Raw genomic sequence first — 225,809 nt, 5'->3', positions numbered from 1 at the left:
TGGGCGTGGCCTGGATGCTCTACGCCTTCCGCGAAGGCGACGCCAACATGCGCAGCGTCTGGCTGTGCTCGCGCAATGACGCGATCGGCAATGTGGCGGTGTTTCTGGCCGCATTGGGGGTGTTCGGAACCGGAAAAGCATGGCCAGACCTGAGCGTGGCCAGCCTGATGGCGGTGCTCGCCCTTCACGCCGGCTGGCAGGTGCTCCGGCAGGCCCGTGGTGAACTGACAGTGAATGATCACCATGGTCACGCCCACTGACACTTCGCACACCGTTGATTTCGATGCTGCAGTGTACATGCGGCTGCTGTCGAGCTACAAGCAATCCAGCGACGCCCAGCCCGGGCAGCGCTGGCTTTTGCTGGAAGCCCTGCATGTGCTGGGCCAGACGCGGCTTTATCCGCACCTGGAGACACATGTGCTGATGCTGGGGCTTGGATGGCGCACCCGAAACTGGGCCGAAGTCCGCGGGCAAATCGTCCGCCTGATGCTGGTTCCTCTGGGACATGCCTTGGGGCGCTTGCCCCTGGGCAACAGCGGCCGCTCGAACATCAGCGCCTTCCAGCCCATGCCCGTGCGGCAGGACATTGCAGACGCCATCAGCAGAGCCCGCGATTCAGGCCGCTAGGGTTTTGACCGGTTTTCATGAAGGCCAACCACTACAATTCCATCATGCGTTCTTGGCTGCTAGTCGTGTTGATGATGTGGATGCCGCTGCAGCTGTCCTGGGCTGCATCGGGGTCTTATTGCGCGCACGACCAGGATGCCACGGTGCAGCATCTCGGGCACCACGCCCACCAGCACCAGATCGCCGAAGAGTCTGCTGCCAACCAGTCGGCCGCTGGCGCCGTGTCGCCCGATTTCGATTGCGGAACCTGCCACGCCAGTTGCTCCATGGCCTTGCAAGCATTGCCCTCTTCAGGGTGCGTTCAAGCCAGCTCGGTGGTTCTGCCTCGACCTCGCCCATGGTCGGATTCTTTGCTCATAGACCGCCCTGATCGGCCACGGTGGACATCCCCGGTTTGACCGGGGATTGGCTCACCGCGCGGTAGCTCCGCGCACCCATCAATCCCTGCAAAGCGCACCAATCCCTTGGGGTTGGTGATGTTTTCATTTTCGGGATTGATTCATGCATTTTTCTCTTTGGCGGGCCCACCCCCGCTTGCTCTGGCTCTTCGCAGTGGGGGGCATGATCGCTTTGGACCAGATGACCAAGGCCTACTTCGCCGCGACGATTCCCTTTGGATCATCGGTGGAGGTGACGAGCTGGTTCAACCTGGTTCATGCCCTGAACGAGGGGGCCGCTTTTTCGCTCTTCGCGGATGCGGGTGGCTGGCAGCGCTGGTTTCTCATTGCCATCAGCATCCTGGTGGTGGTTCCCATCACCTTCACCAGCCTGGTCAAACACGCCACCCCCCTGGATCGTCTGGTCGGGTCACTGATCGTGGCCGGTGGAACAGGCAACCTCCTGGATCGCGTTTTCAACGGCGCGGTGACCGACTTCCTGGACGTGCACTGGCGCGGTCTGCACTGGCCGGCGTTCAACCTGGCGGATGTCTTCATCGTCCTGGCCGTGATCGGCTGGGGATTGATGTCGTTGCCACTGTCGTCCGCCAAGACCCGGAGCGAACCATGAAGAAGGACTGGACCCTGCTGCTGATGGCCTGGCTGGTGGCGACCACTGCCACCCTGGGCGCGCTGTTCATCGGTGAAGTCATGGGCATGACGCCCTGCGTGCTGTGCTGGTACCAGCGCATCTTCATGTTCCCCATCGCCATCGTTCTGGGCATCGCCTGTTTCAACGATGACCGCCGGGGCGCCGTCTATGCCCTGGCCCTGGCCTTGGGCGGTCTGGCCATGGCCGGCTACCACACCCTGCTGGTCGCGGGCCTGATCCCCAAAGCCTGGGTGCCGTGCAGCGCAGGGGTGTCTTGCGCGGACCAGAAGCTCGAAATCCTCAATGGTGTCCAGATTCCCTGGCTGTCATTGGCCGCGTTCTTGGCGCTGGTCATCCTTCTCGTCGTCTACCTCAGAAAGTCCTCCCGATGAATTCCAAAAAAATCACCGTCGCAGCCCTGGTCGCCATCGTCCTGGTGTTCTTCTTCCTGGGCATGAATGCCTACCAGAAGCGGGTCCAGAACTCGCAGGCGGAAAAGGTCAATCAGGTCGTCAAAGAGTCCACCGGTCAGCCGGTCAACCCGTCGGGCAGCCAGGCAGACAACCGCCTGGTCCGCTTCCATTCGCCGGTCTTTGGGCCGCGCAACGCGCCGGTCACCATCGTCGAGTTCTTTGACCCTGCGTGCGAAACCTGCCGCGCCTTCTACCCCATCGTCAAAGACATCCTCAAGCAGTACCCGAACGATGTGCGCCTGGTGATCCGGTACGCCCCCTTCCATGCGGGCTCCGATCAGGTGGTCAAACTGCTGGAGGCCGCCAAACTGCAGGACAAATACCTGCCCGTGCTGGAGATGGTGCTGGCCGCCCAGCCCCAATGGGCCGACCACGGCAAGCCCAACCTCGATCTGGCGTACCGCGCAGCGCAAGATGCTGGTCTGGACATCGCCAAGGCACAGGCCGACGCACAGACTCCGGCCATTGACGGAGTTTTGAAGCAGGACATCGAGGACCTGACCGCCCTGGAAGTGACCAAGACGCCCACGTTCTTCGTCAATGGCCGCGGACTGCCGTCTTTTGGCGATCAGCAGTTGATGGCGCTCGTGGCCGAAGAAGTAGCCAAAGCCAGGAAGTGACATGACACAGCGCTCTTCAACCATTTCAGACGACTCGTCCATCGACCGTCGGCGATTTGTTCAGACGTCTCTCGCTTGCTTGGCAGGTATCCCTGCGTTGATGGCCTGTTCACCAGAAGCTCCCAAGTTCAAGAGCACCGATGTGACCGGCGCCTCCTTCGCCCAGGATCTGCGGCTCAAGGATCACCTTGGCAACCTGAGGACGATGAAGGACTTCAAGGGCAAGATCGCGGTCGTTTTCTTCGGCTTCACGCAGTGTCCGGACGTCTGCCCCACCTCGATGACCACCATGGCGGAAGTCAAGCGCCTGCTGGGCGCTCAGGGTGACCAGTTGCAGGTGCTCTTCATCACGGTGGACCCCGAGCGGGACACGCAGGCGCTGCTCAAGGAGTACATGGCGAACTTTGACCCGAGCTTCATCGCGTTGCGGCCCGAGCCCGACGAACTCAAGGACGTCGCGGCGGGCTTCAAGATCTACTACAAGAAGGTCCCGGGCTCGACCCCGACCTCCTACACCATGGACCATTCGGCAGGCAAGTACATCTTCGACACCGAAGCCCGGGTCCGCCTGTTTTCCGCCTACGGAACCGATGCCGCCACGATCGCGTCGGACATCCAGATCCTTTTGTCCAATGCTTGAGGCGCGTCAAGCCTTGGCAAAGCCACCGTCTGTCCTGCCATGAAGCCAGTCCACTTGCTCCCTTTGAAAACACTGATCCAAAGCCACCGACGGCCCGTGCTGGCGGCCCTGGGCAGCCTGATGCTGGGCACGGGTGTCGTGGCCTTTGGCGTCTCACCCAACTTGCCCGACGCGGCCCAGTGGCCGGTTCGGCAGGTGGTGGAGACCGTGGATGCGCCTCTGGCGGAGCCTGCGCTGACGGCATCGACGCCCGAGTTCCTGATTCACCAATCGCAGCTCACCCGCCGTGACGACTCCCTCCAGGCCTTGCTCAAACGGCTGGGTGTCGATGATCGTGAAGCACAGAGCTTTCTCGCGCGTGACGTCACATCGCGCCTGCTGCTGACCGGTGCATCTGGCAAGCTGGCTTCTGTCACCCGGACCCCCGAGGGGCAATTGAAGACCTTGTCGGTGCGCTGGGTGGACGCCAACAACCAGCGCGTCAGCCGACTGGTGGTGGAACAGCAGGACGGAGGATTCAACGCCCGACTCGAACAGCCCACGCCACGTCGCCTGGTGCAGTTTGGCTCGCTCACCATTCGCTCCTCGTTCTACGCGGCCACCGATCAGGCCGACATTCCGGATGCCATCGCCGCGCAGACGGTGGAGGCTTTTTCCGGGGACCTCGACTTCCAGCGCGACCTGCGGCGAGGCGCGCGTGTCGGCCTGGTCTATGAAGCCTTCGAGCTGGATGGTGAAATCCTGTTCGCAGGGCAGTTGCTGGGCGCCGAGATTCAGAGCGGCCAGGAAACACACCAGGCCATGTGGTTCCGGGCGCCCGGCAAAGCGGGCGAGTTCGTCAGCCTCGATGGGGAGAGTCAGCGACGCGCCTACCTGGCATCGCCCCTGGCGTTTTCCAGGGTCACCAGTTCTTACGGGCCACGCATCCACCCTGTGTTCGGGGGGCAAAAAGCCCACAAGGGCACGGACTACGGCGCGCCGGCCGGAACCCCGATCCGAACCGTGGCCGACGGCGTGGTGAGCTTCGCCGGTCGCCAGGGTGGCTATGGCAACTACGTCGTGATCCAGCACCCCGACAAGGCCGCCACCGCGTATGCACACATGGAACGCATCACCGTCCGCTTGGGCCAACGCGTGCAGCAAGGCCAGACCATCGGAACGGTCGGCTCCACCGGAACGGCGACAGGCCCGAACCTGCACTTTGAATACCTCGTCAAAGGCGTGCAAACCAACCCGTCGCGGATCGCCAGCGATCCATCGGTCTCGACCGTTGCGGTGGCCCAGCTGCCCGGCTTCAAGCAGGAGTCCAAGGCCATGCGGGAACAACTCGCCATGGCCGCTTCCGTCGCCCTGGCCCACGCGCAATGACCTTTGGACAGAACGACGCCATGTTGGTACCACCCGATCGGGTCACCACCCGACGAAAGTTGCTCTCCCGAGCCGCGCTCGCGGGTGCGTCTCTGGTCCTGCCATTCGGGCAAGCCAGCGGCCAGACCCCCAGGAGCAGCCTGAACGATGGCGCTGTTCTGGCCGGCTCATTGCGTTCGTCGCCGGAAGCACGCCTCATCGCGGTCTACCGCGCCATCGCAGCCGGGGACCGGCAAGCCCTGCCATTGGCTGCGGCGCTGGTGCGTGACGTGCCAGGTTTCCAGTTGGGACAACTCGTTTACGGGGACCTTCTGATGGCCCAGAGTGGAACGCTTCCCAGCTTCGCCACGGTGACGGATGGCCCTCCCGCGGTTCGGGAGCAACTGCAAAAACTGCGCGCCGAGGCCACCCGGCGCTTGGGTTCGCTCAGAGAGATGCCACCGCCCGGCACCGTGCCGGAGCAGGTGCTGGAGCTTGCCCGCAATGTTCGGCATGTGGTCGTCGTGGACGCCAGCCATTCACGGGTCTATGTGTTCGCGCAGCAGTCCGGCGGCCTGCAGCTGATCCGCAGTTTCTATGCATCCATCGGTCGAGCGGGGTTCGACAAAGAGGTGGAAGGCGATCTGCGCACGCCGCTGGGTGTGTACCACATCACCAGCCGGCTGGACGACCAGCAGGTCGAAGAGCTGTACGGCATCGGCGCGCTGCCGCTGAACTACCCTAACGAGCACGACCGCCGGATGGGCCGCACGGGCGGCGGCATATGGTTGCATGGCGTTCCTCGCGTGTCCTACGTCCGCAGCCCCTACGCCACCGAAGGTTGTGTCGCCTTGGCCAACGACGACATGGCCTACCTCATGCGCGAGCTGGAGCCGCGCCGCACGCCGGTCATCATTGCCGACGAGGTGACTTGGGTCAGACCGGACACGCTCTCCAGCCACAGAGCGGAGTTCCGCGAGTTGCTCTCCCGCTGGACGGAAGCCAGGTCATTGGGCGACCGGGCGACGATCCAGGCCCTGTCCACCCGAGATTTCCAGGCAGACGAAGGGGTGCAGGACCGGCCGCTCAAGACGCTGGTGCGCGCTGCAGCGCCAACGCGCCAGAACCGGCGCATCGATCTCAAGGAGGTGTCGATCTTTCGCTGGAAGCGCGGCACCGAAGTCACGGTGGTCAACTTTGCCGAGGTCGTGGCGGGGGAGACACGCGGGCTGGTCAAGCGCCAGTATTGGGGCAAAGAACAGGGCCGCTGGAAGCTGTTCTACGACGGCGTGACGGGCTGACAAATAGCAGTCAAAACTGTCATCTGCAGGCAAGCTAGCGGTCACCCGCACCTCACTACATTGCATCTGTACACGGTACCTCGTTGCATCACCCGATCAACGTGAAACTTTCAGGAGCAACCATGATTCGCAAGTTCAACATCCTCGTCCTTTCGCTCGCCGCAACCCTCCCGGCTTTTGCCATGGATGCGGCCCAATCCGAGGCCAAGCAGACGGTGCCGCTGGTCAATGGCGAGACCTTGTACGTCTTCAAGGACGGGAACATGGCCAAAACCAACCAATTTGGACGCACTGCATACCTCGCCAAAGGAGAGGTCGTTCAATCGGTGGACGGTCAGAAGATCAGCACGGTGGGCAACGAAGTCGCTCGTCTTGATATCCTGGCGCGCAAGGGTCACCACAACTGATCGCGACCTCTGCGCAGAAACAGCCACCCTGTCTTGGGGTGGCTTTTCTATTTGTGGCGGAACATCACGGTGGCAACAGCCAACATAGCCAGATAGTTGACCACCATGAACCACGGGGTGTTCCACGCTATACCGTCGAACCCCCAATAGGTCACCGGATAAAAAACCGGGGATGGGTAGAAATCAGCCGAGTGGGTAAAGACATCGATCAGGATGTGGGACCACCAGCCCAGCAAAGGTATCCAGAGGCGTCTCAACCACAGCCAGCAGCCGGCAGTGACCACACCGGCCACCAAGGCGCTGTGCATCACACAATGCAGGTGGTGCGTGAGTGCCGTGATGGTTGGAGACATCGCCGGCTCATAGCCCGGCAGCGCATTGGCATAGGCCTGCAGGACAGACCAGCCATTCGAAGTGAGCAGTGCAAGGTATCCCAGAGGAAGCAACTGGACCAGATCAGGCACCACCGCCATACCGATCGCCAGGGTTGCAGTGCGACGGTCCAGGCGTCGATGCCTATGCATCCACGCTGCGCCAAGGCCCACCCACACCCCATGCGCAACAATGTCCATGGTCAGACCTCGTTGTAGGGTGAGCCTGCGCTAGAGCCGTGCCGACCTGAGGCGCAGCGCATTGCCAATAACCGACACAGAGCTCAGGCTCATGGCCAGCGCAGCAATCAAGGGCGACAGCAGCCAGCCCGTCAACGGGTACAGCACACCGGCGGCCACCGGGATGCCCAGTGCGTTGTACAAAAAGGCAAACACCAGGTTCTGCTTCATGTTGCCCACGGTCGCTTCCGACAGCGCCCGCGCTATAGCAATCCCGCGCAGATCGCCTTTGACCAGGGTCACCTGCGCGCTGTTCATCGCCACGTCGGTCCCGGTCCCCATGGCCACGCCCACATCGGCCTTGGCCAGTGCCGGCGCATCGTTGATGCCATCACCGGCCATGGCCACCACGCGGCCTTCTTTCTGCAAGCGCTCGACCAGCAGCAGCTTGTCAGCCGGCTTGACCTCGCCATGCACCTCGTCGATGCCCAGGCGGGCGGCCACAGCCTGGGCCGTGGTCAGGCCGTCACCGGTCGCCATCACGATGCGCAGACCCGATGCCTTGAGGGTCGCCAAGGCCTCCGGCGTGCTGGCCTTGACCGGATCGGACACCGCCAGCAGGCCCATCAGCTGGCCATTCACGGCCAGGTGCATCACGCTGGCACCTTCTGCGCGCAAGGCCTCGGCCTGTGGCACCAGCGCCGCGACGGAGACACCGAGCTGTTCCATCAGCGTGGTGTTGCCCAGCGCCAGCTGGCGCCCGGCCACCTGACCACGCACGCCGATGCCCGAGCCGGATTCGAAGTTCTCGGGTTTGTCCAGCGCCATCCCGCGTTCGCGGGCGGCGCGCACGATGGTTTCGGCCAGCGGGTGCTCGCTGCCCTGGTCCAGGCTGGCGGCCAGGCGCAGCACCTCGTTGGCTTCAAAACCGGGCGCGGGAATAGCGCGCTCGAAACTCGGGCGGCCCTCGGTCAGGGTGCCGGTCTTGTCGATGATGAGGGTGTCGATCTTGCGCATGTTCTCGATCGCCGCGGCGTCCCGGAACAACACGCCGTGCGTGGCGCCCCGACCGGTCGCGACCATGATGGACATGGGTGTGGCCAGACCGAGGGCGCAGGGACAGGCAATGATCAGCACCGACACCGCATTGATCAGGCCGAACACCCAGCGCGGCTCGGGGCCGAACAGGCCCCAGCCGAAGAAAGTCAGCAAGGCAATGCCCACCACCGTGACGACGAAGTAGCCCGCCACCACGTCGGCCATGCGCTGCATCGGCGCGCGGGAACGCTGTGCCTGGGCCACCATCTGCACGATCTGCGACAGCATGGTGGACGCACCCACGCGCTCACTGCGCATCACCAGCGCGCCGCTGGTGTTAAGCGTGGCACCAATCACCTTGTCGCCCACCCGTTTGGCCACTGGCATCGGCTCGCCCGTGAGCATGGATTCATCGACCGAACTGCCGCCTTCGGTCACCTCGCCGTCCACCGGGACTTTTTCGCCGGGGCGCACACGCAGCAAGTCACCCACGTGCACATGGGTCAGCGGCACGTCCTCTTCCGTGCCGTCGGCGCGGATGCGGCGGGCGGTTTTGGGCGCCAGGCCCAACAGCGACTTGATGGCGGCCGAAGTCTGCGACCGTGCCTTGAGTTCGAGCACCTGGCCCAGCAGCGTGAGCGAGATGATCACAGCGGCGGCCTCGAAGTACACGGCGACGCGGCCCATGGAGATGAACGAGTCCGGGAACACCTGTGGCGTGACCGTCGCGACCACGCTGTAGACAAACGCGGCCCCCGTGCCCAGCCCGATCAAGGTCCACATGTTGGGACTGCGGTTCATCACCGATTGCCAGCCACGCGAGAAGAACGGCCAGCCGGCCCACAGGACGATGGGAATGGACAAGACCAGCTCGACCCAGCTCTGCACGGTCATGTCCATCCACTGGAGGCGGTGGCCGAACATGGCGAGCACAAAGACCATCACGGTCAGCGGCAGCGTCCACCAGAAGCGGCGCTGGAAATCGCGCAACTCGGGGTTGTCGTCGTCTTCGAGTTCCGGCAGCAGGGGCTCCAGCGTCATGCCGCACTTGGGGCAGTTGCCTGGATGCTCCTGGCGAATCTCGGGGTGCATCGGGCAGGTATAGACCGTGCCGGCAGCCGCTGGCGCGGAGTCTGCAGGCGCCGTGGACACCAGGTACTGCAGCGGGTTGGCCGCGAACTTGCCTTGGCACTTGGCACTGCAGAAGTAGTAGGGACGACCTTCGTGTTTCAACGTGTGCGCCGACTGCGCCGTGACCTTCATGCCGCACACCGGGTCCTTGAGATCGGTGGGCGAGACGGGCTGGGGCGGCGGGTGGTTGTCGTGGTGATGCTGTGCATGCATGTCCATGGCCCTATTCCTTGTCGTTGTAGGTGCGCCGTGGCGTCTGTGCATGGTTGCCGTGCCCATGCATCAGGTGCATCAGCGGGCACGCCAGCAACAGCAGGTAGGGCCAGTAGCCCGTGACATGGCCCCAGTGCTCGCGCAGCAGATAGAACCCGGCGATCAAGGCAGCTGTCGCCAGCGCCATGCCGGCTGGGCGCCGCCAGAAAGAAGGCACATGGGGTTCGTTGTCATCGTGGTTCATGGTGTCTGGTGCTCCGTTGGCTAGGCTTTGACCGCGTATCGCATCATCATTCCCGCCTCGGCGTGTTCAAGCGTGTGGCAGTGAAAGACGTAGTCCTGATCGCCTTGGTGCGCATGCGAAAAGTCGATGGCGATGCGCACGGATTCACCTGGCCACACCTGCAGGGTGTCGACCACGCCCTGGTCCTGAGGCAGCAGGCCGCGTGCACCGGCCAGGGTGCGAACCAGCGCGGGACTGCCCAGGCGTTCGAGCACCCGGAACGAGAACCCGTGCAGGTGCATGGGGTGCGGCATGCTGCGTTCGGCGTTCTCGATCAGCCAGGTTTCACGCGTGCCCCGCTGGACGGTCAATGGGACCGCAGCGTGGTCGAACACCCCGCCGTTGATCGTCCAGTGGCCCTTGCCATCGTGGCCCAGTTGCATGCGCCGCGCAGCGCCCGCCGGCTCAGCCGGAGCGGTGAGGCTGGACAGGCGTGCAGGCAGACGGCGGTCGTAGGGTGTGCTGGACGGCTCCAGGTCGATGCGCATCAGCGCCAGTGCATCGCCTTCCATGGCCATCGCCACGGGCGAGGCGGCGCCTTGTGCCGCCCCATGCTGGCTGTGGTCCATCGCGGCCATGTCATGACCACCCTCCTGGTGCATCGGGTCGAAGGGCAAGGATGCCAGGGTCACCGGGCGGGTGGGGTTGGCTTCCCGGAAATCCACCAGCACATCCAGCCGCTGGCCCGGGGAGAGAAAGGTCTGATCGATACGCAAGGGCTGCGCGAGCAGGCCACCGTCCGTGCCCGCCAGGTAGAAGCCCAGCGCCTTGCCGTCCTGCAGGAACGCGAGCCGGTAGCTGCGCGCGTTGCTGCCGTTGAGGATGCGAAAGCGCACGATGCGACGCCCGGCCTTCAGGTGGGGACGCTCGGTCAGGTTGACCATCAGCCGGCTGCCCACCCAGCCACCGAAAGACTGGGCGGCGCTGGGCGCGTACTGGAGGCGCCCTTGCGCATCGAACTCCTTGTCCTGGAGCACCAGCGGGATTTCGGATTCCCCCAGCGCCAGCGCCAACTCCTTGCGCAGGGCGGCTTCATCGTCGTCTTCGACAAACAGCAGGCTGGCCAGGCCGTGATAGGCCTGCTGAGGAATGTATCCGTGGGCGTGGGGGTGGTACCAGTACATCGACGAACGGTCCTGCAAGGCGAACGCATAGTCCATGCTCTGGCCCGGCGCCACGACGTCGAGGCCATTGCCGTCGTTGCGGGAGTCGACACCCAGGCCATGCCAGTGAATGACCGTCGGTTGATCGATGTGATTGATCAGCTTCACCCGCATCTCGTCGCCACGGCGGGCCAGAAGCGCCGGGTTGAGGAACTTCTTGCCACCCGATTCCACGGCATAGGCCAGGATGGGTGTGCGCTGCCCCGGCAACACTTCAATCTCGCTGCGGACCACATGGACTTTCTTGAAGTCTGTCGCAGGCAGAACGCCAAAGAGACCACTGCTTCCCGGGAGTCGCAAGGGGTTGGAGAAACCCGCCGCCTGTGCCTCAAGGCGAAGGATCTGTTCTGAGGACAGGCCTGACTGGGCAAGGGTGGCCGCCCAGATGCCTGGGCAGGCCGTCGCGGCCCCCAGAGCACCCACGCTACCCAGAAACTGCCGCCGCGAATACATCGACATCACAAAATCTCCTGAATGAAAACGAAAGCTGGCGCTGCGTCAGAACGTCGACGCGGTCACTGGGCACCGGTGCTGGCAGGCGACTGCGGCATGCGCTGCATCATCATTTCCATCATGTTCTGCATCATGTCCATGCGCATCTCCATCATTTGATGGCGCTGGGTCAGGTCCGGCGTGGCGGCGCCAGGCGTCCCCATCCCCGGCATGCCAGACATGCCACCCATGGACTTCATACCCTTCATCATGTCCATGCCCTCCTGCATCGCCTTCATGTGCTCTGCCATCAGAGACTGGCGGTCGGCCGGCGTTTTGGCCGCGGCCATCTTGGCGCGAAGTGCCTGCATGGTGACCATGTGCTGCTGCATGTGCTCCTGCATCTGCGGCATCGAAGACATGCCCATGGGCATACCGGCCTGAGGTGCGATTTGTTGGGTTGCGGTGCTGGCCGCCGAGGTGGACGGGTGGTGCTGGGTATGGTCTGCGGTTTGCTGCGCAGCGGCCGCGAACGCAATGCCGGCGATGGCGGCTGCCACCAGAGAGCGAATCAACTTGGACATGTCCATTTCCTTTCATGACTGGCTGCTGGCGGGATTGCCAGAGCTGGCATGGAGGTGATCGGTCACCGGGTGGTGCGTGTCACACCTTCACGCCATGCAGTCACTGTAGAAATCGATCAGGGTCGGCAAGATGACCCGAGGATGACAAAAAAGTCAGATTCAGTGTTGCGAACGCTGGCTCGCCTGGCGGTTGAGCTCGTCGTGCTGGGAGCGGGTCTCGGGTGGCCACTGGGATTTGATCCAGGACAGCACGGCGACGATGTCGGCGTCGCTGATGGAATCGCCGAAGGCGGGCATGTTGGTCGCGTAGTCCGCTAGCCCTGCGGCTTTCGCCACGCCGTCCTTGGTTAGCTGAAACAGCACATCGTCCGGGTGGTGCCAGGTGTGACCGCTTTCGTCATGGGGCGGCGCTGGCAATCGCCCGTCTGGGGCCCTTTCTCTCCAGTTGGCTTGACCCTCCAGCTTCACGCCATGGCAACTGGCACAGCGGACCTGGTAGATCAGCGCGCCTTGCTTGAGCATCACGGCGTCGTCAGGTCGAAGCAGCCCGACAGGCTCTGATCGGAAGAGGTCAGGAGATCGCCACCCGAAAAAGGCTGCGGCAACCCCTGCCAGAGCAAGGACGGCCGCAGCTAACCGGAGTGACTTGAAACGGTGAAGGATCACTTCGCCGGTTGGATGTCCGTCACCGTCATCTGACCGTTCTCGTTCGTGGCCATGAACTGAATCTTGGCGCCGACGCTGGTCTTCTCCAGCAAGGCCTTGTCCTTGACCACGAAGACCATGGTCATGCCAGGCATTTCCATGTGCTTGATTTCACCGTGCTTGATGGTGATCTTGCCCGCCTCTTTGTCGATCCTGCGGACCTCGCCGTCGGTCATGCCGGGCATGGCTGCCATGCCCATTTTTCCGTGGTCCATGTTCATCTGAGCGAACACGGGGTTGACTGCAAAGGCCGTGAAGGCCAGAGCGGTTGCACTCAGAACCAGTCGCAGTTTCATCGTGAATCCTTGTGTCGTTGGGTAGAGGTTGTGATGATCGGAAAGCCGCTTACTTGGCTGCCACCTTGACCTGGCCCTTCATGCCGGCCTCGTAGTGGCCCACATGCAAGCAGGCGAAGTTCACCACGCCGGGCTTGGTGAAGCGCCAGATAACTTCACCTTGCTTGCCAGGCTTGAGCGAGATCTTGTTGGCTTCTTCGTGCTCCATGCCCGGGTTCTTCTTCATGACCTCGTAGTGCTCTTTGAGCTCCTTTTCCGTTCCGAGACTGAACTCATGCGGCACTTTGCCGGAGTTCTTGATGACGAAACGGATGGTTTCACCCTTTTTCACCGACACGTTCGAAGGCGTGAAGCGCATGCTGTCTGCGGCGTCCACTTCAATCGTGCGTGTGACGTTTGCGGCGACACCGGCCTCGCCGATCGGCGACTCATCGTGCCCACCGCCGTGGGTGCCACCAGCGAACGTGGCGGAAGCTGCCAAAGCCGCAGCAGCGAAAACAAAGCCAGCACGGGAAGCGCTATTGAACTTGACGAATTTCATGGTTGTCTTTCAGGGTTGTGGTTGGGAAACAGTTGAGGAGAACTTGGATACGCTGAGCGCTCAGTGCGACATGCCTTTGGCGGTGGGCTTGATCGCCTGGGCGGTGGCCGGTGTGGTGTCGCTGCTGGCCGCAGGACGCGGTGTCGGGGGAAGTGCGCCGTTCCACTCGTAGGCCACGGTGCCTTCGGGGAACTTGTACGGGCCTGGGTCCTTGTAGTCACCCGGCTTCTGGTCCTTGCGGACCTTGAAGACCGTGAACATGCCGCCCATCTCCAGCGGGCCGAACTGGCCGGTGCCGGTCATCATGGGGGCCGTGTTGTCGGGAATGGGCATCTGCATTTCGCCCATGTCGGCCATGCCGCGTTCACCCATGAGCATGTAGTCGGGCGCCACCTTCTGGATCTTCTTGACCAGGCCGCGGTGGTCCACGCCAATCATCGTGGGCACGTCGTGCCCCATGGCGTTCATGGTGTGGTGGCTCTTGTGGCAATGCATGGCCCAGTCACCTTCTTCGTCGGCGATCAGCTCGATCTGGCGCATCTGCCCCACGGCCACATCGGTGGTGACCTCGTACCAGCGGGTGGACGGTGGCGTCGGCCCGCCATCGGTGCCGGTGACCAGGAATTCGTGACCATGCAGATGGATCGGGTGGTTGGTCATGGTGAGGTTGCCCACCCGGATGCGCACCCGGTCGTTCAATCGCACGTTCAGCGTGTCGATGGCCGGGAACACCCGGCTGTTCCAGCACCAGATGTTGAAGTCCGTCATGGTGTTGATCTTGGGCGTCTTGCTGCCGGGCTCCACGTCAAACGCATTGAGCAGGAAGCAGAAGTCCCGGTCCACCTCGCTGATGTGCGGGTGTTTGGCCTTCGGGTGGGTCACCCACATGCCCATCATGCCCATGGCCATCTGCACCATCTCGTCGGCGTGCGGGTGGTACATGAAGGTGCCGGGGCGCCGTGCCTCGAATTCATACACATAGGTCTTCCCCACGGGGATGGCGCGCTGGTTCAGACCGCCGACGCCATCCATGCCGCTGGGGAGGCGCTGGCCATGCCAGTGGATGGTGGTGTGCTCGGGCAGCTTGTTGGTCACGAAGATGCGCACGCGGTCGCCCTCGACCACTTCGATGGTTGGGCCTGGGCTCTGGCCGTTGTAACCCCACATGTTGACCTTGAAGCCCGGCGAGACCTCGCGCACCACCGGTTCGGCCACCAGGTGGAATTCCTTGACGCCGTTGTTCATGCGCCAGGGCAAGGTCCACCCGTTGAGCGTGACCACCGGGTTGTAGGGCCGACCGGTCGTCGGGATCAAGGGTGGCGCCGTCTCCACCGAAGTCTGGATGACGGGCTCGGGCAAACCAGCCAAAGCGGAACGGGCCACGGCCAAGCCGGCCACGGATGCGGCGGCGCCGGCAAAAAACTGTCGTCTGGAGTTTGTGTTTGTCATGTGTTGTGTCCTTTCAATGTGCGGCCGCAGTCGGTGCATCTCCACCGGCACCACCCAGCGAGACGAAGCTGTCCGGTTCTCCGCCCTGCAAGACCCACTGAAGATCGGTCTCGGCGATCCAGAAGTCGCGCTGTGCGCCAATGGCGTCTACCGTGGCTTGGGACTGGTTGCGCACCTCGTCCAGCAGATCCCAGACGCTTTTGAGCATGCCGTTGTAGTGCAGCACCGTTTCTTCGGTGATGAACTCACGGGTCTTCAGCACATCCCCTTGGCTGTCCTGCGCCAGCGCATGGGCGGCCCAGTAAACCTTCATGGCGCCTCTGGCCAGCGCTCGGTTGCGCAGGCTCTCAGCTCCAGGCAATTGGTTGCGGATCGCGTCGGCACGCTTTTGCAGATCGGCTTCCGTCATGGCCTGCGCCGGGATGGCGGGAAGCTGGTCTGGGAGCACAAACCCATCCTGCAAACCCGTTTGCCCCATCGTCTTGACCAATTTGTTTTGGGCCTGGGCGGCGGCTTGCTGCGCCCGCCGGAGATTCATGCGGGCGGTCGATGCCGCGAGTTGAACTTGCGACAGTTGCAACTTGCTCCAGTTGCCCACCGTCACCATGCGCTGCCCCAGTTCAAGGGCGGCCTGGGCGGCCTCCATCATGTCGCGCTGGTGTTTCAGAACCTGTTGAGCGGCCACAGCTTCAACCCAGGCTTTGCGCCCCGCTGCAGCCACCTCCAGCACCTCACCAGCATCTTCGACGCGCCGTTGTAGGCTGGAGTCGAGTTCTGTCCAGCGGCCTTCTGCGATCAGTTGTTCATTCAGGGGACCCAGTTTCGACAATGGACGAGCCAGTTCACGATGGACCGTCCAGGCCATACGAACTGCGGCCTCTGCGTTGGGAATGGCAACACCCGTGGTACTACCCGGCGTCGTGGTGGACGCCCCCGCATTGGCCTGTTCCCACTTGAGCACGTCGGCATGCCCACGCTTGAGTGCACCCACCGCGTCGTTGGCCCGGCGCCAGTCGGGTTCTTGCGAAGGGCTGGCCGTTTGCGCTGAGAGCGCCAGCGGCAGGGCCAACAGGCCCGCCACCAGTAGTTGGCTTGTGGCTCGGTGACAAAACAAAGATTTCACTGCTTTCGCTCCTTTTGATGCAGATCAAGTGGTGCGGATTCTGGCGGCGCGAGTTCGTCACTTCCCTGTCGGTCAGATTACAAAAATGTCAGCTTCGATCACGCCCGCTCCGCTGAGGGCAAACTTGCGGTCAGGAGAATGTGAACGTGAAAATTCTGATCGTTGAAGACGAACCCAAAGCCGGCGACTACCTGAAGCAAGGTCTGCGCGAGGCGGGCTACGCCGTGGACCTAGTCACCAATGGCGTTGATGGTCTGCACCATGGCCTGGAAGGCGATCACGATCTGGTGATCCTGGACGTCATGCTGCCTGGCATGGACGGATGGCAGGTGCTCAAGAACCTGCGCAGCCAGGGGCGCCAGATGCCCGTGCTGTTCCTGACGGCACGCGATCAGGTCGAAGACCGTGTCAAGGGCCTGGAGCTGGGGGCCGACGACTACTTGGTCAAGCCGTTTTCTTTTGCCGAGTTGCTGGCCAGGGTCCGGACGATCCTGCGGCGCGGCCGTTCAGGCCTGGAAGCCACCTCGATGAAAGTGGCCGATCTGGAGCTCGATCTGCTGCGCCGACGGGTGACCCGGTCCGGCAAACGCATCGATCTGACGGCCAAGGAATTCGGTCTGCTGGAATTGCTGATGCGCCGCCACGGAGAGGTGCTGCCGCGCTCCCTGATCGCATCCCAGGTGTGGGACGTGAACTTCGACAGCGACACCAACGTGATCGAAGTGGCCATGCGGCGTTTGCGGGCCAAGGTGGACGATGGATTCGAACCGCGCCTGATCCAGACCGTGCGCGGCATGGGCTACGTGCTCGAAGCACCCGAGGACGCCCACTGATGCTCGGCCGGTTGTCTCTGACGGCGCGACTGACCGCACTGTACACCCTGGTCTCGGCCTGTGTGCTCGTCGGGCTGGGCCTTCTGGTCTCGATCGCGGTGGGGCGGCACTTTGTCGAACTCGACCGGGATTTCCTGAAGGACAAGATCGAACTGGTGCAGACCATCGTCGGCGAGGCCTCGTCATCGGAGATGCTGGCATCCCGGCTGGATGAGCTGCTGACCAGTCACCACGGCTTGTCCGTCGAGCTGCGCAACAGCGACCGGCTGGTCTATGGCAAAAAGGGTTCGGTGTTCTCAGCGCTGTCACCATCCATTGGTTCAGATGGGCGCACTTTCGACTGGACGGTCGGCGACCAACCGCTGCGAGGTCTGAAGGCGGGCATACGACCGCCTGCCACCTGGAAGGACTTGGCCGCTGACGGTCAACCGCTTGAACTGCTGATCGCGCTGGACACGGCGCACCACACCCATTTCATGCAGTCGCTCAGGCAGACCCTGGCGCTTTACCTGATCGGCGCCATCCTGGCCAGCGGCTTGCTGGGCTGGTGGGCCGCCCGCTGGGGCCTGGCACCGCTTCGAACCATAAAAGAGCGCGCCATGACGGTCACGGCCCAGAAGCTGGACCAGCGCATGCCCGTGGACGCGGTGCCGGCGGAGTTCGCCGACCTGGCGCAGAGCCTGAACACCATGCTCGAACGTCTGCAATCCGACTTTGCGCGGCTGCAGGAATTCTCCAGCGACCTGGCGCACGAACTGCGCACCCCCATCAACAACCTGCTGACCCAGACCCAGGTGTCGCTGACGCAGAAGCGGGAGGTGGGCGTGTACCAGGACATCCTGGCCTCCAACGCCGAGGAGTTGCAGCGGCTGGCCCGCATGGTCTCCGACATGCTGTTTCTCGCCAAGACCGAGCACGGGATCGAGCTGCCGCACCGCGAGACCGTGTCACTGCGCGACGAGGTGCTGGACCTGTTCGACTTCTACGAAGCGCTCGCCGAGGAAAAGCTGATCCGCCTGAACACCGACGGCGATGCGCGCATTGTGTGCGACCGGCTGATGATCCGCCGCGCGATCAGCAACCTGCTGTCGAACGCGATCCGGTACTCACCGCCGAACGCGCCCGTGCGAGTGTCGGTGAACCAGGGCAACGGTCAGATCCAGCTTTGCGTGCACAACGCCGGCCCCGCCATCCCGGCGGCCGATCTGCCGCGGCTGTTTGACCGTTTCTACCGGACCGAGAAGTCGCGCAGCCACCCCGACTCAGAGGGCACGGGCCTTGGCCTGTCCATCACCAGAGCCATCATGGAAGCCCACGGAGGCTCCGCATCGGTGGCGTCCAACGATCTGGCGACCACCTTCTGCCTGAGCTTTCCCACGCGGGACGCATCGTCCTAGAATCCGCCCATGCGCCTGTTCCTGGCCTTCCTCTTGTGCCTGGCCCTTCCTCTGCAGGGTTGGGGTGGTGGCGTGCGCCTGCAACCACCATGCCCGATGGAAGCGGCCATGGCCCTGCAAGGCGACACGGCCGGCACCAGCCCGGACATGGCGATGGACGATTGCTGCAACGACGCCGAGACTTTTCAGCTCACCGGCAAGATGTGCAAGACCGGGCAGGAGTGCCAGGCCCCTACGGGCTTTGTGGTGCCACCGGTCATGGCCGTGGCGCAGGCGCTTCCTGTGAACGATCTGCACGTACCCGCGCCCCCCGAGCCACTGCGCGGCTCGCCCGCCAGCATCTGGCGCCCCCCTTCCCTGCTCTGACGTTTCCACCCTGACACCGACCAGCCCTTGGAGGCGGGCCGGTGCTCAGCAGCGGCGACCGCGCATCCCTGCGCGTGCTCAGCCCGTGTGCATTCTTTTGGAGCAGAAACATGGAACCCCTTTCCCCGGCGTCCGGTGGGTCGGTCCGCGCTCGCGGCCGCATCCTCACCCGCCACCGCACCACGATCACAACCGCACACATCGCAGTCCTGATCGGCCTCGCGATGTCCTCCATCGCGCACGCGGCAGAGGCGCTCTCGCTGCCTCAAGCCGTTCAGGCGGCGCTGGCGCGCTCCCCCGCGCTGGTCGCCCAGGACGCGGCCGCCCGCTCGGCACGGGACATGGCCGTGGCCGCCGGCCAGCGCCCCGACCCGGTCCTGCGTCTGTCGCTGGACAACGTCCCGCTGTCCGGGCCAGACCGGTTCAGCACCAGCCGCGATTTCATGACCGCGAAATCGGTGTCGCTGATGCAAACACTGCCCAGCGCAGCCAAGCGCCAGGCACGCACGGCGCGCTTTGAACGCGAAGCGCAAACCGCCGAAGCCGGGCGCGTGGAGCAAGCCGCCACCATCGGCCGAGAAACCGCCATGGCGTGGTTGGAGCGGCACGCGCTGGAGCAGCGCCTGGCGTTGTTGCACGAGCAGCTGGGCGAAGCCCGCCTGCTCGTGCAGGCCAGCGAATCGGCCGCACGCAGCGGCAGCGGATCGCCGGCCGACTGGATCGCGGCGCGGGAGTCGGTCGCCCAGTTGCAGCAAACCCTGTTGGGCGTCGAAGCCGAGCGCCAGAACGCCCGCCTCACCCTGACCCGCTGGACCGGCAGCACCCCCGATCAGCCGCTGGCCGCACCGCCCGATCTGGCGTCTTCACCCTTCGGAACGGGCGATGTGAGCGAGCGTCTGACGCACCACCCCGAACTGCTTCGGCTCTCGGCGCAAGAGGCGGCCATGGTCGCCGAGGCGGAGGTGGCGCGACAGGAGCGCGAACCCGACTGGAGCACCGAACTCATGCTCAGCCTGCGGGGCTCGGGTTACCCGAACATGGTCTCGCTGGCGGTTTCGGTCCCACTGCCCTGGGATCGCCCCCAGCGACAGGACCGGGAACTCGCGGCCCGTCTCGCCCAGGTGGACGGCTTGCGTGCCGAACGCGAGGAACGTGCCCGGGAACACCAGGCCGAAGCCCGCCGCTGGGAGGCGGGCTGGCGGGCCGGTCTGGCCCAACTCGCCCTGATCGATGCCGAGCGGCTGCCTTTGGCCGAGCAGCGCATCCAGACCACCCTGGCTGCCTACCGGGGTGGCCGGACGCCCTTGAGCGAGGTGCTTGCCGCGCGGCGCATGGCGCTGGACCTGCGGATGGAGCGCATCGAACTGCAACGCTCGACCGCCAGCCTGTGGGCCCAGCTCGCTTACCTCATCCCCGCCGAACCGGCTGCTGCAGCCAAAGGAGTGACACCATGAACGTCCGAACAACAATCGGCCTTGGCGTTGTGGCCGTGGCGACCCTGGGAGCGGTGGGCTACGGCGCGTGGACCGCCGGCATGCGCTCTGGCATGGAGATGGGGTCTTCCCAGCCGGCACCCCGCGCCGCCAGCGCCCCGCAGGACCCGGACGCCTGGAGCGTGGTTCAAGGCGGCGAAGCCACAGCCCGCCACCTCCGAGACGGGCTCAAGGCGGGCGACGTGGACCCGGTAACCGGCCGGGTGATCCTGAGCTACCACGACCCCATGGTGCCCGGCAAGAACTTCGAGGCCCCGGGCAAATCGCCTTTCATGGACATGATGCTGGTGCCGCGCTACGCCGGCGGCGCGAACGCAAGTGCCGACACCGGCGCCGTGGCGGTGAGCCCGCGCATCCAGCAAAGCCTGGGGCTTCGCACGGGAGAGGTGGTTCAAGGCACGCTGGCGGGCGGTTTTTCAGTGGCGGGCAACGTGGCCTGGAACGAGCGGAACCAGGTGGTGGTCAGCGCCAGGTCCATGGGCTTCGTGGAGAAGCTGCACGTCCGGGCCGCACTGGACCGCGTGGCGGCCGGTGCGCCTCTGGCCGAGATCTACGTTCCCGACTGGGTGGCCGCGCAGGAAGAGTACCTGGCCATCACCCGCATGCCCGGCGCCGACCTGGGGCCGCTGCGCGACGCCGCGACCCAGCGCCTGCGCCAGGCCGGCATGGACGCGGCACAGATTCAACACGTGGTGCGGACCGGTACGGTGCAACCCCGTTTCACGCTGCGCGCGCCGATCAGCGGGACCCTGACCGAGTTAATGGTGCGCGAGGGCGCGACCGTGATGCCGGGCATGCCGCTGATGCGCCTGCAAGGCACAGCCACGGTCTGGGCCGAGGGCCAGGTGCCCGAGGGCCAGGTGGCACAACTCCAGCCCGGCGCGAAGGTCAGCGCCACCAGTCCGGCAGCGCCGGGGCAGACCTTCGAGGGACGGGTGCAGGCTATCCTGCCCGAGGTGGACCCCGCCACGCGCACGCTCAAGGCGCGACTGGAGCTGAACAACCCCGGCGGCAGACTGGTGCCGGGCATGTTCGTGCAGATGCGGTTCGCCGAACCGGTACGCCAGCCGGCCCTGCTCGTGCCCAGCGACGCGGTGATCCACACCGGTCGCCGCAGCGTGGTGATGCTGGCCGAAGACGGCGGGCATTTCCGGCCCGTGGAGGTTCGTGCGGGACGTGAGGCCGGTGGCCAGACGGAGATCGTGCAAGGTCTTCAGGCGGGTCAGCGGGTGGTGCTGTCGGGCCAGTTCCTGATCGATTCCGAAGCCAGCCTGCGTGGGCTGGAGACGCGCCTGAACCAGGCCCCGGCTGCTGCTGCGGCCCCTGCTGCGGCTGTGGATCTGCACCGCACCGATGCCGTGATCGACGCGGTGGACGGGGACAGCGTGACCCTCACCCATCCCGCCATTCCGGCGCTCAAGTGGCCCGGGATGACGATGGCGTTCCGCCTGCCGCCTCCCGAACAACGGCCCAGCGGACTGTCCCGAGGAGACCCGGTGCGCATCGAGTTCCACACGCAGGATGGTGCCGAACCGCAGATCACCCGGATCGAGCGCGTGGCACCTCCCGCTCAAGGAGCGAAACCATGATCGCGCGGCTCATCCACTGGAGCATCGGCAACCGCTTCCTGGTGCTGCTGGCCACCGTGATGCTCACCGCCTGGGGCGTGGTGTCGATGCTGCGCACGCCCCTGGACGCGCTGCCCGACCTCTCGGACACCCAGGTCATCATCCGCACCAGCTGGCCCGGCCAGGCGCCGCAGATCGTCGAAAACCAGGTCACCTACCCGCTGACCACCACCATGCTGTCGGTGCCCGGGGCCAAGGCGGTGCGGGGCTACTCCCTGTTCGGCGACAGCTTTGTCTACGTGCTCTTCGATGACGGCGTGGACCTGTACTGGGCGCGCTCGCGCGTGCTGGAGTACCTCAACCAAGTGCAGTCGCGGCTGCCGCCGTCGGCCAAGTCCTCCCTGGGGCCCGACGCCACCGGCGTGGGCTGGATCTACCAGTACGCGCTGGTGGACCGCAGCGGCCGACAGAGCCTGGACCAACTGCGTTCGCTGCAGGACTGGTTCCTGCGCTTTGAGCTCAAGACCGTGCCGGACGTGGCCGAGGTGGCCAGCCTCGGCGGCATGGTGCGCCAGTACCAGATCGTGCTCGACCCCGACAAGCTGGCTGCCTACCGCATCACGCAGACGATGGTGAGCGAGGCGATCGGCCGCGCCAACCAGGAGGCCGGGGGATCGGTGCTCGAACTGGGCGAGGCCGAATACGCGGTGCGCGCCAGCGGCTACCTGAAGACCCTGGATGATTTCCGGGCCATCCCGCTGATGACGAGCGACCTGGGCGTCTCGGTGCGCCTGGGCGACGTGGCCCGGGTACAGCTCGGGCCGGAGATGCGGCGCGGCATCGGCGAACTCGATGGCGAGGGCGAAGCGGCCGGTGGCCTGATCGTGATGCGTTCGGGCAAGAACGCGCTGCAGACCATCAAGGCCGTCAAAGCCAAGCTGGCCGAACTGCAAAGCGGCTTGCCCAAGGGCGTGGAGATCGTCCCGGTGTACGACCGCTCCGGGCTGATCGCGCGCGCGGTGGACAACCTCGGGTTCAAGCTGCTAGAGGAGTTTCTGGTGGTGGCCGTGGTCTGCGCGCTGTTCCTGTTCCACCTGCGCAGCGCCCTGGTGGCCATCGTCTCGCTGCCGCTGGGCATCCTGATGGCGTTCATCGTCATGCAGCAGCAGGGCGTCAACGCCAACATCATGTCGCTGGGCGGCATCGCGATCGCCATCGGTGCGATGGTGGACGCTGCGGTGGTGATGATCGAGAACGCGCACAAGCACCTGGAGCGCTGGGGCCACGAGCACCCGGGGCAGGTCCTCGCGGGCGAACCGCGCTGGCGCGTGATTGGTGAGGCCGCCGCCGAAGTCGGGCCCGCGCTGTTCTTTTCTCTGTTGATCATCACGCTGAGCTTCATTCCGGTGTTCACGCTGCAGGCGCAGGAAGGAAGGCTGTTCGCGCCCCTGGCCTACACCAAGACCTATGCCATGGCGGCAGCGGCAGGGCTGGCCGTCACGCTGATCCCGGTGCTGATGGGCTACCTGATACGGGGTCGCATCCCCGATGAACACGCCAACCCCTTGAACCGGCTGCTGATCGCGCTCTACCGACCCTGCCTGAACGCGGTGTTGCGTGCACCGAAGCTGACGCTGGTGGTGGCCACCGTGCTGCTGCTGGCCAGCTTGTGGCCGCTCAAGCACATCGGTGCCGAGTTCATGCCCCGGCTGGACGAGGGCGACCTGCTGTACATGCCGACCGCGCTGCCCGGCCTGTCGGCCGGCAAGGCCGCCGAACTGCTGCAGCAGACCGACCGCCTGATCAAGACCTTGCCCGAGGTGCAGAGCGTCTACGGCAAGGCCGGTCGCTCAGACAGCGCCACCGACCCGGCACCGCTGGAGATGTTCGAGACCACCATCCAGTTCAAGCCGCGCAGCCATTGGCGCGCCGGCATGACGCCCGACCGGCTGGTCGAGGAGCTGGACCGCACGGTGCGCGTGCCCGGCCTGTCCAACATCTGGGTACCACCGATCCGCAACCGCATTGACATGCTTGCCACCGGCATCAAGAGCCCGGTGGGCGTGAAGGTGGCCGGCGCCGACCTGGTGACTATCGACCGCCTCACGGGCCAGATCGAGGCCGCCATCAAGCAGGTGCCCGGGGTCAGCAGCGCGCTGGCCGAGCGCCTGACCGGCGGGCGCTACATCGATGTGGACATCCGGCGGGACGACGCGGCGCGCTACGGCCTGAACATCGCCGACGTGCAGGAGGTGGTCGCGGGTGCGGTGGGTGGCATGGAGGTCGGACAGACCGTCGAAGGCCTGCAGCGCTATGCCATCAACCTGCGTTATCCGCGCGAACTGCGTGATTCGCTGGAGGCCCTGCGCGCCCTGCCCATCGTGAGCCCACGGGGGCAGCGCCTGGTGCTTTCGGACGTTGCCCGCATCGCCATCTCGGACGGTCCGCCCATGCTGCGAAGCGAAAACGCCCGGCTGGCAGGCTTCGTTTACGTGGACATCCGTGGACGCGACCTGCGGGGTGCCGTGCGGGAGATGCAGCGCGCGGTGGCCGAGCAGGTGGATCTGCCACCCGGCTATTCGGTGTCGTGGTCCGGCCAGTTCGAGTTCCTGGAGCGGGCCGCCGCCCAGCTCAAGCTGGTGGTCCCGTTCACGCTGCTGATCATCTTCGTGCTGCTGTACCTCACCTTCCGACGCTTCGACGAAGCGCTGCTGATCATGACCACACTGCCGTTCGCGCTGGTGGGCGGCGTTTGGCTGCTGTGGGCACTGGGTCACAACCTGTCAGTGGCCAGCGCGGTGGGCTTTATAGCGCTGGCTGGCGTGGCGGCCGAGTTCGGCGTGATCATGCTGCTCTACCTGAAACAGGCCTGGGCGGCACGCGAGGCCGTTGGTCAGGACACCGATGCCGATCTCCTGGACGCAATCCGCGAGGGCGCGGTCCTGCGAGTGCGCCCCAAGGCCATGACCGTGGCCGTGATCGTGGCGGGCCTGCTGCCGCTGTTCTGGGGCAACGGCACGGGCAGCGAGGTGATGCAGCGCATTGCCGCACCGATGGTGGGAGGGATGATCAGTGCGCCGCTGCTGTCCATGCTGGTGATACCGGCGGTGTATCGGTTGATGCGGCGGCGCGGGAGGTAGCCGACTCGGTTGTGCGCGAGCATCACTTGAGTCTTGATGGCATCGAGTTTGATGCGCGCGCACCACAGGTTTTTGCACCCTGAACAACTGGCTTTCTCCAGGAGAAACAGAGCACCAAAAAGGTCATCGTCCGCTATAGGGTGGCGACTCTTGTCGTCACACCACACGCAAGGTTTGACCAGAGCGGGCTCTATTTACTGTCGAGTGTTCACAAAGGACTGATCATGATTTCTGGCTTCACGAAGGCCGCCATCCTCAGAGCCGTACTAAACGGATCGACCCTTGCAGAAGCAGCTCGTCAAGAGCACATCACAACCGCGCGCGGGCGCTCCGCCCTCCAGCAACTGTGCCGCCGACTTCGTTTACCTGCCGAGGCCTCCGAGATTCAAGCGCACGTTGTCTGTGATTTCACAATGGTCTCTGAAGGGTTGAACAGTCCCTTGAGCATCGACAAAACGGTGGAAACCCCTGACGCATTCAAGGCAAGTATGTGTCCAACCCAGTCGCCCCGAGGCGTTAAACCGGGTGTTGCTTCAGCCTACAAGTTCATACCTTCTGCATCGTGCGCCGCGGCATCGATTTTCACCTTGCCCCTGACGATGACCTCCCTCGCGGTTTCGCCGCGCATCCAGCAGTCCACCATGTCCGCCCATACCTGCATAAGGACCCGCCGAGGCCCGGAAAATCGAGCATGGTTGTAGGCGGCAGCGACTTGGTCCTTTTTCTGGTGGGCCAGGCAGGCTTCGACCAAGGCCTCCGGGAAGAGCGCGTCGTTGAGCCGTGACGAGAATGTTCGGCGCAGATCGTGCACTGAGACCGGCAGAAACAGATCCTGACTGGGTGTTCGATCCTTGTTGATCCGATCCACCGAAGCGGCGATCGTCCGGTTCAGCGTTGCCTGGCTGATCGGCTCGGCGGAGTCATACCGGCTTGGATGGAGAAAGTTGCTCGACGGGAAGCAGGTTCGAAGCGTTGTCAGGATGTCCAGGGCCTGCTCTCCCAAATACACCGTGTGCGGCTTGCCAGCCTTCATCCTCTCAGCTGGGATCAGCCACTGTGCCCGTTCCCAGTCCACTTCCGCCCAAGTAGCTCCGATGAACTCACCTTTGCGCACACCCGTCAGCAGCAAGAACCTGACTGCCAGCCGTAGTGTCGGCGCAGTGCCAGTCATCTCCAGACCGTCGAGCAACGTCTTGATTTCATGGCGGTTCAAGTTGCGCTCGCGCGGGACAAACGTCGCGTAGGCCTTCCGAGCGAGCGCTTCCGCCGGATTGGCGATATCGACGCCTTTGCCGTTGGCAAACCGGTAGACCTGCAACACGAGTTCCCTGGCGTGCACAGCCGGTCCTGGGCCTCGTTCAGTCTTGACGCGGTCGAGCAACTCACCCAGCGCGACCGGCTTGATCTCGTCGAGGTTCAGCTTCCCGAACGGACCGACCAGGATGCGGTCATAGATCGAACGCCGCAACGCCAGCGTGCTGTCGGCCAGCCGCTCGGCGCCGCTTTTGGCGTCGGACTTGAACTCGAAGTACCGTACCGCCCAGCGCCCAAAGCTCATGGCGTCTGCAACTTCATTGCGCCGCTCAACCTTGGCTCGAGCGGGAGATCGCCCGGAACTGACATCGACACGCGCCCGAGCCAGCAGCAGGCGCGCCTCTTCCAGCGTCACATCCATGCCGTAGGCAAGGTGAGATCGCTGGGCATGGCGGGCAACCGGTTCATGTCGTCCGATGGTCAGCGTCTCGCGTCGGCCGCTCAGTCGATAGTCGTAGCGGAAGGACCTGCTGCCACTGGGTGAGACGACGACGTAGAGACCATTGCCTCCGTCGCTGACCTTGTAGGCCCGCTCGCCCGGCAGTAGTTCTCGCAGTTTGGCTTCCGTCAAACCGTGGCGTGTTCTCGCGCTCGCCAGCCCAACCCGCGCCCGTTCCATCAAGGTGTTCATGAGATCTCCGATCCGTTGCTTGTCGCAGGACCGAGGTACCGTCATGGGGTCTGACGGTATCGCTGCAGGCCTGCCAGCTTAGGTGCCCGGATACCGTCAGGTCAACCGTCAGAACGCATGGGACGCCCTGGGATTCGATGGGACGCCGTGGGACGCTAAGTCATTGTCCCCACAGCAAAATCGGGTTTTCCTGGGATGTTCCGAAACACCTTGGGACGATCTTGACTCATTCCCACTCGATGGTTGCTGGCGGCTTGCTGCTCACGTCATAGGTCACGCGGTTGATGCCACGCACCTCGTTGATGATGCGGCTGCTGACCTTCTTGAGCAGCGCGTACGGCAGTTCGGCCCAGTCGGCGGTCATGAAATCGCTGGTCTGCACCGCGCGCAGCGCCACCACGTAGTCGTAGGTGCGGCCGTCGCCCATCACGCCCACGCTCTTGACGGGCAGGAACACGGTGAAGGCCTGGCTGGTCAGCTCGTACCAGCTCTTGCCACTGTGGTGGTCGATGGTCGAGCGCAGCTCTTCGATGAAGATGGCGTCGGCCCGGCGCAGCAGGTCGGCGTATTCCTTCTTCACCTCGCCCAGGATGCGCACGCCCAGGCCCGGGCCCGGGAAGGGATGGCGGTAGACCATGTCGTGCGGCAGGCCCAGGGCCACGCCGAGTTCGCGCACCTCGTCCTTGAACAGGTCGCGCAGCGGCTCCAGCAGCTTCAGGCCCAGTTGTTCGGGCAGGCCCCCCACGTTGTGGTGGCTCTTGATGGTCACGGCCTTCTTGCTCTTGGCGCCGCCGGACTCGATCACGTCCGGGTAAATCGTGCCCTGCGCCAGCCACTTCGCGCCCTTGGCGCCGTCGCCCTTGAGCTTGGCCGCTTCGGCCTTGAACACGTCGACGAACAGGCCGCCAATGATCTTGCGTTTCTTCTCGGGATCGGTCACGCCGGCCAACTGGCCGAGGAACAGCTCGCTGGCGTCCACGCGGATCACCTTCGCGTGCAGCTTGCCGGCGAACATGTCCATCACCATGTCGCCCTCGTGCAGGCGCAGCAGGCCGTGGTCCACGAACACACAGGTCAGCTGGTCGCCGATGGCGCGGTGGATCAGCGCTGCGGCCACGGAAGAGTCCACGCCGCCGGACAGGCCCAGGATGACTTCCTCGTCACCCACCTGCTCGCGGATCTTCTGCACCGCTTCGTCGATGTGGTCACGCATGATCCAGTCGGGTCGCGTGCCGCAGATCTCCAGCACGAAGCGCTCCAGCAACGCCCTGCCCTGCACCGTGTGCGTGACCTCGGGGTGGAACTGCACCGCGTAGTAGCCCCGCGATTCGTCGGCCATGCCGGCGATGGGGCAGGCATCCGTCGAAGCCATCAGCTTGAAGCCCGGCGGCATCTCGGTGACCTTGTCGCCGTGGCTCATCCAGACCTTGAGCATGCCGTGGCCTTCGGGCGTGGTGAAGTCCTCGATGCCTTTGAGCAGGGCCGTATGGCCACGGGCACGGACCTCGGCGTAGCCGAACTCGCGCGTCTTGCCGGCCTCGACCTTGCCACCCAGCTGCTGCGCCATGGTCTGCATGCCGTAGCAAATGCCCAGCACCGGAATGCCCAGCTCAAACACCTCGTCGGGCGCCTTGTCGTCCACCTCATAGACGCTGGCGTGGCTGCCCGAGAGGATCACACCCTTGAGCTGGCCGTCCGCAGCGAACTCGCGGACCCACTCGCTGCTCACGTCGCAGGGATGCACTTCGCAGTACACATGCGCTTCGCGCACGCGACGGGCGATCAGCTGGGTGACCTGGGAACCGAAATCGAGAATGAGGATTTTCTGGTGCTGCATGGCGTTTGGGGATGTCTGCAGGGAAAAGAAAAAGGCCGTCGCGGTGGACGGCCTGAGGAGCGGAACCGGTCAGTCCGCGCGGTAGTTCGGCGCTTCCTTGGTGATCTGCACATCGTGCACGTGGCTTTCGCGGATGCCGGCCGAGGTGATCTCGACAAACTCCGCCTTGGCGCGCATGTGTTCGATGGTCGGGCAGCCGCAATAGCCCATGGAGGCGCGGATACCGCCGGCCATCTGGAAAATGATCGACACCACCGAGCCCTTGTAAGGCACGCGCCCTTCGATGCCTTCGGGCACCAGCTTGTCGGCATTGGGGTTGCCGGTGCTGCTTTCCTGGAAGTAGCGGTCTGCGCTGCCCTGCTGCATGGCACCAATCGAGCCCATGCCGCGGTAGCTCTTGTAGCTGCGGCCCTGGAACAGAACGATCTCGCCCGGCGCCTCTTCGGTGCCTGCGAACATGCCGCCCATCATCACGGTGTTGGCGCCAGCCGCAATGGCCTTGGCGATATCACCGCTGTAGCGAATGCCGCCATCGGCGATCATGGGCACACCGGTGGTCTGCAGCGCGGTGGCCACGTTGTCGATGGCCATGATCTGCGGCACGCCCACACCGGCGACGATGCGTGTGGTGCAGATGGAGCCGGGGCCGATACCGACCTTGACGCCGTCAGCACCGGCTTCCACCAGCGCCAGCGCGGCGCTGCCGGTGGCGATGTTGCCGCCGATCACGTCCACCTGAGGGTAGTTCTGCTTGACCCAGCGCACGCGGTCGATCACACCCTTGCTGTGGCCATGGGCCGTGTCCACCACGATGGCGTCCACGCCTGCCTTGACCAGCGCTTCCACGCGTTCTTCGGTGCCTTCGCCAACCCCCACCGCAGCGCCCACGCGCAGTCGGCCGGCGGCGTCGCGCGCGGCGTTCGGGAAGTTCAGCTGCTTGGTGATGTCCTTGACGGTGATCAGGCCCTTGAGCTCAAAGGCGTCGTTCACCAGCAGCAGGCGCTCGAGCTTGTGCTTGTTCAACAGCGCTTTGGCCTGCTCCGGCGTGGTGCCTTCGGGCACGGTGATCAAGCGCTCTCGCGGCGTCATGATCTCGCTGACCGGCAGGTCGTAGCGGCTTTCAAAGCGCAGATCGCGGCCGGTGACGATACCAACCACCTTGCCTGCATCCACCACCGGGAAGCCAGACACCCCCAGGTCGTCGGACAGCTTCATGACCTGGCGCACGGTGGTCGAAGGGCTGATGACCACCGGGTCACGCAGCACGCCGGACTCGTAGCGCTTGACCTTGGCCACGTGGGCGGCCTGTTCCTGCGCCGAGAGGTTCTTGTGGACGATGCCGATGCCGCCTTCCTGGGCAATGGCGATGGCCAGCCGGGCCTCCGTCACGGTGTCCATGGCCGCAGAAACCAGGGGCAGGTTCAGGCGGATGTTGCGGGTGAACTGGGTGGCGAGAGAGGTGTCCTTGGGCAGGACCTGGGAGTACGCGGGGACGAGCAGAACGTCGTCGAAAGTGAGCGCTTTGCCGAGGAGGCGCATGAGGTAAAGCTCCAAAAACACGATTGTACCCGGCGTCCAACCGGGGGAGCAGCTGCCTCGCGAACGCCACCACATCGGGCCCCAAGCTCCGTCAAGCCGGCAAAAGTGCTACTTCGTCACCTGGCATTGGGCGTGTAGTGTGCGGCCGGAAGGCCCCGGGTTAAACTGGTTCGCATGCCTAGCCGTCACACACACACCTCTTTCTGGCGAGTTCTCGCATTCGCAGCCTCAGCCGCCCTGTTCAGTGGATCGACCTGGGCTCAGTGGGTCTGGGTGGACTCTTCCGGCAACAAGGTTTTCAGCGACACGGCACCGCCGCCTGGTACGCCCGAGAAGAGCATTCTTCGCACACCTGGAGCCGTGCGCCAGACCGGGCCTGCAATTCCAGCGCCGACCGGAACAGACCCCGCCGCAGCTGGCCAGCCCGCTGCGCAGTCAGCCGAGGTGCCGAAGGTGACTGGCCGCGACGAACAGCTGGAGGCAAAGAAGAAGCAGGCTGAAAAACAGGCCCAGGAGGCGGCACAGGCCAAAAAGAAGGCCGAGGACGACCGCATTGCTGCAGTCCGTGCCGGCAACTGCGAGCGAGCCAAGCGCGCCAAGGCCACGCTGGATTCAGGCGTGCGCATTGCCACCACCAATGCCAAGGGCGAGCGCGAAATCATGGACGACAAGGCGCGTGCGGCCGAACTGCAGCGCATCGACGGCGTCATCCGTTCGGATTGTGGCCCTGCGTCGGCATCTGCACAGAACGTCAACTGAGGCCCTTGGCTGGCACCTGATCAGTAGCCGGCCTTGGAGTTGGGTCGCCGCTGGGCGAACAGCCCGGCATTGCGTGAACCCTGACCAACGAACCGCTCTCTGCGGGCTACCTTGGGATCGACCCTCAGGTCCCGGTACAGCTCGACACGATCACCATCCCTGAGCACGCTTCCTGGTGAAGCCTTGTGACCCCAGACCCCGCAAGTCCACCTGCGCTCCTGCGGGCCGTCCATGTTCACCGACCAGCCGGCCATGGCCAGGGCCTCAGCGACAGACGCACCGTCCGGAAGCTGCAGATGCAGCTCTTCCACCTTTCGGGGTTGGGGTGAACGAACCAGCACCACGGAAATCATGCGCCGTACACCTGGTCAGCGCGTTTGACAAATGCGTCCACGAGGCTGCCCGCGATCCGGTCGAACACAGGCCCCACCAAGGTGGCAAGGGCCTGGCTTGAAAAGCCATAGGTCAGCGTGAACTCGACCTTGCAGGCCCGCTGGCTGCCATCGCCCAGCGGCGTGAAGTTCCAGATCCCTTCCAGATGGGAGAAAGGACCATCCACCAGTTCCATCAGCACCTGCCGGTCATCGATGTGCTGATTGCGGGTGGTGAAGCTCTGCTTCAGACCGCTGAAGGCGATGCCGACGCGGGCCACCATGCCGTGTTCATCGCGCTCCATCACCTCGCTGTGATCGCACCATGGAAGGAACTGCGGGTAGTGCTGAACATCGGTGACCAGCGCAAACATCTCATGGGCGCTGTGCCAGAGCAGGACGGACTTCTGAATCGTTTTCATACAATCGGCGCCCATTGTATGGGTCGCCTGCGGCCCCATTTACCGCCCCATGTCCACCAAACCCAGCAAATCCGCCGCCAAGACCACCGACAGCCGCATCGCGGACAACAAGAAGGCCTTGTTCAACTACGCCATCGAGGAGCGCTTCGAGGCAGGAATGGTGCTGCAGGGTTGGGAGGTGAAAGCGCTGCGCGAGGGCAAGGTGCAACTCACCGACGGCTACGTGGTGATCCGGGAAGGCGAACTGTTCCTGATCGGCTGCCAGATCAACCCTCTGCGGACGGCGTCGACCCACGTCAGCCCGGACTCGGTGCGAACCAAGAAGCTGCTGCTGCACAAGGACCAGATCCGGCGACTGATCGGCAAGGTCGAGCAGAAGGGCCACACCCTGGTGCCGCTGAACCTGCACTGGAAGAGCGGCAAGGTGAAATGCGAGATCGCTCTGGCCAAAGGCAAGGCCGAGCACGACAAGCGCGACACCATCAAGGACCGCGAAGGCAAGCGGGAGGTCGAGCGGGCCATGAAACAGCGCCAGCGCTGAGCATCATCGAAGAAGGCCCCGGCGCGTGGCCTGATCGTTGCCGGGCGACGGTGCTCACCAACCCCAGAGCAGGCGCCTGGAGGGTGTGCAGAATTTTGTGTAAACGGACAATCCACCGCAGGCGAGAGCCTGCTTGTCCGTAAACACAATGACAACTTCTGAAGCAAAAAACGCCTTGGGTTGCACCAAGGCGTCTCTTGTGTGCCCCCGCTCATCCGTTTTGACACGGACTGTCTTGGGCCCTTTTCTGCTTATTGGGGCTTCAGCGCTCTTCCAGCTGGATCACCTCGGCGGTGGCAACCCGCGTGAGGTAGACGGTGTTGCCGAGCATTCGGGCCTCGGAACAGCCACTGTTCGGAATGCGGTTCCATTCAATGCACATCTGGCTGCCTTCGGCGCGCCAGCGCCCCGAGTCGTTGGTCGGACCTGCGTTGACGTAAACGAAATCGCTTTTGAACTGCAGCCGGACCTCGCCGCCGCTGGCCGTCCGGTAGAAGAATGATTTCCCCGTCAGTCTCTCCTTCAACACCTCGGGTGCAACCGGCTGGGCGTCGGGCGGGAAGGCAGGCACCGGTGCAGCCGACTGGGCGCCAGACAAAGAGGGCATGAGACCGAGACACAGGGCGGCCAGCAGCGTGGGGACGGACTGGGTATGTGACATGGGCATCTCCTTGGAGGGCCGCATGCTAAGGCTTGGCCCGCCCGTCGCGCCAGCACCGACCCTTCGGAGCAGGCAGGTATGGCCAGGAACAGCTTGTTCGAGGTGGTCACGACCTACAATCTTGTGTTTCACCGGGGGTGCCGGCTCCGTCGGGAGCAGGCTGAGAAATACCCCTCTCACCTGATCTGGGTTGTGCCAGCGTAGGGAGCGTGACAAGCCGGTCCGCCGTTTGCCGTGGCCCGTCCTGCTCAAGCCCTCGCGGGCGTTTTGACAAGGCGGCTTCACATGCAACGGCGGTTTCTTTTTTCGGCGCTCCTCTCCCTCACCACGCTGTCCCTCGCGGGCCTGGTCCAGGCGCAGGCACCCATGCCGCTGCGCGTGCTGACCCACAGCTCGTTCGACCTGCCCAAGGAGCTGCTGGCGCAGTTCGAGAAAGACGCGGGCGTGCGGCTGCAGATCGTCAAGGCCGGTGATGCCGGCGAGATGACCAACAAGCTCATCCTGACGAAGGCCAGGCCGATCGCCGACGTGGCCTTTGGCATCGACAACACCCTGCTGCCGCGCGCGCTGGCCGCCGGCGTGGTCGAGCCCTACACCGGCCCCGCGGCCCAGCGCGCGGCGGCGGTGACCCTGGACGGCGGCGTGGTGCCGGTGGATTTCGGCTACGTCAACCTCAACATCGACAAGGCCTGGTTCGCGAAGAAGGGCCTGGCGCTGCCGGCTTCGCTGGAGGACCTGACCAAACCCGCCTACGCCAAGCTGCTGGTGGTGCAGAACCCGGCGACCTCCAGCCCGGGCCAGGCCTTTCTGTTTGCGACCGTCGCCGGCCTCGGCGAGGAGGGCGCTTTCAAGTGGTGGGGCCAGATGCGCGGCAACGGCGTGAAGGTGGTCAAGGGCTGGACCGAGGCCTACTACACCGAGTTCACGCGCAACGGCGGCACGCGCCCCATCGTGGTGAGCTACGCCAGCAGCCCGGCGGCCGAGGTCTTCTACAGCAAGGAGAAGATCACCGAGTCGCCCACCGCCAACCTGTTCCTCAAGGGCGGCGTGTTCCGCCAGGTCGAGGGCGTGGCCCTGGTCAAGGGCGGCAACCCGGCCGCGCGCGAAGCCGCCGGCAAGTTCATCGAGTTCCTGCGCTCCGCCCCGGCGCAGCAGGCGCTGCAGACCACGATGTGGATGTATCCGGCCGAGGCCGGCGCGGCGCGGGTGGACGTGATGAAGACCCATGCGGTGGAGCCGACGGCGTTCGACAACCCGTCGGCCGCCGATGTGACCGCCAAAAACAAGGCCTGGCTGCAGCGCTGGACCAAGACAGTCTTGAAGTGAGGATGTCTCGCCGCTGGCTGCTGCCTGCGCTGCCGCTGGTGTTTCTGGCGGTGGTGCTGGTGGCGCCGGTGCTGCGGCTGCTGGCCGAGGGGCTGGCGCCTGGCGCGGCCGACGGCGCCGAGCCGCTGCGCTGGCTGGACGTCTGGCAGGACGATTACCTGCGCTGGCGCGTGCTGTGGTCGTTCGCGCAGGCGGGCATCACCTGCGCGCTGGCGCTGCTGCTGGGCCTGCCCTGCGCCTGGGTGCTGGCGCGGCGCGAGTTCCCGGGGCGCGTGCTGGTGCTGCGCCTGCTGATGCTGCCCTTCGTGGTGCCGACCCTGGTGGCGGCCATGGGCGTGCTGGCGCTGTGGGGGCCGCGCGGCCTGATCGGCGGGCCGCTGGCCGACGCCGGCGTCGAGCTCACCGACACACCCTGGCTGCTGCTCTACGGCAACCTGTTCTTCAACCTCTGCCTGGTGGTGCGCGCCGGTGTCGACGCGCTGGAGCAGGTCGGCGCGCAGCGGCTCGCAGCCGCACGCACCCTGGGCGCCACGCCCTGGCGCGCGTTCTGGCGCATCGAGTGGCCAGCCATCGCGCCCTGGCTGACCTCGGCGCTGTGCCTGGTGTTCCTCTACTGCTTCGCAGGCTTCGGCCTGGCGCTGGTGCTGGGCGGCCAGCGCTACGCCACTGCCGAGGTCGAGATCTACACCCTGGTCGCGCACGAGCTGGAGCTGGGCCGCGCGGGTGTGCTCGCGGTCTGGATGATGGTGCTGACCGGTGCGGTCGCGCTGGCCTACGCCTGGCTGGAGCGCCGGCTGGCGGCGCCGGCGCGGGTCACGCCGGTGCCGCGGCAGCGGCCGGCCACGGCCCTGCAATGGCTGGGTGTGGCGGGTGCGATGGGGTTGCTGGTGCTGGTCTGTGTCGCGCCGCTGGCGGCCATTCTCTGGCACGCCGCATCGGCACTGTTCGCCGGTCAGGGCGCGGCCGTGCTCACCGACCCCGAGACCCTGGCCGCGCTGGGCAACACGCTGCGTTTCTCGGTGTTGGCCGTGCTGTTCGCGACCGCGCTTGGCCTTTCGCACGCCTTCGCCTTGCAGGGCGCGGTGGCCTGGCGCGCGCTGGCCTTCCTGCCCTTCGTGGTCTCGCCCGTCAGCGTGGCCTTCGGCCTGCTACTGCTCTACCCCGACTGGAGCGCCAGTCTCGTGGTGTTGCTGGCGGCGTATGCGCTGCTGGCCTGGCCCTTCGTCACCAAGTCGGTCACCGCCGCGCTCGACGGCCTGCCCGCGCACTATGCGCAGGCCGCGGCCACGCTGGGGGCCTCGCCCTGGCGCGTGTTCCTCCGCGTGACCCTGCCGCTGATCGCGCCCGCGCTGCGGCGCGGCATGGCCTTTGCCGCCGCCACCGCGCTGGGCGAGTTCGCTGTCACGCTGTTTCTCTCGCGGCCCGAATGGACCACGCTCACCACCCTGATCCACCAGCACCTGGGCCGGCCCGGCGCCGCCCCGCTGGATGCGGCCTTCGTGCTCGCGGCGCTGCTGATGGCGCTGGCGCTGCTGGCCTTCCTGCTGATCGAGGGCCGCGACCGCCGCGCCGGGGACAATGCCCGCCATGCTTGAACTGCGCGACATCCACAAACACTGGCACGACGCACCCGAATGGCCGCTGCTGTCTGGCGTGAACCTGCGCGTGGACGCGGGCGAGACGGTGGCGCTGCTCGGTGCCTCGGGCAGTGGCAAGAGCACGCTGCTCAAGATCGTGGCCGGGCTCGAAGCGCCGGAGCAGGGCAGCGTCTGGTTCGACGGCGTGGACATCACCGGCTGGCCGCCCGAGCGGCGCCGCTTTGCGCTGATGTTCCAGGACTTCGCGCTGTTCCCCCATCTGAACGTGCGCGACAACGTGGCCTTCGGCCTGATCGAGCAGCGCGTGCGCAAGGCCGAGGCCCGCGATCGCGCGCAGGCCATGCTGGCGCGCTTCGGCCTGGCCGGTCACGGCGACGCGCGCGTCTGGACCCTTTCGGGCGGCGAGCAGCAACGGGTGGCGCTGGCGCGTGCGCTGATCACGCAGCCCAGAGCGCTGCTGCTGGATGAGCCTTTCAGCGCGCTGGATGCCCACCTGCGCGAGCAATTGCGCGACGAGTTTCGCGAGCGCATCACCGAGGCCGGCATGGCCGCGATCCTGGTGACGCACGACGCGCAGGAGGCCCAGGCCATGGCGCAACATGCGTGGACCTTGCGTGAGGGGCGCCCGCAGCCCCTGTGGTGAGCGTTCGCAGAGACCCTTGCATTCTTCCGGGCATAAGATGCCTGGTCATTAATTGACTAGGCAGGTATATACTGTGGCTCCCTTCGTCGCCCGCCGCTGCCATGTCCAGAACTCCGAAACCCGTCCAGTTTTACAAGGCGGAAACCTACAACGCCGAGGAAAGCCTGGGCTTTCTCATGAAGCGGATCTTGCTGTCTGTCGTCCAGCAGGTGGACAAGCGGCTGGTGGCGCATGACCTGACCACGGCACAGTGGGGGCCCCTCAAGCACCTGCAGTCCAACGGTGGTCGCAGCACGGTGGCCGAACTGGCCCGCTGGACGAACTCCGATGCCGGCGCCATGACGCGCCTTCTGGACCGGCTGGAGAAAAAAGGACTGTGCAAGCGTGTGCGTTCGACCGAAGACCGGCGGGTGGTTCTGGTCGACCTCACACCTGAGGGCGAGGCGGCTCTGGTGCATGTGCCGCAGGTTCTGTCGGACGTGCTCAATGCCCACCTGGCGGGGTTTTCCAAGTCGGAATGGGAGGCCCTCAAGGGTTACCTGACACGCATGGCCGAGACCGGGGATGCATTGCGCGACGCCGGGTGAAGCTTTGCAACGGTGCGCGTTTTTTTTGGCTCAAAAATTTGACTAAGCAAATGAAGCCTGATCAGTTAATTGTTTTCCGCCTTGGCTCCGCCGCGGTGGTTCTGGCCGCGGCCGGTCTTCTGGCTGGCTGCGCCAGCACGGAAGGGATTTCCGCATCTGCACAGCCGCTGAACGCCTCCGACCTGGGTTTGGCGCAGACCGCGGCGCCCGCCCCGCTGGCCACCGACTGGTGGAGGGCCTGGGGCGACGACACGCTGTCGGATCTCATCGAGCAAGCCCTGCGATCGCAGCCCAGCCTGAAGGTCGCTCAGGCAAGGCTGGCCCGGGCGCAGGCCGCGGTGGAGGGCGAGCAGTCCACCAGCGGCCTTCATGTGAATGCGTCGGCCGACACCACCCGTGAGCATTTCAGTGCCACCAGCATCTACCCGGCTCCGCTGGGTGGCTCCATACGGACCCTGGCAAACGTGCAGGTGGCCGCCCAGTGGGAGTTCGACTTCTTCGGGCGCCACCGGGCCGCCCTGGACGCGGCGCTGGGCCAGACCCGTGCCGCGCAGGCCGACCTGCAGGCCGCCCGCAACCTGTTGGCCAGCCAGGTGGCACAGACCTGGGTGCAGCTGGGACGGCTGCAGGCGCAGCGCGAGGTGGCGCAGCGCACGCTGACCCAGCGGCAGCAGATGCTGGCCGTGATCCGCCAGCGCGTGGACGCGGGGCTCGACACCCGTGTCGAACTGCGCCAGGGGGAGGGGGCCTTGCCCGACGCGCGCCAGCAGATCGAAGCGCTCGATGAACAGATCGCACTTGCGCGCCATGCGCTGGCCGCGTTGGTGGCGCAGCCACCGAACGCATTCGAGACACTCAGGGTGGACCTGTCGCGGTTGCAGGCCGGTGATCTGCCAACCGGGGTGCCGGCGGACCTGCTCGGCCGCCGGCCCGACCTGGCCGCCGCGCGCTGGCGCGTGGAAGCTGCCATGCGTGGGGTGGACGTCGCCCGTGCGCAGTTCTATCCCAACGTCAATCTCGCGGCGTTCATCGGGCTCTCCAGTATCGGGCTGGACCGGTTGATCGAGGCCGACAGCCGACAGTTTGGCGTGGGGCCGGCGATCCGCCTGCCGATCTTCGACAGTGGCGCCCTGCGCGCCAACCTGCGGGGGCGCACCGCCGAACTGGACGCTGCCATCGAGGGCTACAACAGCGCGCTGCTGGAATCGGTGCGCGACGCGGCCGACCAGCTGAGCAGCCTGCAGTCGGTGCAGCGCCAGCAGGCCGAGCAGGCCCAGGCTCTGGCCGCCGCCGAATCGGCGTACGACATCGCGCTGCAGCGCTACCGCGCCGGGCTGACCGGCCACCTCACCGTGCTGACTGCCGAGACCACGCTGCTCACCCAGCGCCGCCTGGGCGTGGACCTGCGGGCCCGCGACCTGTCCGCCCGCATCGGTCTGGTGCGCGCACTGGGCGGTGGCTACACGGACGACACCCCCACGCCATCGCGCGGCTGATGCCACATCCCAACGCTCACGGAATTTCGACATGACCACCCCCGACACCACAACCCCCGCCCCCCAAAGCAACACCGCCCGCCGCAAGGCACTCACCGGCGTGGCCGCCGCCGTGGCGCTGGCCGCCGTCGGCTACGGCGCCTACTGGGCGCTCGTGCTCAATCACTACGAAACCACCGACAACGCCTATGTGCAGGGCAACGTGGTGCAGCTCACCCCGCAGGCCGGCGGCACCGTGGTGGCCATCAACGCCAACGACACCGACCACGTCAAGGCCGGCCAGTGGCTGGTTCGCCTGGACCCGGCCGACGCCCAGGTTGCGCTCGACCAGGCCGAGGCGCAGCTGGCCCAGACCGTGCGCGAGGTGCGCACGCTGTACGCCAACAACCGCACGCTGGCCGCGCAGATCGCCTTGCGCGAGGCCGATCTGGCCCGCGCCCAGAGCGAGCAGGCCCGGTTGCAGGACGACGTGAACCGCCGCCAGCCGCTGGTGGCCACCGGCGCCGTGGGGCGCGAAGAGTTCAACCACGTCAGCGCCCAGCTGGCCGCGGCCCGCAGCAGCGCCGAAGCGGCGCGCTCGGCCCTGCTGGCCGCGCGCGAGCAGCTCGCGTCCAGCCAGTCGCTCACCGAGGGGGTCGCCTTCGACCAGCACCCGAGCGTGCAGCGCGCCGCGGCGCGGGTGCGTGAGGCCTTCCTGGCGCTGCGCCGTGTGGAGGTCCAGGCGCCGGTGGACGGCTATGTGGCGCGCCGCAATGTGCAGCTTGGCCAGCGCGTGCAGGCCGGTGCGCCGCTGCTGTCGGTGATCGCACTCGACCAGGTCTGGGTCGAGGCCAACTTCAAGGAAAACCAGCTGCAGAAGCTGCGCCTGGGCCAGCCGGCCGAGCTCACCGCCGACGTGTACGGCTCCAAAGTGGTCTACCACGGCCAGATCGATGGCCTCGGCGCCGGCACCGGCGCAGCCTTCGCCCTGCTGCCGGCGCAGAACGCGACCGGCAACTGGATCAAGGTGGTGCAGCGCGTGCCGGTGCGCATCAAGCTCGATGCCGCCGAGCTCCAGCAGCACCCCTTGCGCGTGGGCCTGTCGATGGAAGCCCGTGTGGATGTGAGCCAGACCGATGGTGGCGTGCTGGCCGCCGACGCCAGCACCGCAGCCCCGGCCGAGACCAAGGTGTTCGAGCAGGACAGCCGCGAGGCCGATGCCCGCGTGCACCAGATCATCGCGGCCAACAGCGGCGGCGCCCGTGCCCACGCCGCCGTCGCGGGCGGCAACGGAGCCTGATCATGTCGGCCGCCGTCACCGCGCAGCCGGACGCCGCTGCGCCACCACCACCGCCTTCACCTCCCGCGCGGGCAGTGGCCTATCCGCCCCTGCAGGGGCGGGAGCTGGTGCTGGGCACGCTGGCGCTGTCGCTGGCCACGTTCATGAACGTGCTCGACACCTCCATCGCCAACGTCTCCATCCCCGCCATTGCGGGCGACATGGGGGTGAGCCCGGCCCAGGGCACCTGGGTCATCACCTCGTTCGCGGTGGCCAACGCCATTGCCGTGCCGCTGACCGGCTGGCTCACCCAGCGCTTCGGTCAGGTGCGCCTGTTCACCATGAGCGTGCTGCTGTTCGTCGTGGCGTCCTGGCTCTGCGGCCTGGCGCCCAACATCGAGCTGCTGATCGCCTTCCGCGTGCTGCAGGGTCTGGTGGCCGGTCCCATGATCCCGCTGTCGCAGACCCTGCTGCTGGCCAGCTACCCGCCGGCCAAGGCCGGCATGGCGATGGCCATGTGGGGCATGACGGTGCTGGTCGCGCCGGTGGCCGGCCCGCTGCTGGGGGGCTGGATCACCGACAACATCTCCTGGCCCTGGATCTTCTACATCAACATCCCGGTGGGCATCTTCGCCGCCGCCCTGACCTGGTCGATCTATCACAAGCGCGACCCGGGGCCGCGCCGCGTGCCGCTGGACGTGGTGGGCCTGCTGCTGCTGGTGCTGTTCGTCGGGACCATGCAGATCATGATCGACAAGGGCAAGGAGCTCGACTGGTTCGAGTCCGGCGAGATCATCGCCCTGACCGTGGTGTCGGTGGTCAGCTTCCTGTTCTTCCTGGCCTGGGAACTGACCGACCAGCACCCCATCGTCGAACTGCGCCTCTTCGCGCGGCGCAACTTCCTCACCGGCACACTCTCGCTGTCGGTGGCCTATGGTCTGTTCTTCGGCAACGTGGTGCTGCTGCCGCTGTGGCTGCAGCAGTTCATGGGCTACACCGCCACCTGGGCCGGCCTGGCCACGGCGCCGGTGGGGCTGCTGGCCATCGTGCTCTCGCCCTGGGTCGGCAAGAACGTCGCTCGCATCGACCCGCGCAAGCTCGCCACCGTGGCCTTCGTGGGCTTTGGGGTGGTGCTGTGGATGCGCTCGCACTTCAACACCCAGGCCGACTTCACGACCATCCTGATCCCGACGGTGTTGCAGGGCGCCGCCATGGCGTTCTTTTTCATCCCGTTGCAGGCCATCGTGTTTTCGGGGCTGACGCCGCAGCAGATGCCCTCGGCCGCCGGGTTGTCGAACTTTGTGCGCATCACCGCAGGTGCGGTCGGCACCTCGCTGTTCACCACCCTGTGGGACAACCGTGCCGCCATGCACCATGCCCAACTGGTTGAAGCCGTGCACAGCGGCAGCGCCACCGCCGTGGGCACCCTGGACCAGCTCATGGCCGCCGGCATGAGCCGTGAGCAGGCGCTGGCCAGCGTTGACCGCATCCTCAGCCAGCAGGCCTACACCCTCGCGGTGACCGACCTGTTCTATCTGTCGTCGGGCCTGTTTTTCCTGCTGGTCGGCGTGGTGTGGCTTTCCAGGCCTGCGCGCGGTGCTGCGGGCGGGGGCGGCGGGGCGCATTGACGCCCGCCGCAGGTGCAGCGCGGCAGGGCCGCCGCGCTGCATGAGAATGGCGGCATGGACGCATACCTGCTGATCGGCAACGCCAACACCCGCAAGACCTCCGTCATCCGCAGCCTCACCGGCTGCTTCAACCGCAGCGTGCGCGACATCCAGCTGCAATCGGGCAAACCGGTGCGCTTCTATGCCCGCGTCGGCGCGCTGCAGAACACCCGCACGACGCTGGACGACTTTGTCCAGGAGGTGAACCGTTCGCGCTGCCAGGCGGTGCTGTTCGCCCTGTTGCCGAATGCCGTGCACACCGACCTCATGGGCTACCCCGACGCGCAGACCTATGTGGCCGGTCTGCGCGAGCGGGGCTGGCGCATCAAGGGCGTGGCCGTGCTGGGGCAGGACGGTGGCGGCGTGCGTGCGACCAACCTGCGCCAGTACATCCAGGCCGGCACCGCGCCGGTCAACGTCACGGCCCGCGAGGTGCGCGCCCAGTTCGGCTGGCTCTGATCGCCGCCACAGGGCCGCGCGGTCAGAATCGGTAGGCACCCGCCACGCGGTGCGTTTTCAACTCAAACGGAGCACACAGATGGGCTGGTTTTCCAAAAGCACCGACGGTTTTTTCCTGTCTACCACCACGCCGCCGGACATCAGGCAGAGCCAGTACCTGGGTGTGGTCAACGGCGAGGCCATCATCGGCGCCAACATCTTCCGCGACATGTTCTCGTCCGTGCGCGACGTGGTCGGCGGCCGGGCCGGCGGCTATGAGCGGGCGCTGTCGGGCGCGCGCGATGCCGCGCTGGAAGGCCTGATCGAGGCTGCGAAAGAACTGGGCGCCAACGGCGTGATCGGCATCGACTTCGACTACGAGGTCATGGGAGAAACCAACGGGATGATGATGGTCGCGGTCAGCGGGACGGCGGTGAAGCTGGGGTGATCTCCGCGGCAGGCGCTGTAGGCGCTGCAGGCGGCGTCTCGGCGCGCAGCGCCTGCAGCAGCTTCATCCCGCCCCGCCCGTTGACCTCCTGCCCCAGCCGCTCCTGCTCGGCGCGGATCGCGCTGCGGCTTTTGTCGCCGAGCATGCCGTCGACCAGACCCACGTCGTGGCCGGCGAGCAGCAGCAGGACCTGCAGTTCGCGCCGTTCGGCGCGTGAGAGGCCGGGGTCGTCGGTGGGCCAGGGGGTGGAGAACGGGCCGGCGCCGCGCAGGCGGTCGCTCAGGTGGGCAATGGCCAGGCCGTAGCTTTCGGCGGCGTTGTAGCTGTAGATCGCGTCGAAGTTTTTGAACACCAGGAAGGCCGGGCCCGTGGGGCCGGCCGGCGTCATCAGGCCGGCGCTGCCCAGGCCCGCGGGCAGCGCCGAGCCATCGACCTTGAGCAGCCCACGCGCCGCCCATTCGCTGACCGGCCGCTTGCTGCGCCGGCCTTCACCGTCGGTGCTGAAACCGGGCGGCAGTTGCACCTCGAAGCCCCAGGGCTGGCCGCTCTGCCAGCCGGCCTTGGCCAGAAAGTTGGCGGTGGAGGCCAGCGCATCGGCGGTGTTGTCCATCAGGTCGCGCTTGCCGTCGCCGTCGCCATCCACGGCCAGGCGCTCGAACGTGCTGGGCATGAACTGCGTGTGGCCGAAGGCGCCGGCCCAGGAGCCGAGCAGGCGCTCGGGCGCGATGTGGCCGGCCTGCAGGATGCGCATGGCCGAGTACAGCTCGCCCTGGAAGAAGCTCTGGCGCCGGCCGTAGCACGACAGCGTGCCCAGCGCCTGCACCAGCGGGTACTTGCCCTGGCTCTGGCCGAAGTTGCTCTCCACGCCCCAGACCGCGACCACGGTGGCCGGGTCGACGCCAAAACGCTGCTGCACCCGTTCAAGCACCGCGGCGTGCTGCTGCAGCATGGCCTTGCCCTGCTGCACGCGCTCGTCGTCGACCAGGCCGCTGAGGTAGTCCCAGATCGGCATGCTGAACTCGGGCTGGTAGTTCAGCTTGTCGATCACGCTCATGTCGGGCGCAAGGTCGCGTGTGAGGAAGCGGAAGGTGGTTTCCGACACGCCCTCGCGGCGCGCGGCGTCGCGCAGGCCGTCGAGGCACCGGGTGAACTCGGGCGGTATGGCGGTGGGCTCGGTCTGTGCGAATGCGGGCAGGGCGATGGCCAGCGCAGCGGTCGCCAGAAGCGGGGAGAGGCGGTTCATGAAAACGGAAAAGGAATCAGACGGCCCAGGTGGAACCGTGTTCGGGAACGAGGGCGCGCCAGCCGAGTTCGTGCTCGATGCGCTGGCGCAGCGCGTCGGAGGCCCCCGGGTCGCCGTGCGTGACGAACACGCGGTGCGGCGCGTGCGGTGAGGCGCGCAGCCAGTCCATGAGCTGGCTGGCATCCGCGTGGGCCGAGGCGGACTGCAGCTGCACGACCTCGGCGCGCACCGGCACGTCCTGCCCGTGGATGCGGATGGCCTTGCTGCCCCGGGACAGCGAGTCGCCGCGCGTGCCCGGTGCCTGGTAACCGGTGAGCACCACCATGTTGCGGTGGTGGCCCAGGTAGAGCGCCAGGTGGTGCAGCACGCGGCCGCCGGTGGCCATGCCGCTGGCCGAGAGGATGACTTTGGGGCCGTGCTGCTGCGCAATGGCCTTGGACTGGTCGACCGAGGTGACCATCTTTGCCACATGCTCCATGTCGCGGCACTGCGCGGCGTTCAGGCGGTGTTCGCCCAGGTGGCGGTCGTAGAGGTCGGTGGTGTGCACGGCCATCGGGCTGTCGAGATAGATCGGCAGACTGTGCGGCAGCACGCCGTTGGCCTTGAGCAGCGCGACGGCGTGCAGGATCTCCTGTGCGCGGCCGACGGCAAACACCGGCAGCACGGCGGTGCCGCCGCGCGCGGCCACGCGCTGCAGGGCCGGGCCAAGTTCGGCCAGCACGTCTTCGTCCGGGTGCTCGCGGTCACCGTAGGTGGACTCGATCACCACCGCGTCGGCGGCGGGTGGCTTATCGGGCGGCAGCATCAGCATGTCGTCGGGTCGGCCCAGGTCGCCCGAGAACAGGATCTTCTTGCCGCCCACCTCCAGCAGCAGGCTGGCCGCACCGAGGATGTGCCCGGCGCGGATGAAGCGGGCCGTCCAGCCGTGCAGCGGCTCGAAGGCGCGGTCCATCGGCACGGTGTGCAGCAGCTTGAGCGAATCGAGCGCGTCGGCCTCGGTGTAGAGCGGCAGGGCGGGCGCGTGTTTGCTGAAACCCTTGCGGTTGGCGAAGGCCGCGTCTTCTTCCTGGATGTGGCCGCTGTCGGGCAGCAGGATCTGCGCGAGGTCGCGCGTGGCCGTCGTGCACCAGACCTTGCCGTGGAAGCCTTCCTTGGCGAGCAGAGGCAGGTAGCCGCTGTGGTCCAGGTGCGCGTGCGTCAGCAGCACGGCGCCGATGTGGTTGGGCAGCACCGGCAGCGGGTCGCGGTTGCGCAGGCGCAGCTGCTTGTAGCCCTGGAACAGGCCACAGTCGACCAGCAGGCTCTGGCCGTTGAACTCGACTAGGTATTTGGAGCCGGTGACCGTGCCCGCGGCACCGAGGAAGCGGATGTGGACGTTCATGCGGGGCATGTTACCCCGCAGGGGGCTCAGGACAGTGTCTCGGAGAGCAGCAGCATGAAGATGAAGCCGGCCATCAGCATCACCGAGGCCATGCCCTCGAAACCGTTGCGGTGGGTCTCGGGAATGATCTCGTGGCTGACCACGAACAGCATGGCGCCGGCCGCGACCGCCAGGCCCACCGGGTAGAAGGCCGGCAGGCTGCCGAGCACGGCCAGACCCACGATGGCGCCGAAGGGCTCGGCCAGGCCGGTGAGCGCGGCCACAGCCCACGAGCGGCCGGCGCTCTGGCCGAGGGTGCGCAAGGCCATGGCGACGATCAGGCCCTCGGGCATGTTCTGCAGCCCGATGGCCAGCGCCACCGGGGCACCCGCATTCACCGCCACGCCACCGTCCACGCCCAGGGCGCTGCCCGCATAGGCGGCGCCCACGGCCAGGCCTTCGGGCACGTTGTGGATCAGGATGGCCAGCACCATGAGCCAGGCGCGCTGGCCGGCGGTGTGTTCGTCCGTTTGCGGCATGGCGTGGCCGGCGGCCGCGGGCGGCAGTACGGCGTGTTCGTGCGGCGTGAAGCGGTCGATGGCGAGCATCAGCGCCATGCCCAGGGCCAGGCCCAGCGCGGTGAGGCCGGCGGCGCCGGCACCCGTGGTGGCCATGAGCGCGCGGCCCGCGTCCAGCGAGGGCAGCAGCAGCGCGAAGAAGGCCGCGGCCAGCATCACGCCCGCGGCGAAGGCCATGAAGGCCGCTTCCTGCCGCTTGCCCAGGCGCTCCACCAGGAAGACGGGCAGGGCGCCCACAGCGGTGGCCATGGCCGCCAGGAAAGAGGCCTGCACGCCGGCCGTCATGCCGCTGCTGGCGCCGGTGGCGTCCCACCAGAGGCGGGTGGGGGTCCAGAAGGTGCTGCCTGCGGCCAGCCCCGCCATGACGAGCAGGCCCGCGCCCAGCGCCAGCAGGGCGTTGCGCAGCGCATGCGGCGGCACCGGCAGCTCCAGCTGCTGCATCTGCAACCAGACGGGGCGGACTTGGCGGATCAGGGCGGTCATGGCGGTTCTCCAGCGAGGCAATCGGCAATGGCTGGTAGTTTGTCAAAAACTATCTATTGAGGCCATTTGATTGTCCGAATGAACGCGATAGACGGCTGTGGTGAGGCTGCTCAGTTGATTTGGTAATAAACAACTGAAAACGTATTCGTTCCAGTTTTGATGGCCGGCTTTCATGATCCGCTCCCTCGAATACCCCATCCGGAGCAACACCATGAACACCCGCCGCCACTTCACCACTTCGCTGATCGCAGCCGCCGCGCTGACCGCCGCCACCGGCGCCGCCTGGGCCCAGCCCGCCCCCGTGACCCTGCTCAACGTGTCGTACGACCCGACCCGCGAGCTGTACGTGGAATTCAACGCCGCTTTCGCCAAGGCCTGGAAGGCCAGGACCGGCCAGGACGTGACCATCAAGCAGAGCCACGGCGGCTCGGGCAAGCAGGCCCGTTCCATCATCGACGGGCTGGACGCCGACGTCGCCACCCTGGCCCTGGCCGGCGACACCGACGCGCTGCACACCAACGGTGGCTGGATCCCCAAGGACTGGCAGAAGCGCCTGCCACACAACAGCACGCCTTACGCCTCCACCATCATCCTGGCCGTGCGCGCGGGCAACCCCAAGGGCATCAAGGACTGGGACGACCTGGTCCGCCCCGACGTCAAGGTCATCACGCCCAACCCCAAGACCTCGGGCGGCGCCCGCTGGAACTACCTGGCGGCCTGGGAATTCGCCAAGCGCAAGTTCGGCAGCGACGCCAAGGCCAAGGAATTCGTGGCCAAGCTGTACGGCAACGTGCCGGTGCTCGACACCGGCGCACGCGGCTCCACCATCACCTTTGCCCAGCGCAACCAGGGCGACGTGCTGATCGCCTGGGAGAACGAGGCCTACCTGCTGGAGAAGGAGTTCAACACCAGGTTCGACGTGGTCTACCCCTCGCTGTCCATCCTGGCCGAGCCGGCGGTAACCGTGGTCGACAGGAACGTGGACAAGAAGGGCACCCGCGCCGTGGCCACCGCTTACCTGGAGTACCTGTACACCGAAGAAGGCCAGGACATCATCGGCAAGCACTTCTACCGCCCGGTGGTCTCGGCCAAGGCCCAGGCCAAGTACGGCCAGCAGTTCCCCAAGCTCAACCTGTTCAGGATCGACGAGGCCTTCGGCGGCTGGGACAAGGCCGCGAAGGAGCACTTCGCCGATGGCGCGTCGTTTGACCAGATCTACACCCGCAAATAAGGCGCCGCACGGTCTGCTGTCACACACACCTCAGGGAGTTCTTCATGTCTGTTCTGCTGATCGCCGGCAGCCCCACCGAACACTCGCGCTCGGCCACGTTGCTGGACGGTGTGGCGGAGCGCCTGCACGCCGCGGTCGACGACCGGCGCCTGCGCGTGGAGCGCCTGCGTATCCGCGACCTCTCGCCGCAGGCGCTGCTGCTGGCCGATTGGGGCCACGCCAGCGTGGTGCGCGCCATCGAGCAGGTGGCCAACGCCCGCGCGCTGGTGATCGCCACGCCGGTCTACAAGGCCGCCTACAGCGGCGTGCTCAAGGTCTTCCTGGACCTGCTGCCGCAGACCGCGCTCAAGGGCAAGGCGGTGCTGCCCATCGCCACCGGCGGCAGCCCGCACCACATGCTGGCGCTGGACTACGCGTTGCGGCCGGTGCTGCAGTCGCTCGGCGCGCGCCACATCCTGCCGGGGGTGTACGCCTCCGACGCGCAGATTCCGAAGGATGAGGCGGGCGACTACCAGATCGGCGGCGAGATCGCCCAGCGACTGGACGACGCCACGCACACCCTGCTGCAGGAGGGGCTGCGACTGTCTGCGGTGCCCGTGCCCCGTCCCGTGCCTTTTTCACAGGCGCTCTACAGCGTCTGACCACTTTTTTTCAAAGGAGCTTCTGTCATGTCCATTCAAGCCATCAACGTCCGCAACCAGTTCCGCGGCAAGGTCAAGGAAATCATCAAGGGCGACGTCGTGTCCGAGGTCGATGTCGAGACACCCTGGGGCGTCGTGACCTCGGTCATCACCACACGCTCGGTGGTCGATCTGGGGCTGGCCGTGGGGTCCGACGTGGTCGCGCTGGTCAAGTCCACCGAGGTGTCCATCGCCAAGGTCTGAGGGTGAACTTTCAACAGCTGCGCTCGGTCCGGGAGGCCGAGCGCTGCGGCTTCAACCTCACCGAAGTCGCTGCGGTGCTGCACACCTCGCAACCCGGCGTGAGCCGGCAGGTGCGCGAGCTGGAGGAGGAACTGGGCGTCGAGCTGTTCGTGCGTTCGGGCAAGCGCCTGCTCGGTCTCACCTCGGCCGGCAGGGCCCTGCTGCCCATCATCCAGCGCGTGCTGCTGGACGCCGAGAGCCTGCGCCGCGCCGGCCAGGAACTGCAGGGCCGCGACGAGGGGCGCCTGTCGATTGCGGCCACGCACTCGCAGGCGCGTTACGCGCTGCCGCACGTGGTGCGCGACTTCCGCCAGCGCTACCCGCGCGTCACGCTGCATCTGCACCAGGGCTCGCCCCGGCAGGTGGCCGAGATGCTGCTGGCGGGCGACGCCGACATCGGCGTGGCCACCGAGGCGCTGGCCGGCTACGGGCAACTGGTGACGCTGCCCTGCTACCGCTGGAGCCACAGCATCGTGGTGCCGCCCGGGCACCCGCTGCTGTCGCTGGAACGACCGGTGACGCTGCTGGACCTGGTCGCGTTTCCCATCATCACCTACGAGGTCGGCTACACCGGCCGTTCGCACATCGACGACGCGTTTGCGGCTGCGGGCCTGCGGCCCGACGTGGTGCTGACCGCCATGGACGCGGACGTGATCAAGACCTACGTCGAGCTGGAGATGGGCGTGGGCATCGTCGCCTCCATCGCCTTCGACGAGGAGCGCGACACGCACCTGCACGCCATCGACGCGGGGCACCTGTTCCAGATCAACCTCACCCGTCTGGGGCTGCGACGCAACCACTGGCTGCCCGGCTTCGCTTACGGCTTCATCGAAACCTTCGTGCCCACGCTCACGCGCGAGGCGGTGATGGCGGCGCAGGACAGCGCCTGAGCTTCCGAAAAAAAGCGGGGCCTGCCCCCTGGCAGCACCCCGCTTCAACCCCACGCACATCGTCTGATCAGGCCGCCTTGGCCTGCGGTTCTGCGTAGCGGCTGGCGGGTCGTTCCAGCCCCAGGTTCTCGCGCAGCGTCGCGCCTTCGTAGGCGGTGCGGAACAGGCCGCGTTTCTGCAGCTCCGGCACCACCAGGTCGACGAACTCGTTCAGGCTTTGCGGCAGCACCGGCGGCATGATGTTGAAACCGTCGGCGGCGCCGTTCTCGAACCATTCCTGGATACGGTCGGCGATCTGCACCGGCGTGCCCACCACCACCCAGTGGCCGCGCGCGCCGGCCAGGTACTCGTAGAGCTGGCGCACGGTGTAGCGCTCGCGCCGGGCGAGTTCGAGCACCACGTGGGCGCGGCTATTGATGCCCTTGGGTGGTTCGGGAATGTAGGGTGGTCGCGCGTCCAGGTCCCATTTCGACAGGTCGTCACCCGGCCAGAACGGCGCCAGCGTGGCCAGGCCCACCGAGGGGTGGATCAGCGCCTGCAGCTCGGCCCACTTGGCCTGGGCTTCTTCTTCCGTGCGGCCGATCACCGGCGAGATACCCGGCAGCACCAGCAGCTGGTCGGGCCGGCGGCCGTATTTGGCCAGGCGCCCCTTCACGTCCTTGTAGAAGGCCTGCGCTTCGGCCAGGCTGGTCCAGGCGGTGAAGATGGCCTCGGCGCTGGCCGCAGCCAGTTCCTTGCCATCTTCGGACGAGCCGGCCTGCACGATCACCGGGTGGCCCTGCGGCGGGCGCTCGATGTTCAGCGGCCCCTTGACCTTGAGGTGCTTGCCGATGTGGTTGAGCGTGTGCAGCTTGTCGGGGTCGAAGTACACGCCCGAGGCCTTGTCGCGCAGGAAGGCGTCGTCCTCGAAGCTGTCCCACAGCCCCTTGACCACATCGACGAACTCGTGCGCGCGCTCGTAGCGCAGGGCCGGGTCCGGGTGCGCGTCCAGGCCGAAGTTGCCGTGCACGTTCTCGGCACTGGTGGTCACCACGTTCCAGGCCGCGCGGCCCTTGCTGATGTGGTCCAGCGACGCGAACTTGCGCGCCAGCAGGTAGGGGTCTTCGTAGGTGGTGGACGCGGTGGCGACGAAGCCGATGTGTTTCGTCACCGCCGACAGCGCGGCCCACAGCGTGACCGGCTCGAAGTGCGAGAGCCGGCCCTGGCGGCTGAAAGACTCGCGGTCGCCCTGGTGCCAGATGCCGGGACTGTCGGCCACGAAGACCTGGTCGAACAGGCCGCGCTCGGCCGTCTGCGCCAGTTCGATGTAGTGGTCGATGTTGACGCCCGCATCGGCCTGTGCGCCGGGGTGGCGCCAGGCGGCGATGTGGTGGCCGGTGGCCATGATGAAGGCGCCGAGGCGCAGCTTGCGTTGATGTGGGAGTTGCTCTTGCGTCATGTGGGTGTCCTCCTGGGGGCGCGATCAGAAGGTCTGGTCGGTCGTGATGGTGATCCGGTGCAGCTTGCGGTGCTGCGGGAAGAAATCGCCCACCGCGTAGTGCTGGGTTGATCGGTTGTCCCACACCGCCAGGGTGCCTTGCGCCCAGCGCAGCCGGGCCTGGAAATCGGGCACGCGGGCGAGTTCGAACAGCTGCGTCAGCAGGGCGTCGCTGTCCGAGCGCGACAGGCCCTTGATGTGGCTGGTAAAGGTGCTGTTGACGTACAGGATCTTCTTGCCGGTGACCGGGTGCACGCGCACCACCGGGTGCTCCACCGGCGGGTACTTGGCGCGCGCGGCCTTCAGCTCGTCGCCGCTGGCGTCCTTGCGCAGCAGGTACTCGGTCCAGCCGCTGATTTCCCAGGTGTGCACCGCGGTGAGTGTTTCCAGGTAGGCCTGGAAGGCCGGCGGCAGGCTGTCGTAGGCCGCGGTCAGGCTGGCCCACAGCGTGTCGCCGCCGGTGGCGGGAATCACCTGCGCGTACAGGCTGGTGCCCAGGGGCGGCTGTTCGCGCCAGGTGATGTCGGCGTGCCAGTTGCTGGCGGCCTTCGGCTTCTCGGACGTGCTCTCGACGATCTCGATCTCGGGGTGCGCTTCGAGCCTCGGGAAGAAGGCCTTGACCTCGGCCACGCCGCCGAAGCTGCGCGTGAACGCGACGTGCTGTTCGGGTGTGAGGGTCTGGTCGCGGAAGAAGATCACTTCGTGCCGGGCCAGCGCGTCGCGCAGTTCGGCCTGGGTGGCCTCGTCCAGCGGCTGGCGCAGGTCCAGGCCGTGGATCACGGCACCAATGTTCGGGGTGTAGGGCTCGACCTTGAAGCGCGAGTAGGTACCGGGCAGGTCGTTGAGCTGGGACATGGGGAACTCCTTGACTGGATGGTTGCTGTGGAGGGCACGAAGGGCGCCGTCCTTTTTCCAGTCTGGGTGCGCGCGCACGCCCCGTGAACGAAGCGTTTTGCATATGCAAACGCGGCCAACAGGGGGTTCTCATGCACTGCGCGGCATGAGCTCATGACCACAACAGCGCTGCGTTTGGATATCCGTTTTCATTCGTTCCCCGAGCAAGGCGCCGTCCGTAGATTCCGTCCGGTCCACAGCCATCGATTCAACCGGAGGAACCATGAATCCACGTCAACGACTGGGCCTGCTCGCGCTGGCCTTCACCCTGTCCACCACCGGCCTCGCGCAGGCCCAGACCGCCCCCGAACCGCTGAAAGTCATCCGCATCGGCGTGGCCACCGGCGGCGTGGGCAGCAACCCGATCCGCCACGGCGGCACCACCACCGCGCTGGCCTACACCGACGGCGCGTTTGAAGACGAGTTCCGCAAGGACGGCGTCGAGATCAAGTGGGTGTTCTTCAAGGGCGCCGGCCCGGCCGTCAACGAGGCCCTGGTCAACAAACAACTGGACTTCGCCTGGCAGGGCGACCTGCCGGCCATCGTGGCGCGTGCCAACGGCGTCAAGACCAGGCTGATCGCCGGCAGCGGCGTGCGCACCGGGCTCTACCTGGCGGCGCAGCCCGATTCGGGCATCACCCGGCTCGAAGACCTCAAGGGCAAGCGCGTGGCGCTGTTCAAGGGCACCAACCTGCACCTGGCCGCGTCCGCCGCGCTGGCGGCCCACGGCCTGAAGGAAAGCGACCTCAAGCTCATCAACCTGGACCTGGCCGGTGGCCGCACCGCGCTGCTGAACAAGGACGTGGACGCCGTCTTCGACTACGTCGGCGCCTTCGACCTGCGCGACAAGGGGCAGGCCAAGATCGTCTGGTCAGCCGCGGCCGACAACTACAAGTTCACCCGCCAGACCCACCTGCTGGTGACCGACGACTTCGCAGCGAAGCACCCGCAGGCCGTGCAGCGCGTGGTGACCACGCTGGTCAAGGTGGCGCACCGCTACTCGAACGAAGCGAACCGGGCCGACCTGTTCGAGCGCTGGGGCAAGACCGAGTACCCCGAGAAGATCTGGCGCGAGGACTTCATCGGTCAGCCGCTGCGCGTGCGCCTCTCGCCGCTGCTCGACCCCTTCCTCGTCTCGCGCTACAAGGAGGCGGCCAAGGACGCCCACGCCCTCAAGCTGACGCGCTCAGTGCCCGAGATCGACAGCTGGTTCGACCGGCGCTACCTGAACGTGGCGCTCAAGGAACTCAAGCTCGAAACCTACTGGCCGGTCTATGGACCCGACGGCCAGTTGGCCAACTGAACACCGAGTGGTTGGAGAGACCGACATGTCTTCATCGCTTGGTGTGACCGTGCCGCTGTCACCGGCTGCGCCTGCGGCCACCGTGCCGACCGCCGTGGTGCGGCACTGGCGACCTTCGCTGCAATGGCTCTGGGCCTGGCCCTTCCCGCTGGCCGTGCTGCTGCTGTGGCACCTGTCGTCGGTGCTGGGCTGGGCACCCGAGCAGGTGCTGCCGCCACCGGCCCAGGTGTTCCGCACCTTCGCCGACATGCTGGCCAGCGGCGAGATCTGGAGCAACCTGCAGATCAGCCTGGTCCGTGTCTTCACCGGCTTTGGCATCGGCCTGCTGGGCGGGCTGGCGCTGGGCTCGGTCATGGGGCTGTCGCCCACGGCGCGCGACTACCTGTACCCGCTGTTCAAGGCCTTCGCGCAGGTGCCGGTCATCGGCTGGCTGCCGTTGCTGATGCTGCTGGTGGGCATCGACGAGGCGCTGAAGTTCCTGCTGATCGCCAAGGCCACCCTGGTGCCGGTCACGCTCAACACCTGCCAGGGCATCCAGGGTGTGCCCAACCGCTTCATCGAGGTGGCCAAGGTGTATGGCTTCACACGCAGGCAGATGTTGACCCGCGTGGTGTTCCCGGCCGCCACGGCGCCGATCTGGAACGGGGTGCGCTACGGCCTGACCCACGCCTGGCTGGCGCTGGTGGTGGTGGAGCTGCTGGCCTCGTCCGAAGGCATCGGCTTTCTCATCGTCTACGGGCGCCAGCTGTTCCAGCTGGACGTCGTGCTGGCTTCGGTGCTGGCGGTGGGCATCGTGGGCTTGGCCATCGACAAGCTGCTGTCACTGGCCGAGGCCTGGCTGCTGCGCTGGCGCAAGCCGGGTCTGTGAACCAGGAGATCCACATGTCACAGACAACTTCTTCGGGTGTGGTGCCGCCGGCCTTGCGGGGCTGGGTGCTGCCGGTGCTGATGCTGCTGTTCTGGTGGTGGGCCGTGGCCTCGGGCTGGTCGACTTCGCCGCTCCTGGTCTCGCCCGTGGCGGTGTGGGACCGTGCCCTGCAGCAGGTCACCAGCGGCGAACTGTGGAACGCGCTCTCGGCCAGCCTCTGGCGCAACGCCTGGGGCTTCCTGCTGGGCGCCAGCGCCGGGCTGGCGGTGGGCGTGCTGCTGGGCTGGTCGCGCTGGGCCGAGCGCCTGGTGGGCCCGTCCTTCCACACGCTCAAGCAGATCTCGCTGTTCGCCTGGATTCCGATGCTCTCGATGTGGTTCGGCCTGGGCGACGGCGCCAAGGTGGCCTTCATCGCCATGGCGGCCTTCTTCCCCATGGTGCTCAACACCTTCGAGGGCCTGCGCAGCGTGCCGCGCGAGTTCATCGAGGTGGGGCGCGTCTACGGCTTCGGTCTCTGGCAGCAGCTCACCCGCGTGATCGCACCCTCGGCCGCGCCCTCGGTCTTCACCGGGGTGCAGCTGGCGCTGATCTACAGCTGGCTGGCCACGCTGGGCAGCGAGTACCTGATGGCCTCGGGCGCAGGCATCGGCAACACCCTGATCGATGGGCGCGAGCACTTCCAGATGGACCTGGTGCTGTTCGGCGTGGCCGTGATCGGCCTGGTGGGCTACGCCCTCAATGCACTCACGTCCGCGCTGGAACGCCGTCTGCTGGCCTGGCGCGACCGCACTGTCGCCCGTTACTGATTTTTTTGGAGAGACACACCATGGCACACGCCGGCACCCTGGACATCCGGGGCCTGAACAAGCAGTACGAGGTCAAGGGCCAGCCCCTGCCCGTGCTGCAGGACATTCACCTCACCATCGCCCCGGGCGAGTTCGTCAGCATCGTGGGCACCAGCGGCTGCGGCAAGTCCACGCTGCTGCGCCTGGTCATCGGCCTGGAAGAGGGCTACCAGGGCGAGATCCTGCTGGACGGTGCGCGCATCAAAGGCACGAACCTCAACCGCGGCATCGTGTTCCAGGAGCACCGCCTGTTCCCCTGGCTGACGGTGGAAAAGAACATCGCGCTGGGCCTGCTCAACTCGGAACTGACCGAAGGCCAGCGGCGCGCCGCCATCCGCGAGCACATCGAACTGGTGGGGCTCACCGGCTTCGAGAAGGCTTACCCGCACCAGCTCTCGGGCGGCATGTCGCAGCGTGTGGCGATTGCCCGCGCGCTGGTGAACCGGCCCGACATCCTGCTGCTGGACGAACCTTTCGGTGCGCTCGACGCCATGACCCGCGCCCACCTGCAGCAGGAGCTGCACCGCATCTGGCAGACCGAGGGCATCACCATGATCCTGGTGACGCACGACGTGGAGGAGGCGGTCTACCTGGGCGACAAGGTGGTGGTGATGGAGCCGCGCCCCGGCCGCATCCGCCGCACCGTGCCCGTGCCGCTGGCCCACCCGCGCGACCGTGCGTCCTACGCCTTCACCACCGTCAAGGACAGCGTGCTGCGCGAGTTCGGCGAACACAGCGCCGCCGACCTGGCCGAAGCCCCTTTGAGAGCCGAACGCCTCGCGCCCGAAGTGAGCGCCTGGCAGTTCGCCGTCTGACCCTTTCCTGTTGATCGAGAACCCCCATGAACAAGACCCACTCCCCATCCCTTCAACGCCGCCACTTTGTGGCCGGTCTCGCTGCTGCGGGCCTGGCCGTGCCCTGGCTGGCGCGTGCGCAATCCAGTCCCACCAGGGTGGTGCGCATCGGTTCGCCTGACCTGGGTACCGCCGGCAAGCCCTCGCCGGGCGGTGGCACCCTGGCCATCGTGCAGGCCAACCGGTGGCTCGAAGAAGCGTTCGCCAAAGACGGCATCGAGGTGCAGTGGCACTTCTTCCGCGGCGCCGGCCCGGCCGTGGCCGAAGCGCTGGCGGCCAAACAGCTGGACATCGTCTCGCTCGGTGACCTGGCCTCGGTGATCCACAAGGCCCGCGGCCTGCCCACGCGTTTCATCGCCGCCACCGGCCGCGGCACCGACAGCTACCTGGCCACCGCGCCGGGTTCGACCATCAGGACGGTGGCCGACCTCAAGGGCAAGAAGGTCAGCGTGCTCAAGGGCACGGCCTACCAGCGCCCGTTCGACAACCTGCTGGCCGCTGCCGGCCTGACCGAGAAGGACGTCAAGCTCATCAACATGGACTGGCCCAGCTCCAAGGCCGCCGTGGTGGCGGGGCAGATCGACGCCACCTTCGGCGGGCCGGACCTGTTCATCCTGCGCGAGAAGGGCGTGAACATCCTGCCGCTGACGCGGGGCCAAGGACCGGCCTTCACCATCAACTCCGGCCTGCTCGCCACGGAGGACTTCCTGTCGGGCAACGCCGCGCTGGCGCAGCGCGTGGTCACGCAGCTGGTGCGTGCGGCGGCCTGGGCCTCGCAGGAAACCAACCGCGACGCGCTCATCAAGCTGTACGCCAGCAAGAGCGGCAACCCCGAACTGTCGTTCCGGGAGGAACTGGCGGGGGACCACCTGGCGGTGCGCTACTCGCCGTTGCTCGACGAAGGCTTCATCGCCAACTACCAGACCGTTCTGAACGACGGCCTGCGCCTGGGCCTGATCCGCGGCGAGGGCTTCGACGTGAAGGCCTGGTTCCAGCCGCAGTTCGTGCAGCAGGCGGTGAAGGATCTGAAGCTGGAGAAAGCCTGGCGCGAGACCGATGCCGCCGGCAAGGCCAAGGGGGCGGCATGAGCGAACGTACCCTGCAACCCAACATCGTCTTCATCCTGGCCGACGACCTCGGCTGGGCGGACCTGAGCGTTTACGGACAGACCCAGTACCAGACCCCCACCTCGACGCGCTGGCGGTCGGCGGCGTGCGCTTCACCCAGGCCTACGCCAACTCGGCGGTGTGCTCGGCCACACGCTTCGGCCTGATCACCGGGCGCTACCAGTACCGCCTGCGCGGCGGGCTGGAAGAACCGCTGGTGCGCACCGCCCACCTGCACGGCCTGCCGACCGACCACCCCACGCTGCCCTCGCTGCTGCGCGATGCGGGCTACGAGACGGCGCTGATCGGCAAGTGGCACCTGGGCAACCTGCCGCACTACGGCCCGCTCAAGAGCGGCTACAACCGCTTCTTTGGCAACTACGGCGGCGCCATCGACTACTTCACCCACAAGCCGGGCGTGGGCGCCGCGGTGCCGCGCGACCTGTACGAAGGCGAGGTGCCGGTCGAGCGCGTGGGCTACTACACGCAGCTGCTGGCCGACGAGGCCTCGTCCTGGATCGCGCAACAGGCCGAAGAAAAGCCGTTCTTCCTCTCGCTGCACTTCACCGCGCCGCACTGGCCCTGGGTGGGCCCGGAGGACGAGCACGTTTCGCGCGACCTCACGGACCTCTTCCACTACGACGGAGGCAACCTGCACACCTACGCGAAGATGGTGCGCTCGCTCGACGCCGCGGTGGGGCAGGTGGTGCAGGCGCTCAAGGCCAAAGGCGTGTTCGACAACACCATCGTGATCTTCACCAGCGACAACGGCGGCGAGCGCTTCTCCAAGACCTGGCCCTTCACCGGCCAGAAGACCGAGCTGCTCGAAGGCGGCATCCGCGTGCCGACCCTGCTGTCCTGGCCCGCGCGTCTGCAGCCGCAGGTCAGCGAGCAGGTCACCATCACCATGGACTGGCTGCCCACGCTGCTGTCGGCCGCGGGCACAGCGCCACACCCCGACTACCCGAGCGACGGCGAGAACATCCTGCCGGTGCTGCAGGGCCAGGCGCCGGTGCACGAGCGCCGCCTGTTCTGGCGCTACAAGGCGCAGCGCCAGCGCGCGGCGCGCGAGGGCCGCTTCAAGTACCTGCGCATCAACGACCACGAGTTCCTGTTCGACGTCGAGGACGACACGCTGGAGCGCGCCAACCTCAAGGACAAACACCCCGCCGTGTTCGCCCGCCTGCGCCAGGCCTGGGAGGACTGGAACGCGCAGTTCCTGCCCATCACGGACGAGGTGTTCACGCACGGGGTGACGCCCGACATCCAGGCCGACCGCTATGCGCCCGAGCGGGCGAACCGCGGCCTGTGAGCGACGGCCTTAGACGAAAAGCTAATAAACAAACTACGACTCAGTCGTTTGTGTTTTGAAGCGTGCTGACCAGAATCGCCGCATGTCTTCTCCCACCGTTGTCATCGTTCCCGGCTGGCGCAACTCCGGCCCCGGCCACTGGCAGAGCCTGTGGGCCAGCCGGCTGTCCCGGGTGCTGCGCGTCGAGCAGGACGACTGGCTCAGCCCGCTCAAACGGCCCTGGGTGCAGCAGATCGCGCGCACCATCGAGCAGGCACCGGGCGAGGTGGTCATCGCCGCGCACAGCCTGGGCTGCATCGCCACCACCCACCTGCCCGACGCCGTCAAGGCGCGCATCCGCGCGGCCCTGCTGGTGGCGCCGGCCGACCCCGAGCGGCGCGGCGTGCTGGCCGACTTCGCGCCCGTGCCCTACCAGCGGCTGCCGTTCCCCAGCATCGTCGTGGCCAGCAGCAACGACCCCTACTGCCCGGTCCGGCTGGCAGGCGCCTATGCCCGCGCCTGGGGCAGCGAGTTCCTCCGCCTGAACGACGCGGGACACATCAATGTGGAGTCCGGGCACGGGGAGTGGCCGCTGGGCCTGGCGCTGCTGCAGGCGCTGGGCGCGGAGATCACGCCGTCACAACCGCTCCCGCTGGCGGCCTGATCTTTATTCTGTATTCATATAAGAAAACAAAAACAAAGTCGTTTGATTTAGAACGACACAGTTTCAGAATGCCATGCATTCCCTCTATCGGAGCCCGATTTCCATGAAAAACACTTTCAAGCTCGCCCTCGGCGCCATCGCTTTCGCCGCCGCCACCGCCGCTTCCGCCCAGACCACGCTGCTCAACGTCTCCTACGACGTGGCGCGCGAGTTCTACAAGGACCTGAACAACGCTTTCGTCGCCCAGCACAAGAAGACCACCGGCAAGGACATCAAGGTCGACCAGTCGCACGCCGGTTCGAGTGCCCAGGCCCGTGCCGTGGCCGACGGCCTGGAGGCCGACGTGGTGACCTTCAACACCACCACCGACGTCGATTTCCTGGCCGAGAAGGGCGTGGTCGCCAAGGACTGGCGCCAGAAATTCCCCAACGGCGCAGCGCCCACCACCTCGACCATGCTGTTCCTGGTGCGCCAGGGCAACCCCAAGGGCATCAAGGACTGGGACGACCTGATCAAGCCCGGCGTGCAGGTGGTGGTGGTCAACCCCAAGACCGGTGGCAATGGCCGCATGGCCTACCTGGCCGCCTGGGGCCAGGTGCGCGCCAAGGGCGGCACCGACGCGCAGGCCGCCGAGTTCGTGAGCAAGCTCTACAAGAACGTGCCGGTGCTGGCGCGTGGCGGCCGCGACGCGACGGGCATCTTCCTGCAGCGCAACATCGGCGACGTGCTGGTGACGTTTGAGTCCGAAGTCGTGTCGGTGGACAACGAATTCGGCAAAGGCAAGGTCGATGCCATCCACCCCAGCGCGTCCATCGTGGCCGAGAACCCGGTGGCCATCGTCGAGCGCACCGTGGCCAAGAAGGGCACGGCCGCCGACGCCAAGGCCTACCTCGACTTCCTGTACTCGCCCGAAGGCCAGGAGATCGCCGCCAGGCACAACATCCGCCCGCGCAACGAGGCGGTGCTGAAGAAATACGCCGCCGCGTTCAAGCCGATCAAGTTCTTCACCGTCGAGCAGTACTTCGGCTCGCTGGGTGAGGCGCAGAAAGTGCACTTCAACGACGGCGGCCAGTTCGACAAGCTGTACACCGCGGGTAAATAAGGACACCCCCCTGCGCCGCTGACGCGGCTTCCCCCCGCTCTGGCGCGCCGCTGCGCGGCGCTGGGCAGGGGGACGGTGCGAGTGGCCCGGCGGAGCCGGTTCCACCGCACCCCTGGATCGCGACACCTCTCCCGTATCGCTTTTTTTTGCTCTCGTCATGACCACTGCCACGCTGTCCGCCGGGACGGCTCCTTCTTCCGGTCCTCGCCGCAGCGCGCGCGTGCTGCCAGGCTTCAACCTCACGCTGGGCATCACGGTGCTGTACCTGAGCCTGATCGTGCTGATCCCGCTCTCGGCCCTGGTGTTCAAGACCCTCACCCTGACCTGGCCGCAGTTCTGGGAGGCGGTCACCTCGCCGCGCGTGCTGGCCTCCTACCGCCTGACCTTCGGCGCCTCGTTCATCGCGGCCTGTGTGAACGTGGTGTTCGGCTTGCTGGTGGCCTGGGTGCTGGTGCGCTACCCGTTCCCGGGCAAGAAGATCGTGGATGCGCTGGTGGACCTGCCGTTCGCGCTGCCCACCGCCGTGGCCGGCATTTCGCTGACTGCGCTGCTGGCCGGCAACGGCTGGATCGGCCAGTACTTCGAGCCGCATGGCATCCAGCTCGCCTTCAACCCCAACGGCGTGGTGATCGCGCTGATCTTCATCGGCCTGCCCTTCGTGGTGCGCACGGTGCAGCCGGTGCTGGAAGACGCCGAGAAGGAACTGGAAGAAGCCGCCACCTGCCTGGGCGCCACGCGCTGGCAGACCTTCAGCCGCGTGATCTTCCCCAGCATCGCGCCCGCGCTGCTGACCGGCTTTGCCATGGCCTTCGCGCGCGCCGTGGGTGAGTACGGCTCGGTCATCTTCATTGCCGGCAACATGCCCATGGTCTCCGAGATCACGCCGCTGATCATCATCGGCAAGCTGGAGCAGTACGACTACGCCGGTGCCACCGCGGTGGCCACGGTGATGCTGGTGATCTCCTTCATCCTGCTGCTGGTCATCAACGGCCTGCAGGGCTGGCAGCGCAAGCGCTCCGCGGGGAATTCGCAATGAGTGGCCAGAACAACATCCGCAGCGCCCAGCGCGGCACCACCGAAGCGCCATGGGTTCGCTACCTGCTCACCGGCATCGCGCTGGTCTTCATGTTCCTCTTTCTCGTGCTGCCGCTGGCGGCGGTGTTCACCGAAGCTTTGCGCAAGGGCTGGGACGCCTACTGGGAAGCGCTCAAGGAACCCGACGCCTGGGCGGCCATCCGCCTCACGCTGCTGACCGCCGCCGTGGCCGTGCCACTGAACCTGGCGTTCGGCATCGCGGCCGCCTGGGCGATTGCCAAGTACGAGTTCCGTGGCAAGTCCTTCCTCACCACGCTGATCGACCTGCCGTTCTCGGTCTCGCCCGTGGTGGCCGGCCTGATCTACGTGCTGGTGTTCGGCGCGCAGGGCTGGCTCGGCCCCTGGCTGATGGAGCACGACATCAAGATCGTGTTCGCCGTGCCCGGCATCATCCTGGCCACCATCTTCGTCACCTTCCCCTTCATCGCGCGCGAGCTGATCCCGCTGATGCAGGCCCAGGGCAACGACGAGGAGCAGGCCGCCATCGTGCTGGGCGCCACCGGCTGGCAGACCTTCTGGTACGTGACCCTGCCCAACATCAAGTGGGGCCTGATCTACGGCGTGATCCTGTGCAACGCGCGCGCCATGGGCGAGTTCGGCGCGGTGTCGGTGGTCTCGGGCCACATCCGCGGCCAGACCAACACCATGCCGCTGCACATCGAGGTGCTCTACAACGAGTACCAGTCGGTGGCCGCGTTTGCCGTCGCCTCGCTGCTGGCCCTGCTGGCCCTGGTCACGCTGGTGATCAAGAGCGTGGTGGAGTGGCGCCACGAACGCGAGATGAAGGCGATTGCCGAACTGCCGCCCGAGAACCCGCACGCGCGCGCCGCGCCGGCCCCCGTGGCCACCGCCGCCTGACCCGAACGAGGACGAAACCATGAGCATCCAGATCCGCGACGTCAACAAGCACTTCGGCAACTTCCACGCGCTGAAGAACGTCAACCTCGACATCGACTCCGGCGAACTGCTGGCCCTGCTGGGCCCCTCGGGCTGCGGCAAGACCACGCTGCTGCGCATCATCGCCGGCCTGGAAACGCCGGACACCGGCAGCATCCACTTCAGCGGCGAAGACACCACCGACGTGCACGTGCGTGATCGCAACGTGGGCTTCGTGTTCCAGCACTACGCGCTGTTCCGCCACATGACGGTGTTCGAGAACGTGGCCTTCGGCCTGCGCGTCAAGCCGCGCGGCGAGCGCCCGAGCGAGGCGCAGATCAGGAAGAAAGTGACCGACCTGCTCAAGCTGGTGCAGCTGGACTGGATCGCCGACCGCTACCCGTCCCAGCTCTCCGGCGGCCAGCGCCAGCGCATCGCCCTGGCGCGTGCGCTCGCGGTGGAACCCAAGGTGCTGCTGCTCGACGAGCCCTTCGGCGCGCTGGACGCCAAAGTGCGCAAAGAGTTGAGAAGGTGGCTGCGCCGCCTGCACGACGAGCTGCACGTGACCAGCATCTTCGTCACGCACGACCAGGAAGAGGCCCTGGAAGTGGCCGACCGCGTGGTGCTGATGAACCAGGGCGTGGTGGAGCAGGTGGGGTCGCCGCAGGACGTGTGGGACCACCCGGCCAGCCCGTTTGTCTACGGCTTCCTGGGCGACGTGAACCTGTTCCACGGCCGCGCGCACGAAGGCCTGCTGCACCTGGACGGCGTGGCCATCCAGACGCCCGAACACGCCGGCGCCCAGAACGCCCAGGCCTTCGCCTACGTGCGCCCGCACGACCTGGACGTGCACCGCTACCAGGCCGGTGGCGAGGTCGATGCCGCGGGGCGCCCGCATGGCATCGTGGCCCGGCTCGACCGCGCCATCGTGGTCGGCCCCATCGCGCGGCTCGAACTCATGCCGGTGGACGCCGCGCCGCGCGACGGCCACGACCCGCTGATCGAGGCGCAGATTCCGGCGCAGCAGTTCCGCGAGCTGGGCTTCCAGGAAGGCGAGACCCTGGTGGTCTCGCCGCGCAAGGCGCGCGTGTTCCTTCAGCCGACGGCCTGAGGGCCGGGGCCTCAGGCCCTTTGCAGTTCGACGGTGACGTGCACGATTTCTTCGTGCACCGACAGCCACTGGCGCACGGCATTGGCGGTCAGCGCCGGGTCGTGCGTGACCAGGGTCAGGGCGCAGGCCCAGGCGCCGCGGCCCACGCGCCAGACGTGCAGGTCGGTCAGGCGCAGGCCGTGGGCGGCCGCGTGTTCGGTGATCACCTCGCGGATCTCGCCCACCACCGGGTGGTCCATCTCGCGGTCCAGCAGCACCTTGCCGGTCTCGGCGATCAGACCCCTGGCCCACAGCGCCACCAGCACCGCGCCCACCACGCCCATCACCGGGTCCAGCCAGCTCCAGCCCAGCCACCAGCCCCCGGCCAGCGCCAGGATGGCCAGCACCGAAGTGGCGGCGTCGGCGATCACGTGCAGGTAGGCGGCGCGCAGGTTCAGGTCTTCGTGGTGGCCGGGACCGTCGTGGTCCTCGTGGTGTTCGTGATGCCCATGTGCGTGCCCGTGATCGTGTCCATGGTCATGGCCGTGGTGCGCGCCGCCGAGGATGAAGGCGCTGGCCAGGTTCACCACCAGCCCGAGCACGCCCACCGCCATCGCCTCGACATAGCGGATCGGCTGCGGGTCCAGCAGGCGCTCCACCGAGCCCACCACCATCAGCGCTGCCACGCCCAGCAGGAACAGCGCGCTCGAAAACCCGGCCAGCACCTCGATCTTCCAGGTGCCGAAGGCAAAGCGCGGGTCGGCCGCCAGGCGCCGCGCCATGGCGTAGGCCAGGGCCGAGAGGCCGATGGCCACCGCGTGCGAACTCATGTGCCAGCCGTCGGCCAGCAGCGCCATGGAGTTGAACCACCAGCCGGCAGCGATCTCCACCACCATGGTGCCCAGCGTCAGCCACATCACCAGGCGCGTGCCGCGCTCGGCGGCGGGGTTGCCGCTGTCGAAGGCGTGGCCGTGCGAGCAATGGGGCGGGCGGGTGGCGGGTGTGGGCAGCGTGTTCATGGCGCGGTCGTGCGGGCGGTGCGATTGTCCTGCACGCGCCCCGCGCGGCGGCCGGGTCAGACCAGCTGCGCGCTGAGCATCTGCACCTGCTGGCGCAGTTCGGCGTTCTCGGCTTCGAGCTGTGCGATGCGCTGGCGCAGGGTGCTCACCTCGTCGCTGGCGGGTGAGGCTTCGGGTGCAGCGTTGCCGGCGTTCTCGGCACTCTCTTCGCGCGGTTTGCGGCGCGATTCGCGCACGCGCTTGGCGGCCTGCTTCAGCTCGTCCTTGCCGGCGGCCGCGGCGGCGCGCTGTTCTTCCTCCGGCAGGGTGGCGACCACGGCGGCGGCGTTGAGCGAAATGTCACCGGCCCGCACGGCGGCCACCACCTCGGGCGCGGCCTGCTTCTGGATCTTTTCGATCATGCCGACCTGCGAAGCGCTCAGGCGCGCGGCGCGCGCGATGTCCTCGCGGCTCTGCAGCGGTTTGGGTTCGAGCACGGCGGCCAGCGCGGCGGCGGGCGCCTCGCCTTCCCATGGGGCGTCGCCGGTCGGCGCTTCAGGCACCGGCGCGGAGGCCTGGTCCGCTTGGGCCTTGGCGCGCGAGCGCCGCTCGGCAACGATCTCGCGCTTGCGCAGCGCCAGCACGCCGCGCTGGAAGTCCGACAGGCTGCGCCGTCCCAGGTGCTGGTCGATCATCCACAGGTGCACGTCTTCCATGCTCTGGAAGCGCGGGTTCTGCACGGTCTGGAACGGCAGACCGTGCTTGGTGCAGATGCCGTAGCGGTTGTGGCCGTCCACCAAGATGTCGCCCCAAAGCACCAGCGCGTCGCGGCAACCCTCGGCCAGCAGGCTGCGCTCCAGCGCGTCGTGTTCGTCGGGCGTCAGCGGTTCGATGTAGGCCTTGAGTTCTTCCAGGACGACGATGTTCACGGTGCGCGCTCCCTCGGGCAAAAGGGCGCGATTGTAGAGAAGCGCCGAAGCCGTCTGTCGCCTCAGAACCCCACGGCCGCACCGTCGCGCCGGGGGTCGCTGGCGGCCACATAGCCCTCGCTGCCCGGGTCGCCCAGGCGCCAGATGAACTGGCCGGCGCCGAAGTCCTGGTAGGGGTCGTCGATCAGCCGGGTCTGGTGGCCCAGGTCCTTGAGGCCCTGAACCGTGGCCCGGTCCATCGCCGACTCCACATTGATGTGCAGCCCCGCGTCGAAGCGCCAGCGCGGCGCGTCGCACGCAGCCTGCAGGCCCTGGCCGTGGTCCAGCAGGCGCACCAGGGTCTGCATGTGGCCCTGCGGTTGCATGTTGGCGCCCATCACGCCGTAGCTCATCACCGGATGGCCATCCTTCGTGAGGAAGGCCGGGATGATGGTGTGGAAGGGCCGTTTGCCCGGCGCCACCAGGTTGGCGGTGTTGCGGCCCGGGCCGGTGTTCAGGTTGAAGCCGTGGCCGCGGTTCTGCAGGCTGATGCCGAACTGCGGTTCTACCGCGCCCGAGCCGAAGCCCATGTAGTTGCTCTGGATGAAGCTGACCATCATCCCGCGCTCGTCGGCGGCGGTCAGGTACACCGTGCCGCCCTTGGCCGGGTTGCCGGCGCCGAAGTCCTGCGCCTTCGTCATGTCGATCAGCGCCGCGCGCTGCTTCAGGTAGGCCGGGTCCAGCATCTGCGCGGGGCTCAGGTCCATCGCGCCCGGCTCGGCGACGAAGCGGTACACGTCGGCGAAGGCCAGCTTCATGGCTTCGATCTGCAGGTGCTGCGCGGCCACGCTGTCGACCTTCATGGCCGCCACGTCGAAGTTCGAGAGGATGCCCAGCGCGATCAGCGCCGCGATGCCCTGGCCGTTGGGCGGGATCTCGTGCAGCGTGTGGCCGCGGTAGTCCTGCGCGATGGGCGTCACCCACTCGGGTCGGTAGGCCGCCAGGTCGGCCTCGGTCAGCGCGCCGCCGTGTTGTGCCGCAAAGCGCGCCAGCGCCTGCGCGATGGGGCCGCGGTAGAAGGCCTCGCCCTTGGATTCGGCAATCGCGCGCAGGCCCTGGGCCGCAGCCGGAAAACGGAACAGCTCGCCCACCTGCGGCGCACGGCCCCAGGGCAGGAAAGCCTGCGCGAAGCCCGGCAGCGACTGCAGCTCGGGCGTGGCCGCCGCCCACTTCTGCTGCACCACCACCGGCACCGCATAGCCGCGCTCGGCCAGCTCGATGGCGGGCGCCATCAGGTCGGCAAAGGGCAGCTTGCCGAAGCGCTCGCTCAGCGCCACCCAGCCCGCCACCGCGCCGGGCACCGTCACCGAATCGAGCCCGCGCTTGGGCGGCGTCAGCGCATCGGCGCCGTACTTGCCGTGGAAGTAGCCGGGCGTCCAGGCCATGGGCGCGGTGCCGCTGGCGTTCAGGCCGTGCAGCTGCTGCCCGTCCCAGAGGATGCAGAACGCGTCCGAGCCCAGGCCGTTGCTCACCGGCTCGGTGATGGTCAGCGCCGCCGCCGTGGCGATGGCCGCGTCCACCGCGTTGCCGCCTTGCAGCAGCATGCGCAGCCCGGCCTGCGCGGCCAGCGGGTGCGAGGTGCTGACGACGTTGCGCGCGAACAGCGGCAGGCGGGTGCTGGCGTAGGGGTTGGGGGTGTGCAGGTTCATGGCGGGGCTCCGGCAAACAGAGGGGCCATTGTGGGGCGCGCGGTGGTTGGTGCTGTGTCGCGGGGGATCAGTCGCCTGGTGGGCAACCACATGGCCACTGCGCGAGGCGCGGCCTGTCGAGCTTGGTTTATTCGTGCATGAAACGGTGGGGCCGAATGGCCTGCAGGCTGCTGTGCAGGTCCGAACAGGTGGCGCTTTGCAGCGGGTGCGGTAGTTCGCATCCAAACCCCACTGACTTCTCAACGATGGTTCGCTGCCATTCACTCTTCATATCAACAGTTGATCGAGACTGCTTCAAAACGTACCGCAGCTATTCCTGAGGTACTTTGCAGCCTTGAATCTCATTTCACTCGCTGCGCCGCAGCCGAGGAAACAATCGCTCGGCATTGCCGCGGTGGATGGCGTGGCGCTGGGCGTCCGTCACGGGGTAGCCGTCCAGCAACGCCGCGAAGTGCAGGCTGCGCTCTTTGGGCGCAAAAGGCCAGTCGCTGCCAAAAGTGATCTGGCCGGGGTCGGCGAAGGCCAGCAGCGACGGCAGCGCATATGGGCTGCTGGAGAGTGCGGTGTCGAACCAAAAGCGGCGCAGCCGCGCGATACCGGCCTCGTTCGATCCGTCGGGTGAACAGATCCTCGCCACGCGCTCCGCCGCATACGGCAAAAAGCCGCCCGCATGTGAGAGCACGATCTTCATGTTCGGGTAGCGCTCCAGCACGCCCGACTGAGCCAGATGAATGGCGGCGCGCGTGGTGTCGAGCAGGAAATCGGCAGCGAAGGGCGGGATGCCGGGCACCTCGGGCGCCTGCAACTCGGAGGGGTGCACGAACACCACCGTGCCGCGCCGGCCCAGCTCGTCCATCAGCGGCGCCCAGGCGGGGTCGCCCAGGTAGGTGCCGCGCACGCTGGCCAGCAGCATCACGCCATCAGCGCCCAGCACGTCCAGCGCGTGGCGCGCCTCGGCAATGGCACCGGCCACGTCGGGCAGCGGCAGCACAGCGAAGAAGCCGAAGATACCCGACGGGTGGCTACGCACCACCGATGACATGAATTCGTTGACCTCGCGCGCCTTCTCGCGTGCCTCGCCGTCGTCGCCCAAATGCACCCCCGGGGTGGAGACGGACAGGATGCCGGTGGCAACAGAAGCGGCGGCCATCAGATCCAGCGCGCCTTCGGCGCTCCATTCGGGCAACAGGCGGCCACCAGCGGCCTGGATGCCGTGGCGCTGCAGCCAGGCTGCGTAGAACGGCGGGACGATGTGGTGGTGGGTGTCGATCCGTGTCGGGGCCATGGTCATTCGCGCTCGATCTTGGCCGCTTGCACGACCTTGGCCCACTTGGCACGCTCTTCCTTGATGAACCCGTCCAGAGCGGCTGTCGTTCCACCCAGCTCAAAGGTGCCCAGGGTGCGGAGCTTCGCCACGATTTCAGGTCGGGCAAGCACCGTGTTGGTGTCCTTGGCCACACGCTCGACGATGGCGACCGGCATGCCGGCGGGCGCCATGAATGCCATCCAGCCCTGCATGACCAGATCGACCCCCTGTTCCTTGGCCGTGGGCACCTCTTCGTGCCCGGGAATGCGCCGTGCTGTGGTGACCGCGATCGGTCGCAGGCGTGCATCGGCTGCTCCGATCAATGGCGCCATCGGCGGCACGGCGTCGATGTAGACCTCGGTGCGGCCAGCGATGGTGTCTGTCGCGGCCTGCTGGCTACCCTTGTAGGGGATGTTCAGCATGTCGATTTGCGCCACCTGATTGAGGGTCTCGCCCACCAGATGGGGAATGTTCTTGGCCCCAGAGGTGGCGAACGACACCTTGCCGGGACGGGCTTTTGCGTAAGTCACCAACTCCTTGAGATCCTTGACCGGCACGGCAGGATTCACGGCCACCATCATCGGGTTCACGCCCACGCGCACCACCGGGTCAAAGTCCTTGTCCGCGTCGAAGCCCGGCGCCTTGAACAGGAACTGGTTCATCACCACGGGCGTGGCATGCGCGAACCACAGCGTGTAGCCGTCGGGCGCAGAGCGGGCTGCGGTCTGGGCGCCAATGTTTCCGCCAGCGCCTGGGCGGTTGTCGACGACCACACCCTTGCCCCACATCGCGCCGAGCTGTTCGCCAATCAGGCGGGCAATGATGTCCGGCGCGCTGCCGGGCGCCGCGCTCACGACTATCCTCACCGGTTTGTCGGGCCATGCCTGTGCGTGAGCCGACCATGGCAGGACAGCCGAAAAAGACAGGGTGGTGGCAGCCAGCGTGTGGACGAGGCGGCGGCGGTTCATGGGCATTTCAGTCTCCAGTGGGTCCGCTCGATGTGGCGGTCTGGGTGCAAGACTAGGGCCACCCCCATGTTCTGAAAAGCAGATAACACCAATAATCAAATTCGGCCTCATGGATATCAAGTCGGTCGATCTCAACCTGCTGCCCGTTCTGGACGCGCTGCTGCGCCACCGCAGCGTGACGCTGGCTGCGCGCGAGCTGGACATGAGCCAGTCGGCGGTGAGCACAGCGCTGGGTCGGCTGCGCGACACGCTGGGCGACCAGCTGTTCGTGCGCACGGGGCGCGGCATGTTGCCCACTCCTCGTGCCAGCCAACTGGCCGAACCGGTGAACACCATCCTCGACAAGCTGCGCGACGAGGTGCTATCGGCCAGCGGCTTTGTGGCGGCAGATTCTGAGCGGACCTTCACCCTGGGCCTGTCGGATGTCGGCAGCTATGTGCTCTGGCCGCGCATTGTCAGTGCCGTCGCGCAGCAAGCGCCTTCGGTTCGCCTGCGCATGCGGGTGGTGACGCAGCCGTTGATCGCCAGCGCGCTGGAGAGTGCAGAGATTGACGTGGCGCTGGGCGCTTACCCCGATCTGCCGGACACGCTGTACCAACGCCGCCTGTTCGAACGCAAGTATGTGGCCATGGTCCGTATCGGCCACCCGCTGGCCGGCAAACGGTTGAGCGTCCAGGCCTTCGCGCGCTGCCCGCAGGCGGTAGTGCGGCTGGCCTCGGGCATTCAGGACCGGATTGACGAGACCCTGGCACAGCAAGGACTGACACGTGAGCGGGTGCTGGAGATGCCTTCGTACCTGATGCTGCCACCGCTGCTGGACGCGGGCGACCACCTCGCGGTGATCCCTGGGCAACTGGCAGACGCTTTTGCACGTCATGGCCAATTCAAGCTGCTGAAGCTTCCGTTCGACTTGCCCGCCAGCGTGATCCGCATGCACTGGCACAAGCGATTTCACGAGGACGCGGGCAATGTCTGGCTGCGTGGTGTGATCAGCAGCAACTTCGCCTAATGAGAGGTCGCGCCGTCGATACCAGCGCTGGGCTATACGGTCCGAGCGCATTTTGAGCGGCAGGCTCAGGTGGTCGATCGGCTATCCGAGCCTCTGCTCAGTGAATGACTGCTTGTGACGGCTCGCAGACCTGAGTTCCTCAAGTCCAAGGACTGCACCCAGCCTTCAACGGTCGTGTATTGCTCCCAGGTCGTCCAGCACCTGTAGCCGATCACGGAAGAAGCGCACAAACGCCCGAACGGGCTGTGTGTCTCGCCAGACGACCGAGTCATCAACACCCCGGCACTTCCCAGACCCGATCACCACCCACCGCATAAAAGCGCCGATCTGGCGCCGCGGGCAGCGCATGCCCACCAGTGAACGCACCAAACGCCGGCAGCACCGCCTGACCCGGTTCGCTCACGAAGCAGGGCAGGCGCAGCGCGTCGCGCGCGCGGCCGCTCAGGTGGATCACCGGGTGCAGGTGGCCGGCGAGGATGAAGTGGGTCGGGTGGCGGTCGCCGTCCGGTCGCGGGTGGTGGCAGCAGGCGAAGGGGCCGAGCAGCCAGGGCTCATCCACCACCTCGATGCCGGCCTCGGGCGGCGGGTCGCCGGCGCGGTCGTCGTGGTTGCCACGCACCAGGGTCATGGCCACGCCGCGGTGACGCGCGCGCCAGTCGCTCAGCGCCTGCAGCACGGCCGGAGTGCGGCCCGACGCGGCGTGCAGGAAGTCGCCCAGGCACACCAGGCGCTGCGGTCGGTGTTGCTCAATCAGTGCGTCCAGCCGCGCCAGGTTGTCGCGCGTGGTGCCGCCGGGCACGGGCTGGCCCAGCGCGCGGTAGCTGGCGGCCTTGCCCAGGTGCAGGTCGGCGATGAACAGGGTCTGGCCCGCCGGCCACCAGATGGCGTGCGCGGGCAGCAGGTGCAGCGCCTCACCGGCCCAGTGGACGGTGGCGTGCGGGCTCATGCGTAGTCGTAGGTGCCGCCTTTTTCGAGCGCCGTTTTGTACGCTGGGCGCGCGTGGATCTTTTTCAACCAGGCCATGGTGGCGGGGCGCGAGGGGCCGAGGCCGGCGCGAGAGACGGCCGCTTCGAGCGGGAAGCTCATCATGATGTCGGCGGCGGTCATGGCCTTGCCGGCGAACCAGGGGCGCGAGGCCAGCACCTGTTCCACATAGTCCAGGTGCACGTCCACCATGGGCTGCACCTTCTTGACCGCGATGCCGCCGATCAGCGGCACCTTGCTCATGGCCAGCATCAGCAGCAGGTTGGGCATGAGCGAGCCTTCGGCGTAGTGCATGAACTGGCGGTACTGCAGCAGGCCCTCGCCCTGGTTGGCCGGGCCCAGCTTGCCGGTCTTGTCCACCAGGTATTCGCAGATGGCGCCGGTTTCCACCAGCTTGAGCTTGCCGTCTTCGAGCACCGGCGACTTGCCCAGCGGGTGCACCTTTTTCAGCTCGGGAGGCGCCAGCATGGTCGCCTTGTCGCGTTCGTAGAAGCGGATCTCATAGGGCAACTCCAGCTCTTCGAGCATCCACAGCAGGCGCTGCGAGCGGGAGTTGTTCAGGTGGTGGACGATGAGGCTCATGGTGAGAACGGTCCTTTGCGACGGGGCCTGTGCAGGGGCGGGTGGACCCGCATTGTGCGGGCTCCGTCTCAAGCTTGCAGCCGCCTCAGCCGCCGCTGCGCAGCAGCATGGCCGGGCTCAGGCGCATCTGCGACAGCAGGTAGCGCGCGCCCAGGGCCATGCTCAGGCCGCTGACGGCCAGCGCGGTCACGCCGCCGCTCCAGTACAGGCCGGCCGGGCTCATGTCCAGCCGCCACAGCAGCAGGCCGGTGGCCAGGGCGCTGCCGGCCAGCAGGGCGAAACCGGCGGTGACGCTGGCCAGCAGCACGTATTCCCACACCAGCACGCCGCGCAGCAGCGAATGGCGCGCGCCCAGCGCGTGCATCACCGTCGCGTCGTAGAGCTGGCGGCTGCGGCTGGCGGCGACCACGCTGGCCAGCACCAGCAGGCTGGCCGCCAGGCACACCCCGGCCACCACGCTCAGGCCGCCGCTGGCGCGGCCCATCAGCGCGCGGGTTTCGCGCAGCATGGACTCGGTGCGCGCAGTGGCGATGTTGGGCGCGGCGGCGGCCAGCCGGTCCTGCGCGTCCAGCGTCTGCTCGGCCGGCATCCAGGCCGCGCCCACGTGGCGGGTGATGAAAGGGTCGAGCACGCCGTCGCTGAAGATGGCTTCGAGCCACAGGCGCGACTGCATGCGCCGCTGGCTGTAGATGGCGGCCAGTTGCGCCTCCACCGGCTGGCCCAGGATCTCGAAGCGCAGGCGGTCGCCGACCTGCAGGCCCAGCTCGTCGGCCTCGCGGTCTTCCATCGCCACCAGGGGCTCGCCGCGGTGGTCGGCGGGCCACCAGGCGCCGCGGTCGATGACCACATCGTCGAAGTTGCCGCTGCGGTCACTGAGCTTGTGCTCGTCGCGCGATTCGCGGTCGCGTTCGGTGTCACCGCTTTCGCGCAGCGCCGCGCCGTTGACGGCCACCAGACGGCCCAGCACCAGCGGCGCGGTTTTCACATCCTGCAGGCCGGGCGAGGCCTGCAGCGTCTCGCGCAGCAGCGGGATCTGGTCGGTCTGCACGTCGTAGAACACCAGGGCCGGCGCCTGCGCGGGCACGGTGTCGTTCACGGTGCGCAGCAGGGTGACCACCACGAGGGTGCAGGCCACCAGCAGCGTGAGCGCCGAACCCAGCGAGAGCAGGGCGGTGCGCAGCGGCGACTGCGGCTGCTGCAGGCCCGCCAGCGCCAGTTGCAGCGGCAGGGGCAATGCGCGGTGGTGCTGCAGCCGCGAGGCCCCGCGGCGCAGGCCGCGCGTGGCCATGTCGAGCACCGCCAGCACGGCGGCGGTGGCGGCCACGAAGGCCAGGCCAAAGCGCGGGTCGGGCAGGGTGGTCACCAGCAGCGCCAGCGTCAGCACGGCGGCGCCCGCGGTGGCCTGACGCGCCCAGCGCGGCACCGCCAGCGTGGCGCCCTCGGTGCCGCGGAACAGCACGGCCGGCGACACCGACAGCGCCCGCCCCAGCGCCGGCAGCGAAAACGCCAGCGCTGTCAGCACGCCGAACAGCAAGGCCACCAGCGCCGGCTGCCACAGGCCGGCCAGCAGGAAGCTCACCGGCAGCTTGTCCGCCGCCAGCTGCGCGCCGGCCAGCGCCAGCCCCAGGCCGAGCGCCACGCCCACCGCGCTGGCCAGCAGCGCCAGCAGCCCGATCTGCAGCAGCACGAAGGCCGCCAGCCGCCGGTCGCGCAGGCCCAGTGCGCGCAGCGTGGCCAGGCCGGTGAGCTTGCCCTGCAGGTAGGCCTGCACGCTGTTGAACACACCCAGGCCGCCGATGAACAGGGCCGAGAAGCCGATCAGCAGCAGGCCCGAGCCGATCTGGCCCAGCACTTCGGCCATGCGGTCGCTGCGCTCGTCGAAGCTGCGCACCTCGGCGTCCAGCGCCGGGAAGGCGGCGAGGAAGGCGTCGCGCCAGGCGGGGGCGGCGTCGGGCGTGCGCACGCGGTAGCGGTACTCGACGCGGCTGAGCGGCTGCACCAGGCCGGTGGCCATCAGCGCGCCCTCGGCCACCAGCACCGGCGCGGCGCCCCAGTCGGCGCGCAGGCTGCGGTCGGGCTGGCGCACCACCAGCGCGCGCACGGTGAGCGGCAGGTCGCCGATGTGAATGCGGTCGCCGGCCTTGAGGCCCAGGCGCGTGGCGAGCGAGGCGTCGATGGCCGCACCCCAGCGGCCGTCTTGCTGCGCCAGGGTGTCGGCCAGCGCGCCGGCCGGCTGCAGCGCCACCGTGCCGTAGAGCGGGTAGGCGGCGTCGGCGCTCAGCAGCTCGATGAGCTGCGCGCGGCCGGCCTCGGTGCGCAGCATGGTGCGCAGCTCGATCACGCGCGAGACCGTGCCGCGCGCCTGCATCCAGGCCAGGGCGTCGGCCGGCAGCGGCGTGGGCGATTCCACCTCCACGTCGCCGCCGAACAGCAGGCGCGCGTCGTGCCGCAGCGCGTCGGCCACCTGGCGGTAGAGGCCACCGCCCGCGGCCACCAGCGACACGCCCAGCACCAGGCAGGCGACGAAGATCCACAGCCGCCGGCCGCTGGCGCGCAGGTCGCGCCAGGCCAGGTCAAGCAGGAAGGGCATGGGCGCTCTCCGGCTGGCGGGTCACGGGGGTTTCGTGCAGCTGCCCGTCGTGCAGGCGCAGCACGCGGTCGCAGCGGGCGGCAAAGTCCAGGTCGTGCGTCACCAGCACCAGGGTGGTGCCCAGCTCGCGGTTGAGGCTGAAAAGCAGCTCGCGCACCGACTCGGCGGTCTGGTCGTCGAGGTTGCCGGTGGGTTCGTCGGCCAGCAGCAGCTGCGGGCGGTGCACCAGCGCGCGGGCAATGGCCACGCGCTGCTGCTCGCCGCCGGAGAGTTGCGCCGGCCGGTGGTACAGCCGGTCGCCCAGGCCGACGCGGCGCAGCATGTCGGCCGCGGTCTCGCGCGCGCCGCTGGCCCCCGCCATCTGCAGTGGCAGGGCGGCGTTGTCCAGCGCGCTCAGGCTGGGCAGCAGGTGGAAGCTCTGGAACACGATGCCGATGCGCTCGCGCCGCAGGTCGGCCAGGCCGTCGCTGTCCAGGCTGGCCAGGTCGGTGCCGGCGATGCGGATGCTGCCGGCCGCCGGGCGCTCCAGACCGGACAGCAGCAACAGCAGCGAGGTCTTGCCCGAGCCCGAGGGGCCGGCGATCGCCACGCGGGTGCCGGCTGCGATGCGCAGCTGCACGTCGCGCAGCACCGTCACCTGCCGCGGGCCGAGGTCGTAGTGCATGGAGAGGCCGTCGGCCTCGATCAGGTGGGGGGTGGTGTGGGGCATGGGCGGTGTGAGGGGCGGCGGGCGATCAAGTTCCCGGGCTTTTGCGCCGCCGCTCAGCGCGGGCGCCGGGGCCGGTGCGGCCGGCGTTCGCGCTGGGCGTCTGCGGTCTTCTTCTCGGGGGCGCCCTCGCGCCCGAAGGCCAGCGATTCGCGCACCGTATCGGCGTCGCTCGCGGCGGCTCCTCCAGCCGCCTTCTCCAGCGGCGCCAGCATGCGCGCGATGCGGTCGGCCACGCTTTCGTTGCTCAGCTTCTCGCGCAGGCGCTCGACCATCAGCGGGAAGGCGAACGGGGTGGCGCGTTCCAGCGCCTTGAGTACCAGGGTCTGCCGCGCCATGCGGTGCAGGGCGCTGCGCAGCCGGCCGATCTCCAGCTCCTGCGCCAGCAGCTCGGCCTCGGCCTGCTGCAGCAGGCGGTTGCCGGGGTCGTACTTGCGGAAGACTTCCCAGAACAGGCTGCTGGAGGCCTGCAGCTGGCGGCTGCTGCGCTTCTCGCCGGGGTGGCCCTGGAAGATCAGGCCTGAGACGCGCGCGATCTCGCGGAAGCGCCGTTGCGCGAGTTCGCTGGCGTTCAGGCTGTGCAGGATTTCGTTCAGCAAGGCGTCGTCGTCGGACTGCTCCTTCAGCAGTTCGGGCAGCAGCGACGGCCAGTCGATCTCGGTCGCGCTCAGCAGCTCGAAGCCGTAGTCGTTGACCGCGATGGAGAAGGTGTTGGGCGCGCGCTGCGCCACGCGCCAGGCGATCAGGTTCGCCAGGCCCAGGTGCGCGTGCCGGCCGGCGAAGGGGTAGAGGAAGAGGTGTGTGCCCTCGCGCGAGTGCATCACTTCGGCCAGCAGCGTGTGTGGCGAGGGCAGGGCGGACCACTGCGCCTGCAGTTCCAGCAGCGGGCGCGCGGCCTGCAACTCGGGGTCGTCGAAGTCGCCGGCCTGCACCCGCGCCAGCTGCGCCACCACCGCGTCGGCCAAGGTGGTCGAGAGAGGCATCTTGCCGCCGTTCCAGCGCGGCACCGCGGGCTTGCGGCCGGTGGCTCGCTTGACCCAGGCCGTCATGTCGTGGATGCGCACCAGTTCCAGCAATCGCCCGCCGAAGGTGAAGCAGTCGCCGGGTTTCAGGCGCGCCGCAAAGCCCTCTTCCACGTTCCCGATCTTGCTGCCGCCCACGTACTGCACTGCCATGCTGGCGTCGCTGACGATGGTGCCGATGTTCATGCGGTGGCGCCGTGCGAGGCGTGCATCTGGCACGCGCCAGACGCCGTGTTGATCGGGCACGGCGCGGCGGTAGTCGGGGTAGGCGGCGAGCGACGCGCCGCCTTGCGAGACGAAGTCCAGGCACCAGCGCCAGTGGTCCTCGGGCAGGTCGGCGTAGGCGGCGGTGCTGCGGATTTCGGCCAGCAGTTCGTCGGGCGTGAAGCCACCGCCGAGCGCGACCGTGACCAGGTGCTGCACCAGCACGTCCAGCGGCTGGCATGGCGTCTCGCGCGCCTCGATCTGCCCGGCCCGCACCGCGGCGCGCGCGGCCGCGCCTTCGACCAGTTCCAGGCTGTGCGTGGGCACAATGCTCACGCGCGAGGGCCGGCCCGGCGCGTGGCCCGAGCGGCCGGCGCGCTGCAGCAGCCGCGCAATGCCCTTGGGCGACCCGATCTGCAGCACCCGCTCCACCGGCAGAAAGTCCACGCCCAGGTCCAGGCTGCTGGTGCAGACCACGGCGCGCAGTTCGCCCGCCTTCAGCCCGGCCTCCACCCACTCGCGCACCGCACGGTCCAGCGAGCCGTGGTGCAGCGCGATCAGGCCCGCCCATTCGGGCTTGGCGTCCAGCAGCGCCTGGTACCAGATCTCGGCCTGCGAGCGGGTGTTGGTGAAGACCAGCGTGCTGCCGCTGCTGGCGATCTCGTGCACCACGGTCGGCAGCATCGCCAGGCCCAGGTGCCCACCCCAGGGGAAACGGTCCACGCGCGGCGGCAGCAGGGTGTCCACCGTCAGTTGCTTGGGGGTCTGCCCGCGCACCAGCCGGCCGGTCGCGGCGGCGGGCGGGCCGAGCAGGGTGTGCATGGCTTCATCCAGGTTGCCCAGCGTGGCCGACATGCCCCAGATGCGCAGGGCCGGGTTCCACCGCCTCAGCCGCGCGATGGCCAGTTGCGCTTGCACGCCGCGCTTGTTGCCCATCAGCTCGTGCCACTCGTCCACCACCACCAGCGCGGTGCGGCCCAGCTGTTCCTGCGCGTCGGCTCGCGCGATCAGCAGGCTCAGGCTCTCGGGCGTGGTCACCAGCACGGTGGGCAGGCGTTCGGCCTGCTTGGCGCGTTCGCTGCTCGATGTGTCGCCACTGCGTGCGCCAGCCGTCCACGCGGGCGCCAGGTCGGGCAGTGGCGCTTGCAAGGCCCGCAGCGTGTCGGCCGCCAGCGCGCGCATGGGCGTGAGCCAGACCACCGTCAGCGGCGGTGTGCGCTTGGCGTCCGCGTCGGCCAGCGCCTGCAGCGCACCCAGCCACACGGCGTAGGTCTTGCCGGCGCCGGTGGTCGCGTGGAGCAGGCCGCTCTCGCCACGCGCCATCGCGTCCCACACCTCGCGCTGAAACGGAAACGGCGACCAGCCGCGCGCGGCCATCCAGGCGGCGGCGTCGGGCTTTTTCACGCGGCGCCCCCGGGCAACAGCGCGGCCAGCGTCTGCAGCGTGTCGGCCTCATCGACGGGTTTGTCCTCGCGCCAGCGCAACATGCGCGGGAAGCGCACCGCGATGCCGCTTTTGTGGCGCGGGCTGCGGCCGATGCCTTCGAAGCCCAGTTCGAACACTAGCGTGGGCCGCACGCTGCGCACCGGGCCGAAGCTCTCGATGGTGGTGGCGCGGATGATGGCGTCCACCTTCGCCATCTCGGCGTCGCTCAGGCCCGAGTAGGCCTTGGCGAAGGGCACCAGTTGCCGGCCCTCGGTGCCGGGCGGCGCGTTCCAGACAGCGAAGGTGTAGTCGCTGTAGACACTGGCGCGGCGGCCGTGGCCGCGCTGGGCGTAGATCAGCACCGCGTCAACGCTCATGGGGTCGATCTTCCACTTCCACCAGGTGCCGGCGGCCTTGGTGCGGCCCACGCCGTAGGCGCTGCCGCGCTGCTTGAGCATGAAGCCTTCGGTGCCGCGTTCGCGCGCCTGTTCGCGCAGCGTGGCGAGTTGTGCCCAGGTGTCGCCGTTGAGCACCGGGCTGGCGATCAGCAGCGGGTGATTCAGGTTCTCCACCAATGCGTCCAGCGCCGCGCGGCGCGCGTGGAGCGGCTGTTCGCGCAGGTCCTGGCCGCCGTGTTCGAGCAGGTCGTAGGCCAGCAGCGCCACCGGCAGTTCTCGCAGGATCTTGGGGCCCAGGGTCTTGCGGCCGATGCGCTTTTGCAGGTCGGCGAAGGGCTGTGGTCTGTTCTCTCTCCACACCACGATCTCGCCGTCGAGCACCGTGCCTTCGGGCAGAGCGTCGCCCAGCGCGGCGAGTTCGGGGAAGCGCTCGGTCACCAGCTCCTCGCCGCGCGACCACAGCCAGACCTGGCCGGCGCGCTGCACCAGCTGCGCGCGGATGCCGTCCCACTTCCATTCCACCTGCCAGTCGGCCGGCGGGCCGAGCAGCTCGTCGAAGCGATCCAGCGGCTCGTTGAACGGATGGGCCAGGAAGAAGGGGTAAGGCTGGCCGCTGGTCTGCTGGTTCTGCTCGGTCGCGTTCTCGGGCGCCACCAGCGCCGCGTAGTCGGCGGCTGTCGGCTGGGCGCCGATGTGCGTGTAGCCCATCAGCCGCTGGGCCACCCGTTTGGGGTCGACCCCCGCAACGGCCGCCAGCGCCTGCGTGACCTGGAGCTTGGACACGCCAACGCGGAAGCCGCCGGTGATGAGCTTGAAGTAGACGAAGCGCTGGTCGTCGGGCAGGACGTTCCACTGCTCGCGCAGCTTCTCGTTCAATGCGTCTGGCGGCAGTCCGCGCAGCGGCAGCAGGTGCCGGGTCAGCCACTCGGCCAGACCACGGTCCACCGGCGCCGTGGCCGCCGGCAGCAGCAACGACACCGTCTCGGCCAGGTCGCCCACGGTCTGGTAGCTCTCTTCGAACAGCCATTCGGGCAGGCCCGCTGCCGCCTGCGCCAGTTCGCGCAGCGCGCGCGTGGGCACGGTCTGGCGCGGTTTGCCGCCGGCCAGGAAGTACACCGCCCAGGCCGCGTCTTCGGCCGGTGCTTCTGAAAAGTAACGCTGCAGCGCGGCCTGCTTCTCGCGCGTGGCGGTGCTGGCGTCCAGCTCGCGGTAGAGGGCGGCGAAGCGCTTCATGCCGCTGGCTCCGTGGGCGCCTCCGGCGCAGCCTTGTCCGCCGCATCCTCGTCGCCGTACTCGGTCTCGAAGGCTTGTGCGTCCATCCCCTGCTCGGTCAGCCAGCGCACCAGCACCGGCACGCTGCCGTGCGTCACGCGGATGTGCTCCGCGCCGGTCGCTTTGATGGCGCTCATCAGCCCCGGCCAGTCGGCGTGGTCGGACATGACGAAACCGCGGTCCACGCCACGCCGCCGCCGCGTGCCGCGCACCAGCATCCAGCCGCTGGCAAAAGCGTCCACCGCGTCGGCGCCGAAGCGCTTCATCCACGGCGTGCCCTGGGCCGAGGGCGGGGCGAGCACCAGCGCGCGCTGCAGCGCGGTCTTGTCGAGTTCGGTCACACGGTGCGTGGGCGGCAGTTCGACGCCGGCCGCGCGGTACACCGCGTTCAATGGCTCCACCGCGCCGTGCACGACGATGGGGCCGATGCTGGCGTCCACTCCGTGCAGCAGCCGCTGCGCCTTGCCGAAGGCGTAACAGAGCAGCACCGAGGCGCGGCCCTCGTCGGCGTTGCGCCGCCACCAGGCGTTGATCTCGTCGAACAGCACCGCCTGCGTGGGCCAGCGGTAGATGGGCAGGCCAAAAGTCGATTCGGTGATGAAGGTGTCGCAGCGCACGGGCTCGAAAGGCGCGCAGGTGCCGTCGGCCTCGGTCTTGTAGTCGCCCGAGGCGACCCACACGCGCCCGCCATGCTCCAGCCGCACCTGGGCCGAGCCCAGCACATGGCCGGCCGGGTGCAGCGACAGGCGCACGCCGTTGTGTTCGATCACCTCGTCGTACTCCAGCGTCTGAAGGCGGATGTCGGCCCCCAGCCGCTGGCGCAGCGTGCCGGCGCTGTGCGTGTGCGCCAGGTAGTGCGCATGGCCCCAGCGCGCGTGGTCCGAATGGCCGTGCGTGATCACGGCCCGTTCCACCGGCCGCTAGGGGTCGATGAAGAAGTCGCCGGCCGGGCAGTACAGGCCTTCGGGACGGGCGACGATGAGGTCGGGAGCGGTGGCGGTGTGGGTGGCGGCCATGGCGCACGCCAGTGTGCCGCAGGCGCCCTGCATTGCCCCTTCGGTTTCTGCAGAAACCCCAGGGTGGTCGGCTCTCTGTCAGACTGCGCGTCGGTCGCAAGTTGCGGGCGACCACCGTCGAACAAGAGGGGACGTATGTCTGGAGGTGACTGGAAAGAGATGTTCAACGCCGGTTGCGCGGGCGATCTGGCGCTGGTGGAACACCATGTGAAGTCGGGCGTCGACGTGAACTACGCCCACCCAGAGTTCCTGTCCACGCCGCTGGTGGCCGCGATTCTGGCGGGGCAGGAGGCGGTGGCCCTGTACCTGCTGGACCATGGGGCCAACCCGGCCCTGCCGTCCGAGTTCGACGCCGCCACGCCGCTGCAGGCCGCGCAGCAGATGGGGCTGGTGGCGGTGGAGGAGAAGCTGTACGCGATGGGCGTGCCCCGGCCGCCCGCCGGTGCCGCGGTCGAGACGGAAGCCAGGCCATCGGGAACGCTGGCGCTTGCCGCAGCGGCGGTGTACGGGGCCTTGTTCGTCGCGCTGGTGGTCGGCGTGGTCTACGGCCTGCGCATGCACTGCGAGAGCTTCGGCTGCATGGGCCTGGGGGTCTACTGGTTCGCCTGGTCGGTGGTGTACGCTGTGTCGGGCCTGATCGGCCTGTGGGCGCGTTCACTCACGCGGAGCGCGGCTGTCGCGGCGAGCCCGGTGCGCTGGGCGGTCCGTCTGCACCAGCTCATGGGGCTGGCCCTGCTGGTCCTCTGGTGGTTCAGCACCTGATTCTCAGCCCTTCAGCGTCGCCCGCGCGGGCGACAGCATGGCCGCTGTCAGCCCGCAGGCGCTGATGTGCGCCGGCAGCGGCAGCCCGCGCACCAGTGCCGCGCAGGCCTCGCCCATGGCGGCACTGGTCTGGATGCCGTAGCCGCCCTGTGCCGCGCACCAGAAGAAGCCTTCGGCCGCCGCATCAAACCCGCCCACCAGTTCGCCGTCGGCCACGAAGGAGCGCAGTCCTGCCCAGGTGTGGGTGGGGCGTGGGGTGAGCGTGGTCCAGGTCTCCAGCGCGTGCAGGCCCAGCGCGATGTCCAGCTCTTCGGGCTGCACGTCCTGCGGGTGGGTCGGGTCTTCGTTCACCGGTGAGGCGAGCAGGGCGCCCGCGTCGGGTTTCATGTAGAAACTTTCGTCGGCGGCCAGCAGCAGCGGCCAGCGCGCCGTGTCGGTACCGGCCGGTGGCAGGAAGGTGAAGGCGGTGCGGCGTTTGGGCACCAGGCCGATGGGCGCCACGCCCGCCAGCTGCGCCACCGCATCGCACCAGGCCCCTGCGGCGTTGATGAGCACCGGTGCCGCGTGTTCGGAACCCGCCGCCGTGCGCACCCGCCACAGCCCGTCGCGGCGCTCGATGGCCACCACCTCGGCATCGCACACCAGCGTGCCGCCCGCGCGCCGGAAGCCGCGCAGGTAGCCCTGGTGGATGGCGTGCACGTCCATGTCGAAGCTGTCGGGTTCGTAGATCGCCTCGCTCACCTTCTCCGGCCGCAGCGCCGGCACCCTGGCCAGCGCCTCCTCGGCGCTCAGTCGGACACCGCGCGGGCTGGTCTGCTGCAGGGTGGCCCAGGCCTCGTCCAGGTGGTGCATCTCGTCCGGCCCGGCCACCGTCAGCAGCCCGCGCGGCGTGAGCAGCGGTGCCTCGGCAAAACCCGGTGGCGGGTTCAGGAAGAAGGGCTCGCTGGCGCGCGACAGCGCCCGCACCTGCGGCGGCCCGTAGCTGGCGATGAACTGCGCGGCCGAGCGCCCGGTGCTGTGGTAACCCGGCTGGCTCTCGCGCTCGAGCATCGCGCAGCGCCCGTGTGGCGCGAGGAAGTGGCCGATGGAGGCACCCGCGATGCCGGCGCCGAGGATGAGGAAGTCGGTGGATGAAGCGTTCATGCCGTCCATGGTACGGCCCGCCGCCACCCGTGGCGACCGGTCGGGGCATGCCGAGGACGCCGTTTCTTCAGTCCCGGACCGGCTCAGGGGCTGGCAGCACGTAGCGCCCGTCCAGCATCTCTGCGCGCGGCAGGTAGGCCCGCAGGCAGAGGAAGAAGCCGTCGGCCGGCGCAGGCAGCCAGTTGGCCCGGGCCGCGTCGTCCAGGGGTGGGGCGTGCTGGATGTGCAGGGTCAGGCCGCCGTCGGCATCGTGCTGCAGACCGGGTGTGCGGTCGCCGATGGCGTAGCGCGCGATGGGGTTGTCGACCAGCATGAAGTCGCGCGTGCTGTACAGGGTGATCGACCAGAAGGCGTTGACCGGCGGCAACTGCCCGGGTGCGAATCGCAGGCGGTAGCGCTGGGCGCCGTCGAGCATGCGGCCGGTGCTGTCGGTTTCGCAGCGGGGGTAGATCGCCTCATGGGGCGAGAGGGCGCCGATGCCCTGGCGTGCCACGAAGGCACGCAGCAGGTGGTCGTGGCCGAAGCCGCCGGTAAGGGACATCATGGAGCGGCTCCAGCCGGTGGCCGGGGTGTGCTGGCCCAGCGCGTCGGCGCGGTGGTCCAGCAGGGCCTGCACCGTGTCGGCGGCGCGGCGCCACACCTCGACCATGGCGGGGTCGGCCCACATCTGTGCCACGGTGGCGTCATCGGCTCCCAGGCCCACCGCGCGCAGGCCGGTGAGCAGGGCGCTGTCGCCAGCAGGTGGCGGGTTCTCGCGCAGGGCGTCGTTGGCCATGGCCAGGAAGCGCTGGGGGGCGAAGGGCGCGCGCGGGTCGTGGCGGGCATCGAAACGGCGTGGAGCGCCGGGGCGGCCGGCCTGCCAGTCGGCCAGGCTGCGGATGCCGAACCCGTCCTGCAGCGCATGCACCTGGTCCAGTTCGTGGGCGCCGTCGATCAGCAGGCGCCCGATGACCCAGACCCAGGGTGTGGGCGCCTCGATGTGCCGCCCCGGCGCCTGGAAGGCCTCTGGTACGCTGCCCTGCCAGCCTGGGGGCGTGACCAGCACGGCGCCACCGCCGTTGCCCAGGGTGCGGGTGCCGGGGTGGCCGAAGGGGTTGGTGAAGAAGTCCAGCATGCCCAGCACGTGGTAGCGCGCGCCCATGTCGGGCATGTCCAGCACCAGCGGGCCGGCCGACAGGTCCAGCCAGGCGTTGGTGTAGAGCGTGTCGTTGTTGGGCATCACGACGCGGCTGCGACCGGCGGTGAGCAGTTCGCGTTCGTGCACAAAGGCGTTGCACCAGCGCAGGCTGCTGTCGGGGCTCTCGCCTGCGAAGCCATGGCCGGCCAGCTTGCGCGGTGAGGTGGCGGAGCGCATGCGCTGCATCTCGTACAGCGGCCAGGCGTAGACCAGGGCCTGCACGGCCTGGGTGTAGAGGTACTCGTGTCGGGTGTTCATGCGGACTCCGCTTGCAGAGGGGGAATGGTCCAGCTGCGCACTTCGGGGCGCGGCAGGTACATGCGCAGCACCAGGTAGAACTGGCCGGCGGGGGCGGGCAGCCAGTTGCGCTGGTCTGCGGGGGGCTCGTGCGAGATGGTCAGCGTCAGGCCGCCGTCGGCCTCGTGCACCAGGTCGGGCGTGCGGTCGCCGATGGAATGGCGGCCGATGGCGTTCGGGTACAGAAAGCGGTCGGCGTCGTACAGCGTGACCGACCAGAACGCGTCGACCGGCGGCAGCTCGCCGGGCTCGAAGCGCAGCCGGTAGCGCTGACGGCCGTGCAGCGGCGCCCTGGCGGCATCGAAGTCGCCCATGGCGTAGACCGCTTCGTCCGCGGCCAGGGCGCCCAGCCCCTTGTAGGCGGTGAGGGCCCTGACCAGGTAGTCGCAGTCATAGCGGCCCAGGCCGAAATGGGTCGCCCAGGGCCGGGCCTTGCGGCTGCGCGAGCCTTCCAGCATCAGCGCGGCACCGTCGCGCAACCCCTGCAGCAGCCCGGCGCGCAGTGCTTCGTCGAGCTGGAAGAAGTCGAAGGACAGGTCGGGCATGAGGCCCTGGCTCGCGATCCAGCGGGCCAGGCCGGTGTCGGACGCGGGCACCTTCTGGCTGGCCAGGCCATGGCACAGGTTGTTGAAGAAGTGCGGGCCGAAGCTGGCAATGTCGTCGGGCCGGGCCATCCATGCGGCCATGGTGTCTTCCGGTGGGCCGCTCCAGTGGTCCACCACACCGGGGCGCGCGCCGCTGCGCGTCCCCTCGGGCAGTTCCAGCCGGATCTCGGCCTGCAGCGCCTGCGCAGCGATCACATCGTCTCCGGCACCGGCGAGCACCCGCGCGATCAGCCACACCAGGTCGGTGGGCGCACGCAGCACGCGGCGCCCGTCGGCGGGCAAGGCGTCGGCCGGGTGGTCCGGGCCGACCAGCCAGATCGCCTCGCCCCCGGCCGCACAGTTGCGCAGGCCCGGGTTGTCGAAGTTGTTGGTCCAGGCGTCGTACAGCGCCAGCACGAAGTAGCGGCCCGGATGGCGGGCGGCAGCGGGCACGTGCAGCAGGCGCGGGCCATTGGCCAGGTTGATCCAGCCGGTGGTGTAGAGCAGGTCGTTGGCGGGCGTGACCACGTCGCGGTCGGCGTCGGTGGACACCCGGCGCACGTGCTGCAACTGGTCGATTTCGGAGCGCCAGCTGGCGTGCTCACCGTTGCCGGTCAAGGTCTGCAGGCGACAGGTGCGCAGGCTTTCCACCAGCGGATACCCCCAGACGAAGGCGGTCAGGCCGATGGCCTGGCCCAGGGCGTGGCGGGTGCTTGTGGTGGGCGGGTTCATGCGGGCTCCTGTTCGTCGGGAGCGCGGCCGATCACGACAGCATCGACCGCGCAGCCACCGCCGCGCGAGGCCGGCAGGGCCATGAAGGGGTTGATGTCCACGCTCTCCAGCGTGTCGCCGCAGGCCACGGCGAAGCGCGACAGCGCCACGATCTGCCGTGCCAGCAGGTCCAGGTCGGCCGGCTCACGGCCACGGGCGCCGGTCAGCAGGGCGTGTGCCTTGGTGGCCCGGATCATCTCGTGCGCCTGGTCCAGTCCCACCGGCGCCGGGCGCAGCACCACGTCGTGCAGGGTTTCGACGAACACGCCGCCCATGCCGAACATGACCATCGGGCCGAACACCGGGTCGCGCTGGACGCCCAGCAGGCATTCGGTGCCGTGGCGGTCGACCATGGGCGCGACGAGCACGCCGTCCAGCCTTGCTTGGGGGACGTTCTGGTGCACGGCCGCCATCAGGCGGGCATACCCGTCGCGCACGGCCTCGGCGCCCTGCAGGTTGAGCACCACGCCACCTGCATCGGACTTGTGCAGGATGTCGGCCGACACGATCTTGAGCACCACCGCCGAGCCCATTCGCCCGGCCGCGGCCACGGCTTCGTCGGCGCTGTGCACCAGTGCGTGCGGCACCACGCGCAGGCCGGCCTGCGCCAGCGCGGCCAGCGATTCGGGCTCGTTCAGCGCCCGCGCCGGCAGGCTGAGCGGTGGCGACGACGCATCGGCAGGCGCCACCGGGGCGCCCAGGCGCTGGGCCAGGCGCGCCAGCGCGGACACGGTGCGCACGGCCTCGGTGGGTTCGCTGAACACCATGCAGCCCAGGGCCTCCAGGGCCTGCCGGCGATCGGGTGTGAGCAGGGTGCTCAGGGCCAGCAGCTTGTCGGGGTAGTCTCTGCGCAGGTTCGTAACCAGCGACTCCAGCACAGGCCAGAAGCGTTCGGCGGTGCCGGCGGCGGCCAGGAAGCCGATCCAGCTCGCGTAGCCACCCTGGTCCAGCATCAGGCGCGCGGTGCGTTCGATCAGCGTGGCATCGTTGGTGACCTGGCCCGTGATGTCGACCGGGTTGGTGGGCGCAGCGAAAGGCACCCACTCGCGGATGGTGGCCTGGGCCGTGTCAGGCATCGGCCTCAGGTCGAGCCCGGCCTGGCTGGCCTCGTCGGCCATCAGCACGCCGACGCCCCCCGAGACGGTGAACAGGCCCAATGACGCATCGCGCGGCAGACCGCCGATCGCCGCGGCGGCGGCGACGCCGAAAAACTCGGTGATGTCTTTGGCGCGGTGCACGCCGTATTCGCGGAACACCGCGTCGTAGACGGCGTCGTTGCCCGCCAGCGCCGCGGTGTGCGAGGCGGCCGCCTTGGCGCCCGCCTCCGTGCGGCCAACCTTGACGATGACCACCGGCTTGCGCGCGGCCTGTGCCGCGGCCAGCGCCTGGCGCAGTCGCGGACCGTTGCGGCAGCCCTCCATGTAGCCCATGATCACCCGCGTCTGCGGGTCGTGCGCCAGCCACTCCACGCAGTCGGCGAAGTCGATGTCCGCCTCGTTGCCGGTGGTGATCCAGTGCGACAGGCCGATGCCGCGCTCGCGCGCCAGCGCGTAGGCATAGGCACCGAATGCCCCCGACTGGCTGACCAGGCCGATCGGCCCGTGCCGCACCTGGCCGCTGGCCGGTGCCGGCGAGAAGGTGGCGTAGAGCTGTTCGCCCACGTTCATGAAACCCAGGCAGTTCGGACCCAGCAGGCGCACGCCGCCACGGCGGGCGATGGCAGTGAGCTCGGCCTGCTGGCCCGCTCCGTCGTCGCCAGTCTCGGCAAAGCCCGAGGTGAACATCACCACGCCCTTGACGCCAGCGGCCACAGCGTCTTCCAGCGCGGCGCGCGAGAGCGAGGCAGGGATGGCGAAGATGGCCAGGTCCACCGGCTCGCCAATGGCCTGCAGTGAGGGGAAGGCCGGCAGGCCCTGCACCGTGGTCTGTTTCGGGTTGACCGGCAGCACCCGGCCAGCGTAGCCAAAGCGTTTCATGAAATCGACCGGGATGCCACCGATCTTGCTCACCGTGTCGGAGGCACCGACCACCGCGACCGAGCGGGGGGCAAAGATGGCCGAGAGCGTCTGCAGCCGCTGGCCGGTGTCGTTCTGGGGTTTGTCGCTCATGTGTCTCCTGTTCGTTGCTCTTGTCAATTTAATGTGACTGAATTAAAGTAATTCGAGCGAATTAAAACAGCCGGATTGCACAAATGTCAAACACCAGCACCACTCTCAGTCGCAAACGCGTCAGCCAGGTCACCATCCAGCGTGCGACCGAATCGCCCGACGCACAGCTGTCGGCGACGGCTCGCCACATGCTCGACGTGGCCGAGCCGCTGTTTGCGGAAAAAGGCATCGAGCAGGTGTCTCTGCGGGAGATCGTCGCGGCCAGCGGGCAGCGAAACCTCTCTGCCGCCCGCTACCACTTCGGCAGCCGCGAACAGCTCATAGCCCTGTTGCTGGCCAGGCGTCTATGGTTCATCAACGAGGACCGTCATGCGCGGCTGGACGCGCTTGAAGCCGCCGGGCGTGCTGGCGATGTGGAGGCGCTGGTGCGCGAGTCGCTGGACGCACTCGCCAGCACCGTGCGCGACCAGCCCTGGGGTGCGGACTACGTGCGGGTGGCGGCACAGGCCACTTTCAGTCCCCGGCTGAACCCCTACGACATCGTCGACCCGATCTATCTGAGCGGCCACACGCGCATTGCCCGGCTGCTGCGCGCGGCACTGCCGGATCTGCCCGAGCGCACCTTCCATGACCGCATGCGGCTGATCAGCAACGAAATCGTGTTCACGCTGGCGCGCTGGATCAGCGACCACGGACCTGTGACATCACCCACGCGCCGCCGCTACGACGCTCTGGTGCGACACACCATCGAGTTCCTCGTCGCCGGCATGAAAGCCCCCTCCGGAGAACCGACATGAACACCAAGCCTTCCACAAGCGATGCGTTTCTGATCACGGGCGAAGGCGTCGACGCGGTGGCTCCCGGCCTGTGGATCGTGCGTGGTCAGGGCAACACCTTCGTCGCAGAGATCGACGCCGGGCTGGTGGTGATCGACAGCGGCCCTGGCGGAAAGGTCACCAGGGGCATGATCGATTCGCTCCGGACTGTGTCCGATCGGCCGGTGCATGCCATCTGCTTCTCGCACGGGCACATCGGCTACAACAGCGGCCTGCCGCTGTGGCTGGAACACGCGCGGCAGCGCGGCGACGCGCCGCCGCGCGTGATCGCCCATGCCAATCTGCCACGGCGCGCTGCGCGCTACCGCGAGACCATGGCGCTGCAGGAACGCATGGCCGAACTGCAGTTCCGCCGCGAGCCCGGCACCATGACCGGCAAGTTCCCGGTGCACGACCCGGCTGAAGTGTTCGATACGGCGCTCGTGCTCGGGGACCTGAACGGCCGCCACGTGGTGCTGATCTGGAGCCCGTCGGAAACCGACGACGCGGTGGCGCTCTGGTGCCCGGCCGAACGGGTGCTGTACGGCGGGCCGGCAGTGATCGACTCGATTCCCAATCTGGGCACGCCCTTTCGCACGCAGCGCGACACGGTGCGCTGGGCCGGCACGCTGGAGCGCCTGGCGCACCTGCGGCCACAGCGCGTGGTGCGCGAATTCGGTCCCTGCATTGAGGGCGAACAGGAGGTGCAGCGCGTGCTGCTGGACACCGCGCGCGCCCTGCGCTGGGTGCGCGACGAGGTGGTGCGGCTGATGAACCAGGGCCTGGGCGAGCGAGAGATCCTGGAGGCCGTGCGCTTTCCAGCCGACCTGTTCGCTCAGCCCTGGATGCAACCCACCTATGGCGACCCGCACTGGATCGTGCGCGACGTCTACCGTTCCGAGAATGGCTGGTGGGACCGCAACCCGACCCAGCTGCACCCCGCGGCGCCGTCGGCGGTGTCGGCCGCGCTGGCGCGGGCCCTCACCGACAAACCCGCGGTCCTGGCCGAGGCCCGGCGCCTGGCCGACCGGTCCGAGTGGCAGCTGGCGCTGCACGTCGTCGACCTGCTGGCGCTGCTCGATGTCGACGACCCTGATGTGCACACCGCCCGGCAGTTGAAGGCGCACTGGCTGCGCCGGCGGGCCAGCGATGTGCGCAGCTATGTGTCCAAGAGCCTCTACCACGGTTGCGCGGACCTGCTCGAAAAAGGGCAGCAGGCCCGCTTCGGCATTCATTGACTTCCCTGTTCGCCCATCACACCCACCCCAAAAAGGAGACAAACATGTTCAAGTCCATCGTGGCCTCCCTGGCCGTCTCGTTGCCACTGGCCTGGTCCGGCAGCGCGCTCGCACAACAATGGCCCACCAAGCCCGTGAAAGTGGTGGTGCCCGGCGCCGCCGGCAGCGGCACCGACATCACCGCCCGCATCTTCACCGACGCGCTCAGCCGCAAGTTCGGCCAACCCTTCGTGGTCGACAACCGGGCGGGTGCCAACGGCATGATCGGCACCGAATACGTGGCGAAGCAGCCGGCCGATGGGTACACCCTGCTGTTCTCGTACACGACGGCGCAGGTGGTCAACCAGAGCCTCTACCCCAAGACCGGCTATGACGGCGCCAAGGACTTCGCGCCCATCGTGCAGATCGGTTCGGGTGGCAACTTCCTCGTCGTGCCCGCGTCCATGCCGGTCAAGGACCTCAAGGAGTTCATCGCCTACGTGAAGGCCAAACCTGAAGACGAGCTGGCCTACGGTTCGTGGGGCAACGGCTCGGGGGGCCACCTCAGCATGGAGGCGCTCAAGCAGCAGACAGGCGTGAAAATCCGCCACGTGCCGTACAAGTCGTCGGCCGCCGCCAACACCGACCTGGCCGGTGGTGTCATCCAGGTGGCGTTTTCCGCCACGGCCTCAGCGTTGCCGCTGATCCAGGCGGGCAAGATCAAGGCGCTGGCCATCAGCGGACCGAACCGCCTGTCCACCATGCCCGAGATCAAGACCATGACCGAGCAGGGCGTCAAGTTCGACCTGGCCTCTTGGTATGGCATGTTCGCGCCCGCTGGCACGCCGCCGGCCATCGTCAATGCCATCAACGCCGAGGTGCACCGCGTCCTGCAACTGCCCGAAATGCGCGAAACCCTGAGCAAGGCGGGCCTGAGCGACTGGCCCGTCAAGACGCCTGAAGAGTTCGGGGCCACGGTGCGCAACGACGTGAAGGAGTGGGGCGACATCGTGCGCAGAGGCAACATCAAAGTGGATTGAGGCGCGCAGCCAGGAAGAGGGGCTGCATCATCCAGGCCGTGCAGCGTAGCGAAGTGGTTCCTGGCCTGCACCGACCTCGTCTTCGTCGCGCCGGTCTACTGGTTCAGCTTCCCCGGCACGCTCAAGGCGCAGATGAGCGCCAAGCGCCTTTGACTGATCACCACCAATGGCGACCGCGCCAAGGCGCAGCCCATGATCGACTCGACCGCCATGTCGAAGTGCCATGAAAAAGGGCGACGGTCACCCGTCGCCCCTTTGCATTTCTGAACCCTTCAGCGCGAAATATCAGCTGAAGAAGTCCTTCGCTTTCTCGAACCACCCCTTGTCGTTCGGGCTGTGCTTGTGACCGCCTTTCTTGAACGACTCGTCGAGTTCCTTCAGCAGCTTGCGCTGGTGTTCGGTCAGCTTCACCGGCGTCTCCACCGCCACGTGGCAGTACAGGTCGCCGGGGTAGCTGCTGCGCACGCCCTTGACGCCCTTGCCGCGCAGGCGGAAGGTCTTGCCGCTCTGCGTCCCTTCGGGCAGGTCGATGGTGGCCTTGCCTTGCAGCGTGGGCACGTCGATCTCGCCGCCCAGGGCGGCGGTGGTCATGCTCACCGGCACCTGGCAGTGCAGGTCGTCGCCCTCGCGTTCGAAGATGTCGTGCTTGCGCAGCCGGATCTCGATGTAGAGGTCGCCGGCCGGCCCGCCGTTCTGGCCCGGTTCGCCGTTGCCGCTGGAGCGGATGCGCTGGCCGTCGTCGATGCCCGCGGGGATCTTGATCTCCAGCGTCTTCTGCTTCTTGATCTTGCCCTGGCCGCTGCAGGCGGTGCAGGGCTCGGGGATGATCTTGCCGGTGCCGTGGCAGTGCGGGCAGGTCTGCTGCACGCTGAAGAAACCCTGGCGCATCTGCACCACGCCCTGGCCGTGGCAGGTGCTGCAGGTCTTGACGCTGGTGCCCGGCTTGGCGCCGGTGCCCTTGCAGGTCTCGCAGTCGTCCCAGCTGGGGATGCGGATCTGCGTTTCCTTGCCGGTGGCCGCTTCTTCCAGCGTGATTTCCATGGCGTAGGACAGGTCCGCGCCGCGGTACACCTGCCGGCCGCCACCGCCGCGGCGGGCGCCGCCGAAGATGTCGCCGAAGATGTCGCCGAAGGCTTCGCCGAAACCGGCAAAGCCTTCCGCACCGGGGCCGCCCGGGCCGCGCATGTTCGGGTCCACGCCGGCGTGGCCGTACTGGTCGTAGGCCGCCTTCTTCTGCGGGTCCGACAGCATCTCGTAGGCCTCTTTGGCCTCCTTGAACTTCTCTTCGGCGCCCTTGGCGGCATCACCCTGGTTGCGGTCCGGGTGGTACTTCATCGCCAGCTTGCGATACGCCTTCTTGATCTCGTCGTCCGAAGCGTTCTTGGGCACGCCCAGCACTTCGTAAAAGTCGCGTTTGGCCATGGTGGTCAATCGGGGTTCTGTTGAGCACAAACGCCGCGCCAGGTTGCCCCGACGCGGCGGTAACGGTCAATCGGCGGGGCGGCCGATCAGCCCTTCTTCACTTCCTTGACTTCGGCGTCGACGATGTCGTCGTCCTTGGCGCTGGAGGAGGCACCGGCGCTGGCCTGTTCGGCCCCACCGGCGGCACCCGCCGCGGCGGCGGCTTCGGCCTGCGAGGCGGCGTACACCTTCTCGCCCAGCTTCTGGCTGGCGGTCATCAGGGCCTCGGTCTTGGCTTCGATGGCGGCCTTGTCGTCGCCCTTGGCGGCTTCTTCCAGGGCCTTGATCGCGTCCTCAATGGCGCTCTTTTCAGCGGCTTCGAGCTTGTCGCCGTGTTCGCCCAGGCTCTTCTTGACGCTGTGCACCGAGGCTTCGGCCTGGTTGCGGGCCTGCACCAGTTCGACCTTCTTGTGGTCTTCGGCGGCGTTCAGCTCGGCGTCCTTCACCATCTGCTGGATCTCGGCCTCGGACAGGCCGGAGTTCGCCTTGATGGTGATCTTGTTTTCCTTGCCGGTGCCCTTGTCCTTGGCGCCCACGTGCAGGATGCCGTTGGCGTCGATGTCGAAGGTCACCTCGATCTGTGGCATGCCGCGCGGTGCGCTGGGGATGCCTTCGAGGTTGAATTCGCCCAGCAGCTTGTTGCCGGAAGCGATTTCGCGCTCGCCCTGGAACACCTTGATGGTCACGGCCGGCTGGTTGTCCTCGGCGGTCGAGAAGACCTGCGAGAACTTGGTCGGGATCGTGGTGTTCTTGGCGATCATCTTGGTCATGACGCCGCCCATGGTCTCGATGCCCAGGCTCAGCGGGGTCACGTCCAGCAGCAGCACGTCCTTGCGGTCACCCGAGAGCACCTGGCCCTGGATGGCGGCGCCCACGGCCACGGCCTCGTCGGGGTTCACGTCCTTGCGCGGGTCCTTGCCGAAGAACTCCTTGACCTTCTCCTGCACCTTGGGCATGCGGGTCATGCCGCCGACCAGGATCACGTCGTGGATGTCGCCCACGCTGATGCCGGCGTCCTTGATGGCGGTGCGGCAGGGCGCAATCGTGCGCTCGATCAGCTCTTCCACCAGGGCTTCCAGCTTGGCGCGGGTCAGCTTGATGTTCAGGTGCTTCGGACCCGAGGCGTCGGCCGTGATGTAGGGCAGGTTGATGTCGGTCGCGGCCGAGCTGGACAGCTCGATCTTGGCCTTTTCGGCGGCTTCCTTCAGGCGCTGCAGGGCCAGCACGTCCTTGGACAGGTCGACGCCTTGTTCCTTCTTGAACTCGCCGATGATGAAGTCGATGATGCGCTGGTCGAAGTCTTCGCCGCCCAGGAAGGTGTCGCCGTTGGTGGACAGCACTTCGAACTGCTTTTCACCGTCGACGTCGGCGATCTCGATGATGGACACGTCGAAGGTGCCACCGCCCAGGTCGTACACGGCGATCTTGCGGTCGCCCTTTTCCTGCTTGTCCAGGCCGAAGGCCAGGGCCGCAGCGGTGGGCTCGTTGATAATGCGCTTGACTTCCAGACCGGCGATGCGGCCGGCGTCCTTGGTGGCCTGGCGCTGGGCGTCGTTGAAATAGGCCGGCACGGTGATGACGGCTTCGGTCACGGGCTCGCCCAGGTAGTCCTCGGCGGTCTTCTTCATCTTGCGCAGGATGTCGGCACTGACCTGCTGGGCCGAGATCTTCTTGCCGCGCACTTCCACCCAGGCGTCGCCGTTGTCTGCGGCCACGATGGAGTAGGGCATCAGGTCGATGTCCTTCTGCACTTCCTTCTCGGTGAACTTGCGGCCGATCAGGCGCTTGATGGCGTAGAGCGTGTTCTTGGGGTTGGTCACGGCCTGGCGCTTGGCCGAGGCGCCGACCAGCACTTCACCGTCTTCCTGGTAGGCCACGATCGACGGCGTGGTGCGCGCACCTTCCGAGTTCTCGATCACCTTGGTGGTGTTGCCTTCCATGATGGACACGCAGCTGTTGGTGGTGCCCAGGTCGATGCCGATGATTTTTCCCATGTTCTGCTCCGTTTTCGAAAGTTTGAATAAGTGTGTGGGGTGGGTGTGGACCCGTTGTGGAGGAGGTGTGGATAACCGGTGGGCTTTTCAAGTCCTGAGCACCGGTTTTCTTCTCCGTCCGCGGTTCTTTATTTGGGGGCCGCGACCGTGACCAGGGCCGGGCGCAGCACGCGCTCGGCGATCAGATAGCCCTTCTGCAGCACGGTCACCACGGTGTTGGTGGGCTGGTCGGCCGGCACCAGACTGATGGCCTGGTGCTGGGTGGGGTCGAACCTGGCGCCGACCTCGGGCGCAATCGCCACCACCTTGTTGCGCTCCAGTGCGCTGCGCAGCTGCCGCAGCGTGGCTTCCGAGCCCTCGCGCATCTGCTCCAGCGTCGCTTCCTGGACGGCCAGACCGGCTTCGAAGCTGTCTAGCACCGGCAGCAGGCTCTCGGCGAAGCTCTCCACCGCGAACTTGCGGGCCTTGGCCATTTCTTCCTCGGCGCGGCGCATGGTGTTCTGGGCTTCGGCCTTGGCGCGCAGGAACTGCTCGGCCAGCTCGGCGTTCTTGGCCTTCAGCTCGGCGACCTCGTTGGTCAGGGCGGCCAGTGCGTCGGCTTCTGCCACCGCGGCGGCGGCCAGGGCTTCCTCGGTGCTCTGCGGGGCATTTTCAGCAGGGTTCTGGGCTTGGGTCATGTCAAAAATTCAAATAAAACAAGGGCGTAGATCGCCGTGTGCGTTAGGTGGGGGCGCCGCCGGCCCGTTCAAGAGGTGACGTCCAGAAACACGCGATGGCGGTGAGAATCGGGGCTTTTTGCACGGAACCCTGTCATGAAACTCTTTCGCCATGGCCCGCTGGGCGCCGAGAAACCCGGTCTGATCGATGCCCGCGGCGGGCTGCGCGACCTCTCGGGCGTGGTGCCGGACATCGCCGGCACCGTGCTGGGGCGTGATTCTATGGCCCGGCTGCACGCGCTAGACCCGTCCACGCTGCCGCTGGTGGCCGAGGGCCGGCGCATCGGCGCCTGTGTGGGCGGCGTGGGCAATGTGGTCTGCATCGGCCTGAACTATTCCGACCACGCGGCCGAGTCTGGCATGAAGGTGCCCGGCCAGCCCATCGTGTTCAACAAGCACAACGGCGCCATCAGCGGCCCGGACGACGACATCTGGCTGCCGCCCGGCTCGCAGAAGATGGACTGGGAGGTGGAACTGGGCATCGTGATCGGCGAGCGTGCCTTTCATGTCAGCGAAGCAGACGCGCTGCAGCACGTGGCCGGCTTCTGCCTGGTCAACGATGTCTCGGAGCGCGCCTACCAGACCGAGTACGAGGGCCAGTGGACCAAGGGCAAGAGCTACCCCACGCACTGCCCGGTCGGCCCCTGGCTGGTCACGCCCGACGAACTGGGCGACCCGCAGGACGTGGACCTCTGGCTGGACGTGAACGGTGTGCGCCGCCAGACCGGCAACACCCGGACCATGATCTTCGGCGTGGCCCAGATCGTGAGCTACCTCAGCCGCTTCATGGCGCTGCAGCCGGGCGATGTGATCCCCACCGGCACGCCGCCCGGCGTGGGCATGGGCCAGAAGCCGCCGGTGTTCCTCAAGGTGGGCGATGTGGTGACGCTGGGCGGACGGGGACTGGGCCAGCAGCGGCAGAAGGTCGTGCCGACGCCTTGACCCGGTTTCAGGGGGCGTGCGCGGCGGCCGTTGGGGTAGAAACCGCCATCGCCGCGCGGGCCTGCTGATGGGCCCAGCGGCCGGCGAACTGCTGCACGTCGACCATGCGGCGTGCCAGGTCGGCGCCCTGGTGGGTGAGGCGGTAGCCGTCGCCAGTGTGGTCCACCAGCCGCGCGGCGCGCAGTTCCTTCAGACGGGTGTTGAGCGTGTTGGGAGTGACACCACCGATGCTGTCCTGGAGCAGGCGGAAGGTCTGCGGATGCCCGTCGCTCAAGGCCCAGATCACACGCATCGCGTAGCGCGACTCGAGCAGGTCGAACAGCTGAATGACCGCCGCATGGTCTTTGGCACTCATGGTTTGTCTCCTGGACCAGCCTTCTGCGTCGAGGCTTGAAACCACTATACGGCGGGCGCTAGCAGTTCGCTAGCTGGAAAGCCAGCCCCACCGGGAAAGCATGGTCGGGATTTTCCCGGATTGCGTCACCTGGAATAGACGCGCTGCAGCAGTTCCTTGAGCAGGTCCAGCTCCTGCTCCGAAAGGCGGCTGGCCACGTCCCGTTCCAGCTTTGTCGCCGTGGCCTGGGCGTCTTTCTGCAGCTTGCGGCCGCTGGGCGAGAGGTGCAGGCCCTGGGCGCGCCGGTCGGTGGGGTGCGGCCGGCGCTCGATCAGGCCACGCTTGTCCAGGCTCTTGATCATGCCCACGAGGTTGGGCGGCAGGATGTCCAGCGCGGCGCAGATCTGGCGCGAGGTGATGCCGGGGTTGTGGGCGATCAGGGTCAGCACCGAAAAATCCACCGGGCGCAGGCCATACGGCGCCATGCGCTGCAGGAACACGCCGATGACCGCCAGCGCAGCGCGCCGGGCGTTGTAGCCCAGCAGGGTCTCCAGGTAGCTGGTGTCGATCCGGCCCTCGCTGTCGGCCACGGGCGTGGCTCGGGCCACGGGTTCGGTGGTCTTGCGGGGGCTGCGCGGGCGGCGCAGGGCGTTGGCGACGGTCGTTTCGGACATGGTTGCAGAGGATACCGGTATCAAGGCCCTGCGCTGGCGGGGCTCAACCCGCCAGGGTGGTCTCCATCATGGCCACGCGCATCCCGAACTCGGGCCAGACCCAGCGCCAGAAGCCGGTCTGCGCGGTCTGCCAGCGGGCGGTGCCGGCGCCGGGCGTGGCGCCGATGCGGGCCCAGGCCCAGGCCATCAGAAGCAGCGCCACGGCGCGCAGGAAGTCGTCGGCCAGCCAGTGCGGCAGATCGGCCGGCGCGTCCTTGGTGGTGGCGCGCGGCAGCAGGCGCTCACGCAGGAAGCTGGCGAAGCCATCGAGCTGTGACTTGGCGCGGACCGCCTGTTCGTCGCCGCCCAGGTCGGCGGACAGCTCGCCCAGCAGGGTCAGCAGCGCCGCGCCGCCGTCGGGCAGGGTCTTGCGCAGCAGCAGGTCGATGGCTTGGATCTCGTTCGTGCCCTCGTAGATCATGGCCACGCGCGAATCGCGCACGATCTGCTCGATGCCCCATTCGCGCACGAAGCCGTGGCCACCGAAGACCTGCAGGCAGGCGCTGGCGCCGTGGAAGGCCTGGTCGGTCCAGGCGGCCTTGAGCACCGGCGTGACCAGCGCGCACCAGCGACCGGCGGCCTCGCGGCGGGCGGCGTCGCCGTGGTGTTTGAGGATGTCCAGTTCGAGCGCGGTGCGGTAGGCGACCACGCGGCCGGCGTCGATCCAGGCGCGCTGTGCGTCGAGGATGCGGCGCATGGCCGGGTGTTGTTCGATCAAATCCGCTTCGCCAGCTTTCGCCGTGCCGCCGGGCGCGCGCATCTGGCGGCGCTCCTTCGAGTACGCGTCGGCCTTCTGCCACGCGGCTTCGAGCAGGCCGATGCCCTGCAGGCCCACGTGCAGCCGGGCGGCGTTCATCATCACGAACATCGCGTTCAGGCCCTTGCCGGGCTCGCCGACGATCCAGCCCGGCGCCTCGTCGAAGCGCATCACGCAGGTGGGGCTGCCGTGCAGGCCCATCTTTTCCTCGATGCGCTCGCAGACCGCGGCACTTCGGGTGCCGTCCTCGTAGAACTTCGGCACCAGGAACAGCGACAGCCCCTTGGGGCCGGGCGGCGCGTCGGGCAGGCGCGCGAGCACCAGGTGCACGATGTTGTCGCTCAGGTCGTGCTCGCCGCCGGAGATGAAGATCTTGGTGCCACTCAAGGCAAAGCGGCCGTCGGGCAGCGGGATCGCCTTGGTGCGGCACAGGCCGAGATCGGAGCCCGCGTGCGGCTCGGTCAGGCACATGGTGGCCAGCCACTCGCCGGTCGCGACCTTCTCAAGGTAACGCGCCTTGAGTTCGTCGGATGCGTGGTGCTTGATGCACTCGTAGGCGCCGTGCAGCAGGCCGGGCGCCATGGTCCAGCCGTGGTTGGCGGCGCTGAGCATCTCGAAGAGCATGGCCTCCAGCACGGCGGGCAGGCCCTGGCCGCCGTCTTCGGTGGCGCAGGCCAGCGCCGGCCAGCCGGCCTGCCAGAAGGCCTGGTAGGCGTCGCGGAAGCCTGGCGGCATGGTGACGGCGCCGTCCCTGAACTGCGCGCCGATCTCGTCGCCGTCGCGGTTGAGCGGGGCCACGACCTCGGCCACGAATTTGCCGGACTCTTCGAGCACCTGCTGCATCAGGTCGGCGTCGGCTTCCGCCCCTTCACCCGAGTACGCGGGCAGCGCCTGCAGCTGTTGCGGGGCCTGCAGCACGGACTGCAGGACGAAGGCCATGTCGGCGGTGGCGGGCTGGAAGTGGTTCACGGTGAGCAGAAGCGGAGAGAGAGGAAAACGTCAGCGGCCGCTGGTGGCGTCCTGGGTCTTGTCGGGCGATCCTTCGAGACCGGCCAGCAGCGCCTTGTTGCTGCCGGGAATGACCATCTGGAACTTGTTGTCGACCACGGTGTAGTCGTAGTAGCCCATGCGCGCGATGGGCTGGATCTTGAGCACGTCGATCAGGCCGTTGCCGTCGATGCAGTCGTCGTCGATGTGGATGCCGATCACGCGGCCGAACACCACGTCCACCGTGCCCATGGGCGGGCGGCCGGGAAAGCGCACGGTGTTGAGGTACTCGCACTCGAACTGGATCGGCGAGCCCTTGATGCGCTTGGGCTTCACAAGACGGCTGTCCAGCTTCTCCAGCCCGGCGCGTTCGAATTCATCGACGCCCGGTGGCAGCTCCTCGGCGCTGATGTTCACCGCCTCGCGCAGCGCATAGGTCGCCATGTTCCAGACGAACTGGCCCATCTGCTCGGCGTTGCGCACCGAGTCCTTGCGCTCGCCCTGCGTGCTCTGGTTGGCGCTGAACATGACGATGGGCGGGTCGAAGGTCACGTTCTGGAACTGGCTGTAGGGCGCGAGGTTGTCGCGGCCCTGCGCGTCCACCGTGGAGATCCAGCCGATGGGGCGGGGGACCACGCAGGACTTGAACGGGTCGTGCGGCAGGCCGTGGGGGGTCTTGCCTGGTTCGTAATACATGGCGGAGCTCCGTTCGGTGGACGTGTGGGGGGTCAGCGGCAGGCGAAGCTGGACGCGTCTTCCATGCTGCCGCTGCCCTTGTAGGTCGCGACCCTGGGGTAGGCGCACAGCGGTCGGCTGCGGTTGGGCGCCCAGCTGGCGGGCAGCTCGCTGTTGGCGCCGCCGGGGTTGCCGGCGCCACGCGCGGTGGCCTTCACGGCCTGCGGGGCTTCGCCCTGCTCGACCCACTTCACCAGCGGCGAGAGCAGGTCGAACTGGTCGGTGGACGGGCCGCCGCTGCAGTGCGCCATGCCCGGCACCGGGAAGAAGCGGGCGAAGCTGTCGGCCTTGCCGCCCAGCGCCTGGTCCAGGCGCAGCAGCCACTGGCGCGTGTCCTCTGCGGAGAAGATCGCATCGGCCACGCCGTGGTAGACGATCATCTTGGCGCCGCGGTCTTTCAGCTTGGCCAGATTCACCGGGTTCTCGTGGCCGGGCGGCGTCATCAGCGACAGGCCGGATTCGCGGTAGACCTCGTTGGTGGCGCTGAACATCGGCAGGCGCGCGTTGATGTCGACCTTGAGCGGATCGAACATGCCCGGCGGCACGCTGAACACGGTGCCGACCGACAGCGGGTCCAGCGCCACCGAGTTGGCGAACTTCCAGGTGCCCCAGTTGTCACCGGCCAGGCCGGGGTCGTAGGGGAAGGCCGAGTAGATGGATGCGCCCGAGCTGGTGCGGCCACCGGCGAACACGCGGGCCACCACGTCCTTCTGCGCCGCGCTCAGGCACTGGCCGTTGCGGTCCCCAGTGCAGGTGGCCACGTCGGTCTTGAGGTTGAACGCGGCCTGGCAGGCCTGCATGGCCTGGACCATGCCGTCCCTGGCTCCGTCGAGTGCGTCGCACTTGCCCAGGATGGCGTCGGCCACCAGCTGGCGTTCGGCCTTGGTGAAGGCGCCGCTCAGGTCGGGGATCTTGGCGTTGGGGTTGAGCGGGTGCTGGGTGGTCGCGCCGGGCACCGCCAGCGGCGCCCACTGCTGCGCGCCCCAGAGCTGGGCCAGCGCGGCGTTGGGCAGGCGGTAGCCGGGTGCGCCGACGAGGTAGCCGTCGTAGGCCTGGCCGCGCGCGGCCTCGACCATGGCGTGGCGCCCGCCGTTGGAGCAGCCGCCCAGGTAGGAGCGGTCCGGGCCCTTGCCGTAAGCCGAGGCGATCAGGGCCTTGGCCATGGGCGTGAGCTTGGCCACCGCCTGGTAGCCGTAGTCCAGCCGCGACTGCGGCTCCAGACCGAAGTAAGGCGTCTGAGGACCTGAGTGACCGGCGTCGGAGCTGATGACGGCAAAGCCCTGCATCAGCGCGCCGGTCAGCGGGCCGCCGCCCAGTGCCCCGTCGGCCGTCTTCACCGAGCCGTCCAGCCCGCCGTTGCCCTGGTAGTAGAAGCGGCCGTTCCAGGCCTTGGGCAGGCGCATCTCGAAGCCGATCGCGTAGTCGCGGCCGTCGCTGCCTTTGCGCTTGTGCATCGCGCCCTTGACCAGGCAGTGTTCGGCCACGGGCCGGCCGGCCAGCATGAGGCCACCCGCGGCCACGGACTCGGCGGAATCGATGTGCGTCTGCTCGAACCGGAACTGGCCGGCCAGCCCTGCACACTGGTTCAGGCTGGCCCCGGTGGCGGGAGCCAGCGGTGCAGGCGAGGTGCCCGGCGCGGTGGTGCCGCAGGCGGCGACAAGCAGACCCAGCCCCAGCGGCAAGGGCAGCAGTTGCAGGCGGCGCAGAGTGTGGTTCATCGGAGTCTCCTTGGGGGTGGTTGGGATCAGGGGCGCTTTCTCGCGGTGCCGAGATAGGTTTCGATCACGCGGGGGTCGCTGGCCAGCTCCATGGCAGGCCCTTGTGCGCTGAGTTCGCCCATCTCCAGCACATACCCGTGGTCGGCCACTTGCAGTGCGGCGCGTGCGTTCTGCTCCACCAGCACGATGGTCACGCCGGTCTGGCGCAGCCGCTCGATGATGGAAAAGATCTCGCGCACGATGAGCGGCGCCAGGCCCAGGCTGGGCTCGTCGAGCATCAGCAGGTCGGGGCCGGACATCAGGGCGCGTCCCACGGCCAGCATCTGGCGTTCACCGCCCGAGAGCGTGCCGGCCAGTTGCAGCCGGCGCTCCTGCAGTCGCGGGAAGATGGCGTAGACGTCGTCGAGCCGGCTGCGCCATTTCGCGTTGCCCTGGCGCATCTGGCGAAAGCCGCCGAGCAGCAGGTTGTCTTCCACCGGCATGGTGCCGAAGAGTTCGCGCTTCTCGGGCACCAGCGCCATCCCGCTCATCACGCGCTCTTCGAGCGTGAGGGTGGTGATGTCCTGGCCACGGAACAGGATCGAGCCCTGACCGGGCAGGATGCCCATGAGCGTGTTGAGCAGGGTGGACTTGCCCGCGCCGTTGGGGCCGATGACGGTGATCACGCCGCCCGGCTGTGCCTCGATGTCGATGCCGTGCAGCACCTCGGCACGGCCGTAGCCGGCACGCAGGCCCTTGACTTGAAGAATCGGGTTGCTCATTTAGTGTTCCGTTCCCAGATAGGCCGCGCGCACCTTCGGGTCTTGCTGTACCTGTTCGGGCGGTCCTTGCGTGAGCAGCGTGCCGAACTCCATCACCACCAGGTGGTCGCAGATCTGCATCACCAGATCCATGTCGTGCTCCACCAGCAGGATGCTCATGCCTTCGCCCTTGAGCTGGCGCAGCACGTCGGCCAGGGCCTGCTTTTCCTTGTGGCGCAGGCCGGCGGCGGGCTCGTCGAGCAGCAGCAGCGTCGGATCGGCGCACAAGGCCCGTGCGATTTCCATCAGCCGTTGCGGACCCATGGCCAGGTTGCCCGCCTGTTCGTGCAGGTACTCGCCCATGCCGATGCGCTCCAGCTGGCGCTCCGCCTCGCGGAACAGCTGCCGCTCCTCGGCGCGGTTGGTGCGCAGCATGGCGGGCAGCACGCCCTTGCGGCCCCGCGTGTGCGCGCCCAGTGCCACGTTCTCCAGCACGGTCATGTCCGGAATCATCTTGACGTGCTGGAACGTGCGCGCCATGCCCAGCTGTGCGATGTCGCGCGAGGGCGTGCCGATGACGTTGCGGCCCTGGAAACGCACCTCGCCGCTGGTGGCGGGCAACACGCCGGTGATGAGGTTGAACGTGGTGGATTTGCCCGCACCGTTGGGGCCGATCAGCCCGACGATCTGGCCGGCGTGGATCTGGAAGCTGATGTCGTTCACCGCGACCAGGCCACCGAACTGCATGCGCGCCTTCTGCACGTCCAGAACCAGTTCTCCATTGGCAGGCTTGGCGCGTTCGGGCAGCGCGGCCGCGTTCTGCCAGTCCACCTTGCGCGGCTTGGACGGCATGTGCTTGCCCACCATCGACCACAGGCCGTCGGGCAGGTACTTGAGCATCACCACCAGCGCCACGCCGAAGACGATCACCTCGTAGCTGCCGCTGGTGCCCATCAGCCTGGGCAGCAGGACCTGCAACTGGTCTTCCAGGACACGGATCAGGCCCGCGCCGACGATGGCGCCCCAGACGTGACCCACGCCACCGATCACCGCCATGAACAGGTACTCGATGCCCATCTTCAGACCGAAGGCCGAAGGGTTCACTGTGCGCTGGAAGTGCGCCAGCAGCCAGCCGGCCACCGAGGCAAACAGTGCGGCCAGCACGAAGATGGTCACCTTGTAGCGGAAGGTGCTGATGCCCATGGCCTCGGCCATCTGCGAGCCGCTCTTGAGCGAGCGGATGGCGCGGCCGGCGCGCGAGTCGAGCAGGTGCAGCAGCGCGGCGGCGAAGGCCAGCAGGATGAACCAGGTCAGCACGAAGAACGCACGCCCCTGGCCGATGTCGAACCCCGCCACCGACAGGCTCTGGATGCCCAGCAGGCCGTCGTACTTGCCCAGTGCGTCGAGGTTGCCCATGAGGTAGTACAGCGACAGGCCCCAGGCGATGGTGGCCAGCGGCAGGTAGTGGCCCGACATGCGCAGCGTGATCAGACCGACGATCAGCGCACTGCCGGCGGTGAGGGCCAGGCCGATGAAGAGCGTGATCCAGGGCGACATGCCCAGGTTGAGCGTGAGCCAGGCCGTGGTGTAGGCCCCGATGCCGACGAAGGCCGCCTGACCGAAGGAGGTGAGCCCGCCCACGCCGGTCAGCAGGACCAGGCCGAGCACCGTCATGCTGTACATGCCGATCATGTTGAGCTGGGTGATCCAGAAGTCGGGCAGCGGGAGCAGGGCGATCACGGGAATCGCCAGAGCCAGGATCAGCAGGCCGAGATGTTGGTGTTTGGGCATGTCAGTGGTCCTCGTCGGAGTGCTTGCTGCGCAAGGACCTGACAAGCAGGACAGGGAGAATCAAAGTGAACACGATCACTTCCTTGAAGGCGCTGGCCCAGAACGAACCGAAGGACTCGATCACGCCCACGCCCATCGCCGCGATGAGGGCGCCGGGGTAGCTCGAGAGGCCGGCCGCGACGGCGGCCACGAAGCCCTTGAGGCCGATCAGGAAACCCGAGTCGTAGAACACGGTGGTGGTCGGGCCGATCAGCAGGCCCGAGAGCGCGCCGATGAAGGCCGCCATGGTCATCGTGAGCTGGCCCGACGCCTGGGACGAGATGCCCATGAGCCGTGCGCCCGTTCGGTTCACTGCGATGGCACGCAAGGCCTTGCCGCGCAGCGAGCGTTCGAAGTAGAGCCAGAGCATGGCGATGAGGGCCACCGTGGCTGCAAACGTGATGATGGTCTGGCCCGACAGCATCACGGGGCCGATGGTGTAGCGCTCATCCCAGAAGGCCGGATTCCGGAAACCTTCCGCACCGAAGAACACCAGTCCCAGGCCGGTCATGGCGAAGTGCACACCGACCGAGACGATCAACAGCACCAGCGGCGTGGAGCTCTCCAGCGACTGGTAGGCCACACGGTAGATCAGCGGGCCATAGACCGTCACCACGGCCACGCTGAGCGCGGCCTGCACCCACAGCGGGAACTGCTGCGGTGCGGCCCAGATGGCCACGACGGAGACCACGACGGGCAACACGAGCATGCGTCCCGCGGCCTTCAGCGCGGGCCAGGTGCCGCGGTGCTGGCGCCAGCATTCGGTCAGCTCCATCAGCGCGGCGAGAGCGGCGAGCAGCAGCAGCAGCCAGACCGTGCCGGGCACCTGGCCGGTCTGGAAGATGGCCAGGGTGAGCGCGCCGTAAGCGACAAACTCCCCCTGGGGAATGAAGATGATCCGGGTGACGGTGAACACCAGGACGATGGCCAGGCCCAGCAGCGCGTACACGGCGCCGTTGGTGAGGCCATCCAGCGCCAGGATGCTGGCGATAGAGAAATCCATAGGAAGCCTTAGCGAGAAAGGGAAGCGCCCAAGAAGAACCTCGAACGCAGGCGCGCCGAAACCAGGTGTCGCTCCCCCTCCCGCCGGAGGCGGGAGGGGGAGGCGTTCCGAATCACTCCACCTTGAACTTGCCGTCCACCACCTTGAGCATCACGCCGGTCTCGTTGGTGTAGCCCCAGTGGTCGCTCTTGGTCCAGTTCATCACGCCGTGCGCGAACACGGTGCGGCCCATGGTTTCAAGCGCGTCGCGCAGACCGGCACGGAACTCCGGCGTGCCGGGCTTGCCGCTCTTGAGCGCCAGCGGCACGGCCTTGTTCAGGGCAATGGCCGCGTCGTAGCTGTGGCCGGCGAACTGGTTGCGCGTGCCAGGGCCCATCAGCTTCTCGTAGTTGGTGACGAAGTCCACCGCCAGCTTCTTGGAAGGATGGCTGTCAGGCAGCTGCTCCGCGATGACGGCCGGGCCGGACACGACGAAAGAGCCTTCGACGTCCTTGCCACCGATGCGCACCAGGTCGGGCGTGGCGGCCGCGTGCGTCTGGTAGATCTTGCCCTTGTAGCCGCGCTCGATGACCGCCTTGTGCGGCATCGCGGCGCCCGAACCCGAAGCCACCACCAGGATCGCATCGGGGTTGGCCGAGCTGAGCTTGAGCGCTTGCGGCGTCACGCTGGTGTCGGTGCGGGCGAAGCGCTCGGTGGCCACCACTTTCATGCCGGCCTTCTCGGCCAGCGGCGTGAGTGCCTTGAGCCACAGCTCGCCGTAGGCGTCGGTGTAGCCCAGGAAGCCGATCGTCTTGATGTTCTGCTTCTTCATGTGCTCGACCATGGCGTGGGCCATCACGTCGTTGCCCTGAGGCAGGCGGAACATCCACTGATCGGCGCCGGGCGGCACGCCCACGGGCGACGCGGCCAGCTGGACCGTCTTGGCTTCCGTGGCGACCGGGGTCATGGCGGCAGCCACAGGGGTCAGGCAGGAGCCGATGATCAGGTCGACCTTGTCTTCGGTCACGAAACGGCGTGCGTTGGCCGCACCTTTGCCCGGGTCGCTGGCATCGTCCAGGATGATCAGGTTGACTTTCTCGCCCGCGATGGTGGTGGGGAACAGCTTGAACTGGTTCTGCATCGGAATGCCCAGGCCGGAGCCCGGTCCGGTGAGCGAGAGGCTCACGCCGATGTTGATGTCGGCCAGCGCCGCGGTGCTGCTGAGGGCTGCAATGGCCACGGCTACGAGGGTCTTGACGGTTTTCACTGGATGTCTCCTTCTTGGGGTGGTGGTGGAAAAACTCAGGGGGAAACGGGTGGGTTCAGCTGCACAGGGCCTTGATGTCTGCGGGCACGGGAATCGCCTTGATGCGGTCGGGCGTCTCCGGCGGGCGTATCACGAAGGCGCGTGTTTCCGTGCCCTCGCACAGCACGTCATCGCCCCGTTTCACCACGTGCCGGTGGATGAACACCTTGTCGCGCCATTCGATGACGCTGGTGTGCACCTGCAGCCGCTCGCCGTAGGTGGCGGGCTTCATGAACTTGGTGTGGATCTCCAGCAGCGGCGTGCCGATGATGCCGGTGGTCTTGACCAGCTCGCGCCAGGGCGGCACGCCGCATTGCACGAAGAAGTTCAGCGACGAGGCGTCCATCCATTTGCTGAAGTTGGGGAAGAAGACGATGCCGGCGGGATCGCAGTCGCCGAACATCACCTCCACCTCGTAGACAACGGTCTTGCTCATGGTGGTCCGTTCAGCGGGGCGCCATGCGCAGGGCGCCGTCCAGGCGGATCACCTCGCCGTTGAGGTGGCCGTTGCTGACGATGTGTGCAGCCAGCTGGGCGAACTCCTCGGGCTTGCCCAGACGTTGCGGGAACGGGATGCTCTTGGCCAGGGATTCCTGCACCGGCTCGGGCAGTTCCTTGAGCAGCGGTGTGGCGAACAGGCCGGGTGCGATGGTGCAGACGCGGATGCCGTGCTGCGCCAGGTCGCGCGCCATCGGCAGCGTCATGCCGGCCACGCCGGCCTTGGACGCGCTGTAGGCCTGCTGGCCCACCTGGCCGTCGAAGGCGGCGACGCTGGCGGTGAAGACCATCACGCCGCGCTCGCCGTCTTCCATCGGCTCCAGCTTGGCGCAGGCGGCGGCGAACAGGCGGGCCGCGTTGTAGGTGCCGATCAGGTTGACGTTGATCACGCGGGCGAAGTCGGCCAGCGGCGCGGCGTTGCCGTCCTTGCCGACCACGCGCTTGGCACTGCCGATGCCGGCAATCTGCATCAGGATGCGCGCCGGGCCGTGGGCCGCGGCGGCGGCCTCGACAGCGGCCTGCATGCTGTCCGGGTCCGACACGTTGCATTGCACCGCCACGCCGCCGATGTCCTTGGCGACGCGCTGGGCGTTCTCTATGTTGAGGTCGAGCACCGCGACCCTGGCGCCCAGGCGGGCCAGTTCGCGCGCCGTGGCCTCGCCGAGGCCGGAACCCCCACCGGTGACGAGGGCTGCTTGTCCTTGGATGTTCATGTCAGTGTCCTTCCGGGTTCTCAATGAGGAGGGCAATGCCCTGGCCACCGCCCACGCAGGCGCTGGAGATGCCGTACTTCTTGCCGCTGCGCTGCAGCTCGCGCGCCAGGGTCAGCGTCAGGCGCACACCGGTCGCGGCCAGCGGGTGACCCAGGGCGATGGCGCCGCCGTTGACGTTGATCCTGTCGATGTCCATGCCCAGTTCCTTCGCGACCGCGAGGGTCTGCGCGCCCTGGGCTTCGTTGACCTCGAAGCGCGCGATGTCGTCGAGCTTCAGGCCGGTGCGCTCCAGCAGCAGGCGGATGGCGGGGGCCGGGCCGATGCCCATGATCTCGGGCGGCACGCCCACGGCGGCTGCGGCGACCACGCGCGCCAGGGGCTTGCGGCCTTGCGCCTTCGCATAGGCGCCCGAGCTCACCACACAGGCCGCGGCCGCGTCGACCAGGGCCGAGCTGTTGCCGCCGGTCTGCACGCCGTTCTCGAACACCGGCTTGAGCTTGGCCAGCACCTCGACCGGCGACAGGCGCGGGTGGGTGTCGGTGGAGACCTCGGTGACCTTGCCCTGCAGGCGGATACCGCGCGCCTTGTAGCCCTCGATCTCGAACTTCTCGCTGACCACGGGCACGATCTCGCCGGCCAGGAACCCGCTCTCCTGCGCGGCCACGGCCTTGGCAAAGGACGAGGAGGCGAACACGTCGACTTCCTCTCGGGTGATGCCGTATTTCTTCGCCAGGTTCTCGGCGGTCTGGATCATGTTGATGCCTGCCGCCGGGTCCTTCAGCGCCTCCCACATGTAGTCCTTGAACCCCACCGGCGAACCGAGCTTGAAGCCGGTGCGGTGGTCGAAGGCGGCGATGGGGTTGCGCGTCATGCTTTCGGTGCCGACCACCAGCGCCACGTCGGCGGCGCCACCCTGGATGTGTTCACCCGCCTGGCGGAACAGCTCGAAGCCGGTGCCGCAGATGCGCTGCGCCATGATCGCCGGCACCTCGACCGGCACGCCAGCGTACAGCCCGATGTGGCGCGGCAGGAAAAACTGGTCGAAGTCGCCGGGCGCCATGTTGCCGGTGACCACCGAGCCGATTTCGCTGGGCGCAATGCCGGCGCGGGCCAGCGCCGCGCGCGCGGCCTTGATGCCCAGGTCGGTGGGCGAGATGTGGCCGAGCGCGCCGCAGTAGTCCACCATCGGCGTGCGCACGCCGTCGAGGATCACCACATCGGCGAACGCGTTGAAGAAGCCTTTGCTGGCCATCGGAAGCTCCTCAGATCGACGGCTTGATGATGTATCGCAGGCCGTCGCTGTGCAGCTTGGCCACCGTGTCGGCGCGGTGCGTCAGCACGGCGCGCTGGTTGATCGAACCCTTGTCGGTGATCTCGCCACGGTCGATGGTGGGCGGGTCGGCCAGCAGGCACAGGCGCGCGATGCGGTTGGCCGAGCCGGTGGCGTTGCGCGCCAGTTCGTCCACGATTTTCTGGAACTGGGCGAGCACGCCGGGGGTGTCGAGCACATCGTGCAGCGACGCGTCGGCCGGCAGGTCCGAGAGCTGGCGCACGGCCGGGGTCGGGAACACCATGGCGCCCACCTCCTTCATGTTCAGACCGGTCAGCACCACGTCCTGGATGTAGGGCGCGCCGGCCGCGATGATCTTGCCGCGCAGCGGTCCCACGCTGACGAAGGTGCCGGTGGCGAGCTTGAAGTCCTCGGCGATGCGGCCGTCGAACTTCAGGCCCTGGTGCACATCGGTCTCGTCGATCCACTTGACCGCGTCGCCGGTCTTGAAGAAGCCTTCCTCGTCGAAGGCCTCGGCGGTTTCCTCGGGCTGGCGCCAGTAGCCGGGTGTGATGTTCGGGCCTTTGTAGCGGACCTCGGTCTTGCCCTGCATGTCGACCAGCTTGAGTTCCAGGCCCGGCGTCGGCAGGCCCAGGTCGCCGGCGTTCACGTTGGGGCTGGTGACAAAGATGCCGAAAGGACCGGACTCGGTCATGCCCAGGCCGGTGCCCATGACGATGCGCTCGCCCACCTCGCGCTCGGCGCTCTCGAACAGGCTGTCCCAGATCGGCTGGGCCAGCGCGGCGCCGGCGTAGAAAAACATGTTGACCTTGGCCAGCAGGGTCTTGCGCAGCAGGTCGTCGGTCTTCATCGCGTTGGCAATCGCTTCGAAACCGGTCGGCACGTTGAAGTAGACCGTGGGCGAGATCTCGCGCAGGTTGCGCAGGGTCTCGTGCATCAGCGCGGGCGTGGGCTTGCCGTCGTCGATGTAGAGCGTGCCGCCGTGGTAGATCACCATGCCGAAGTTGTGGTTGCCGCCGAAGGTGTGGTTCCAGGGCAGCCAGTCCACCAGCACCAGCGGCTTCTCGGCCAGCACGGGCATCGAGGCCGCCATCTGCGCCTGGTTCGCGCACCACAGGCGCTGCGTGTTGATGACCGCCTTGGGCATCTTGGTCGAGCCCGAGGTGAACAGGAACTTGGCGATGGTGTCGGGGCCGGTGGCGGCCATCGCGGCGTCGACCGCGGGTGTCGGCTCGGTGGCCATCAGGGCGGCGAAAGAGGTCGTGTCGCGGCCCGGCACCGTGCCGTTCGTGCAGACCAGTTCCACGTCCTCGGCCACGGTGGCGAGCATGGCGCGGCTGTAGCGCAGCGCGTCGCTGGCGAACACCATCCCCGGCGTGAGCGTCTTGATGACGTGCTTGAGCTTGTCGTAGTCCTGGCTGATCAGCGAGTAGGCCGGCGAGGTCGGGCAGTAGGCGACGCCAGCGTAGAGGCAGCCCAGCGCGAGCAGCGCGTGTTCGAGGTCGTTCTCGCTGAGGATCAGCACCGGGCGCTCGGCCGAGAGGCCGCGGTTGAGCAGGCCCTGGCCGATGCGGCGCGCGGCGTCCAGCGCCTGCGCGAAGCTGATGTGCTTCCAGTCGCCGCTGCTGCCGTCGGCGTTCTTCACGCGGCGCGCAAACAGGGTCTGGTCCGGGCGCTCCTTCGCCCAGTGCACCAGCCGGTCGGTCAGGCGCTCGGGGTAGGGGCCCAGGTCCTGGTCGGCGCGCAGGTAGTGCACGCCGGTTTCGCCGTCGCGCACGGTGGCGCGGGTCACGCCGAACTTCAGGGGGCGGTATTTCGCTGTGCTCACGTAGTCTCCTCGGGTCTTCTGTGCGGCGTCTGTTCGGTCAGTCGGCTTTCTTGACTTTCGCCGCCTTGCCTTCGAGGAAAGCGCGCACACGCTCCTTGGCTTCCGGCGCCGACTGCGCAATGGACGCCATCAGCGCTTCGGTGAACAGGCCATGGTCGGCCGGCTGTTCGGCAATGCGGGGCAGGGCGTGCATGAGCGCGAAGTTGGTCATGCGCGCGTTGGTGGCGATGCGCGTCGCCAGCTCGATGGCCTTCTCGCGCGCGGTGCCGCCGGGCACCAGGTACTGCGACAGGCCCACGCGCTCGCCATCGGCGGCGTTGTAGACGCGGCCGGTGAGCATCATGTCGGTCATGCGGGCGGCCCCGATCAGCTTGGGCACGCGCACCGCGCCACCGCCGCCGACGAAGATGCCACGCGTGCCTTCGGGCAGGGCATAGAAGGTGGTCTCGTCGGCCACGCGGATGTGGCAGGCGCTGGCCAGCTCCAGGCCACCACCCACCACCGCACCGTGCAGGGCGGCGATGACAGGCACGGTGCCCTTCTCGACGCATTCCAGCGCGGCGTGCCACATGCGCGAATGGAACACGCCTTCGGCGGCGTCGCGCTCGCTCAGCTCGGACAGGTCCAGGCCGGCGCAGAAGTGTTCGCCCTCGCCATCGACCACGGCCGCGCGCACACTGGCGGGCAGGTTCTGGAAGGCGTCGCGGATGGCCAGGATGAGGCCGTCGTTCAGCGCGTTGCGCTTGGCGGGCCTGTTCATGGTGACGATGGCGATTTCCTGTTGCTCGCCGTGCAGCTGCACGCTCAGGTAGGGGTGTTGGAACGTCATGATGGTGAGGATTTCTGCGCTTGTTGAGTGTTGAAATTATTGTTATAAACAATAACCAAATCAAGCGAGACATCCTCCAATCTCATCAGTACTTACCCTAGTGAGGAAACAGCATGGACCACCAGAACCTGATCGCCATCGACATCCACACCCACGCCGAAGTGAGTTGCTGGAACCCGTTCGACAACTACGGCGAGGAGTACGACCGCGCCGCCGACAAGTACTTCGGCAGCAACCGCCGCCCGACCATCGAAGAGACGGTGGCCTACTACCGCGAACGCAAGATCGGCCTGGTGATGTTCACCGTGGACAGCGAGTCCAAGCTGGGCCGCCGGCGCATTCCGAACGAGGAGATCGCCAAGGCCGCGCGCGACAACAGCGACATGATGATCGCCTTCGCCAGCATCGACCCGCACAAGGGCAAGATGGGGGCGCGCGAGGCCGAGCGCCTGATCAAGGAAGAGGGCATCAAGGGCTTCAAGTTCCACCCCACGGTGCAGGGCTACCACCCCTACGACAAGATGGCCTGGCCGATCTACGAGGTGATCAACGCGCACAAGCTGCCCGCCATCTTCCACACCGGCCACAGCGGCATCGGATCGGGCATGCGCTGCGGCGGCGGGCTGCGGCTGGAGTACAGCAACCCCATGCACCTGGACGACGTGGCGATCGACTTCCCCGACATGCAGATCGTCATGGCGCACCCCAGCTTCCCCTGGCAGGACGAGGCGCTGTCGGTGGCCACGCACAAGCCCAACGTCTGGATCGACCTCTCGGGCTGGAGCCCGAAGTACTTCCCCAAGCAGCTGGTGCAGTACGCCAACACGCTGCTCAAGGACCGCATCCTGTTCGGCAGCGACTACCCGCTGATCACGCCCGAGCGCTGGATGAAGGACTTCGAGGTCGCAGGTTTCAAGCCCGAGGTGATGCCCGGCATCCTCAAGGGCAATGCCGTGCGCCTGCTCGGGCTGGCCTGACCGGGGCGGTCAGTCGCCCCAGACTTCACGGGCGGTTTCCACCACCAGCGCGAGCTTTCTGCGCTGGTCTTCCACGGCGATGTTGTTGCCGTGCACGGTGGACGAGAAGCCGCACTGCGGGCTCAGCGCCAGCTGGTCCAGCGGTGCGTACTGCGCGGCCTCGGCGATGCGGCGCTTGAGGTCGTCCTTGCTTTCGAGCTGGCCGAACTTGGTGGTGACCAGACCCAGCACCACGGTCTTGCCGGGCTTGAGGAAACGCAGCGGCCGGAAGTCGCCTGAGCGGTCGTCGTCGTACTCCATGAAGTAGGCGTCCAGGTGCATCTCCGAGAGCAGGGCCTCGGCCACCGGCTCGTAGTTGCCGGCCGCCGCGTGGGTGCTCTTGAAGTTGCCGCGGCACAGGTGCATGCACAGGGTCATGCCGGCCGGCTTGCGCGCCACCACCTTGTTGATGAAGGTTGCGTAGCGGTGCGGCAGTTCGTTGGGGTCGTCGCCGCGCTGGCGCGCCGCCTCGCGCATCTTCTCGTCGCAGAGGTAGGCCATGTTGGTGTCGTCCATCTGCACATAGGTGCAGCCCGCGTCGGCCAGGCTCTGCAGCTCGTCGCCATAGGCCTTGGCCACGTCGTCGTAGAACACCGGGTCCAGTTCGGGGTAGGCCTCCTTGCTGATGCCGGCGCGGCCGCCGCGGAAGTGCAGCATGGTGGGCGAGGGGATGGTGACCTTGGGCACCAGGCCGCTGATGCCCAGCGCCTCCACCTGCGACTTGAGGTACTGGAAGTCGGCCAGCTGGATGTTCTTGGCGTGGCGCACCTTGTCGATCACGCGGATCACCGGCGGCGCCAGTTCTTCGGTGCCGTCGGGCCGCACGATGGTCACCGGGATGTCGGTCTTCACGCCGCCGAGCTGCTCCAGGAAGTCGATGTGGAAATAGGTGCGGCGGAACTCGCCGTCGGTGATCGACTTCAGGCCCACGTCGGCCTGGAACTTCACGATCTCGGTGATGGCCTTGTCCTCCACGGCGCGCAACTGCTCGGCCGTGATCGACTTCTTGTTGAAAAACTGGTCGCGCGCTTCCAGCAGGTAGGCCGGGCGCAGGAAGGAGCCGACGTGGTCGGCACGGAACGGGATGCGGGTGCTCATGGTGTCTCCGTGTGGTGGTTGCCAGCGGCATCGTAGCCAACACAACGGCGTTCTGACTGGATACAGAGACTCATGGATTTCCCTGATATCGGGTTCTCTCTGAGGGAAATTTCAGGGTTTCTGTATACATTGGGTATCCATGAACACGGTCCAGGACCTTCAAGCCGATGCAGCGCTCGCCTCCACACCCAGCGGGTCGTCCGAGACTGCCCAGGTGCGCGCGCTGCTGCAGCTGCGCGAGCTGATCCTCTCGGGCGAACTGCCCGGTGGCACCCGCATTGCGGAGCTGGCCATCGTCGAGCGGCTGGGCATGTCGCGCACCCCGATCCGCGCCGCGCTGGTGCGGCTGGAGCAGGAGGGCCTGCTGGAAGCCCTGCCCAGCGGCGGCTATGTGGTGCAGAGTTTTTCCGAGCGCGACGTGGCCGACGCCATCGAACTGCGCGGCACACTCGAAGGCCTGCTGGCCCGGCTGGCGGCCGAACGCGGCGCGCCCCTGGTGGTGCTGGCCGAGGCGCGCCAGTGCCTGGACCGCATCGACGCGCTGCTGACCGCGCCCAAGCTCGATGACGAGGCGTTCTCGGCCTACGTCGCGCTCAACAGCCACTTTCACGCGCTGCTCTACGAACTGGCGGACAGCCCCACCATCACGCGCCAGCTGGAGCGCGCCGCCAGCCTGCCGTTCGCCTCGCCCTCGGGTTTCGTGCTGCTGCAGGCGCAGTCCACGCGGGCGCGCGACATGCTCATCGTCGCGCAGGACCAGCACCGGCAGGTGCTGGACGCGATCGAGCAGCGCGAAGGCGCGCGCGCCGAGTCCATCATGCGCGAGCACTCGCGGCTGGCGCGCCGCAACCTGGTCGAGGTGCTGGCCGCGCACCCCTCCGAACCACTGGCCGGCAACATGCCCGCGATCCGCATGATCCGGCGCCGTCGCTGAGTCCATCCATCCGTTTTTCAACCCAAGGAGACACCCATGAAGCTCATTCCCCGTCGCACCGCCCTGGCCACGCTCGGCGCGGTGGCTGCCCTGGCGACGGCCGGGACCGCGATGGCCCAGACCGTGACGCTGCGCCTGCACCAGATGCTGCCGCCTCAGGCCACCATTCCCGCCCGTGCCATCGTGCCCTGGGCGCAGAAGGTCGAGGCCGAGTCCGGCGGCAAGATCAAGGTGCAGCTGTTCCACGCCATGCAGCTGGGTGGCGCGCCGCCGCAGCTGTTCGACCAGGCCAAGGACGGTGTGGTCGACCTCACCTGGACGGTGCTGGGCTACACGCCGGGGCGCTTTCCCAAGACCGAGGTGTTCGAACTGCCGTTCATGAGCAGCTCGGCCGAGGCTTCGTCCAAGGCTATCCAGGAATACGTCGAGAAGTTCGCCGCCGACGAGTTCAAGGACGTCAAGCTGATTGCCGTGCACACCCACGGCCCCGGCCTGTTCCACACCAAGCAGCCGGTGGTGGGCCTGGAGTCGCTGCGCGGCATGAAGATCCGCGGCGGTTCGCGCATCATCAACAACATGCTGACCAAGCTGGGCGCCACGCCGGTGGGCATGCCGGTGCCGGCGGTGACCGAAGCCCTGTCCAAGGGCGTGATCGACGGCACCACCATTCCCTGGGAAGTGACGCCCTCGCTGAAGGTCACGGAGCTGGTGAAGAACCACACCACCTTTGCCGGCAAGGAAGGCCTGTACACGCAGACCTTTGCCTTCTCGATGAACAAGGCGTCCTACGAGAAGCTGCCTCCGGACCTGAAGAAGGTGATCGACAACAACTCGGGCCAGGTGGCCGCGGCGCTGTTCGGCAAGGCCATGGACGACGGCGACAAGGCCGGGCGCGAGATCGCCGTCAAGGCCGGCAACAAGATCACCGAGCTTGAGCTGGCCGAGGTGCAGCGCTGGAAGCGCACCGCCTCGACGGTGGAGACCGACTGGGTCAACGAGGTGAAGGCCAAGGGCATCGACGGCGCCAAGCTGGCGTCCGAGGCGCGCGCGCTGATTGCCAAGTACAACAAGTAAACCGCCCGATCAGTGACCAGACGAGGGGCTGCCGGCTACGGTCGGCAGCCCTTTTCTGTTGGGGTGATTCGCATCAAACGACTTGGTCGGGTCGGTGGACCTTTGCACCCGGATGGCTCATCCCCGCGCGCAGCACCGAGCCACTGGTCGACTCGGTGCAGTACAGCGTCTTGCGCTCCGGCCCGCCGAAGGCGAGGTTGGTGAGCGAGGCGCCGGTCTCGGCGCGCAGCACCTGCACCGGCTCGGCCCGGTGGTTGAGCACCCACACATAGGCCAGTCCCGGGTTGGCCACCAGCAGCTGGCCCGCGCTGTCCATGGCCAGTCCGTCGGGGCCGCTGGGGCCGTAGGAGGTGAAGAACTGCCCGGCCTTGGACACGCCGCCGTCGGCCAGCAGCGGCATGCGCCAGACGCAGTTGCCACGTGTGGCGGCGACGAACAGGAATTTCTCGTCCAGCGACAGCACGATGCCGTTGGGGCTGGGCACGTTGGCCAGCAGCAGGTCCAGCCGGCCCGAAGGGCTGAGCCGGTAGACGCGGCCCGTGGGGTCGTGCAGGCCGGTCTGGCCCTGGTCGGTGAAATACAGGTTGCCCTGTGAGTCGAACGTGAGGTCGTTCAGGCCCTTGAAGCTCTCGGTGTTGCGCCGGCCCAGGTGGGGCCGCACCGCGCCGCTGCGGCTGTCCACCACCATCAGGCCGTTGCGGTAGTCGGTCACCAGCAGCTCGGTGGCGTTCAGGAACTTCATGCCGTTGGGCTCGCCGTCCCACTGCGCCACCAGTTCCCACTCGCCTTGCGGGTCGATGCGGAACACGCGCCCGAACGGAATGTCGGTCACGTACAGGTTGCCGGCGCCGTCGAACACCGGGCCCTCCAGAAAACAATCGACCTCGCGCCCGCCCATGTTGGCGTCGCTCCACACCGTGCGCTGCCGCTGGCGAAAGCGCGCGGGCAGGGTGGTGAAGACGTCGAGCGTGCGGACCTCGGGCGGGTGGAGCAGGAACATGGTGACCTCAGGCGAAGCGGGCGGTGGCGGACACCTTACTGCTTCTCGAACGCGGTGTTGGCCACCACCTTGCCCCAGCTGTCGGTGCTGTCCTTGAGCAGCTTCGCGAACTCGTCCGCGCCCGCGTGGCGCGGCTCGGCGCCCATGCCTTGCGCGAACTGCTTCATGTCGTCCGTGGCCATGGCGGTGGCGATCTCCTTCTGCAGGCGCTGCACCACCTCGGCCGGCGTGCCCTTGGGGGCCCACAGGCCGGTCCAGTTGACCACGCCACGCCAAGGCACACCGGCCTGCTGGAAGGTCGGCACATCGGGCAGGGCCGCCAGTCGCTGGTCGCCGCTGACAGCGAGCAGGCGCAGCTTGCCGCCCTTGACGTTGCCCATCAGCCCGGTGGTGGACGCGATCTGGAAGTCGATGGTCTGGGACAGCAGGCCGGCCGTGGCTTCGCCCGCACCCTTGTAGGGGATGTGCATGAAGTTCACGCCGCTGGCGATGCCCAGGGCCTCGCTCGCGAAGTGCGGCGTGGTGCCGGGGCCGCCGGTGCCATAGGTGACGGTGTTGGGCGCGGCCTTGGCCTGCGCGGTCAGATCGGCCAGGGTCTTGTACTTCGAGCCAGCGTTGACCGCCAGGCCCATGGGTGCGAACACATAGGCGCTCACCGGCACCAGCTGCGTGGCGTGGTCGAAGGGCAGCTTCTTGAAGATGTGCGGCAGCAGCGAGTAGGTGGTGTCGTTGGCCAGCAGGGTGTGGCCGTCGGGCTGGGCCTGGGCCACGAGGTTGGCGCCGATGGTGCCGGTCGCGCCGGGCTTGTTTTCCACGATGAAGCTCTGGCCGGTCTGCTCGGTGAGCTTCTGTGCCATCTTGCGCGTGACCACGTCCACGGCGCCGCCGGGTGCGTAGGGCACGACGATCTTGACGATCTTCGAAGGCCAGGCGGACTGGGCCTGGGCGGTGCCGGCCAGCAGGCCGAGGCAGGCGAGGGCGGTGGCCGAGAGCAGCGCGCGGCGTGCATTGAATGTGTTCATGAATGTCTCCGTTGTTGGGTGGGTCAGGCGGTGGCGGCTTCGCTGCGGGCCAGCACCGCCAGCGTGTTCTGCGCGGCGGCCACGCCCATGTTCACATAGGCGTCGCTGGTGACGCCGCCGATGTGCGGGCTCAGGACGAAGCCGGGCTGCCCGTGGAAGATGTGCGGCACGGTCATGGGTTCGACGGCGAAGCTGTCCAGCCCGGCCATGCGCACCTGGCCCGACTGCACGGCGGCCAGCAGGGAGGGTTCGTCGATCAGGCCGCCGCGCGCGGTGTTCACCACGATCACGCCGGGTTTGCAGCGTGCCAGGGTCTGCGCGTTGAGCAGGCCCTTGTTCTCGGGCGTGAGCGGGCAGTGCAGCGAGATCGCGTCGGCCTCGCGCCAGATCGTTTCCAGGTCCACCGCGGTCACGTAATCGGGCAGGTTCCTGGCGAACGGGTCGAAACCGATCACGCGCAGGCCCATGGCGTCGGCCATCTTCGCGAAGCGCAGGCCGATGGCGCCCAGCCCGACCAGGCCGACCGTGCGGCCGCCCAGCTCCAGGCTCTTGTGCGTGGCCTTGTCCCAGTGGCCGTCGTGCATGCGCTGGTTCAGCTGCACGACCGACTTGGCACAGGCCAGCAGCAGGGCCATCGCCTGTTCGGCCACGGCGGCGGCGTTGGCGCCCACGGCGGCCGTGACGGCAATGCCGCGTTCGGCCGCAGCGGCCTTGTCGATGGTGTCGGTGCCGCTGCCGTGTTTGGAGATCACGCGCAGGGCGGGCGCGGCGTCCATGACCTCGGCGTTCACGCCGCTGTAGCGCACGATGATGCCGACCGGGTTGTGCTGGCGCGCCAGCGCCACGATGTCGGCCTGCGTCGGCGTCTTCCCGGCAAAGACCACTTCATGGTCTGCTAGCAGGGCCAGGGCCTGTGGCGCCAGGTCGGCGGCGGTGACGAGGATGACGGGTTTGTGGCTCACAAGGTCTCTCCTTGCTTGAGCACACCGGCCGCGATCAGCGAAGCCGTCAGCCACGAGGCCGAGGTGTTGCCTTCCTTGATCTGGGCGATGCGCTTGGCTTCGGCCTGCACCTTGTGCTCGGCCAGCGGCAGCAGGCCGGGCAGCACCTCGCGCTCGACCACCACCACGCCGTCACCGTCGCCGATGACGAAATCGCCCGGATGCACCGTCACGCCGCCGATGCTGATGGGGTGACCGATGCGACCGCCGTTGTTCTTGGTCGGGCCGTTGGGGTTGGTGCCGACCGAGAAGACCGGGTAGTCCATCTCGTCGATTTCCAGGCTGTCGCGCACCGCGCCGTCCATCACCACGCCGGCCAGGCCGAGCTGGCGGCAGGCGGTCATCATGATGGTGCCCATCAGGGCCGAGGTCTGGTCGCCCTTGCCATCGATCACCAGCACGTCGCCGGGTTTGGCCAGCGCGATGGCGGCGTGGATCATGAGGTTGTCGCCGGGGCGCACCTCGACGGTGAAGGCCGGGCCGGCCACCTTCATGCGCGGACGCAGCGCCTGGATGCGGCCGTGCAGCGCGCCGCGGCGGCCGTTGATGTCGGAGAAGATGGCCGGCTGGAACCGGGCGGCCTGCGCCACCAGATCGGGCGCGACGCGCGGGAAGTCTTTGACGATGTCGGGCTGGGACATGGTAGGGGCTCTCAGTTAAAGAAAAGGAATGGGTTTTCCAACAGGCCAGCGAGCGAAGTGCCTGAGTCCAGGGCGCCCGTGGAACGGGCTTCGCCCGGCCACAGGGTGCGTCCCCCTCGAAGCGCCGAAGGCGCGCGACAGAGGGGGAAGCCGCGTCAGCGGCGCAGGGGGTGTCAATCCAAAGTCGCACCAGAGGCCTTGACGATGGGGGCCCAGCGCGCAAGGTCGCTCTTGATCAGGCTGCCGAAGGCTTCGGGCGTGCCGCCCAGCACGTCGGCGCCCTGGTCGCTCAGCTTCTTCTTCAGGTCGGCCGACTGCAGGGCCTTGTTGATCTCGGCGTTGAGCACGGCGACGATGTCCTTGGGCGTGCCGGCCGGGGCGACGAAGCCGAACCAGGTGACGGCTTCGAAATCCTTCACGCCCGACTCGGCGATGGTGGGCACCTGGGGCAGGTCGTCCACGCGCTTGAGCGAGGTCACCGCGATCGGGCGCATCTTGCCGGTCTTGATCTGGCCGATCAGTGTGGGCACGGAGGACAGGTACAGCTCCACACGGCCGCTGACCACGTCGGTGGCTGCCTGGGCGGCGCCCTTGTAGGGCACGTGGGTGAAGTCGACGCCGGCCGACTTCTGGAACAGCACGCTGGCCAGGTGCGCCACGGTGCCGTTGCCCGAGAAGGCCATGTTCAGCGAACCCGGCTTGGCCTTGGACGCGGCCACCACCTCGGTCAGCGACTTGAAGGGCGAGGACTCGCCCACGACCATCACCAGCGGCGCATTGGCGACCAGGCCGACGGGGGTCAGGTCCTTGACCGAGTCGTACGGCATCTTGCTGTAGAGCGTCGGGTTGATCGCCAGGTTGCTGGTCTGGCCCAGCGCGATGGTGTAGCCGTCGGCCGGCGACTTGGCCACCACGTCGATGCCGATGTTGCCGCCGGTGCCCGGGCGGTTCTCGATCACGAAGTTCCAGCCCTTGGTGGTCTGGATCTTGGTGGTCACCTCGCGGGCGATCAGGTCGGTGCCGCCACCGGCCGGGAAGGGCACGATGACCTTGATGGGCTTGGCGGGGTAGGCCTGGGCGAAGGCGGCACCGGTGGCCAGCAGCAGGCTGGCGGCGGCGAGGGCGTGGCGGCGGGAAAGGTTCATGTCTTGTCTCCGGATGTCGGTGGATGGTGGTGGCCGCAGCGCTGGGTTGCGGCTGGGGCGGACTGTACGGACGTGTTTCGTTCAATACAATGCTGTTTCAATAGTTGAAACACGGGCCAAAGCATGAAACCCTCCCGAAAGACCGCCGAGGCGCCCGAGACGGCCGACGCCGAGAGCAGCACCGGCAGCGTGACCGCCGTCACCCGGGCGCTGCGCGTGCTGGAGTGTTTCGGCATGGACGACCCCCAGCTCACGCTGGCCGAGATGAGCCGGCGCACCGGCATGCACAAGACCACCACGCTGCGGCTGGCGCGCACCCTGGCGGCCGAGAACTACCTGGTGCAGAAGGAGGACGGCAGCTGGCGCCTGGGCCGCGCGGCGGGCTGGCTGGGCGCGTGTTATCAGGCGGTGTTCGACGTGCACGAGGTGGTGGAGCCAGTGCTGCGCGCGCTGACGGTGCAGACCGGCGAGAGCGCCTCGTTCTACGTGCGCGAAGGCCAGCAGCGCCAGTGCCTGGCGCGGGTGGACGGGCCGCAGACCATCCGCCACCACGTGCGCGTGGGCATCGGCCTGCCGCTGAATCTGGGGGCGCCGGGGCGGGTGATCCTGGCGTTCTCGGGCGAGCCGGGCGAGCCCTACGAGTCGATCCGTCGCCGGGGCTTCCACCTGTCCATGGGCGAGCGCGAGCCGGAGGTGTCCAGCGTGTCGGCGCCGGTGTTCGGGCTGCACTGGCGGCTGCTGGGCTCGGTCTGCATCTCGGGGCCGACGGCGCGCCTGCCGGAGGCGCGGCTGATGGAGCTGGCGCAGACGGTGATGACCGCGGCCAACGAACTGTCGTATGCGATCGCGGGCACGCGGCGGCCGTCGCCTGCCGGGGGTGCCGCGGCGACCTGGCACCCATGACCCGGCCCGGTCGGAATGTCGTGAAATTAACTGTCTGGTACAGAGCAAACCGGCATAGCTGAAAGTCGCACCTGCTGCTTTTCAATAGGTGGCAAAGCGCGCACAGTGCAGCCGTTCTTCCGGGCTCCGGAAGCAGCCGACTGAGTTTCGCCCTTTCTTCTGGACTTCACTTTCATGAACATGCTTCGCCGCGGCGCGCTGATCGCGCTGGCTTCCTTCGGTTTCTCCGGTCTGGCCCAGGCCCAGACCGTCACCCTTCGCCTGCACCAGTTCCTGCCGCCGCAGGCGGTGATCCCCGCGAAGGCCATCATTCCCTGGGCCCGCAAGATCGAGGCCGAGTCCGGCGGCCGCATCAAGATCCAGGACTTCCACGCCATGCAGATGGGTGGTTCGCCGCCCCAGCTGTTCGACCAGGCGCGCGACGGCGTGGCCGACATCACCTGGACGGTGCTGGGCTACACGCCGGGCCGCTTCAACAAGTCCGAGGTGTTCGAGCTGCCGTTCATGTGCACCGGCGGCCCGGAGAAGTGTTCGCGCGCCTTCCACGAGTACGTGGAGAAGAACGCCGCCGACGAGTTCAAGTCGGTCAAGCTGCTGGCGGCCCACACCCATGGCCCCGGCCTGTTCCACACCAAGCAGCCGGTGACAGGGCTGGAAAGCCTGCGCGGCATGAAGATCCGCGGTGGCTCGCGCATCATCAACAACATGCTGGTCAAGCTCGGCGCCACACCCGTGGGCATGCCGGTGCCGGCGGTGACCGAAGCCCTGTCCAAGGGCGTGATCGACGGCACCACCGTGCCGTGGGAAGTCGCGCCGTCGATCAAGATCACCGAACTGGTCAAGAACCACACCAGCTTCGCCGGCAAGGACGGGCTGTTCACGCAGACCTTCGCATTCGTGATGAACCGCGCGGCCTACGACAAGCTGCCGGCCGACCTGAAAAAGGTGATCGACAACAACTCGGGCATCGAACTGGCGGCGTCATTCGGTCGCGCCATGGACGAGGGCGACAAGGCCGGACTGGCGCTGGCGCAGAAGGCCCGCAACAACCTGGTGGCGCTCGACGTGGCCGAGACCCAGCGCTGGCGCCGCACCGCGTCGGTGGTCGAGTCCGACTGGGTGACGGAAATGAAGGGCAAGGGCATTGATGGCGCCAAGCTGGCGTCCGAGGCCCGCGCCCTGGTGGCGAAGCACAACAAGTAACAGCCTGAGGTCAGGGTCTTCGATTTCTTAATTAGAAATCAGTTTACCCATGTGAAATCATGAGATAGAGTCTCGCGCGCCCCCCGGAGGGCGCGCGCAGACCGTGTGAGAGACAATGAGCGCCCCGTGACGCTCAAGACAACAAAGGACCTGAGGATGATTTCGTTCATTTACCGCCTGGCCAACTGGACGGCCATCGTCGGCGGGATCGTGCTGGTGGCGCTGACGCTGATGGTGGTGGCCAGCGTGGCCGGTCGCGCCATGATCGGACTGGGTCTGGGGCCCGTGCCCGGCGACTTCGAACTGGTCGAGGTCGGCGTGGGCATTGCCATCTTCTACTTCCTGCCCTGGTGCTACCTGCGCGGCGGGCATGCCACGGTGGACCTGCTCTACATGCACATGCCCGCCTGGTTCAAGAAGGGCGTGGACCTGTTCAGCGATGTGGCCATGCTGCTGGTCTGGCTGGTGCTGACCTGGAAGCTCTGGGAAGGCATGCTGGAGAAGAAGGAATACCTGGAGACCACCTTCATCCTGCAGATGCCCATCTGGTGGGCCTATGCCTTCTGCCTGGTGGGTGCGGTGATCGGCTGCATCTGCTACGTCGCCAAGACCCTCACCCGTCTGGGCCTGGCGTCCGAGCCCAAGGGCTGGACCGTCGAAGCCAACGTCAGCCACTGAGACCGAGAGCCCGAGCATCATGAGCAACATCCAACTGGCCCTCTGGTCCTTCCCCTTCCTGCTGCTGCTGATCTTTGTGCGCGTGCCGATCGGCCTGTCCATGCTGCTGTGCGGCCTGGGCGGCTCCTGGGTCATCTACGGCAACGCCGACCCGATCCTCAACCAGCTCAAGCAGGTCACGTTCACCACCTTCTCCAACTACAACCTCTCGGTCATCCCGCTGTTCCTGCTGATGGGACAGTTCGCGGCGCTGGGCGGGCTCTCCCGCGCACTGTTCAAGGCGGCCGAGGCCTGGATCGGCCACCGCAAGGGCGGTGTGGCGATGGCGGCCGTGGGTGCCTGTGCCGGCTTCGGCGCCATCTGCGGTTCCTCGCTGGCCACCGCGGCCACCATGGGACAGGTGGCCCTGCCCGAACTCAAGCGCGCCGGCTACGCCGGTGGCATCTCCACCGCCTGCCTGGCGGCTGGCGGCACGCTGGGCATCCTGATCCCGCCGTCGGTGGTGCTGGTGATCTACGCCATCCTGACCGAGCAGAACATCGCCAAGCTGTTCCTGGCCGCCTTCGTGCCCGGCATCCTGGCGGCCATCGGCTACATGATCACCATCGCCATCTACGCGCGCCTCAAGCCGCAGGAGATGGGCACCATGGCGCCCATGCCCATGAAGGACCGCATCGCCGCCACCGTGGCCACCTGGCCCGTGATCGCGATCTTCCTGGTGGTGGTCGGTGGCATCTACACCGGCATCTTCACGCCCACCGAGGGCGCGGCCATCGGGGCCTTCTGCACCGGCATCGCGGCCTGGGCCAGCGGCGGTCTCAACCGCAAGACCCTGCTGGACTCGGTGCTGGGCACCGCGGTCGCCACCGGCATGATTTTCATGATCGTGCTGGGCGCCGGCCTCTACAACACCTTCCTGGCGCTGTCGCAGCTGCCGCAGGAAGCCGCCGGTGCGGTGGCCGGCTGGGGGCTGAGCCCGATCCTGGTGCTGATCGCCATCCTGGTGCTGTATGTGATCCTGGGCTGCTTCATGGACTCGCTGTCCATGATCCTGCTGACCATCCCGGTGTTCTTCCCCATCATCATGGCGCTGGACTTCGGCCTGCCGCCCGAAGAGCTGGCCATCTGGTTCGGCATCCTGGTGCTGATCGTGGTGGAGGTGGGTTTGATCACGCCACCGGTGGGCATGAACCTGTTTGTCATCAACTCGATGGCCAAGGACACGCCGATCACCCACACCTACCGCGCCATCCTGCCTTTTGTCACCAGCGACTTCGTGCGCACCGCCATCCTGGTGGCGTTCCCGTCGATCACGCTGTTCGTGCTGCGCCTGTGATGGGTCGCACCGGCTATCGAAACCTTCAATAGCCGAAAGGGCCCGCGAGCGATTGCGGGCCTTTTTGCTGCTGGATACATTGATTCTCGTTCCCGACCACACCACCACAAGGAGACCTCCATGAGCCGTTCCGTTTCACCGCTGCGCCGCGTCCTGCTGGCATCGGCCCTGGCGCTGTCTGCGCTGGGCATTGCTTCCGCCGCACAGGCGCAGACCTTTCCGAGCAAGCCGCTGCGCATCGTGGTGCCGTTCGCCGCGGGCGGTGCGGGCGACCTCACGGCCCGCATCGTGGGCGCCGAGCTGAGCACCTCGCTGGGCCAGCCGGTGACGATCGAGAACCGGCCCGGTGCCGGGGGCGTGGTGGCTGCCGACACGGTGGCGCGCGCCGAGCCCGACGGCCACACGATGTTCCTGATGTCCAACGGCACCGCCGTCACGGCCAGCCTGTTCAAGAGCCTGCCCTACGACACGCTCAAGGACCTGGCGCCGGTCTCGACCCTGGGCACCTTCGACCTGGTGGTGGTGGTGCCGGCAGAGTCGCCGTTCAAGACCCTGGGCGAACTGGTCGCGTTCGCCAAGGCCAACCCCAACAAGCTCAACATCGGCAGCATCAACATCGGCAGCACGCAGAACCTGGCGGCCGAGCTGTTCAAGTCCAGCGCCGGCATCGACGCGCAGGTCGTGCCGTTCAAGGCCACGCCGGAACTGGTCGGCGCGCTGCGCGGCAAGCAGGTGGACGTGGGCGTGGAGATCCTCGGACCCACGCTGACCCAGATCAAGGCCGGCGCCTTCCGCGCCCTGGCCGTCACCGGCAAGAAGCGTTCGAGCATCCTGCCCGAGGTGCCGACCGCGGTGGAGCAGGGTGTCAAGGACTTCCAGGCCTCGTCCTGGAACGCGCTGGCGGTGCCCGGCAAGACGCCGCGCCCGGTGATCGACCGGCTGAACAAGGACATCGTCGCCGCGCTGGCCAAGCCCGAGGTGAAAAAGAAGCTGGCCGACCTGAACATCGACGCCGATGCCAGCACGCCGGAGGAAGCGGCAGCGCTGCTGGCTTCCGACATCAAGCGCTGGGGCGCGGTCATCGAGCGCGCGAACATCCCCAAGCAGTGAGGACCGCATGAGCGACGTGCGCATCGGCCTGATCGGCTACGGCGAGGTGGGCCGTGCCTTCACGGCCGGCCTCAAGGACCAGGCCGCCTGGACCGGTGCCTGGGACCTGAAGTTCTCGGACCCGGCGCTGCGCGAGGAGCCGCTGGCGCATGCGGCGGCGGCCGGCGTCGTTGTCTGCGACAGCGCCGCTGCGCTGTGCGCCCAGGCCACGCTGCTGATCTCGGCGGTGACGGCGAGCAACACGCTCGCCGTGGCCGAAGCGGTGGCGCCGCACGTCCGGCCGGGCAGTGTGTTCCTGGACCTCAACTCGGCCTCGCCCGGCACCAAGCAGAAGGCCGCGGCGCTGATCGATGCGGCCGGCGCGCACTATGTCGAGGCCGGGGTCATGACCTCGGTGCCGCCCTACGGCATCCGCGTGCCCATGCTGCTCGGCGGCGCGCACGCCGCGCGCCTGCAGCCGGTGCTGGCGGCGCTGGGCATGGACGCCCAGGTCGCCAGCGAACAGCTGGGCATCGCATCGGCCACCAAGATGTGCCGCAGCGTGATGATCAAGGGCCTGGAGGCGCTGGTGATCGAGAGCTACGCCACCGCGCGGCACTACGGTGTCGAGGACGCGATGATCGCCACGCTGCAGGAAACCTTTCCCGGCATCGACTGGACCAGGCAGGGCGCCTACTTCTTCAGCCGCGTGGCCCAGCACGGCAAGCGCCGCGCAGAAGAGATGCGCGAGGTGGCGAACACCGTGCGCGAGGCCGGCTTCGAGCCCTTCATGGCCTCGGCCATTGCGCTCAAGCACGACTGGATGGCGGCGCAGGCGCGCGCGGGGCACTTCGCGGGCCTGGGCCCCAATCCGCCGTGGAAGGACTACGCGGACCAACTGCTCGCCCACCGTCCCGCCGCGAACGATCCGCTGTCCTGATCGCCAGGACTGCCTCCCATGCTCGACATCCTGGCCATCACCGGCCCGATTTTCCTCTGCATCGCCCTGGGCTATCTGACCACACGCGGTGGCCTGTTCGACCGCGGCGACATGCGCGTGTTCGGCAAGTTCCTCATCAACCTCGCGCTGCCGGCGCTGCTGTTCAACGCGCTGTCGCAGCGCAGCGTGGGCGAGATCTTCAACGGCCCTTACCTGGCGGCCTATGCGCTGGGCGGCCTGATCATGCTGGCCGGCACCGTGCTCTGGTACCGCAAGGTGGCGCATGAAGGCATGGCCCGCTCGGCCATCATGGCCATGGGCATGACCTGCCCCAACAGCGGCTATGTCGGTTACCCGGTGATGCTGCTCACGCTGGGCGCGCCGGTGGCCGGTGTCGCGCTGGCGCTGAACATGGTGGTGGAGAACCTGCTGATCATCCCCATCCTGCTGGCGCTGGCCGACATGGAACGGCACGAGGCCGGCCACTGGCGACAGCTGGTGCTGCAGACGCTGCAGGGGCTGGCGCGCAACCCGCTGATCATCGCCATCGTGGCGGGCTTCCTGGTGTCGGCGCTCGGCATTCCCATGCCGTCGCCGGTCTCGCGCACCGTCACGCTGTTCGCGCAGGCCAGCAGTGCGCTGTCGCTGTTCGTGATTGGTGGCAGCCTGGTGGGCCTGAAGCTGCAGGGCCTGCGCACGGCGGTGGCGCAGATTGGCGTGGGCAAACTGGTGCTGCACCCGCTGTGCCTGCTGGCGGTGATGACCTGGCTGGTGCCGATCGGCGATCCGCAGCTGAAGGTGGCGCTGCTGCTGACCGGCGCCCTGCCGACGATGGGCATCTACGCCATCCTGGCCCAGCGCCACGGCCACGAGGGCCTGGCCTCGGCGGCGCTGCTGGTGGGCACACTGGCCTCGTTCTTCACGCTCAGCGGCCTGCTCTGGCTGCTGCGCCACAGCGCTGGCTGGCTGGGCTGACCAACCACCTGTTCAGAGTCCCAGCTCGGCGCGCACCTGGGTGATGAGGTCCAGCGTCGCGCGCTGCGTCAGCGTGGCCGGGCGCTGCGAACTGGTGGCCAGGCTCACGCGGGTGCGCAGCCGCGGTTCGGTCGGTCGCATGCGGTAGGCCGAAGGCCGGATCGAAGAAATCACGGCCTGGCGCGAAAGCAGGGCCGCGCCCGCGCCATCGGCCACCAGGTCGAGGATGGCCGAGACGCCGTCGATCTCCAGCGCCACAGTGGGCCGCAGGCCGATGGCGGCCATCTCGGCCTCCACATGCATGCGCAGCGCGTTGGGCCGGCTCGGGATCACCAGCGGCAGCGCGGCCACTTCGGCCAGCGGCACGGGTGGTGGTGGCGGTTCTTCCGCCAGGCCAGGCGGGCGCGGCTGCACCAGCAGCAGCTCTTCCTCCATCAGCGGCGTGATCTCGATGTCGGGCGCCGGCGCGGCGTTGTAGAGCACGGCGATGTCCAGCCGGCCGGTGTGCAGCCATTCCTGCATGGTGGCCGACAGACCCTCGCTGATCGAGAGGCTGGCCTCGGGCAGCTGGGCCCGGAAGGCGCGCGTCAGAGGCACCGTCATCACGCGCGCCAGGCTGGGCGGCAGGCCGATGGCCACGCGCCCGGCCAGCGCACCGCGCACCCGGCCCAGTTCCTCGCGCGCGCGCTCGACCTGGTGCAGGATCCCGCGGCCGTGCTCCAGCAGCAGCTTGCCGGCGTCGGTGGGCGTGGCTCCGCGGCCGTTGCGGATCAGCAGGTTCTGACGGAGTTCGACCTCCAGCAGGCGCACCTGGCGAGAGAGGGCGGGCTGGGCCACGTCCAGCGCCAGTGCGGCCTTGGTGAAGCTGCCCAGCTCGGCGACGCGCACGAAATATTCGAGTTGTTTGAGGTCCATCTCTGATCCGGAATAACGCTGCTCAAGATATGCATTTTCGCTCTATCTGGTAGCGGGGCGCGGTGCTGGTTGACCATGGGCCGTCCGCCCAGAATGTCGGCTGAACCACAAGGAGACCCGCGCATGAGCCTGCAGAAGCCCCTCATCATCGATTGCCACGGCCACTACACCACGGCCCCCAAGGCGCTGGAGAACTGGCGCAACCAGCAGATCGCCGGCATCAAGGACCCGGCCGCGATGCCGAAGGTCAGTGACCTCAAGATCAGCGACGACGAGCTGCGCGAGTCGATCGAGACCAACCAGCTCAAGCTGATGAAAGAGCGCGGTTCGGACATCACCATCTTCAGCCCTCGCGCCAGCTTCATGGCCCACCACATCGGCGACTTCAACGTGTCGTCCACCTGGGCCGCGATCTGCAACGAGCTCTGCTACCGCGTGAGCCAGCTGTTCCCCGACCACTTCGTGCCGGCCGCCATGCTGCCGCAGTCGCCCGGTGTGGACCCCGCCACCTGCATCCCCGAGCTGGTCAAGTGCGTGGAGCAGTACGGCAACGTGGGCCTGAACCTCAACCCCGATCCGTCGGGTGGCCACTGGACCAGCCCGCCGCTGACCGACAAGTCCTGGTACCCCATCTACGAAAAGATGGTCGAGTACGACATCCCCGCGATGATCCACGTCTCGACCTCCTGCAACGCCTGCTTCCACACCACCGGCGCGCACTACCTGAACGCCGACACCACGGCCTTCATGCAGCTGATCCAGGGCGACCTGTTCAAGGACTTCCCGACGCTGAAATTCATCGTTCCGCACGGGGGCGGCGCGGTGCCCTACCACTGGGGCCGCTTCCGTGGCCTGGCGCAGGAGATGAAGAAGCCCCTGCTCAAGGACCACCTGCTCAACAACGTGTTCTTCGACACCTGCGTCTACCACCAGCCCGGCATCGACCTGCTGACCAAGGTGATCCCTGTGGGCAACATCCTGTTCGCCTCCGAAATGATTGGCGCGGTGCGTGGCATCGACCCCGAGACCGGCAACTACTACGACGACACCAAGCGCTACGTGCAGGCCACCGGCAACCTGAGCGATGAGCAGCGCTACCAGGTCTACGAAGGCAACGCGCGCCGCGTGTTCCCGCGCCTGGACGCCCGCCTGAAGGCCCAAGGCAAGTAACCCATCAAAGAACCCGAGGAGAAAGAACATGTACGAACTGGGCGTTGTCTACCGCAACATCACCCGCGCCGACCGCGCGGCCGCCGACGGCCTGGCCGCGCTGGGCTCGGCCACGGTGCACGAAGCCATGGGCCGCGTCGGCCTGCTCAAGCCCTACATGCGGCCGATCCAGACCGGCGTGCAGGTCAGCGGCACGGCCGTGACGGTGCTGCTGCACCCCGGCGACAACTGGATGCTGCACGTGGCGGCCGAGCAGATCCAGCCGGGCGACATCGTGGTCGCGGCCATCACCGCCGAGTGCACCGACGGCTACTTCGGCGACCTGCTGGCCACCAGCTTCCAGGCCCGCGGCGCCCGCGCCCTCATCATCGACGCCGGTGTGCGCGACGTGAAGACGCTCAACGAGATGAACTTCCCGGTCTGGAGCAAGTGCATCTCCAGCAAGGGCTGCATCAAGGAAACCCTGGGCTCGGTCAACATCCCCGTGGTGTGCGCCGGCATGCTGGTGACCCCGGGCGACGTGATCGTGGCCGACGACGACGGTGTGGTCTGCGTGCCCGCCGCCCGCGCGGTGGAAACCCTGGCCGCCGCGCAGAAGCGCGAGAGCTTCGAGGGCGAGAAGCGCGCCAAGCTGGCCAGCGGCGTGCTGGGCCTGGACATGTACAAGATGCGCGAACCGCTGGCCGCCAAGGGCCTCAAATACATCGACTGAGGACACAGCATGAGCAAACCGACTTCCGGTGACTTCACGAAAACCGCCGGCTGGCTCGACTGGTACACCGGTCCGTCCAAGCCGACCTTCCAGCTGCCCGCTGGCGCCGTTGACGCGCACTGCCACGTCTTCGGCCCCGGCGCCGAGTTCCCCTACGCCCCCGAGCGCAAGTACACCCCCTGCGACGCCAGCAAGCACGAGCTGTACACGCTGCGCGACCACCTGGGCTTTGCCCGCAACGTGGTGGTGCAGGCCACCTGCCACGGCGCCGACAACCGCGCCATGGTGGACGCCTGCCTGTCCAGCGGCGGCAAGGCGCGCGGTGTGGCCACGGTCAAGCGTTCGGTGACGGACGAAGAGCTGCAGCAGCTGCACGCCGCCGGCGTGCGCGGTGTGCGTTTCAACTTCGTCAAGCGCCTGGTGGACTTCACGCCCAAGGACGAGCTGATGGAGATCGCCGGCCGCATCGCCAGGCTCGGCTGGCATGTGGTCATCTATTTCGAGGCGGTGGACCTGCCCGAGCTGTGGGACTTCTTCACCGCGCTGCCCACCACGGTGGTGGTGGACCACATGGGGCGCCCGGACGTGTCGCTGCCGGTGGACGGCCCGCAGTTCGCGCTGTTCGAGAAATTCATGCGCGAGCACAGCAATGTGTGGAGCAAGGTGAGCTGCCCGGAGCGCCTGTCCGTCACCGGCCCCAAGGCGCTGAACGGCGAGCAGAATGCCTACCAGGATGTCATCCCGTTTGCCAGGCGCATCGTCGAGCAGTTTCCCGATCGCGTGCTCTGGGGCACCGACTGGCCGCACCCGAACCTGAAGGACCACATGCCCGACGACGGCCTGCTGGTGGACTTCATCCCGCACATCGCGCCGACCGCCGAACTGCAGCGCAAGCTGCTGGTGGACAACCCGATGCGCCTGTACTGGCCCGAAGAAGTCAAGTAAGAGGAGACATCCATGGCACTCGACAAACCCTACAAGGACGTGCCCGGCACGATCATCTTCGACGCCGAACAATCGCGCAAAGGCTACTGGCTCAACCAGTTCTGCATGAGCCTGATGAAGGCCGAGAACCGCGAGAAGTTCAAGGCCGACGAGCGCGCCTACCTCGACCAGTGGCCGATGACCGAAGAGCAGAAGCAGGCCGTGCTGGCGCGCGACCTCAACTGGTGCATGCGCACGGGCGGCAACATCTACTTTCTGGCCAAGATCGGCGCCACCGACGGCAAGAGCTTCCAGCAGATGGCGGGCTCCATGACCGGCATGACCGAAGAGGAATACCGCGCCATGATGCTGGCCGGCGGCCGCTCGGCAGAGGGCAACCGCTACCTCGGCGAGGACGGCGACGCGCAACCCCACCGGCAACCCCAGGGTGCGGCCGGCAAGAACAAAGGAGCCTGAGCATGGCCAAGATCACCGCATCTGTTTTCACGTCGCACGTGCCCGCCATCGGCGCGGCCATGGACCTGGGCAAGACCCAGGAGGACTACTGGAAGCCGCTGTTCAAGGGGTACGAGTACTCCAAGCAGTGGATGAAGGACAACAAGCCCGACGTCATCTTTCTGGTCTACAACGACCACGCCACGGCCTTCAGCCTGGAGATGATCCCCACCTTCGCCATCGGCACCGCGGCCGAGTTCCAGCCGGCCGACGAAGGCTGGGGCCCGCGCCCCGTGCCCAAGGTCATCGGCCACCCGGACCTGGCCTCGCACATCGCGCAGAGCGTGATCCAGCAGGACTTCGACCTCACCATCGTCAACAAGATGGACGTGGACCACGGCCTGACCGTGCCGCTGTCGCTGATGTGCGGCGAGCTCGACCCGAAGAAGGACGCCTGGCCCTGCCCGGTGATCCCGTTCGCGGTCAACGTGGTGCAGTACCCGGTGCCCTCGGGCAAGCGCTGCTTCATGCTGGGCCAGGCCATCCGCAAGGCGGTGGAGAGCTACGACGACAACCTGAACGTGCACATCTGGGGCACGGGCGGCATGAGCCACCAGCTGCAAGGCGCGCGCGCCGGCCTGATCAACCGCGAGTGGGACAACAACTGGCTCGACCTGATGATCAACGACCCGGTGGCCTGCGCCAACGTGCCGCACATCGACTACGTGCGCGAGGCCGGCAGCGAAGGCATCGAGCTGGTGATGTGGCTGATCGCCCGCGGCGCCATGTCCGATGTGGTCGACGGCAAGGTCGTCGGCCCGGCGCCCACTGTGAAGCACCGCTTCTACCATGTGCCCGCGTCCAACACGGCCGTCGGTCACGCGATTCTTGAGAATGCATAACCCGAGGAACACACCATGACCATCAAAGTCGCACTCGCCGGCGCCGGCGCATTCGGCATCAAGCACCTGGACGGCATCAAGAACATCGACGGTGTCGAAGTCGTGTCGCTGATCAGCCGCGACCTGGAGAAGACCAAGGCAGTCGCCGACCAGTACGGCATCAAGCACATCACCACCAGGCTCGAAGACAGCCTGGCACTCAAGGAAGTCGACGCCGTCATCCTCTGCACGCCCACGCAGATGCACGCCGAGCAGACCCTGGCCTGCCTGAAGGCCGGCAAGCACGTGCAGGTGGAAATTCCGCTGGCCGACAGCCTCAAGGGCGCCGAAGAGGTGGTGGCGCTGCAGAAGCAGACCGGGCTGGTGGCCATGTGCGGCCACACCCGCCGCTTCAACCCCAGCCACCAGTACGTGCACAACAAGATCCAGGCCGGCGAATTCAACATCCAGCAGATGGATGTGCAGACCTACTTCTTCCGCCGCACCAACATGAACGCCGCCGGCCAGCCGCGCAGCTGGACCGACCACCTGCTGTGGCACCACGCCGCCCACACCGTGGACCTGTTCGCCTACCAGTGCAACAGCCCCATCGTGCAGGCCAACGCCATCCAGGGCCCGATCCACCCGGTGCTGGGCATCGCCATGGACATGAGCATCCAGCTCAAGGCTGCCAACGGTGCGATCTGCACGCTGAGCCTCTCGTTCAACAACGACGGCCCGCTGGGCACCTTCTTCCGCTACATCGGCGACACGGCGACCTACATCGCGCGCTACGACGACCTGTTCACCGGCAAGGAAGAAAAGATCGACGTGTCCCAGGTGGCCGTGTCCATGAACGGCATCGAGCTGCAGGACCGCGAGTTCTTCGCGGCGATCAAGGAAGACCGCGAGCCCAACTCCAGCGTCGCCAAGGTGTTCAACTGCTACCAGGTGCTGCACCAGCTGGAACAACAGCTGGGCGCCTGATCCTCGAGGGCGGGGGCGGCGATATCCTTTGCGGATGAACTGGAAAACGCTCGTCTTCGCCGCCCTGATCGGCTTCGGTCTCTGGCAGCACCTGCAGACCCGGCCGGTGAGCACCGGCCCGGGCGTGCTCGCGGCCGCGGAACCGCAGCAGGGCGACACCACGTCGGACGCCTTTGTCTTCAAGGGCCACACCCTGCAGCCGTTGCAGGACTTCTCGATCGAGGCCCGCGTGCTCGCCAGCGAAACCTACCGCAGCGACCGCGAGTCCGCGCTCTCGCCGGTCGACCTCGTGCTGGGCTGGGGGTTGATGTCGGACAGCGCGGTGCTCGACCAGGTGAAGATCAGCCAGTCCGGCCGCTTCTACTACTGGCGCGTCGAGCAGTTCCCGATCCCGCGGCAGGAGATCGAGCAGTCCAGTGCCAACATGCACATGATTCCCGCCGACGCCACCATCGAGCGCCGCCTCAAGGACGTGCGGCCCGGTCAGACCGTGCGCATCGACGGCTGGCTGGTCGAGGCGCGCGGCAGCGATGGCTGGCGCTGGCGCAGTTCGCTCACCCGCAACGACACCGGCGCCGGCGCCTGCGAAGTCATCTTCGTGCGCGACCTGCAGGTGCTCTGATTTCTTCCCAATCCGAAAGCCCTCCCATGCAACAGCGACAACTCGGTTCCTTCAGTGTCAGCGCCATCGGCCTGGGCTGCATGAACATCTGCCACGCCTATGGCGCCCCCGTCTCCGAACAGCAGGCCGAGCGCGTGCTGCTGGCCGCGCTGGACGCCGGCGTGACGCACTTCGACACCGCGGCGCTCTACGGTTTCGGCGCCAGCGAGACGCTGGTGGGCAGGTTCCTGTCGCAGCACCGCTCGAAGTTCACGCTCGCCAGCAAGTGCGGCATGACCGGTGTGCCCAACGAACAGGGCGTGAAGGTGCGCGTGATCGACGGCCGGCCCGAGACCATCAAGGCCACCTGCGAAGAAGCGCTGCGCCGCTTGCAGACGGACGTGATCGACCTCTACTACCTGCACCGCTGGGACAAGAAGGTGCCCATCGAAGACAGCGTGGGCGCGCTGGCCGACCTGGTGCACGCGGGCAAGATCCGCAGCATCGGCCTCTCCGAAGTCTCTGCCACCACCTTGCGCAAGGCGCATGCGGTGCACCCCATCGCGGCGCTGCAGACCGAGTACTCGCTGTGGTCGCGCAACCCCGAGATCGCGGTGCTGCAGGCCTGCCGCGAACTGGGCGTGAGCTTCGTCGCCTTCAGCCCGGTGGCGCGCGGCTTCCTGTGTGGCCCGATGGACGTGAGCGCATTCGATGCCAAGGACATCCGCCGCAGCATGCCGCGCTTCTCGCCCGAGAACTACGCGAAGAACCAGACCCTGCTGCCGGCCTACAACGCCATCGCGGCCGAAGTCGGCTGCACGCCTTCGCAGCTGGCGATCGCCTGGCTGCTGCACCAGGGCCAGGACATCCTGCCCATCCCCGGCACGACCAGCGTCGAGCACCTGATGGACGACATTGGCGCGGCTGAAGTGAAACTGTCCGCCGAGGTGATCGCGCGCCTGAACGCGCTGATCAACCAGCACACGGTGCATGGCGACCGCTACAACGCGCAGGCCAACAGCGAGGTGGACACCGAGGTGTTCTGAACCCGGTGTGTCGGTGCCGCTTCAGTCCCGGTTGAAGCGTGCAGGCCGCTTGTCCAGCCGGGCGCGCATGCCCTCGTGCTTGTCGGGGCTGGCGAACGCGGTCTGGAAGGCGTTACGCTCGTACTCCAGCCCGGCCGACAGCGGTGTTTCCATCGCCATCAGCACCGACTCCTTGATCAGCCGCAGCGCCACGGCCGGTAGCGCGCACAGCTGCTGCGCCATCGCCAGCGCGCGGGCTTCCACCGCCTCGTCGTCCAGCACCTCGGCCACCAGGCCGATGCGCGCAGCGGTGTCGGCGTCGATCGGCTCGCCGAGCAGCAGCAGCTTCATCGCGCCGTGTTTGCCCAGCGCCCGCGTCAGGCGCTGCGTCGCACCGCCGCCGGGCATGATGCCTACCTTCACCTCGGGCTGACCGAAGCGTGCGCTGCGCCCGGCCAGGATCAGGTCGGCGTGCAGCGCGAGTTCGCAACCGCCGCCCAGCGCGTGGCCGCGCACGGCCGCGATCACCGGCTTCCTGCAGGTCGCGATCGCACCCCAGAGCAGGTCGTGGCGGCGCTGCAGCAGGTCGATGGGCGTGGCGTCCACATACTCGCCAAGATCGGCGCCCGCGCAGAAGGCCTTGGCGCCACCGGCCAGAACGACCACGCGCACGGCCGGGTCGGCGTCCAGGCGCTGGAAGGCCTCGGCCAATGCGCGCCGCAGCGCCAGGTTGAGCGCGTTGAGCACCTCGGGCCGGTGGATGCGCAGCAGCACCACGCCGTCCTGCGGGCGCTCTTCGATCAGCGGGCTGTCGGTGACGGCGCTCATGCCGCACCCCCGCTGAACACTGGCGCACGCTTCTCGAAGAAGGCCGCCACCGCCTCGGCGTGGTCGGCCGTGTGGTGCGCCAGGCCCTGCAGCCGGCCGGCGGCGTCCAGCGCCTCGTCCAGCGTGCCGGTGCGCGCCTGCTGCAGCAGCTGTTTGGTCCAGCGCAGCACCTGGGGCGGGTTGGCGGCGATGCGGCCCGCAAGTTTCAGCGCTTCGGGCAAGAGCTCGTCGGGTGCGACCACACGCGAGACCAGGCCGATGCGTTGTGCTTCGTCGGCGTCGATGGTGTCACCTGTGAGTGCCAACTCGGCCGCCTTGGCGTGACCGACCACGCGCGGCAGCAACCAGCAGCCACCGTCGCCGGGGATGATGCCGACCTTCACGAAGCTCTCGGCGAAACGTGCCGTGGTGGATGCGATGCGCAGGTCGCACATGCAGGCCAGGTCGTTGCCGGCGCCGATCGCCGGGCCGTTGACCGCCGCGATCAGCGGCACCTGCAGCCGCGCCAGCGCGCGCGGGATGCGCTGGATGCCCTGGCGGTAGCGCTCGGTGATTTCCTCGGGCGAGCCGGCGAACATGCCGGTGCGGTCGCGCATCTCGGCCACGTTGCCGCCCGAGCAGAAGGCGGTGCCGGCGCCGGTGAGCACGGCGGCGCGCACCGACAGGTCTGCGTTGAGGTCGTCCACCAGCGACTCGAAGGCGGCGAACATCGCTTCGCCGCTGAGCGCGTTGCGTGTGTCGGGGCGGTTGAGCGTGATGAGCGCGATGTGGCCGCGGCGGGTGATGAGCAGGGGTTCGTTCATGCGTTGTCTCCCAGGTGTTCAATCGCCATGGCCACGCCCTGGCCGACGCCGACGCACATGGTGATCAGGCCGTAGCGGCCGCCGGTGCGCTGCAGTTGCCGCGCAGCGGTCAGCACCAGGCGCGCACCGCTCATGCCCAGCGGATGGCCGAAGGCGATGGCGCCGCCGTTGGGGTTCACGTGTGGTGCGTCATCGGGCAGACCGAGTGCGCGGGTCACCGCCAGCCCTTGCGCGGCGAAGGCCTCGTTGAGTTCGATCACGTCGAAGTCGCTCACGCGCAAGCCGGTCTGCGCGAGCAGTTTGTGCACCGCGGGCACCGGGCCGAAGCCCATGACGCGCGGCGCGATGCCGGCGCTGGCATAGCCGACGATGCGCGCCAGCGGGCGCAGGCCGTGGCGCGACACCGCGGCTTCACTGGCCAGCAGCAGCGCCGCCGCGCCGTCGTTGACGCCCGACGAATTGCCGGCGGTCACGCTGCCGTCCTTGCGGAACGCGGGCCTGAGCGCGGCCAAGGTCTCGGCCGTGGTGTCGGCGCGAGGGTGCTCGTCCTCGGTGACCTGTGTGATGGCGCCTTTGCGGCCGGGCACGTCGACGGGGGTGATTTCTTCAGCGAGCACACCCGAGCGCATGGCCGCCGCGGCGCGCTGCTGGCTGCGCAGCGCAAATCTGTCCTGGTCGGCCCGCGAAATGCCGTGTTCACGCGCAACGTTCTCGGCCGTCTCGCCCATGGCGTCGGTGCCGTGCAGCTGTTCCATGCGCGGGTTCACGAAGCGCCAGCCGATGGTGGAGTCGTGGATCTCGGCATGGCGCGAGAACGCGGCCGTGGGCTTGGGCATGACCAGCGGGGCGCGGCTCATGCTCTCCACGCCACCTGCGATGGCCAGTTGCGCCTGGCCTGCGTGCAGCGCGCGCGCGGCCTGCGCCACGGCTTCGAGGCCCGAGCCGCAGAGCCGGTTCACCGTCACCGCCGGCACCTCCACCGGCAGGCCCGCGAGCAGGGCGCTCATGCGCGCCACGTTGCGGTTGTCCTCACCGGCCTGATTGACGCAGCCGTAGACCAGCTCGTCGATCAGTGCCGGGTCCAGTGAAGGGTGCCGCGCCATCAGCGCGCGGATCGGGATCGCGCCCAGGTCGTCGGTGCGCACCGACGACAGCGCACCACCGTAGCGCCCGATCGGCGTGCGTACGCCGTCACAGAGAAAGGCGTTCATGCTCACAGGCTCAGCACCCGCTCGGCGTTGCCGTGCATGATCTTTTCCATCACCTCGGGCTTGTAGCCCAGCTCGTCCCACTCGCGCAGGATGCGTTCGTAGGGCAGGCTGGGGTAGTCGCTGCCGAACATGATCTTGTCCTGCAGGCGGCCGCGGATGTCGACCTTGAGGTTGCCCGGGAAGTGCTTCGGCGCCCAGCCCGACATCTCCCAGTACACATTGCCCTTGTGCAGCGCGACGGCCGTGGTCTCGTCGACCCAGGGCCAGCCGGGGTGGGCCATGATGATCTTCAGCTGAGGGAAGTCAGCGGCCAACTGGTCGATGTGCTCAGGGTGGGCATGGCGCACCAGGGCGCCGTTGCCGCCCGGCATGCCGGCGCCCATGCCGGTGGTGCCCACGTCCACCATCACCGCCGCGCCCATGGCGTTGATCTCTTCGAACAGCGGGTAATAGCGCCGGTCGCTGACGGCGAAGTGCTGCATGATGGGGTGGAAGTGGAAGCCGATGAAGCCCAGCTCCTTGATGGCTTTGCGCGCCTGGATCATCGCGATCTCGCCTTTGGCCGGCTCCACCGCGCCCCAGCACTGGATCACGCGCTGCGGGTTGCGTTTCCACATGCCGTGCACGTACTCGTTGGTGCAGGGCGGGGCGGCCACGGTGGTCTCCAGATCGAGCGCGACCAGGCAGGCCTCGACGCCCGCGCCGGTGAACTCGGCGATCACGTCCTCTTCGCTCTTGCCCACCCAGTCGCGTTTCCAGTAGCGGGCCAGTTCGGCCGGGTAGGGCCCTTGGGATTCGATCCAGGTGGGGGTGCCGGGGTAGCAGTGCAGGTCGATGATGCGCATGGTGTGTCTCTTCGTGTGTGGGTTCAGTGGGCAGCGGCGGCGGCCTGTTCTTCCTGGAGCTTTTTCGCCACCAGTTCGCCCAGGGCTTTCTTGGACACCTTGCCGAAGGTGGAGACCGGGAAATCGGGCAAGACCTCCAGCCGCTCGGGCAACTTGAATTTGGCGATTTCCTTGGTCAGCAGGAAGCCGACCAGCTCCTTGAGGTGCAGCTTCTGACCCGGCTTGAGGATGACGAAAGCGCACATCTTTTCGCCCATCGCGGCGTCGGGCATGGGCACGCAGGCCACGTTCTGCACCGCTGGGTGCATCAGGATCAGGTTCTCCACTTCTTCGGCGCTGATCTTTTCGCCGCCGCGGTTGATCAGGTCCTTCTTGCGGCCCTCGACGATGTAGTTGCCGCTGGGGTGCTTGCGCATCAGGTCGCCGGAACGGTAGAAGCCCTCCGGCGTGAACTGGCGCGCGTTGTACTCGGGCACGCCGTAGTAGCCGCGCAGCGTGTAGGGGCCGCGCACCGTGAACTCGCCCACCTCGCCATCGGGCACCTCGCGGCCATCGTCGTCGAGCAACAACACCTCGTCGTCCGGACAGACCGGACGGCCGCAGGTTTCGAGCTTCACTTCTTCGGGGTCGCTGGCGCGCACGAACATCAGCGTGCCCTCGGACATGCCGAAGTTCTCCTGCACGAACACGCCGGGGATCAGCGCGCGCGTCTTCGCGCGCACCTCGGGCTGCATGCGCTGTCCGCCGCTCTGGATCAGCTTCAGGCTGGACAGATTGAAGTTCTCCACTGCCGGGTCGTTGATCAGGCGGATCAGCAGCGCCGGTACAACCTTGAGGTGGGTGACCTTGTGCTTCTCGATCAGCGCGAACATCTCCGCCGGCCGTGTGTTGCCGTGAAGGACCACCTTGGCGCCCTTGAACAGGAAACCCTGGATGCCCGGGCAGGCCAGCGGCAGGTTGTGGGCGATCGGCAGCACCAGCAGCAGCACCGAGTCGGGCGTGATCTCGCACACCTCGGCCGCCACCTTGGAGTTGTAGGCGTAGTCGTTGTTCGTGCGCGGGATCAGCTTGGGGATGCCGGTGGTGCCGCCCGAGAGCTGGAAGATGCAGGGGTCGGTCGGGTCGATCCGGATGTCGGCCAGACGCGAGGCCGGAAGCGTGGCGGGCTTGCGGATCAGTTCGCGCAGCGAGACTTCACCGGCGCCGGCTTCGCCCAGCACGATGCGGAACTTCAGCGACGGGTTCTCGTTCTGCACACGCTGAATCACGGGCGCGAAGACGAAGTCGCCTGCGGCCTCGGGGTAGACGCAGGTGGTCGCGCCCGACAGCTTCACGAACTGGCTGATCTCGGCGTAGCGGTGCGTGACCAGGGCCGCAATGGGGATGCAGCCGATCTTCTGCAGCGCGAAGTACAGCACCACAAACTCGTGCACGTTGGGCAGCGTGGGCACCACACGGTCCAGCGGCTGCAGGCCGAGCTCGAGCAGGTTGCGCGCGAGGTTGGTGCTGACGCGATCCAGTTCGGCGTAGGTGTATACGGTGTCGCCGTCGATCAGTGCGACGCGCTCGGCGTAACGCTGGAACACGTCGGCGAATTCCTGCGCCAGCGAGCGGTCCTGCCAGTAGCCCTTGGCGCGGTAGCGCGCGGCGAACTCTGGGGGAAAGGGAACGAATCCTTCAAGCATGGTGTGTCTCCTCGGAGTGTCAGGTGGAACTGGTGAAGCCGCCGTCGATGACGACCACTTCGCCGGTCACGAAACGCATGCCGGTGATCAGGTTCAGCATCACCTCGGCCACGTCGTCGGCCGTCACGCAGCGCTTGAGCGGCGTGGCCTTGGCGCGCGCGCCCATGAGCGCGTCGTATTTGTCGCCCAGCATGCGTTCCATCCAGTCGCCTTCCATCCAGCCCGGGGCGACCGCGTTCACGCGGATGTCCGGGCCGAGGTTCCAGGCCATCATCTTGGTCAGGCTCACCACGGCGGCCTTGCTGGCGGCGTACGGTGGCGGCTGCGGGCCGGGGCGCAGGCCCACGATGCTGGCGGTGTTGACGATGCAGGGCTCGCCGCCGACGTCCTTGCTCTTGCGCAGCAGTTCCACCGCCGCGCGCGTCACCTGGAAGTTGCCGCGCACATTGACCGCGAAGGTGCGGTCCCAGGCGCCCATGTCCAGGCTGTCCAGGTCCTTGACCTTCCAGGTCGCGGTGGTGCCGGCGTTGTTGATCAGGGTGTCGAGGTGGCCGAAGGCCTCGCCGACTTTCGCGAGCATCTGCCGCACGGCGGCGTCGTCGCTGACGTCGCACTGCAGCAGCAGGGTCTGGGCGCCCAGGGCCTGGGCTTCTTCGGCCACCGCCTGCGCGGCCTGGGCGCTCGATGCGTAGTTGATGGCGACGTCGAAGCCGGCGCGGGCCAGGGCCAGCACCGCGCTGCGGCCGATGCCGGTGCCGCCGCCGGTGACGAGGGCTTTCTTGCGTGCGGTCATGGGGGTTCTCCGTGAAGTGAAAGGGTGAGTCGGTCCCGGACCCCGGCGGTCCGGGGCCTTGGCGGTTTGAAAGGTGGGGCTTACTGGGCCTGGATGCCCAGGTCTGCGACAAGGCGTTTCATGGCCTTCTGCTGTTCGTCGAAGAAGCTGCGCGCCGCGGCCACGCTGTCCTGCCGCGGGTAGACGCCCATCTCGTTCAGGCGGGTGCTGACCTCGGGCGAGGCGGTGATGCGGTTGACGTCGGCATTGATGCGGTCGACCACCACCTGAGGCGTGCCGGCCGGCACGATGATCTGGAACCAGCCGATGGCCTCGTAGCCGGGGTAGGTCTCGGCCACGGCCGGCACGTCGATGCCGGGCAGGCGCCTGGCCGAGGTCACGCCGATGGCGCGCAGGCGGCCCGACTTGACGTGCTGCAGCAGGCCGGGCACGCCGTCGATGGTGAGCGTGGCATCGCCCGAGAGCACGGCGGTGACGGCTTCCGGTGGTGCGCGGAAGGGCACGGTGAACAGGCCCATGGTGCCGGCCTTGTTCACCATCTCGCCGGCCAGGTGCGGCAGGGAGTTGAGCTGCGGCGCGGCGAAGTTGAGCTTGCCGGGGTTGGCCTTGGCGGTCCTGGCCAGGTCAGCCACCGAGTGGATGTTGCTGCTGGCCGGCACCGCCAGCATCAGCGGGCTGATGCCGATGGTGGCGGCCGAGCTGAGCTCGGTGTCGGGGTTGAACTGTGGGTTCTTGAACACCAGCGGCGTGATGGTGCCCATGGCCGCCGGCACGAAGCCGATGGTGTAGCCGTCGGGCGCCGACTTGGCGAGCGCCGACATGCCCGGGATGCCGCCGGCGCCGGGCCGGTTGTCCACCACCACGCCCTGGCCCCAGGCGGCGGCGAGCTTTTCGCCCACGATGCGCGCAATCACGTCGGGCGCGGCGCCGGCGCCGGCCGGCACGATCATGCGCACCGGCTTGCTGGGCCAGGCCTGCGCCAGGGTGTTGGTGCCGGCCAGGGCCAGCAGGGACAGCAGTGCCGCCTGGACGAGTCGGCGCTTGGAGGGGGTGGGCATGTGGTGTCTCCGTTGTCTGTTCGTGTGTCCCCGACATGGGGTGAAGCGGACTCTAGGGAGATGCGGGGATTCCAATAAGATGGCGTGATCTTCAAGGCGATTCGATTTGTGAATCACCTCATCCGGACCCTGGCCCCATGAAACTCGAACAGCTGCAACACCTGATCGCCATCGTCGAGCACGGCAGCCTGCGCGCGGCCGCGCGCCGCCTGGACGTGCCGCAGCCCGCGCTCACACGCAGCGTGCGCGCGCTGGAACGGGAGCTGGGGGTGGACCTGTTTGCGCGTCAGACCACCGGCATGGTGCTGACGGCAGAGGGCGTGCGCTTTCACCGCCGGGCCTGCGCGATTGCCAACGAAGCGCGGCGCGCGCGCGAGGAGGTGCAGCAGCCGGGGCCGGACTACGAGGGCACGGTGTCGGTGGCGCTGTCCATCATGCCGCACCTGGGCATGCTGCCCGAGGCGCTGCCGGTGTTCCGCCGCACCTATCCCAAGGTGAAGCTGAGCATCACCGAGAGCCTGATGCCGGCGGTGGAAGGCGCGCTGCGCGAAGGCAGCATCGACTTCTACCTCGGCGCCGCGCCGCGGCTCAAACCCGCGCCGGGCCTGGCCCTGCAGCACCTGTGCGACAACACGCGCGTCGTGGTCTGCCGCAAGGGCCACCCGCTGGCGCGGGTGCGCAGCCTCAAGGCGCTGGCCGGGGCCGAGTGGGCCGCGACCACCATCGACCACAACGCGGAGGAAGACCTGGCGCGTCTGTTCGGCGCACACGGTCTCGAAGCACCGCGCGTGATGCTGCGCGCGCACTCGGCGCTGTCGGTGCAGGTGGCGCTGGCGCAGACCGACCTGCTGGCCATGCTGCCCAAGCAGTGGATGAGCTTTGCGATGACGCGCGACGTGCTGGACGTGATCGCCGTGCGCGAGGTGCTGCCGGCGCCAGCCATCGTGCTGGTGCGCCGACCCGACCTTCCGCTGTCACCGCCCGCCGAGTTCTTCAGCGACGTGCTGCTGCGCGGGCTGCCGCGCGGCTGAGCGCGTCGGATCAGGCTGTCACACCAAGCAGACCCTGCGCATGAACGCGGCGAGCGGTTCGCCCACGGTGGGGTCGTCGCTGCCCAGCGAGGCGCCCGGCGTGAAATGGTCGTGCCCGGCCCACCAGTGCAGTTCCGGCGCAAATCCATGCCGCGTGACCAGTCGCGCGAACAGCTCGCCGGCCTGCACCTGCATCTGGCGCAGATCGCGCTCGGCCGCGGCGATCAACAGCGGGAAGGGCGCGGCGTCGACCTGGTCGACGATGCTGGCCTGGTGCCACAAGCCCGGGTCGTCACCGAAGTAGGCACTGTTGCGCACATCGGGCTGCTCGATGCCGAGCGCTGATGGCGCCAGGGCTTCGAGGCCTGCGTTGTACGGGCCGGATAGAAGGGCCGCACCCGCGATGTGCCAGCCCGGCGGCTCGAAGCGCGTCATGAGCGTGGCGGCGGCCACGTGTGCCGCGCCCGCCGACTCGCCGACCAGCACGATGCGGTCCGGGTCGCCGCCCCAGTCGCACACCTGTGCGCGCACCGTCTGCCACACCGCGGCCACATCTTCCGGCCCGCTGGGCCAGCGGCATTCGGGGGCCAGGCGGTAGTTGGCCAGCACGGTGACGAAACCCTGCGCCGCGCCCCAGACACCGACGTTGGCCCGTATCGCCTTGTCGCCCCGGATGAAGCCACCGCCGTGGAAGAACACCAGCACCGGCGCACCGTGTGCGCCGGGTGGCGCGTACACATCGAGCCGGTGCCGGGCGTGCGGGCCGTAGGCGAGGTCGGTCAGGAGCGGGGCGGCATCGGGCATGGGTGTGACAGCGTGGATCGGGTGCCGCACTGTAGGCGCCCGGTTCCTGGCATGCCAGATGCCGTGTCCCTGCGGGTGATGTGCTTGGTGAATCACCCGCGCTGGCGCCGCCTCAGCGCGCCTTCAGAAACTCCCCCACCTCCAGCAGGATCAGCTCGTTGTCGTCGGCCTTGTTCGGATCGCGGCTGCTGGAGAAGGGCAGGTTGTTGTCGTTGCCGACCACGATGTGAGTCGCGTCGACGATCTCCACGTTCTCGATGGTGAAGAAGGGGAAGCTCAGCTTGCCGTCCACCAGTGGCTTGCGGGCCAGCTTGTTCGGATCGGCGATGTTGAGCAGGTCGATGTGGCCGATCTTGCGCAGCGGGCCGCCTGCGTTGGCATCGCTCAGCTCCACCTTCACCACGCGCTTGAACTTCGGCAGGTCGTGGAAGCAGTCGCTGCGCTTTTCGGCTTCGGGGCAGGCCTTGTCGGGTGTGCCTTCGCCGTTGTCGCGCTCGATGATCAGGCCTTCGGTGGGGCTGATCATGTTGAAGTCGCCGATGGCGTGGTGGTTGGCCTCCAGCACGTACTTCCAGTGGCGGCCGGTCCACTGCTCGGCCTTCACGTCGAACTCCAGCACGCGCAGGAACTGCTTGCCGTCCAGCGTCTCTGGCGCCTTGGTGGCTTCGTCCCACAGCGCGCCTTCGAGCAGGGCGTAGAGCTTGCTGCCGTCGGGCGAGGACGCCAGGCCTTCATAGCCCTTGGAGCGGCGCGACTGGAACTTCAGTTCACCATTCGGCGCACCTGGGGTGACCATCGATGGATGGTCGGGCGAGACGATGGTCTTGCCGTCCACCTTCGTGTCGATGACGGCCCGTACCCGGCCCTTCATGTCGGCCTTGATGAGGTACGGGCCAAACTCGTCGCCGATCCAGAAGTGCCCGCCAGCGATCTGGAAGCCTTCGGTGTCGAAATCGGAGCCGGTGAGGTAGCGCTGCTTCGTGCCTTCGTGGACGATGCGGAACGGCACCTTCTTGTCGGGGTCGTGCAGGAACACGGTCTGCAGGCGCTTGAACTGGCCGCTCCTGAAGTCCACCGCGTAGCGGTTGAGGAACAGCGCGAAGTCGGGCGAGTTGGCCTTGGCGCCGGCGCCGTTGTCGGTCAGCAGCCAGAAGCTGCCGTCGGCCAGGCGCTTGATGCCCGAGTGGCCCTGGATGGGCTGCCCCTTGAACGGCAGCGACACGCCGGTGGGGCGGCCGGCGGACTTGCCTTCGACGGAGCCGATCGCCTCGACACGCTGGCCGGTGGTGAACTTGCCGCTGACCTGCAGGTCGGCCGGCGCGTCTTTCGGCGCGGCGATGAAGGTCTTGGCGGGCAGCACGGCGTGGCCCGCGAGGGTGGCGGGGTAGGCGGTCTGGGCCTGCGCGCTGTAGGCGCTGAATGCCAGGGCGACGGAGGCGCTCAGGCCGAGTGGTGTGAATCGCATGGACGGGTCTCGGTTGGTGGAACCCCGGTAGCGTGCCCGCCGGCTGTGACGCCTCAATGAACGCTCCTTGAAAACGCCGTGACGGCGCGCTGAAACAAACCGAAAAAAAGCGAGACCGCGCCGACACCCGCCGGGGTAGGGCGGCCGGCACCATGGCGCTCATGTTCAACACGTTCCCTCGAAGGAGCACCGCCATGAAACCCTGGATCAAGCGCACCCTCATCGGCCTCACGGCCACCACCGTCGTGCTCGGCGGTCTCACCGCCTGCGGCACGCGCGGCGACCACGCCCGCGGCTGGAGCGACGAGCGCGTCACCGAGGTGCGCGGCAAGGCGATCGAGAAGATCAGCAGCAAGCTCAACCTGAACGCCGAACAGAAGGCCAAGCTGGGCGTACTGGCCGACGAAATGATCGCCTCGCGCAAGGCCTTCCGCGGCGAGTCCGCCAACCCGCGCGCCGACATGGCGGCGCTGATCGCCGGTGACAAGTTCGACCGCAGCAAGGCGCAGCAGCTGCTGGACCAGAAGCTGCAGGCCGCCCAGGGCAACGGCCCGAAGATGCTCGCCGCCTTCGGCGACTTCTACGACAGCCTCAACCCCGAGCAGCAGAAGCAGGTGCGCGAGAGGCTGGAGCGCCGTGGCCATGGGTGGTGGGGCCGTGGCTGACGCCATCCACGCGATCGCCCGGCAGGTCCGCCCGCACACGGCGACCCTGCTGGCCGACGCCGACGATCCGCACGCCGAGCTGCTGACCCTGTTCTGGGGCCCGCAGTTCGACCGCGAACACGCGCTCGCCCTGTGGGCGCGCTTCTCGCAACGCCAGCCGGTCGAGGCGGTGCCGATGCTGCCAGCGTTGCTGTCGGTGGGGGAGCGCTTCGATGCGCTCGAACGCACCGAAAAAGACCGGCTGCGCCGGCTGATCGTCCGCCACCGTGCCCTGTCAGAATGAGCCGATGAACCGCATCCTGCTGATCGACGACGACGAAAACCTCGGACCGCCGCTGGCCACCTACTTCCAGCGCTTCGAGATCCAGCTGGTCCATGCGACCCGGCCCAGCGCCGGGCTGGCCCAGCTGCGCAGCGGCGGATTCGACGCCGCCATCCTGGATGTGATGCTGCCCGAGATGGACGGTTTCGAGCTGTGCCGCACCATCCGCAAAGACAGCGACATCCCGATCATCATGCTGACCGCGCGAGGCGAGGTGATGGACCGCATCGTCGGTCTGGAGATCGGCGCCGACGACTACCTGCCCAAGCCCTTCGAGCCGCGCGAACTGGTGGCGCGCATCCAGACCGTGCTGCGCCGGCTCAAGCCCAACGGCAACGGCCACGCCGCGGTGCTCAGCGCCGCGCCGACGCTGAAGTTCGAAGGCCTGGAGATCGACACCGCGCGCCGCAGCGTGCTGCGCCAGGGCGAGGCCATCGAACTGACCGGCACCGAGTACGAGCTGCTGGCCATGCTGGCGCGCGAACCGGGCCGGGTGTTCAGCCGCGACGACATCCTCAACCAGCTGCGCGGCCACGAGGCCGATCTCTACACGCGCGCGGTGGACATCGTGGTCAGCCGCCTGCGCAGGAAGCTGGAGCCGTTGGACTGCATCAAGACCCTGCGCAACGCCGGCTACTCGCTGGCGCTGCGGCGGGAGGCCGAGTGAGCCCGGCCCGCATCTCGGCCTGGAAACGGGCCAAGCACCGCGTCGCGCATTCGATCAAGCTGCGCATGGTGCTGCTGTTCCTGCTGCTCGCGGCGGCGATGACCTTCGTGTTTTTCACGGGTGCGCAGAGGGCGTTCTCCATGGGCTGGCGCGAGGCCGCACGCCCGCTGCTCATGGACTACGTCGACCAGCTGACCCGGGAGTGCACCGCCGGCGGCCCCACGCCCAGCGTCGAGCGCGCGCGGGCCATCATCGGGCGCCTGCCGCTGACGGTCACCATCACCGGCCCGCAGATCAACTGGTCGTCCCACCCCGACCAGCCGCCGCCCGACTGGCTGCGGGACAAGCCCGGAGCAGGGACCTCCTGGCGCCGCGACGACGCGGACAGCGGACCCGACTGGCAGGGCATCCTGCAGCGCACCACCGCCGACGGGCATGTGCTCACCTTCGGTATCAACGGCCAGGCCTTCGAGCGCAAGCCGCGCATGATCGGCGTCGCACTGGCGGCACTGCTGGTGCTCACCCTGCTGGCCTGGATGTATGTGCGGCATCTGCTCAAGCCGCTGGACGCGATCGGCGAAGGCGCGCGCCGCTTTGGCAAGGGCGACTTCAGCCAGCCGATTCCAGAGCGCTGCATCCACGGCCCCGACGAGCTGGGCGAGCTCGCGACCACCATCAACACCATGGGTCAGGACATCCACCAGATGCTCGAAGCCAAGCGCGCGCTGCTGCTGGCGATCAGCCACGAGCTGCGCAGCCCGCTGACCCGGGCGCGCCTCAACGCCGAGCTGCTGCCCGAAACCGCGGACGTGAACCCGCAGCGGGACGCCCTGATGCGCGACCTGCAGGAAATGGCCTCGTTGATCAGCGACCTGCTGGAAAGCGAGCGGCTGGCCGGCAACCACACGGCGCTGCAGCGAGCCCCCACCGACCTGCCCGCGCTGGCCCGGCAGGTGATCGACGAACTCCGGGCGCGGCACCCCGCCGCGGCGAAGGTGACGGTGCATGCGCCCGGGAACATGCCCGCCGCCTCGGTAGACGCCTCGCGCGTGCGCCTGCTGCTGCGCAACCTGGTGGACAACGCGCTGCGCCACGGCGCCGACGCCGCCCAGCCGCCGTCGGTGACGCTGTCGTCGGACGCGGGGACCGTCACCCTGGAGGTGCGCGACCACGGGCCGGGCGTGCCCGAGGAACAGCTGGCCCACCTCGCACAGGCCTTCTACCGCCCGGACAGCGCGCGCACCCGTGCGGCTGGCGGGGTCGGGCTGGGTCTCTATCTGTGCCGACTGGTGGCGCAGGCCCATGGCGGCAGCTTCGCGGTGCGCAATGCGCAGCCGGGGCTGGCGGTCACGGTCACGCTGCCGCCGGCTTGACGCGGGTCATCGCCAGGGCGTCGCGCTTGTGCGATGCTGAGGTATGGCCCATTCCTCAAACACCCCCTTGCCCGGTTTCGCCACCGATCCCACCCGCTACCTGTTCTTCACGGGCAAGGGCGGGGTGGGCAAAACCTCGCTGTCCACCGCCACCGCCATCGCGCTGGCCGACGCCGGCCGGCGCGTGCTGCTGGTCAGCACCGACGCCGCCTCCAACCTCGACGAGATGCTGGGGGTCCCGCTGTCCAACCAGCCGGTGGCGGTGCCTGGCGTGCCGGGGCTGCAGATGCTCAACATCGACCCCGACAGCGCCGCCGAGGCCTACCGCCAGCGCGTGCTGGCACAGCTGGAGGCGGGCGCCAGCCACGAGGAGCGCGCAACGGTGCGCGAGCAGCTCTCGGGCGCCTGCACCACCGAGATCGCCGCCTTCGACGAGTTCGCCGCGCTGCTGGCCGGCGAGGCGACGGACGGGCACTTCGATCATGTGGTCTTCGACACCGCGCCCACCGGCCACACCCTGCGCCTGCTGAGCCTGCCCAAGGCCTGGAGCGGTTTCCTGGCCGGCAACGACCGCGGCGCTTCCTGCCTGGGGCCGCATTCGGGGCTGAAGATGCAGGAGGCGCGTTTCAATGCCGCGCTGCGGGCCCTGAGCGACCCGTCGCTCACCACCGTAGTGCTGGTCACGCGGCCCGACCCACGCCCCATGCAGGAAGCCGCGCGCACCTCGGACGAGCTGCGACAGCTCGGGCTGGCGAACCAGCGGCTAGCCATCAACGGCGTGTTCCACGCCAGCGATCCGGCCGACCGCGTGGCGGCGTCCATCGAAGCCCTGGGCCGCGAGGCGCTGGCGCAGCTGCCCGGGGCGCTGGCCGCACTCCCGCGCGATGAGGTGCCGCTGCGGGCCTTCGACACCGTCGGCCTGCCCGCGCTGCGTGCGTTGCTCGGTGGCGGCCCGGCGCCGGACGTCGTGCCCGCCGCGGGCGCCACCGAACTGCCGGCCGGCTCGCTGGCCGCGCTGACCGACGAACTGGCCGCGGCCGGTCACGGGCTGGTCATGGTCATGGGCAAGGGCGGCGTGGGCAAGACCACCATCGCCGCCGCGCTGGCGGTCGGCCTGGTGCAGCGTGGCCACAGCGTGCACCTGACCACCACCGACCCCGCGGCGCATGTGGCCGATGCCCTGAACGGCAGCCTGGACGGTCTCAAGGTCGGCCGCATCGACCCCAGGGCCGAGACCGCCGCCTACATCGACAAGATCATGGCCACGCGCGGCAAGAACCTCGATGAGCAGGGCAGGGCGCTGCTATTGGAGGACCTGCAGTCGCCCTGCACCGAAGAAGTGGCGGTGTTCCACGCCTTCAGCCGCGTGGTCAACGAGGCGCGCACGTCCTTCGTCGTGCTTGACACCGCGCCCACGGGGCACAGCCTGCTGCTGATGGATGCCACCGGCGCCTACCACCGCCAGATGACGCGGCAGTACGAGGGCATGGCCAACGCCAAGCACATCATCACGCCGCTCATGCGCCTGCAGGACCCGGACACGACCAAGGTCGTGATCGTCACCCTGCCCGAGGTCACCCCGGTGAGCCAGGCGGCTGCGCTGCAGGACGACCTGCGACGCGCGAGCATCGAGCCCTGGGCCTGGGTCATCAACAAGAGCATTGCCGCCACCGGCACCACCGACCCGCTGCTGCAGGCGCGTCTGGCAGGCGAAGCCCGGCAGACAGCGCGCATTGCCAACGGGCTGGCAAACCGCACCTTTGTGCTGCCCTGGTTGCCCCAGGCACCGGTGGGTGTGGCGGCGCTGGGCGCCCTGGTGGCGCCGGGCCTCTGAGCGTCAGAGGCCGTCGTCGGCGGGGGGCTGCGGCTTGGGCCTGAACAGCAGGCCGACACCAAAGGCCAGCGCGTCCGCACCCATCGAGCACAGGCGCATCACCAGGGCCACGCCCAAGGCGGTTTCCAGCCCGATGGCCGGCCCCATGAGCTGGATCATCACCGCCTCGCGCACGCCGATGCCGCCCGGCGACCCGGGCACCAGGAAACCGGCCGTCCACGACACGGCAAACAGCAGGACCATCTCCAGCAGGTTGATCTCGGGGTGCTGGAACAGCTCGGCCGCCAGCAGCTCCACCACGGCGCCGAGCACGACGAAGGAGAAGGCGATCAGGCCGGCCACGCTCATGGCCGTCAGCAGCCGGGGTTCGGCCAGCAGCTGGCCGCGGCCGAGCTTGCGGCTGAGGCCCGGCAGCAGGCGGTTGACCACCTGCACCGCCAGGAAGGGCGCGATCAGCATGGTGACGGCGACGGCGGCCAGATAGCCCGGGTGGCTGGTGTCGACCAGTCCCTCGTGCAGGTCGTTCACGACAAACAGCAGGGCCGCCACGGCGAAGATGCCGCTGATGCCCAGCACCCAGAAGGTTTCCATGGCCATGGTGGCGATGGTCTTGCCGGCCGGGATGCCGGCCTGGCTGCCCAGCAGGACCCGGCCCGCGAAATGGCCCACGTTGCCGGGCAGGTATTTGCCCATCTGCGAGACGGCGATGATCTGCAGCGCCTGGCCGTAGGGCAGCTTCACGCCCTGGTCCCGCAGCAGCAGCTGCCACATCAGCGCGATCAGCGGCACGCTGGTGAGGCAGCCCAGTACCGCCAGCGCGATGACGCCGGCCGCCGACCAGCCCCATTCGATCGGCGGCAACTGGTGGAGGTTGTCCCAGAGGTGGAAACCGAAGTAGCCACAGGAGGCGAGCAGCAGGGCCAGCGCCAGCCCGCGCAGAAGCCAGTAGCGGGCGGATCGGGAGGGACGGGGCGCGGCTTCCCCGTTGAGGGTGGACGCAGAGGCGTGGGTCATGTTCTGCGTTCTGCACAGAGTTGGAAGAAGCCCGGGATTTTACTGGGGGGTGTTCCCACGATCCGGCACCGCGCTCAGGCCGTGGGCGGACTGTTCGAGGCGAGCAGCTCCCGCAACCAGCGGTGGGCGGCGTCGTCCTGGTGGCGGCGGTGCCAGATCAGGTACATCGGCAGCGGCGGGCAGGGCACGGGCACCTCGCAGCTGCCGAAACCCGCCATGAAACGCCCGGCCAGCAGCGAGGGCGCGGTCGCCAGCAGCGGGCTGCCGCGCAGGAAGGCGGGCAGGGCGCCGAAGCCCGGCACCATCACGGCAAAGCGGCGGTGCAGGCCGCGGGCTTCGAGCGTGCGGTCCAGGTGCAGGGTGCGCCGGGGTTCGTAGACCACGGTGATGTGGTCGGCCGCGAGGTAGTCCTGGAGCGTTGTCGGTGCCGTGCGCACGCTGGCATCGAAATAGACCATGTAGCGGTCCTCGAACAGGCGCTTCTGCACGATGTCGCTGCCCTCGGGTGGGCGTGGGCTGATCGCCAGGTCGCACACACCGTCGCGCAGCATCTCCAGGCTCGGCACGTCGGACGGGATGATGCGCAGGGCCAGACCGGGCGCCTGTTCCCGCAGCCGCTGCGCCAGGGTCGGCAGCAGCACCTCGCGCTGGAAGTCGTTGGCTGCGATGGTGAGCGTGCCCTTCCAGCGCGCCGGGTCGAAGGCGCCGCTCTGCGCAAAGACCTGCAGCTGGCGCAACAGCTCGCGCGCCTGCACCGCCAGCCCCGCCGCGCGGGCCGTGGCAACGATGCCGCGCCCACTCTTGACGAACAGCGCGTCGCCGGTGATGGCGCGCAGCTTGTCCAGCTGGTGGCTCACGGCCGACTGGGTGACGCCCAGGGACTGCGCCGCGCCGGTGATGCTGCCCGCCTCGACGACGGCCACCAGCAGTTGCAGCAGGCGGGCGTCGAGGTCTGACCAATCGAAATCACTCATGTGTTTGATGATCATTCATCTGTTTATCTTTGGCAATGCGGGCGGAATACTCCGGCTTGACCGACGTCAATCCACCCCACGCAGGAGACAGATGTGAGCAAGACCATCCCCGGCACCACGCCATTCGACGGCGACGCGGCCCAGAAGGGCTACGCGCTGAACAAGATGTGCTTTTCCTTCAACCACAAGGAAAACCGCGACGCGTTCGTGGCCGACCCCGAGGCCTACATGCAGCAGTACGGCCTGAACGAGCAGCAGGCCGAGGCGATCCGTTCCAAGCAGGTGCTGGCCCTGATCGCGGCCGGCGGCAACGCCTACTACCTGGCCAAGTTCGCCGGCATTTTCGGCCTGGACATGCAGGACATCGGCGCCCAGCAGACGGGCATGACCAAAGATCAATTCAAGGCCAAGCTCGTTGCTGCCAACGAGCAGTGCTGAACCAGGAGACCCCCCCATGGCACAACTCATCGGTGGCCTGGCCACATCGCACATCCCCGCCATCGGCGGCGCCATCCACAAGGGCAAGCAGAACGACCCCTACTGGAAGCCCTTCTTCGATGGCTTTCCGCCGATCCACCAGTGGCTGGGCAAGGTCCAGCCCGACGTGGTGGTGGTGTTCTACAACGACCACGGCCTGAACTTCTTCCTCGACAAAATGCCGACCTTCGCCGTCGGTGCCGCCGCGACCTACAGCAACGCCGACGAGGGCTGGGGCATCCCGACGCTGCCGCCGATCCCGGGCTGCCCGGACCTGTCGTGGCACCTGATACGCGAGCTGATCGCCAAGGAGTTCGACATCGTGACCTGCCAGGAGATGCTGGTGGATCACGCCTGCACGCTGCCGTTCAAGCTGTTCTGGCCCGAGCACGAGATCGCACCGGTGCAGATCGTGCCGATCAACATCAACACGGTGCAGTTCCCGCTGCCGACCGCGAAGCGCGTCTACAAGCTGGGCAAGGCGGTGGGGGAGGCGATCCAGAGCTGGGACAGCGACAAGCGCGTGGCGGTAATGGCCACGGGCGGCCTGTCGCACCAGCTGGACGGCGAGCGCGCAGGCTTCATCAACAAGCAGTTCGACCTGCAGTTCCTGGACAGCATGGAAACGAACCCGGAGTGGGCGACGCAGTTCAGCGATCTGGAGCTGGTGGAGAAGGCGGGCACGCAGGGGGTGGAGCTGCTGATGTGGCTGGCGATGCGGGCGGCGCTGACGGTGTCCGCTTCGGGTGTGCGCAAGGTGCACAGCAACTACCACATCCCCATCTCCAATACCGCGACCGGGGTGCTGGCGCTGGAGACGGTCTGACCTGTTGTTCCTGTCGCCGAGTCGAAGAGGGGCCTTTGTCAGTCCGTGTCAAAACGGATGAGCGGGGGCACACAAGAGACGCCTTGGTGCAACCCAAGGCGTTTTTTGCTTCAGAAATGGCAGCGCGCACGCACCGCTGGCGTGCTGACCATCAACTCCTATCATGCGCAAGATGGGTTGGCCGGACGCATACAGCGCTCTTGCTCAGCAGCTTCTTGTCGTGCAAAGCCTTGGCGGCGTCGGAGATGGGAAGCCATTCACCCGTGCGCAGCTTGGGGAAGGCCTCCAGGATCATGTCTTTGGTGACCTGCTCGGCGGGCGTGGCGTTGGCGGTCGGTGCAGGCTTTGCCGCTACCTTCTTGGTGGCTGGCGCTTTCTTGGCCGGGGTCTTCTTGGCTGCCGGTGCTGGAGCGGCGGCTTTCTTCGTAGCAGGCGGCGCTTTGGCGGCGGCCTTTTCGCTGCCAGCAGTTCGGCCCACGTAGATCACACCGTCGTAGGCCTTGAACGCTTCGGGCGCCATCTTTCGGTACTCCGACACGCACAGCACCTTGATGCCCCTCTCGCGCAAACGCACGACCAGCGGCACGAAGTCCGCATCGCCGGAGCCAATCACCAGGGTCTGGGGGGCTGGCATCTCGCAGGCCAGCTCCATGGCGTCCACGGCCAGCGCCATGTCGGTGGTGTTCTTGGTGAGGTAGACGTTGAGGAATGGGCGGATCGCCCAGTCACGCAAGGGTTCGGCCAGGCCCTTGAGGTTTTCTGCGCTGCCATAGGCCCGCCGCACGGCGATGGGGCCTTCGGTGGCTTCGATGGTGGTGATGGCTTCATTCACCCAGGCGGGTGAACTCAGGTTGTCGGCATCGATCAGGAAAACGATCATGGTGGGCTCCTTTGGGCGGTGGAGCATGTTAGGTGGGGCAGCGCCCTAAACCGTCTCCCGCTGCTCAAACCCGTCCAACGCTTCCGCTGCGCCCAGCGCTTCCTGCACCACCACCCCATCCACCCGCGCCATCTCCGGCCCGCGCCGCGCCCATTCGATGAGCGCCTGCACCGCGTTCGCCGGCCCGCAGGCCAGGGCCTCGACGCTGCCATCGCGCCGATTGCGCACCCAGCCGCTGACGCCCAGCGCGGTCGCCTGCTGCGCCATGTTCCAGCGGTAGCCGACGCCTTGCACGCGGCCGGTGATGCGCAGGTGGCGGGTGATGACGGCCTGCGTGCTCATGGGGTCTCGGACAGCGGCAGCGCCGAGGCGGGCAAGCCGAACACCTTGTCGAACGCCCAGTTGAAGACAAAGGTGTAGAGCAGGAAGAACAGCGCCAGCCCGATCTCCAGCACCAGCGCGTGCTGCAGCCCGATATCGAACCACCAGGCGAACAGCGGCACCAGCAGGACCAGGAAGCCCAGCTCGAAACCGACGGCGTGGGCCACGCGGCGCCCGAGGCCACGGCCGCGCACGCTCTGGCGCGCTTCCCAGCGCTCGAACAGGGAGTTGTAGACCAGGTTCCACACGATGGCGATCACCGCCGAGGCCACCGCGATCACGCCGGCGTGTTCCAGGCTGGCGCCGGAACCGGCGGCCAGACCGGTGCTGCTGATGGCGATGGCGAACAGTTCGTAGAGGGTGACGTAGACGATTTTTCGGCGGGCGCCTTGCATGGGAATGGGAGGTGTGGGGTTACTGGAGCCGCGGGGGCGCGGCTATGCTCCCCCGATTGTGATGTCTGGGCTGGAGCGCGCGATGCTGGATGTGGTCTGTCTGTGTGCCGAGTGGTGCAGTGCCTGCCGGGCCTGGCGGCCGGACTGGAACGTGGCCGTCGCGCGCCACCCGCAGCACCGCTGGCAGTGGCTGGACATCGAGGACGAACCGGACCTGATGGACGAGGTGGGACTGGACATCGAGACCTTCCCCACAGTGCTGATCGCCCGCGGTGGCCAGGCCCTGTTCCTCAGCGCGATCCCGCCGCAGCCGGCGTTTCTGGACCACCTGCTGACCCGCCTGGGCGCCAAAGATGCCGTCCCACAGGGCGTGGCGCCCGAGGCGGTGGCGCTGGCGCAGCGCCTGGCCGCGCGCCACCGCGCCTGAACACCATTCCTTTCACCGAAGCACCGGAGCCGGGCGTCGATCCACTGAGCGGCGTCGGGGGTCAGGCGGTCAACCCGAGGAAGCTGTCGAGGATGTGGAAGTGGTCGTCGTGGAAGCGGTCTTCCATCGCCGCCAGGTCGGCGATGGGCACCCACTGCGCCGATCGGGCGTCGTCGCCGCCCTGCACCTCGGGCAGCGGACGCTGGCCCAGGTCGAAGTGGTGGGCGTGGGTGATGACGCGGCCGCGCGCGCTGCGGTCGGGGTGGTCGAACACGCGCACGCCCTTGAGCGCGTGCGCGATGTCGGCCGGCAGCAGGTGCAGGCCGGTCTCTTCGTGCAGTTCGCGCAGGGCCGACTGGTAGACCGTCTCGCGCGGCTCCAGAAAGCCGCCGGGCAGGGCGAACAGGCCCTGGCCGGGCGCACGGTCGCGCACGATCAGCAGCACGTGGCCGGCGCACTGGATCAGCGCGTCGACCGTGACGAACACCGGCGGGTAGGGCGCGCTGGCCCACAAGGCCTTCTCGGCGCGCAGGCTGACCCATTCCGCCGCCAGTTCGGCGTAGCAGGGCAGCTGGGCCCAGGCGCGCAGGAAGTGAATGGTCGAGAGCGGCACCTGGCTGACCAGTGCCGCCAGCGCGGGCTCCAGCGGGTGGCCGGCGGCGCCGAACAGTGCATCGCGCACGGCGCTCGAATGCAGCGCGCCCTGCGAGCCCACGTCGTCCAGCAGCCAGCCGGGAAAGTCGTCGAGGTAGGTGCTGGTCGCATCCTTGTGGTGGCCCACCAGCACGGTCTGTCCCGGTGGCAGCGTACCCAGCTGCGCCTGCACACCTTCGCGCACCGCCTGTACCCAGCGCTGGCCGTCGTAGTGGTCGCGCACCGGCAGAAAGCCCACACGCGCCGCCTCGTCCGCCGTCAGCGCCAGGCGGATCATCTCGACCCGCTCGGCCCAGGTGAAGGGGTTCTTGGGGCTGCGCGCCTGGAAGGCGGAGCCGATGACGACCACCACGCGCGGTGCAAGCGCGAGGGCGCGGCGGATCACGGCGAGCTGCCCCAGGTGCAGGCCCTGGAAGCGGCCGATGCAGACGGCGGCGGCGAAGGTCGGGGTAGTGGCGTTCATGGTGATCAGAAGTGTTGGGCGGCGATGGGCATCTGGCGGCCGGAGCCGAAGGCACGGGCGCGCACACGGATGACGGGCGGGGCCTGGCGGCGCTTGTATTCACTGCGCGCGACCATGCGGCGCACACGGTCCACCAGCGCCGGGCCCTCGGGCTGCTGCAGCAGACGGGCCACGAAGGTCTCGACCTCGACACGCTCCTCGCGCGCCAGACCGTGGCCTTCGATCAGGTGCTTGAGCACCTCGTCGAGCACGTCGTAGGGCGGCAGGCTGTCGGTGTCCTTCTGGTCGGGCGCGAGTTCGGCCGAGGGGGGCTTCTCGATGATGGCCTGCGGAATGATCTCGCGGCCGGCGGCGTCGTTCAGGTGGCGCGCGAGCGCGAACACCTCGGTCTTGTAGAGGTCGCCGATCAGGCCCAGGCCGCCGTTGGTGTCGCCGTAGAGCGTGCAGTAGCCGACCGACATCTCCGACTTGTTGCCGGTGGTCAGCAGCAGGTGGCCCCAGGTGTTGGAGTACTCCATGAGGACGGTGCCGCGGATGCGAGCCTGCAGGTTCTCCAGCGCCAGGCCTTGCAGCGGCGCACCGAAGGCCGCCTCGAAGCCTGCGCTGTAGCCCTGCACCAGGCCGGCGATGGGGTGGCGGTGCAGGCGCACGCCCAGCGCGTTGCACAGCGTCTGCGAGTCGTCCACCGAGCCCGCCGACGAAAACACCGAGGGCATGGTGATGGCGATCACCCGGTCGGGGCCGAAGGCTTCGGCCGCGAGCGCGATGGTGATGGCAGAGTCGATGCCGCCGGAGGAGCCGATCACTGCCTGTGTGAAGCCGCAGCGGCGCGCGTAGTCGCGCAGGCCGAGCACGATCTGCTCGCGGTAGAAGGCCAGAGTGGACAAGCCCTCGGCGGGCACGGCAGGCAGTGCGCCACCCCGCGCGTCGCGGAAGCCGCTGGCCTCGAAGCGCAGCGTGGTGACGTCCTCGGCAAAGCGCTGCGCCTCGAACACCACGCCGGCTTTCGGCTCCACCGCGAAGGAGGCGCCGTCGTAGACCAGCTGGTCGTGGCCGCCAACCTGGTTGACATAGAGGATGGGCAGGCCGTGGCGGCGGCTGGCGGCCGCGAAGATCTGGTGGCGCTGTTCGCGCTTGCCGATGTGGGACGGGCTGGCGTTGATGGACACCACCAGGTCGGGCGCGGCGTCGCGCAGCCGCTCGAACGGGTTGACCGTGTAGCCGCTGCCGTCGTCGTTCCAGCCGTCTTCGCAGATCAGGAAGCCGACCTGCGCAGTGCCGATGCGCAGCACCTTGGCCACGTCGGGGCCGGGCTCGAAGTGGCGGCGCTCGCTGAAGACGTTGTAAGTGGGCAGCAGCTGCTTGGCGTATTCGAGCAGCACTTCGCCCGCACGCACCACACGCAGCACGTTGCGCAGCGGCTTGCCCGGCCCTTGGTGGGCCGCCGGCATGCCGATCACCCAGTGCAGCGCGGGCATCTGGCGCGAGGCCAGCAGCAGCGCCTCGAAGCCTGCGTCCACGCGGGCCATGAAGTGCGGTTCGTCGAGCAGGTCGCCCGGGTAGTAGCCGGTGAGCGAGAGTTCGGAGAAGACGACCAGCTCGGCACCGTCGTCGCGGGCGCGCTGCGCGGCTGCGACCATCTGGCGCACGTTGCCGTCCATGTCGCCCACGGTGACGTTGAGCTGGGCCAGTGTGATGGTGATCATGTGGCCTCCGCGGGCACGTTGAACACCTGGCGCAGGTAGGCCAGGAAGGTGGCGTCGTCGCACAGGGTCTTGCCGGGCGAGTCTGACAGCTTGGCCACCGGCTGGCCGTTGGCACTGGTGAGCTTCATGACGATGTTCAGCGTCTGCAGGCCGACGTCGTTGGACAGGTGGGTGCCGATGCCGAAGCCCAGCTGCGTGCGGTCGCCCAGCGCGCGGTAGATGCCGATGGCCTTGTCCACCGTCAGGCCATCGGAGAACACCAGGCGCTTGGTATGCGGGTCGATGCGCAGCTTGGCGTAGTGGGCCAGGGCCTTCTCCGCCCAGACCAGCGGGTCGCCGGAGTCGTGGCGCAGACCGTCGAACAGCTTGGCAAAGTAGAGGTCGAAGTCCGCCAGGAACGCGTCCATGCCGACCACGTCGGTCAGCGCGATGCCGAGGTCGCCGCGGTACTCCTGCACCCAGTCTTCCAGCGCGGCCTTCTGCGAATCGCGCAGGCGCACGCCCAGAGCCTGGTAGGTCTGCAGGTACTCGTGCGCCATGGTGCCGATGGGCACCAGACCGAGGTCGCACGCCAGCCGCACATTGGAGGTGCCCTTGAACACCTGGGGCAGGCGCGCGCTGAAGGCCTGCACCACCTCGCGCTGCCAGGGCCGCGAGAAGCGGCGGCGCACGCCGAAGTCGAACAGCTCGAAGGGGTGGCGCAGGGCGGGCTGCTGCACGAAGGCCTCGATGGTGGCGATCTTGGCCTCCAGCCGGCGGCGACCCTCGACCTCGGCCGCCGCACGGTCGAAGCGGCGGAAGTACAGCTCGTTGACGATGGCCAGCACGAAGATCTCGAAGGCCATGACGTGCACCTGCGGCCCCTTCGCCACGATGCGCAGCTGGTCGCCCTCGGCGAAGGCCTGGATGAAGCCGCGCTGGAAACGGAAGATGCGCAGGAAGTCGACGAAGTCGCTCTTGATGTAGCGCAGGCCGCCGAGGTAGCGCAGCTCGTCCTCGGTGAACGAGAGGGCGCACAGCGCGTCCAGTTCGGCGTTGACCTCGTCCAGCAGTTCGGTCAGCGGGTAGGCCGGCTGGTTGCGGCAGACAAAGCGGTACTCCGCCTGCGTCTGCGGATGCCGGTGCAGCATGGTCTGCCACATCGTGAACTTGTAGAGGTCGGTGTCCAGCAGGCTGGTGATGACGGGTTCCATGGTGGCTCCGGGTTCAGGCGCTGGCCTGAAGAAGGGGAAGGACCTCGGCGCAGGTGGCCAGGCGCGCGCCCTGGCGCTGCAGATCCGCCAGGAAAGCGGTGGCCTGTGCCTCGAACCCGGTGACCGGGCTCATCGCGTCGGTCAGCAGCACCAGCTTGTCCAGCCGGCGCGAGGGCAGGTGCTGCGCCAGGTGTTCGACGGTGGCCTTGACGCAGTGGCTGCTGGCCTCGCCCGCGATGACGATGCGCTCGGCCTCGTCCAGTCTGGCGATCAGCGCGGTGTTGAGCTGCGTGTCCTCGTCGGCCGCATCGGGCACCTCGGCCTGCAGGGCGCTGTAGTGCTCGGTCCAGGGGTTGCTGCCCTTGGTGACCTTCTGCACCACGCCCAGGCGCCGGTCTTCCCAGCGGTTGTAGGCGGCCTTGACGGCGGGGTGCACGTTGTGGCCCCAGCTGCCGATCTCGCAGTGCACGGGCCAGACCATCAGCGTGTAGCGGCCGGCCTGCTCCAGCGCGTCGAGGTAGGCGAGCGTGCGGGGCAGGGCGCTCGCATCGCGCGGCCGGTACTCGCCTGCGCGGACCTGGGCCGCGGTGATGGCGGTGAACGGCGCCACGGCCGCGCCTTCGCCGGTCTGCCAGAAGGTGGGGTGGGCGATGTCGTAGCGCTGGTGCGAATCGAGGGTGACGACGATGCGGTGAATGCCACCACCCCCGGCGTCGATCAGCGCGGCCAGGCGCAGCATGTCGGCGTGGGCGCCGCTGACCGGCAGCGCAGGTGCGGCGGGGGTCTGGCGCAGCGGGTCCACGGCGCGCCATTCCTCGGGCAGGTCACAGAAGTCGTTCTGCGGGTCGATGACCAACACAGTGGTGCAGCTGCTCATGGTGTCCTCCTGGGTCGATGGTAGGTGAGGGCGCGCCTTTCCCCGGGCGCTGAGCCCTGCCCGGCGGTTTGTCGACGTGCTCCAGGGCGCCTCGCCGCAAGCCTGCGCGGGTGATCGGCGGCGGCAGAATGAGCCATTTTTAAAACCAGTAAAAATAAAAAACTGGCTTTTTATTTACATAAGGCATATGATTCGCCGGTGAGCGGGTTCGCTGGCATGCGCCAACCGAAGCCCCAAGGCTGGCAGCCCCTGTGCCGCACAGCCCGTCTCCCTGCCCGGCGGCCTTGCGGCTCCTGCGGCATCTGTCCTCGCGGCATCCTTTGAAGCCGCTTCTCTCTGCGCCACCGGGGCTGTGTCCCGACCACGGCGCCACTCTCTGAAAGGCTCGCCATGAGCACCAAACTGTACGTGGGCAACCTGCCCTACTCCGCCGACGACCATTCGTTGCGCAACAACTTCGCCGAGTTCGGCGACGTGGCCTCCGCCAAGATCATGATGGACCGCGACAGCGGCCGCTCCAAGGGCTTCGGCTTTGTGGAAATGGGCTCTGCCGATCAAGCCGAAGCCGCGATCAAGGGCCTGAACGGCCTGTCCGTCGGTGGCCGCAACATCGTCGTCAACGTGTCGCGCCCGAAAGAGTCGACCGGCGGTGGCTACGGCGACCGTGGTGGACGCGGCGGCTACTGAGCCCTCCCGCTCCTCGCGAAGAAGCCGGCCCGCTGGGCCGGTTTTTTTTCGTCGGTCGTTGGCCGATGGCTTCAGGCCTGAACCGCGCGGTCCAGCGCCTGGTCGATGTCCCAGAGGATGTCGTCGATGTGCTCCAGGCCGACCGAGATGCGCACCATGTCCGGCGGCACGCCGGCCGCGAGCTGCTGCGCTTCGTCGAGCTGGCGGTGGGTGGTGCTGGCCGGGTGGCTGATGAGGGTGCGCGTGTCGCCGATGTTGACCAGGTGGCTCATGAACTGCGCGCTCTCGATGAATTTCACGCCCTGGGCCAGACCGCCCTTGACCCCGAACGCGAGCAGGCCCGAGGCGCCGCGCATCTGCCGCTTCATCAGCTCGTGCTGCGGGTGGTCAGGCAGGCCGGGGTAGTTGACCCAGCCCACGCGCGGGTCGTCCTTGAGGTACTGCGCGACGGCCAGCGCGTTGGCGCAGTGGCGCTCCATGCGCAGCGGCAGGGTTTCGACGCCCTGCAGGATCTGCCAGGCGCTGGTGGGCGCGAGCGCCGCGCCGAACACGCGCAGGCCTTCCATGCGGCAGCGCATGGTGAAGCCGAAGTTGCCGAAGGTCTCGTAGAACCTGACGCCGTGGTAGCCGGGCGAGGGCTCGGTCATGCCGGGGAACTTGCCGTTGTCCCACGGGAACGTGCCGCTCTCGACCACCACGCCGCCCAGCGTGCTGCCGTGGCCCGCGAGGTACTTGGTGGCGCTGTGCACCACGATGTCGGCGCCGAAGCGGATCGGGTTGCACAGGAAGGGGCTGGGCACGGTGTTGTCCACCACCAGCGGCAGGCCGTGCGCATGGGCCACGTCGGCAATGGCCGTGATGTCCAGCACCACCATGCTGGGGTTGCCCAGGGTCTCGGCAAACAACGCGCGGGTGTTGGGGCGGATCGCGGCGGCGAAAGCCTCGGGGTCGGTGGCATCGACAAACGTGGTCTCGATGCCGAACTTCTTCAGGTTGACGGCCAGCATGGTCACGCTGCCGCCGTACAGCGCGCCGGCCGCGACCACATGGTCGCCGGCCTGCAGCAGCGTGGTCAGCGCCAGCGCTTCGGCCGCCATGCCGCTGGCCGTGGCCACCGCGGCGCGCCCGCCTTCGAGCGCCGCCACGCGCTCTTCCAGCGCCGCCACCGTGGGGTTGGACAGGCGCGAATAGACGTTGCCGAAGGTCTGCAGGTTGAACAGGCTGGCTGCGTGTTCGGCGCTGTCGAACACGAAGCTGGTGGTCTGGTAGATGGGCAGGGCGCGCGCGCCGGTGGCGGCGTCGGGGATCTGGCCGGCGTGGATGGCCAGCGTCTCGGGCTGGAAGTTGCGGTCGGCCATGGTGTCAGACCTGCTTCGGCCGGTGGGCCGAGATGACCTTGGTGTTCACGCCGGCCCAGTTCAGGCCGCCGAAGAGGCGCGCGTGTTCGATCTTCACGCAGCGGTCCCAGACCGAGTCGAGCCCGCCCTCGGTCGCGATGCGGTCGGCCTCCTCGCTCATCAGGCCCAGCTGCTGCCACAGCGTTTTTGCGCCGATGGCGACCGCGCTCCTCGCAATCGCCGGGATCTCCTCGACCTTGCGGAACACGTCCACCATGTCGACCGGGAAGGGGATGTCCTCCAGCCGCGCATAACTCTTCTCGCCCAGGATCTCGGGGTAGCGCGGGTTCACCGGCACGATGCGGTAGCCGCGCTCCTGCATGTACTTGGCGGCGAAGTAGCTGGGGCGGTGCCATTCGGCCGAGAGGCCGACCACGGCGATGGTGCGGTCGCGCGCGAGGATGCCGCGCAGGGTGGGGATGTCGTCTTGCATGGCCCGACACAATACCGCCATGGCGAGCGAACGCAAGGCACTGCCTGTCATCGACACGACCCGCTGCACCGGCTGCGGCTGGTGCGTGGCGGTGTGCCCGCCGCACGTGCTCTCGCTGGCGGTGGTGCCGGGCTGGCAGAAGAAGAGCACGCTGCACGACGAGGCCGGCTGCACCGGCTGCGCGAAGTGCGCGGTGCGCTGCCCGTTCGATGCGATCGCCATGCAGCGCCTGGGCGGCGGTCCCTTGGACGAGGGATGAAGCCCCCGCGCGAGCGTCCTACAGTGGCCCTCCGGCTTCCTCGGGGAAGCGTTTCACATCGGAGGTTCCATGGACATCACCGACATGATCCGCGCCGTCCAGGGCGCGCTGGGCATCGAGACCGACGGCCGTGCCGGACCACAGACCTGGGGCGCCATCTACGCCGCCCTGGTCAAGCCGACGATCAACCGCAAGCCGCCCGAACAGGCCCTCTCCGCGGTGGACCCGCGCAGCGAAACCGCCATCGCCACCCTGCTTCCGGAGGCCCGGCCCATGGCCCGGGCGCTGGTGCAGAAGGCCGCCGCCAGCGGCATCCAGATCAAGGTGATCAGCGGCACCCGCAGCTTCGCCGAACAGGACGCGCTGTTTGCCAAGGGCCGCACCACACCCGGCCCCAAGGTCACCAACGCGCGCGGCGGCTTCTCCAACCACAACTTCGGCATCGCCTTCGACATCGGCGTCTTCAGCGGCAACAGGTACCTGCCCGAGTCGCCCAAGTACAAGGCGGTCGGCGTGCTGGGCATGGAGCTGGGGCTGGAGTGGGGCGGCAACTGGACCACCATCGTCGACCAGCCCCACTTCCAGCTGCGCCCGGCCTGGGCACAGGACCTCCCGGAACGCGAGATGCTGGCGAGCCTGCGCGAGCGGCTCGCCAGCGGGCAACCGGTGTTCGCCTGAGCGACACCGGCCGCCGGCTCAGGCCGGCATGGGCACGATGAAGGCCGGCCCCGACTGCTGGCCGGTCTGCCCGGGCACCGGCTGGCCCAGGTTGTTGTAGCCCGTCACCGTGAAGCTGTAGGTGAACGGCCCGCCACCGGCCGACGGCGGCTGCACCAGCACCACGGTCTTCTCTTCGAGCTGGCTGGGCGTGAACAGCACGCTGGCGAAGTCGGGCTCGTCGCCCGGCCCGCGCAGGTCCACCTTCAGCGCGAACAGCGCACCCAGCGTGGCCTGGGGCAGACGCACCCGGATGCGCTGCGTGACGCCGACGCCGTCCATGATCACCGCCACGTTGCCATCGGCCGCCACCTGGCCGGACTCGAACACCGAACCGTCGCCGCGCACCACCGTGGTCTCGTAGGTGAAGGGTGGCGGCTCGGGCGCCAGCGTGGGGATGCGCAGCGAGCGGCGGTCGAGCCGGGTCTCGTCGTAGATCTCCTGGAACTCGCGCCGGTAGCCCGAGGCCGGCTCGTGGTAGCGGATGTCCACCACCGCCTCCATCAGGTTGGTCTGGTCCAGCAGGGGGATGAGGCGGATGTTGAGCTCGCCCTCGAAAGGCTCGTTGATGATCACCGCCGGGTCGGCGGTGGTGACCCAATCTTCCTGCACGCGCAGGTTGCCAGACTTGAGGAAGTAGCGCGCCCGGTAGCGGAAGCTGCGGGTGGCGTTGTTGGCCAGGCGCAGGCGCCAGTGCTTGGTGGCCTCGCCGGGCTTGAGCAGCAGGGTCTTCTCGACGCGGAAGGCGTTGGACGGGTCGTCGTAGACCAGCTCGACCTCGACCTGCGTGATCTCGCCGCTGTCCATGTCGCCCAGCGACACCTCGACGTCCATCAGCTCCACGTGGTCGAGCGGCGCGATCACCAGCTGGCGCGCGCGCTCCACCACCCAGCCGGTGGAGACCTGCGTGTTGGCCGCCGTCCAGTCGCTGTTGGGCGTGAAGGTGATGTCCAGCTTGTAGCGGTAGCTCAGGTCGCGCCGGTCGTTGAGGAAGGTGGTGAAGGTGCGCGGATCGGTCTTGCCGGGCACGAAAAGGAAGCCGTCGACGTGCAGGGCGTCCTCGTTGGGCGGGCGCTCGCCGGGGTATTCCAGGTTCACCGCCACGCTGGCGATGCCGGCCTGCGCGAGGTCGGTGCCCATCGATACCGTGGCGATCAGGCGCTGGAAGAAGCTGTCGTCCAGGCTCACGCTGCGGATGCGGTCGGCCAGGTTGAAGCCCGCCACCACGGTGCCGAACATGCCCTGCGGCGCGGCCGTGCGCGCCTCGGCCGACTGCATGGAATAGTCGAAGGTGCGCACCTGCAGTTCGTCCTGGTGCACGAACTTGAGCGAGAAGGCCACCTGGAACGGCGAGATCGAGCTGTTGCCCGCCGGGCCCGATGCGCCCCCGCTGCCGGCGTTGGCGGCGGCCGCGCTGCGGTTGACGGTGCTGGTGGAGGGCACGCCCTCGGACGGCCCGTGCACCGCCGGCGCGGTGGTGGGCGTGGCGGTGGACGGCGCGCCCATGGGCGGCGCCAGCGCGGTGCCGGTCTGCGGCCCGGTCAGGCCGCCGAACAGCGACTGCAGCTGGCCCAGCATGCCCAGGTTGCCCGACTGGCGCGTCATGAAGCTCGGCGGTTCCAGCGCCGATTCGAAGAAGTCCTCCAGCAGCTTGGTCTGGAACCACTGCCAGGCGTCGTCGGCCTTCTTGCGCAGGTCCTCGTCGTCGGTGAAGTTCATCACCTCGATCTGCACCGAGCCGTTGTCGCGCAGCTTCTGGAAAGCCACGCCGATGTCGGCCGCCAGGCTGACCATGCCGATCGATCCGCGCGCGCCCAACTCGGCCTCCAGGGTCTCGTAGACGCGCTTGTACTCGGCGCGGATCTTGATGCGGAACGAGGGGCGCAGGCCCAGGAACTCCAGGTTGTAGATCACGCCCACCGGGCTGATGCCGGTGCGCAGGCCGGCCTCCATCAGGGTGGCCGCCTCGCGGTCGAGCATCATGGCGAAGGTGGCGCGGTTGAAGCCGAACAGCGAGGGCTGGGTGGCGCCGTACACCTCCTCGTAGAGCTTGAGGCCGCGCGCCGCGGTGGGCGATGGCGCCGGTGCGCCCGCGGGCGGGTCCTCGGCGGAGTCCTTGACCACCGACAGCCTCACGCTGCCCTTGCGGAACTGGATCGGCACCAGCTTGACGTCGCCGTCGGCGAAGCGGCCGAGCTCGCCCTTGATGCTGCTGAGCGTGCGGTCGTCGACGCCGAGGTCGACGGTGAAGGCCATGAAGCCGCCGCCCAGCGACTGGCCGCCCGCGTCGGGGTCGAAGTCGGGGTTGTCGGTGATGTCGCGCCGGTACTTGAGGAACAGGAACTCGGGCACGCCGTCGTTGAGGGCGAGCCGGGGCCGCTCGGGCACGTAATAGAACAGGTTGGTGTCTTCGTGATCGCGGTAGATCATCAGGCCACGGATGGGGCCGATCGGTGCGTCTAGATACAGCATGTCAGGCTCCTTGGTGGTCAGGCGGGGTGGTGGAACCAGCGGATCCAGTCGCCCAGGTCGTTGTCGCCCATGGACTCCAGCGCCTGGGCCGGGTCTTCGTAGCGACGGGGCGGGGCGGCCGCGCCGCCATTGGGTGCGGCGCCAGCGGGTGGTGAACTGCCTGCGTACTGCGGGTTCTTGAAGAACACCCGGCCCGACTCGCCGCGCAGCGCCACCACCGCATGCAGACCGGTGTGGGCCGCGTCGCTGGGCGGCGCGCCCCAGTGCACCACCAGCAGCATCGGGTCGCGCGCCTGCTGGATGCGCTGCACGAAATCGTTGCGCAGCGCGTCGGTGGGCTGCGGCGCCTGCTGCGTCGAGTGGGCGCGCCCCAGCAGCCCGCTGAGCGCCCGCTGCAGCTGCGCCGCCGTCACGCCGCGCCGCATGGTTTCCTGGAACACGGTGTTCACGCCGTTGGGCGCGTCCGGCGGTGCCGACGGGTCGTACTCGGGCCAGGCGCTGCCGCGCGCATAGCGCAGCACGGCCGACTGGAACCCGAGTTCGGCGTTGGTGCGCACGAAGAAGGGCAGCGAGGCGGCGCCGGCGTAGCGCGCCACCTGGTAGACCCCCGGCGGCACCTCGATCTGGTCGCCATTGGCCAGGGTGGCCTTGGCCTCGCGGCCGAGCAGGCCGCGCAGCAGCCGCACGTACTCGGACGCATTGGTGTTGATCAGCAGGGTCTGCACGCTGGTGGGCCCGCAGGTGCTGGCCGTGCCCTGGTTGGTCTGGCCGTTGGGGTCCATGATTTCGGTCAGCGCGTCGTCGACCAGCTGTTCGGCGGCGGTGACACCGGCGATGTCGGGGTGCGGATCGATCTGCAGCAGCGCCAGCAGGTGGTCCACCAGCAGCTCATGGTCCTTCAGATCCGGCTGCTTGAGGATGGACATCTCCAGGTTGGCGGCATTGCGAAAGCGCGTGTCCAGCAGGGTCGGCAGCTTCTGCCGCGCGCCCGGCCCGGCGAACAGCCACAGCATCAGGATCTTGCCGCGCGTGGCGGTCTCGATCTCGTTGCTGAAGAAGCGGTGGCTGAACACCCCTGCCAGCGACTGGCGGTCGGGCGAGTCGGCCGGCAGGTTGTTCCACAGCCATTGCAGGAAGGCCCCCCAGGGCACCGGCATGGCGTCGACCGCAGCCTGGTCCGGCGCCACATGCGAGGCGGCCGACAGGTTGGTCTGGATGATGGCCAGCCGCTGCGCCAGCGGGTCGTTCTGGAAGCTGGCGTCGGGCGGCCAGATCAGCACCGAGGCCGCGCCGGTGGGGTTCAGGCGCACGCGGTAGTAGAGGTTGGGCGACATCGTCGACTGGCCCACCCGCGCCTTGCGCAGCTCCTCGCGGTAGCCGTCCCACAGGGCCTGGGGCATCTGCCAGCGCGCCCGGTTGCCGGCCAGCCGGATCACCTGCACCGGCAGCTGGATGGGCTGGTTGCCGCCCGCGGCCTTGGTGATGGTGACGTCCAGCGCCTGACCGGTGTTGTAGTAGCGCAGCGGCACATAGCCGGTGCTGGGTGCGAGCAGGGCCTGCGGGTCCCAGGCGAGTTCGATCACCGCCTCGCCGTTCTCGTTGGCGCTGATCTCGAAGGTCGGCGGCGTGTCGGCCTCGGTCCAGTTGTAGAGCATGGTGCGGATGCGCACCCAGTTGCGGCTGGCGAAAGCCGGGTAGTTGTAGGCCACCGCGGCCTCGATGTCGAGCTTGCCGTGGCCCCAGTTGTTGTTCGGTGCGGCATCGCCGGTGCCGGTCTGCGCGTCCTTGCGGGCGGTGGCCTGCAGGCCCAGGCGGATCTGCTCCTGGCGCAGGGTGGGGTTCTTCTCCAGGATCAGGGCCACGGTGCCGGCGACCATGGGCGTGGACATGCTGGTACCGGCCATGAGCTGGTAGGTGCCGCTCGCGTCGGTGGTGCCGGGGCTGGTTTCGTCGATGGACATCGCCGACATGACGAACTCGCCCGGGGCACTCAGGTCCGGCTTGATGCGGCCGTCGCGCGTGGGCCCGCGGCTGGAGAAGTCCGACAGCGTGCCCTTGTTGCCACCGGCATCGGCACCGGCACCGGTCTTGGTGCGGTAGCAGCCCACCGCGATGGCCTCGCGCGCGCTGGCGGGGATCGCCACCGACTTGCTCACCGTGTCGGGGCTGCCGGTCCAGACCGGGTTGCCATCCACCGGGCGCTCGATCCAGGCGTCGAACGGCACGGCCGTGGTGCCGGCGTTGGTCAGCGTGATGCGCCAGGTGCCGCTGGCAATCGACGCCGCCGTGCCCCGGGTCAGCCGGATCAGGATCTCGTTGTCGTGGTTCTGCACGCTGTCGATGCGCGAGTCGATCGCCACCACGTTACCGCCGGCCAGGGTGTGGACCAGCGTGGTCGGTGCCGCCGCTGCGGCCGGCGGCGCCACCACCGGCGTGGCCACGCCCGCCGGGTTGGTCACGGTGATCGACAGCCGCTGGTTGCCGGGGTACCAGAGGTCGATGGTGTCGTCCACCACGTCGCCGGCCGGCACGCTGAAGGTCTGCACCAGGTTGCCCGAGGCCGGCACGCTGCCGCTGACCGCGATGGCGTTGTCGGCCTGGTTGCCGGCCGAACAGACATAGGCCCGGCCGGGAAAACCCAGCTCCCGGTTGATGGCCTGCTCCAGCAGGGTCGTGCCGTCGTGGGGGCCGACGTTCATGCTCTGGCTCTGGTTGACCACCACCGGCCGGTTCAGGGCGGCCGCCACGCTGTAGATGTAGTGCAGGGCGTCGACCGTGCGCACCGAGTTGGCCAGCTGCAGCGTGCCGTCGCTGCCCCGGCTGTCGTTGCGCACCATGATGATGTCGGCCTCGGGCGCGACCCCGGCGAAGGTGCCGGCCGCGCGGCCGTTGCCCGCCGCGATGCCCGCCACGTGGGTGCCGTGGGCACCACGGTCGCGGTGGCGCACCACGCTGTGGGGGTTGGCGTTGCCCAGGGCGCTGTTGATCTGGGTGTCGGTGTACTCGACGCCGTAGCTGTAGCCGGCCGGCGCCGCCTCGCCCGCCGCCGGCACGAGGAACTGGTCCCAGATGCGCAGGATGCGCGTGCTGCCGTCGGCCCTGCGGAAGCTGGCGTGGGTGTAGTCGATGCCCGAATCGATCAGGCCCACGATCACGTTGCGCCCCCGGTAGGCGGTGGGCGGCGTGCCGATGCCGGGACTGCGCGTGTTGCCCAGGTGGGCGTCGGCCGTGGCGATGTCGAGCATGGGATGCATCAGGCGCGCGCCCTCGATGCGGACCACACCTTCAAGGACCGCGAGGGCGTCGATGGCCGACACCGCGATGTCGCCCGTCAGCACGTCGTCGGTCCGGCTGGCGATCTGCAGGCCGGCCGTCACGAGCGGGCCGGTCTCGCCGTTGAACTGCACCAGCACCGACACGCGCTGGCCGTCGGCCGAGAAGCCGTAGCGGTCCAGCAGGTCGGCCGGCAGCTGGTTGCCGGCCTTCAGCCGGAGGTTGAGATTCAGGGAGGCGTCGATCTTGCTCATGATGGTGTTCTCCAGAGATCGAAGGGAGGGCGGGTGCGCCGGCCGTCAGGGGTTTGGCCGGACGCCGTCGGCGGGTGGCCCGCCGTCCGTGTCCGGTGCCAGCGGCGCGGCGGCCGACAGCGCCCGGACCGATGGCAGGCGCGCCAGCTCGGCCAGCGCCCGCAGCGGCAGCCGCAAGGTCTGCAGGTCGGTGGGCGCGGGGCCCGCCGCGGCCGTGGGCGGGCGGTTCCAGACACCGCCGAGCCGGGCCACCTGATCCAGGTCGGCCGCGGTGGGCGTGGACGCCCATTGCAGGAGCACGTCGACCACCGGGTTGTCCTGCGGCGCCAGCAGGCGGATCTGCAGGCTGGTCGGTGCGTCGATCTTGTTCAGGTAGGAGGTGTCGTCGTTGTCCATGAGGCGCTCCGGTGGTCAGTGAGGGGGCGACGCGTGGCCGCCGTGGTGGAGGGTCTGCTTGGGGCCGCGCAGCACGAAGTGCACGGTGTCCAGCGAACCGTCGGGGTGCAGGCTGATTTCAAGGGCCGCGCCGATCACCTGCGACGGCGGGTCCGGCAGGTCCGGTGCCAGCAGCTTGTAGAGCGCCTGGGCGAAGCAGCCGTCGCCCCCCAGGCTGTGCACCGCCTCGGTCAGCCGGTCGCACTTGTCCCGCGTCTCCGGCACCAGCGCCCACAGGCTGCTGGCCACCCGCAGCGCGGGCTGCTCGCCGCCGGGGCCGCGCAGGCCCAGGCTCCAGGGCCGGCTGCGCGGCGGCAGGGGGCGGCCCAGCAGGGTCGCCCAGACATCGGCCACCGTCGACCAAGCGGCCGACAAGCCCAGCAGGCGCAGCGCATCGGCCGCTTCGGCCTGGCGCGGCAGGTGGTAGGAGAACCAGGGCTCGGTCTTGTGGTCGGCGTCGATGCGGTAGAGGGTCGCCAGCGCACCCACGCGCCGGTGCAGGCCCTGCTGCGGACGCTCCCAGCCCCATGCCTGCGGCTGCCAGCCGGGGGCCCCGATCACCACCTGGCCCACCTCCTGGCCGTCCAGCCAGTGGGTCCAGCGCTGCGCGCCCGGGGCACCCGGGCGCCGGGTCCAGAGGTGGAGGCGGCGCGCACCCGGCGCCTGCACCGACACCAGCGCGCCGCTGCCGGCCTCGATGCAGGTGCGGAATGAGAGGTCCGAGGCCAGGGCGTCGCCTTCGACCCGGGGCACGAAGGCGCGCGGCCCGAGCCCGGCCAGCAGGCCCGCGTGCTGCATCCATGAGGGTGTGGTCTGCATGATTCAGCCCCTGGGTGGAACGGTCGAGAGCATGAGGAAGCGGTCGCGCGTCGAGCGCCGGCCGGAGCTCTTTTCAAAGCCGGTGTTGAGCACGTAGGTCAGCTCGTAGGTGTAGTCGCGCAGGGACGCGTCCTGCAGCTTGACGCGCCAGGGCGCGCCGATGCCGGGTTGCACGAAGGACTGCTGGTCCTCCTCGTGCACGTTGTTGGCGTCGTCGTCGTAGCGCAGGGTCAGCACGAGGCGCTCGACGCCGTTGACTGACAGCGGCGGCCCCACCAGCTCGGGCTGCACCTCCATCAGCTTGACGAAGGTCTCGCCCACGGTGAGCGTGCTCTTGTCCTCCTGCTGGAAGCCGGTGGACGTGACGTTGCCGTCGACGTCGATGATGGTCTGGCCGTACTCGTAGCGCCGCCTGGACGGGTCGACCACCGGGATCTCCCACACCTGGGCGGTGTGGATGTTGGTGGTGTCGAACACGATGGACTCGGTGGCCATGACGCCATTGGCCGGGTCGCTGTAGCGCAGGTCGACGATCAGGTTGAGGATGCGCGTGCGGTCACCCGCGACGACGATGCGCACCTTGGGGCGCGGCGGCATCGGGTCGCGCACGATCACCAGATCGCTGGCGGTGCGCTGCCAGCCTTCCTCCACCGTGCCGCCACCGGCCTTGAGGTAACTCAGGCGGTAGTCGATGCCCGGGTCCGCCGCCTTGTCGGTGCGCAGGGCCATGCGGAAGCTGCTGTCGCCCTTGTGCAGCAGCTTGGAGTCCTCGTGGGTCCACGCCCCGGTGCTGTGCCGCAGGTGCACGAACACGCCGGAGTAGCGGTCCCAGGGAAAGTCCGCGTCGACCTGCACCTCCAGCGCCAGCCGCCGGTACAGCTCGTCGGGCGAGATCACCAGCAGCTGCGAATCGTGCGGGCGCCAGCCGCTGCTCACGCTGTGGGTCGGTCCGGGCAGTGCCGAGGGCTTGAAGAAGACGCTGTAGCGGTAGAAGTACTGGTGCCCGATGTCCGGGTTGTACCAGGACGAGCGCTTGACGCGGTCGTCGGGCGAGTCGAACAGGAAGGACCATTCGGCGTCCGGGTCGGCCAGCGGATCGAAGTGGTCGGGCGCGCGGTACTGCACGTCCAGCGCCACGCTGTGGATGGCGTCGCCGGCGTAGTCGGCGTTGACCATGGCGTCGAAGGTGGTGGTGTTCCAGAGCGCGTCGTTGCCGTCCACCACGGTCACCACGTCCTCTTTCGTCAGGCCGAAGTCCTCGAAGAACAGGCTGATGTGCGCCTGCGGCGCGATCTTGCGCGAGACCGCCTTGTTGACCGTGTAGTCGACCTGGATCGAACGGATTTCCTCGGTGCTCACCTCGCGCCGGCTGTAGCCCGCGCTGGGCCAGAGGTGGACGATGTTGCGGACCTGGCGCGCGGTGCTGAGCACGGTGCTCACGGTCTGGTCGTCGGGTGTGGCCTCGTTGGGGTTGGGCGCCGGCTCGAAGAACTTCTCCAGCACCAGCTCGGTCAGGTCCTTGCGCACCTGGTTGAACTCCTCCTCCACCACCGCCGCCTCTTCGCCTTCGAGCTCCAGCGAGGCCTTGATGCTGATGATCTTTTTTTCCTCCAGCCGCTCGACGATGTCGTCCAGGTCGACCGTGACAAACACGAGGTCGAGGCCGAAGTGCTCCTGGATGAAGTGGTAGACCTGTTCCCAGTCGGCCTGCACATCGACCCGGTAGGCGGTCTGCATGCCCACGAACTCCAGGTTGTAGACCACGCCCGCCGGCATGAAGCCCTCGAAGGCCCCGTAGAGCAGCTTGGTGGCCTTTCGGCTGAGCATGGCGCTGAAGATGGCCCGGTTGTCGCCGTACAGCGAGGGCACGCCGCTGGACTTGAGGAAGGGCACCCAGCGCTGTTTGTCATCCACCGGGTCGGCCGGGGCCGGCGGCGGGGTCGGGTTGGTCGGGTCCACCGGTTTGGGCAGCTCGGTGGTGCGGTCCAGAAAGGTCAGCTGCACGGTGCCGCCCTTGTAGGGCAGGGGCGCCAGCCGCGGCGTGTCGGCCAGGTCCATCTCGCGCTTGATGAAGCGCTCGGCCTTGCGCACCGCCTCGCTGTCCCAGGCCAGGTCGGTGTCGAACACCAGGAAGCCGGCCACGTCGTCCTCGGCGGCCGTGCCATCGGGGTTGCGCTCGATCTCGTCCTGGGCTTCCTTGAGGATGATGAAGCGGATCGCGGGGCGGCCCTGCTCGTCCACCGAGAGCTTGGGCCGGTTGGGGAAGTAATAGAACTGGAGGGGGTCGTGAAAGTCACTCATGACCGTCATTCCCTCGACCTGGAAATAGGGTGGGCCGAACGAGAGCATGGTGTTCTCCTGTCAGGGGTCAGGGCTGGGGCGCCAGCTCGGGCACGAACTTGGGCAGCGGAAAGTGCTTCTTGTCCGTGCGCACCGGCGTCTGCGGGAAGGCCGTGCCGTCCTTGTTGAAGTAGGTGATCTGCAGCTCGTACCCGGTCGGCGAATCCGCCCGCACGGGGATGCGGAACACCTGGTCGACCGGCTCGGTGAACAGGAAGGAATCGTTGAAGCGGATCTGGTTGGCCGCGTCCTCGTAGCGCACGCTCACCTCCACCACCGGCGTGTCGATGAAGCTGACGAAGCGCGGCAGCAGCGTGACCTTGATCTCGGGCGTGAGCAGCCGGGGCAGCACCACCTCGGTCCGGTCGTCCACCACCTCGGGCTCCTTCACGGTGCGGCCGTCGGCGGTGTGGAAGGTGACCTGGTAGCGGTACTGGCGCGGGCTGTTGTCGGCGATCGGCACGCGCCACTCCTCGATCTTGTCGCCCTTGACGAAGGTAAAGGTCTCCACCTTCTGGATGCTGTTGGCCGCGTCGGCGTAGCGCATCGTGGTCTCCACCACCGGGCTGGCGTCGAAGTCCACCACGTTGGGCAGCAGCTTGACCACCAGCTGCGGCACGGTGCGCACCACGATGGGCAGGGCCTGGTCGCCGTCCATCCGGGTCCACTCCCCCTCGCGCAGGTCACCGTTCTGGAAGGTGGTCAGCACCTTGTATTCGAACTGGCGCACCTGGCTGTTGCGCAGCACCACCGACCAGGTCTTGAACTCGTTGATGGCCTTGAGCGAGAAGGCCTCGTCGGCGCGGTAGTTGTTGGCCGCGTCCTCGTAGCGCAGGCTCACCACCGACTGCACCACGCCGGCCCAGTCGCCCGTGGGCACGAGCCGCACGTCGAGCTTGTCGTACAGCGGCGCGTTGATCAGCAGCTGCCGGGCCGTGGTGTCGGTCCAGTCGGTCTCGATGCGCTGGCCGTCCTTGAGGAAGAAGTGCGAGCGGAAGCGCACCGGCCGGTCCCAGTTCGTGAAGATGACGCGGTTGTAGGTCTGCTCCTGCTGCCCGTCGAGCAGGCGGAAGGTCTCGATCTCCTCGTTCACGCCCGAGCTGGTGTCGGCGTAGCTCACCTCCACCTGCACCTGGTCGACTGTCTGCGCGAAGTCGATCTGACCCGCCAGCAGGCGCACGTGGACCCGGCCCGCGTCGGGGATCGAGAGATTGAGCTGCGGCGAGCGCTCGCGCTCCCAGCGCGTGAAGTCGCCGGGCGGCTTGCCCTGGAAGGCGATGCGGTAGCGGTACTGGTACTCGCGCTTGGCGCCGATCAGGCTGGGGTCCCACTCGCCGCGCGTGCTGTCCTTGCTGAAGGTGAAGGTCTGCTGCTTCTCCACCATGTCGCCGTTCTCGTCGCGGCCTTCGTACTGCACCTGCGCCTCGACGAAGGCAATCGGGTTGTGCTCCCAGTCGGCGAAGGCCGAGACCTTCAGGCCCAGCGTCATGAAGAAGGGGTCGTTGAGGTCGGCCACGCGCACGTACTTGCCGATCTCGGCGGCCGACATGCCGGCGAAGAAGGACTGCATGGTGCCCTGCGGGTGCACCGGCCACTCGGCGATGCTCTTGATTTCCTCGTGGTAGGAGATGGAGGTGAACTCCATCTCCTGCTCGGACTTGAAGAAGTACACCTTGCGTTCGTCGTCCATGGCCACCGGGTCTTCGGTGGCGGCGGGCGCGTCCTCCTTCTTGAAGAACTTCTCCTCCATCAGGTTGGTGACGATCTCCATCGCCGTGGCGCGCAGCTCGTTGACGAACTTGTCGTCGAGCTTGAGCGTGCCGGTGTCGAAGCTGATCTTGATCAGGTTGGACTCCACCGCCATCTTCAGGTGCTGGTCGAAGTGGTAGAGCTCGTCCTCGTTGCATTCGTTGCCCTCGAAGTCGTGCATCACCGCGCGCAGGCCCTGGTAGACGCTGCGCGTGTCGGCCTCGATGGACAGGCGCACCGGCGGCAGGCGGGCCCACATCTTGAGGTCGAAGCGCACCTGGATCGGCGTCAGGTCGCTGCCGCCCGTGCCGTCGCGGTTGACCAGGGTCTTCTCCATGAAGGTCGCGCCGGCCTCGGTCAGGTCCATGTTGGCGCTGGCCACGTTGCTGCCCACCAGCGACAGCGGGCCTTCGACCACGCGGTGGCTGACCAGCGAGGCGGCCTGCGGCGCGCTCACGCTGAACGTGCCTTCGGTCCAGGTGGGCACCGAGAGGATCACCGTGGGCGGCTTGTTGCCGGGCGGCGCTTCGGGCGCGTCCGGCCGCAGCCCGAGCTTGACGTCGTGGATCGACAGCGAGGTGCTCATGGACCGGTTGTTGGCGTAGGCCCAGCTGCTCAGGCGCATGCCCTCGACCCGTTCGTTGTGGGCCTCGGCCAGGGCCTTGAGGCGCCGGTACTCGTCGTCCACCAGGTCCTGCAGGCGCTGCACCAGCGCGGCCTGGTCCTGCTCGGCCACCCGCATTTCCACGTCGAAGGCCATGAAGCCGCCGCCGCGCCCCAGCGCCGGGTTGGCCACCCGGTCCTGGTCGCCGAAGGCGTACTTGATGAGCAGGAAGACCGGGTTGTCGTTCTGGTCGCGCCGGACCGAGATGTAGTCCGGGATCACGTAGAACTTCCAGAACATGGTGTCGTCCTGGTAGACGGTGACGCGCAGGTCTTCGAAATACGCGTAGGCGGGCACTTTGAGCATGGTGGTTCTCCTGGCGGTGGGTGTGCGGTGGGGTCAGGGTGCGGGCTGCCAGCGCGGAATCACCAGCAAGGGCTTGTCGGTGTGGGCCAGCGGCAGGGTGTGGGGCGTCTGGTCGGGCGCCACGAAGTAGGTGATCTGGTAGCTGTAGAAGCGGCGACTGAGGTCGCCAACCTCGACCGTCCAGCTCAGCGTCGCGCGCTCGCTGAAGGCCACCGCGTGGCTGGCGTCGATGCCGTGCACCTCGTCCTGGTAGCGCAGGTCCACCGTCACCAGCGGTGTCTGGGCGAAATCGATCAGCGCGCCGACCAGCTGCACCGTGAGCGAGCCCGGCCGGGGCGGCTGGTAGGGCGGCAGCACGAGCACCGGGTCCTCTTCCTCGAAGGGCGGCAGCACCACCGGGTCGCCGGTGGCCGGGAAGTGCGTCACCTGCACGCGGTAGCGCACCGGTGTGCCGGCGGGCACGTCCACGTTCCACACCACCGGCTGCTTGGCCCGGAACACGAAGGTCTCCTGCCGGCCGGTGGGCAGGTGGGTCAGGCCGACCTCGGTCAGCGGCGCGGCGGCCAGATCGAGCCGGTCGGGAATGATCTGGATCTGGTGGCGCGGCGGCGCCTGGACCACGATGGGCAGGGTCTCCTCGCCCGTGTGGCTCTGCCACGGTCCCTGCTGGAAGCGGCCGTCCTTGAAGCTGGCGTGCACGCGGTACTCGAAGCCCCGGCGGTTCTGGTCGCGCAGCGCCACTTCCCAGGTGCGGAACTCCTGGCTGGTCTTGAGCACCAGGCTTTCCTCGCGCCGCAGGCCATTGGGGGCGTCCTCGTAGCGCAGGTCGACGATCACCTGGGCCACGGCGTCCCAGCCGTCGCCGGCGGGCAGCAGGCGCACGCGCAGCAGGCCGCGGGCCGGCTGGTTGACGATGAGCTGGTGGCCGGAGAGTTCCTGCCAGTCGGGGTCTTCGACCACCTCGCCGCTTTGCAAACGAAAGCGCTGGCGGTAGAGCACCGGGCGCGCGCGCGGTTCAAAAATCTGCCGGTCGTACACACCGCTGGTGCTGGTCTTGTCCAACAGCACGGTCTGTTCCTGGCGCGGCACACCGGCGGCCGGGTCCTCGTAGGCCAGCAGCACCTGCACCTGGCGCACCTGGTTCTCGAAGTCGATGTCGCCCGCGCGCACCTCGACGAACACCCGGCCGGCGGCCGGCACGGAGATGTTGAGGTCGTTGCGGCTGGCGGCTTCCCAGCGGGTGAACGAGCCGAACGCCCGGCCGGCGAACTTGAAGCGGTAGCGGTATTCGTAGCCGCGCTCGTCGCCGATCAGCTTGGGTTCCCACTTCTGCGGCTGGTTGCCGGTGAAGGTGAAGGTCTTGAGCTTTTCCTGGCGGTCGCCGTTGGCGTCGCGGCCGGCGTAGCGCACTTCGACCTCGACCGCTTCCAGGCCCGCGGCGTCGAAGGGCGCGAACACGCGGGCCGTGAGGTTGAGCGACTGGAACACCGGATCGTCCAGCACCACCACGCGCACGAAGTTCGCGATCTGCGCCGCCGACATGCCGCGGAAGAAGGTCTGCAGCGTGCCCTGCGGGTGGATGGGCCAGGGCACCACGCTGTTCTGCTCCAGGCTCAGTTCCAGCTTCACGTGCATGCTGTCCTGCTGCTTGCGCAGGTACTTCTTGGTCTTGTCCCGGCGGCCCGAGAGCGCCTCGTCGGGCACGTCGCCCGAACCCGAGGGCCGGTGCGCCTCGGCCGGGTCGTCGGTGAAGAAGTTCGACTCCACCAGCTGCTGCATCACCTCCAGCGCGTAGCGCCGCAGCTCGGCGATCACCGCGTCGTCGAGCGAGCCGCTGCCGGTGTCGATCTGCACCGTGATCAGGCCGGCCACCTCGGCCGAGGCGGTGTCGATGTCGCTGTGCTGGAAGTCGTAGGTGGTGCAGTGGTCGACACCGGCGCCGTCCATGATCTTGCGCACCTGCTCGTACATGCGCTGCGAGTCGGCCTTCACATGGATGCGCACCGGCGGCAGGCGGGCCCAGAAGCTCAGGTCGTAGCGCACCTGGATCGGCGTCAGGTCGGAGGCCCCGGCGGCCCCACCGCCGCCGGTGAGGGTGCGCTCCATGAAGGTGGCGCCCTCGCTGGTGAGGTCCATGCTGAACACCGAGACGTTGTCGGCCAGCAGGGACGGCGCGCCGCTGGCCACGCGCTTGCTCACCAGCACGCTGGTCTGCGGCGCGTCCATGGCCACCGTGCCGCCGGTGTAGGTGGGGGTGCCGAAGTCCACCGGCGGTGGTGCGGTCATGCCCTGCACCGAAGCCTTCTCCTCGGCACTGCCGGCCTGGCGGCGCGCGAACTCGGTGTCCACCCAGGCCTGCAGGTTGGCGCGCACTGCCTCGCGCTGCGCGTCGTCCAGCTCGAACACCACGTCGACGTTGAGGTAGCCGCCGCCGCGCGGCAGCGTGGGGTTGCGCGCCAGCTCCTCGTCGGACAGCGCGTACTTGACCAGCAGGAACACCGGCTGGCCGTCGGCGTCCAGGCGCACCCGGGGCTGGTCTGCCACGGGGTAGAAGCGGTGCCAGAGCGTGTCGTCGGCGTAGACGGTGACGCCGTCGACGGTTCGGAAGGCGGGGACTTTCAGCATGGGGTCACCTCTGTGGAGGGTGGGCGCACCGGGGCGGTGGGGCGCGGGTTCATGTCGGCACCTGCTCGACGAGCAGTTCGGGGGTCTGGTCCACGCGCCAGGGGCCGACGCGCAGCGGGCGGGTGGCACCAGTGGCCGGGTCGCGGCCGACCCAGTGCAGGCGCCAGGCGTAGGAACGGGGCTGCAGCAGGCTGCGGCGCCAGTAGGACCAGCGGCGTGCCTGCCCCGCCTCCAGCGTCAGCAGGGTGCCGCTGGCGCCGTCGGCGGGCACGGTGTCGCTGGCCAGCAGCTCCACCGCCACCAGCGCCGTCGCCCCGGCCAGCGGTTCGGCCAGGCGCAGGTCGACCGTTTCTGGCGCCGTGGGCTCCAGCGCCCAGCCGTTCAGGCGCAGACCCTCGGTCGGCAAGGTGCCGGACCAGCAGGGTTGCTCCGCGCCGTCGCCCGCGCGGGCCATGGCCTGGGCCGTCACCGGGGTCAGGCGCTCGTCGCCGGTCAGGCACACCCAGGCGTCCGGGGTCTGCGGGTTCAGTTCGATGGATCGGGTCGGGCCGCTGGCGGGAGTCACCACCAGCCGCACCGCCACGGCGTGGGCCCAGAGCGAGGGGTCGGCCGCCACCGGCGCCGGGCGCACGCCGGCCTCGGCCTCGCCGATCACCAGCTGCAGGCCCTGCACCGGCACAAAGTGCGGCGACGACAGCGTCAGCGGCAGCTGCCCGTCCCGGGCTACCACCGCCAGCGTCCGGTACGACAGTTCCAGGCCGGCACCGAAGGCGGGGCCGACCACCGACAAGGCGTGCAGCCCGGTGTGCGCGTCGAAGCGGAACGTGCGGTGCACCCAGGCGCCGCTGGGGCCGCGGTAGCGCAGCTCCACGTCCAGCTGCGCCAGACCGCGGGGGTGCAGGGGCAGGGCGCACAGCACATGCACCGTGACGCGCTGCATCGGCCGGAACGGCATGACCACCGGAAAGGCCTGGGCGTGTCCGGCCCATTGGCGGTGGGCCTCGCTCAGCGACCAGCGCAACCGCCGCTCGACGGTGTCGGGCAGGGGCAGGTCCAGGCGCCACGACAGGCCGTCGGCCGTGTCGGTGAGCGGCACGCCGGGGTGCCACTCAAAGCCCTCGCCCACGCGGCGGAACAGACTCTGGCGCGCGCTGCGCGCGGCCTGCAGCGCCAGTGCTTCGGTGTCGGCCGGTACCGCGTCGTCCAGCAGTGGCTGCCAGCGCAGCAGGCCCGCTGGCAGGCTCAGGAAGGCGCGGTCGAGGTCCTGGGCGCTGGCCGGGCCGTCGGCGGGCAGCAGGGCCCGCAGCTGGTCGTGGAGGGTGGTGCCGGTGGTCGTCACCACCCAGGGCAGGCCGGGCCGCAGCCCCGGCACCCGCAGCCGCAGCTCCAGCTCCACCGGTTCCGGCCCGCCGGTGCCGGCCTCGCGCACCAGCGCCGTGACGATGCGGGTGTCGTCCGGACCGAGGTGGTGGGTGAGCGAGAGGGCATCGACCGAACCCACGGCCACCGGCTGCCACTGACCGGCCGCCTGCACCAGGTCGCCCGACACGCCGCGCAGCACCAGGCGGGCCTCGGCCTGCACCACCGGCGCGGGCTCCAGCGCATGGCCAGCCAGCGACGGCTCAAGCGCCAGAGCGTCGAGGCCGGCGTGGTCCAGCGCCAGAAAGGCCTGCAGCAGCCCGCCGTCCTGCGACGTGCCATCGTCCGCCGTGCGGCGCAGCAGCGTGAAGCGCGGCAGACCGTCGGCGTCCAGCGCCAGGGCCACGCGGTCCGGCAGGACATACAGCCGGTGCGCGTCCCGGTGGTCGGGGAACACGTCCGGGAAGTCGGGCAGCGGCCGGGTGAGCATCATGGTCACCCCTGCGGCAACGTCACCTGCAGATGGCCGACCCCGGCCAGTCCGTCGTGCACACGTTCGCCACCCTGCGCATCCACCGCCACCAGCCGGTAGCGGTAACCGGGCTCCAGGCCCAGGATGCGCGCCACCACCGGCTTGCGCAGGCTCACCGTCTGCACCAGCGTGCCGGCGTCGAGCGCGACCACCGGGCCGTCGTCGAACTCGACCCGCAGCGACGTCAGCGCACCGGGGCCGAAGAACAGCGGGCTGGCCGACACCTGCACCTCGAACGTGGCCTCGGTGAAGGCCTCGGTGACGGTGAGCTGGCCCATGAGCCGGGCGAGGTCGGGCTGGATGTCCAGGTCCAGCGCCGGGCTGACCGACAGCAGCGGGAAGGCCGCGGGCTCGACGGCCAGGCGCAGGTCCAGGGTCTGGCCTGGGGCCACCGCAGCGGCCGGTGGCAGCTCCAGGGGGCGCACGGTCACGCTCTGCGCGACGCCGGTGGCCGGGTCGGTCCACACGCCCAGCTCCTGCGGGTGGACCCCGTTGACGCGCACCGGGCTCTCGATGCGGTTGCGCAGGGTCACGACGTGGTGGCCGGGCACGCCGTCGGGGTCGGGGCGCAGCAGCTGGGGATCGAACACGCTGCCGGTGTTGTCCTTGAGCGAGACCACCAGCGGGATGTCGACCTGCGTGCCGTCGCTGATGGTGGCCGTCACCCAGCCCTGCATGCCGATGCCCGCGGGCGACTGGAAGGCGGCCGCCAGGCGCACGAACTGCGCCTCGTCCAGCGACAGCTCGTCGGTGATGCCCTCGTCGAAGCGGATCACCGCGTCGGGCCGCTCCTGCAGCGCCGGGGGCGCGCCGTCGGCGGTCGGCACGCCCAGGGTGAGCCGGGCCGACCGGGGGGTGAGCGCGGTCAGCCGCGCCGCGGGACCAAAGCGCTGGCGCGCCAGCAGCAGGAAGGCCTGGCCAAGGTGGGGCCGCGCCTGGAACGCCAGGCGCACCCGGTAGGACAGCGCCTCGCTCTCGGTGGCCACGTCGGTGATGGCGAACACCAGCGAGGGCAGGAAGGGGCTGGCGTCGCTGCGCGCGAGCCGAAACTCCTGCGGCTCGTAGTAGACCTGGTCGCGCACCAGCGAATCCTGGAAGAAGGTCACGCTCTGGCCCTCGGCCACCAGGTCGTGCTTGAACAGCACATGGGCCTGCGAGGGGTCGCGCGGCGCATCGAGCATGTAGCCGTCGGCCTGGGGGTCGAAGGTGCAGGCCAGCGACTGCGTGCATTCGACCTCGCGCCGCACCAGCACTGGCCGGCCCTTCTTGTCGATGGCCACGCGCCGCGGCAGGGTGCGCAGCACGCGCGCCGTCTCTTCCCGGGACAGCGCCTCGTCCAGATCGGGGTTGTGGTGCGGGCGCCGTACGCCCCGCGCGAGTGCCCGCGTGGCGGTGCTGGCGCGGTCGGCCCGCAGGCTGGCGATCGCGGGCATCCGCGGCCCCGCCGCCGCCACTGCCAGCGGCTGGGTGCGCAGCGTGCTCAGCACCGCGGGGCTGATGCGAACCATGTCGATGTCCGGCTGCAGCGGGGCCACCGCCGGCCGGTCGTGCAGCCACCACTGCTGCCAGGTGCGCTGGCCGATCGTGGCCTTGCACACCACCTCCAGCCGGGCGCGGTGCACCGGCGAGGTGATGATCTGGTGGATGCGGTCGTAGTCCTCCTGGGCATGGAAGGGCAGCGTGCAGCGGTGCATGCTGCCGCCCAGCGGGTTCAGCGGGCCGAGCGCCTCCCAGATCAGCGGCTGCGCCGGCGCGGCGGCCACCGAGCGGGCCATGACGTAGTTGCTCAGGCGGTCGGTGCGGCCATCGGCGTCGGTGTAGTCGTCCAGCACGTCCACCACCAGCGTCTGGCCGCTGCGGCGGGCGGTGAGGGTGGTGACCTTGAAGCCGAAGGCGTAGACCCCGATCAGCGCGTCGCCCGAGGGCATGGCCGTGGTCTCGCCCCAGTCGCAGTCGCTGGGGTGGCACTTGCCGAAGCCGTGCATGAACCAGCCGCCGTCGGCCCGCCGCCCGATCAGCAGGCGGGTCATGCCCCGCGTGGCCGCATCGGTGTTTTCCCACTGGCCCTCCCAGGTCAGCGTCGCCGGGTCGGCCGCCGCCACCACCGGCATTTCGTACCCCAGCCGCAGCGTGGCGGTGTGCTCGAGCGTGCGCATGGCGAAGCGCGCATCGACGGCGTGCACCGCCAGCAGTTCGATGTTCAGCCAGCCCAGCGGACCGAGCGGGTCGTCGTCGGCCGTGCGCAGGCGCAACCGGGAGGTGTGGCGCCCGCCCACCGTGTTCCATTCGTAGCGCGGCAGCTGGTACCGGGCGCTGGCATCGTCCGATGCCTCGTAGAGCACCTGGGGTTGGAGGGAGCCGTCCGGGCTCACCGGCACCGGGGCCTGTGCAGCCGCTGTCGTCACCGGATGCACCTTGGGCGTGAGCAGCAGCGTCTTGAGCTCGAAAGCTTGCAGCTGGTTGCTCATCAACAGAACCTGCTCGTCGCTTGCCATGTCCGCTCCTGCAAGAGGTGCCCCCGGTGGCCCTGACCCGGTGGACGGACCAGCGCGGCGGGGGGAGGGGACCCAATGTAGGAGTGCAGAACGGCGGTGACATCCTTCCGACTAGGGACCGGCGGCCGCAAGGATCACCCGTTTTGAGGACAAGTCCGCGCCCGTATAACCGATCCGCCGCCGCACCGCCGGGCGGCAGGAACAAAGGCGTTCCGGTTCCCGTTTTCCCCGCGGGCGCCAGCGCTGTTTGCTGCACCGCGTCATGATTTCTTCATGTGCCCGCACGGTGCGGGCGCCCCACCTCCCCGGAGCACCCGTTTCATGAGCGACCTGTCGCAACCCACCCACGCCCCCGTCCTGCTGGACAAACTGCAATGGCGCTACGCCACCAAGAAGATGGACCCGTCCCGCGCCGTGCCGCAGGACAAGGTCGAGCGCATCGTCGAGGCCGCGCGCCTGGCGCCCACCTCCAGCGGCCTGCAGCCGTTTGAAATCATCGTCGTCACCAGCAAAACGGTGCGCGAACAGATCCAGCCCATCGCCTGGAACCAGGCCCAGATCACCGACGGTTCGCACCTGCTGGTGTTCGCCGCCTGGGACACCTACACGGCCGAGCGCATCAACCACATGTTCGACCTGGTGAACACCGAGCGCGGTTTCACCAATGAGGGCTGGGAGAACTACCGCCAGATGCTGCTGAACAGCTACCCGCAGCGCGACGCGCAGGTGAACTTCGAGCACGCCGCCCGCCAGGCCTACATCGGCCTGGGCGCCGCTCTGATCGCCGCCGCGTTTGAAGAAGTGGACGCCACGCCGATGGAAGGCTTCGACCCCGCCAAGCTGGACGAGATCCTCAAGCTGCGCGAGCGCGGCCTGCGCAGCGTGGCCATCGTGCCGCTGGGCTACCGCGCCACCGACGGCGACTGGCTGGTGAACCTGAAGAAGGTGCGCCGCCCGCTGGAACAGTTCGTCACCGAAGTGAAGTGATCCGCCCGGGCGGCGGCGGGCCTCAGGCGGCCTGCAGCGCCCGGCGGTCGATCTGGAACGCCGCCACCGAGGCCACCAGCTCGCGGGCCTGGTCGTCCAGGCTCTGCGAGGCCGCGGCGGTCTCCTCCACCAGGGCCGCGTTCTGCTGCGTGGCCTGGTCCAGCTGGGTGATGGCCTCGCCCATCTGGGTCACGCCGGTGCTCTGTTCCTGCATGGCAGAGGCAATGTCCACCACCAGCTGGTTCACCCGCCGGATGGATGCCACCACCCCGGTCATCGCCGCGCCGGCCTGATCGGCCAGTGCGGCGCCCGTGCCGACCTGGTCCACGCTGGCCTCGATCAGCTGCTTGATCTGCCGCGCCGCGTCGGCCGAACGGCCGGCCAGCGCCCGCACCTCCGAGGCCACCACGGCAAAGCCGCGCCCCTGTTCGCCGGCCCGCGCCGCCTCCACCGCCGCGTTGAGCGCGAGGATGTTGGTCTGGAAAGCGATGCCGTCGATCACGCCGATGATCTCGGCGATGCGCCGCGAGGCGTCCTCGATGCTGCGCATGGTGCGCACCACCGAGGCCACGGTCTCACCGCCGGCCTCGGCCGCCTGCGAGGCGTCGGTGGACAGCGTGCGGGCCGCCTGCGCGCTGTCGGCGTTCAGGGCGATGGCGCTGCTGAGCTGCTCCATCGACGCGGCCGACTGTTCCAGCGCGCTGGCCTGCGCCTCGGTGCGGGCGCTCAGGTCCTTGTTGGCGCTGGCGATCTGCGCCGAGGCCGAACCCACATGGTCCACCCCGCGGTGCACCTGGCCCACCAGGCTGCGCAACCCGTCCTGCATCACCCCCAGCGACTGCAGCAGCTCGGCCACCTCGTCGCGGCCCTGCACCGGCACGTCCTTGGTGAGGTCACCGGACGCAATGCGACCGGCCACCGCCACGCCTTCGCGCAGCGGCCGCACGATGCTGCGGGCCAGCACCACCGAGGCCAGCAGGCCCAGCACCAGCGCCGCCACCCCGAGGCCAATCTGCAGCAACTGGGCACCGCCGATGGAGCGCCCCACGGCCTGGCCATGTTCCTGCGCCAGGCGGTCCTGCAGCGCGCGCAGGGTGTCGATGGGTTGCTGCAGGCGCGCCAGCGCCGGCAGGGTCTCGCTGCGCAGCAGCTGCTGGGCCTCCTCAATGCGGCCTTCCTTCGCCAGCGGACCGACCTTGACGAACGAGGCCACATAGGCGGCGCGGGAGCTGCGCAGCTCGGCCAGCGCGGCCTTGCCTTCGGGCCGTTCCACCAGCCGGTCCAGCGTGAGCAGGGCCTCGTCGATGGCCTTGCGGTTGGCGTCGATGCGCGCCTGCACCACGGGTATCTGCGAGGGCTCCACCAGCAGCAGCTCGGCCGTGTTCAGGCCGTTGGCCCGCGTGGCGGTGTCGATCACCGACACCGCCGCCACCTTCACCATTTCGCGCTCGATCAGCTGGCTGTTTTCCTGCCCGATCAGCCGCAACGACAGCAGCGACGAGGCCACCAGCCCCGCAATGAGCAACAACATCAAACCGAAACCGGCCGCCAGCCGCGCACCGATCCGGAACCTGGACACACCCCACATGCTGAACTCCTGGCGCGCGCACACCGCGGCCTGATGCGGAGTTTTTCGGCGCGGGGCGGGCGCGCTGAATAGTCCTGAAGAACTATGGCGGGCCTAAGATCCGGGACACCTCGCCACCCACCGCCGCCGACACGCCATGTCCCAGGAATCCCGCCGCACCAGCCAGACCGGGGTCGTGCTGCGCCTGGGCAGCACGCAGACCCTGGCCTGGGCCTCGTCCTATTACCTGCCGGCCCTGCTGGCCGCGCCGCTGGCCGCCGAGCTGGGCCTGGCGGTCACCCAGGTGTTCGGTGCCTTCACGCTGGCACTGGTGATCTCGGCCCTGGTCGGGCCGGCCGCGGGCCGCGCCATCGACCGCCACGGCGGGCGCGCGGTGCTGCGGGTCACAAACCTGCTGTTTGCCGCCGGCCTGGCGGCGCTGGGCCTGGCGCAGGCCGGGTGGCAGGTCTGGGCCGCGTGGTGCGTGATCGGCGTGGCCATGGGCAGCGGGCTCTACGACGCGGCCTTCGCCACGCTGGTGCGGCTCTACCCGGTGAGCGCGCGCAACGCCATCACCGGCATCACGCTGATCGCCGGTTTCGCCAGCACCGTGGGCTGGCCACTCACGCAGTGGGGGCTGGACACATTCGGCTGGCGCGGCACCTGCCTGGGCTGGGCGGCGCTGCACCTCGTGCTGGGCCTGCCGCTGCACGGCGGGTTGCCGCGCGGGCGGGTGGAAGAGGCGCCGCCGGTGCGGGCCGAATCCGCGCCCACCGCACCCGCCGACTCGGGCGCACCGGCGCAGGCACCAGCTGGCAATGGCGTCGCCATCGTGCTCGCCGCCGTGTTCGCCATCGCCTGGTTCACCAGCACCGCCATGGCCGCGCACCTGCCGCTGCTGCTGCAGGCGCAGGGCCTGTCGGCCTCCACCGCGTTGGGCGTGGCCATGCTGGTGGGGCCGGCGCAGGTGGCGGGGCGGCTGCTGGAATTCGGCTTCCTGCGCCGCGCCCACCCGCTGCTCTCCAGCCGCTTCGCCACCGCGGGGCACCCCATCGGCGTGGCGTTGCTGGCCCTGGGCGGGCCGCTGGGCGCCTGGCTGTTTGCGGTGATGCACGGCATGGGCAACGGCATCCTGACGATTGCCAAGGGGACGCTGCCGCTGGTGGTGTTCGGCGCCGCGGGTTACGGCGAGCGCCAGGGCTGGCTGATGGCGCCGGCCCGCGTGTCGCAGGCCTTCGCGCCGCTGCTGTTCGGTCTGGCCATGGCGCACTGGGGCGGCCACGCGCTCTGGCTCACGGCCGGGCTCGGGCTGCTGGCGCTGGCTCTGCTGCAGGGGCTGGCGCTGCACATGGCGCGCCGCGGCGCAGCGGTGGCGCCTACGACCCCACGGCCTGACGCGCCAGCCTGAGAAAGCGCGCCCGATCGGCCTCGCCCAGGGCCTGCAGGATCTCGTCCTGCAGGTTGCGCACCACCGGCACCAGCGCCTGGAGGATGCGCTCGCCCTCGGCCGTCAGCGACAGCACGCGCGCGCGGCGGTCGCGCTCGCTCACCACGCGGTCCACCCAGCCCTTCTGCTCCAGCCGCTCGATCACGCCACCGATGGTGGCGCGGTCGTAGGCGATCAGCTCGGCCACGGTCGCCTGGTCCGTGCCCGGGTGGTGGCCGATGGCGTCCAGCGCTGCGAACTGCACCGGCGTCAGGTCGAAGCCCGCCGCCTGAGTGCGCTGCACGAACACCTGCGTGGACAGCTGGTGCAGCCGGCGGATCAGGTGTCCCGCCATGTCGAGTGAGTCCATGCCTGCGCTCCGTTTCAAAGACTATTGATAAGTATACGTACCGTATTGACACAAATTAGTAAGCATAGATATCATTTGCTCCCACCCATCGCCCCCGGGCGACCTTCCCATCAGGAGACACCCCATGCAGTTCTACAAAGACGGTTTTCGCGGCGGCAACCCCGACATCAAGCAGGCCGCGCCCAACCGCCGCAACCGGGGCGTCAACGAACCCCTGCCCGAAAAGGTGGACGTGCTGATCGCCGGCACCGGCCCGGCCGGCCTGTGCCTGGCCGCGCAGCTGGCGGCCTTCCCCGAGATCGAGACGATGATCGTCGAGCGCATGGCCAGCAACATCATCAAAGGCAAGGCCGACGGCATCAACACGCGCACCATGGAAATGTTCCAGGCCTTCGGTTTCGCCGACAAGGTCAAGCGCGAGACCTACTGGGTCAACCAGACCGCGTTCTGGATGCCCGACCCCGCCAACCCTGCGCACATCCGGCGCGTGGGCCGGGTGCAGGACGTGGCCGACGACAGCTCGGAGATGCCGCACATCCTGATCAACCAGGCGCGCTTGCACGAGCTGTTCCTGGAGGTGATGGCGAACTCGCCCTCGCGCCTGGCGCCCGACTACGGCTGGGAAATCGTGGGCCTGACCATCGACGAGACCACCGACGACCACCCGGTGACCGTCACGCTCAAGGACTCGACCGGCATCAACTGGGGCGCCACGCGCACCGTGCGCGCCAACTACGTGGTTGGCTGCGACGGCGCGCACTCCGCGGTGCGCAAGGCGATTGGCGGCGTGCTGCACGGCGACGCAGCCAACCAGGCCTGGGGCGTGATGGACATCCTGGCCAACACCGACTTCCCCGACGTGCGCCAGAAGTGCCTGATCTCCTCGGCCAACGAGGGCAACGTGCTGATCCTGCCGCGCGAAGGCGGCTACGTGTTCCGCATGTACGTCGAACTCGACAAGCTCAAGGACGGCGAGAAGGCCGCGAGCAAGAAGTTCACGCAGGACGACATGATCGCGGCGGCCAACCGCATCATCAAACCCTATTCGCTGGACGTGAAGGAGATCGTCTGGTGGTCGATCTACGACATCGGCCACAGCATCACCGACAAGTTCGACGACGTGCCCGAAGGCAGCGACCGCGCCCCGCGCGTGTTCACCGCCGGCGACGCCTGCCACACCCATTCGCCCAAGGCCGGCCAGGGCATGAACGTGTCCATGCAGGACACCTTCAACCTCGGCTGGAAGCTGGTGCATGTGCTGCAGGGCCGCGCCGACCCCAGCCTGCTGCGCAGCTACAGCAAAGAACGCCTGACCGAGGCCAAGCGCCTGGTTGAGACCGACCACGAGTGGTCGCGCATCATGTCCGCGCCGACCACGCAGGCCGAGCGCGAGGGCACCGAAGAGCCGCGCATCATCCGCCAGTTCAAGGCCAACCTCGAATTCACCGGCGGCACCGCGGTGAAGTACGACACCTCGACCCTGTTCGCACCCGGCACCCACCAGGCGCTGGCCAAGGGCGAAGAGATCGGCCGCCGCTTCCACTCCGCGCCGGTGGTGCGCCTGTCGGACGCCAAGCAGATGCAGCTGGGCCATGCGGCCGAAGCCGACGCGCGCTGGCGGATCTACGTCTTCGCCGGCCAGGGCGACGTGGGCCAGCCCGGCGCACCCATCGCGCAACTGGCAGACTGGCTGGAGAACGACCCCGCTTCACCGGTCGTGAAGCACACCCGCCCGGGCGAAGACATCGACGCCATCATCGACGTGCGCGCCGTCTTCCAGCCCACCTTCGACCAGCTCGACTACGGGCACATGCCCTCGCTGCTCAAGCCGAAGACCGGCAAGCTCGGCCTGCAGGACCACGAGAAGGTCTTCTGCGTCGACCACAAGGGCCTGGGCGACATCTACGCCATGCGCGGGATCGACCGCGACCGCGGCTGCCTCATCGTCGTGCGGCCCGACCAGTACGTGGCGAACGTGCTGCCGCTGGACGCGCGCGAGGAACTCTCGGCGTTCTTTGCCGGGGTGTTGCGCTGAGGCAAGGCGGCGCGGCCAGCGACGGGGCCGGCCTCTGAGCCGGCGGGCGTAGATGAACCGGCCGTTGGCCTGCCAGAGCAGGGTGAGTGCGCCCCACCGCTCCAACAGACCCAGGGTGGACGAGCGGTCGGCAGCCGTCACCGACCACATCTTGCTGCCCTCGTCCTCGAACACGGGCGCGCCGAACAGGGACCGCAGCGTCTCCTCGGCGTTGGCCTTGTGGATGCCCTGAAGCCGTTCCAGCAGCACCCGTTCATCGTGCGTCATCGCCGCCACCGCCTGCGCGTTGCGCGCTTCCAGCAAGCCCGAGGTGTCGGCGCCGTGGCGCCAGGAGCTCAGCAGCCCGTCCGAACTCTCGATGCCGAAAATGTCCATCAGCTCTTCGAGGTAGCCGACGAACCGGTCCTGGTCCTCGCCCTCGGCGGAATCGAACTTCTTCATCACCGGCTTGAACAGGCCCAGCACGACCGGCTTCGTCTGCCGGGACGGCGGCAGCCTGCGCAGGTCGCGCGCCAGCTGGTTCACCCAGGCTTCGTACCGGAGCCGGTCCGCTTCCTTCAGGTCCACGCGGTAGAACGGCTCGTTCACGAACTTCTTTTTGGCGATGAAGCGGTCCAGGGCCTGACGGCGGTCCTCGGCGGCCGAACTCTGAGCTGCGGGGTCGGCCCAGACGTGGATGGACACCGCGCCGAGCAGGGCGGAGAGGAGAAGGGCGCGGCGGGAGGGGGAGGTACAGGCCGGCATTGCTCGCCCAGGAGGGTGTGGTGGAGGTTCGGAGGTGAACAAGTTCGCCAATCTTGCGACGGAGGGGCCGGGGAATGCGCCGCCTCAGCGGCCGGCACCCGGCGCCACCAGTCCGCGGCGCGGGATGGGCGTGGAGAACACGATCGAGGTCCGCGTCTCGCCGTAGCCATTGATGGACGAGAGGAACCGTTCCAGGTCTTCCAGGCTGCGCGCCACCACGGTCACCACATAGGAATCCGCCCCTGCGACGTGGTGGCATTCCAGCACCTCGGGCGCACGGCGCAGCTTGTCGATGAACGCCTTCTTGCCCGGCTGCTGCACCGTGATGCCCACGATGGCGCGCACCGGATAGCCGGCCAGCGCCGGGTCCACGTCGGCGCTCACCGCACGCACCACGCCCGCGTCCTTCAGCCGCTTCAGGCGTTCGACCGTGGCGGGCACCGACAGGCCCGCGGCAATGGCCAGGGTCTTGAGCGGTGCCCGGCCATCGGCCTGCAAAGCCATCAGCAGCGCCCATGCCTTGGCGTCCAGTTCCAGCGTCGTCTCGGCCATACACGCCTTTCACCTGAAAAATCGATGGTGAACGCGATTCTCACCTGAGATAGCGCCTGTGCAGCGCACCAGGGCCTGCCGACAATCTGGTCCATGGACACGCTTCATTCATTCCCCCTGGCCGGGCTGTTCGTTCAGTCGATGCTGATCGGGCTGTCCATCGCGGCACCGGTCGGGCAGATCGGCATCCTGGCCATCCAGCGCACGCTGGACCACGGCCGCGCCGCCGGCCTGGCCACGGGCCTCGGCGCCGCGCTGGCCGACGCGGTCTACGGCGCCATCGGCGCGTTCGGTGTCTCGGGCCTCATCAACTGGCTGCTGGGCCTGAAGCTGTGGCTGGGCCTGTTCGGCGGCGGGTTCCTGCTGTGGCTCGCGTGGCGCATCGCGCGCAAGCCGCCGGTGCGGCGCAGCGGCCAGCACCCGCCACCGGGCACCCTGCTGCGCGACGTTTCGGGCACCTTCCTGCTGACGCTGTCGAACCCCACCACCATCCTGTCGTTCATGGCGGTGTTCGGTGCGCTGGCGGGCGGAGCACCCGTGCTCTCGCCCTGGGTGATGGTGCTGGGCGTGCTGCTGGGCTCGGCCCTGTGGTGGCTGATCCTGTCCACCGGTGTGGCCTGGCTGCGCGAGCGCTTCGACGAGCGCTGGCAGCGCGCGGTCAACCTCGGCTCGGCCGCGCTGCTGGCCGCCCTGGGGCTGTGGCAACTGGGCCAGCTCGTGACCTAGGGTCGACAATCGGCGGAGCCTCATCCACGGCCCTTTTTCAGGAGTGTCATCAGTGGACATCCCCCGCATCTTCAACATCACCGAAAGCGCGCACCGCATCCACAACCCGATCACGGCGGACAAGCTGACCACGCTGGGCGCGGCGCTTCGCATGGCACCGGGCACACGGGTGCTGGACCTGGGCAGTGGTTCGGGCGAAATGCTGTGCACCTGGGCGCGCGACCACCAGATCGTCGGCACGGGCATCGACATGAGCCCGCTGTTCACCGAACAGGCGCAGCAGCGGGCTCAGGCGCTGGGTGTCGCGCACCAGGTCCGCTTCATTCACGGCGATGCCGCCGGCCATGTGGCGGACGAGAAGGTCGATGTGGCGGCCTGTGTCGGCGCCACCTGGATCGGCGGCGGCGTGGCCGGCACCATCGAACTGCTCACGCGCAGCCTGCGCCCTGGCGGGATGCTGCTCATCGGCGAACCCTTCTGGCGCCAGCTGCCGCCCAGCGATGCGGTGGCACAAGGCTGCCAGGCGCACGCGGTGTCCGACTTCCTCACGCTGCCGCAGCTGCTGGCCTCGTTCGCCGAGCTGGGCCACGACGTGGTGGAAATGGTGCTGGCCGACCAGGACGGCTGGGACCGCTACGAAGCGGCCAAGTGGCTCACCATGCGCCGCTGGCTGGAAGCGAACCCCGGCGACGACATGGCCGCAGAGGTGCAGGCCCAGTTGCACTCGGAACCGGTGCGCTACGCGACCTACACACGCGAGTACCTGGGCTGGGGCGTGTTTGCGCTGATGGCGCGGTAGGCGCGGGCGCCACGGCCTCCGCTACTGCGGCACCAGCCCGGCGGACTTCACCAGCTCCGCGTGCAGCTTGATGTCGCTGGCGATCAGGCGCTGCAGTTCTTCGGGCGAGCTGGTCGCCACCTCGATGCCGCTCTCGGCCAGCTTGGCCTTGAGCTCGGGGTCGAAGGCCGCCTGCACCGCGCGGTTGAGCTGATCGACGATGGGGCGCGGCGTCTTGGCCGGTGCCAGCAACGCCATCCAGGCCGAGAGGTTCATGTCGGCCACGCCCGCCTCGGCCATGGTCGGCACCTGCGGCATCACCGGCGAGCGGGTCGGGCTCATCACCCCCAGCGCGTGCAGCTTGCCCGACGCGACGTGCGGCACCGCCTCGGGCATCACCGCGAACATCACGTCCACCGTGCCGGCCAGCGTGTCGTTGATGGCCAGCGCGCCGCCCTTGTAGGGCACGTGCAGCATCTTCACCTTGGCACGCGATTCGAACAGCAGACCACCCAGGTGCTGCGGGCTGCCGTCGCCCGACGACGCGAAGGTGATGCCGCCCGGCTTCGCCTTGGCCGCCGCGACCAGCGCCGCGACCGAGGGGTACTTCTGCTTGTCCTTGACGATCAGCACCATGGGCTGGTTGACCAGGCGGGTGACGGGCGTGAAGTCCGCCTCGGGGTCGTAGGGCAGGGACTTGAACACGCTCTTGTTCGTGGTCAGGAACGAAGCCGGTGACACCGCGAGCGTGTGGCCATCCGGCGCCGCCTTGGCCACCACCGGCATGCCGATCTGGCCCGAGGCGCCGCCTCGGTTGTCCACGATGAAGGGCACGCCCAGCGACGCGTTCAGCTTCTGGCCCAGCGCCCGCGCGATCATGTCCACGCTGCCGCCGGCGGGCAGGGCCACGACCAGCTTGACGGTCTGGTCCGGGTACTTGCCTTGCGCGGCCGACAGGCCGGAGAAGGACAGGGCGGCGAGAGCGGCGGCACAGGCCAGGGTGGTGCGGCGGTCGGGCATGAAGGGCTCCTGAAAAGCGGGGTGGGGCGCGCACCGTGCCAGTGCGCGTGTGTGCAGTGCCTGCAGCCCCATGCAAGACACGCGCCCAGCCGCCGGCCGCGTGCTGCCCCCCGCCCTGGTCGCAGACTCAGGCCTTGCCCCCGGCCCCGGGCTGGTGCGTGTGCACGCCCTGCATCCAGGCCATCAGGTCGACATGGCCGGACGTGGGCGCGGCCCTGGCGCTGCGCGGGGCCTCGTCGTCCGGTGCCAGGCGGCGGCGCCGGGGTTTGACGAAGCGCGCCACATGGCGCGGCGCCTCCGGGCTCTCGGCGGCCAGGTTGTCCAGGATCGCGCAGTGGGCGTGGTCGTCGCCCGCGCAGGCGCGCACCAGCCCTTCGAGCCCGGCCTTCATCTCGGCGATTTCCCTGAGCTTCTCGTCCAGATCCGCCAGATGGCGCAGGGCGATGGTCTTGACCTCGCGGCTGGTGCGCCGGTCATCGCCCCAGCGGCCGATCAGCTCGGCGATCTGCGGCACGGAAAAACCCAGCCGCCTGGACTGGCGGATGAAGCGCAGCACCGACACCTCCCGCTCGCCGTACAGGCGGTAGCCCGATTCGGTGCGCTCGGCCGGCGGCAGCAGGCCGGTCTGCTCGTAGTGGCGGACCATCTTGGGCGAGACGCCGGCGGCTTTGGCGGCTTCGCCGATGTTCATGAGCGGGTTCATGGGAAGGCTCCTCGGAACAGAAAGGACACGGTGGCCCGGACTGTCGTCCTTGCCACCGTGTCAAGGTCAAGTGACCATGGGACGCCCATGGTCTGCGCGCTCAGGCCGGCGGGTAGCCGGCGTCGGTCAGGGCCTCGGCCAGCACCGCGCGGTCTTCGTCGCTCTGCACGGTGACCTTGCGCGCCGGCAGGTCCACCTGGAACTTGCAGGCCGGGTCGGCCAGGTGCAGCGTCTGGCCGACCACCCCCGCGCAATGGCCGCAGGTCATGTCGGGCAACTGGAATTCATGCATGTCGCACTCCTGAAAAAAGTTGAGGAGCGGCCAGTCTGGGCATTGCCACAGCGGCAAGGTCAAGCACAGCAAGCCGACGCGAAAGGCGTTTGAGAAAGGCGTTTGACCTTGCCACTGCGTCAAACCCGAGAGTGCGGACTCCCCCTCACACCAGGAGATCGCCATGCAAGCATCCGCCACCCTCGCCCCGCCGGTCGACGCCCGGCCCGGCACCGAGTTCGAACTGCCCATCGAGGGCATGACCTGCGCGTCCTGCGTCGGGCGCGTCGAGAAGGCCCTGAAGGCCGTGCCCGGCGTGCAGGACGTCACCGTCAACCTCGCCACCGAACGCGCGTCGGTGGTGGCCGGGCCCGGCGTGTCGCTGCCCGCGCTCACCGGCGCCGTCGAGCGCGCGGGCTACTCGGTCGCGCAGCCCGCCGAAGACGACCGGCCCGCGCCGCCCGCCTCCCACCCCTGGTGGCCGGTGGCCCTGTCGGCCGCCTTCAGTTTTCCGCTGGTCCTGCCCATGCTGGGCATGCTGTTCGGGCAGGACTGGTCGCTCAACGGCTGGGCCCAGTGGCTGCTGGCCACGCCGGTCCAGTTCTGGCTGGGGGCACGCTTCTACCGCGCCGGCTGGAAAGCCCTGCGGGCCGGCGCCGGCAACATGGACCTGCTGGTGGCCCTGGGCACCTCGGCCGGCTACGGGCTGAGCGTCTACCTGCTGTTCAGGCACACCGAGCACGGCACGCCGCACCTGTATTTCGAGGCCTCGGCGGTCATCATCACCCTGGTGCTGCTGGGCAAGTGGCTGGAGGCGCGCGTCAAGCGGCAGACGACCGCGGCCATCCAGGCGCTCAACGCCCTGCGGCCGGAGGTCGCGCGCGTGCGCACCGCCTCGGGCGACGTGGACCGGCCGCTGGCCCAGGTCAAGGTGGGCGACCTGGTGGTGGTCCGGCCGGGCGAGCGCATTCCCGTGGACGGCACCGTCACCGAAGGGGCCAGCGAGGTGGACGAGTCCCTGATCACGGGCGAGAGCCTGCCGGTGGCCAAGCACCCGGGCGACAAGGTCACGGGCGGCGCCGTCAACGCCGAAGGCCTGCTGCTGGTGATGACCACGGCCATCGGCGCCGAGTCCACCCTCTCTCGCATCGTGCGCATGGTGGAGTCGGCCCAGGCGAAGAAGGCGCCCATCCAGCGCATGGTCGACCAGGTCAGTGCCGTGTTCGTGCCCGTCGTGCTGGCACTGGCGCTGGCCACCCTGCTGGGCTGGGGCCTGTGGACCGGCGACTGGGAGCGCGCGATCCTGAACGCCGTGGCCGTACTGGTGATTGCCTGCCCGTGTGCGCTGGGCCTGGCGACGCCGACGGCCATCATGGCCGGCACCGGCGTGGCGGCGCGCCGCGGCATTCTCATCAAGGACGCGGAGGCACTGGAGATCGCCCACAAGATCGACACCGTGGCCTTCGACAAGACCGGCACGCTCACCCAGGGCAAGCCCACGCTGGTGGCCCTGGAGGCGGCCGCCGGCCACGAGGCCCAGCTGCTGCCGTTCGCCGCCGCCATCCAGAACGGCAGTGAACACCCGCTGGCCCGCGCGGTGCTGGACGTGGCGCGCGAGCGCTTCGTCGCGGTGCCCGCGGCGCACGGCGTCGCGGCCGTGGCCGGCCGGGGCATGCGGGCGCAGGTGAAAGGGCGCGACATCCACCTGGGCAGCACGCGCTACATGAACGAACTGGCCGTGGACCTGTCGGCGATGGAGGCCGCGGCCAGCGCGTTGCAATCGGAAGGCCGCACCGTCTCCTGGCTGGCCGACCTGACGGACGCCCCCCGCCTGATGGGCCTGCTCGCCTTCGGTGACGAGCTCAAGCCCACGGCCGCGCACGCCGTGCGGCAGCTCAAGGCGCTGGGCGTCCGGACCGTGCTGGTGACCGGCGACAACCAGGGCAGCGCCCAGGCGGTGGGCCGTGCACTGGGCCTGGACCACATCCGCGCCGAGGTGCTGCCGGCCGACAAGGCCGGCATCGTGGCCGACCTGCGCCGCGGCGGCGACCGCGTGGCGATGGTGGGCGACGGCATCAACGACGCCCCCGCACTGGCCGCCGCCGACGTGGGCATGGCCATGTCCACCGGCACCGACGTGGCGATGCACGCCGCCGGCATCACCCTGATGCGGGGCGACCCCTCGCTCATTGGCGATGCCATCGACATCTCGCGCCGCACCTACGCCAAGATCCGCCAGAACCTGTTCTGGGCCTTCGCCTACAACGTGATCGGCATCCCGCTGGCCGCACTGGGCTGGCTCAACCCGATGGTGGCCGGCGCCGCGATGGCGCTGAGCAGCGTGAGCGTGATCTCCAACGCGCTGCTGCTGCGCCGCTGGCGCCCTACCAGCGCACCCAGCTGACCGGGACGCCCGTTCGCAGCGTGTTGTGCACCTCGGCCACGGCATCGGTCTCGCGCAGCAGGCGCTCCACTGCCTCGGGCGCCGCGGGCGACTGGACCCGGGCCCGGTAGCGGACGTCGGACGCGGCCAGGCCCACGCCCTCGAACGACGCCGTGGCCTCGACTTCGACCTGGGTCAGCTCCATGCCCAGGCGCCGGGCCTCGCGGTGGAGGTCGTTGGCGTAGCAGGTGGCCAGCGCCAGCATGAGGAATTCGCCGCCGTTCACGGCCGAGCCGCCACCGGCCCTGGGCGGCACGGCCAGCGGCTGCTCCGCCTCGCCCGTGCGCACCGACACGGCGTGCTGGCCTGGTGCACTGACGACGCGGGCGCTGATCTGCATGGAGGGCTCCTTCTCAGACGAGCGCGACCTCGACCCGCGAAGGGACGGCCCTGCGCACCGCATCGCCCACCGGGGAGTGCGCCTCGGCCCAGGCGACGATCTCGTGCAGCTGTTCGGCGGACACCCCCTCCGCCGCGATGCGCACGCGGATGCTCACGCTCTGCGGCCCCGGCGGCACGCCTTCGCCCAGGCCCAGGATGCCCCGGTCGTCGGAGACGCTGTCCACCGTGACCTCCAGCCGGCTCAGCACGATGCCCAGCTGCGCGGCGCGCAGGGCGATGACGGTGGCGTCGCAGCTGGCCAGGGCCGCGCGCAGATACCAGCCGGGTGTGGGCGCGCTCGCCGCGCCGCCGATGCCCTTGGGCATGTCGCTGACCAGGGTCTCGCCACCGGGGCCGGTGGCGACGCAGCGCAGGCCCTGTTCGATGACGGCCGTGGCGGCCTTGTCGGTGGACAGCGCCTTGTCCGGGTGCTGGGCAAAGTACCTCGTCACGCCCTCGATCGATTGCTGGATGTGTGCAAGCGTCATGCGGTTCCTCCAGTGGCGGCCAACCGGTGCCGGAAACGGCGGACCAGTCTACCCGTGACCGATCCCTGCATGCAGCCCGGCCGCCGGGCGGCGCGGCGACGGGGCACCACGCTTCGGCGCAGCCCGAAGCATCCGCGGCCCGATCAGGCGGACAGTCCACCCCTGTTCCACACCGGTACCCGCACCATGCCCATCACCTGCTTCATCCGCTACCAGATCGACCCCTTCCAGCGCGAGGCTTTTCGCCGCTACGCCGAGGCCTGGGGCCGCATCATTCCCCGCTGCGGCGGGAACCTGCTCGGCTACTTCCTGCCGCACGAAGGCAGCAACGACATCGCCTGGGGGCTGATCGGCTTCGACGACATGGCCGCCTACGAGCGCTACCGCGCCGTGCTGCGCGCCGACCCCGAAGGCCGCGCCAACTTCGAGCTGGCGCAGGCGCAGCGCTTCATCCTGCGCGAGGAACGAACCTGGCTCGAAGACGTGACCGGCACGGTCCATCGGCCGCGGCAGGTGGCGCCGTGATGGTGGAAGCATGGCCCGCTGCGTTACGCTGAGGACCATGAGCCGCAACACCCCGCACGAACCCCGCCTCGCCCGCGTGGCCGCCATGGTGGCCGACCCGGCGCGCTCACGCATGCTGGCCTACCTGCTCAGCGGCGAGTGCGCCAGCGCCAGCGAACTGGCCCGCGCCGCGTCCGTGACGCCCGCCACCGCCAGCGGCCACCTGGCCCAGCTGCTCGAAGCGCGCTTCGTGGCCTGCGAACCGCGCGGCCGCCACCGCTACTACCGCCTCGCCGACGCCGACGTGGCGCACGCGCTCGAAGCCCTGGCCGTGGTGGCCGAGCGCGGCGAACACGAGCAGCAATGGGCCACGCCCGAGCGGGTGCGGTTGCGCGAGGCGCGCTGCTGCTACGGGCACCTGGCGGGGCGGCTGGGCATCCGGCTGTTCGACGGCCTGATGGCGGCCAACGGATTGCAGCCGGCGAGCAGCGGCTACGCCCTCACCGACAGCGGTCGCGCGTGGTGCCAGCGCCTGGGCTTCGAGCCACCGGAGCCCGGCAGGAAACGGCGCTACGCCTACCCCTGCCTGGACTGGTCCGAGCGGCGCGACCACCTGGCGGGCGAACTGGCTGACCGGCTGTATCTGCACCTGGTGGCGCAGGGCTGGGTGCGGCGCGGGGCGGGGCGGGATGTGGCGGTCACGCCTTTGGGGCAACAGGAACTGATGGCCTTGCTCACCACCCCATGAACCCCACACGCAAAGTGCTGCTCGCCGGCGCCACCGGCCTGGTGGGCGGACAGATGCTGCAAGCCCTGCTGGCCGACCCGACGGTGGCGCAGGTGCATGCGCTGACCCGCCGCGACCTGAACCTGCACCACCCCAAGCTGCAGCCCCTGCGCGTCGACTTCACGCGCCGTCCTGCGCTGCCACCCGCCGACGAGCTCTACCTGGCCCTGGGCACGACCATCAAGGTGGCGGGCAGCCAGGCGGCCTTCCGCGCGGTGGACTTCGACGCCAACCTCGCGGTGGCGCGCGCCGCCGTGGCCGCGGGCGTGCGGCGCGTCGGGCTGGTCAGCGCGGCCGGCGCCAGCGCGCAGTCATCGGTGTTCTACAACCGCGTCAAGGGCGAGCTGGAAGACGCGCTCCGCACGCTGGACCTGCAGGCCCTGGTGCTGGCACAGCCTTCACTGCTGCTCGACCTGCGCGACGGCCTGCAGCAGCCTCCGCGCCTGGGTGAACGCCTCGCCATCCCCATTGCCCGCGTACTCGCGCCGCTGATGCCGGGGCGCTACCAACCGGTGCATGCGCGGGCGGTCGCGCTGGCGCTGCTGCGCACGGTGCCGACCGCGCAGGGCGTGGTCGTGCTGGCGTCGGATGCGCTGGCGCGCATCGGCCGCTGAGGCGCCGACACCAGACCGGCGCCTTCCGGTGCGCGGCCTTCCGCCGCTACGCCGCGTGCGCGCGCAGCCAGGCCACGATGTCGGCCGTCACCTCGTCGCGGTTGGTCTCGTTCAGGATCTCGTGGCGGCCGCCGGGGTACAGCTTCACCGTCACGTCGGCCAGGCCCGCGTCGCGGTAGCGCTGGCCCAGCAGCTGGATCAGCGCGCCGCCACCCGCCAGCGGATCGGCATCGCCGGACGCGATCAGCACCGGCAGGTCGCGGCGGATACCGGCCAGCCGCGCCGGGTCCGCCACGCGGGGCGCGGGCTCGAACAGGGCGGGGATCACATCGGCCGGCACGTCCCATCCGCACCAGGGGTTCGCCACGTAGGCGTCCACCTCGGCGGCGTCGCGGGACAGCCATTCGTAGCCCGTGCGGTGTTCGAAGCCGGCGTTGAAGGCCTCCAGCCCGGCGGGCGCGTCGGCCGGGGCGTTGGCCATCGCGGCGGCGAACGCGTCCAGCGCGGTCGAGCCGGACAGCACCACACCTGACCAGGTGGCGGAGTGGTCGAGCATGGCCGCCTGCGCGGCGAACGAGCCCATCGAGTGCGCGAACAGGAACACCGGCAGGCCGCCATGCTGCGCGCGCAGCGCGGCGCCGAACTGGGCCACATCGGCGATCAGGCCGCCGAACCCGGCGGCGCCGAAGTCGCCCAGCCGCCCGTCGGCGGTGCGCCCGTGCCCACGGTGGTCGACCGCGTGGACCACGAAGCCGGCCGCGTTGAGCGCCCGGGCAAAACGGTCGTAGCGCTCGCCGTGTTCGGCCAGCCCGTGGGCGATCTGCACCACGCCGGTGGAGGGGCCGTCCACGTCGGCCCAGGTGTAGGTCGTGACCTGGGTGCGGTCTGCGTCGGAGATGAAGGAGGAGGAAGAGGTGGTCATCGAACCATTCTCACCCCGCACCCGCTCCGCCCGACCTAGTGAAAACGGCAGGGCGCTCCGATGTGCTCAGGCGTCGATCTGCATCGCCGGCCGCGCCTGCACCTTCTGCAGCCAGGCGTTCGTGGTCGGATGGTCGGCCACCGGCGCGCCGAGGTAGACGCTGTAGCCGATCACCGAGGCCACGATCAGGTCGACCAGCGTGTACGCATCGCCCAGCAACCAGGGCTTCTGGCTCAGGCGCCCGTCGAGCACGGTGAGCAGTTCGTCCAGGGCCTTGTGCGCCGCTGTGCCGTGCGCGTCGTCGGACGTGCCCATGTTTTTCGCAGCCTGCATTCGAAACACCTGTGCGCCGTAGGTGACGTAGGCCCAGGTGCTCCACGACATGGCCTGCAGGTGTTCGGGCGTGCCGCCGGCCGGCCACAGGCCGCTCTTCACGCCATAGGTGTGGCCCAGCCACAGCTCAATGGCCAGCGCCTCGAACATCGGCGCGCCGTCCACCGTGAGGGTGGGCACCTTGCCGTTGGGGTTCAGGGCCAGGTAGTCGGGCCGGCGCTGCTCGCCGGTGGTGATGTCGATCTTGACGCGCTCGTGCGGCACGCCGAGTTCGGCGAGAGCGCAGGCGACCGGGGTGGCGCTGGACATGGGGTGCCAGTAGAGAACGATCTGGGACATGGTGGACTCCTTGGGGGTGTGGACAGCGGGCCCGACACCGCGCCGAACCCGTGGCTGCAATGTCGCGCCCATTGCGGACAGTTCCGGCCCTCAATAAACGCTAGAGTGCAACCATGCTGTCATCGTCCTCGCGCCTGTTGCGCGTCCTCTCGCTGCTGCAGACCCGCAGCCACTGGGCCGGCCCCGAGCTGGCCGATCGGCTGGCGGTGCACCCGCGCACGCTGCGGCGCGACATCGACCGGCTGCGCCAGCTCGGCTACCCCATCCACGCCAGCAGCGGCGTGGCGGGCGGCTACGCGTTTCGCGCGGGGCAGACGCTGCCGCCGCTGCTGCTGGACGACGAAGAGGCGCTGGCCGTGGCCATTGCCCTGCAGATCGCCGCGGCCGGCACCGTGAGCGGTGTGGAAGAAGGCTCGCTGCGCGCGCTGGTGAAACTGGAACAGGTGATGCCCACCCGCCTGCGCCGCCGCACGGGTGCGCTGCGCTCGGCCATCGTGCCGGTGCAGCGCATGGGGCCCACCATCGACGCCAGCGTGCTGGCCACGCTCGCCACGGCCTGCCGCGACCAGCTGCAGGTGGGCTTCAGCTACCGCGACCTGCGCGGCCAGGCCAGCGTGCGCCAGGTGCAGCCGCAGGGGCTGGTGCACACCGGCCACCACTGGTACCTGGTGGCCTGGGACCCGGCGCGCGACGACTGGCGCACCTTCCGCATCGACCGCGTGCAGGGCACACCCCGCACCGGTGCGCACTTCGCGCCGCGCCCGCCGCCCGCAGGCGACCTGCGCGCCTACGTCACCGGGGCCATGTCCGGCGTGCACCAGCAGGGCGAGCAGGCGCGCGTGGTGCTGCACCAGCCGCGCGAGGTGATGGCCAAAACCATTCCCCCATCCGCCGCCACGCTGGAAGCGATGGACGACAAGCACTGCCTCATGCTCTGCGGCACCGGCCAGCTGGACTCGCTGGTCTACTGGCTGATGGCGCTGGACGTGGAGTTTGATGTGCTGGAGCCGCCCGCGCTGAAGGAGCGGCTGCGCCGGGCGAGTGAGCGGGTGGGGAGGAGTTTGGCGCGGGGTGGGTGATAGTGAGAAGAAGAAGCCGGTTGTCGAATGGGATTGAAGTGAGGGGTGTTGCGTTACGCCAGTTGGACGAAGGTCGTGCCGCCATTGGAACCGCAGAGCCCAGAAGAAGCTCGCAACACAGAATGAATCGTGGCAACAACTTTTCGAGCGCTGAGTTGCCTGATGGGATTATTGGATTTCCAATTTTATAAGGCGCAGGGCTCAATTTAGACATGCAAAAGTCTATTAAAAGTCCACTGGAAAGCCGTTAGATACCGCAATGAGTAAAAGATTATTGAATCAGAAGTGGCAGCATTTGTCATTTACTGCGACTACTGTTTACACTTTAGCTACCGCAGCAGGGGCTCCAAAAATCGCACCGAGGCTGCCACCCACCAGTAAGATCACTATGTGCCACCTAAGCAAGATGCTCCTACTTCGAACATTGAGCTACAGGGTCGGGCATCAAAATGAGAGAAAAGCATGAATTCATTACCCAAAAGCACACGGGCAAACTACTTTTGCGATGAAACTGGGGAAGAAGAATACAGGCGCTCGTTTGTAGAGCTGCTAGCGAAAACGAAAAAGGTTGCTTTCGCCAAATACATGAATCCCGAGAACACTCACAGATTCAAGCATGGCGGCCACTGGTCCCATCCCGCTGCTCCTAATGTTCCGCCTACGAACATGAAGACTCACTCGGCTGAGACGGAAATATCCTTTGACAAAATTGTCAATCACGATCTTACTGTTATCGATCAAGTCATTGGGCAGATTTCCGAGAGCATGGAGAGTCAATTTGCCAAGATGCTGTTTACGAACGTCGCAGCTGCAGCGGATGCGGTCGGCAATACCGTTGACGCGAAGGCAGCTGGTTCGATCCACGAAGCGATTGCGCAAATTTTCGACAAGGTTCAGTTTTCAGCAGACAAGTTTGGCAATGTGACTCCGCCGAGTATCTATCTCGGAAACCAAGCTTCCCAAGCACTCCAGAACTCAGCGGCCAATGCTCCTCCCGAGTTTCATCAGCGGATCGAAGCAATCATTGCCAGAAAGACCGCTGAAGCCTTGGAGCGCGAGACCCAGCGCAAAGCTCGTTTTATAAGGTATGGAGAATCACATTGAGGGTACTTGTTTCTATAGGGTGCGACTCATATGAGCACGCCCCCTTGCTAAATGGGGCGGAGCAAGATGCGCGACGCATATATGAGTCGCTCATTCGGCCCGAAATTGGCGAGTATGACCCGGATCGCTCTCGTCTTTTGCTATCTCCAAATTACAGCGACGTTCGACAAGCCTTGAGAGATGTGCTCTTCACAGAGCCACAAGCGGAAACATTCACGTTCTTCTTCGCCGGACATGGGAGCGTGTCGTCCGGGGCGTTCTATATGTGGCTACGAGATTCGGATCCCAAAGGGCTTTCAATGTCAGCATTCTCTTTGGCCGATCTGTTCAGAAGTATTAACGAAGCCAAACCCCAGCAAAGCAACGTAATTGTTGACGCCTGCGAAAGCGGAGGGCTAATCGAAGACTTGGGGGTACTTCTAAAACCGGGATTGCTGGGGGACGCAGGCTCACCCGGCTTGACGCTTCTGGCAACATCAGCTCAAAACCGCAATGCAATCGAAACCGCAGCTGGTGGCATTGGCACTGTTGCCATCCTGGATTGCATTGAGGGCAATGACTTCGTTCAAGACTACAGAAGCACGTTGGACCTAGTTGAAATTGGAATGCGAGTGACTCAGCGCCTTAGCGCAAGCGGACAAAGTCCCGTTGTCTGGGGTTTGAACTTGTTCAGCGCTTCGGGCTTTTGTAAGAACCCACGGTATGGCAGTGATCCTGCAATGACACTGAGAAAAGCATTGCAGGATTGGCCCACATCAAGTCGCGATGCAATTCGCCAACATTACGATGGATTATGGGCGTGTTACTCGGCCATAAGTGGAGTTTGGGATCGGCAAAAGTTTTCTGAGGTCACTAGTGCAGTGCTCTCCTCTTCGCCAAATGACCCGGAAGCGCTAGCCGTTTTGGCGGATCGCTTGGCCGTGACCTACATCCAGAGAGCACTCCAAGCCCGTGATCCATTTAGGGGCGTCGAAGTAACTGCAATCTTGGCGGTAGCTTTACTTTCGTCAGTAGAGCATCCTCGCGTCGCGGATACTGCGCAACGATTGATCGACCAAATGTGCTTGATGCTTCTCGATGCTGTTTCTGCACTGATAGTGGACTTAGAGGCGGACAAGTACGCGCTCTTATCTGATCGGTCTAGCCCACTGAGTGAGCTCCATGAGCTTCCCCCGCGCCTAACAAAGATTCTCGGCTGGGCTGCCGCTGCCACTCTGGTATGTCGCGACGACAAGCAACGCGCACAGGCCGAGTCTATGTTTTCGAGGGTTGTTAGCCTTATCCTAGAAAATTACAGCGGATCAGTAACTTCATTGAATGATGTGCAAGCCTCCGGTCTCTGTATCACGCTTTCAGCCTGCGCCAATCTGCGCCTAATTGACGAAGGTGAACAGTTGATCGGTCTAATGTTTTACACCCTCGTTCAATGCAAAGGAAAAGTTGCGATATCGGATCTACCAAGAGACAGAGCTTTGGAGTACTTGATTTCGCGACATAAGAACGACTTTTCTGAGTCTGCGGACCTAGTTGCGCGCCCATTGGACTTGCTAGCCGTGTTGCTAAAGGCTGCCGATGTATTTGGGCTTGGATCCGTTCTTGACGAGAGCCTTTGGAAACTAGATGGAGTTGCTCTTAGTGCATATCTGCCTGCAAACTATATGGACTATGGCTCATCGTTAATGACAGACGGTGAAAATCTGATCTGGACGATTGGTTTTGACGTATTCAGGACGTCAGATTTCATTGCAAGCTGGCCTAGCAAGAAGACTATGCCCCAGAGTCAAATTGTGGCCTCCCTTGCTTTGATTGCAACTCTTATTTACCCAGACCGCCAAGCTTGGTTCTTGCTCGAGCCATGAACTAACACGGTGTTTGGTAATCGTGTTCGTTCTGCCGCCGCGGAAGCTCGGGCCAAGCTCGGGGGATGAAATTCAACCTTGCTTCCCCAACCACTCCCGCCAACTCCCCAGCGCGGTGATGTCGGTCCCTCCCTCGACCCCGATCGCCTCGCACACAAACCCGCTCACCCACGACCCATCGGCCAGCTTCACCTTGCCAATGCCCAGCGGGGCGGGGATGCCGTCGACGAAGCTGCCGAAGTGTTCGGCGGGCAGTTCCCAGACTTCCATGTGAATGGCGGAGCCGCCTTCGTTGACGCGCACCATGCCGGGCCGCTGGACCGGGCCGCCGGCGAGGGCGTAGAACTTGTATTCGGGCGCGGACTGCACCGCGCCGAGCAGGCGCGCGCCGCGTTGGGTGAGCTGCCAGTTGAGCGGCAGGCCGCTGAGGTGCGCGCCGCACACCGCGACCTTGACGGTGCCGGCGGTGTTGGAGCCTTTGGGCAGATCGGTGGTGGTGATGGCGGGGGTGTCGGCCAGCGTCACGGCGGTGGCGCCGAGTGACAGCGCCGCCTGCGCGCGGTGAAAGCGGTCGGCCAGGCGCAGCAGGGGCACGTCCTTGAACGCGGGCGCGGCCAGGGTCACGCCCCAGGGCAGGCCTTGGGCGTCGCAGCTGGCCTGGAAGCCTGCGGGCACCGCGACGGCGGCGTAGTCCAGCAGGTTCATGAAGTTGGTGTAGTAACCCAGGTTGCTGTTGAGGCGGATCGGGTCGGCCTGCATGTCGGCGATGCGGTAGATGGTGCCGGCGGTGGGCGTGAGCAGGCAATCCACGTCTTGCCACACCGCGTCGCACACGCGCTTGAGCGCCTTGAGCTTGTAGCTGGCGGCGAAGGCGTCGGCCGCGGTCTTGGTCTTGCCGCCTTCGATGATGGTGCGCACGGGCGGGAACACGGCCTCGGGCTGCGCGTCGATGAAGTCCTTGATGGCGACGTAGCGCTCGACCACCCACGGGCCTTCGTAGAGCAGGCGCGCGGTGTCGAGGAAGGGGGTGAGGTCGATCTCGACCGCGGTGCCGCCCAGGGCATGCAGGCGTTCGATGCTTTGCGCAAAGAGGGCAATGGCCGCGTCGTTGCCGAAGAAGTTGAGGTCCTGCGGGCGCGGCACGCCGAAGCGGAAGGGGCCGGCCGAGAAGTCGACGCCGAAGGGCTTGGCGGCGCGGCTGAAGGCGTCGGCTTCGTCGGGCACCGCGGCCACGGCCAGCACGGCCTGCGCATCCGCCGCGGTGAGGGCGAAGATGGACACGGTATCTACCGTCCTGCAGGCCGGCACCACGCCGGTGGCCGACAGCAGGCCGATGCTGGGCTTGAGGCCGATGAGGTTGTTGAAGCTGGCGGGCACGCGGCCCGAGCCGGCGGTGTCGGTGCCCAACGAAAACGACACCCAGCCCTTGGCCACGCTCACGGCGGAGCCGCTGCTGGAGCCGCCCGAGACGAAGTCGGGGTTGAAGGCGTTGCGGCAGGCGCCATAGGGCGAGCGGGTGCCGTTGAGCCCGGTGGCGAACTGGTCGAGGTTGGCCTTGCCCAGCGGCACCGCGCCGGCCGCGATGAGCTGCTGCACGAGGAAGGCGCTGTCGCCCGGCGTGTAGGCGTATTCGGGGCAGCCGGCGGTGGTGGGGATGTGCGCGAGGTCGATGTTGTCCTTGATCGCAAACGGCACGCCGTAGAGCGGCAGGCTGGCCGGGTCCACACCGTCGAGGTGGGCCACGTAGGGCTCGATCTCGGCGACGGTCAGGCGGTGGATGAAGGCGTGGTGCGCGTCGGTGGCGCAGCGGCGCATGGCCTCGGCGATGACGGCGCGCACGGGGGTGCCGGCGGCGTAGGCGGCGCGCAGGCTGGCGAGGTCGAAGGACAGGTCTTGCAGGTTCGTTGTCATGGTGGGCTCCGCTGATTCGGTTCTGTTCAGTCTTCGGTGACGAGCACCAGCACGTCCTGGCCGGCGGCCACGGGCGCGCCTTCGCGGCACATGAGGCGGTGCACGGTGGCGTCCTGCGGCGCGAGCACGCTGAATTCCATCTTCATGGACTCGACGACGAGCAGCACGTCGCCGGCAGCCACGCGCTGGCCTTCGCTGACCAGCACCTTCCACACGCTGCCGGGCACGCTGCTGGCCAGCGGGCGGCCGCCGGGCGGCAGGTCAAGCTCGACGCTGGCGTCGGCCGCGGCCACGTCGGCGTCGCCCGCGTAGCTGAGCTGGCCGCTGGCGGCCCAGCGCTCGCGCTCGGCGTCGAAAGCGGCCTGCTGCTGCGCCTTGAAGGCGCCGATGCTCGATGCGTTGTCGGCCAGGAAGCGGCGGTAGTCGCGCAGGCTGAAGCTGGTCTCTTCGATCTGGAGCGCATAGCCGCCGTGCGGGAAGGCGGCGCGGATGCGCAGCAGCTCGTCCTGGTCCACCGGCACGAAGCGGATCTGGTCGAAGAAGCGCAGCAGCCAGGGCTGCTCGAACACCGAGCCGCCACCATCCGATGTTTTGCCGTGGCGCCAGCGGTTCCACATCTGCAGCGTGCGGCCGACGAACTGGTAGCCGCCGGGGCCTTCCATGCCGTAGACGCAGAGGTAGGCGCCGCCGATGCCGACAGCGTTCTCGGGCGTCCAGGTGCGCGCGGGGTTGTACTTGGTGGTCACCAGGCGGTGGCGCGGGTCCACCGGCGTGGCCACGGGCGCGCCCAGGTACACGTCGCCCAGACCCAGCACCAGATAGCTGGCGTCGAAGACGACCTTGAACACGTCGTCGATGCTGTCCAGCCCGTTGATGCGGCGGATGAATTCGATGTTGCTCGGGCACCAGGGCGCGTCGGGCCGCACCGACTGCATGTATTTCTGAATGGCGAGTTTGGTCTGCGGGTCGTCCCAGCTCAGCGGCAGGTGGACGATGCGGCTGGGCACCTCCATGTCATCGACCGCGGGCAGCGCGGCTTCGGCTTCGACCAGCACTTTCAGCAGCGCGGCGCGCGAGACCTTGGCCGGGTCGAAGTGCAGCTGCAGCGAACGGATGCCGGGCGTCATGTCCACGATGCCGGGCAGCGTGCCGGCGTCGATGCGCGCTTGCAGCGCCTGCATGAGCACGTGCACGCGCAGGCGCAGTTCGATGTCGAGCACCAGCGGGCCGAACTCGACCAGCAGGTAATGGTCGCCGGCCTGGCGCACCACCATGGCGGGCACGGCCTCGTCTTCGCGCGCCGGGTCTTCGTAGATCACGGGCGTGGGGTGGGCGGTGGCGTCGTCCTTCGGCGTGGCGGGCAGGGCCTGCGTGAGCGAGGTCAGCGCGGCCTCGACCGTGGCGCAGCGGGCCAGTGCTTCATCGAGCGAGAGGCGGTGGAAGCGCACGGTGTCGCCGGGGCGCAGCTGGCCGAGCTTCCAGAGTTCGGCGTCCACCACCACGGCCGGGCAGACGAAGCCGCCGAGGCTGGGGCCGTCGGGGCCGAGGATGACCGGCATGTCGCCGGTGAAGTCGATGGCGCCGATGGCGTAGGCGTTGTCGTGGATGTTGGACGGGTGCAGGCCGGCCTCGCCGCCGTCGGCACGCGCCCACTGCGGCTTGGGGCCGATCAGGCGCACGCCGGTGCGGCTGGAGTTGTAGTGCACCTCCCAGTCGGTGGCGAAGAAGGTGACCACGTCGCCCTCTGTGAAGAAGTCGGGCGCGCCGTGCGGGCCGTAGAGCACGCCCACGTCCCAGTGGTGGGTGAAGGCCGGCACGGTGTCGCTTGACGCGCTCACGCCAGCGGTACCGGCCCCCGGCGCGGCCAGGTGCAGCACGTCGCCGGTGCGCAGGTGGCGGCCGGCGTGGCCGCCGAACTGGCCGAGCGTGAAGGTGCTGCGGCTGCCCAGGTACAGCGGCACGTCGAAGCCGCCGCCCACGGCCAGGCACAGGCGTGCGCCAGCCTCGGCGCGGCCGATGGCGAGCACGCTGCCGGCGGCCACGCGGTGGCTCTGCCACAGAGGCAGCGGCGCGCCGTCGAGCAGCACCTTCACCGGTGCACCGGTCACGGCGATCACCGCGTCGGCGTTGAAGCGCAGCGTGGGGCCCGAGAGCGTGATCTCCAGCGCGGCCGCGTCGTCGGCGTTGCCCACCAGGCGGTTGGCCATGCGGTGCGCGTAGGCGTCCATGGGGCCGCTGGGCGGCACGCCCACGTCCCAGTGGCCCAGGCGGCCGGGCCAGTCCTGCACGCTGGTCTGCACGCCGGGCTCCACCACTTCCACCGTCGCCGGGCGGAAGTGGAAGCTGTTGAGAAAGCGCGTGACCTGCCGGCCCTCGCGGAACACCGGATCGCGCACCACCTGGCGCAGGTAGCCCAGGTTGGTTTCGATGCCGGCCAGGCGCGTGGCGGCCAGCGCGGCGTCGAGCTTCTGCAGCGCCTGCTCGCGGTCGGGCGCGGTGACGATGAGCTTGGCCAGCATGGGGTCGTACCAGGCGGGCACGTCGGTGCCGCGCTCGACCCAGCCGTCCACGCGGGCATCGCTTGGGAAAACAACTTCGGTCAGCAGACCGGCGCTGGGCTGGAAGTTCTTCGCCGGGTCTTCGGCGTACAGCCGCACCTGGATGGACGCGCCCTGGGGCGTGGGTTTCAACGAGTCCAGCGAGTGGAGGTCGCCCGCCGCGAGCTGCACCATCCACGCCACCAGATCGACCCCGGTGACCTGCTCGGTCACGCCGTGTTCCACCTGCAGGCGGGTGTTGACTTCGAGGAAGTAGAACTGGCCAGTGGCCGCGTCGTAGACGAATTCCACCGTGCCGGCGGAGCGGTAGTTCACCGCTTGCGCCAGCCGCACGGCGGTGGCGTGCAGCTCGTGGCGTTGCGCGTCCGTCAGGCCCGGCGCGGGCGTCTCTTCGATCACCTTCTGGTTGCGGCGCTGCACCGAGCAGTCGCGCTCGCCCAGCGCGAGCACCGTGCCCGCGCCGTCGCCGAACACCTGCACCTCGATGTGGCGCGCCTGCTCGACGTACTTTTCCAGGAAGAGGCCGGCGTCCTTGAAGTTGGCGCTGACCAGGCGCTGCACGGAGGCGAACGCGTCGCTCAGTTCGTCTTCGCTCCACACCAGGCGCATGCCGATGCCGCCGCCGCCGGCCGTGCTCTTGAGCATGACCGGGTAGCCGATGCGCAGCGCTTCGGCGCGCGCCTGCGCCGCGTCCACCAGCAGGCCGGTGCCGGGCAGCAGCGGCACGCCCCGCTGCTCGGCCAGGTCGCGCGCCGTGTGCTTGAGGCCGAAGGCGCGCATCTGCTCGGGCGTGGGGCCGATGAAGGCGATGCCCGCGTCTTCGCAGGCCTGGGCGAAGCCCGGGTTCTCGGACAGGAAGCCGTAGCCGGGGTGGATGGCCTCGGCACCGCACTCGCGGGCGATCTGCAGGATGCGCTCGGCCCTGAGGTAGCTCTCGGCCGCGGGCGCGGGGCCGAGCAGGTAGGCCTCGTCGGCTTCGCGCACGTGGCGCGCCTGCGCGTCGGCCTCGGAATACACGGCCACGCTCTGCACGCCCATGGCTTTGAGCGTGCGGATGATGCGGCAGGCGATGGCACCGCGGTTGGCGATCAGGACCTTGCGGAACATGGGCTCTCCGGTGGCAGGCCGTCCTGCCAAGGGGTGTCGCGCAGCAGGCCGTCCTGCTGGCCGGTGGCAAGGAAGGGGATCAGGCCGGGTCCCAGACGATCAATTGAATGGGCGTCGGGTTGTAGGCGTTGCAGGGGTTGTTGAGCTGCGGGCAGTTGCTGATCAGCACCCACAGGTCCATCTCGGCGCGCATCTCCACGTACTTGCCCGGACCGGACACGCCGTCGTCGAACTTGAGGTCGCCGCCCTCGGTGACGGGCACGTTCATGAAGAAGTTGATGTTGGGCACCAGGTCGCGTTTGGTGAGGCCGATGTCGGCGTGCTGCAGCGCGATCAGGTAGTTGTCGCGGCAGCTGTGCATGAACTTCTTCTGCAGCGCGTAGCGCACGGTGTTGCTCTCGGCCGCGCAGGCGCCGCCGAGCGTGTCGTGGCGGCCGCAGGTGTCGGCCACGATGGTGAGCATCGGCCGCGCCTCGTTGCTTCGGATGACCGAGCCGGTGGTGAGGTAGATGCCGCCCTGGTGCAGCATGGTGTCGGTGGCGCTGTAGTGCTCGGCCAGGTCGTCGCGGTTGTAGAAGATCACGTCGGCGGCCTGGTTGCCTTCGAGGTCGACGATGCGCAGGGTCTGGCCTTTGTTGACCGCGAACAGGATGGGCTCGCCCGCGGGATGGCGCTGGTTCATCACGGCGGCGGCCGGGTCGAGCGCGCTTTCCTGGATGCGGATGTCGGTGGCGGTGGTGGCGTTCATCGTTGGATCTCCCTGGCTCACAGATACAGAACATCCGAGTTGTGCAGCGCCCGCGCGTTCTCGGGGCGGAAGGCGCGGCAGGCGTCGTTGGCCGGCGCGGGGCCGCAGCGCCAGGCCAGCAGGCCCACCTTCTTGGGCGCCCATTCGGTGGCAGGGTCCATCGGGTGCGGCGCACTGGAGACGGCGACGATCACGTCCATGTCGAAGCGCAGCTCGACGAAGTCGCCCGCGCGGCTGTGGTCCTTTGCGAAATGAAAGCGCCCCTGTTCGTCCACGCTGACCTTGGAGAACAGGTTGACCGGCGCCACCAGGTCGCGCTTGGTCAGGCCGTACTTGCCGATCTCGATCAGCAGCCCGTCCTTGCCCGAGCGGTGCATGGCGTTGCGCGCCTGTTCGTAGCGGCGTTCGCCGTACTTGGCGTTCATCAACTCGTTGTCGAGCAGCGCGCCCAGCGGGTCGTGCCAGCCCAGGCTGTCGGCCGTGACGCTGGCCATGCTGCGTCCCATGTCGCTCATCAACACATGGCCCTTGCCGTAATGCGCGGTGTGCTGCGCCTTGAGGCTGTCGGGCATGTTGTAGCGCTCCAGCTTTTCCAGCGCCGAGTACATGACCACGCTCACGTTGGCGCCGGCTTCGAGCGCGAAGAAGCGGATGGCGCTGCCGCGCGGCATGCGCCAGCTCCAGTGGCTGCCGCCGGGCATGACCTCGCTCCACATCGCGTGGCCGGTGTGCACGCCCGCCAGCGCCGCTTGCGGAAAGCGCTGCCACAGCGCGGGCGCGTCGACCGGCATCGCGGCCGGCGGGTTGGACGGGATCACGCTCAGCGGGTCGGTGAGCGTCTCGGGAACGGGGTAGGAGGTGGTGGGGCTCATGGGGTGTCTCCGCAGGTCGTCACACGGTTTCTGCCGTCAGGCCCGAGAGGCGCTGCAGCTGTTCGAGGTCGGTCTTCATGCCCGAGGTCTCGCGGATGCGTTCGAGGATCTCGCGCTTGAGCCGCAGGAACTCGGGCGCGTGCTTGAGGTCCTGGTCGCGCTGGTCGCCGAAGGGCACGTCGTACACGGTGTCGATGCGGCCCGGGCGCGGCGCCATCAGCACCACGCGGCCGCCCAGGTAGATCGCCTCTTCCACGTCGTGCGTGACGAAGACGATGGTGGCGCGCTCCAGCCGGTGCACGTGGCGGATCAGGTCGTGCATCACCTCGCGCGTCTGCGCGTCCAGCGCGCCGAAGGGCTCGTCCATCAGCAGGATGCCCGGGCGGCCCATGAGCGCCCGCGCAATGGCCACGCGCTGCTGCATGCCGCCCGAGAGCTGGTTGGGCCAGGCCTTGGCCGAGGCCTGCAGGCCCATGAGGCGCAGCAGCGCGTCGGCCCGGCCCGAGGCGGCCTCCACGTCGGCCGAGCTGCGGTTCCTGGTGTGCGCGGCCAGCTGGCGGCAGAACTTGATGTTCTCCATCACCGACATCCAGGGGTACAGGCTGTAGTGCTGGAACACCATGGCGCGGTCGATGTCCGGGCCCTTGACCGGCTGGCCGTCCACCAGCATTTCCCCGCTGGTGTGCGTCTCCAGCCCGCCGATGGTGCGCAGCAGCGTGCTCTTGCCGCAGCCCGAGGCACCGACGAAGGTGACGAACTCGTTGGGCGCGATGTCGAGGTTGATGTGTTCCAGCGCGTTCAGCGGCGCGCCGTCGAAGCGCTTGAACAGCTCGCGGATGCGGATCTTGGGGGTGTTCATGCCGTTCAACCTTTCAGGTACAGCCAGGGGAAGGCCTTGCGGTGCGCGAAGCGGAACAGCTGGTCCGTGGCCAGGCCGATGAGGCCGATGACGATGATCCCGGCGAAGATGGTGTCGGTCTGCAGGAAGCGCTGCGCGCGCAGGATGGCGTAGCCCAGGCCCGAGTTGGCGGCCACCAGCTCGGCGACCACCAGGTAGGTCCAGGCCCAGCCCATGGTGATGCGCAGCGTGTCCAGCAGCGCGGGCTTGGCGCTGGGCAGGATGACTTTTTCGATCAGCTCGGCGCGGCTGGCGCCCATGGTCTGCGCCGCCTCGACCTGCGCGGCCGGCACGCGCCGCACGTCCTCGGCCACCATCAGCACCATTTGGAAAAAGGTGCCGATGAAGATGATGGCGATCTTGGAGCCCTCGTCGATGCCCACCCACAGCATCACCAGCGGAATGAAGGCCACCGCCGGCATGTAGCGGATGAAGTCGGTCAGCGGCTCCAGCAGCGCCTGCACCGAACGGAACGAACCGATGAACAGGCCCAGCGGCAGTGCGAACACGGCCGAGAGCACGAAGCCCGCGACCACGCGGTAGGTGCTGATCGCCATGTCGTTGAGCAGGTCGTTCTCGGTCAGCCACACCCAGAACTTGCCCAGCACCGCCGCGGGCGAAGGCATGAAGGTCGGGTCCAGCCCGCCCCAGGCGGCCAGAGCGGCCCAGGCCAGCAGCGGCAGCACGAGGCCGGTGAGCGCGAGCACCCAGTAGGCGCGGCGGTTGATGGGCGCGCGCACCGTCCAGAGCGAGGACAGCGGACGGCGCGCCGGCGGCGGAATCAGCAGCGGGAACGAAGGGGGCGACGAGGACATGCGCGGGCTCCTGTTCGGGGGGACGACGGCCAGAGAGGCTCGCGCAACCGCATCAGCGGCATGCCAGCTTCTCCCGGGCTTTTGTCCCTCCGTGGAGCCACACGATCGTGGCCGACCGCTCTCGGACCAGTCAGTGCCTGTCGGCACCCGGAACCCTAGCGGTCATTCAAGGCTGCGAGTCACTGTTTTGGTGCACTCGCCTCTCTGTGCTTGGGCTTAAGCAGGTTTGGTGCCAGGAGGACTGCTACCCCACCGGGTGATGCCCGCCTCTGTTTGAACAACAGCGTTCCGCCAAATCCTGGTGCTCATATGAGTAAAGTGCGTGCCGCCTTTCAGCACGACGCTGCCCGTTTAAGGTGCACTATTCATTGGTCCCTGGTCAAAAGACCCAGCAGCCATTACAACATGGCTGTATTATTTCGATTCGATGCGCACGCACCCAAAATGGCACATCAGAATGGAAAAATTAAATGTTCTTACATTCAGGCAAAGAAATCGCAGAAAAGATCCAGTTCCTAATTGACGGCGCTGGAAATGCACCAGTCAGGCTGGCAGTCGCATTCTGGGGACGCGGTGCGAACTATGAACTGCGTGGCACCAGTCAAATTATCTGCGATGTGGAGTCGGGCGCCTGTGATCCCACTGTGATCAGAGGCCTTCGCGACCATCATGGTTTTACGGTTCTGAAGCTTTCAAAGCTTCATGCGAAGGTAGTGATCGGCTCAGGTGGTGCGGTCGTTTCATCCGCCAACATGTCAACCAACGGGCTCGGATCGAAAATTGACAGTGCAAGTGGGACATTTGAGGCGGGGATTTATGTACCTGCAGAACATCCTGACTACATCGGAATTGTGAAATGGTTTGAACATGTTTGGGGTATAGCCTCCAAAATTTCAAACCAAGACCTTGAAAAGGCGCAGGAAAAGTGGAACCTTCGCAATCGAGAAGTGTACACAGGTGGTCCATCGGAATTGGCTTGTCTCACTACGACTATTGACCCCTACAGTCTGCTAGATAGGAAAATAGAAGCCGACCACAGGATTCGTTCGGTAAAGCAAGACTTGCTGGCCCGATTTAAAGAAGTCCTTCCGAATGTTGATCAACATCGGCTTGGAAAGATAGCGAGTTGGGCATGCCACCTGATTCTCAACCGCGCAGGTGTGGTTTTGGACTACTCCGCTGGAGTTAAGGAGGCGCCGGGACAGGCGACGGATCAATGGATTGTGAAAAGGTTCGGAAGACAAAAGAAGGTAGAAACAGCAGCGAGCGTTGAAAGGCTATTGGAGTTCATTTCTCGAGATCCTTTTTTCCTCCCGGAAGTGCGGTGCGCTGCCAATCAGGTCCTGTCGGTTCGTCCATGGAAAGAAGGCGACTTTCCCAAAGACAAAAGCTGACGCTCCGAGCCACCAAATCAGTATCACTCACGAAGTCCAGATGATCGACGGCAAAAAAATCATCGATTTCAATTCTTATCCCATGGCTCAGCACGACTAGTACCGATGCGCCCTCGCATCGCATACCCTCGCAGCCTCCAACGCCACTCGCACGCGCCCACCCATGACCCCCTGGCAACTCCAGCAAATGATCAAAGCCTCCGGCTGGCCCCTGGCCGCGGAGCATCTCGCGCCCGGCGCCAACTTCAACGCGCGGCTGGCCGGTGGGCTGGTGCCGCTGCACTGGGCCTGTGCGGGCGGCAAGGCGGGGGTGGTCAAGTTCATGATCGAGCACGGCGCCGACGTGCTGGACGCAGCGGCCGACGGGCAGACGCCGCTGACGATGGCCGTGGGCTCGGGCAGCTTTCAGGTGCTGATGCTGGTGATCGACCGGCTCAAGGCGCTGGGCGCGCCGCCGCCGGACGAGGCGCTGCGCCGGCAGATGGCCGAGACCTTGGGCCAGAGCCACACCGACGCGAAGAACCGGCTGCTGCAGACGCTGCGCGACTGGGACCGCATCGCGAAGAAGCAGCGCCCGCCGGCGGGCTGAATCAGGCTTCAGCGTCGCCCTGACCCAGCCGGCGCTGGACGGCCGTTTCCTCTTCCACCGCGCGCTCAAAGCGCTCCAGCCCGATCTGGTTGAGCACGCGCTTGAATTCGCGGGCCACCTCGGGCTTGAGGTCCGCAATCTGCCGGGCCGCGGCCAGCGACACCGCATCGAGTTCGTCCGCCGGCACGCAGCGGTAGACCAGGCCCCAGGCCAGCGCCTGCGCCGCGTCGAACGGTTCGCCCAGCAGCGTCAGCGCCTTGGCGCGCATGGGGCCGATGGCGGCGGGCAGGGTGGCCACCAGGCCACCGGTGACGAAGACGCCGAGCGAGGCTTCGGGCAGCTTGAACTTCGCGCTGTCGGCGGCGAAGACGATGTCGGCGTTCATCGTCCATTCGAAGCCCGCGCCGACCGTCCAGCCGTGCACGGCGGCAATCACCGGGCAGCGGTGCGCGACGATGGCGCGCGAGACGGCCTGCACGAGTTCCAGGTCTTTGTCGGTGGGCGCAGCGCTGACGTCGCGGCCGGCACAGAAGGCGCGGCCGTTGCCGCGCAGGCGGATGGCGCGCACCGCGGGGTCGTTGGCGGCGGTGTTGAGCGCGTCGAGCAGGGCCTCGGCCAGCGGGTTGTCGATGGCGTTGAGCTTGTCGGGGCGGTTGAGCGTCAGGGTGAGGACGCCGGCCTCGGATGTGCAAATGAGTGTGGATGTGGAAGGCATGGCACAGGCTAGCAGGGTTGCGGCGTGTAGGACCCGTCCTACCGCCAGACTGCGCCTTCACCGATGCCGGGGTGGCGGTGGGGCCAACAGAATGAATCACAACCGAAAGGAGTGCCTCATGACACAACAGACTGGATACATCGTGGGCAAGGTGGAGTTCCGCCCGGGCGACGGCGCCCTGATGCGCATCCCGAAGGGTCCGGTGGAGATCGAAACCACCAGGCTCGAAGCCACCCTGAGCTGGGTGGAAGGCGAAACACACGGGGCTGCGGCCATGCCGCTGACCGACTTCAAACGCTACGTGACCAAGGGCGCGATTGCGCTGCCCTGAACGCGGTGCGAGCGTGAACAGTGGTGTGCGATTGACACCGTTTGTCACGCCCTGGCGGGCAGGTGGCGCCAGACTGCGCGCCCTGAAAGGAACAGAACAATGGACAAGTCGTTGATGAAGGGCATGGCCTTGGGTGGCATCGCCACCGTGGTGCTGGGGGCCGGTGCGGTCACCGGGTACCAGAAGCTGGCGCAACCCGAGGTGGCCGAGGTGGTGGCCGTGAAGCAGGTGCTGCAGACCGTGTCGACGCCGCAGGTGCGCTGCGAGAACGTGGCGGTGCGCCGGCAGGCGCCGGTGAAGGACGAACACCGCATCGCCGGCACGGTGATCGGCGGTGTGGCGGGCGGCCTGCTGGGCAACCAGATCGGTGGCGGCAACGGCAAGAAGGTGGCCACGGTGGCGGGCGCGGTGGCCGGGGGCTACGCCGGTAACCAGGTGCAAAAGAATCTGCAGGAACGCGACGTGGTGACCACCACCGAGCAGCGCTGCAAGACGGTGCAGCAGAAGTCGCAGCGCCTGGTGGGCTACGACGTGACCTACCGGCTGGGCGGCCAGGAGGGCAAGACGCGCACATCCTTTGAACCCGGCGCCACGCTGCCGGTGAAGGATGGGCAGGTGGTCACCACGCCACCGCCGACGGAGGCGCGGTCCTGAAGCCGGCGCGCCGCTGGCGCCGCGCTCACGCCGTCAGCGTGAGCAGGATGTCGGCGTACCAGGCGCAGTTCAGTCCCAGGGATTCGTCCTGCACACGGTCGCGGTTGCCCATGTCCATGCGCGCCGAGTGCACGCCCAGCAGCTGCCAGGGCAGTGGTGCGCCGTCGCGTGTCATGCCGTGGTGGCGCGTCACCACCGGCGCCCCGCTGGTGCCGCGGTGGGTGCGCGCGTCGGTGAGAAAGAAGCCCCGGCCCTGGAAGCGCACACCAAACGGTGAGGCGATCGCGGCGTGGCGCAGCACCGGCAGCTGGTACACGGTGTCGCGAAAGCCCAGCGGGAAGCCGGCGATGCACAGGGCCGCATCGATGGGCACGCTGTCGAAGTCGCCGGGCAGGTGCTCCGGCGTGAAGGCGAAGACGATGGCCCCTTCGGGCAAGGCCTCCCGGTCAATCTCCAGCACGCCCACGTCGATCTCGCCACCGCCGTCGGTGCCCTGGCGCCAGACGGCCGTCCCGTTCGCATACAGCAGCATGGAGAACTCGGTGCAGCGCGAGAGGTTCTGGGCGTCCAGGTGCAGCGTGATCGCCAACCGGCTGGGGTGGTGGTGGCTGGGTTCGTCGATCAGCACATGGCGGCTGGTCACAAGGAACAGGCGGTCGTCGCGCTGGAAGAAGAAGCCGGAGGCGTTGGTCAGGGCAAGGTCATCGTCGTAGGTGGTGATGCCCGGCGTGGCCAGGAACAGCGGGTCCACGGCGGGCGTGGGTGCGGTCGACCGGTCGGCAGGAGCTGCGTTCATGCCCGCAGTGTCGGCGCTTTCGGGTGTCTGTGCCATGTGGGTGCTGCTATGACCCGGGCGGGCGGTCCAGCCAGGCCCGCACCAGCTCGTGCAGCCGTTCGCGGCCGAAGCTCGGGTCGTGGCCGGCGTGCACCACGTTCACCGGCAGGCCGAGCAGGCGCTCCATGGTGCGCGCGTAGGCGGCGCGGTCGGAGTGCGGCAGGGCGTCGAGCAGCGGGCCGTCGTAGACCGCATCGCCGGAAAACAGCGTGCCAGTGGCCGCTTCCCACAGGCCGATGCTGCCGGGCGAGTGGCCGGGCAGGTGCAGCACCTCGAAGTGGCGGTTGCCCAGGTCGATCACGTCGCCGTCTTCGAGTTCGCGCGTGACGGTGGCCTGCCGGATCTCCCAGGCCGAAAGGTCGTAGTCCGGCCGCGGCAGCGCGGTGAGGGCGGCGCCGCCGGTTTCGTAACCGGGCGCCGCGAAGTCCAGGTGATTGAGGTCGATGTCGCCCAGTGTGTAGGCCGGGTCGGCGCCGCGCAGGCCGGGCGCTTCGAGCCGGTGGCACCAGCACTCGGCGAACTCGTGGTGGCCGCCCACGTGGTCCAGATGCACGTGCGTGGCGAGCGCGGCGACGCGCTGGCCGAACAGGTGGCGCGAGGCCTGGTAGAGGCTGCTCACGCCCAGGCCGGTGTCGACCACCAGGTCGATGTCGCGGCCGCGGATGTGCCAGATGTTGCAGCGGAGCAGCGGGACGACGTGCGGCTCGGTGATGAGCGTGAGGCCATCGCCGAGGGAACGGAATTCGAACCAGTCGCCGTCGAGGGTGGGGAGCATGGTGGGCCTGTGGTGGTGGCGGCCAGTCTAGGCCGGTGCCTCGCTGAACACCAGCTCGAAGTCGAGCAACGCATCGGCTGCATCGGGGTGGCGCTGCACCAGTTCGGCCAGGGTCTCGTCGGGCCGCAGGTCGGTGGGCCAGGCGGCGCAGCGCGGGCGCACGGTGAGGGCGTAACGCCCGGCCACGAAGCGCATCGCGCCGGTGGGCAGGCCCTGGGCGTCCAGCTCGGCCAACGCGGCATGGGGGCCGGTGGAGCCGGGCAGGCGCTCCCACACCTCCAGGTAGCGGCCATGCACGCCGGTCTCGATCACGCGCTCGGGCGTCTCGAACACCATGGTGCCGGCGTCGGGTGTGCTGCGCGGGGGCTGCACGTCCCAGCGGCGATGCCAGGTGCAGATGTCGGTCTGGCCGCCCACACCGGGCGTGATGCGCGTGATACCGCAGAAGCCCTGCAGCTGCGCGCGGCCCTGGGGCGTGGCGGGGTCCACGCCCGCGGGCACGCGCAGGTCGGCGTGCCAGCCCTCGGTCTGCAGCCAGTGCACCTGCGTGGTGGTGTCGCGGCCCTCCGGCGTTTCCAGCAGGGTGCGTTGCCAGACGCCGCGGTAGGCGGCGGGCACGGGTTCGTCGGGCGCGGGCAGGTCGATCCACGAAGTCATGCCGCCTCCCGGTTCGCGCGCGGCAGCGCGTTGAGCGCGGCCACGGCCTCGGCCGTGCTGCACACGCCGCCGAAGATGCCGCCTTCGACACCGATCATGGCCAGGGCCGGGGCCTGCAGCTCGGGCTGGCTGGCGGCGGTGGCGTCGCCCACGGTGGTGCAGACGAAGCCGCGGTCGATGGCTTCGCGCAGCGTGGAGTGCACGCACACCTCGGTGGTGACGCCGCACAGCAGCAGGCGGCGGACGCCGAAGGCGCCGAGCAGCGCGCCCAGCGTGGTCTTGTGGAAGGCGCCGTAGCCGGGCTTGTCGATCACGTGTTCGCAGGCCAGCGGGCGCAGCTCGGGCACGAAGTCGTGGCCCTGTTCGCCGCGCACCAGCAACCGGCCCAGGGGCCCGGGGCCGCCGATGCGCGCCCCGGCCGCCACACTGCGCGCGAGCTTGGCCGGCGGGCAGTCCGAGAGGTCGGGCAGGTGGCCTTCGCGCGTGTGGAAGATGTGCAGACCGGCGCCGCGCGCGGCCACCAGCAGCGCCTTCACCTGGCCCACCACGGCCTGCATGCGAGAGATGTCCAGACCGGCCTGTTGCGCGTAACCGCCGGGGCTGCAGAAGTCGCGCTGCATGTCGATGACGATCAGCGCGGTGGCCTGGGGGTCGAGGTCTTGCAGGTTGGTCATGGTCGGGTGAATCCGGTGGTGATGGCCTCGGCCATGCGGCGCGCGACCTCGTCGGCCAGCAGCTTGCCCTTGGCGGCGTCGGAACCTTTGGCCGACGACAGCACGCCCGAGGGCGGCACCCAGTCGGTGCGACTGGGATACATGTCGTAGGGCGGGAAGTCGGCCGGCCCGTCGTCGGGCAGCAGGTCCATGCGCACCAGGCTGGGGTGGTGGTGCAGCATCATGGACGTCTCCAGCACGGCCGCGTGTTCGAGCGCGAAGCCGGGGAAGCCGTCGGGGAACACGTCGCCCAGGGTCTCGGGCGTCATGAAGTCCCAGTACTCCAGCCGCATCACCTGCAGCGCACAGGCCGGGTCGGCCGCTTTGGCGTCGCGCAGGCCAAGGTCGATGCCTTCGATCAGGAACCACTGGTTTTCGTAGTGGCCGTTGACGACGACGAGCTTGTCGACGCCGTGGCGCGCGAACTCGCGCACCGCGTCGCGGATCTGGCCGATGAGGGTGGCTGCGTCGACGCTGGTGGTGCCGCAGAAGTGCTGGCCGCCGCCGCACTTGGGCTGCGACTTGTAGCCATAGCTCAGCGTGGGCGCGACCAGACCGCCCACGCGCGCGGCCGTGTCGGCCGCGACGGCGCTGGCCAGCAGGCCGTCGGTGCCCAGCGGCAGGTGCGGGCCGTGCTGCTCCAGCGCGCCCACCGGCAGCAGCACGGGCGGGTGCCCGGCGCGGATGCGCTGCTGGTAGTCGACCCAGGAGAGCTGGTTCATCCAGACGGTGGTGGTGTTCATGGCGTGCGGGGGCCGGTGGCGGCGATGGGGTGGGAGGGTGTCTCGGTCATGGTCGGTTCGGCGGGCGGGAACAGGGCCTCGGCCAGCGCCGCGAAGGTGATCAGCGCGCCGCCGGCCCAGCCCATGGGGCTCAGGCTTTCGCCACCGAATGCAATGGCCGTGCCCACCGAGACCAGCAGCTCGGCCAGCAGGATCACGCCGGCGCGGCTGCTCTCCAGGTGGCTCACGCCGTACTGCCAGGTCACGGTGGCCAGCAGCATCCAGCCGAAGCCGTAGGCCAGCAGCGCCAGCCACAGCCACGCACCGATGGCGGGCAGCTCGCGCCCGGTGAGCGCAGTGGCGATGGCGGACAGCAGGCCGCAGCCGACGAAGACGGCGAAGGTCTTGGTGCGCAGCGGCACGCGGTGCGCGGCGCGCGCAATCACGTTGTTGGCCGCGAAGGCAAAGCCGGCCGAGAGCGAGAGCGCGTCGACCCAGGTGAAGGCCAGCGCCTCGGCGCCGATGCCCGGCCCGCCGAGCACCAGCCACAGGCCGACGATGGCGCCCGCCACCGCGGCCCAGCGCGCGGGCGGGATGCGCTCCTTGAGAAACAGCCAGCCGCCCAGCACCGACCACACCGGCGAGAGGTAGAACAGGAACATCACCCGCGCCACGTCGCCCAGCATCACCGCGTTCACGAACGAGGTGTTGGCCCATCCTCCTACCAGCGTGAGCGCCAGCACCAGACCCCACTGCGCGCGCCAGGCGGCGCGGTCGCGCCAGAGCACGACCAGCGCCAGCAGCCCCACCGAACCGTAGGTGAGCAGCGAGACCAGCGGGCCGGGCAGGCCCTGCGCGATGAAGCCTTTGAGCGGCATCCAGGTCAGGCCCCAGAGCGTGGCCGAGAACAGCAGCACGGCGGTGGCAACGCGGTCGGTGGGGTGGGCGGGCAGCAGGGTCATGGGGGAGGGTTCAGGGCATCGCCGAGCCGCCATTGGGGCCCAGCACCTGCCCGGTGTAGAAGCGCGAGAGGTCACTGGCGAGGAAGAGCACGCTGTCGGCGATCTCCTCCGGTGCACCGAGCCGGTGCTGCGGGATCGCCAGCTCTTTCTCCACCCATTCGGCGCTCATGTGTTCGAGCGAGACCATGGCGGTGGCCACCGGGCCGGGCGCGACCGCGTTGGCGCGGATCTGCTGCGGCGCGAACTCGCGCGCCAGCGATTTGGTGAGGCCGATCACGCCGGCCTTGGCCGCGCAATACGGCGCGTAGCGCTCGCGGCCGAGGATGCCGAGGTCGGACGCGATGTTGACGATGGCGCCACCGCCGCGCGCGAGCATGCCGGGGATGACCGCACGGCAGACCAGGAACACGGCCTTGAGGTCCACCGCCAGCATCCGGTCCCAGTCGGCCTCGGTGGTCTCCAGAAAGGGCTTCTCCTGAATGATGCCGGCGTTGTTCACCAGCACGTCCACGGCGCCCACGGCGTCGGCCATGCGCTGCACCGCGGCGGCGTCGCTCACGTCGGCCTCGACGGCCTGCGCATGGCCGCCGGCCAAGACGATCTCGCGCACCACGGCGTCGGCCGCGTCCACCTGCCCGAGGTGGTTGACCCAGACCGTGGCGCCGGCCTGCGCCAGGCGCAGTGCCGTCGCGCGGCCGATGCCGGTGGCGGCGCCAGTCACCAGCGCGGTGCGGCCCCGAAGCGACAGCGCGACCGTCACAGCATCACCTCACCGTGGCTTGGACACAGGCACTGGCCGGTGAGCGCCGCCGACCCGTCGCTGGCCAGGAAGAGAAAACTGCCGGCCAGATCGTCCGGCGTGAGCATGACCGGCACGGCCTGGCGCGACAGGATCTCGCGTTCCACCTCGGCTTCGCTGCAGCCCCGCTCCAGTGCCATGGCCGCGAGCGATCGCATGGCGGCGTCTGTGCGCACCCAGCCGGGGCAGACCGCGTTGACGCGGATGCCGCGCGGGCCCAGTTCCAGCGCCAGCGAGCGCGTGAGGCCCACGATGGCGTGCTTGCTGGCGCTGTAGGCCGAGAAGCCGGCCACGCCGATGCGGCCCCAGATGGACGACTGGTGGATCACGCTGGCGCCGCGCGGCAACACTGGCAACAGCGCGCGCGTGAGCCGCCACATGCCGCTGACGTTGTTGTCCAGCAGCGCGGTCCAGCGGGCGTTGGCGTCGTCGGCACCGTCGTCGACGGGCGTCGGGTATTCGGTGCCGGCGTTGTGGACCAGCACGTCGAGCCGGCCGAAGCATTCGGCCACCTGCGCGGCGACGGCGGCCACCGCGGCATCGCTGCCCAGCTCGCACACGGCGCTGTGCACCCGGTGGCTGTGCAGGGACTCGACCAGTGCATCCAGCGCCGCCGCCTCACGGTCCACCAGCAACAGCCGCGCGCCCTGCGCCGCGAACGCGCGCGCCAGCGCCCGACCGATGCCCCCGGCCGCGCCGGTGAGCAACACGGTGCGGTCCTCCAGGCCGTAGCGGACGGTCATACCGCGGTGAGGAAGGACACGCCCACGGCACCGATGAAGCCGTCGGCGCGGTGCGGGGTGCCGGGTGGCAGCACCTGGCCGTAGTCTTTGGCCAGCACGCGGGTGACGCGGTGGCGGTGGTAGGCGCGCAGCAGCTCGCCCACGGTCACCACCTGCGGGCTTTTGTCGGCATACAGCTGCTGGTGCAGCGCGGGCAGCTGGTACCAGGGCGCGACGGGGCGTTCGTGGTGCGCGTTGTGGAAGCCGAAGTTCAGCCACACCAGGTTGAGCCACTTGGCATGAAGGCCCACCACGTCGCTGTAGGTGTTGGCCTGCTCGTAGGCGCGGTCGCGCACCTTGTCCTGCGGAATCGGCTTGTCGTCCAGGATGGGGTAGGCGTCGTAGGTGTGCTGAAAACAGTCGGCAAAGCGCAGCAGGTGCACGAACAGCCCGTAGGCCAGTGCGTACAGCGCCAGCGCCTTGAGCGACCACCACGCGAGCAGCGCCCAGGCCGAGAGCCGCACCACGGCCACGCCGAGGATGCGGCCGCGCGCCGCCTTCTTGCGCTCGTCCATGAAGGGCAGGGCGATGACGAAACCGCGCATCACGAACTCCACCGCCGGGATGTGCAGCCACTCCAGCGCCAGCACCACGCGCCGCACCAGCGGGTGCGCGCGCAGGAAGGCCTGGTGGTCGAAGGTGATGACATCGGCGCGCTCGACGTGGTGCCGCATGTGCTTGCGGCGCAGGTCGTCGAAGCTGGCGTAGGCGCTGCCGTTGATCCAGCTCATGGCCACGCCCCAGCGCTCGTTGGCCTGCGGCGTGCGGAAGATGGCCTGGTGGGCGAACTCGTGGATGAAGTAGGCCGACCAGGTGAGGGTGAGCGCGACCAGCAGCACGCCGGTGGCATTCAGCCACCAGGCGCTCTGGCCGAGCATCCAGATCCCTGCGGGCCAGCCCAGCACGGTCACCGCAAGGGCGAGCGTGTTGGGCAGCGCGCCGTCGGCGTGCCGGAACAGGGCGGGCATGGCGCGCACCCCGCTTACTTGACCAGCGCCTTGACCAGCGAAGCGTCGAAGGTGGCCTCGGTGGCCGGGATGGCGCTGATCTGGCCCTTGGCCTTGAGCAGCTGGCCGATGACTTCACCGCTGGCGTAGTAGGAGGTGGTTTCCTTGGCCGGCAGGAAGGCCTTGGGCATCTCGGCCAGCGGGATGTTGTAGACGCCGCTCATCTGTTCCTTGGCTTCCTTGGCCGAGACACCCATGAACTTGCCGATGATCTTGGCGGCCTCGTCGGGCTTGGCCTTCATGTAGGCCATGCCGTCGAGGTAGGCCTTGATGAGGCCGCTGATCTCGGTCGGCTTGGCCTTGATGACCTTGTCGTCGAACACCAGCACGTCGGCGATCAGGCCGGGCGCGTCCTTGGACGAGAACACCACCTTGAACTTCTTGCCGCCGCCCTGGCCCAGCACCTGCGACAGGCTGGGCTCGTAGGTCACGCCGATCGGGAGCTGGCCCGAGGCCATCGCGGCGGGCACGGCTTCGGGGGTCATGCTGACGGGGCTGATGTCCTTCTCGCCCAGGCCGTTGATCTTGAGCGCGTAGGACAGCAGGAAGTCGCTCGGCGAGAGCGGGTTGTAGCCCACCTTCTTGCCCTTGAAGTCCTTGACCGACTGGATGGACGCGTCGGCCACGATGGCGTCGCCGCCGTTGGAGTAATCGATGGGCATGACCACCTTCATGGCCTTGCCGGCCGCCACCTGGCCGACCACCTGGTCGTAGGTCAGCATGCCGCCGTCCACAGCGCCCGAGGCGATGGCGGGCGGGATCAGCGCCGGGTCGGTGAAGACCTGCAGCGAGACCTTGAGGTTGTACTTCTTGAACAGGTCCAGCGACTCGGCCACGTAGAACGGGCCGTAGCCGATCCACACCACGGTGGCGATCTTCATGTTGGTGGGGGCGGCCATCGCGGCCGCGGTGGCCAGCGAGAGCGCCACGCCCAGTGCGGGCTTGAACAGCCGGCCGAACAGGGACGACGAAGGGGTGGACGCTGCGGGAGAGGAGAAGAGACCAGCCAGTTTCATGTGAAGCTCCATGTGGTGTGGGACGGGCGCAGGAGAGACGATCTGATGTCGTTCTCCCGGGCTTTTGTCCCTCCGTGGAGCCTGCGATGAGGCCGGCCCACTCTCGGACCAGACCCTGCGCTGCCGCAGACGGAACCCTAGTGGACCTACGCACGAGCCGCTGCAACCACCGGTCACAGACCGCTCATCCATGCTGATACCCCCCAATGCATGGAGCGTGCCAGGGTTGGCGGGGCCTTTGAACGCGCTCGGCGCACCAAAGCGCGTCAGAAACCGGGCGCTTCGGCCCGGCGGTGAACAGACTTGGTGCGCCGGACCCTGGCGCACCGGGTGGCGCTCAGTCGTCGCCCAGGTCCTTGCCGTGGCTGCTGCGCCAGATGGCGCGCACCAGCCACAGGCCGCCGGCAAACGCGCTGGCAAAGCCGATGAAGCCGAACGCCGGCAAGCCGAACAGGGTCGGGCCACCCTGCACCGTCATCACGATCGAGGAGCCGACGATGAGCGCGGCAATGATCAGCGCCATCGCCAGCCGGTTGGCCGCGCGGTCGATCTGGTCGCCCACCCGCTTGAGGTGCGCAATGTCGATGCCCACGTGCACCTTGCCGCGGCGCGCATTGCGCAGCAGCCGCGTGACGTCGTCGGGCAGCTGCTCGGCCACCGAGAGCACCCGGCGCAGCGTCTTCCAGGCCCGCGTGGCCATGGCCTTGGGCTGGTAGCGCGCGCGCACCACCTGCTTGAGCAGGGGCAGCGCCTCGCTGGTCATGTGGAAGGCCGGGTCCAGCCCGCGGCCCATGCCTTCGAGCGTGATGAAGGCCTTGATCAGCAGCGCCAGGTCGGACGGCAGGCCCAGCTGGTGGCCGCGCAGGATGCCCGTCACGTC

At 68.0% G+C, this 225,809-nt stretch carries 209 protein-coding genes, 3 pseudogenes and 3 riboswitches (2 of these 215 only partly in view); of the genes and pseudogenes, 93 read left to right on the top strand and 119 right to left on the bottom strand.

The features are described 5' to 3' along the window. From DD542_RS18920 to DD542_RS18880, 9 genes are all read left to right on the top strand, one after another. Window positions 1–260, top strand: partial view of a cation diffusion facilitator family transporter gene (locus DD542_RS18920; RefSeq protein WP_066159781.1) — the 3' end only. 385 nt of this gene lie to the left of the window's left edge; only the last 260 of its 645 coding nucleotides appear in the window; its start codon lies beyond the left edge, outside the window; it ends in the stop codon at window positions 258–260. Continuing rightward, entirely contained in the window at window positions 235–627 is a 393-nt protein-coding gene (locus DD542_RS18915) for a DUF3703 domain-containing protein (RefSeq protein WP_241559595.1), read from the top strand. The genes DD542_RS18920 and DD542_RS18915 overlap by 26 nt, the downstream gene beginning before the upstream one ends. A gap of 501 nt (window positions 628–1,128) precedes the next feature. Next, entirely contained in the window at window positions 1,129–1,635 is a 507-nt protein-coding gene (gene lspA / locus DD542_RS18910; protein WP_084397543.1) for a signal peptidase II, read from the top strand. Next, entirely contained in the window at window positions 1,632–2,048 is a 417-nt protein-coding gene (locus DD542_RS18905; RefSeq protein ID WP_066159776.1) for a disulfide bond formation protein B, read from the top strand. The genes lspA and DD542_RS18905 overlap by 4 nt, the downstream gene beginning before the upstream one ends. Then, entirely contained in the window at window positions 2,045–2,749 is a 705-nt protein-coding gene (locus DD542_RS18900; protein WP_066159774.1) for a thioredoxin domain-containing protein, read from the top strand. Before DD542_RS18905 ends, DD542_RS18900 begins: the two co-directional genes overlap by 4 nt. Before the next feature lie 100 nt (window positions 2,750–2,849). Continuing rightward, a complete protein-coding gene (locus tag DD542_RS18895; protein ID WP_066159771.1) occupies window positions 2,850–3,389 on the top strand; it encodes an SCO family protein in 540 nt (179 codons plus the stop codon). A 63-nt stretch (window positions 3,390–3,452) separates the two neighbouring features. Then, a complete protein-coding gene (locus DD542_RS18890) occupies window positions 3,453–4,757 on the top strand; it encodes a M23 family metallopeptidase (RefSeq protein ID WP_164868435.1) in 1,305 nt (434 codons plus the stop codon). Between the two features lie 20 nt (window positions 4,758–4,777). Further along, window positions 4,778–6,037: a L,D-transpeptidase gene (locus DD542_RS18885; protein ID WP_164868434.1), complete on the top strand. Its 1,260-nt coding sequence runs from the start codon at window positions 4,778–4,780 to the stop codon at window positions 6,035–6,037. A 122-nt stretch (window positions 6,038–6,159) separates the two neighbouring features. Continuing rightward, a complete protein-coding gene (locus DD542_RS18880; protein ID WP_066159762.1) occupies window positions 6,160–6,444 on the top strand; it encodes a CopK family periplasmic copper-binding protein in 285 nt (94 codons plus the stop codon). A gap of 47 nt (window positions 6,445–6,491) precedes the next feature. Here DD542_RS18880 and DD542_RS18875 read toward each other — a convergent pair whose 3' ends face one another. The 10 genes from DD542_RS18875 to DD542_RS18830 form a co-directional block, all read right to left on the bottom strand. Then, a complete protein-coding gene (locus tag DD542_RS18875) occupies window positions 6,492–7,016 on the bottom strand; it encodes a metal-dependent hydrolase (protein ID WP_127806697.1) in 525 nt (174 codons plus the stop codon). 30 nt (window positions 7,017–7,046) lie between these two features. Continuing rightward, the gene (locus DD542_RS18870) at window positions 7,047–9,383 is read right to left on the bottom strand and encodes a heavy metal translocating P-type ATPase (protein WP_084397535.1); all 2,337 of its coding nucleotides are present in this window, start codon (window positions 9,381–9,383) and stop codon (window positions 7,047–7,049) included. A gap of 4 nt (window positions 9,384–9,387) precedes the next feature. Further along, window positions 9,388–9,621, bottom strand: coding sequence for a DUF2933 domain-containing protein (locus DD542_RS18865; protein WP_066159755.1), 234 nt, complete (start codon window positions 9,619–9,621; stop codon window positions 9,388–9,390). A gap of 20 nt (window positions 9,622–9,641) precedes the next feature. Next, window positions 9,642–11,057 carry a multicopper oxidase domain-containing protein gene (locus DD542_RS18860; protein ID WP_066159752.1) on the bottom strand — a complete coding sequence of 472 codons (1,416 nt, stop codon included), beginning with the start codon at window positions 11,055–11,057 and terminating at the stop codon, window positions 9,642–9,644. A gap of 281 nt (window positions 11,058–11,338) precedes the next feature. Further along, a complete protein-coding gene (locus DD542_RS18855; RefSeq protein ID WP_084397553.1) occupies window positions 11,339–11,839 on the bottom strand; it encodes a hypothetical protein in 501 nt (166 codons plus the stop codon). A gap of 159 nt (window positions 11,840–11,998) precedes the next feature. After that, window positions 11,999–12,361 carry a cytochrome c gene (locus DD542_RS18850; RefSeq protein WP_084397532.1) on the bottom strand — a complete coding sequence of 121 codons (363 nt, stop codon included), beginning with the start codon at window positions 12,359–12,361 and terminating at the stop codon, window positions 11,999–12,001. 140 nt (window positions 12,362–12,501) lie between these two features. Next, window positions 12,502–12,840 (bottom strand): copper-binding protein, encoded by a 339-nt coding sequence (locus DD542_RS18845; protein WP_066159747.1) that lies wholly within the window; start codon window positions 12,838–12,840, stop codon window positions 12,502–12,504. Between the two features lie 49 nt (window positions 12,841–12,889). Continuing rightward, window positions 12,890–13,381 carry a cupredoxin family protein gene (locus tag DD542_RS18840; RefSeq protein WP_066159744.1) on the bottom strand — a complete coding sequence of 164 codons (492 nt, stop codon included), beginning with the start codon at window positions 13,379–13,381 and terminating at the stop codon, window positions 12,890–12,892. Window positions 13,382–13,441: 60 nt separating this feature from the next. Then, window positions 13,442–14,830, bottom strand: coding sequence for a copper oxidase (locus DD542_RS18835; RefSeq protein WP_066159741.1), 1,389 nt, complete (start codon window positions 14,828–14,830; stop codon window positions 13,442–13,444). 13 nt (window positions 14,831–14,843) lie between these two features. After that, window positions 14,844–15,953 (bottom strand): TolC family protein, encoded by a 1,110-nt coding sequence (locus tag DD542_RS18830; protein ID WP_127806696.1) that lies wholly within the window; start codon window positions 15,951–15,953, stop codon window positions 14,844–14,846. A 146-nt stretch (window positions 15,954–16,099) separates the two neighbouring features. On the opposite strand from DD542_RS18830, the gene DD542_RS18825 reads away from it, so the two are divergent. The 6 genes from DD542_RS18825 to DD542_RS18800 all read left to right on the top strand — a co-directional run bounded on the left by DD542_RS18825 (window position 16,100) and on the right by DD542_RS18800 (window position 24,750). Further along, complete coding sequence (locus DD542_RS18825) at window positions 16,100–16,786, top strand: heavy metal response regulator transcription factor (RefSeq protein ID WP_066159830.1); 687 nt, start codon at window positions 16,100–16,102, stop codon at window positions 16,784–16,786. Next, a complete protein-coding gene (locus tag DD542_RS18820) occupies window positions 16,786–18,183 on the top strand; it encodes a heavy metal sensor histidine kinase (protein WP_066159733.1) in 1,398 nt (465 codons plus the stop codon). Before DD542_RS18825 ends, DD542_RS18820 begins: the two co-directional genes overlap by 1 nt. Before the next feature lie 9 nt (window positions 18,184–18,192). Beyond that, complete coding sequence (locus DD542_RS18815) at window positions 18,193–18,549, top strand: hypothetical protein (RefSeq protein WP_079364960.1); 357 nt, start codon at window positions 18,193–18,195, stop codon at window positions 18,547–18,549. Between the two features lie 110 nt (window positions 18,550–18,659). Beyond that, window positions 18,660–20,003 (top strand): TolC family protein, encoded by a 1,344-nt coding sequence (locus DD542_RS18810; protein WP_066159728.1) that lies wholly within the window; start codon window positions 18,660–18,662, stop codon window positions 20,001–20,003. After that, a complete protein-coding gene (locus DD542_RS18805) occupies window positions 20,000–21,631 on the top strand; it encodes an efflux RND transporter periplasmic adaptor subunit (protein WP_066159725.1) in 1,632 nt (543 codons plus the stop codon). Before DD542_RS18810 ends, DD542_RS18805 begins: the two co-directional genes overlap by 4 nt. Then, window positions 21,628–24,750 (top strand): efflux RND transporter permease subunit, encoded by a 3,123-nt coding sequence (locus tag DD542_RS18800; RefSeq protein WP_066159722.1) that lies wholly within the window; start codon window positions 21,628–21,630, stop codon window positions 24,748–24,750. Before DD542_RS18805 ends, DD542_RS18800 begins: the two co-directional genes overlap by 4 nt. A gap of 538 nt (window positions 24,751–25,288) precedes the next feature. On the opposite strand, the gene DD542_RS18795 is transcribed toward DD542_RS18800, so the two are convergent. From DD542_RS18795 to guaB, 3 genes are all read right to left on the bottom strand, one after another. Beyond that, entirely contained in the window at window positions 25,289–26,695 is a 1,407-nt protein-coding gene (locus DD542_RS18795) for a site-specific integrase (protein ID WP_241559593.1), read from the bottom strand. Window positions 26,696–26,921: 226 nt separating this feature from the next. Beyond that, window positions 26,922–28,532: a glutamine-hydrolyzing GMP synthase gene (gene guaA / locus DD542_RS18790; protein WP_127806695.1), complete on the bottom strand. Its 1,611-nt coding sequence runs from the start codon at window positions 28,530–28,532 to the stop codon at window positions 26,922–26,924. A gap of 69 nt (window positions 28,533–28,601) precedes the next feature. Further along, the gene (gene guaB / locus DD542_RS18785; protein ID WP_066159716.1) at window positions 28,602–30,071 is read right to left on the bottom strand and encodes an IMP dehydrogenase; all 1,470 of its coding nucleotides are present in this window, start codon (window positions 30,069–30,071) and stop codon (window positions 28,602–28,604) included. Between the two features lie 360 nt (window positions 30,072–30,431). On the opposite strand from guaB, the gene DD542_RS18780 reads away from it, so the two are divergent. Further along, the gene (locus DD542_RS18780) at window positions 30,432–30,830 is read left to right on the top strand and encodes a hypothetical protein (protein WP_347232058.1); all 399 of its coding nucleotides are present in this window, start codon (window positions 30,432–30,434) and stop codon (window positions 30,828–30,830) included. A gap of 20 nt (window positions 30,831–30,850) precedes the next feature. On the opposite strand, the gene DD542_RS18775 is transcribed toward DD542_RS18780, so the two are convergent. Beyond that, window positions 30,851–31,183 (bottom strand): RnfH family protein, encoded by a 333-nt coding sequence (locus tag DD542_RS18775; RefSeq protein WP_127806694.1) that lies wholly within the window; start codon window positions 31,181–31,183, stop codon window positions 30,851–30,853. Beyond that, a complete protein-coding gene (locus DD542_RS18770; RefSeq protein ID WP_066159711.1) occupies window positions 31,180–31,623 on the bottom strand; it encodes a type II toxin-antitoxin system RatA family toxin in 444 nt (147 codons plus the stop codon). Before DD542_RS18770 ends, DD542_RS18775 begins: the two co-directional genes overlap by 4 nt. A 49-nt stretch (window positions 31,624–31,672) precedes the next feature. Here DD542_RS18770 and smpB point away from each other — a divergent pair, with 49 nt between their 5' ends. Further along, complete coding sequence (gene smpB / locus DD542_RS18765; RefSeq protein WP_066159709.1) at window positions 31,673–32,164, top strand: SsrA-binding protein SmpB; 492 nt, start codon at window positions 31,673–31,675, stop codon at window positions 32,162–32,164. 262 nt (window positions 32,165–32,426) lie between these two features. Here the strand turns inward: smpB and DD542_RS18760 are convergent, their stop codons facing one another. Then, window positions 32,427–32,825 (bottom strand): hypothetical protein, encoded by a 399-nt coding sequence (locus DD542_RS18760; protein ID WP_127806693.1) that lies wholly within the window; start codon window positions 32,823–32,825, stop codon window positions 32,427–32,429. Window positions 32,826–32,948: 123 nt separating this feature from the next. Further along, window positions 32,949–33,050, top strand: a riboswitch (TPP riboswitch). A gap of 60 nt (window positions 33,051–33,110) precedes the next feature. Here DD542_RS18760 and DD542_RS18755 point away from each other — a divergent pair. The 9 genes from DD542_RS18755 to DD542_RS18715 all read left to right on the top strand — a co-directional run bounded on the left by DD542_RS18755 (window position 33,111) and on the right by DD542_RS18715 (window position 42,286). Further along, the gene (locus tag DD542_RS18755) at window positions 33,111–34,151 is read left to right on the top strand and encodes a thiamine ABC transporter substrate-binding protein (RefSeq protein WP_127806692.1); all 1,041 of its coding nucleotides are present in this window, start codon (window positions 33,111–33,113) and stop codon (window positions 34,149–34,151) included. A gap of 2 nt (window positions 34,152–34,153) precedes the next feature. Continuing rightward, window positions 34,154–35,746: an iron ABC transporter permease gene (locus tag DD542_RS18750; RefSeq protein ID WP_127806691.1), complete on the top strand. Its 1,593-nt coding sequence runs from the start codon at window positions 34,154–34,156 to the stop codon at window positions 35,744–35,746. Then, entirely contained in the window at window positions 35,739–36,392 is a 654-nt protein-coding gene (locus DD542_RS18745; protein ID WP_127806690.1) for an ABC transporter ATP-binding protein, read from the top strand. The genes DD542_RS18750 and DD542_RS18745 overlap by 8 nt, the downstream gene beginning before the upstream one ends. A 176-nt stretch (window positions 36,393–36,568) precedes the next feature. Next, window positions 36,569–36,979, top strand: a complete 411-nt coding sequence (locus DD542_RS18740; protein WP_241559591.1) for a MarR family transcriptional regulator — start codon at window positions 36,569–36,571, stop codon at window positions 36,977–36,979. A gap of 50 nt (window positions 36,980–37,029) precedes the next feature. Further along, window positions 37,030–38,475: an efflux transporter outer membrane subunit gene (locus DD542_RS18735; RefSeq protein ID WP_127806688.1), complete on the top strand. Its 1,446-nt coding sequence runs from the start codon at window positions 37,030–37,032 to the stop codon at window positions 38,473–38,475. 31 nt (window positions 38,476–38,506) lie between these two features. After that, window positions 38,507–39,754, top strand: a complete 1,248-nt coding sequence (locus tag DD542_RS18730; RefSeq protein ID WP_084396935.1) for an efflux RND transporter periplasmic adaptor subunit — start codon at window positions 38,507–38,509, stop codon at window positions 39,752–39,754. A 2-nt stretch (window positions 39,755–39,756) separates the two neighbouring features. Continuing rightward, window positions 39,757–41,361, top strand: a complete 1,605-nt coding sequence (locus DD542_RS18725; protein WP_127806687.1) for a DHA2 family efflux MFS transporter permease subunit — start codon at window positions 39,757–39,759, stop codon at window positions 41,359–41,361. A gap of 54 nt (window positions 41,362–41,415) precedes the next feature. After that, entirely contained in the window at window positions 41,416–41,859 is a 444-nt protein-coding gene (locus DD542_RS18720) for a hypothetical protein (protein WP_066150160.1), read from the top strand. Between the two features lie 79 nt (window positions 41,860–41,938). Continuing rightward, on the top strand, window positions 41,939–42,286 hold the full coding sequence (locus DD542_RS18715) for a heavy metal-binding domain-containing protein (protein ID WP_079366915.1): 348 nt from the start codon (window positions 41,939–41,941) through the stop codon (window positions 42,284–42,286). Here DD542_RS18715 and DD542_RS18710 read toward each other — a convergent pair. Genes DD542_RS18710 through DD542_RS18700 form a run of 3 tightly spaced genes read right to left on the bottom strand, consistent with a single transcriptional unit; the run spans window position 42,258 to window position 45,950 of the window. Then, a complete protein-coding gene (locus tag DD542_RS18710) occupies window positions 42,258–43,529 on the bottom strand; it encodes a lytic murein transglycosylase (RefSeq protein WP_127806686.1) in 1,272 nt (423 codons plus the stop codon). The genes DD542_RS18715 and DD542_RS18710 overlap by 29 nt on opposite strands. A gap of 16 nt (window positions 43,530–43,545) precedes the next feature. After that, a complete protein-coding gene (locus DD542_RS18705) occupies window positions 43,546–44,910 on the bottom strand; it encodes an MBL fold metallo-hydrolase (RefSeq protein WP_127806685.1) in 1,365 nt (454 codons plus the stop codon). 26 nt (window positions 44,911–44,936) lie between these two features. Beyond that, window positions 44,937–45,950, bottom strand: coding sequence for a ZIP family metal transporter (locus tag DD542_RS18700; RefSeq protein ID WP_127806684.1), 1,014 nt, complete (start codon window positions 45,948–45,950; stop codon window positions 44,937–44,939). A gap of 211 nt (window positions 45,951–46,161) precedes the next feature. Here DD542_RS18700 and DD542_RS18695 point away from each other — a divergent pair, with 211 nt between their 5' ends. The 4 genes from DD542_RS18695 to DD542_RS18680 are packed head-to-tail and all read left to right on the top strand — an operon-like array spanning window position 46,162 to window position 48,994. Next, a complete protein-coding gene (locus tag DD542_RS18695) occupies window positions 46,162–47,181 on the top strand; it encodes a sulfate ABC transporter substrate-binding protein (RefSeq protein WP_127806683.1) in 1,020 nt (339 codons plus the stop codon). Between the two features lie 44 nt (window positions 47,182–47,225). Next, entirely contained in the window at window positions 47,226–47,822 is a 597-nt protein-coding gene (ssuE, locus tag DD542_RS18690) for an NADPH-dependent FMN reductase (RefSeq protein ID WP_066150172.1), read from the top strand. Between the two features lie 27 nt (window positions 47,823–47,849). Continuing rightward, window positions 47,850–48,065: a TOBE domain-containing protein gene (locus DD542_RS18685; RefSeq protein WP_066150175.1), complete on the top strand. Its 216-nt coding sequence runs from the start codon at window positions 47,850–47,852 to the stop codon at window positions 48,063–48,065. 2 nt (window positions 48,066–48,067) lie between these two features. Beyond that, entirely contained in the window at window positions 48,068–48,994 is a 927-nt protein-coding gene (locus DD542_RS18680; protein ID WP_127806682.1) for a CysB family HTH-type transcriptional regulator, read from the top strand. Window positions 48,995–49,061: 67 nt separating this feature from the next. Here the strand turns inward: DD542_RS18680 and DD542_RS18675 are convergent, their stop codons facing one another. Further along, window positions 49,062–50,432, bottom strand: a complete 1,371-nt coding sequence (locus tag DD542_RS18675; protein WP_127806681.1) for an LLM class flavin-dependent oxidoreductase — start codon at window positions 50,430–50,432, stop codon at window positions 49,062–49,064. A gap of 24 nt (window positions 50,433–50,456) precedes the next feature. Continuing rightward, the gene (locus tag DD542_RS18670; protein WP_127806680.1) at window positions 50,457–51,326 is read right to left on the bottom strand and encodes a TauD/TfdA family dioxygenase; all 870 of its coding nucleotides are present in this window, start codon (window positions 51,324–51,326) and stop codon (window positions 50,457–50,459) included. A gap of 262 nt (window positions 51,327–51,588) precedes the next feature. Here DD542_RS18670 and DD542_RS18665 point away from each other — a divergent pair, with 262 nt between their 5' ends. The 11 genes and pseudogenes from DD542_RS18665 to DD542_RS18615 all read left to right on the top strand — a co-directional run bounded on the left by DD542_RS18665 (window position 51,589) and on the right by DD542_RS18615 (window position 62,480). Then, window positions 51,589–52,668 carry an ABC transporter substrate-binding protein gene (locus DD542_RS18665; protein WP_127806679.1) on the top strand — a complete coding sequence of 360 codons (1,080 nt, stop codon included), beginning with the start codon at window positions 51,589–51,591 and terminating at the stop codon, window positions 52,666–52,668. A 25-nt stretch (window positions 52,669–52,693) separates the two neighbouring features. Then, on the top strand, window positions 52,694–53,536 hold the full coding sequence (locus DD542_RS18660; protein ID WP_127806678.1) for an ABC transporter permease: 843 nt from the start codon (window positions 52,694–52,696) through the stop codon (window positions 53,534–53,536). A gap of 14 nt (window positions 53,537–53,550) precedes the next feature. Beyond that, complete coding sequence (locus tag DD542_RS18655) at window positions 53,551–54,342, top strand: ABC transporter permease (RefSeq protein WP_127806677.1); 792 nt, start codon at window positions 53,551–53,553, stop codon at window positions 54,340–54,342. Between the two features lie 20 nt (window positions 54,343–54,362). Further along, window positions 54,363–55,196, top strand: coding sequence for an ABC transporter ATP-binding protein (locus DD542_RS18650; RefSeq protein ID WP_127806676.1), 834 nt, complete (start codon window positions 54,363–54,365; stop codon window positions 55,194–55,196). Window positions 55,197–55,222: 26 nt separating this feature from the next. Beyond that, the gene (locus tag DD542_RS18645; RefSeq protein WP_127806675.1) at window positions 55,223–56,323 is read left to right on the top strand and encodes an ABC transporter substrate-binding protein; all 1,101 of its coding nucleotides are present in this window, start codon (window positions 55,223–55,225) and stop codon (window positions 56,321–56,323) included. After that, window positions 56,320–57,653: pseudogene (locus DD542_RS18640) on the top strand (sulfatase-like hydrolase/transferase). The gene DD542_RS18645 and the pseudogene DD542_RS18640 overlap by 4 nt, the downstream one beginning before the upstream one ends. An 82-nt stretch (window positions 57,654–57,735) precedes the next feature. Beyond that, window positions 57,736–58,296, top strand: a complete 561-nt coding sequence (locus tag DD542_RS18635; RefSeq protein ID WP_127806674.1) for an alpha/beta hydrolase — start codon at window positions 57,736–57,738, stop codon at window positions 58,294–58,296. Between the two features lie 103 nt (window positions 58,297–58,399). Continuing rightward, on the top strand, window positions 58,400–59,398 hold the full coding sequence (locus DD542_RS18630; RefSeq protein ID WP_127806673.1) for a sulfate ABC transporter substrate-binding protein: 999 nt from the start codon (window positions 58,400–58,402) through the stop codon (window positions 59,396–59,398). A 157-nt stretch (window positions 59,399–59,555) separates the two neighbouring features. Continuing rightward, window positions 59,556–60,434 (top strand): sulfate ABC transporter permease subunit CysT, encoded by an 879-nt coding sequence (gene cysT, locus DD542_RS18625; protein ID WP_127806672.1) that lies wholly within the window; start codon window positions 59,556–59,558, stop codon window positions 60,432–60,434. Then, window positions 60,431–61,351 (top strand): sulfate ABC transporter permease subunit CysW, encoded by a 921-nt coding sequence (gene cysW / locus DD542_RS18620; protein ID WP_127806671.1) that lies wholly within the window; start codon window positions 60,431–60,433, stop codon window positions 61,349–61,351. Before cysT ends, cysW begins: the two co-directional genes overlap by 4 nt. 19 nt (window positions 61,352–61,370) lie before the next feature. Further along, window positions 61,371–62,480: a sulfate ABC transporter ATP-binding protein gene (locus tag DD542_RS18615; protein ID WP_127806670.1), complete on the top strand. Its 1,110-nt coding sequence runs from the start codon at window positions 61,371–61,373 to the stop codon at window positions 62,478–62,480. 11 nt (window positions 62,481–62,491) lie between these two features. On the opposite strand, the gene dmeF is transcribed toward DD542_RS18615, so the two are convergent. From dmeF to DD542_RS18590, 5 genes are all read right to left on the bottom strand, one after another. Further along, complete coding sequence (gene dmeF, locus DD542_RS18610) at window positions 62,492–63,478, bottom strand: CDF family Co(II)/Ni(II) efflux transporter DmeF (protein WP_127806669.1); 987 nt, start codon at window positions 63,476–63,478, stop codon at window positions 62,492–62,494. A 56-nt stretch (window positions 63,479–63,534) separates the two neighbouring features. Beyond that, window positions 63,535–64,386 carry a plasmid replication/partition related protein gene (locus DD542_RS18605; RefSeq protein ID WP_127806668.1) on the bottom strand — a complete coding sequence of 284 codons (852 nt, stop codon included), beginning with the start codon at window positions 64,384–64,386 and terminating at the stop codon, window positions 63,535–63,537. A 62-nt stretch (window positions 64,387–64,448) separates the two neighbouring features. Further along, entirely contained in the window at window positions 64,449–66,074 is a 1,626-nt protein-coding gene (locus tag DD542_RS18600) for a gamma-glutamyltransferase family protein (RefSeq protein ID WP_127806667.1), read from the bottom strand. A gap of 346 nt (window positions 66,075–66,420) precedes the next feature. Continuing rightward, window positions 66,421–67,359, bottom strand: coding sequence for an amidohydrolase family protein (locus DD542_RS18595; RefSeq protein ID WP_241559590.1), 939 nt, complete (start codon window positions 67,357–67,359; stop codon window positions 66,421–66,423). Window positions 67,360–67,361: 2 nt separating this feature from the next. Then, window positions 67,362–68,348, bottom strand: a complete 987-nt coding sequence (locus DD542_RS18590; RefSeq protein ID WP_164868433.1) for a tripartite tricarboxylate transporter substrate binding protein — start codon at window positions 68,346–68,348, stop codon at window positions 67,362–67,364. A 109-nt stretch (window positions 68,349–68,457) separates the two neighbouring features. Between DD542_RS18590 and DD542_RS18585 the strand changes: the two genes are divergently transcribed. Further along, window positions 68,458–69,357 (top strand): LysR family transcriptional regulator, encoded by a 900-nt coding sequence (locus DD542_RS18585; protein ID WP_164868432.1) that lies wholly within the window; start codon window positions 68,458–68,460, stop codon window positions 69,355–69,357. 271 nt (window positions 69,358–69,628) lie between these two features. Here the strand turns inward: DD542_RS18585 and pdeM are convergent, their stop codons facing one another. The 7 genes and pseudogenes from pdeM to DD542_RS18550 form a co-directional block, all read right to left on the bottom strand. Next, a complete protein-coding gene (gene pdeM / locus DD542_RS18580; protein WP_127806663.1) occupies window positions 69,629–70,303 on the bottom strand; it encodes a ligase-associated DNA damage response endonuclease PdeM in 675 nt (224 codons plus the stop codon). Next, entirely contained in the window at window positions 70,300–70,923 is a 624-nt protein-coding gene (locus tag DD542_RS18575) for a glutathione S-transferase (protein ID WP_066150235.1), read from the bottom strand. The genes pdeM and DD542_RS18575 overlap by 4 nt, the downstream gene beginning before the upstream one ends. Before the next feature lie 85 nt (window positions 70,924–71,008). Then, complete coding sequence (locus tag DD542_RS18570) at window positions 71,009–73,513, bottom strand: FtsX-like permease family protein (protein WP_127806662.1); 2,505 nt, start codon at window positions 73,511–73,513, stop codon at window positions 71,009–71,011. Further along, complete coding sequence (locus tag DD542_RS18565) at window positions 73,497–74,222, bottom strand: ABC transporter ATP-binding protein (RefSeq protein WP_127806661.1); 726 nt, start codon at window positions 74,220–74,222, stop codon at window positions 73,497–73,499. Before DD542_RS18565 ends, DD542_RS18570 begins: the two co-directional genes overlap by 17 nt. Window positions 74,223–74,275: 53 nt before the next feature. Further along, window positions 74,276–76,822, bottom strand: a complete 2,547-nt coding sequence (locus DD542_RS18560) for a ligase-associated DNA damage response DEXH box helicase (RefSeq protein WP_127807439.1) — start codon at window positions 76,820–76,822, stop codon at window positions 74,276–74,278. 23 nt (window positions 76,823–76,845) lie between these two features. After that, entirely contained in the window at window positions 76,846–78,501 is a 1,656-nt protein-coding gene (locus DD542_RS18555; protein ID WP_127806660.1) for an ATP-dependent DNA ligase, read from the bottom strand. Beyond that, window positions 78,498–79,556, bottom strand: a pseudogene (locus DD542_RS18550) (ligase-associated DNA damage response exonuclease). Before DD542_RS18550 ends, DD542_RS18555 begins: the two are co-directional and overlap by 4 nt. 159 nt (window positions 79,557–79,715) lie before the next feature. On the opposite strand from DD542_RS18550, the gene DD542_RS18545 reads away from it, so the two are divergent. Then, window positions 79,716–80,318, top strand: coding sequence for an ankyrin repeat domain-containing protein (locus tag DD542_RS18545; RefSeq protein ID WP_127806659.1), 603 nt, complete (start codon window positions 79,716–79,718; stop codon window positions 80,316–80,318). A 3-nt stretch (window positions 80,319–80,321) separates the two neighbouring features. Here the strand turns inward: DD542_RS18545 and DD542_RS18540 are convergent, their stop codons facing one another. From DD542_RS18540 to DD542_RS18525, 4 genes are all read right to left on the bottom strand, one after another. Next, on the bottom strand, window positions 80,322–81,461 hold the full coding sequence (locus DD542_RS18540) for an FAD-binding oxidoreductase (protein ID WP_127806658.1): 1,140 nt from the start codon (window positions 81,459–81,461) through the stop codon (window positions 80,322–80,324). A 67-nt stretch (window positions 81,462–81,528) separates the two neighbouring features. Then, window positions 81,529–82,896 (bottom strand): DUF1254 domain-containing protein, encoded by a 1,368-nt coding sequence (locus DD542_RS18535; protein WP_127806657.1) that lies wholly within the window; start codon window positions 82,894–82,896, stop codon window positions 81,529–81,531. Then, window positions 82,893–84,251: a DUF1214 domain-containing protein gene (locus DD542_RS18530; RefSeq protein WP_127806656.1), complete on the bottom strand. Its 1,359-nt coding sequence runs from the start codon at window positions 84,249–84,251 to the stop codon at window positions 82,893–82,895. The genes DD542_RS18535 and DD542_RS18530 overlap by 4 nt, the downstream gene beginning before the upstream one ends. Continuing rightward, complete coding sequence (locus tag DD542_RS18525) at window positions 84,248–86,398, bottom strand: acetate--CoA ligase family protein (RefSeq protein WP_127806655.1); 2,151 nt, start codon at window positions 86,396–86,398, stop codon at window positions 84,248–84,250. The genes DD542_RS18530 and DD542_RS18525 overlap by 4 nt, the downstream gene beginning before the upstream one ends. A gap of 83 nt (window positions 86,399–86,481) precedes the next feature. On the opposite strand from DD542_RS18525, the gene DD542_RS18520 reads away from it, so the two are divergent. The 3 genes from DD542_RS18520 to DD542_RS18510 are packed head-to-tail and all read left to right on the top strand — an operon-like array spanning window position 86,482 to window position 89,470. Beyond that, entirely contained in the window at window positions 86,482–87,195 is a 714-nt protein-coding gene (locus tag DD542_RS18520) for a TetR family transcriptional regulator (protein WP_066150258.1), read from the top strand. Further along, a complete protein-coding gene (locus tag DD542_RS18515) occupies window positions 87,192–88,451 on the top strand; it encodes an alkyl sulfatase dimerization domain-containing protein (protein ID WP_066150262.1) in 1,260 nt (419 codons plus the stop codon). The genes DD542_RS18520 and DD542_RS18515 overlap by 4 nt, the downstream gene beginning before the upstream one ends. A 44-nt stretch (window positions 88,452–88,495) precedes the next feature. Continuing rightward, window positions 88,496–89,470, top strand: a complete 975-nt coding sequence (locus tag DD542_RS18510; protein ID WP_127806654.1) for a tripartite tricarboxylate transporter substrate binding protein — start codon at window positions 88,496–88,498, stop codon at window positions 89,468–89,470. A gap of 285 nt (window positions 89,471–89,755) precedes the next feature. Here the strand turns inward: DD542_RS18510 and dnaJ are convergent, their stop codons facing one another. The 3 genes from dnaJ to grpE form a co-directional block, all read right to left on the bottom strand. Continuing rightward, window positions 89,756–90,892, bottom strand: a complete 1,137-nt coding sequence (gene dnaJ / locus DD542_RS18500) for a molecular chaperone DnaJ (protein WP_127806653.1) — start codon at window positions 90,890–90,892, stop codon at window positions 89,756–89,758. Window positions 90,893–90,978: 86 nt separating this feature from the next. Beyond that, entirely contained in the window at window positions 90,979–92,925 is a 1,947-nt protein-coding gene (gene dnaK / locus DD542_RS18495) for a molecular chaperone DnaK (protein ID WP_066150268.1), read from the bottom strand. A 128-nt stretch (window positions 92,926–93,053) separates the two neighbouring features. Beyond that, complete coding sequence (grpE, locus tag DD542_RS18490; protein WP_127806652.1) at window positions 93,054–93,602, bottom strand: nucleotide exchange factor GrpE; 549 nt, start codon at window positions 93,600–93,602, stop codon at window positions 93,054–93,056. Between the two features lie 135 nt (window positions 93,603–93,737). On the opposite strand from grpE, the gene DD542_RS18485 reads away from it, so the two are divergent. Beyond that, window positions 93,738–94,583 carry a fumarylacetoacetate hydrolase family protein gene (locus DD542_RS18485; RefSeq protein WP_066150274.1) on the top strand — a complete coding sequence of 282 codons (846 nt, stop codon included), beginning with the start codon at window positions 93,738–93,740 and terminating at the stop codon, window positions 94,581–94,583. 7 nt (window positions 94,584–94,590) lie between these two features. Here DD542_RS18485 and DD542_RS18480 read toward each other — a convergent pair whose 3' ends face one another. The 14 genes from DD542_RS18480 to DD542_RS18415 all read right to left on the bottom strand — a co-directional run bounded on the left by DD542_RS18480 (window position 94,591) and on the right by DD542_RS18415 (window position 109,844). Further along, window positions 94,591–94,938: a winged helix-turn-helix transcriptional regulator gene (locus DD542_RS18480; RefSeq protein ID WP_066150278.1), complete on the bottom strand. Its 348-nt coding sequence runs from the start codon at window positions 94,936–94,938 to the stop codon at window positions 94,591–94,593. 125 nt (window positions 94,939–95,063) lie between these two features. Then, complete coding sequence (locus DD542_RS18475; protein WP_127806651.1) at window positions 95,064–95,591, bottom strand: MarR family transcriptional regulator; 528 nt, start codon at window positions 95,589–95,591, stop codon at window positions 95,064–95,066. A gap of 43 nt (window positions 95,592–95,634) precedes the next feature. Then, entirely contained in the window at window positions 95,635–97,326 is a 1,692-nt protein-coding gene (locus tag DD542_RS18470; protein ID WP_127807437.1) for an acyl-CoA dehydrogenase family protein, read from the bottom strand. 60 nt (window positions 97,327–97,386) lie between these two features. Next, window positions 97,387–98,070: a flavin reductase family protein gene (locus DD542_RS18465; protein WP_079366881.1), complete on the bottom strand. Its 684-nt coding sequence runs from the start codon at window positions 98,068–98,070 to the stop codon at window positions 97,387–97,389. Window positions 98,071–98,102: 32 nt separating this feature from the next. Further along, window positions 98,103–99,827, bottom strand: coding sequence for a tannase/feruloyl esterase family alpha/beta hydrolase (locus tag DD542_RS18460; RefSeq protein WP_127806650.1), 1,725 nt, complete (start codon window positions 99,825–99,827; stop codon window positions 98,103–98,105). 26 nt (window positions 99,828–99,853) lie between these two features. Then, the gene (locus tag DD542_RS18455) at window positions 99,854–100,588 is read right to left on the bottom strand and encodes an ABC transporter ATP-binding protein (protein WP_066150287.1); all 735 of its coding nucleotides are present in this window, start codon (window positions 100,586–100,588) and stop codon (window positions 99,854–99,856) included. Next, window positions 100,589–102,358: a branched-chain amino acid ABC transporter ATP-binding protein/permease gene (locus DD542_RS18450; RefSeq protein ID WP_127806649.1), complete on the bottom strand. Its 1,770-nt coding sequence runs from the start codon at window positions 102,356–102,358 to the stop codon at window positions 100,589–100,591. A gap of 1 nt (window position 102,359) precedes the next feature. Continuing rightward, window positions 102,360–103,400, bottom strand: a complete 1,041-nt coding sequence (locus tag DD542_RS18445) for a branched-chain amino acid ABC transporter permease (RefSeq protein ID WP_127806648.1) — start codon at window positions 103,398–103,400, stop codon at window positions 102,360–102,362. A 112-nt stretch (window positions 103,401–103,512) separates the two neighbouring features. After that, a complete protein-coding gene (locus tag DD542_RS18440; protein ID WP_066150296.1) occupies window positions 103,513–104,646 on the bottom strand; it encodes an ABC transporter substrate-binding protein in 1,134 nt (377 codons plus the stop codon). A gap of 55 nt (window positions 104,647–104,701) precedes the next feature. Then, the gene (locus DD542_RS18435; protein ID WP_079366876.1) at window positions 104,702–105,121 is read right to left on the bottom strand and encodes an acyl-CoA thioesterase; all 420 of its coding nucleotides are present in this window, start codon (window positions 105,119–105,121) and stop codon (window positions 104,702–104,704) included. A 10-nt stretch (window positions 105,122–105,131) separates the two neighbouring features. Continuing rightward, a complete protein-coding gene (locus DD542_RS18430; protein ID WP_127806647.1) occupies window positions 105,132–105,896 on the bottom strand; it encodes an SDR family NAD(P)-dependent oxidoreductase in 765 nt (254 codons plus the stop codon). 1 nt (window position 105,897) lies between these two features. Then, window positions 105,898–107,148 (bottom strand): thiolase family protein, encoded by a 1,251-nt coding sequence (locus DD542_RS18425; protein WP_127806646.1) that lies wholly within the window; start codon window positions 107,146–107,148, stop codon window positions 105,898–105,900. A gap of 10 nt (window positions 107,149–107,158) precedes the next feature. Then, window positions 107,159–109,015: a feruloyl-CoA synthase gene (locus DD542_RS18420; RefSeq protein ID WP_066150307.1), complete on the bottom strand. Its 1,857-nt coding sequence runs from the start codon at window positions 109,013–109,015 to the stop codon at window positions 107,159–107,161. Window positions 109,016–109,052: 37 nt separating this feature from the next. Then, window positions 109,053–109,844: a crotonase/enoyl-CoA hydratase family protein gene (locus tag DD542_RS18415; RefSeq protein ID WP_127806645.1), complete on the bottom strand. Its 792-nt coding sequence runs from the start codon at window positions 109,842–109,844 to the stop codon at window positions 109,053–109,055. 113 nt (window positions 109,845–109,957) lie between these two features. Between DD542_RS18415 and DD542_RS18410 the strand changes: the two genes are divergently transcribed. Beyond that, a complete protein-coding gene (locus DD542_RS18410) occupies window positions 109,958–110,821 on the top strand; it encodes an amidohydrolase family protein (protein WP_066150313.1) in 864 nt (287 codons plus the stop codon). A gap of 9 nt (window positions 110,822–110,830) precedes the next feature. Here the strand turns inward: DD542_RS18410 and DD542_RS18405 are convergent, their stop codons facing one another. After that, complete coding sequence (locus DD542_RS18405; RefSeq protein ID WP_127806644.1) at window positions 110,831–111,958, bottom strand: 5-methyltetrahydropteroyltriglutamate--homocysteine S-methyltransferase; 1,128 nt, start codon at window positions 111,956–111,958, stop codon at window positions 110,831–110,833. 139 nt (window positions 111,959–112,097) lie between these two features. Here DD542_RS18405 and DD542_RS18400 point away from each other — a divergent pair, with 139 nt between their 5' ends. Further along, window positions 112,098–112,892, top strand: coding sequence for a GntR family transcriptional regulator (locus tag DD542_RS18400; protein WP_127806643.1), 795 nt, complete (start codon window positions 112,098–112,100; stop codon window positions 112,890–112,892). 36 nt (window positions 112,893–112,928) lie between these two features. Further along, a complete protein-coding gene (locus DD542_RS18395; RefSeq protein ID WP_066150321.1) occupies window positions 112,929–113,966 on the top strand; it encodes a TRAP transporter substrate-binding protein in 1,038 nt (345 codons plus the stop codon). A gap of 73 nt (window positions 113,967–114,039) precedes the next feature. Here DD542_RS18395 and DD542_RS18390 read toward each other — a convergent pair whose 3' ends face one another. The 5 genes from DD542_RS18390 to DD542_RS18370 form a co-directional block, all read right to left on the bottom strand. Then, window positions 114,040–114,966 carry an SMP-30/gluconolactonase/LRE family protein gene (locus DD542_RS18390; protein ID WP_127806642.1) on the bottom strand — a complete coding sequence of 309 codons (927 nt, stop codon included), beginning with the start codon at window positions 114,964–114,966 and terminating at the stop codon, window positions 114,040–114,042. Window positions 114,967–115,001: 35 nt separating this feature from the next. Continuing rightward, window positions 115,002–115,988 carry a tripartite tricarboxylate transporter substrate binding protein gene (locus DD542_RS18385; RefSeq protein WP_127806641.1) on the bottom strand — a complete coding sequence of 329 codons (987 nt, stop codon included), beginning with the start codon at window positions 115,986–115,988 and terminating at the stop codon, window positions 115,002–115,004. Window positions 115,989–116,011: 23 nt separating this feature from the next. After that, the gene (locus DD542_RS18380; protein ID WP_127806640.1) at window positions 116,012–116,950 is read right to left on the bottom strand and encodes an NAD(P)-dependent oxidoreductase; all 939 of its coding nucleotides are present in this window, start codon (window positions 116,948–116,950) and stop codon (window positions 116,012–116,014) included. After that, on the bottom strand, window positions 116,947–117,630 hold the full coding sequence (locus DD542_RS18375) for an RraA family protein (protein ID WP_127806639.1): 684 nt from the start codon (window positions 117,628–117,630) through the stop codon (window positions 116,947–116,949). Before DD542_RS18375 ends, DD542_RS18380 begins: the two co-directional genes overlap by 4 nt. 173 nt (window positions 117,631–117,803) lie before the next feature. Continuing rightward, on the bottom strand, window positions 117,804–118,775 hold the full coding sequence (locus DD542_RS18370) for a tripartite tricarboxylate transporter substrate binding protein (protein ID WP_127806638.1): 972 nt from the start codon (window positions 118,773–118,775) through the stop codon (window positions 117,804–117,806). Between the two features lie 123 nt (window positions 118,776–118,898). Here DD542_RS18370 and DD542_RS18365 point away from each other — a divergent pair, with 123 nt between their 5' ends. From DD542_RS18365 to DD542_RS18335, 7 genes are all read left to right on the top strand, one after another. After that, a complete protein-coding gene (locus tag DD542_RS18365) occupies window positions 118,899–119,678 on the top strand; it encodes an IclR family transcriptional regulator (protein WP_066150339.1) in 780 nt (259 codons plus the stop codon). Between the two features lie 174 nt (window positions 119,679–119,852). After that, the gene (locus DD542_RS18360; protein ID WP_127806637.1) at window positions 119,853–120,881 is read left to right on the top strand and encodes a TRAP transporter substrate-binding protein; all 1,029 of its coding nucleotides are present in this window, start codon (window positions 119,853–119,855) and stop codon (window positions 120,879–120,881) included. Window positions 120,882–121,037: 156 nt separating this feature from the next. Next, window positions 121,038–121,559, top strand: a complete 522-nt coding sequence (locus DD542_RS18355; protein ID WP_066150345.1) for a TRAP transporter small permease — start codon at window positions 121,038–121,040, stop codon at window positions 121,557–121,559. A gap of 19 nt (window positions 121,560–121,578) precedes the next feature. Further along, window positions 121,579–122,895 carry a TRAP transporter large permease gene (locus DD542_RS18350; RefSeq protein WP_066150348.1) on the top strand — a complete coding sequence of 439 codons (1,317 nt, stop codon included), beginning with the start codon at window positions 121,579–121,581 and terminating at the stop codon, window positions 122,893–122,895. A 120-nt stretch (window positions 122,896–123,015) separates the two neighbouring features. Then, a complete protein-coding gene (locus tag DD542_RS18345) occupies window positions 123,016–124,005 on the top strand; it encodes a tripartite tricarboxylate transporter substrate binding protein (RefSeq protein ID WP_127806636.1) in 990 nt (329 codons plus the stop codon). Between the two features lie 7 nt (window positions 124,006–124,012). Then, entirely contained in the window at window positions 124,013–124,924 is a 912-nt protein-coding gene (locus tag DD542_RS18340) for a DUF1932 domain-containing protein (protein WP_127806635.1), read from the top strand. Window positions 124,925–124,942: 18 nt separating this feature from the next. Then, window positions 124,943–125,899 carry an AEC family transporter gene (locus DD542_RS18335; RefSeq protein ID WP_127806634.1) on the top strand — a complete coding sequence of 319 codons (957 nt, stop codon included), beginning with the start codon at window positions 124,943–124,945 and terminating at the stop codon, window positions 125,897–125,899. A gap of 12 nt (window positions 125,900–125,911) precedes the next feature. On the opposite strand, the gene DD542_RS18330 is transcribed toward DD542_RS18335, so the two are convergent. Further along, the gene (locus tag DD542_RS18330; protein ID WP_066150360.1) at window positions 125,912–126,814 is read right to left on the bottom strand and encodes a LysR substrate-binding domain-containing protein; all 903 of its coding nucleotides are present in this window, start codon (window positions 126,812–126,814) and stop codon (window positions 125,912–125,914) included. Window positions 126,815–126,937: 123 nt separating this feature from the next. Between DD542_RS18330 and DD542_RS18325 the strand changes: the two genes are divergently transcribed. From DD542_RS18325 to DD542_RS18290, 8 genes are read left to right on the top strand one after another with little or no spacing between them, the layout of a single operon-like run. Further along, complete coding sequence (locus DD542_RS18325) at window positions 126,938–127,984, top strand: amidohydrolase family protein (RefSeq protein ID WP_066150362.1); 1,047 nt, start codon at window positions 126,938–126,940, stop codon at window positions 127,982–127,984. Window positions 127,985–128,012: 28 nt separating this feature from the next. Continuing rightward, the gene (ligK, locus tag DD542_RS18320) at window positions 128,013–128,696 is read left to right on the top strand and encodes a 4-carboxy-4-hydroxy-2-oxoadipate aldolase/oxaloacetate decarboxylase (protein ID WP_127806633.1); all 684 of its coding nucleotides are present in this window, start codon (window positions 128,013–128,015) and stop codon (window positions 128,694–128,696) included. A 9-nt stretch (window positions 128,697–128,705) separates the two neighbouring features. After that, entirely contained in the window at window positions 128,706–129,641 is a 936-nt protein-coding gene (locus DD542_RS18315) for an amidohydrolase family protein (RefSeq protein ID WP_127806632.1), read from the top strand. Window positions 129,642–129,653: 12 nt separating this feature from the next. Further along, complete coding sequence (ligA, locus tag DD542_RS18310; protein ID WP_066150370.1) at window positions 129,654–130,097, top strand: protocatechuate 4,5-dioxygenase subunit alpha; 444 nt, start codon at window positions 129,654–129,656, stop codon at window positions 130,095–130,097. A 2-nt stretch (window positions 130,098–130,099) separates the two neighbouring features. After that, a complete protein-coding gene (locus DD542_RS18305) occupies window positions 130,100–130,978 on the top strand; it encodes a class III extradiol dioxygenase subunit beta (RefSeq protein WP_066150372.1) in 879 nt (292 codons plus the stop codon). Between the two features lie 15 nt (window positions 130,979–130,993). Continuing rightward, the gene (locus tag DD542_RS18300; RefSeq protein WP_127806631.1) at window positions 130,994–131,944 is read left to right on the top strand and encodes a Gfo/Idh/MocA family oxidoreductase; all 951 of its coding nucleotides are present in this window, start codon (window positions 130,994–130,996) and stop codon (window positions 131,942–131,944) included. Window positions 131,945–131,978: 34 nt separating this feature from the next. After that, on the top strand, window positions 131,979–132,566 hold the full coding sequence (locus DD542_RS18295) for a hypothetical protein (protein ID WP_127806630.1): 588 nt from the start codon (window positions 131,979–131,981) through the stop codon (window positions 132,564–132,566). Window positions 132,567–132,592: 26 nt separating this feature from the next. Continuing rightward, window positions 132,593–133,591 carry an aldo/keto reductase gene (locus tag DD542_RS18290; protein WP_127806629.1) on the top strand — a complete coding sequence of 333 codons (999 nt, stop codon included), beginning with the start codon at window positions 132,593–132,595 and terminating at the stop codon, window positions 133,589–133,591. Window positions 133,592–133,612: 21 nt separating this feature from the next. On the opposite strand, the gene DD542_RS18285 is transcribed toward DD542_RS18290, so the two are convergent. The 7 genes from DD542_RS18285 to DD542_RS18255 form a co-directional block, all read right to left on the bottom strand. After that, entirely contained in the window at window positions 133,613–134,398 is a 786-nt protein-coding gene (locus tag DD542_RS18285; protein WP_127806628.1) for an enoyl-CoA hydratase-related protein, read from the bottom strand. Further along, window positions 134,395–135,201 carry a crotonase/enoyl-CoA hydratase family protein gene (locus DD542_RS18280; protein ID WP_127806627.1) on the bottom strand — a complete coding sequence of 269 codons (807 nt, stop codon included), beginning with the start codon at window positions 135,199–135,201 and terminating at the stop codon, window positions 134,395–134,397. Before DD542_RS18280 ends, DD542_RS18285 begins: the two co-directional genes overlap by 4 nt. Then, window positions 135,198–136,412, bottom strand: coding sequence for a 3-oxoadipyl-CoA thiolase (gene pcaF / locus DD542_RS18275; RefSeq protein WP_127806626.1), 1,215 nt, complete (start codon window positions 136,410–136,412; stop codon window positions 135,198–135,200). The genes DD542_RS18280 and pcaF overlap by 4 nt, the downstream gene beginning before the upstream one ends. 2 nt (window positions 136,413–136,414) lie before the next feature. Next, window positions 136,415–137,257, bottom strand: a complete 843-nt coding sequence (locus tag DD542_RS18270) for an amidohydrolase family protein (RefSeq protein WP_127806625.1) — start codon at window positions 137,255–137,257, stop codon at window positions 136,415–136,417. A 23-nt stretch (window positions 137,258–137,280) separates the two neighbouring features. Continuing rightward, entirely contained in the window at window positions 137,281–138,942 is a 1,662-nt protein-coding gene (locus tag DD542_RS18265) for an AMP-binding protein (protein ID WP_127806624.1), read from the bottom strand. A gap of 19 nt (window positions 138,943–138,961) precedes the next feature. Continuing rightward, complete coding sequence (locus tag DD542_RS18260) at window positions 138,962–139,735, bottom strand: SDR family oxidoreductase (RefSeq protein WP_127806623.1); 774 nt, start codon at window positions 139,733–139,735, stop codon at window positions 138,962–138,964. An 80-nt stretch (window positions 139,736–139,815) separates the two neighbouring features. Beyond that, window positions 139,816–140,793 carry a tripartite tricarboxylate transporter substrate binding protein gene (locus DD542_RS18255; protein ID WP_127806622.1) on the bottom strand — a complete coding sequence of 326 codons (978 nt, stop codon included), beginning with the start codon at window positions 140,791–140,793 and terminating at the stop codon, window positions 139,816–139,818. A gap of 137 nt (window positions 140,794–140,930) precedes the next feature. On the opposite strand from DD542_RS18255, the gene DD542_RS18250 reads away from it, so the two are divergent. Next, window positions 140,931–141,824, top strand: coding sequence for a LysR substrate-binding domain-containing protein (locus tag DD542_RS18250; protein WP_127806621.1), 894 nt, complete (start codon window positions 140,931–140,933; stop codon window positions 141,822–141,824). Between the two features lie 18 nt (window positions 141,825–141,842). Here DD542_RS18250 and DD542_RS18245 read toward each other — a convergent pair whose 3' ends face one another. Both DD542_RS18245 and DD542_RS18240 read right to left on the bottom strand, forming a co-directional pair. Then, window positions 141,843–142,628, bottom strand: coding sequence for an alpha/beta hydrolase (locus tag DD542_RS18245; RefSeq protein WP_127806620.1), 786 nt, complete (start codon window positions 142,626–142,628; stop codon window positions 141,843–141,845). Window positions 142,629–142,740: 112 nt separating this feature from the next. Then, window positions 142,741–144,093 (bottom strand): esterase-like activity of phytase family protein, encoded by a 1,353-nt coding sequence (locus DD542_RS18240; protein ID WP_127806619.1) that lies wholly within the window; start codon window positions 144,091–144,093, stop codon window positions 142,741–142,743. A 194-nt stretch (window positions 144,094–144,287) separates the two neighbouring features. On the opposite strand from DD542_RS18240, the gene DD542_RS18235 reads away from it, so the two are divergent. Genes DD542_RS18235 through arsA form a run of 5 tightly spaced genes read left to right on the top strand, consistent with a single transcriptional unit; the run spans window position 144,288 to window position 148,954 of the window. Beyond that, window positions 144,288–144,758: a Spy/CpxP family protein refolding chaperone gene (locus DD542_RS18235; protein WP_127806618.1), complete on the top strand. Its 471-nt coding sequence runs from the start codon at window positions 144,288–144,290 to the stop codon at window positions 144,756–144,758. Then, on the top strand, window positions 144,751–145,041 hold the full coding sequence (locus tag DD542_RS18230; RefSeq protein ID WP_241559589.1) for a hypothetical protein: 291 nt from the start codon (window positions 144,751–144,753) through the stop codon (window positions 145,039–145,041). The genes DD542_RS18235 and DD542_RS18230 overlap by 8 nt, the downstream gene beginning before the upstream one ends. 4 nt (window positions 145,042–145,045) lie before the next feature. Next, on the top strand, window positions 145,046–145,747 hold the full coding sequence (locus DD542_RS18225; protein WP_066150388.1) for a response regulator transcription factor: 702 nt from the start codon (window positions 145,046–145,048) through the stop codon (window positions 145,745–145,747). Continuing rightward, window positions 145,744–147,120 carry a HAMP domain-containing sensor histidine kinase gene (locus tag DD542_RS18220; RefSeq protein ID WP_066150390.1) on the top strand — a complete coding sequence of 459 codons (1,377 nt, stop codon included), beginning with the start codon at window positions 145,744–145,746 and terminating at the stop codon, window positions 147,118–147,120. The genes DD542_RS18225 and DD542_RS18220 overlap by 4 nt, the downstream gene beginning before the upstream one ends. A gap of 43 nt (window positions 147,121–147,163) precedes the next feature. After that, on the top strand, window positions 147,164–148,954 hold the full coding sequence (gene arsA / locus DD542_RS18215; RefSeq protein WP_127806617.1) for an arsenical pump-driving ATPase: 1,791 nt from the start codon (window positions 147,164–147,166) through the stop codon (window positions 148,952–148,954). Between the two features lie 3 nt (window positions 148,955–148,957). On the opposite strand, the gene DD542_RS18210 is transcribed toward arsA, so the two are convergent. Both DD542_RS18210 and DD542_RS18205 read right to left on the bottom strand, forming a co-directional pair. After that, window positions 148,958–149,968, bottom strand: a complete 1,011-nt coding sequence (locus DD542_RS18210) for a lysylphosphatidylglycerol synthase transmembrane domain-containing protein (RefSeq protein ID WP_066150395.1) — start codon at window positions 149,966–149,968, stop codon at window positions 148,958–148,960. Between the two features lie 74 nt (window positions 149,969–150,042). Beyond that, entirely contained in the window at window positions 150,043–150,942 is a 900-nt protein-coding gene (locus DD542_RS18205; RefSeq protein WP_127806616.1) for a LysR family transcriptional regulator, read from the bottom strand. Window positions 150,943–151,035: 93 nt separating this feature from the next. Between DD542_RS18205 and DD542_RS18200 the strand changes: the two genes are divergently transcribed. Both DD542_RS18200 and DD542_RS18195 read left to right on the top strand, forming a co-directional pair. Beyond that, window positions 151,036–151,380, top strand: a complete 345-nt coding sequence (locus DD542_RS18200; RefSeq protein ID WP_127806615.1) for a protocatechuate 4,5-dioxygenase subunit alpha — start codon at window positions 151,036–151,038, stop codon at window positions 151,378–151,380. A 16-nt stretch (window positions 151,381–151,396) separates the two neighbouring features. After that, window positions 151,397–152,245: a class III extradiol dioxygenase family protein gene (locus DD542_RS18195; protein WP_127806614.1), complete on the top strand. Its 849-nt coding sequence runs from the start codon at window positions 151,397–151,399 to the stop codon at window positions 152,243–152,245. A 151-nt stretch (window positions 152,246–152,396) separates the two neighbouring features. Here the strand turns inward: DD542_RS18195 and DD542_RS18190 are convergent, their stop codons facing one another. Genes DD542_RS18190 through DD542_RS18180 form a run of 3 tightly spaced genes read right to left on the bottom strand, consistent with a single transcriptional unit; the run spans window position 152,397 to window position 153,901 of the window. Further along, complete coding sequence (locus tag DD542_RS18190) at window positions 152,397–153,125, bottom strand: NYN domain-containing protein (protein ID WP_164868431.1); 729 nt, start codon at window positions 153,123–153,125, stop codon at window positions 152,397–152,399. 45 nt (window positions 153,126–153,170) lie between these two features. Next, window positions 153,171–153,467, bottom strand: a complete 297-nt coding sequence (locus DD542_RS18185) for an acylphosphatase (protein WP_127806612.1) — start codon at window positions 153,465–153,467, stop codon at window positions 153,171–153,173. After that, window positions 153,464–153,901: a PACE efflux transporter gene (locus DD542_RS18180; RefSeq protein ID WP_127806611.1), complete on the bottom strand. Its 438-nt coding sequence runs from the start codon at window positions 153,899–153,901 to the stop codon at window positions 153,464–153,466. The genes DD542_RS18185 and DD542_RS18180 overlap by 4 nt, the downstream gene beginning before the upstream one ends. A 61-nt stretch (window positions 153,902–153,962) precedes the next feature. Here DD542_RS18180 and DD542_RS18175 point away from each other — a divergent pair, with 61 nt between their 5' ends. Next, the gene (locus DD542_RS18175; RefSeq protein ID WP_164868430.1) at window positions 153,963–154,328 is read left to right on the top strand and encodes a thioredoxin family protein; all 366 of its coding nucleotides are present in this window, start codon (window positions 153,963–153,965) and stop codon (window positions 154,326–154,328) included. 61 nt (window positions 154,329–154,389) lie between these two features. On the opposite strand, the gene DD542_RS18170 is transcribed toward DD542_RS18175, so the two are convergent. From DD542_RS18170 to DD542_RS18155, 4 genes are read right to left on the bottom strand one after another with little or no spacing between them, the layout of a single operon-like run. Continuing rightward, window positions 154,390–155,445 (bottom strand): bifunctional nicotinamide-nucleotide adenylyltransferase/Nudix hydroxylase, encoded by a 1,056-nt coding sequence (locus tag DD542_RS18170; RefSeq protein ID WP_127806609.1) that lies wholly within the window; start codon window positions 155,443–155,445, stop codon window positions 154,390–154,392. Window positions 155,446–155,450: 5 nt separating this feature from the next. After that, window positions 155,451–157,151 (bottom strand): NAD+ synthase, encoded by a 1,701-nt coding sequence (locus DD542_RS18165; RefSeq protein WP_127806608.1) that lies wholly within the window; start codon window positions 157,149–157,151, stop codon window positions 155,451–155,453. Next, a complete protein-coding gene (gene pncB, locus DD542_RS18160; RefSeq protein WP_127806607.1) occupies window positions 157,148–158,344 on the bottom strand; it encodes a nicotinate phosphoribosyltransferase in 1,197 nt (398 codons plus the stop codon). Before pncB ends, DD542_RS18165 begins: the two co-directional genes overlap by 4 nt. Window positions 158,345–158,357: 13 nt before the next feature. Next, the gene (locus tag DD542_RS18155) at window positions 158,358–159,221 is read right to left on the bottom strand and encodes a cysteine hydrolase (RefSeq protein ID WP_127806606.1); all 864 of its coding nucleotides are present in this window, start codon (window positions 159,219–159,221) and stop codon (window positions 158,358–158,360) included. A 390-nt stretch (window positions 159,222–159,611) separates the two neighbouring features. On the opposite strand from DD542_RS18155, the gene DD542_RS18150 reads away from it, so the two are divergent. Then, window positions 159,612–159,908, top strand: coding sequence for an RNA-binding protein (locus DD542_RS18150; protein WP_127806605.1), 297 nt, complete (start codon window positions 159,612–159,614; stop codon window positions 159,906–159,908). A 71-nt stretch (window positions 159,909–159,979) separates the two neighbouring features. Here DD542_RS18150 and DD542_RS18145 read toward each other — a convergent pair whose 3' ends face one another. Beyond that, window positions 159,980–161,266 (bottom strand): O-acetylhomoserine aminocarboxypropyltransferase/cysteine synthase family protein, encoded by a 1,287-nt coding sequence (locus tag DD542_RS18145; protein ID WP_127806604.1) that lies wholly within the window; start codon window positions 161,264–161,266, stop codon window positions 159,980–159,982. Between the two features lie 4 nt (window positions 161,267–161,270). Further along, on the bottom strand, window positions 161,271–161,738 hold the full coding sequence (locus DD542_RS18140) for a CoA-binding protein (protein ID WP_066151869.1): 468 nt from the start codon (window positions 161,736–161,738) through the stop codon (window positions 161,271–161,273). 19 nt (window positions 161,739–161,757) lie between these two features. On the opposite strand from DD542_RS18140, the gene DD542_RS18135 reads away from it, so the two are divergent. After that, on the top strand, window positions 161,758–161,997 hold the full coding sequence (locus tag DD542_RS18135) for a 4Fe-4S binding protein (RefSeq protein WP_079366284.1): 240 nt from the start codon (window positions 161,758–161,760) through the stop codon (window positions 161,995–161,997). Between the two features lie 69 nt (window positions 161,998–162,066). Next, entirely contained in the window at window positions 162,067–162,675 is a 609-nt protein-coding gene (locus tag DD542_RS18130; RefSeq protein ID WP_127806603.1) for a M15 family metallopeptidase, read from the top strand. Between the two features lie 18 nt (window positions 162,676–162,693). Here the strand turns inward: DD542_RS18130 and DD542_RS18125 are convergent, their stop codons facing one another. The 9 genes from DD542_RS18125 to DD542_RS18085 are packed head-to-tail and all read right to left on the bottom strand — an operon-like array spanning window position 162,694 to window position 182,037. Further along, the gene (locus tag DD542_RS18125) at window positions 162,694–165,186 is read right to left on the bottom strand and encodes a hypothetical protein (protein ID WP_127806602.1); all 2,493 of its coding nucleotides are present in this window, start codon (window positions 165,184–165,186) and stop codon (window positions 162,694–162,696) included. Window positions 165,187–165,203: 17 nt separating this feature from the next. Beyond that, window positions 165,204–168,713: a S8 family peptidase gene (locus tag DD542_RS18120; RefSeq protein ID WP_127806601.1), complete on the bottom strand. Its 3,510-nt coding sequence runs from the start codon at window positions 168,711–168,713 to the stop codon at window positions 165,204–165,206. A 45-nt stretch (window positions 168,714–168,758) separates the two neighbouring features. Further along, a complete protein-coding gene (locus DD542_RS18115) occupies window positions 168,759–169,109 on the bottom strand; it encodes a hypothetical protein (protein WP_127806600.1) in 351 nt (116 codons plus the stop codon). Window positions 169,110–169,124: 15 nt separating this feature from the next. Then, complete coding sequence (locus DD542_RS18110) at window positions 169,125–169,967, bottom strand: hypothetical protein (protein WP_127806599.1); 843 nt, start codon at window positions 169,965–169,967, stop codon at window positions 169,125–169,127. A 3-nt stretch (window positions 169,968–169,970) separates the two neighbouring features. Next, window positions 169,971–172,316, bottom strand: a complete 2,346-nt coding sequence (locus DD542_RS18105) for a hypothetical protein (protein WP_127806598.1) — start codon at window positions 172,314–172,316, stop codon at window positions 169,971–169,973. A gap of 19 nt (window positions 172,317–172,335) precedes the next feature. Next, complete coding sequence (locus tag DD542_RS18100; protein ID WP_127806597.1) at window positions 172,336–175,026, bottom strand: hypothetical protein; 2,691 nt, start codon at window positions 175,024–175,026, stop codon at window positions 172,336–172,338. A 33-nt stretch (window positions 175,027–175,059) separates the two neighbouring features. Beyond that, window positions 175,060–177,651: a hypothetical protein gene (locus DD542_RS18095; protein ID WP_127806596.1), complete on the bottom strand. Its 2,592-nt coding sequence runs from the start codon at window positions 177,649–177,651 to the stop codon at window positions 175,060–175,062. A 49-nt stretch (window positions 177,652–177,700) separates the two neighbouring features. Then, window positions 177,701–179,503, bottom strand: a complete 1,803-nt coding sequence (locus DD542_RS18090; protein WP_127806595.1) for a hypothetical protein — start codon at window positions 179,501–179,503, stop codon at window positions 177,701–177,703. A 2-nt stretch (window positions 179,504–179,505) separates the two neighbouring features. After that, window positions 179,506–182,037 carry a hypothetical protein gene (locus DD542_RS18085; protein ID WP_127806594.1) on the bottom strand — a complete coding sequence of 844 codons (2,532 nt, stop codon included), beginning with the start codon at window positions 182,035–182,037 and terminating at the stop codon, window positions 179,506–179,508. A 321-nt stretch (window positions 182,038–182,358) separates the two neighbouring features. Between DD542_RS18085 and DD542_RS18080 the strand changes: the two genes are divergently transcribed. After that, complete coding sequence (locus tag DD542_RS18080) at window positions 182,359–183,024, top strand: nitroreductase family protein (protein WP_066151897.1); 666 nt, start codon at window positions 182,359–182,361, stop codon at window positions 183,022–183,024. Between the two features lie 22 nt (window positions 183,025–183,046). Here the strand turns inward: DD542_RS18080 and DD542_RS18075 are convergent, their stop codons facing one another. Then, window positions 183,047–184,612, bottom strand: a complete 1,566-nt coding sequence (locus tag DD542_RS18075; RefSeq protein WP_127806593.1) for a methyl-accepting chemotaxis protein — start codon at window positions 184,610–184,612, stop codon at window positions 183,047–183,049. A 136-nt stretch (window positions 184,613–184,748) separates the two neighbouring features. Between DD542_RS18075 and DD542_RS18070 the strand changes: the two genes are divergently transcribed. After that, entirely contained in the window at window positions 184,749–185,999 is a 1,251-nt protein-coding gene (locus DD542_RS18070; RefSeq protein ID WP_127806592.1) for an MFS transporter, read from the top strand. Here the strand turns inward: DD542_RS18070 and DD542_RS18065 are convergent. Beyond that, window positions 185,968–186,387, bottom strand: coding sequence for a MarR family transcriptional regulator (locus DD542_RS18065; RefSeq protein ID WP_127806591.1), 420 nt, complete (start codon window positions 186,385–186,387; stop codon window positions 185,968–185,970). The genes DD542_RS18070 and DD542_RS18065 overlap by 32 nt on opposite strands. A 124-nt stretch (window positions 186,388–186,511) precedes the next feature. Here DD542_RS18065 and DD542_RS18060 point away from each other — a divergent pair, with 124 nt between their 5' ends. Further along, window positions 186,512–188,422: an FAD-dependent monooxygenase gene (locus tag DD542_RS18060; RefSeq protein WP_127806590.1), complete on the top strand. Its 1,911-nt coding sequence runs from the start codon at window positions 186,512–186,514 to the stop codon at window positions 188,420–188,422. Between the two features lie 324 nt (window positions 188,423–188,746). Here DD542_RS18060 and DD542_RS24025 read toward each other — a convergent pair. After that, window positions 188,747–189,166: pseudogene (locus DD542_RS24025) on the bottom strand (DUF4844 domain-containing protein); the annotation flags it as partial. An 84-nt stretch (window positions 189,167–189,250) separates the two neighbouring features. After that, window positions 189,251–189,718, bottom strand: coding sequence for an Lrp/AsnC family transcriptional regulator (locus DD542_RS18050; protein WP_206610692.1), 468 nt, complete (start codon window positions 189,716–189,718; stop codon window positions 189,251–189,253). Between the two features lie 93 nt (window positions 189,719–189,811). On the opposite strand from DD542_RS18050, the gene DD542_RS18045 reads away from it, so the two are divergent. Both DD542_RS18045 and DD542_RS18040 read left to right on the top strand, forming a co-directional pair. After that, a complete protein-coding gene (locus DD542_RS18045) occupies window positions 189,812–190,444 on the top strand; it encodes a LysE family transporter (RefSeq protein ID WP_127806588.1) in 633 nt (210 codons plus the stop codon). Window positions 190,445–190,496: 52 nt separating this feature from the next. Then, window positions 190,497–191,243: a class I SAM-dependent methyltransferase gene (locus DD542_RS18040; protein WP_127806587.1), complete on the top strand. Its 747-nt coding sequence runs from the start codon at window positions 190,497–190,499 to the stop codon at window positions 191,241–191,243. A 21-nt stretch (window positions 191,244–191,264) separates the two neighbouring features. Here the strand turns inward: DD542_RS18040 and DD542_RS18035 are convergent, their stop codons facing one another. The 3 genes from DD542_RS18035 to DD542_RS18025 form a co-directional block, all read right to left on the bottom strand. Further along, window positions 191,265–192,242, bottom strand: a complete 978-nt coding sequence (locus DD542_RS18035) for a tripartite tricarboxylate transporter substrate binding protein (protein WP_127806586.1) — start codon at window positions 192,240–192,242, stop codon at window positions 191,265–191,267. 127 nt (window positions 192,243–192,369) lie between these two features. Beyond that, entirely contained in the window at window positions 192,370–192,945 is a 576-nt protein-coding gene (gene cueR / locus DD542_RS18030; RefSeq protein WP_347232057.1) for a Cu(I)-responsive transcriptional regulator, read from the bottom strand. Between the two features lie 100 nt (window positions 192,946–193,045). After that, the gene (locus tag DD542_RS18025; RefSeq protein ID WP_079366305.1) at window positions 193,046–193,237 is read right to left on the bottom strand and encodes a heavy-metal-associated domain-containing protein; all 192 of its coding nucleotides are present in this window, start codon (window positions 193,235–193,237) and stop codon (window positions 193,046–193,048) included. 163 nt (window positions 193,238–193,400) lie between these two features. Here DD542_RS18025 and DD542_RS18020 point away from each other — a divergent pair, with 163 nt between their 5' ends. After that, a complete protein-coding gene (locus DD542_RS18020) occupies window positions 193,401–195,620 on the top strand; it encodes a heavy metal translocating P-type ATPase (protein WP_127806585.1) in 2,220 nt (739 codons plus the stop codon). On the opposite strand, the gene DD542_RS18015 is transcribed toward DD542_RS18020, so the two are convergent. Together DD542_RS18015 and DD542_RS18010 are read right to left on the bottom strand one after the other, a co-directional pair. Then, entirely contained in the window at window positions 195,601–195,999 is a 399-nt protein-coding gene (locus DD542_RS18015; RefSeq protein WP_127806584.1) for an OsmC family protein, read from the bottom strand. The two genes, DD542_RS18020 and DD542_RS18015, sit on opposite strands and share 20 nt — an antisense overlap. Window positions 196,000–196,012: 13 nt before the next feature. Then, on the bottom strand, window positions 196,013–196,528 hold the full coding sequence (locus DD542_RS18010) for an OsmC family protein (RefSeq protein ID WP_127806583.1): 516 nt from the start codon (window positions 196,526–196,528) through the stop codon (window positions 196,013–196,015). Window positions 196,529–196,714: 186 nt separating this feature from the next. Here DD542_RS18010 and DD542_RS18005 point away from each other — a divergent pair, with 186 nt between their 5' ends. The 3 genes from DD542_RS18005 to DD542_RS17995 are packed head-to-tail and all read left to right on the top strand — an operon-like array spanning window position 196,715 to window position 198,433. Next, window positions 196,715–197,053, top strand: coding sequence for an NIPSNAP family protein (locus DD542_RS18005; RefSeq protein WP_127806582.1), 339 nt, complete (start codon window positions 196,715–196,717; stop codon window positions 197,051–197,053). Window positions 197,054–197,090: 37 nt separating this feature from the next. Continuing rightward, window positions 197,091–197,780, top strand: a complete 690-nt coding sequence (locus DD542_RS18000) for a metalloregulator ArsR/SmtB family transcription factor (RefSeq protein ID WP_127806581.1) — start codon at window positions 197,091–197,093, stop codon at window positions 197,778–197,780. Then, entirely contained in the window at window positions 197,777–198,433 is a 657-nt protein-coding gene (locus DD542_RS17995) for an NAD(P)H-binding protein (RefSeq protein WP_127806580.1), read from the top strand. The genes DD542_RS18000 and DD542_RS17995 overlap by 4 nt, the downstream gene beginning before the upstream one ends. A gap of 46 nt (window positions 198,434–198,479) precedes the next feature. Here DD542_RS17995 and DD542_RS17990 read toward each other — a convergent pair whose 3' ends face one another. Beyond that, window positions 198,480–199,355: an alpha/beta hydrolase gene (locus DD542_RS17990; RefSeq protein ID WP_127806579.1), complete on the bottom strand. Its 876-nt coding sequence runs from the start codon at window positions 199,353–199,355 to the stop codon at window positions 198,480–198,482. 66 nt (window positions 199,356–199,421) lie between these two features. After that, window positions 199,422–200,027 (bottom strand): glutathione S-transferase family protein, encoded by a 606-nt coding sequence (locus DD542_RS17985; protein ID WP_127806578.1) that lies wholly within the window; start codon window positions 200,025–200,027, stop codon window positions 199,422–199,424. A gap of 113 nt (window positions 200,028–200,140) precedes the next feature. Between DD542_RS17985 and DD542_RS17980 the strand changes: the two genes are divergently transcribed. From DD542_RS17980 to DD542_RS17970, 3 genes are all read left to right on the top strand, one after another. Further along, window positions 200,141–201,106, top strand: a complete 966-nt coding sequence (locus DD542_RS17980) for a YafY family protein (RefSeq protein ID WP_127806577.1) — start codon at window positions 200,141–200,143, stop codon at window positions 201,104–201,106. A 462-nt stretch (window positions 201,107–201,568) separates the two neighbouring features. Continuing rightward, a complete protein-coding gene (locus DD542_RS17975) occupies window positions 201,569–202,210 on the top strand; it encodes a hypothetical protein (protein ID WP_127806576.1) in 642 nt (213 codons plus the stop codon). A gap of 263 nt (window positions 202,211–202,473) precedes the next feature. Then, window positions 202,474–204,069: a hypothetical protein gene (locus DD542_RS17970; RefSeq protein WP_347232056.1), complete on the top strand. Its 1,596-nt coding sequence runs from the start codon at window positions 202,474–202,476 to the stop codon at window positions 204,067–204,069. Between the two features lie 72 nt (window positions 204,070–204,141). Here DD542_RS17970 and atzF read toward each other — a convergent pair whose 3' ends face one another. The 6 genes from atzF to DD542_RS17940 all read right to left on the bottom strand — a co-directional run bounded on the left by atzF (window position 204,142) and on the right by DD542_RS17940 (window position 212,978). Further along, on the bottom strand, window positions 204,142–205,980 hold the full coding sequence (gene atzF, locus DD542_RS17965) for an allophanate hydrolase (protein ID WP_127806574.1): 1,839 nt from the start codon (window positions 205,978–205,980) through the stop codon (window positions 204,142–204,144). A gap of 26 nt (window positions 205,981–206,006) precedes the next feature. Then, a complete protein-coding gene (gene uca / locus DD542_RS17960) occupies window positions 206,007–209,645 on the bottom strand; it encodes an urea carboxylase (RefSeq protein WP_127806573.1) in 3,639 nt (1,212 codons plus the stop codon). Window positions 209,646–209,724: 79 nt separating this feature from the next. Beyond that, a complete protein-coding gene (locus DD542_RS17955) occupies window positions 209,725–210,327 on the bottom strand; it encodes an urea amidolyase associated protein UAAP2 (protein WP_241559809.1) in 603 nt (200 codons plus the stop codon). A gap of 83 nt (window positions 210,328–210,410) precedes the next feature. Then, window positions 210,411–211,265 carry an urea amidolyase associated protein UAAP1 gene (locus tag DD542_RS17950; protein ID WP_241559588.1) on the bottom strand — a complete coding sequence of 285 codons (855 nt, stop codon included), beginning with the start codon at window positions 211,263–211,265 and terminating at the stop codon, window positions 210,411–210,413. Window positions 211,266–211,284: 19 nt separating this feature from the next. Next, window positions 211,285–212,124 carry an ABC transporter ATP-binding protein gene (locus DD542_RS17945; RefSeq protein ID WP_127806571.1) on the bottom strand — a complete coding sequence of 280 codons (840 nt, stop codon included), beginning with the start codon at window positions 212,122–212,124 and terminating at the stop codon, window positions 211,285–211,287. Between the two features lie 5 nt (window positions 212,125–212,129). Next, the gene (locus DD542_RS17940) at window positions 212,130–212,978 is read right to left on the bottom strand and encodes an ABC transporter permease (RefSeq protein WP_127806570.1); all 849 of its coding nucleotides are present in this window, start codon (window positions 212,976–212,978) and stop codon (window positions 212,130–212,132) included. A 68-nt stretch (window positions 212,979–213,046) separates the two neighbouring features. Further along, a riboswitch (guanidine-I (ykkC/yxkD leader) is annotated at window positions 213,047–213,148 on the bottom strand. A gap of 300 nt (window positions 213,149–213,448) precedes the next feature. Here DD542_RS17940 and DD542_RS17935 point away from each other — a divergent pair. Both DD542_RS17935 and DD542_RS17930 read left to right on the top strand, forming a co-directional pair. Further along, window positions 213,449–214,372 (top strand): hypothetical protein, encoded by a 924-nt coding sequence (locus DD542_RS17935; protein ID WP_127806569.1) that lies wholly within the window; start codon window positions 213,449–213,451, stop codon window positions 214,370–214,372. 187 nt (window positions 214,373–214,559) lie between these two features. Beyond that, the gene (locus DD542_RS17930) at window positions 214,560–214,961 is read left to right on the top strand and encodes an ankyrin repeat domain-containing protein (RefSeq protein ID WP_164868427.1); all 402 of its coding nucleotides are present in this window, start codon (window positions 214,560–214,562) and stop codon (window positions 214,959–214,961) included. 1 nt (window position 214,962) lies between these two features. Here DD542_RS17930 and DD542_RS17925 read toward each other — a convergent pair whose 3' ends face one another. Further along, window positions 214,963–215,676, bottom strand: coding sequence for an enoyl-CoA hydratase-related protein (locus DD542_RS17925; RefSeq protein ID WP_127806567.1), 714 nt, complete (start codon window positions 215,674–215,676; stop codon window positions 214,963–214,965). 118 nt (window positions 215,677–215,794) lie between these two features. Here DD542_RS17925 and DD542_RS17920 point away from each other — a divergent pair, with 118 nt between their 5' ends. Next, window positions 215,795–216,007, top strand: a complete 213-nt coding sequence (locus tag DD542_RS17920; RefSeq protein WP_127806566.1) for a hypothetical protein — start codon at window positions 215,795–215,797, stop codon at window positions 216,005–216,007. Between the two features lie 99 nt (window positions 216,008–216,106). Next, on the top strand, window positions 216,107–216,661 hold the full coding sequence (locus tag DD542_RS17915; RefSeq protein WP_127806565.1) for a glycine zipper 2TM domain-containing protein: 555 nt from the start codon (window positions 216,107–216,109) through the stop codon (window positions 216,659–216,661). Window positions 216,662–216,686: 25 nt separating this feature from the next. Here the strand turns inward: DD542_RS17915 and DD542_RS17910 are convergent, their stop codons facing one another. From DD542_RS17910 to DD542_RS17860, 11 genes are all read right to left on the bottom strand, one after another. Continuing rightward, a complete protein-coding gene (locus DD542_RS17910) occupies window positions 216,687–217,457 on the bottom strand; it encodes a trypsin-like peptidase domain-containing protein (RefSeq protein ID WP_127806564.1) in 771 nt (256 codons plus the stop codon). A gap of 46 nt (window positions 217,458–217,503) precedes the next feature. Further along, window positions 217,504–218,271 carry an MBL fold metallo-hydrolase gene (locus tag DD542_RS17905; protein ID WP_127806563.1) on the bottom strand — a complete coding sequence of 256 codons (768 nt, stop codon included), beginning with the start codon at window positions 218,269–218,271 and terminating at the stop codon, window positions 217,504–217,506. A gap of 27 nt (window positions 218,272–218,298) precedes the next feature. Then, on the bottom strand, window positions 218,299–218,928 hold the full coding sequence (locus DD542_RS17900) for a hypothetical protein (protein ID WP_127806562.1): 630 nt from the start codon (window positions 218,926–218,928) through the stop codon (window positions 218,299–218,301). Further along, entirely contained in the window at window positions 218,925–219,602 is a 678-nt protein-coding gene (locus tag DD542_RS17895) for an isochorismatase family cysteine hydrolase (RefSeq protein WP_127806561.1), read from the bottom strand. The genes DD542_RS17900 and DD542_RS17895 overlap by 4 nt, the downstream gene beginning before the upstream one ends. Then, window positions 219,599–220,384: a creatininase gene (locus tag DD542_RS17890; protein ID WP_066151999.1), complete on the bottom strand. Its 786-nt coding sequence runs from the start codon at window positions 220,382–220,384 to the stop codon at window positions 219,599–219,601. Before DD542_RS17890 ends, DD542_RS17895 begins: the two co-directional genes overlap by 4 nt. Continuing rightward, window positions 220,381–221,325: a DMT family transporter gene (locus DD542_RS17885; protein WP_164868426.1), complete on the bottom strand. Its 945-nt coding sequence runs from the start codon at window positions 221,323–221,325 to the stop codon at window positions 220,381–220,383. The genes DD542_RS17890 and DD542_RS17885 overlap by 4 nt, the downstream gene beginning before the upstream one ends. A 10-nt stretch (window positions 221,326–221,335) precedes the next feature. Then, window positions 221,336–222,085 (bottom strand): 3-oxoacyl-ACP reductase family protein, encoded by a 750-nt coding sequence (locus DD542_RS17880; RefSeq protein WP_206610691.1) that lies wholly within the window; start codon window positions 222,083–222,085, stop codon window positions 221,336–221,338. After that, the gene (locus DD542_RS17875; protein WP_127806559.1) at window positions 222,082–222,867 is read right to left on the bottom strand and encodes an SDR family oxidoreductase; all 786 of its coding nucleotides are present in this window, start codon (window positions 222,865–222,867) and stop codon (window positions 222,082–222,084) included. The genes DD542_RS17880 and DD542_RS17875 overlap by 4 nt, the downstream gene beginning before the upstream one ends. After that, on the bottom strand, window positions 222,864–223,874 hold the full coding sequence (locus tag DD542_RS17870) for a fatty acid desaturase (RefSeq protein WP_206610690.1): 1,011 nt from the start codon (window positions 223,872–223,874) through the stop codon (window positions 222,864–222,866). The genes DD542_RS17875 and DD542_RS17870 overlap by 4 nt, the downstream gene beginning before the upstream one ends. 14 nt (window positions 223,875–223,888) lie before the next feature. Next, a complete protein-coding gene (locus tag DD542_RS17865; RefSeq protein WP_206610689.1) occupies window positions 223,889–224,929 on the bottom strand; it encodes an ABC transporter substrate-binding protein in 1,041 nt (346 codons plus the stop codon). A gap of 51 nt (window positions 224,930–224,980) precedes the next feature. Then, window positions 224,981–225,081, bottom strand: a riboswitch (guanidine-I (ykkC/yxkD leader). A gap of 185 nt (window positions 225,082–225,266) precedes the next feature. Continuing rightward, window positions 225,267–225,809 carry the final stretch of an AarF/UbiB family protein gene (locus DD542_RS17860; protein ID WP_127806557.1) on the bottom strand. It continues 1,158 nt past the right edge of the window, so the window shows 543 of its 1,701 coding nt (coding positions 1,159–1,701); its start codon lies off the right edge, out of view — the gene reads right to left on this strand; its stop codon occupies window positions 225,267–225,269.

This window comes from Hydrogenophaga sp. NH-16 (assembly GCF_004006415.1).
Taxonomy (GTDB): Bacteria; Pseudomonadota; Gammaproteobacteria; order Burkholderiales; family Burkholderiaceae_C; genus Hydrogenophaga; species Hydrogenophaga pseudoflava.
This window is presented reverse-complemented; position numbering and strand designations above follow the sequence as displayed.

Coding starts and splice junctions, on each gene's coding strand:
- DD542_RS18915 (WP_241559595.1), top strand. CDS start 235: ATGATCACCATGGTCACGCCCACTGACACTTCGCACACCGTTGATTTC.
- lspA (WP_084397543.1), top strand. CDS start 1,129: ATGCATTTTTCTCTTTGGCGGGCCCACCCCCGCTTGCTCTGGCTCTTC.
- DD542_RS18905 (WP_066159776.1), top strand. CDS start 1,632: ATGAAGAAGGACTGGACCCTGCTGCTGATGGCCTGGCTGGTGGCGACC.
- DD542_RS18900 (WP_066159774.1), top strand. CDS start 2,045: ATGAATTCCAAAAAAATCACCGTCGCAGCCCTGGTCGCCATCGTCCTG.
- DD542_RS18895 (WP_066159771.1), top strand. CDS start 2,850: ATGGCCTGTTCACCAGAAGCTCCCAAGTTCAAGAGCACCGATGTGACC.
- DD542_RS18885 (WP_164868434.1), top strand. CDS start 4,778: ATGTTGGTACCACCCGATCGGGTCACCACCCGACGAAAGTTGCTCTCC.
- DD542_RS18880 (WP_066159762.1), top strand. CDS start 6,160: ATGATTCGCAAGTTCAACATCCTCGTCCTTTCGCTCGCCGCAACCCTC.
- DD542_RS18875 (WP_127806697.1), bottom strand. CDS start 7,016: ATGGACATTGTTGCGCATGGGGTGTGGGTGGGCCTTGGCGCAGCGTGG.
- DD542_RS18870 (WP_084397535.1), bottom strand. CDS start 9,383: ATGGACATGCATGCACAGCATCACCACGACAACCACCCGCCGCCCCAG.
- DD542_RS18865 (WP_066159755.1), bottom strand. CDS start 9,621: ATGAACCACGATGACAACGAACCCCATGTGCCTTCTTTCTGGCGGCGC.
- DD542_RS18855 (WP_084397553.1), bottom strand. CDS start 11,839: ATGTCCAAGTTGATTCGCTCTCTGGTGGCAGCCGCCATCGCCGGCATT.
- DD542_RS18850 (WP_084397532.1), bottom strand. CDS start 12,361: ATGCTCAAGCAAGGCGCGCTGATCTACCAGGTCCGCTGTGCCAGTTGC.
- DD542_RS18845 (WP_066159747.1), bottom strand. CDS start 12,840: ATGAAACTGCGACTGGTTCTGAGTGCAACCGCTCTGGCCTTCACGGCC.
- DD542_RS18840 (WP_066159744.1), bottom strand. CDS start 13,381: ATGAAATTCGTCAAGTTCAATAGCGCTTCCCGTGCTGGCTTTGTTTTC.
- DD542_RS18835 (WP_066159741.1), bottom strand. CDS start 14,830: ATGACAAACACAAACTCCAGACGACAGTTTTTTGCCGGCGCCGCCGCA.
- DD542_RS18820 (WP_066159733.1), top strand. CDS start 16,786: ATGCTCGGCCGGTTGTCTCTGACGGCGCGACTGACCGCACTGTACACC.
- DD542_RS18815 (WP_079364960.1), top strand. CDS start 18,193: ATGCGCCTGTTCCTGGCCTTCCTCTTGTGCCTGGCCCTTCCTCTGCAG.
- DD542_RS18810 (WP_066159728.1), top strand. CDS start 18,660: ATGGAACCCCTTTCCCCGGCGTCCGGTGGGTCGGTCCGCGCTCGCGGC.
- DD542_RS18805 (WP_066159725.1), top strand. CDS start 20,000: ATGAACGTCCGAACAACAATCGGCCTTGGCGTTGTGGCCGTGGCGACC.
- DD542_RS18800 (WP_066159722.1), top strand. CDS start 21,628: ATGATCGCGCGGCTCATCCACTGGAGCATCGGCAACCGCTTCCTGGTG.
- DD542_RS18795 (WP_241559593.1), bottom strand. CDS start 26,695: ATGAACACCTTGATGGAACGGGCGCGGGTTGGGCTGGCGAGCGCGAGA.
- guaA (WP_127806695.1), bottom strand. CDS start 28,532: ATGCAGCACCAGAAAATCCTCATTCTCGATTTCGGTTCCCAGGTCACC.
- guaB (WP_066159716.1), bottom strand. CDS start 30,071: ATGCGCCTCCTCGGCAAAGCGCTCACTTTCGACGACGTTCTGCTCGTC.
- DD542_RS18775 (WP_127806694.1), bottom strand. CDS start 31,183: ATGATTTCCGTGGTGCTGGTTCGTTCACCCCAACCCCGAAAGGTGGAA.
- DD542_RS18770 (WP_066159711.1), bottom strand. CDS start 31,623: ATGAAAACGATTCAGAAGTCCGTCCTGCTCTGGCACAGCGCCCATGAG.
- smpB (WP_066159709.1), top strand. CDS start 31,673: ATGTCCACCAAACCCAGCAAATCCGCCGCCAAGACCACCGACAGCCGC.
- DD542_RS18760 (WP_127806693.1), bottom strand. CDS start 32,825: ATGTCACATACCCAGTCCGTCCCCACGCTGCTGGCCGCCCTGTGTCTC.
- DD542_RS18755 (WP_127806692.1), top strand. CDS start 33,111: ATGCAACGGCGGTTTCTTTTTTCGGCGCTCCTCTCCCTCACCACGCTG.
- DD542_RS18750 (WP_127806691.1), top strand. CDS start 34,154: ATGTCTCGCCGCTGGCTGCTGCCTGCGCTGCCGCTGGTGTTTCTGGCG.
- DD542_RS18745 (WP_127806690.1), top strand. CDS start 35,739: ATGCTTGAACTGCGCGACATCCACAAACACTGGCACGACGCACCCGAA.
- DD542_RS18740 (WP_241559591.1), top strand. CDS start 36,569: ATGAAGCGGATCTTGCTGTCTGTCGTCCAGCAGGTGGACAAGCGGCTG.
- DD542_RS18735 (WP_127806688.1), top strand. CDS start 37,030: ATGAAGCCTGATCAGTTAATTGTTTTCCGCCTTGGCTCCGCCGCGGTG.
- DD542_RS18730 (WP_084396935.1), top strand. CDS start 38,507: ATGACCACCCCCGACACCACAACCCCCGCCCCCCAAAGCAACACCGCC.
- DD542_RS18725 (WP_127806687.1), top strand. CDS start 39,757: ATGTCGGCCGCCGTCACCGCGCAGCCGGACGCCGCTGCGCCACCACCA.
- DD542_RS18720 (WP_066150160.1), top strand. CDS start 41,416: ATGGACGCATACCTGCTGATCGGCAACGCCAACACCCGCAAGACCTCC.
- DD542_RS18715 (WP_079366915.1), top strand. CDS start 41,939: ATGGGCTGGTTTTCCAAAAGCACCGACGGTTTTTTCCTGTCTACCACC.
- DD542_RS18710 (WP_127806686.1), bottom strand. CDS start 43,529: ATGAACCGCCTCTCCCCGCTTCTGGCGACCGCTGCGCTGGCCATCGCC.
- DD542_RS18705 (WP_127806685.1), bottom strand. CDS start 44,910: ATGAACGTCCACATCCGCTTCCTCGGTGCCGCGGGCACGGTCACCGGC.
- DD542_RS18700 (WP_127806684.1), bottom strand. CDS start 45,950: ATGACCGCCCTGATCCGCCAAGTCCGCCCCGTCTGGTTGCAGATGCAG.
- DD542_RS18695 (WP_127806683.1), top strand. CDS start 46,162: ATGAACACCCGCCGCCACTTCACCACTTCGCTGATCGCAGCCGCCGCG.
- ssuE (WP_066150172.1), top strand. CDS start 47,226: ATGTCTGTTCTGCTGATCGCCGGCAGCCCCACCGAACACTCGCGCTCG.
- DD542_RS18685 (WP_066150175.1), top strand. CDS start 47,850: ATGTCCATTCAAGCCATCAACGTCCGCAACCAGTTCCGCGGCAAGGTC.
- DD542_RS18675 (WP_127806681.1), bottom strand. CDS start 50,432: ATGACGCAAGAGCAACTCCCACATCAACGCAAGCTGCGCCTCGGCGCC.
- DD542_RS18670 (WP_127806680.1), bottom strand. CDS start 51,326: ATGTCCCAGCTCAACGACCTGCCCGGTACCTACTCGCGCTTCAAGGTC.
- DD542_RS18665 (WP_127806679.1), top strand. CDS start 51,589: ATGAATCCACGTCAACGACTGGGCCTGCTCGCGCTGGCCTTCACCCTG.
- DD542_RS18660 (WP_127806678.1), top strand. CDS start 52,694: ATGTCTTCATCGCTTGGTGTGACCGTGCCGCTGTCACCGGCTGCGCCT.
- DD542_RS18655 (WP_127806677.1), top strand. CDS start 53,551: ATGTCACAGACAACTTCTTCGGGTGTGGTGCCGCCGGCCTTGCGGGGC.
- DD542_RS18650 (WP_127806676.1), top strand. CDS start 54,363: ATGGCACACGCCGGCACCCTGGACATCCGGGGCCTGAACAAGCAGTAC.
- DD542_RS18645 (WP_127806675.1), top strand. CDS start 55,223: ATGAACAAGACCCACTCCCCATCCCTTCAACGCCGCCACTTTGTGGCC.
- DD542_RS18635 (WP_127806674.1), top strand. CDS start 57,736: ATGTCTTCTCCCACCGTTGTCATCGTTCCCGGCTGGCGCAACTCCGGC.
- DD542_RS18630 (WP_127806673.1), top strand. CDS start 58,400: ATGAAAAACACTTTCAAGCTCGCCCTCGGCGCCATCGCTTTCGCCGCC.
- cysT (WP_127806672.1), top strand. CDS start 59,556: ATGACCACTGCCACGCTGTCCGCCGGGACGGCTCCTTCTTCCGGTCCT.
- cysW (WP_127806671.1), top strand. CDS start 60,431: ATGAGTGGCCAGAACAACATCCGCAGCGCCCAGCGCGGCACCACCGAA.
- DD542_RS18615 (WP_127806670.1), top strand. CDS start 61,371: ATGAGCATCCAGATCCGCGACGTCAACAAGCACTTCGGCAACTTCCAC.
- dmeF (WP_127806669.1), bottom strand. CDS start 63,478: ATGAACACGCTGCCCACACCCGCCACCCGCCCGCCCCATTGCTCGCAC.
- DD542_RS18600 (WP_127806667.1), bottom strand. CDS start 66,074: ATGAACCTGCACACCCCCAACCCCTACGCCAGCACCCGCCTGCCGCTG.
- DD542_RS18595 (WP_241559590.1), bottom strand. CDS start 67,359: ATGGCCCCGACACGGATCGACACCCACCACCACATCGTCCCGCCGTTC.
- DD542_RS18590 (WP_164868433.1), bottom strand. CDS start 68,348: ATGAACCGCCGCCGCCTCGTCCACACGCTGGCTGCCACCACCCTGTCT.
- DD542_RS18585 (WP_164868432.1), top strand. CDS start 68,458: ATGGATATCAAGTCGGTCGATCTCAACCTGCTGCCCGTTCTGGACGCG.
- pdeM (WP_127806663.1), bottom strand. CDS start 70,303: ATGAGCCCGCACGCCACCGTCCACTGGGCCGGTGAGGCGCTGCACCTG.
- DD542_RS18575 (WP_066150235.1), bottom strand. CDS start 70,923: ATGAGCCTCATCGTCCACCACCTGAACAACTCCCGCTCGCAGCGCCTG.
- DD542_RS18570 (WP_127806662.1), bottom strand. CDS start 73,513: ATGCCCTTCCTGCTTGACCTGGCCTGGCGCGACCTGCGCGCCAGCGGC.
- DD542_RS18565 (WP_127806661.1), bottom strand. CDS start 74,222: ATGCCCCACACCACCCCCCACCTGATCGAGGCCGACGGCCTCTCCATG.
- DD542_RS18560 (WP_127807439.1), bottom strand. CDS start 76,822: ATGGCCGCGCGCGGCTGGTCGCCGTTTCCGTTTCAGCGCGAGGTGTGG.
- DD542_RS18555 (WP_127806660.1), bottom strand. CDS start 78,501: ATGAAGCGCTTCGCCGCCCTCTACCGCGAGCTGGACGCCAGCACCGCC.
- DD542_RS18545 (WP_127806659.1), top strand. CDS start 79,716: ATGTTCAACGCCGGTTGCGCGGGCGATCTGGCGCTGGTGGAACACCAT.
- DD542_RS18540 (WP_127806658.1), bottom strand. CDS start 81,461: ATGAACGCTTCATCCACCGACTTCCTCATCCTCGGCGCCGGCATCGCG.
- DD542_RS18535 (WP_127806657.1), bottom strand. CDS start 82,896: ATGAACACCCGACACGAGTACCTCTACACCCAGGCCGTGCAGGCCCTG.
- DD542_RS18530 (WP_127806656.1), bottom strand. CDS start 84,251: ATGAACCCGCCCACCACAAGCACCCGCCACGCCCTGGGCCAGGCCATC.
- DD542_RS18525 (WP_127806655.1), bottom strand. CDS start 86,398: ATGAGCGACAAACCCCAGAACGACACCGGCCAGCGGCTGCAGACGCTC.
- DD542_RS18520 (WP_066150258.1), top strand. CDS start 86,482: ATGTCAAACACCAGCACCACTCTCAGTCGCAAACGCGTCAGCCAGGTC.
- DD542_RS18515 (WP_066150262.1), top strand. CDS start 87,192: ATGAACACCAAGCCTTCCACAAGCGATGCGTTTCTGATCACGGGCGAA.
- DD542_RS18510 (WP_127806654.1), top strand. CDS start 88,496: ATGTTCAAGTCCATCGTGGCCTCCCTGGCCGTCTCGTTGCCACTGGCC.
- dnaJ (WP_127806653.1), bottom strand. CDS start 90,892: ATGGCCAAACGCGACTTTTACGAAGTGCTGGGCGTGCCCAAGAACGCT.
- dnaK (WP_066150268.1), bottom strand. CDS start 92,925: ATGGGAAAAATCATCGGCATCGACCTGGGCACCACCAACAGCTGCGTG.
- grpE (WP_127806652.1), bottom strand. CDS start 93,602: ATGACCCAAGCCCAGAACCCTGCTGAAAATGCCCCGCAGAGCACCGAG.
- DD542_RS18485 (WP_066150274.1), top strand. CDS start 93,738: ATGAAACTCTTTCGCCATGGCCCGCTGGGCGCCGAGAAACCCGGTCTG.
- DD542_RS18480 (WP_066150278.1), bottom strand. CDS start 94,938: ATGAGTGCCAAAGACCATGCGGCGGTCATTCAGCTGTTCGACCTGCTC.
- DD542_RS18475 (WP_127806651.1), bottom strand. CDS start 95,591: ATGTCCGAAACGACCGTCGCCAACGCCCTGCGCCGCCCGCGCAGCCCC.
- DD542_RS18470 (WP_127807437.1), bottom strand. CDS start 97,326: ATGGCCTTCGTCCTGCAGTCCGTGCTGCAGGCCCCGCAACAGCTGCAG.
- DD542_RS18465 (WP_079366881.1), bottom strand. CDS start 98,070: ATGTATTACGAACCAGGCAAGACCCCCCACGGCCTGCCGCACGACCCG.
- DD542_RS18460 (WP_127806650.1), bottom strand. CDS start 99,827: ATGAACCACACTCTGCGCCGCCTGCAACTGCTGCCCTTGCCGCTGGGG.
- DD542_RS18455 (WP_066150287.1), bottom strand. CDS start 100,588: ATGAGCAACCCGATTCTTCAAGTCAAGGGCCTGCGTGCCGGCTACGGC.
- DD542_RS18450 (WP_127806649.1), bottom strand. CDS start 102,358: ATGCCCAAACACCAACATCTCGGCCTGCTGATCCTGGCTCTGGCGATT.
- DD542_RS18445 (WP_127806648.1), bottom strand. CDS start 103,400: ATGGATTTCTCTATCGCCAGCATCCTGGCGCTGGATGGCCTCACCAAC.
- DD542_RS18435 (WP_079366876.1), bottom strand. CDS start 105,121: ATGAGCAAGACCGTTGTCTACGAGGTGGAGGTGATGTTCGGCGACTGC.
- DD542_RS18430 (WP_127806647.1), bottom strand. CDS start 105,896: ATGAACATCCAAGGACAAGCAGCCCTCGTCACCGGTGGGGGTTCCGGC.
- DD542_RS18425 (WP_127806646.1), bottom strand. CDS start 107,148: ATGGCCAGCAAAGGCTTCTTCAACGCGTTCGCCGATGTGGTGATCCTC.
- DD542_RS18415 (WP_127806645.1), bottom strand. CDS start 109,844: ATGACGTTCCAACACCCCTACCTGAGCGTGCAGCTGCACGGCGAGCAA.
- DD542_RS18410 (WP_066150313.1), top strand. CDS start 109,958: ATGGACCACCAGAACCTGATCGCCATCGACATCCACACCCACGCCGAA.
- DD542_RS18405 (WP_127806644.1), bottom strand. CDS start 111,958: ATGAGCACCCGCATCCCGTTCCGTGCCGACCACGTCGGCTCCTTCCTG.
- DD542_RS18400 (WP_127806643.1), top strand. CDS start 112,098: ATGAACACGGTCCAGGACCTTCAAGCCGATGCAGCGCTCGCCTCCACA.
- DD542_RS18395 (WP_066150321.1), top strand. CDS start 112,929: ATGAAGCTCATTCCCCGTCGCACCGCCCTGGCCACGCTCGGCGCGGTG.
- DD542_RS18390 (WP_127806642.1), bottom strand. CDS start 114,966: ATGTTCCTGCTCCACCCGCCCGAGGTCCGCACGCTCGACGTCTTCACC.
- DD542_RS18385 (WP_127806641.1), bottom strand. CDS start 115,988: ATGAACACATTCAATGCACGCCGCGCGCTGCTCTCGGCCACCGCCCTC.
- DD542_RS18375 (WP_127806639.1), bottom strand. CDS start 117,630: ATGTCCCAGCCCGACATCGTCAAAGACTTCCCGCGCGTCGCGCCCGAT.
- DD542_RS18370 (WP_127806638.1), bottom strand. CDS start 118,775: ATGAACCTTTCCCGCCGCCACGCCCTCGCCGCCGCCAGCCTGCTGCTG.
- DD542_RS18365 (WP_066150339.1), top strand. CDS start 118,899: ATGAAACCCTCCCGAAAGACCGCCGAGGCGCCCGAGACGGCCGACGCC.
- DD542_RS18360 (WP_127806637.1), top strand. CDS start 119,853: ATGAACATGCTTCGCCGCGGCGCGCTGATCGCGCTGGCTTCCTTCGGT.
- DD542_RS18355 (WP_066150345.1), top strand. CDS start 121,038: ATGATTTCGTTCATTTACCGCCTGGCCAACTGGACGGCCATCGTCGGC.
- DD542_RS18350 (WP_066150348.1), top strand. CDS start 121,579: ATGAGCAACATCCAACTGGCCCTCTGGTCCTTCCCCTTCCTGCTGCTG.
- DD542_RS18345 (WP_127806636.1), top strand. CDS start 123,016: ATGAGCCGTTCCGTTTCACCGCTGCGCCGCGTCCTGCTGGCATCGGCC.
- DD542_RS18340 (WP_127806635.1), top strand. CDS start 124,013: ATGAGCGACGTGCGCATCGGCCTGATCGGCTACGGCGAGGTGGGCCGT.
- DD542_RS18335 (WP_127806634.1), top strand. CDS start 124,943: ATGCTCGACATCCTGGCCATCACCGGCCCGATTTTCCTCTGCATCGCC.
- DD542_RS18330 (WP_066150360.1), bottom strand. CDS start 126,814: ATGGACCTCAAACAACTCGAATATTTCGTGCGCGTCGCCGAGCTGGGC.
- DD542_RS18325 (WP_066150362.1), top strand. CDS start 126,938: ATGAGCCTGCAGAAGCCCCTCATCATCGATTGCCACGGCCACTACACC.
- ligK (WP_127806633.1), top strand. CDS start 128,013: ATGTACGAACTGGGCGTTGTCTACCGCAACATCACCCGCGCCGACCGC.
- DD542_RS18315 (WP_127806632.1), top strand. CDS start 128,706: ATGAGCAAACCGACTTCCGGTGACTTCACGAAAACCGCCGGCTGGCTC.
- ligA (WP_066150370.1), top strand. CDS start 129,654: ATGGCACTCGACAAACCCTACAAGGACGTGCCCGGCACGATCATCTTC.
- DD542_RS18305 (WP_066150372.1), top strand. CDS start 130,100: ATGGCCAAGATCACCGCATCTGTTTTCACGTCGCACGTGCCCGCCATC.
- DD542_RS18300 (WP_127806631.1), top strand. CDS start 130,994: ATGACCATCAAAGTCGCACTCGCCGGCGCCGGCGCATTCGGCATCAAG.
- DD542_RS18295 (WP_127806630.1), top strand. CDS start 131,979: ATGAACTGGAAAACGCTCGTCTTCGCCGCCCTGATCGGCTTCGGTCTC.
- DD542_RS18290 (WP_127806629.1), top strand. CDS start 132,593: ATGCAACAGCGACAACTCGGTTCCTTCAGTGTCAGCGCCATCGGCCTG.
- DD542_RS18285 (WP_127806628.1), bottom strand. CDS start 134,398: ATGAGCGCCGTCACCGACAGCCCGCTGATCGAAGAGCGCCCGCAGGAC.
- DD542_RS18280 (WP_127806627.1), bottom strand. CDS start 135,201: ATGAACGAACCCCTGCTCATCACCCGCCGCGGCCACATCGCGCTCATC.
- pcaF (WP_127806626.1), bottom strand. CDS start 136,412: ATGAACGCCTTTCTCTGTGACGGCGTACGCACGCCGATCGGGCGCTAC.
- DD542_RS18270 (WP_127806625.1), bottom strand. CDS start 137,257: ATGCGCATCATCGACCTGCACTGCTACCCCGGCACCCCCACCTGGATC.
- DD542_RS18265 (WP_127806624.1), bottom strand. CDS start 138,942: ATGCTTGAAGGATTCGTTCCCTTTCCCCCAGAGTTCGCCGCGCGCTAC.
- DD542_RS18260 (WP_127806623.1), bottom strand. CDS start 139,735: ATGACCGCACGCAAGAAAGCCCTCGTCACCGGCGGCGGCACCGGCATC.
- DD542_RS18255 (WP_127806622.1), bottom strand. CDS start 140,793: ATGCCCACCCCCTCCAAGCGCCGACTCGTCCAGGCGGCACTGCTGTCC.
- DD542_RS18250 (WP_127806621.1), top strand. CDS start 140,931: ATGAAACTCGAACAGCTGCAACACCTGATCGCCATCGTCGAGCACGGC.
- DD542_RS18245 (WP_127806620.1), bottom strand. CDS start 142,628: ATGCCCGATGCCGCCCCGCTCCTGACCGACCTCGCCTACGGCCCGCAC.
- DD542_RS18240 (WP_127806619.1), bottom strand. CDS start 144,093: ATGCGATTCACACCACTCGGCCTGAGCGCCTCCGTCGCCCTGGCATTC.
- DD542_RS18235 (WP_127806618.1), top strand. CDS start 144,288: ATGAAACCCTGGATCAAGCGCACCCTCATCGGCCTCACGGCCACCACC.
- DD542_RS18225 (WP_066150388.1), top strand. CDS start 145,046: ATGAACCGCATCCTGCTGATCGACGACGACGAAAACCTCGGACCGCCG.
- arsA (WP_127806617.1), top strand. CDS start 147,164: ATGGCCCATTCCTCAAACACCCCCTTGCCCGGTTTCGCCACCGATCCC.
- DD542_RS18210 (WP_066150395.1), bottom strand. CDS start 149,968: ATGACCCACGCCTCTGCGTCCACCCTCAACGGGGAAGCCGCGCCCCGT.
- DD542_RS18205 (WP_127806616.1), bottom strand. CDS start 150,942: ATGAGTGATTTCGATTGGTCAGACCTCGACGCCCGCCTGCTGCAACTG.
- DD542_RS18195 (WP_127806614.1), top strand. CDS start 151,397: ATGGCACAACTCATCGGTGGCCTGGCCACATCGCACATCCCCGCCATC.
- DD542_RS18190 (WP_164868431.1), bottom strand. CDS start 153,125: ATGATCGTTTTCCTGATCGATGCCGACAACCTGAGTTCACCCGCCTGG.
- DD542_RS18185 (WP_127806612.1), bottom strand. CDS start 153,467: ATGAGCACGCAGGCCGTCATCACCCGCCACCTGCGCATCACCGGCCGC.
- DD542_RS18180 (WP_127806611.1), bottom strand. CDS start 153,901: ATGCAAGGCGCCCGCCGAAAAATCGTCTACGTCACCCTCTACGAACTG.
- DD542_RS18175 (WP_164868430.1), top strand. CDS start 153,963: ATGTCTGGGCTGGAGCGCGCGATGCTGGATGTGGTCTGTCTGTGTGCC.
- DD542_RS18170 (WP_127806609.1), bottom strand. CDS start 155,445: ATGAACGCCACTACCCCGACCTTCGCCGCCGCCGTCTGCATCGGCCGC.
- DD542_RS18165 (WP_127806608.1), bottom strand. CDS start 157,151: ATGATCACCATCACACTGGCCCAGCTCAACGTCACCGTGGGCGACATG.
- pncB (WP_127806607.1), bottom strand. CDS start 158,344: ATGGAACCCGTCATCACCAGCCTGCTGGACACCGACCTCTACAAGTTC.
- DD542_RS18155 (WP_127806606.1), bottom strand. CDS start 159,221: ATGAGCAGCTGCACCACTGTGTTGGTCATCGACCCGCAGAACGACTTC.
- DD542_RS18150 (WP_127806605.1), top strand. CDS start 159,612: ATGAGCACCAAACTGTACGTGGGCAACCTGCCCTACTCCGCCGACGAC.
- DD542_RS18145 (WP_127806604.1), bottom strand. CDS start 161,266: ATGGCCGACCGCAACTTCCAGCCCGAGACGCTGGCCATCCACGCCGGC.
- DD542_RS18140 (WP_066151869.1), bottom strand. CDS start 161,738: ATGCAAGACGACATCCCCACCCTGCGCGGCATCCTCGCGCGCGACCGC.
- DD542_RS18135 (WP_079366284.1), top strand. CDS start 161,758: ATGGCGAGCGAACGCAAGGCACTGCCTGTCATCGACACGACCCGCTGC.
- DD542_RS18130 (WP_127806603.1), top strand. CDS start 162,067: ATGGACATCACCGACATGATCCGCGCCGTCCAGGGCGCGCTGGGCATC.
- DD542_RS18125 (WP_127806602.1), bottom strand. CDS start 165,186: ATGCTGTATCTAGACGCACCGATCGGCCCCATCCGTGGCCTGATGATC.
- DD542_RS18120 (WP_127806601.1), bottom strand. CDS start 168,713: ATGAGCAAGATCGACGCCTCCCTGAATCTCAACCTCCGGCTGAAGGCC.
- DD542_RS18115 (WP_127806600.1), bottom strand. CDS start 169,109: ATGGACAACGACGACACCTCCTACCTGAACAAGATCGACGCACCGACC.
- DD542_RS18110 (WP_127806599.1), bottom strand. CDS start 169,967: ATGCAGACCACACCCTCATGGATGCAGCACGCGGGCCTGCTGGCCGGG.
- DD542_RS18105 (WP_127806598.1), bottom strand. CDS start 172,316: ATGCTCTCGTTCGGCCCACCCTATTTCCAGGTCGAGGGAATGACGGTC.
- DD542_RS18100 (WP_127806597.1), bottom strand. CDS start 175,026: ATGCTCAAAGTGCCCGCCTACGCGTATTTCGAAGACCTGCGCGTCACC.
- DD542_RS18095 (WP_127806596.1), bottom strand. CDS start 177,651: ATGCTGAAAGTCCCCGCCTTCCGAACCGTCGACGGCGTCACCGTCTAC.
- DD542_RS18090 (WP_127806595.1), bottom strand. CDS start 179,503: ATGATGCTCACCCGGCCGCTGCCCGACTTCCCGGACGTGTTCCCCGAC.
- DD542_RS18085 (WP_127806594.1), bottom strand. CDS start 182,037: ATGGCAAGCGACGAGCAGGTTCTGTTGATGAGCAACCAGCTGCAAGCT.
- DD542_RS18080 (WP_066151897.1), top strand. CDS start 182,359: ATGAGCGACCTGTCGCAACCCACCCACGCCCCCGTCCTGCTGGACAAA.
- DD542_RS18075 (WP_127806593.1), bottom strand. CDS start 184,612: ATGTGGGGTGTGTCCAGGTTCCGGATCGGTGCGCGGCTGGCGGCCGGT.
- DD542_RS18070 (WP_127806592.1), top strand. CDS start 184,749: ATGTCCCAGGAATCCCGCCGCACCAGCCAGACCGGGGTCGTGCTGCGC.
- DD542_RS18065 (WP_127806591.1), bottom strand. CDS start 186,387: ATGGACTCACTCGACATGGCGGGACACCTGATCCGCCGGCTGCACCAG.
- DD542_RS18060 (WP_127806590.1), top strand. CDS start 186,512: ATGCAGTTCTACAAAGACGGTTTTCGCGGCGGCAACCCCGACATCAAG.
- DD542_RS18050 (WP_206610692.1), bottom strand. CDS start 189,718: ATGGCCGAGACGACGCTGGAACTGGACGCCAAGGCATGGGCGCTGCTG.
- DD542_RS18045 (WP_127806588.1), top strand. CDS start 189,812: ATGGACACGCTTCATTCATTCCCCCTGGCCGGGCTGTTCGTTCAGTCG.
- DD542_RS18035 (WP_127806586.1), bottom strand. CDS start 192,242: ATGCCCGACCGCCGCACCACCCTGGCCTGTGCCGCCGCTCTCGCCGCC.
- cueR (WP_347232057.1), bottom strand. CDS start 192,945: ATGAACCCGCTCATGAACATCGGCGAAGCCGCCAAAGCCGCCGGCGTC.
- DD542_RS18025 (WP_079366305.1), bottom strand. CDS start 193,237: ATGCATGAATTCCAGTTGCCCGACATGACCTGCGGCCATTGCGCGGGG.
- DD542_RS18020 (WP_127806585.1), top strand. CDS start 193,401: ATGCAAGCATCCGCCACCCTCGCCCCGCCGGTCGACGCCCGGCCCGGC.
- DD542_RS18015 (WP_127806584.1), bottom strand. CDS start 195,999: ATGCAGATCAGCGCCCGCGTCGTCAGTGCACCAGGCCAGCACGCCGTG.
- DD542_RS18010 (WP_127806583.1), bottom strand. CDS start 196,528: ATGACGCTTGCACACATCCAGCAATCGATCGAGGGCGTGACGAGGTAC.
- DD542_RS18005 (WP_127806582.1), top strand. CDS start 196,715: ATGCCCATCACCTGCTTCATCCGCTACCAGATCGACCCCTTCCAGCGC.
- DD542_RS18000 (WP_127806581.1), top strand. CDS start 197,091: ATGAGCCGCAACACCCCGCACGAACCCCGCCTCGCCCGCGTGGCCGCC.
- DD542_RS17995 (WP_127806580.1), top strand. CDS start 197,777: ATGAACCCCACACGCAAAGTGCTGCTCGCCGGCGCCACCGGCCTGGTG.
- DD542_RS17990 (WP_127806579.1), bottom strand. CDS start 199,355: ATGACCACCTCTTCCTCCTCCTTCATCTCCGACGCAGACCGCACCCAG.
- DD542_RS17985 (WP_127806578.1), bottom strand. CDS start 200,027: ATGTCCCAGATCGTTCTCTACTGGCACCCCATGTCCAGCGCCACCCCG.
- DD542_RS17980 (WP_127806577.1), top strand. CDS start 200,141: ATGCTGTCATCGTCCTCGCGCCTGTTGCGCGTCCTCTCGCTGCTGCAG.
- DD542_RS17975 (WP_127806576.1), top strand. CDS start 201,569: ATGAATTCATTACCCAAAAGCACACGGGCAAACTACTTTTGCGATGAA.
- DD542_RS17970 (WP_347232056.1), top strand. CDS start 202,474: ATGTGGCTACGAGATTCGGATCCCAAAGGGCTTTCAATGTCAGCATTC.
- atzF (WP_127806574.1), bottom strand. CDS start 205,980: ATGACAACGAACCTGCAAGACCTGTCCTTCGACCTCGCCAGCCTGCGC.
- uca (WP_127806573.1), bottom strand. CDS start 209,645: ATGTTCCGCAAGGTCCTGATCGCCAACCGCGGTGCCATCGCCTGCCGC.
- DD542_RS17955 (WP_241559809.1), bottom strand. CDS start 210,327: ATGAACCAGCGCCATCCCGCGGGCGAGCCCATCCTGTTCGCGGTCAAC.
- DD542_RS17950 (WP_241559588.1), bottom strand. CDS start 211,265: ATGAGCCCCACCACCTCCTACCCCGTTCCCGAGACGCTCACCGACCCG.
- DD542_RS17945 (WP_127806571.1), bottom strand. CDS start 212,124: ATGAACACCCCCAAGATCCGCATCCGCGAGCTGTTCAAGCGCTTCGAC.
- DD542_RS17940 (WP_127806570.1), bottom strand. CDS start 212,978: ATGTCCTCGTCGCCCCCTTCGTTCCCGCTGCTGATTCCGCCGCCGGCG.
- DD542_RS17935 (WP_127806569.1), top strand. CDS start 213,449: ATGTTCTTACATTCAGGCAAAGAAATCGCAGAAAAGATCCAGTTCCTA.
- DD542_RS17930 (WP_164868427.1), top strand. CDS start 214,560: ATGATCAAAGCCTCCGGCTGGCCCCTGGCCGCGGAGCATCTCGCGCCC.
- DD542_RS17925 (WP_127806567.1), bottom strand. CDS start 215,676: ATGCCTTCCACATCCACACTCATTTGCACATCCGAGGCCGGCGTCCTC.
- DD542_RS17920 (WP_127806566.1), top strand. CDS start 215,795: ATGACACAACAGACTGGATACATCGTGGGCAAGGTGGAGTTCCGCCCG.
- DD542_RS17915 (WP_127806565.1), top strand. CDS start 216,107: ATGGACAAGTCGTTGATGAAGGGCATGGCCTTGGGTGGCATCGCCACC.
- DD542_RS17910 (WP_127806564.1), bottom strand. CDS start 217,457: ATGAACGCAGCTCCTGCCGACCGGTCGACCGCACCCACGCCCGCCGTG.
- DD542_RS17905 (WP_127806563.1), bottom strand. CDS start 218,271: ATGCTCCCCACCCTCGACGGCGACTGGTTCGAATTCCGTTCCCTCGGC.
- DD542_RS17900 (WP_127806562.1), bottom strand. CDS start 218,928: ATGACTTCGTGGATCGACCTGCCCGCGCCCGACGAACCCGTGCCCGCC.
- DD542_RS17895 (WP_127806561.1), bottom strand. CDS start 219,602: ATGACCAACCTGCAAGACCTCGACCCCCAGGCCACCGCGCTGATCGTC.
- DD542_RS17890 (WP_066151999.1), bottom strand. CDS start 220,384: ATGAACACCACCACCGTCTGGATGAACCAGCTCTCCTGGGTCGACTAC.
- DD542_RS17885 (WP_164868426.1), bottom strand. CDS start 221,325: ATGACCCTGCTGCCCGCCCACCCCACCGACCGCGTTGCCACCGCCGTG.
- DD542_RS17875 (WP_127806559.1), bottom strand. CDS start 222,867: ATGACCGTCCGCTACGGCCTGGAGGACCGCACCGTGTTGCTCACCGGC.
- DD542_RS17870 (WP_206610690.1), bottom strand. CDS start 223,874: ATGCCCGCCCTGTTCCGGCACGCCGACGGCGCGCTGCCCAACACGCTC.
- DD542_RS17865 (WP_206610689.1), bottom strand. CDS start 224,929: ATGAAACTGGCTGGTCTCTTCTCCTCTCCCGCAGCGTCCACCCCTTCG.